We start from the raw sequence: 224291 nt of genomic DNA, 5'->3' as shown, positions 1-224291 counted from the left end.
GGGCATTCGGGATGCTGGCATGGCTGACGGATCCGGCCATCGCGGGCTGGGTCGCGGGAAGCTTCGCTCTGGGCGCGCTCGTTGTCACCGCGCTGGCCGCCCGCCCTGCCATCCGGGCATCGCGGGCGCTTGAAGACACCGTGCAGGACTATCGCCGCCACCTGGTCGAGATGCTGCGCACAAGACGCGAGCGGGCCTTGCTGGGCAAGCTGGCCGAAAGCCGCGAGACGCTGGGCCGGCTGGAGCATCAGCGCCGCCGGCGCGCGGCGCGGCTCGATCGGGTCGAACGTGGCACCGGCGCCGCGCTGGCCCTGTTTGGGACGGTGGCCCCGGCGGGCGCGCTGTGGCTCGGCGGCAGCGCTGTCCTCGACGGCAGGCTTGGCCCGGCGGTGGCCGCCATCGGCGTCTTCGTGGCGTTGGCGCTGGCCGAGGCCACGGCCCCCCTGCGTCGCGCGCTTGGCGATTACGGGCGGATCGCGCAGGCGGCACGGCGGGTGGCGCCGATCCTGCGCCCCGCGCCGCAGCCCCCGACCGGGCAACACGCCACCACCGGGGCACTCAGCATCGAGGCGGTCACGCTGCGGCGGGCGCCCGGCCGCGCGCCGGTGCTCGACGCGGTCTCGCTGCGCCTGTCCCCCGGCGAAAGACTGGCGATCGCGGGCGCGAGCGGCAGCGGAAAAAGCACGCTTCTGGCCCTGGCCGCCGGCGTGCTCGCCCCGGATGCAGGCACGATCCGCCTGGGCGAGACGCCGCTCGACGCGCTGGCACCCGAAGCACTGCGCCGCGCCGTCACGCTGGTGCCGCAGCGCGCGGCCCTGATCCAGGGCAGCGTGGCCGAGAACCTGCGGCTTGCCGCGCCCGATGCCGGCGATGCCGAGCTGAAAGAGGCGCTCGAGGCCATGCAGCTTGCCGGGGTGATCCGCGCGCGGGGCGGGTTGCACAGTCCGCTCGGACCGCGCGGGGCGGGCCTGTCGGGCGGCGAGGCCCGGCGTCTGGTGCTGGCCCGCGCCCTGCTGCGGCGGCCCGCTTTTCTCTTGCTGGACGAACCGACCGAGGGGCTGGACACGCCGACCGCGCAGGCGGTGCTGGAAAACCTGGCCCGCGCCTTGCCGCAGGCGGGGATCCTGATCGCGGCGCATCGCGACACCGAGCTGGCCTTCGCCGACCGGGTGCTGCGCGTGATGCCGAACGGTCACCTTGCTGCGACACAATCGCCCGAGAGGTCGGAAATCCCTTGACCTTCGGCAAATACGCATAAAGAAAACGGAATATGAAGTCGCGCCACCCGCCCGCATGGACGCTTCCGACGCGGCCCCAACCGGAGCCCTGACCATGGAGTTCGACCTCGTCGAGCTGTCGCGCTTTCAATTCGCGATGACAGCCATGTACCATTTCCTGTTCGTGCCTCTCACACTTGGCCTCAGCATCCTCGTCGCCATCATGGAGACGGTCTACGTGATGACGAACCGCCCGATCTGGCGGCAGATGACCAAGTTCTGGGGCACGCTGTTCGGCATCAATTTCGTCCTGGGCGTCGCGACCGGCATCACGATGGAATTCCAGTTCGGCATGAACTGGGCCTATTACAGCCATTATGTCGGCGATGTTTTCGGCGCGCCGCTCGCCATCGAGGGGCTGATGGCCTTCTTCATGGAGGCGACCTTCGTGGGCCTGTTCTTCTTCGGCTGGGACAAGCTGTCGAAGGTGGCGCATCTGATCGTCGCATGGCTGGTCGCCATCGGGTCGAATTTCTCGGCGCTGTGGATCCTCATCGCCTCGGGCTGGATGGTTCACCCGGTGGGCGCCGCGTTCAACCCCGACACGATGCGCATGGAGATGACATCCTTCATGGAGGTCGTGTTCAACGAGGTCGCGCAGGCGAAATTCGTGCATACCGTTTCGGCGGGCTACGTCACCGCCTCGCTCTTCGTGCTGGGCGTCTCGGCCTGGTATCTGCTGAAAGGCCGCCATATCGACCTTGCGCGGCGCTCGGTCGCCGTGGCCTCGGCTTTTGGCCTGGCCTCGGCGCTGTCTGTCGTCGTGCTGGGCGACGAAAGCGGTTACTCGGCGGGCCACACGCAGAAGATGAAGCTCGCCGCGATCGAGGCGATGTGGGAGACCCACGAAGCGCCCGCCTCGTTCACGCTTCTGGGCCTGCCCAACCAAGCCGAACGCACCACCGAATACGCCATCGAAATCCCGTGGGTCATGGGCATCATCGGCACCCGCTCGCTGACGCAGGAAATCCCGGGGATCGCCGAACTGGTCGAAGAGGCGGAGGTCATGGTGCGTTCGGGCATCCTTGCCTATGACGCGCTGCAGACCATGCAGGAGATGCGTGACGAAACCCCCGAGGCGGTCCGGCTGAGCTTCGATCAGCATTCCGAGGATCTGGGTTATGCGCTGCTTCTTCTGAGCTATGTCGACGACCCGCGCGAGGCGACCGACGAGCAGATACAGGCCGCCGCCTGGGATACGGTGCCCAATGTCTGGGTCATCTTCTGGGCGTTCCGCATCATGGTGGGGCTGGGCTTTGCCTTCATCGGTCTGACCGCCTATTTCTTCTGGCGCGCATCGTTCCGGCAGATGCAGTTCCCGCGCTGGGCGTTGCGGCTGGCGGTGGTCATGATCCCCGCGCCGTGGATCGCGGCCGAGCTGGGCTGGATCGTTGCGGAATATGGCCGCCAGCCCTGGACGGTGGACGGAGTCCTGCCGACCGCGCTGTCTGTCAGCCAATTGACGGTCACGGATGTCTGGATCACGATCATCGGATTTGTGCTATTCTACACCGTGCTTTTCGTCATCGAGGTCGCTCTGATGTTGAAATACATCAAGAAGGGCCCGCACGAGGATGTCGAGGAAACGGAACGCTGGATGCAGCGCCATTACCATCGGCTGCGGACCACCGATGGCAAGACCCCTCTCGCCAGCCCTGCGGAGTAAGCGCCATGATCCTGCATGAACTGATCTCTCTCGACCTTCTGCGCCTTGTCTGGTGGCTGCTTCTGGGTGTCCTGCTGACCGGCTTTGCGCTGACCGACGGCTTCGATATGGGGGTGGGCGCGCTGCTGCCCTTCGTGGCCAGAACCGATACCGAGCGGCGGATCGCCATCAACACGATCGGCCCCGTCTGGGAAGGCAACCAGGTGTGGTTCATCCTGGGCGGCGGCGCGATCTTTGCCGCCTGGCCTCCGCTTTACGCGGTCAGCTTCTCGGGCTTCTACCTGGCGATGTTCCTCGTGCTGGCGGCACTGATCCTGCGCCCCGTGGGCTTCAAGTACCGCTCGAAGCGCGAAAGCGCGGCGTGGCGTTCGGGCTGGGACTGGGCGCTGTTCGTGGGCGGCGCGGTGCCGGCGCTTCTGTTCGGCGTCGCGGTCGGCAATGTGCTGCAGGGCGTGCCCTTCCACCTGACCAACGCCTTGATGCCGATCTACGAGGGCGGCGCCCTGGGCAAGCTCTTCGGGCTCCTGAACCCGTTCGGCCTGCTGGCCGGGGTCGTATCGCTGTCGATGCTGCTGATGCATGGCGCGGCCTGGCTGGGGCTGAAGGCCGAGGGCCCGGTCGCCGCCCGCGCGCGACGCTTCGGAACCGTGGCGGGGATCGTCGCGGCGGCGGGCTATGCGCTGGCCGGGTTGTGGCTGGCCTTCGGGATCGAGGGCTACCGCATCACCAGCGACGTGCCCGCCAACGGCCCGTCGAACCCGCTGTATTCGACGGTCGAGCGGGGCGGAAGCTGGCTCATGGCCTATGCCGACCGCCCGTGGATCGCGCTTGCCCCGCTTTGCGCCTTTCTTGGCATTGCCATGGCCGTGCGCGGATTGCGCGCCGGACGCGAAGTGACGACCTTCCTGTGGTCGAAACTGGCAATCGTGGGCATCGTGTCGAGCGTGGGGCTGACGATGTTCCCATTCATCCTGCCCTCGTCCAGCGCGCCCGACAGCTCGCTCACCGTCTGGGATGCGTCGTCCTCGCAGACCACGCTCTTCGTGATGCTGGTGGCGACGGCGATCTTCATGCCGCTGATCCTGGCCTATACGGCCTGGGTCTACAAAGTCCTGTGGGGCAAGGTGACGGAAGAGGACGTCACCGGCTCCGGTCATTCGTATTGAGGAAACCGCCATGTGGTATTTCGCCTGGATCCTTGGCCTTCCGCTGGCCGCCTTGTTCGCCGTGCTGAACGCGATGTGGCTCGAGCTGCGCGAGGATGCGCGCATCGTGCGAGAGGCCGAGGAACTGGATCGCACCCGCCTGTGATCCCATTCTGGCCCCGGCGGTTGACGGCGCGCCGGGGCCACGACGATCTTGCCAATCTGCAACGACGCCCCCACCATGCGCGCCCGGAACGAGGAACGCCATGAGCTCGGCTGAACACAAATACGACGACGCGGCGCGGGCTGCCTGGCTGGCCTATATCGGCGGCTGCAAACAGGACGAGATCGCCCAGATCATGGGAATATCGCGCCAATCGGCGCAGCGTCTGGTGTCGCAGGCCATGGCGGCGGGGCTTGTGAAGGTCCGCATCGACCACCCGATCGCGCGCTGCCTGGAACTGGCGCAGCGGCTGAAGGACCGGCACGGGCTGACCCTGTGCGAGGTCGTCCCCTCGCTCGACAGCGTGCAGAATTCCGGGCTGGCCGTCGCCCATGCCACGGGCGATCTGCTGGAATCCTGCCTGATGCGGCCCGAGCCGATGGTGATCGGACTGGGCACCGGGCGGACGCTGCGCGCGGCGGTCGAGCATCTGCCCCATATCGACTGCGCCCAGCACAAGATCGTGTCGTTGACCGGGAATATCGCGCCCGACGGCTCGACCGCCTATTACAACGTGCTGTTCACCATCGCGGACAAGATCACCGCCGCCACCTTCCCGGTGCCTTTGCCGGTAATCAGCGCCTCGGTCGATGAACGCGCGGCGCTTTTGGGCCAGAAGACGCTGAGCGTGACGCGCGCGCTGGCCGCGCAGACCGACATGCGCTTCGTCGGGGTCGGCACGATGACCGAGAGCGCGCCCCTGGTGATCGACGGCTTCATCACCCGCGGCGACCAGCGGCGGCTGCGCGACAAAGGCGCCGTGGGCGAGATCATCGGTTTCGTCTTCGATGCGCGGGGCCAGCTGATCGACGACGAGATCAACAGCCGCGTCAGTTCGGCCGAGATCACCCCCGGCAGCCATCCCGGCCCCGTCATCGGCGCCGCCCACGGACCCGACAAGGTGCCCGCGATTCGAGCCGCACTTGGTGGGAGCCTGCTCACAGGGCTGGTCACGGACGAGGCGACCGCGATTGCGCTAACGCTCGATTAGCGCGAATTAACCAACATTTAATCCCGCGATTTCAAAAACCTGCCCGCGTTTCTGCGGCGCGGCGGGAAGAAACCTGTTGCCTTTTGACCTCTCGTTTGAGAATTTGCCCAAGGGATTAGCATTTGCTCAATATGGGAGGAAGACCATGACCCGCACCCTGCGCGCCCTCATGGGCGCGACGGCGCTGACCGCTGCCGGCTTCGCGCTGGCGGCTCAGGCCGAAACGATCACCATCGCCACCGTGAACAACGGCGACATGATCCGCATGCAAGGGCTCACCAGCCATTTCACCGACATGCACCCCGATATCGAGGTCGAGTGGGTGACGCTGGAGGAAAACGTCCTGCGTCAGAACGTGACCACCGACATCGCCACCGGCGGTGGCCAGTACGACGTCATCACCATCGGCACCTATGAGGTTCCGATCTGGGGCGCCAATGACTGGCTGCTGTCGCTCGACGATCTGGGCGACGAGTACAATGTCGACGACCTGCTGCCCGCCGTGCGCGGTGGCCTGACGGTCGATGGCACGCTCTATGCCTCGCCCTTCTACGGCGAAAGCTCGATGGTGATGTACCGCACCGACCTGATGGAAGCGGCCGGGCTGGAAATGCCCGACGAACCCAGCTGGGAGTTCATCCGCGAAGCCGCCGCCGCGATGACCGACCGCGAGAACGAAATCTACGGCATCTGCCTGCGCGGCAAGGCCGGCTGGGGCGAGAACATGGCGTTCCTGACCGCCATGGGCAACTCGTTCGGGGCGCGCTGGTTCGACATGGACTGGCGTCCGCAATTCGACAGCGAAGCCTGGCACAACACGCTGACCTTCTACATCGACATGATGAACGAATACGGCCCTCCGGGCGCGTCGAATAACGGCTTCAACGAGAATCTCGCGCTGTTCCAGACCGGCAAATGCGGCATGTGGATCGACGCGACCGTCGCCGCCTCCTTCGTGACCAACCCCGATGACAGCGACGTCGCCGACAGCGTCGGTTTCGCGCTGGCCCCCGATAACGGGCTGGGCCGTCGCGGCAACTGGCTCTGGGCGTGGAACCTGGCGATCCCGGCTTCGTCGGATGCCCCGGAAGCCGCGCGCGAATTCATCGCCTGGGCGACCGGCCCCGGCTATACCGAGCTTGTCGCCTCGGAAGAGGGCTGGGCCAACGTGCCCCCGGGCACCCGCACCTCGCTCTACGAGAACCAGGAATACCTGGACGCGGCGCCCTTCGCCGAGATGACCCTGCGCTCGATGCAGGCGGCCGATCCGACCAACCCGGCCGTGGATCCGGTGCCCTATACCGGCGTGCAATTCGTGGCGATCCCGGAATTCGCGGGTCTCGGCACGGAAGTCGGTCAGCTCTTCTCGGCCGCGCTGGCCGGTCAGATGAGCGCCGACGAAGCGCTGGAGCAGGCGCAGGAGCTTGCCACCGAAGAAATGGAGGCGGCGGGCTACTAAGCCCCCCTCCCCTTCCGATCCGGGGCGCAGGTCTGTGGCGGGACCTGCCCCACCTCCTCCCGGAAACGCCAGAACGCGCAGCCTGCGGGCTGCGCGCCTTCCCCGCAGCTTCAGCCCGAGGGTTCCCCGATGGCCACCCAGCATTCCCGTTCCGCTGCCCGGTTGATGATGTCCCCGGCCGTGTTCCTGCTTCTCGTGTGGATGCTGGTGCCGCTGATCATGACGCTGTGGTTTTCGACCCTCGATTACCGGCCCATGCGCGGCACGTTCGATTGCTGCGAGGGCCTGGGCAACTACTCCCGGTTCGTCACCTCGTCGGCCTTTCTCGACAGCATCGTCGCCACGTTGCAACTGGTCGGCGGCGTGCTGGTCATCACCGTGGTGGGCGGCGTCCTGCTGGCCATTCTTCTGGATCAGCCGATCTGGGGTCAGGGCGTGGTGCGAATCCTGGTGATCGCGCCGTTCTTCGTCATGCCCACGGTCTCGGCGCTGGTGTGGAAGAACATGTTCATGAACCCCGTGAACGGTCTCTTCGCGCATCTTTTCAAAGGGCTGGGCCTGCAGCCCGTGGACTGGCTCAGCCAGTATCCGATGTTTTCGATCATCCTGATCGTGTCGTGGCAATGGCTGCCCTTCGCGACGCTGATCCTGCTGACCGCGATCCAGTCGCTCGACAGCGAGCAGCTTGAAGCCGCCGAGATGGACGGTGCCGGCCCCCTGTCGCGGTTTGGCCACATCATCCTGCCCCACCTCGCGCGGTCCATCACCGTGGTCGTCCTGATCCAGACCATCTTCCTTTTGTCGATCTTCGCCGAGATCTACGTCACCACCTCGGGCGCCTTCGGCACGCGGACCCTGACCTATCTGGTCTATCAGCGCGTGATCGAAAGCCAGAACGTGGGTCTGGGCTCCGCCGGCGGCATCATCGCCGTCATCCTCGCCAATATCGTCGCCCTCGTGCTGATGCGCGTGGTGGGCAAGAACCTCGACGCCTGAGGAGGATCGACCATGGCCCGCGCCGTCACCACCCAACGCAAGATCGCCTTCACCGCCCTCGCCTGGATCATCGGGCTGGCGATCTTCTTCCCGATCCTGTGGACGATCCTGACCAGCTTCAAGACCGAGGCCACGGCCATCGCCGACCCGCCTGTCTTCTTCAACTTCGACTGGACGCTGGAAAATTACACCGTCGTTCAGGAACGCTCGGATTACATGCGCTATCTGTGGAACTCGGTCGTGCTGGCCGTCGGTTCGACGATCTTCGGCATCATCATCGCCGTTCCCGCCGCCTGGTCCATGGCCTTCGTGCCGGGCAAGCGCACCAAGGACGTGCTGATGTGGATGCTCAGCACCAAGATGCTGCCCGCCGTGGGCGTGCTGTACCCGATCCGGCTGATCCTGATCGAGCTGGGGATCCTCGACAGCAAGGGCGCGCTGATCTTCATCCTGATGATGATCAACCTGCCGATCATCATCTGGATGCTCTACACCTATTTCCGCGAGATCCCCGGCGAGATCCTTGAAGCGGCGCGGATGGACGGTGCCACGCTGAAGGACGAGATCCTTTACGTCCTGACGCCGATGGCCATTCCCGGCATCGCCTCGACCGTGCTTCTGAACATCATCCTCGCCTGGAACGAGGCCTTCTGGACCCTCACCCTGACCACGGTCGACGCGGCGCCGCTGACGGCCTTCATCGCCAGCTATTCCAGCCCCGAGGGCCTGTTCTACGCCAAGCTCAGCGCGGCTTCGACCATGGCCATCGCGCCGATCCTCATCCTCGGCTGGTTCAGCCAGAAACAACTCGTGCGCGGCCTCACCTTCGGCGCCGTCAAGTAAGGGACTGATATCATGGGACGCATCACGCTTGATAAAGTGCGCAAGGCCTTCGGCGATGTCGAGGTCATCCCGCCTCTGGACCTGCGAATCGAGGACGGCGAGTTCGTGGTCTTCGTGGGCCCCTCGGGTTGCGGGAAATCCACGCTGCTTCGGCTGATCGCCGGGCTCGAAGACGTCTCGGGCGGCGAGATCCGCATCGACGGCACGGACGCGACCAACCTGTCGCCGGCCAAGCGGCGGCTGGCGATGGTGTTCCAGAGCTACGCGCTTTACCCGCACATGTCGGTGCGCAAGAACATCGCCTTCCCGCTGAAAATGGCCGGGCTCGACAAGGCCGAGATCGACAAGCGGGTCGAAGGCGCGGCGAAGGTGCTGAACCTCGACAGCTACCTCGACCGTCGTCCCGGCCAGTTGTCGGGCGGCCAGCGCCAGCGCGTCGCCATCGGTCGGGCCATCGTGCGCGAGCCCTCGGCCTTTCTGTTCGACGAACCGCTGTCCAACCTCGACGCCGCGCTGCGCGTCGGCATGCGGCTGGAAATCAGCGAGCTGCACAAACGGCTGGCGACGACGATGATCTACGTCACGCACGATCAGGTCGAGGCCATGACCATGGCCGACAAGATCGTCGTGCTGCAGGCGGGCCATATCGAGCAGGTCGGCAGCCCTCTCGAGCTGTACCGCACCCCGCGCAACAAGTTCGTCGCGGGCTTCATCGGCTCGCCCAGGATGAACCTGATCGAAGGCCCCGAAGCCGCCAAGCACGACGCGCACACGATCGGTATCCGCCCCGAACACCTGATGGTCACGCCCGAAGGCGGCACATGGACCGGCAAGATCGGCGTGTCCGAGCATCTGGGGTCGGACACGTTCTTCCACGTCACCGTGCCGGGCTTTGCCGAGCCACTGACCGTGCGCGCGGGCGGCGAGGTCGATCTGCATTACGACGACGAAATCCACCTGACGCCCGATCCCGCGCAGATTCACCGGTTCGACGCCGAGGGGCTTCGGCTGGCATGACGCGACTGGCGGGCAAACGCGCCCTGATCACCGGGGCGGCGCGCGGCATCGGGCTGGCCTTTGCGCGCGCCTACCGGGCCGAGGGCGCGGCGGTCACGATTGCCGATATCGACCTGCCCCGCGCGCAGGACGCCGCCGCCGGAATCGGCGCGCAGGCCGTGCATCTGGATGTCTGCGACCCGGCCAGCATCGAGGCGGGAATGGACGACGCAATCGCCGCGATGGGCGGGATCGACATCGTGATCAACAACGCCGCGCTGTTCACCGCCGCCCCCATCACCGAGATCACCCGCGCCGATTACGACCGCGTCTTCGCGGTCAACGTGGCGGGCACGCTGTTTACCCTGCAGGCCGCCGCGAAACGGATGATCGCGCAGGACACGGGCGGCAAGATCATCAACATGGCGTCGCAAGCCGGTCGCCGGGGCGAGGCGCTGGTGGCGGTCTATTGCGCCTCGAAAGCGGCCGTCATCAGCCTCACGCAATCCGCCGGGCTGGACCTGATCCGGCACGGCATCAACGTCAACGCCATCGCGCCCGGCGTGGTCGATGGCGAGCACTGGGACGGCGTCGACGCCTTCTTCGCGCGCTACGAGGGCAAGGCCCCCGGCCAGAAGAAGCGCGAAGTCGGCGAGGCCGTCCCCTATGGCCGCATGGGCCGGGCCGAGGATCTGACCGGCATGGCCGTCTTCCTCGCCTCGTCCGAGGCCGACTACATCGTCGCCCAGACATACAATGTCGACGGCGGAAACTGGATGAGCTGACATGTCCACCCCCCTGAGCCAATCCAACCTGCCCCATCTGCCCGCCGCCGTCGCCGCCCCCGGCTATGACCGCGCCGGGCTGAGCGCGGGCATCCTGCATTTCGGCGTCGGCAATTTTCACCGCGCGCATCAGGCGATGTATCTCGACCGGCTGTTCGCGATGGGTCAGAGCCTCGACTGGGCGCTGGTCGGCGCGGGCGTGTTCGAGGGTGAGCGCAAGGGCCGCGCGGTACTGGAAGCGCAGGACTGGCTGACCACGCTGGTCGAGCAGGAGGCCGATCATTCCGAGGCCCGCGTGCTGGGCTCGATGATCGATTACATCGAACCCGCCGACGCCCCCGCGATCATCGCGCGCATGAGCCAGCGCGACATCCGCATCGTCTCGCTCACCATCACCGAGGGCGGCTATTTCCTCGATAGCAAGGATCGGTTCGACCCGACCCATCCCGCCATTGTCGCCGATGCCGCCACGCCCGAGGCGCCGAAAACCGCGTTCGGCATGATGATTGCCGCGCTCAGGGCCCGGCGCGCGGCGGGGCTGGAACCCTTTACCGTCATGTGCTGCGACAACATCCCCCATAACGGCGTAGTGACGAAGAACGCGCTTTGTGGTCTGGCGCGCCTGTCGGATCCGGATTTCGCCGACTGGATCGCGGCCAACGTGGCCTTCCCCAATGCCATGGTCGACCGCATCACCCCCGCCACCACCGACCGCGAACGCCGGATTCTGGCCGAGGATTTCGGGGTGCAGGACGGCTGGCCCGTCTTCTGCGAAGGCTTCACGCAATGGGTTCTGGAAGACCGGTTCCCGCTGGGCCGCCCCGCCTTCGAGGCCGCCGGCGCGCAATTCGTCCCTGATGTCGCGCCGTTCGAGCTGATGAAGCTGCGCATCCTCAATGGCGGCCACGCGGTCATCGCCTATCCCGCCGGGCTGATGGACATCCATTTCGTGCATGAAGCGATGGAGCATCCGCTGATCCGCGCCTTCCTGCGCAAGATCGAAGAGCGCGAGATCATCCCCACCGTCCCGCCGGTGCCCGATACCGATCTGAATGCCTATTTCGACCTGATCGAACGGCGCTTTTCCAACCCCAAGATCGGCGACACGGTGCGCCGGCTGTGCCTTGACGGCTCGAACCGGCAGCCGAAATTCATCATCCCGACGCTGCGCGACGCGCTGGACCAAGGGGGGCGGATCGACGGGCTGGCGCTGGAATGCGCGCTCTGGGCCCGCTATTGCGCGGGCGTCTCCGATAGCGGGGCCGAGATCGCGCCGAACGATCCCAACTGGGACCGGCTGCAGGCCGTGGCCCAGCAGGCGCGGCGCCGTCCGCAGGCGTGGCTCGAGCAAGAGACGATTTACGGCGATCTGGCAGAACAGGCAGGCTTCGCACAGCGTTTCGCGCATTGGCTGCACCTGCTATGGGACAGCGGAACGGCGAGCACCCTCTCGCGCTATCTCGAAGGCGATTGACCCATGGACACGATGTCGACCCGCCCGGCGCTCGTCATCTTCGATTGCGACGGTGTTCTGGTCGACAGCGAGCCGATTTCGCTGGCGGTGATGCTGGATGTGCTGGCCGAGGCGGGCTGCGTGCTGGACGCGGACGAGGCCTATGCGAATTTCCTCGGCAAATCGCTGGGCAGCGTGGCCGAATGGCTGAAACGCGAGCGCGGGCTGGACCTGACGCCGCCGCTGCTGGGTGCGCTGCGCGAACGGCTTCTGGCCCGGTTCGAGCAGGACTTGCAGCCGACGCCCGGCGTGGCGCAGGCGCTGGCGGCGCTGGGCGTGCCGGTCTGCGTGGCCTCGTCCAGCCAGCCCGACCGCATCCGCCTGTCGCTGCGCGTGACCAACCTGCTGCCTTTTTTCGAGCCGCATATCTTCAGCGCCACTATGGTCCCGAACGGCAAGCCCGCGCCCGACCTGTTCCTGCACGCGGCGCGGAACATGCAGGTTGACCCCGCCGAGTGCCTGGTGATCGAGGACAGTCCGGCGGGCCTGACAGCGGCCCGCGCGGCAGGAATGAAGGCGGTGGCCTATGTCGGCGGCTCGCATGCCGGACCCGCCAATCTTCGGCAAGCGGTTGAAAAATGTGCGCCGATGGCCATCATCGGCGACATGGCCGCCCTCCCCGCTCTGGTGCGAGGCCGCGCCTGAGGGTGGAGACGATGCCGTCTTATCTTGTGGCTGTCGATGTGGGCACGCGCAGTGCCCGAGCGGGCGTGTTCGACACATCCGGCCGCATGCTGGCGCGCAGGGTCGCGCCGCTGGCGCTGACCGAGGGCCCCGGGCCGCATGCGGAATACAGCTCGGACCAGATCTGGGACGCGGTCTGTGCGGCCAGCCGCGCGGTGGTGACCCAGGCCGGGATCGCCCCTGATCGCGTGATCGGGCTGGCCTTCGACGCGACCTGCTCGCTGGTCTTGCGCGACCGCGACGGGGCGGCGCTGTCGCTGGGCGCGCCGGATCGGGACACGATCGCCTGGTTCGACCACCGCGCGCTGGCCGAGGCCGCGGAATGCACCGCAACCGGGCACCGGCTGATCGACCATCTGGGCGGCGCGATGTCGCCCGAGATGCAGACGCCCAAGCTGATGTGGCTGAAACGCCACCGCCCCGACGCCTGGGCCCGGCTCGGCGCCGCGCGCGATCTGTGCGACGAGCTCACCTTGCGCGCGACCGGCGAGCCCGGCGCCTCGGCCTGCGCGCGGGCGGCGAAATGGCCCTATCTGCCGGCCTCTGGCGGCTGGGCAGAGGATTTCCTGGCGCAGGTGGGGCTGGACGATCTGCGCGAGCGGGCGGACCTGCCCGCCAAGGTCGTCCCCGTCGGTGCCCCGGCGGGCTGGCTGACCCCGCAGGCCGCCCGGGCGATGGGGCTGGCCGAGGGCATCCCCGTCGCCTCGGGCATGATCGACGCCTATGCGGGTGCGCTGGGCACGGTGGGCCTGTCGCCGGGCGCGTCTCCGGGCCTGATGCTGATCACGGGGACGTCGAATTGCATCATGGCGGTGACGCCCGACCCGCTTTTCGCCCCGGGCATCTGGGGCCCGTCACGCGACACGGTGCTGCCGGGCCTGTGGACCAGCGAGGGCGGGCAATCGGCTGCCGGTGCGGCGCTGGAATGGGTGCTGGACGCGTGGCCCGGCCCGGCCCCCGGCCAGTCCTATGACCACGACGCCGTGCTGGCGCGGATCGAGACGCTTCTGGCCCGCGAGGGCGCCGCGTTGGGACAAGAGATCGACGTACTGCCCGATTTCAACGGCAACCGCTCGCCCTTTTCCGATGCCGGCCTCAGGGGCGTGATCGCGGGCTTGTCGCTGGACCGGGGGTTCGATGCCCTGTGCAAGCTTTACTGGCGCACCGCGGTGTCGGTCGCTCTGGGCGTGCGGCAGATCGCCGAGCACCTAGCGGACGCCTCTTCGGGCACAGGGACCGCGCCGCGCAGTCTGGCCATCGCCGGCGGACTGGCCCGGGCGCCCGTCCTCAGACAGCTTTTCGCCGATGTGACGGGGATGAAGGTTCTGACCTCGCAGGCCGAGGACGTGGTCCTGTCGGGAACCGCCATCGCGGCGGCGGTGGTCTCGGGGCATTACCCGGACCTTGCGACGGCAACACCGGCGATGACCACGCTGGCCAGGGTCCTCACACCCGACCCGGTGCGACACGAATACTATGATCGCGACTACCGTATCATGTTGAAAATGCAGGACCACCGCGCCGAAATCGCGGCGATGAAAGCCCGGATCTGACAGCGCCCCGCCGTCAGGCCAGCGCGCGCAGCGCCGCTGCCACCCGCTCGGCAGCGCTGCCCCGGCGCAGGGGGCGCAGCCGGTAAAGCCGCAACGCCCGCGCCAGCGGAACCGGCGCCGCGAAGGGCGCGACCAGCCGCCCCTCGGCCAGATGCCGGCTCAGAAGCGCCCGGTGTCCCATCAACACGCCCGACCCTGCCAGCGCCTCGTCCACCGCCAGCGCGTAAAGCGAATGCGCCACGCCCCTTGGAACCGCAATCTCGGGCGCCGCCGCCGCGCACCAGCGCCGCCAGTCACCCGGCCATGCCGAATCCTCTAGGCAAGGCACCGCCGACAGGTCGCCCGGCTCTCGGAGCCGTGCGGCCAGCGCCGGCGCGCAGACCGGCAGCAAGGCATCCTCGGCCAGCAACTGACCGCCTGTCTCGCCCATGAACAGCGCCAGATCATAGGGCGCGCGCTTCCCTTCGGGCAGGCGTTCCAGCGCCGTGACCGAGACCTGCATCCCCGGGCAGGCCGCGCGCAAACCCGGCAGGCGTGGCGCCAGCCAGAGCTGCGCCACGGCAGGCAGCGCCGCGATGCGCACAAGGCGTGTTCCCCGCGCCATCAGCGCCGCGAAAGACCCCAATGCAGTCGCAAGCGCGGGCTGGACCGTCTTTGCGTCGGGCAGCGGCCGGACGCCCTGCGCGTGGCGTTCGAACAACGGCCGGCCCGCCCAGCGCTCGACCCGCCGCACCTGCGCGGCAACCGCGCCCGGCGACAGGCCCAAAGCCGCCCCGGCCGCGGCGAAGCCTGCCGTCCGCAGGGCCGCTTCGAAACCGTGCAGCGCGCCCAGCGGCAGCGGCGCAGCGCCCAGCGGCGCAAGCGCCTGTTCGAGCCGGTGAAAGGCTTGCCTCAACGGCGCGGCCAATGCCAGAGCCTCGGGCGTGGGCTGCACCGAATGCGCCCGCGCCGCCAGAAAGCTCATGCCCGACGCGGTTTCCAGCGCCCGCAACTTGGCGCGCAGGGCCCCGGGCGACACGCCCAAAGCCGCGCCGGCCGCCGCGTAGCCGCCATGGCGCAGCACCGCGTCCAGCGCAGCCAGATGCGCCAGCGACGGCGGGCGTGGCGGGGGCGGAGTGACGGGCATCGGGGCTTTCAGGCTCAGGTTTCTTGCGCCTCAGATGATCGCAAATCGCGATTGCGCGCAAGCCGCCCGGCCCGCAGTCTAAACGCAACACAGGAGGTTCCATGATCCGCACCGTCCCCCATCTCACGCCCCGGAAATGGGTTCCCGCCGCCGCCGAAACCCGCGTCCAGGCACTGGCCGCCGAGGCCGCGCAGGCCGACAGCGCCACACTCGACGCGCGGATCGAGACGCTCATCCAGCGCAATCAGCAGATCCACGAGCGCGATTGCTTCAACCTCAACCCCGCGACCAACGTGATGAATCCGCGCGCCGAGGCAGCGTTGGCGCGGGGGCTGGGCTCGCGTCCCTCGCTGGGCTATCCGGGCGACAAATACGAGATGGGGCTGCAGGCGATCGAGGAAATCGAGGTCATCGCCGCCGAACTCGCCGCCGAGATCTTCGACGCCACCCATGCCGAGATCCGCGTGCCCTCGGGCGCGCTGGCCAATCTTTACGGGTTCATGGCGCTGGCAAAGCCCGGCGACACGATCATCGCGCCGCCCGCCGCCATCGGCGGCCATGTGACCCATCATGCCGATGGCTGCGCGGGACTTTACGGGCTGAAAACCCACCCTGCCCCGGTCGATGCCGATGGCTACAGCCTGGATCTGGACGGGCTGCGAGACCTGGCGCTGCGCGTCCGGCCCAGGGTGATTACCGTGGGCGGCTCGCTCAACCTGTTCGAACATCCCGTGGCGGGCGTGCGCGCCATTGCCGACGAGGTCGGCGCGCATGTGCTCTTCGATGCCGCGCATCAATGCGGGATCATCGCCGGCAAGGCGTGGTCGAATCCGCTCGATCACGGCGCGCATCTGATGACGATGAGCACCTACAAATCGCTGGGCGGCCCGGCGGGCGGGCTGATCGTCACGCGCGACGGCGCGATTGCCGAGCGGCTGGACCATATCGCCTTCCCCGGCATGACGGCGAATTTCGACGCGGCGAAGTCGGCGGCGCTGGCCATCGGGCTGCTCGATTGGCGCGACCATGGCCGGGCCTATGCGCTTGCCATGATCGACACGGCACAGGCCTTCGCGCGGGCGCTGTCCGATGCCGGCCTGCCGGTCTTCGCGCAGGCGCGGGGCTTCACCCGCTCGCATCAATTCGCCGTCGAGGCGGCGGAATTCGGCGGCGGTCAGGCCGCGTCGCGCAAGCTTGAACAGGCCGGGTTCCTTGCCTGCGGTATCGGCCTGCCGATCGCCGAGGTGCCGGGGGACATGAACGGGCTCAGGATAGGCACACCGGAGCTGGTGCGCTGGGGCGTGACGCCCGCCGATATCCCCGAGATCGCCGCGCTGGTGGCCGAGGCCCTGCGCGCCAACGACCCCGCCACGATCGCCCCGCGCACGGCTGCCCTGCGCGCGCGCTTCGACCGGCTGCACTTCATCCGCAACTGACCGCCCCGCGCGCCCGGCGCCGTGGCGCGCCGGGGCGCACGCGACCGGCCCGGGCCGCCGGGACGAACGGCGGCCGAGGCGCCCTTAATTCCCGCGCCCGCCGATCAGCGAGCGCAGCCCCTGCCTGAGCAGGTCCTCGGTGCTGCCCTCTCCACTGCCTGCCGCGCCACCCAGCGCCTCGGTCACTGCCTCTTGCGCGCGTTGCGTGGCGCGCTCCTGCAGGCGCTGGATTTCTTCCTGCGCCCGCGCCTCGAGCCGCGCGCGTTCCTCGGCCAGACGCTGCTCGGCCAGCCCTTCCAGGTCCAGCCGGAAGCGAGGCGCCGACCACGGGCCGGTGACGATCAGCGGCACGCGCAGGCTCGCCTCGCCGGTATCGGCGTTGCGGAAGGTTTCGGGGGTGATCCGGTAGGCCAGTGTCTGCCCGCCCAGATCCACGTCGCCCTCGCCGCGCACGGTGAAGAGCGGCGCTTCCAGCCGCAGGTCGCTGTTGTTCAGGACACCGCCCGCCATGGTGAAGCTGGCGCCGATGCTGTCGTAGACGGTCGACGACCCGCTGCCCAGCGCCGAAGGGTCGAGATTGCGCAGCATCGCCGCCAGGTCGATGCCCAGGATCTCGCCACGCCCGAATTGCAGCGTGCCCGATCCTTCGAGCGAGCGCATGATCGCGTCGACCGACTGCCCGACGCCCAGGAACCGAAGATCCGCCGCGGCCGAGCCGGTCAGGCGCTCGAACTCGACGGTCTGGCGCAGCATCGACAGCAGGCTCACGCCGCGCAGCGCAAGATTGCCGCCGACCGACAGCCCGTTGCGGTTATTGGCCACCAGATCGCCCGACAGGGTGCCGTCGAAGGCGAGCAGCTCGTTCAGCCCGATCACCGCGCGGGCATTGTCGATGGTCAGCGAGCCGCGCAGCGCGTCGATCATGCCGAAGCCCGTATTCACCGGCCCCAGCGTCAGGCCGATCTGCGCATCCGCGATCCCCAGCGCCGAGGCGTTGATCCGGTCCGTGGGCCAGCCACCGCCCGTGGATCCCGCGCTTTCACCGCCCGTGAAGCCCGTCAGGTCAAGCGATTGCGCGCTGATCTGGCCGGCGATATTGGGACGCGGGCCATCGAAGGTCGTGTCCAGCGCCACGGCGAGACGGTTCGCGCCGACCCCGACGCTGCCCTCGCGCAGATGCAGGCTGCCCGCGGGCGCCAGCGTCAGCTGCCCCGACAGCGCCAGCGGACGGGCCGCGCCCGGCAGCGGCTCGCCGCCCTCGGCGCCCGCCAGTTGCAGCGCCGGTCCAAGGCGGTCGATCTGCACCGACAGCCGGCCTTCGGCGGCGACCGGCTCGATCCCCATCCGACCCTCGAACGAGCCTTCGGCGCCCTCCGCCCGGATCGCGGCGCTGACCGCCACGACCTCGCCCGCCAGAAGCCGGTCGACCGAGGCCAGAGTCGCCGTCACCTCGCCCTGCTGACCGTTGCGGTCGAGCGCGATGCGCAGCTCGGCCGGGCCGCCCGCCTCGGGCATGGCCAGGTCGATCGACACGCCTTCGACGGTGACATCGGTGCCCGCCGCGCGGTCGATATAGCGCAGGCTCGCGCCCTGGATCTGCGCGCGGTCCAGGATGATCGGCGGCAGGGTCGAGCGCGTGCCGGTCTCGCCCGTGGCGGCGCTCTCGTCGCCCACGCCCGCGAAATTCCAGTTGCCGACGCCCATCTGGTCGCGTTCCAGCACGATCTGCGGCGCGCGCGCTTCGAACTGGCGCACCACCAGATTGCCCTGCAGAAGCTGCGCCAGATCGACGCCCAGATCGACGCTGTCAGCCACCAGCATCGGCCCGGCATCCGAGCCCGCCATATTGGCCAGCGTCACGCCCTCGACCCGCGCGCCCAGAACCGGCCAGAAGGTCGGCGTGACATCGCCGTCGATGGTCAGCGCGCGGCCGGTCGCGGCTTCGAACTGGCGCGCCGCGAGATTGGCGATCCGGTCGGCGGGCAGCAGGAACAAGGCCCCGACGGCAAGGATCACCACGACGATGAGCGCACCGATGATCCTGAAAATCCAACGCATTGCCAACTCCTGCCCGTCTCGTTACGCCTGTTGTTTATGACCCGATGATAGCAAAGCGTCCTTTCGGCACAAGCGACCATCGGCGGGCGATGCAGGGTTCCGCCGTCAACGGGCCTTTCGCCGTGCGCGCCCCTTCCCCTTCATCCGATCCCGCTTCATGATGCCCCGATGACGACCGACACCGCCCCTGGAAAACCCCTGCTCCCCGCCCCGCGCCCGACGGGGCCGAGCCGGTTCGCGGCGCGGATCTGCGGTCATGCGCTGGTGCTGTTCGCGCGCGCGATCACCGCGGTCCATGCCGAGTGGCGCGGCGTGGCCCCGACCCCGCGCCAGCGGGTCTATTTCGCCAACCATGTCTCGAATGCCGACATGCCGATGATCTGGACCGTGCTGCCGCCGCATCTGCGCAAGCAGACCCGCCCGGTGGCCGCCGCGGATTACTGGCTGACCTCGCGGCTGCGGGCCTTTGCCGGCGCCGGCATCTTCCGCGCGGTGCTGATCGACCGCCGCCCCGAGGCCCGCAGCGAGGACCCGATGGCGGCGATCAATCAGGCGCTGGATGCGGGCGATTCGCTGATCATCTTCCCCGAGGGCCTGCGCAACCAGGGGCCCGAGCCGCTGCAGAAATTCAAATCGGGGCTCTACAGCATCGCGCAGTCGCATCCCGGGGTCGAGCTGGTCCCGACCTGGATCGCCAATCTCAATTCCGTCATGCCCAAGGGCGAGATCATCCCCCTGCCGCTGATGTGCTCGATCATCTTCGGCGAACCGGTCGCGCTGCGCGAGGGAGAAGAACGCCGCGCGTTTCTCGACCGCGCGGCGGCGGCGTTGCTGGCCCTGAAACCCGAGGACCCGGAATGAGCCCGATTCTGCACGATATCGCGCTGCTGGCGCTGGGAACCGGGCTTGTGCTGTTGACGGTGACGATCATCGGCGAGCAGATGCGCCGCCGCCGCCCGGCCTCGGATCCCGGGGTCGAGATCTTCATGGCCCGCGTCGACAGCTGGTGGGCGATGGCGATCACCTTCACGCTGGCGATGCTGGCGGGCCGCTGGGCGGTGATCCTGATCTTCGCCATCGCCTCGTTCGCGGCCCTGCGCGAATTCTTCACCTATTCCGCGCGCACCAAGGCCGACCACCTGTCGCTGGCCATCGCGTTCTACCTGCTGCTGCCCGCGCAGTTCCTGTTCGTCTATTTCGACATGCAGCGGCTCTTCGCGGTGTTCATCCCGGTCTATGCCTTCCTGCTTCTGCCCTTCGTCGCGGTGCTGCGCGGCTCGACCGAGCGCTTCCTGCGCCGGGTGTCGGAAACCCAGTGGGGGCTGATGATCGCGGTGTTCTGTCTCAGCCATATCCCCGCGCTGATGTGGCTGGAACGGCCCGGCGCCGATGGTGCGGCGACCGGGCGGGGGATGCTGCTGATCGCTTTTCTGGTGCTGGTCGTGCAGGCGGGCGATCTGGCCGATTTCCATATCGGCCGCCGGTTCGGACGCCGCCAGATCGCGCGCGGCCTGTCGCCCAAGACCTGGGCCGGCGCGTTGGGCGGCATGGCCGTGGCGGGCGCAATGGGCATGATCCTGTCCTGGGTCACGCCCTTCGGTCCGCTCGAGGCGGCGGCGATGGCGGTGGTTGCCTCGGCCTCGGGGCAGATCGGCAACCTTGTGCTGCGCGCGATCAAGCGTGACCGGGGGCTGCGTGATTGGTCGCACCTGATCCCCGGACAGGGCGGCTTTCTCGATCAGCTCGACAGCGTGATCTTCGCGGCGCCCGCCTTCTTTCACCTGACCCGGCTGTGGTGGATGAGCGCCTGAGCGCCGTCGCCGCGTTTGTGCCCATCCCTGCCTTTACGTTTTCCTTGCCGTGGCCGCCCGTGGCTGGCAGCTTCGGGCGACAGCCGAAGGGGGGCACCATGACCGAAGACCGCGTCATCATCCGCATCGAGGACGGCATCGCCGAGGTCACGCTGAACCGACCGGAGAAACTCAACGCCTTCGACGCCCCGATGTTCGAAGCGGTTGCGGCCGCGGGCGCGCGGCTGATGGAGGAGCCCGGCCTGCGCGCGGTGGTGCTGACCGGCGCGGGGCGGGCGTTCTGCGCGGGGATCGACACGGCGATGTTGATGGAATTCGCGGCCGATCTCGACACGCTGCGTCAGGAAATCGTCACGCCCCCGCGCGGACAGGCGGCCAACCGGTTCCAGCAGCCCTGCACGGTCTGGGCCGATCTGCCCGTGCCGGTGATCGCGGCGCTGCACGGTGTGACCTTCGGCGCGGGGATGCAGCTGGCCCTCGGCGCCGATCTGCGCATCGCCGCCAAGGACACGCAGCTGTCGATCATGGAAACCCGCTGGGGCCTGATCCCCGATATGGGTCTGACCAAGCTGCTGCCCGGCGTGATGCGGGCCGATCAGGCGCTCGACATGATCCTGTCCGCGCGCGTCATCGAGGGCCCCGAGGCGCAGGAGCTTGGTCTTGTCACCCGCGTGGCCGAGGATCCGCTGGCCGCTGCTCGCGATACCGCCCGCGCCATCGCCGCGCGCAGCCCCGAAGCGGTGCGCGGCGCCAAGGAACTCGTGCGCGCGGCGTGGCCCGGCGACGACCAGCATCTGGCGCTGGAGGCCCGGCTGCAGGCCGCGATCATCGGTTCGGCCAACCAGATGGAGGCGGTGATGGCCGGGATGCAGAAGCGCGCGCCCAAATTCTCGTGAGCGGCACAGCCGCCTGTTGTGATCGGTAACACCGAGGGGTGTTCAGTAACACTTCCTCTGCTAGGCTCCGCGGGCGGAACCAAAGCGGAGGAACGCCATGCTGTCGCGGCTGCTGAGATACTCGACCTTTACCCTGTGTATCGTGATGACACTGGTATCGGTCGCGCTGATTCCGGTCTCGGCCTGGTTCGTGCTGCTGGTGCTTCTCTTCGGCGGGCTGACCGCGCTCGGCGTCTACGACATGATGCAGGTCAACCACGCGATCCTGCGCAATTATCCCGTCCTGGGCCACATGCGCTACCTGTTCGAGATGATCCGCCCCGAGATCCGGCAATACCTGCTGGAAGAGGACGACGCCGAAGTCCCCTTCTCGCGCGAGGATCGCAACATCGTCTACCAGCGCGCCAAGAATGTCGAAGACAAGCGACCCTTCGGCACCAAGGAAGCGGTCTACGGCAGCGGCTATATGTGGCTGACCCATTCGATCCGTCCCAAGAAGATCGAGAATACCGATTTCCGCATCAAGGTTGGCGGCCCCGATTGCAAGCAGCCCTACGACCTGTCGATCTACAACATCTCGGCCATGAGCTTTGGCGCCCTGTCGGCCAACGCGATCCTGGCGCTCAACAAGGGCGCGAAGATGCAGGGCTTCGCGCATGACACCGGCGAGGGCGGGATCTCGCGCTATCACCGCGAAGGCGGGGGCGACCTGATCTGGGAAATCGGCACCGGCTATTTCGGCTGTCGCACCGATGACGGGCGGTTCGATCCCGACAAGTTCGCCCAGAACGCGGCCGATCCGCAGGTCAAGATGATCGAGCTGAAACTCAGCCAGGGCGCCAAGCCCGGCCAGGGCGGCATCCTACCCGCCGCCAAGATCACGCCCGAGATCGCCGAGGCGCGCGGCGTGCCGATGGGCGTCGACTGCCATTCCCCCGATGCGCATAACGCCTTCGAAACCCCGGTCGAGATGATGGAATTCATCGCCCGGTTGCGCGACCTGTCGGGCGGCAAGCCCACCGGCTTCAAGCTGTGCCTTGGCCACCGGCGGGAATTCATGTGCATCGTCAAGGCGATGCTGAAAACCGGCATCACGCCCGATTTCATCGTCGTCGACGGCAAGGAAGGCGGCACCGGCGCGGCGCCTCTGGAATTCGCCAACCATATGGGCATGCCGCTGACCGAGGGGCTGACCTTCGTGCACAATGCCCTTCGCGGCGCGGGGCTTCGCGACCGGGTGAAGATCGGCGCCTCGGGCAAGCTGATCCATGCCTTCGACATCGCCAAGGCGCTCGCCATGGGCGCCGACTGGGCCAATTCCGCGCGCGGCTTCATGTTCTCGATCGGCTGCATCCAGGCGCAGGCCTGCCACACCAATCACTGCCCGTCGGGCGTGGCGACGCAGGACCCGCAACGCTCGCGCGCGCTGGTCGTGGGCGACAAGGCGCAGCGCGTGGCGAATTTCCACCGCAACACGATGAAGGCTTTGGGCGACATGGCCGGCGCGGCGGGGCTCACGCATCCGTCGGATTTCCTGCCCTGGCACCTGATGATGCGCGAGAACGATCGCGAGATGGTCACCGGGCAGGAGGTCTTTCCCTACATGCCCGAAGGCTTCCTTCTGCGCGAGGAAGAGGACCGTTTCGGCTATATCAAGCGCTGGCGCCGGGCCTCGGCCGACAGTTTCGACCCGTTCGACGAAGGCGTCTGAGGAAGCGAGGGGGCCCTGCCCCCTCGCGCTCCCCCGCCAAGGGCTGTCTGCCCCCCCGATCAGAAAGCCAAGGGGGCTGTCTGCCCCCTTGGGAGCCCCCGAGAGTTTTTGAAACAAAGTGAAGGGGGCTTTGCGGCGCGGGGCTTGAAGCGTATATGCGCGCCATGAGTCAGAACCCGCCCAATCTCCGCCCAGACCTGGCGCCCCGCGCGCTGATCCAGGACGCGCCGCGCGACGGCCAGCCGACCATCGGCATGGTCAGTCTCGGCTGCCCCAAGGCGCTGGTCGACAGCGAACGCATCCTGACGCGGCTCAGGGCCGAAGGCTACGCGATCAGCCCCGATTACGCAGGCGCGGATGCGGTGATCGTCAATACCTGCGGGTTTCTTGACAGCGCCAAGGCCGAAAGCCTCGAGGCGATCGGCGAGGCCCTGCGCGAGAACGGCAAGGTCATCGTCACCGGCTGCCTGGGCGCCGAGCCCGATTACATCACCGGCGCGCATCCCAAGGTGATGGCGGTGACCGGCCCGCATCAATACGAGCAGGTGCTCGATGCCGTGCACGGCGCCGTGCCGCCCGCGCCCGACCCTTTCGTCGACCTCCTCCCGGCCTCGGGGATCAAGCTGACGCCCCGGCATTTCAGCTATCTGAAGATCTCCGAGGGCTGCAATCACAAGTGCAAGTTCTGCATCATTCCCGACATGCGCGGCCGACTGGTCAGCCGCCCCGCCCATGCGGTGATCCGCGAGGCCGAGAAGCTGGTCGAGGCGGGCGTGAAGGAATTGCTGGTGATCAGTCAGGACACCTCGGCCTACGGCATCGACATCAAGCATGCCGAAGCGCGCGGCCACCGGGCGCATATCACCGATCTGGCGCGCGATCTCGGCAGCCTCGGCGCCTGGGTGCGGCTCCATTACGTCTATCCCTATCCGCATGTGCGCGACCTGATCCCGCTGATGGCCGAGGGGCTGGTGCTGCCCTATCTCGACATCCCTTTCCAACATGCCCATCCCGACACGCTCAAACGCATGGCGCGGCCCGCGGCGGCGGCGAAAACGCTCGACGAGATCGCCCGCTGGCGCGCCGACTGTCCAGAGATCGTGCTGCGTTCGACCTTCATCGTGGGCTATCCGGGCGAGACCGAGGCCGAGTTCCAGACGCTGCTCGACTGGCTCGACGAGGCGCAGCTCGACCGCGTCGGCTGCTTCCAGTACGAGAATGTCGCGGGCGCACGCTCGAACGCGCTGCCCGACCATGTCGCGCCCGAGGTGAAACAGGAACGCTGGGAACGTTTCATGGAGAAGGCGCAGGCCATCTCCGAGGCGAAGCTGGCGGCCAGGGTCGGAACCGTGCAGGAGGTCATCGTCGACGAGGTGGACGAGGAAGGCGCGACCTGCCGCACCAAGGCCGATGCGCCCGAGATCGACGGCAATCTGTTCATCGACGAAGGCTTCGAGCTGCTTCAACCGGGTGACATCGTAAAAGTGGAAGTCGATGAGGCTTCTGACTATGATCTTTGGGGAACTTTGTTGGAAAAGTGAAACCCACGGGCAACCGGCAGAATGTCAGGCAAACCGCGCGGCAGGCCCCGGATCCCGCAGGCCGCCGCCCGGAAATTGATCCGGGCCCGACCGCGACCGGCCCGGGCGGGAGCGCGACGCTGGCCGGGTCGGGCCTGTCACCAGCTCCCTCCCGTCCGCCCTTTCCCCCTTGCATCCCCCCGCCTGCGACGACACTCTCGCGCCCGGAAACAGGAGGAACCCCGATGCCCAAAGCCTATTGGGTGGCGCATGTCGATGTCGACGACCCCGAGATCTACGCGAAATACCGCGAGGCCAATGCCATAGCCTTCGAGAAATACGGCGCGCGCTTCATTGTCCGGGGCGGACCGCAGACCCAGCGCGAGGGCCAGAGCCGGGCGCGGACCGTGGTGATCGAATTCCCCGATCTCGCCGCCGCGACCGCCTGTTTCGACAGCCCGGAATACCAGGCGGCCAAGGCGATCCGCGACCCGATCTCGCAGGCGGATCTGGTGATCGTCGAAGGGTATGAGGGCTAGCAAACCGCCCGCCCCCGCCCTATACCCTCCCCGTTCCAGCGACGGATGAGAGCCCATGCGCAGCGCCACGATTACCCGCAAGACCGCCGAGACCGATATCTCGGTGGCCGTCGATCTCGACGGCAGCGGCAGCTATGACAACCAGACCGGCGTGGGTTTCTTCGACCACATGCTCGATCAGTTGGCCCGGCACGCCCTGATCGACCTGACGATCCGCGCCGATGGCGATCTGCATATCGACGACCATCACACGGTCGAGGATACCGGAATCGCGCTGGGTCAGGCCCTGGCCAAGGCCCTGGGCGACAAGAAGGGCATCCGCCGCTACGGCGAATGCACGCTGCCGATGGACGACGCGCAGGTGAAATGCGCGCTCGACCTGTCGGGGCGGCCGTTCCTGATCTGGCATTGCGAGATGCCGACGCAAAAGATCGGCACCTTCGATACCGAACTGGTGCGCGAATTCTTCCAGGCCTTCAGCACGCATGGCGGCATCACGCTGCATGTCGACAAGGTGCATGGCGTCAACAGCCACCACATTGCCGAGGCCGCGTTCAAGGCCGTGGCGCGGGCGCTGCGGGCGGCGGTCGAGATCGACCCGCGCAAGGCCGATGCCGTCCCCTCGACCAAGGGAACGCTGTGATCCGATGCTGACGGTCCTGGTCGATTACGAATCCGGCAACCTGCACTCGGCGCAGAAGGCCTTCGAGCGGATGGCGCGCGAGGTGGATGGCGGCGAGGTGCTGGTCACCAACCGCCCCGAGGACGTGCTGCGCGCCGACCGCGTGGTGTTGCCCGGCGACGGCGCCTTCCCGGCCTGCAAGCGCGAACTCATGGCCGTCACCGGCATGGTCGAGGCGCTGGCCGAAGCGGTGCTGAAGGACGGCAAGCCCTTCCTCGGAATCTGCGTCGGGATGCAGCTTCTGGCCACGACGGGCCATGAATACGAGGACACGCCCGGTCTTGGCTGGATCCCCGGCGACGTGGTGCGCATCACCCCGTCCGAGCCGTCGATGAAGGTGCCGCATATGGGCTGGAACGACATGGTCATCGACCGGCCGCATCCGGTGCTCGACGGGCTGCAGACCGGCGATCACGCCTATTTCGTTCATTCCTATCGCTTCGAGGTCGCCGAGCAGGCCGATCTGCTGGCGCATGTCGAGTATGGCGGGCCGGTGACGGCGATCATCGGGCGCGACAACGTGCTGGGCACCCAGTTCCACCCCGAGAAGAGCCAGTCGGCGGGGCTTCGCCTGATCGGCAACTTCCTGCGCTGGAAGCCCTGAGCTTCACCGGAAAGTCGGTTCCCGTTACCGCTAAGATTTGCTACGCGTGATAAAAAACGAGGGGCACCGAGCAATGGGCGTTTCACAACCGCACGAACGGATCCAATACATCGTCGAGGGCGGTTTCTCGCTTTCGGGCGAGATCGAGCCTTCGGGCAACAAGAACGCCGCCCTGCCCATCGTGGCGGCGGCGCTGTTGACCGATGAACGGGTCGAGCTGACCAATGTCCCGCGTATCCGCGATATCGAGGTGCTGGTCGAGCTGATCCAGTCGGTCGGCGCCGAAGCCCGCTGGCTGGGCCGCAACCATCTGGAAATCCACGCGAAAACACTGCGGCCCGCGGATCTGGACCCGGACCTGTGCGCCCGCGTGCGGGCCTCGATCCTTTTGGCCGGGCCGATGCTGGCGCGTTGCGGCGAGGTCGAATTGCCACCGCCTGGGGGCGACGTGATCGGCCGGCGCCGGGTGGACACCCATTTCCTGGCGCTGGAGCAGCTGGGTGCGAAGATCAAGACCAACGGGCATTACATCTTCAAGGCCGACGGGCTGAAGGGCGCGGATGTGTTCCTGGACGAACCCTCGGTGACCGCGACCGAGAACGCGCTCTGCGCCGCCGTCTGCGCCGAGGGCGTGACGATCCTGCGCAACTGTGCCTCGGAGCCGCATGTGCAGGATCTGGCGCTGTTCCTCAACGCGATGGGCGCGAAGATCGAGGGCATCGGCACCAACACGATGACCATCCGTGGCGGCCAGAAACTGCATGGCTGCCAGCACAAGATCGGCCCCGACCATATCGAGGTCGGCTCGCTCATCGGGCTGGCCGCGGTGACGAAATCCGAGATCACCATCAAGAACGCCGGTGTCGAGCATCTGCGCTCGACCCTGATGAATTTCGAACGTCTGGGTATCCGCTGCCAGATCCGGGGCGACGACCTGTATATCCCGGCCGAGCAGGAAATGAAGGTGCAGGCCGATTTCGGCGGGCATATCCCGACCATTTCCGACCAGCCCTGGCCCGCCTTCCCGGCCGACACGATGTCGATCGCCATCGTTACCGCGACGCAATGCGAAGGCGTGGTGATGATGTTCGAGAAGATGTTCGAAAGCCGCATGTTCTTCGTCGACAAGCTGATCGCAATGGGCGCGCGCATCGTGCTGTGCGACCCGCACCGCGCCATCGTCGCTGGCAAGTCGGACATGCGCGGCTCGCGGCTGGAAAGCCCCGATATCCGCGCCGGGATGGCGATGCTGATCGCCGCGATGTGCGCCGAGGGGACCTCGACCATCAACAACGCCCAGCAGATCGAACGCGGCTACGAGCGTATCGACGAACGTCTGAACGCGATGGGCGCGAAGATCACGCGCGTTCCCGCGCGAAGCTGAGCGCACCTGCCCGGCCTGGTCGCCCCCGGTGCCGATTCCCCTTGCGGGACGGGATCGGGGCCGCATCAGGAGACGGCGCAAGTCGTTGATGCGGGATAATTTTCGCGAACTGTCGTCAGCGCGACACTCGGCCGCGTGCTCTGCGCTAGATTAATGATATTAACCAACCGCCGGGACGGTTCCGGTGCGGGCGTGGGCCCCTGCCAAGAGGCAAGGGAACAGGGAGTAAGAGTAGCCAGTCTTTCATTTCGCTTTACCAATTGGTAAAATGTTTCAGGATGTTCTTCCTGATACAGGCGGAGTGACACGGAATGGCGCGTTTATGTGGTGAGACCCGGCAGTCCACGACGCACCGGATAATTGCCCGACGTCAGCGCGGTTGCGTGGCGGGCGGCGCATGATCCATCAGGGGCATTTTTCGCTTCTGTCGGAAGCTGACCTTCTGCGCGGCGTCGAGCCGGAGCCGCGCAAGGCCCTGCTGGCCGAATGCCCGGTCAGTTCCTACCACGAATCGACACCGCTGCTGGTGCAGGGCGAACCGGCCCGGGGCTGCTATATCGTCGTGCGCGGCCGGGTCGAGATCAGTTACGTCGATCCACAGGGCAATGCCGTGATCCTGCATGTCGCCACCACCGGCGAGGTGGTGGGCGAGGTCGAGGCCCTGTCAGACCGGCCCTGCGCGGCAAGCTGCACGGCGCTGGCGAATACCACGGTGATCTATTGCAGCGCCGAGGCCCTTCTGCGCCATGTCCCGCCACGGATCCTGATCCGCAACCTTGCGGCGATCCTGCATGAGCGGCTGGCGCGCGACAACCAGCTGCGCACGATCGGGCAGTTCTATCCGGCCGAACAGCGGGTCTGCCTGTATCTCAACCAGTTCACCACGCCCGACCATCCCGAAACCCATCTCAGCCAGGCCTATCTGGCGACGCTGGTGGGATGCTCGCGTCAGCGCGTGAACCGGATCCTGGGCGCGCTGCGCCGCGACGGCATCATCGCGATGGAACGCAACACGATCCGGGTTCTGGACCGCGCGCGGCTTGTGGAACAGGCACAGGCGTGACCCTCCGAACGAGGTAAAGAAAACGGGCCGGCGGCGATGCCCCGGCCCGTTTTCAGTATCGGAACGCCTGCGCGGCGGCTCAGCGCATGTCGGGCGGCGTCGCTTCGGCGATCAGATCGGCCACCAGGGCCTCCAGCGACGCGGTCTGCGTCTTGTTCTCGCCCAGACGGCGCACGGAAACCGTGCGCTCGGCCACTTCGCGCGCGCCCACGGCCAGGATCACCGGCACCTTGGCCAGCGAATGCTCGCGCACCTTGTAGTTGATCTTCTCGTTGCGGATGTCGGCCTCGGCGCGCAGACCGGCGTTCTGCAGCTCGGCCACGACCTCGTGCACATAGTCGTCCGCTTCCGAGACGATCGAGGCCACGACCACCTGCTGCGGCGCCAGCCACAGCGGCAGCTTGCCCGAATAGTTCTCGATCAGGATGCCGATGAACCGCTCGAACGAGCCGACACAGGCGCGGTGCAGCATGATCGGACGATGCTTGGCCCCGTCGGCGCCGATATAGCTGGCATCCAGCCGCTCGGGCAGGTTCGGATCGACCTGGAACGTGCCGCATTGCCAGTCGCGACCGATCGCGTCGGTCAACACGAATTCCAGCTTCGGCCCGTAGAACGCGCCCTCGCCTTCGAAGATCTCATAGGCATAGCCCGCCGCCGTGACGGCGTCGGCCAGCGCGGCCTCGGCGAAATCCCAGCTTTCCTCGGTGCCGATGCGCTTTTCGGGGCGTGTCGACAGCTTGATGCGCCACTTGTCGAACCCGAGCTCGGCATAGACATCGGCAAGGAATTCGATGAAGCGCTTCGCCTCGGCCTCGATCTGGCTTTCCATCGCGAAGATATGGCCATCGTCCTGCGTGAAGCCGCGCACGCGCATGATGCCGTGCAGCGCGCCCGAAGGCTCATAGCGCGCGCACGAGCCGAACTCGGCCATGCGCAGCGGCAGGTCGCGATAGGATTTCAGGCCATGGTTGAAGATCTGCACGTGACACGGGCAGTTCATCGGCTTCAGCGCGTTGATGGTCTTTTCCTTCGCGCCCTCTTCGTCCACCTCGACGATGAACATGTTCTCGCGGTAGTTTTCCCAATGCCCCGAGGCTTCCCACAGGTTGCGGTTCACCACCTGCGGCGTGTTCACCTCGACATAGCCGCCCACGCGCTGCTTGCGGCGCATGTAATCCTGCAGCGTGGCATAGATCGTCCAGCCATTCGGATGCCAGAAGATCTGGCCGGGCGCCTCTTCCTGCATGTGGAACAGGTCCATCTCGCGGCCCAGCTTGCGGTGGTCGCGCTTGGCGGCCTCTTCCAGCATATGCATATGCGCCTTCAGATCGTCGCGCGATTTGAACGCCACGCCGTAGATCCGCTGCAGCATAGGGCGCGAGGAATCGCCCAGCCAATAGGCCCCGGCGACATGCGTCAGCTTGAACGCATCGGCGGGCACCTGCCCCGTATGCTGCAGATGCGGCCCGCGGCACAGATCCTGCCAGTCGCCGTGCCAGTACATCCGCAGGTCCTGATCCTCGGGGATGCGGTTGACCAGCTCGACCTTGTAGGGCTCGCCCGTTTTCTCGTAATGCGCGATGGCATCGGCGCGCGACCAGACTTCCGTCCTGACCGGCTCGCGGGCGTTGATGATTTTCTTCATCTCGGCCTCGATCGCGCCGAGATCGTCGGGCGTGAAGGGCTCGGCGCGGTCGAAATCGTAGAACCAGCCGTAATCGCGCACCGGGCCGATCGTGACCTTGGTGTCGGGCCACAAGGCCTGCACCGCGCGCGCCATGATATGCGCCAGATCGTGGCGGATCAGTTCCAGCGCCGGGCCGTCATCCTTCATCGTGTTGATCGAGATGTTCGCATCGGCCTTGATCGGCCATTGCAGATCCCAATGCTGGCCGTTCACCTGCGCCGAGATCGCGGCCTTGGCCAGCGACGGCGCGATGGACTTCGCGACCTCGGCGGGCGTGATGCCGGCCTCGTAGTCGCGCACATTGCCATCGGGGAATGAGAGCTTGATTTGTTGGGGGGAAATCTGGCTCATCGGCCATGCTCCTCGTCGTTCTGGCGCCCACGGAACGCCCGGTTGCGGGTTATGTCGGAGCGCTTCTTGCTCCGTGCACGGCCGCTTGTCAATCGCCGCCGCGCCGCGCAGGATCCTCCTGCGGGAGGAGACACCATGCGCAGCTATGACGAGATCCTGGCCATCGCGGCCGACCGGAAGGGCGGCGTCGATGCCGTTCTGGCCGATATCCCCCGGCCCAGAAGCGCCGACGACCTGGCAGCCATCCCCGAGGACCGCTGGCTTGCGGCCTTCGCGCGCGGCATCCTGCAGGCAGGGATCAGCTGGAAAGTGGTCGATGCGAAATGGCCTGGCATCGAAGAGGCGTTCCTGGGCTTCGACGTCACCGCCATCGCCTTCCAGCCGCCGGGATGGGAGGACGATCTGTGCACCGATACGCGCATCATCCGCTCGCCGCCCAAGGTGCGCGCGATCCTGCACAATGCCGAGTTCATTCGCCGGGTGCGCGACGAAAGCGGCAGTTTCGGGCGGCGCGTCGGGGACTGGCCCGAGGATGACTTCGCGGGTCTCGTGCAATGGCTGCAGGCCGAAGGCGCGCGGCTGGGCGGCAATACCGGCGCCTATGCGCTGCGCTCTCTGGGCAAGGACGGGTTCCTGATGTCGCGCGACGTGGTGGCGCGGCTGGTGGCCGAGGGGGTGATCGACAAGGCGCCGGCGTCGAAAAAGGCCTGGGCCGCGGTGCAGGAGGCGTTCAACACCTGGCGGGCACAATCGGGACAGTCGCTGACGACGATAAGCCGGGTGCTGGCGCAGTCGCTCTAACCCGCCGGAACGGTGCGTGCAGAGCACGCACCCTACAGCCGCGCGCCGGGTTGAACCCGTCCGCCCGACATGCATCATGGCCGCAACCAAGGAGACGCCGATGCCCGAAATCGACGGAATCCGCCTCAGGGCGCAAGCGCGGCCCGCGCGCCGCAGAAAAAATCCCGAAACCCGGGTCCCCGGCGTCGCCCCGCGCGGCGCGGATACGCAAGGATCATCCCTCCCATGACCGACATGTTCACCACCCCTCAGGGCCGCCGCCTCGCCTATGTCCAGACCCCGGGTACCGGCACCGGCGTAGTCTTTCTCGGCGGCTTCAGATCCGACATGACCGGGACCAAGGCGCAATTCCTCGAAGCCTGGGCGAAGCAGAATGGCCGCCCCTTCCTGCGCTTCGATTATTCCGGCCATGGCCAGTCCTCGGGGGACTTCCTCGACGGCGCGATCGGCGACTGGTTCGAGGATGCGCAGGCCGCGATCAGCGGCCTCACCACCGGCCGGCAGGTGCTGGTGGGCTCGTCCATGGGTGGCTGGATCTCGCTTCTGTGCGCCCGAGCGATGCCCGAGCGCATCGCCGCCCTGGTGGGCATCGCCGCGGCGCCGGATTTCACCGAGGATTCGATGTGGGCCGGGTTCGACGCCGCGCAACGCGATGCGCTTGTGACCACCGGACAGGTCGCGCTGCCCTCGGACTATGACGACGGCCCCTATATCATCACCCGCCGCCTGATCGAGGACGGCCGCACCCGCCTCGTTTTGCGCGACCCGCTGGACCTGCCCTTCCCGGTACGGCTGCTTCAGGGGACGGCGGATGAAGACGTGCCGGTATCGGTGGCCCTGCGGCTTCTCGATCATGCCGAGGGGCCGGACATCCGGCTGACGCTGGTCAAGGGCGCCGATCACCGGTTTTCCGAGCCGGACAACCTCGCCCTTCTGGCCCGCACCCTCGACGCGCTCCCGCTCTGAGCCGCGCTGCCAACCCCTGCCGGGCGCGCCCCGTGCGCCCGGCCCTGTCACCTAGCCGAAAATACTCTTCCCCCCGGCGCCGGGGCCGGGCCCCGCCCTTGACGCCACCGCCCCTCTTGCCGCATGAGGAAGCCGTGCGGTCCCGTAGCTCAGCTGGATAGAGCGGCTGCCTTCTAAGCAGTTGGTCAGGGGTTCGAGTCCTCTCGGGATCGCCACCGCATCCTCGGAACCCGCGGGCCGCGGATGGGCGTAGCAAGCTCCCGCAGCGCCGATTGCAGGCTAAGGGACAAGGGCAATCCCCTGGGTTCCGTCAAGGCTGATGGTCCTCCCCGTCCGAAAACAGGCGATCTGGCGCGGCTTTGAAAGCCGTTGTATGGACGCAAGGACGTTCGACCCGACGTTTCGCCCGAAAAACACGCGTCACAAAAGACACATCGCGATGAAATCGACCAGCCTCGACGCCGCCGACATCCGCATCCTGTGCGCCTTGCAGAAGCACGGGCAGCTCAGCAAGACGCGGCTGGCGGAGCTGGTCGGTTTGTCCTCGACGCCGTGCCTCGCGCGGCTGACACGGCTGAAGGCGGCGGGCTATGTCCGCGGCTATCACGCGGATCTGGCGCTCAACAAGATCGTCGAATTCTCCAAGATCGTGGTCACGGTGTCGCTCAAATCGCACCGCAAGGCCGATTTCGAACGCTTCGAAGCCTTCGTACGTCAGCGTCCCGAGATCATCGAATGCGTGGCGACCGGTGGCGGGATGGACTATGTTCTGACCGTGGTGACGCGAACCCTTGCGGCGTTCCAGGAAGTGGTAGACGCCATGCTCTCGATCGAGGTCGAGGTCGATCGTTACATGACCTATATCGTCACCCGCGAGGTGAAGTCCGGTCAACCGGACCTGGCGCAGCTGACTGCGCGGCGTCGCGATTGAAACGCGGCAGGTCGCTTCGGGCCCAGCCGGTCCGAACGGTTCGGCATGTCCCTGACAATAGGTCCGAACGGTCCGCGCAAGGGCCGATTATCGGTCCGAATCCCGCGCCCATCCGGCCTTAGAAAATCGCCCAGTTCGCAACGATGCGCGGCCTCGGAACGGCGCGCGAGCAAGGGCTCTGACCATGGTAAACGCAGACGATTTCGGCTTCGGCACCCAGATCCGCAAGTCCCCCTTTTTCGACGCCACCGTGCGGTGGGGCGCGCGGGGTTTCTCGGTCTATAACCACATGTATATCCCGCGCGATTTCGGCGATCCCGAGCAGAATTTCTGGAACCTGGTGAACGATGCGATCCTGTGCGACGTGGCGGTCGAGCGGCAGGTCGAGATCACCGGCCCGGACGCTGCGGCCTTCGTGCAGAAGCTCACCCCGCGCGACTTGTCGAAGATGGCGGTCGGCCAGTGCAAATACATCCTGATCACCAATGCCGAAGGCGGGATCCTGAACGATCCGATCCTGCTGCGCCTGGCCGAGAACCATTTCTGGATTTCGCTGGCCGACAGCGACATCCTGCTCTGGGCGCAAGGCGTCGCGGTGCATTCCGGAATGGACGTGCAGATCCGCGAGCCTGACGTCTCGCCGCTGCAGCTGCAGGGGCCGAAATCGGGCGAGATCATGCGCGCGCTGTTCGGCGACTCGATCCTGGACCTGAAATATTACTGGCTGCGCGAAGTCAGCCTGGACGGCATCCCGCTGATCGTCTCGCGTACCGGCTGGTCGAGCGAGCTGGGATACGAGCTCTATCTGCGGGACGGCTTGATGGGCGACGCGCTGTGGGAGCGCATCATGGTCGCGGGGATGCCCTTTGGCCTGAAGCCCGGGCATACCTCGTCGATCCGCCGGATCGAAGGCGGGATGCTGTCCTATCACGCCGACGCCGACATCCTTACGAACCCCTACGAGCTGGGCCTCGGCCGGCTGGTGAATCTGGATATGGAGGCCGAATTCATCGGCAAGGCTGCGCTCCGCCGGATCAAGGAGCAGGGCCCCTCGCGCAGGCAGATCGGGCTGGTGCTGGATTGCGCCCCGCTCAAGGGGCCGAACACCACGTTCTGGGCGATCAACACCGGCGAAGAGACCGTGGGCAAGGTCACCTCGGCGGTCTACTCGCCGCGCCTGGGGAAAAACATCGCGCTCGCCATGGTCTCGGCCGAATATGCCCAGATCGGTGCCGAGGTCGAGGTCATCACGCATTCGGGTCCGGTGCGGGCGGTGATGGTCGAATGCCCGTTCTACGACCCGAAGAAATCGCTGGCCGCCGCCTGATCGCCGAAAGGACCGCCTCGATGTCCGACCTGTCGATCCAGTTGCACTGGCACCGGGCCACCCCGGTGCTGCAACCGGGGAAATACTCGAACGAACATGTCGTCCGATATGGCCCGCGCTACGATCTGCCCGTGGATTCCGCCCCCGACTGGGGCGGAGACCCGGCCAACACCAACCCCGAACAGGCGCTGGCCTCGGCGCTGTCGAGCTGTCACATGATGACCTTCCTGGCCCTGGCGGCCAAGGCGGGCTGGCCGGTCGCCAGCTATCACGACCACGCGGAGGCCCATCTGGGCAAGAACCCGCGCGGGCAGATGTCGGTGACCCGCATCGACCTGCATCCGGTGGTGCGCTTCGACGCGGGGTTCAGCGTCGACGACAAGACCCTGGCCGAGATGCAGGACCGCGCGCATCGCTATTGCTTCATCGCCAACACGCTGGCGGACAGCGTCGAGATCAACATCCTCTGACGGAGTGACGAGATGCAGACCGATATCCTGCTGCGCGATCTGGACGCCGACGGCATCCTGCGCCTGACCCTGAACGACCCCAAGCGGCGCAATGCCCTGTCCGAGGCGATGCTGGGCGCTCTGGCCGATACCATGGCCTGGGCCAGTGCGGACCCGGCGGTCCGCGTGATCGTTCTGGCCGCCAACGGCCCGGCGTTCTGCGCCGGACATGATCTGAAGGAACTGACCGCCGGGCGTGCCGCCGAGGATCGGGGCCGCGCCTATTTCGCCAGGGTGATGGCGATGTGTTCCGGGGTGATGCAGGCGATCGTCCATTGCCCCAGGCCCGTGATCGCCGAAGTCACCGGCATCGCCACGGCCGCCGGTGCGCAGTTGGTCGCCAGTTGCGATCTGGCCTATGCCGCCGACAGCGCGCGGTTCAGCACCCCCGGCGTGCATATCGGGCTGTTCTGCTCCACCCCGATGGTTGCCCTGTCGCGCAATCTCTCCAGCAAGCACGCCATGCAAATGCTGCTCGGCGGCGATATGGTCCCCGCTTCGCGCGCGGCTGAAATCGGGCTGGTGAACGAGGCCGTCGCGCCCGATGTCCTGACCGACACCACCATGGCCATGGCGCGCAAGATCGCCGCCAAGTCCAGCCTGACGCTGGCCACCGGCAAGCGCGCCTTTTACGCGCAACGCGAAATGACCCTAGCCGAGGCCTATGAGTATGCGTCCGACGTGATGGTCGAGAACATGCTGGCCCGCGACGCCGAGGAAGGCATCGGTGCCTTCATCGAGAAACGCAGCCCCCTTTGGCAGGACGCCTGAGCGATGCAAAATCCCTACAATACCGATCTGGACCGCAACCCGGCCAACCACCAGCCACTGACCCCGCTGACCTTTCTGGAACGCGCCGCCAGCGTGTTCCCCGACCATGTCGCCATCGTCCATGGGGCGCTGCGCCGGTCTTACCGAGATTTCTATACCCGGTCGCGGCAGTTGGCCTCCGCCCTGGCACGCCACGGGATCGGGCGCGGCGACACGGTTTCGGTGATGCTGCCCAACACGCCGGCGATGCTGGAATGCCATTACGGCGTGCCGATGTGCGGTGCGGTGCTGCATTCGATCAACACCCGGCTGGATGCGGCAATCGTCGCCTTCCAGCTGGATCACGCGATGGCGCGCGTGGTGATCGTCGACCGCGAATTCATGCCGCTGATGCAGGCGGCGCTGGCCCTCGCCAAGGCCGGGCCGCTGCTGATCGAGTACGACGATGCCGAATTCGACGGCCTCAGGGTCGACAGCCCGAGCGCGGCGACCGACTACGAGGCGTTCGTGGCGGCGGGCGATCCCGGCTTCGCCTGGCTGATGCCCGAAGACGAATGGGACGCGATCTCGATCAACTACACCTCGGGGACGACCGGCGACCCCAAGGGCGTCGTCTCGCATCACCGGGGCGCCTATCTGCTGGCGCAGGGCAATGCGATCACCACGTCTATGCAGAAACAAGCGGTCTACCTTTGGACCCTGCCGATGTTCCATTGCAACGGCTGGTGCTTTCCCTGGACCCTGTCCGCCATTGCCGGCACCCATGTCTGCCTGCGTCAGGTCCGCGCCGCGCCGATCTGGTCCGCGCTGGCTGACGAGGGGGTGACCCATCTTTGCGGCGCGCCCATCGTCATGTCGCTGATGATCACGGCACCCGAGGATCAGAAGCGCGCGCTGGACAGGACCGTGCAGTTCTTCACCGCCGCCGCCCCGCCGCCCGAAAAGCTGCTCGCAGACATGCGCGATGCGGGCTTCGACGTCACCCACCTTTACGGGCTGACGGAAACCTACGGTCCCGCCGTGGTCAACGACTGGCACGACAGCTGGTCCGACCTGCCCCGCGCCGAACAGGCCGCTCTGAAATCGCGTCAGGGCGTGCGCTATCTGCCGCTGGAACAGCTCGATGTGCTGGATCCCGAAACCATGCAGCCCGTCCCGCGCGACGGGCGGACCATCGGAGAGGTGATGTTCCGCGGCAACGTGGTGATGAAAGGCTATTTCCGCAATCCCAAGGCAACGCAGGAGGCCTTCGCCGGGGGCTGGTTCCACTCGGGCGACCTGGGCGTCATGCATCCCGACGGGTATATCCAGCTCAAGGACCGCTCCAAGGACGTCATCATCTCGGGCGGCGAGAATATCTCGTCGATTGAGGTCGAAGAGGCGCTCTATCGCCATCCCGCCGTTGCCGTGACCGCCGTCGTCGCCATGCCGCATGACAAATGGGGGGAAACCCCCTGCGCCTTTGTCGAGTTGGCCGAGGGGCAGCAGGCCGATGCCGAAACGCTGCGCGCGTGGTGCCGCGAGACGCTGGCGCCCTACAAGGTGCCGGGCCATTTCGTGTTCGCCCCGATCCCGCGCACTTCGACCGGGAAGATCCAGAAGTTCCTGCTGCGCGATCAGGCCGCGGACCTCGCGCGCACCAGCGCTGCGTGATGCCGCCCAGCCGGGCGGCGCCCGCGCCCTAAGCATCATGCAAAGGACGTGAAACCCCCGGCGGCGCAGCCGGTTTGACAAACGAGGTTGTCAAACCGGCGGGCGACGTTCTATCGCCGCGCCGGTCATTCCGCCGCCAGGGCCACCCGGTCCTGGCGGGGCGACCGCCCGAATTTCCGGGAGTAATCGCGCGAGAACTGGGCCGGGCTTTCATAACCCACGCGAAAGGCGACGTCCGAGACCTTGGCATCCGAAGACCGCAGCGCGTCGCGGGCGTTCAGCAGGCGAAGCTCTTTCTGGTATTGCAGGGGCGACGTGCAGGTGATCGCCCTGAAATGCTCGAAAAAGGCAGACGGGCTCATCCCGACACGCTGCGCAAGCTCGCCCACGACCAGCGTACGCGATAGGTCGGACTGGATCTCGCGCGTGGCGCGAAAGATGCGGCTGGCAGCGGTCTCGTGCCACAGAAGCCGTTGCAGCGCGTCGGCATGGGCCCCAAGAAGCAGCCGGCCATGAAGTTCCTGCCGGGTGATCGGTGCCAGCATCTGCCGCGTCTCGTCGCACCGGCTCTGGTCGATCAGGCGGGCCAGCGCGTCCTCCATTCCCCTGTCCGTCGGGCATCGCGTGATCGAGAACGGATCGGCGTGTCGCGGCACCCGGGCGGGCGGCACCGCGGGGGCCAGCCCCCGCAAGAGGTCCAGATCCAGCGGCAGAACCAGCGCCAGATAGGGCGTCTCGACCGTGGCCTCGGTGATGCGCGACACCACCGGCAACGCGTGGCTGACGATCAGCGACTGTCCCTGTGTCACCGTCAGGCTGCGGGTGCCGGTGCTGACCTGCTTGGCGCCCTGCAGCACCAGACACAGGAGCGGGCGATAGAGCGTGGCGGTCTGAGCCGTTGGAGCCGCGTAGCGCAACAGGTGCAGGCCACTTGGCGCATGGGCCAAGGCCCCTTGCGGCAGTTGCGCCTCGTCCAGAAGTGTCGTCGCGCGATCCAGCAGGTCCGTCATGCGGTTCTCCTTTCCTCCACCTGATATCACGAGAGCAAGGCAGATTATCACCGAAAATTCCGACATCCGGAGGATCGGTCAAGTTCCTCGGAGGATCCGGAAAGAAACCGCCGACCCTGCGGAGTATCGTTGTGTCATCGCAAAGCAGGGACAAGACAGATGGCCAGAATATTCATCACCGGAATCTCGGGCGGCCTAGGGCTGCCGACGGCGCGGGCGCTGTTGGCGCAGGGACATACCGTGGCAGGCAGCGCCCGCAGCCCCGATGGCCGCAATGCCGCGACCATTGCCGCGCTGCAGGAAGCGGGCGCGCGTATCGTCACCATGGACGTGACCGATACCGCCAGCACCGAAGCGGGCATGGCGGATGCCATCGCGGCGCTCGACGGGCTGGACGTGCTGTTCAACAATGCCGGGATCGGCGCCTACGGGATTCAGGAACTCATGACGCCCGAGGACATGACCCGCGTCTTCGACGTGAACGTCATGGGCGTGCAGCGGGTGATGCGCGCCGCGCTGCCGCATTTCCGGGCGCAGGGGCGCGGCACCGTGCTGTACACGTCCAGCCTGATCGGACGTATCGCGACGCCCTTCTACGGCACCTACTCGGCATCGAAATGGGCGCTTGAAGCCATCGTCGAATGCTACCGGACCGAGCTGTCGGACTTCGGGATCGAATCCTGCCTGATCGAGCCGGGCGCCATGCCCACGGCTTTCTTCGACGCCATGGTCACCCCGACCGACACGCAGCGCGAGGCCGCCTACGGCGATTTCGCCGCGATCCCCGCACTGTCGGCGCAGGGACTGGCGCAGATGCTCGACGCCCTCCCCGACCAGCGCCCCGAGCGCATCGCCGAGGCCGTCGTTGCCCTGCTGGCGCTGCCTTTCGGGCAAAAGCCGTTCCGCACCGTCGTCGATCACAGCGGCATCGGCCCCGAGATCGAACGCTACAACGCGGCGCTGCACGACGTCACACGCACCGTCCTGACCCGTTTCGGCAATGCCGACATGCTGCGTCTCAACGCCTGAAGGAGCCTTCTCATGCCCACCATCTTCATCACCGGCGCGTCCTCGGGCATCGGCAAGGCCACCGCTCAGCGCTTTCAGTCCGAGGGCTGGAACGTCGTCGCCACCATGCGCGATCCCTCCGCCTCGGATCTCGGCAAGGGCGACGCGCTTCTGGTGACACGGCTGGACGTCACCGATAGTGCGTCGATCACCGCAGCCGTGGCCGAAGGGATCGACCGGTTCGGCGCCATCGACGTCCTGCTGAACAACGCGGGCTACGGCGCCTACGGCCCGCTGGAAGCGTTTGCCACCGACCGCATCCGCCGCCAGTTCGAGACCAATGTCATCGGCCTTCTGGAGGTGACAAAGGCCGTCCTGCCCCGGATGCGGGAGCGGCGCGCGGGCACCATCGTCAATATCTCGTCCATCGGCGGGCAGATCACCTTTCCGCTGGGCACGCTCTATCACGGCACCAAGTTCGCGGTCGAAGGTCTGTCCGAGGCCCTGCATTACGAGCTGGAGCCGCTGGGCATCCGTGTCCGGATCGTCGAACCCGGCATGGTCCGGACGGATTTCGGCGGACGGTCCTTTGACTTCGCCATGGGCGACGATCTGGCCGATTACGCCCCCACCGCCGCCGCGATGGGCCGGCTTTTCGCCCAGCTTGCCGCCAATCCCTCCCCGCCCGAGCGGGTCGCGGACGTGATCTGGCAGGCCGCGACCGCAACCGGCGATCAGCTTCGCTTCCGCGCCGGGCCGGACGCCACCGACCTGCTGGACCGCCGCAAATTGCAGGACGACGCGACGTTCATCGGCGGGATCAAGGCATTGATGGCGCCTTAGGATACCGGCGTGAAGAACGGCAGCATCTGCCCGTCCCGGCTGGGCCGGAACACGACCTTCAGCGCCTGCCCGATGCGGGGCTCCGACGGCGCGTAGTCGACCAGCGCGGACAGGATGATCGAGCCCTCGGTGAGCTGCACATAGGCGATGCAATGCGGCTCGCCGCCCACCATCGACACGCTGTAGGAATAAAGTGTGCCGGTGCCCTCGGCCTCGATCCACTCGGTATCCGGACGGCCGGTGAAGGGGCTGAAATCGCGCGGCGGATGGAACGCCTTGTCCGTCCCGGGGCAGCGCTTCAACAGCAGTCTGCCTTCGTTCGCGGCGTCCCAGTAGGCGTCGGTCTCTGCGGTCCGTTGCGGCGAGAGGGGAAGGTTCGCGTCGCTCATGTCAGGCCCTTTCCAGGATCAGGGTGGCGCTGCCGTGGCGGGCGCCCAGCTGCCCGCCGGTGCCATGGACCAGCGCAAGGCTGCAATCGGGAACCTGCACGGCGGGATGGGCCTCGCCGCGCAGCTGGCGCACGGCCTCGACCAGCTTGGTCATGCCGCCGCGATTGCCCGGATGGTTGCTGCACAGGCCGCCGCCATCGGTATTGACCGGCAGCCGCCCCACGCCCGAGATCAGGCCCCCCTCCGCGACGAAGCGCCCGCCCTCTCCCGGCGCGCAGAAACCGAGATTTTCAAGCTGAACCAGCACGGTGATGGTGAAGCTGTCATAGATCGAGGCATAGCGGATATCGGCGGGCGTGACCCCGGCCTCGGCAAAGGCTTCGGCGCCGGATTTGACTCCGCCCGAGGCGAGAATGTCGAAATGGCCGCCATTCATGTGCTTGACCGTGAAGCCCGCGCCGCGCGGGGTGATGGCGGGCTTGCCCAGTTCGCGCGCGATATCGGGATGCACCACGACCAGCGCCCCGCCGCCATCGCTGATGACGCAGCAATCCAGCCGGTGCAGGGGCGAGGCGACGACGGGAGACGTCACCACGTCCTCGACCGTGACCACCTTGGGCAGCATGGCGTTGGGGTTGTGCTGGGCGTGATGCGAGGCCGCGACCTTGATCCAGGCAAGCTGTTCGGGCGTAGTGCCATGCTCGTACATGTGGCGCTGCGCGACCATGCCGTACATGTTGGTGACGACCGGGCCATAGGGCAGCTCGAACGGCGCTTCATGCGCGGACTGGCCCTGATTGCGGTGCATCTGCGCGGGCGACGAGCGCTCGGCCCGCGGCCGCCCGGCCTGGGTGATGAGCGCGACGCGGCACTTGCCCTCGGCGATGGCCTGCGCGGCATGGGCGACATGGTTGATATAGGCCGAGCCCCAGCTTTCCGTGGTGTCGAGATGGCGCAGGTTCAGCCCCATGTATTCCACGATCGAAAACGGCCCGACGCCCGGCGCGTCCCAACCCGCCACGTCGCCCGCGCAGAAATAGCCGTCGACATCGGCGATGGTCAGGCCGGCATCCGCCAGCGCGCCGGCGGCGACCTCGGCATGAAGCCGGGCCAGCGGAATGTCCCGCGCATCGCGCGTCGGATGCTCGTAAGCGCCGACGATACAGGCTTTCTGTGTCATCGCTGACTGTTCTCCCCTTGGGTCATGTCCGTCACGCGGCCGGGCAGAGACGGCGCCTACGGCTCCCGGCAATCGCACCGTTGCGCGACCGCGGCCCTGTGCATTCGGGTGCGTGACTGTGATAGTATATCATTTCTGAAAGCCCGCCCGGTTGCAACACCATGCCGAGCGAAAATCCGGGCCGTCGCCCGCGTGGCGCGGTCTTACTTCCCTTCCGCCTGCCCGCTCAGCACCTGCCGCGCGCGGTCCTCAAGCCAGCGCAGCGCCGGGTCGCCGCGCCGGCGGCTGGCATGGATCGCGGCGAAGGGGATCGGCGGAAGGTCCAGCGGAGGCTCCGCCACCTGAAGGCCCGGCGGCACGCGATCCAGGCTACGGCGGGCGATGGTCAGGATCAGGTCGGTTCCGGCAATCACCTGCGGCGCCACATTCCAGTGCGGCAGAACCAGCCCGATCCGGCGCGTCTTGCGCCGGGCGCGCAGATGCAGGTCGATCTCGGTCGCCGCCTCGCCATGCACGGCAACCAGAACATGGGGCGCCGCCCAATAGGCCCGTTCCGTCAGGCCCTGCCAGGGTTGCGGCTGCGCGGCGGGATCCAGCAGGCAGACATAGCGGTCCTCGAGCAGACCCTGCGACTCGCAGCGGGCGGGCAGATCGGGAAAGACACCGAAAGCCAGATCGACCTCGCCGTCGATCACCGCGCCCACCATCCCCTCGCGGCTGCGCTGGGTGACGATCAGGTCGATGCCCGGCGCCTCGTGCCGCAGAAGGCGCATGAGCCCCGGCAGAAGCAGCGCCGCGCCGTAATCCGACATGGCCAGCCGGAACACATGGCGCGCGGCGGGGTCGAAGGCCCCGGGGGTCAGGACGGTGCGGATCTGCGACAGCGCCTCGGCCAGCGGCACAGCAAGTTCCAGCGCGCGCAGGGTCGGCACCATCTCGCGCCGACGGCGGTGGAACAGCGGATCGTCCAGAAGGTGCCGCAGCCGCGCCAGCGCGTGGCTGACAGCCGGCTGGCTCATGTTCAGCCGCTCGGCTGCCCGCGACAGATGACGCTCGGCCAGAAGGGCGTCGAGCACGACGAGAAGGTTCAGATCGACGCTGCGCAAATTATTCATGAAGTGAATATCATCTCATTCAGGACGAATTTCAAATGCGCTCGGCGATCCGGCAAAGACAGTGAAAACAGAAAGGATCTTGTCATGCCGACGCTCTTCTTCGCCCTTGTCGCGGCGCTGGCCGGGGGCGCCGTCCCGTTCCAGGGCGGCGCGAATGCGGCGCTGGGCCGGGCGCTGGGTCATCCGCTTTGGGCAACGCTTGCCTCGCTTGCGATCAGCGCGCTGTGCGTCTTGCCGCTGCTTCTGATGCTGCGCGTGCCGCTGCCATCGCTGGCGGGACTGTCCGGGCAGCCGAAATGGATCTGGATCGGCGGGGTCGCGGGGGTGGTCTATGTGACTGCGGCGCTTGTGCTGATGCCGAAGCTGGGTGCGGCGAGCTTCATGATCGCGGTGATTGCGGGTCAGCTTGTCGCGGCGCTGCTGATCGACGGGTTCGGCGGGGTCGGGCTGGCGCCCCGCCCGGTCGAGCCGTCGCGGCTTCTGGGCACCGCGCTGGTGCTGGCAGGCGCCGTCATCGTCCAGTGGCCGGCCTGGGCGCGCTGAGACAACAGCGCGCGGCGCGGCCCTTGCTGCACCCCGGGCGGGCCGCTAGGATTGCCCCTCTGATCCCGACCTACGGAGGGCAAGCCCATGAAATCGGCGGACCGAACCCGCTAAAGACGCCCCGGACCTGAAACCGGGGCGACGGCGCGCCGCCCGACGCGAGCGCGCCCATGGTGCATGCCTCTTTCATGGTCAGGAGACGTCAGATGACCAACCCTTTCGCAAGCCCGTTTCGCGGGATCACGCTGGACCGTCAGGTCACGAACCCCAATATCATCGTCGGGCGCTACAGCTATTACTCGGGCTATTACCACGGCCACGGCTTCGACGATTGCGCGCGCTACCTGTTGCCCGATCCGGGCGTCGACCGGCTGGTGATCGGCAGTTTCTGTTCGATCGGTTCCGGCGCGGCCTTCATCATGGCAGGCAATCAGGGGCACCGGAGCGACTGGATCAGCACCTTTCCCTTCTACTGGATGTCAGACGTGCCGGCCTTCGCGGGCGCCGCGAACGGCTACCGGCCGGCGGGCGACACCGTCATCGGCAACGATGTCTGGATCGGCGCCGAGGCCATCATCCTGCCCGGCATCACGGTAGGCGACGGCGCGGTGATCGGCACCCGCGCGATGGTGACACGCGATGTCGAGCCCTTTGCGATCGTCGCTGGGAATCCCGCCCGCACGATCCGCAAGCGGTTCGACGATCGGCTCATCGCGCTGTTGCGCGAAATGCGCTGGTGGGACTGGCCCGAGGACCAGCTGAAAGACGCGATGCCGCTTCTGACCAGCGGCGCCGTCGAGCCGCTTCACGCGCATTGGCGCGCGCATATCCGGTCGGCGTGACGGTCCCGGGCTGTGCCTAGGCTTCCCCGCGAAGCGAAACGGCCCGGACAATAGCCTGCGCGGGCTGTCGGGGGTTTGCTGACCTCGAAGAGGGCTAACTCTCCGGTCAGTCCGCGGCCTGAAGGTCGTCGATGATCGCCTTCAGATTGTCGGCCCGTACCGGATCGACCGTTTCGAGCGCGCGCGCTTCGGACCGCGCGCGCTCGAAATCCCCGGCTTCGGCAAGCCGCGAGCCATGGTTGTGAAGATAAGAGGCCGAGCGCCGTTTCGCCGGGTCGAAGATCGCGTGCAGCTCTGCCTCGGATGCCGGCGCATCGAACACCCGTCCCATGACATTGCCAAGGATGCCGGCTTCCTTGAACGTCCTGAGCAGCTTGTGCCCACCGAACGGAAAGCGGAGTTCGGTGACCTCGACACGCGCTTTCAGCGCGTCGATATGGGGTTTGTCGGTGTCCTTGTGCGGATCGTACATCAGCTCGGGGACGAGCTTCAGGCTTTCGGCGACATTGTCACGCAAGATCGGCCTTTGCGCGATCGCCTCGCGCCAGACCGGAAGGATCGGAAGCGCCGGATCCGATATCGCGGTCTGCGGCGCCACGGCGATCACGCGCGTGGCGTCGATATCCGAGGACAGCAACAGCGCCCCGAAAGCGCCCTTGCTGGACCCGTAAGCGATCCGCTGCGAATATCCCCGTGTCGCGGCCCTGATACAGGCGCACATCTGGGCGAGATCGGGCACCTGCCACCAATGGTTGCTTTTCGCGGTCACGAAGACGCCCGAATGCCCGCGGAACCGGATCGTGTCCTCGCGTCCGGCGACGGCTTGCCAATCCGCTTCCTTGAAGCTTGAGAAGAAGACGATCACGCTCGATGCGCCCTCCAGCACATCCTGCGTGATCCGGATGTCCTCGCTGTCATAGATGGTTCTGCGCGTCATTCTGTCCCTGCCCCGGCAAGCGCTGGCACTCTACCCCGCTCGCCCGGATTGACAATGACCAGACGCGCCTTGCCGTGCCGGCCGCCGGTGTCAGTAGCTCTGCAGATCGCGGCCGATCGAGACGCGGCCGGCAAACCGTGCGGCGATGCGGGCGGCGTAGGCATCGGCGGTGTCGGGCGTCGCGCAGCCCGGCGCGAAATGGGTGGCGACGACATGCGCGGCGCCGGCCCGGCTGGCCAGATCGCCCACCTGTTCGGGGCTGAGGTGATGGGCGGAGAGATGCGTGCGGATCCGGGCGATGGCCTCGTCGGGCATATGCGGGTTGCTGGCGCGGACGCGCTCCATGGTCATGTCCAGATCCATCATTTCGCTGACCAGAAGATCGACGCCCTGCGCCAGATCCTCGACCGCGCGGCAGGGGCCGGTATCGCCGGTGAAGAACAGGCTGCGCCCCGGCAGGTCGAAACGCAGCGACAGCGAGACGGGGCCGGGCTGGCCTGCCTCGCTTTCGGCGCGGTAATGGGTGTTCTCGCAGGCGGTGACGACCATCTCGCCAAGGTCGATCCGCGCCCCGCCGGTGATCTCTTCGACCCGCAGGAAGTCGCGCGGATGCGGCAGCGTCTGGCCCTTGACGCCGAACCCGATCGCCTGCGGCACGTCGCAGGCCGCGATCAGGCTGTCGAGGATCGCCTTCGTCCCGGGCGGCCCCCAGATCGTCAGCGGCGCCCGGCGCATGGTCATCATGTTCAGCCCCAGACAGGCGAACAGGCTGCCGATATGGTCGAAATGGTGATGCGTGAGGAAAACCTCGCCGACATCGCGGAAATCCACGCCCGCCTTCCTGAGCTGACCCATCGCTCCCTCGCCGCAATCGACCAGCACCGGGCGCGGGCCGTTCATCACCAGATGCGCGGGTTGCGAGGCGAGCGGGTTCTGCATCGGCCCGCCCCCGGTGCCGAGGGTGGTGAAGCTGGAAGGCGGCGGCATCGAGGCATGGGTCATGGGAAAGTCCTTTGGTCTGGAAGAAATTGGCCGGGGACCGGGCGCCGTCCGGTCAGGCCCCGGGGCCGATGCCCGGCAGGTAGGCACCATCGACCAGCACGAAAAGCATCCGGCACATCGCGCCCGAGCGGTTGGCCCAGGCATGGTTGGTGCCGCGCTGGACGACGACATGGCCGGGTTTCAGCAGCACTTCGCCACGATCCAGCACCAGCGTGCATTCCCCCGCCAGCACCACGCCGTAATCGACGCTTTCGGTGCGATGCATCAGCGGATGCGGGCTGTCCTCGGCCACGGTCGAAGCAGCGGCGTCGCCGATCTGGGTGAAAGCGTCCTGCATCCGGCTTGCGCCCTGCCGCAGGAAATCCTCGGTATCGGGCGGGATATCGACGATGCGGATGCGGGTCCCGTGTCGCGGCGGCGGCAGCATCAGCGGACCCAGGGTCGGGTCCGCCGTGTTGCCCACCGGCGCGGGCGCGCCCTCGGTCGCCCAGATCTCGTGGAACACGGTGCCGGGGATGGCGTCGATCCGCGTCACATGCGGCAGCGGGCCGACTTCGGCCAGCACCGCCCGGCCGTCGGCATCGTGGCCGGTGACGACGCGGGTGATCGGGGGGAAATCCATCATCCCCTCAGATCGGCGCGGCCAGCGCGCCCAGCGTCTGCCCCATCAGGCGGGTGTGTTCCTCGTGCGTGCCGTGGCCCTGTTCGATCTCGGCCAGCCGGCCCGAATTCTCGACCACCATGCGGCAGCGTTCCCAGCGGCGCTCCTGGAACGCGCTCAGGGCGGTTTCGATATCGTGCGCGGCAAGTTCGTCGGCCAGCACCACCGCATCCTCCATGCCGATCATCGCCCCCGCCGCCATATGCGGGGTCGTGGCATGGACCGCGTCGCCGATCAGCACCACGCGACCCTTGTGCCACGGGCGCGGCATCAGCATCTGTTCGAGCGGGCGATAGATCACCTGACTGTCGTCATCGAGGCCCGCGGCGATGTCCTGAATGGTCTTGGCCGGGAACCGTTCGAGCAATTCCCGTAACATCCCCAGCTGGGCGTCTTGGGGGATGCGCGCGTTCGTCGGGCGATCCTCGGTCACGAAGAGATAGGCCTTGCCGTCCGACACCCCGTTCACCCCGTATTTCAGCTTCGAGCCGATCCACATCGTGACGGTGTTCACCCCTTCGGGCAGCGGCAGCACGGCGCGCCAGACCGCCTGGCCGATATAGCGGGGCTTCGGCGCATCGGGGAAGATCGCGGCGCGGGTGGTCGAATACAGCCCGTCGGCGCCGATCACGAGGTCATACTCGCCCGTCGTCCCGTCGCTGAAGGTGACGCTCACACCATCCGCGCGGTTGTCATAGCCCGTGGCGCTGACGCCCAGGCGAATATTCGTCGCGGTCTCGCGCACCCGGTCGGACAGAAGTTTCGCCAGAACCGGGCGCATCACGCCGCCATTGCCCGTCGCCCCCTCTTGCAGCGAGGGCGTGGGCAGGCGGGCGACGACCGCATCGGCGGGATTGCGCATCTCGACCCCGTCAGTCATCGCCCCCACCGCCTTGAACGCCTCAAGGATGCCCAGCCGGTGGAACACGCGGAAGATCCCGCCATTCAGGCTGATCCCCGCCCCATAGCTGCGCCAGTCAGCATCGATCTCGACCAGGTCGACCGCGTTCCCTGCCTCGGCCAGCAGGATCGCCGCGCTCATGCCCGAAAAGCCGCCCCCCACGACCAGAATGCGCCGTTTCTCCGTCATGTCTCTCTCCCCCTTGGCGGTCGCTCCGGATGGATGCCGCCCTTGTCGTCAATTTTCAGCGGCACGCGGGTCAGCCGCTTGCCCAGACAGGGACCCTGCACGCAGACCCCGGTATCGATATCGAACCACGCGCCATGCGCGTGACAGGCCAGATGCGTGCGCGCGCCGTTCAGATAGGCGTCGCGCTTCCACGCCATCGGCGTGCCGCCCGCGTAATGCGGACACAGGTCGCGCCAGCCGCGCACGGTGTCGCCCCGCCGCACGACGATGACCTTGGCGCGAAGCCCCGGCACGTCGAAGCCGCGCGCCTCGCCCTGCGCAAGGTCGTCGAGCCGGCAGAGCGGCGGATCATCCGTCCCGGGCGACATGCAATTCCTTCAGGCTGAGCGACATGCGCTCGGCATCGGCGAGGTAATCCTTGGCGATCAGCGTCTGCAGCAGGGGCGTATGATCGAAGACCAGATCGCGCAGCAGGGCCACGGGCGAGGGCGCACGGTGGAACTGGTTGCCCATCTTGCGCGCGAATTCCACATGATGGTTGCAATAGGCGACCCGCTCGGCCTCGTAGGCTCGGCAACCTTCGGCGATGTTTTCGGGCGTCAGCGCCTGCCCTTTCATCGCGCGGGCCAGAAAATAGCCGTCCTCGATCGCCATGCCCATGCCATAGGCCGCATAGGGCGAGACAGGATGCACCGCGTCGCCCACACAGGCCACGCGCCCGGTGCACCAGGACGACAGAGAGGGCCGGTTGTAGATCTCCCACGGGAAGACCTGCGTGGCGAAATCCGTATTCTCTGCCAGTCGGCGCAGGACGGGCGGAAAGGCCGAAAGCCGGTTCATCAGGTGCGCGCGGATATCGGCGGGTGCGGGCTGCGCCGGATCCGATTGCTCGACCAGCCACCACTCGAAGCCGGGTCGGCCATCGTGCTTCATCGGGAAATAGCTGGCCTGCAGGCTGCGCGAATGGTGGATGTATCCGTGGTCGCGGTCGATCCCCGGCAGGTCCTCGCACCATGCCAGCCAGACGCGCAGGCCGATATGGAACAGCCCCGGATCCCCGAAAGCCTGCCGCGACACGGCCGAACGGATCCCGTCCGCGCCGACCAGCAGATCGGCCTCGACCTCGGCGCCATTGGTGAAATGCAGCCGGATGCCCCCGGGCGCGTCCTCGTAACGATCCAGCGCGTGCCCGGCGACCAGCGCGGCGGGCGCCCTGTCGGCCAGAACGCGCATCATCTTGTCATAGGTATTCATCCGCAGGATGCCGTAATGCCAGCCCTCGATGCCGAAGGCCTGCTCGACCGAGCGGTTGAACGGCAGCGTGGCGCGGAGCTTGCCCCGGCTATTGGCGAAATGGGTAATCGTTTTCGAGCCGAAATTGTTCTCGATGTCGATGCCATAGGACCGGAGGATCGCCATCACCGGCACCGACAGCAGCACTGCGCCGCCCAAGGGCTTGGGTTGCGCGGCGCGCTCGAAAATCCGCACGTCGTAGCCCGCCTGCAAGAAGGCGATCGCCGCCGACAGGCCGCCCGGCCCGGCCCCGACGATGGCAACGCGCCGGCCTGTCCGCCATTCCCCGCTCATGACTGCCTCCTCCCCCAAGGTTTCGTCCGTTCAGCCCTTAGGCCCGCCCGGCCCCCCGCCGGGCGCCCATTTCGCACGCCACTGCATCAGGAAGGCCTGACTGGCCTCGGGACCCATCGGCGCCTCGCGCGGGGCCCAGTCGTCGTCATGGGTGTCCATGTCGGCGTCGAACTCGACATTGCAGGCCAGCGGGCTCTTGAAATACCAGAACCAGTTCGAGCCGAACTTGTGACGGCCCGGGCCCCAGAAGCTCTCGTAGCCCTGTTCCATCATCCGGCTGCCCGCCAGCATCAGCTCGGTCGGCCCGCCCAGATGAAAGGCCAGGTGCTCGATCCCCTGCATGTAGGGGGGCGTGCGGATGAAGAAATGCGTGTGGTGGTCGGGATTGGCCTGCGGGCGCAGGAACGGCCCCGCGCCGGTCAGCGTATCGGTGATGCGAAAGCCCAGCCGGTCGCGGTAGAAGCCCACGGCGCCGTCGATATCGGGCACGAACAGCACGACATGCGACAGGGTCCGGGGCTTTGCGGGCATGTCCTGCGTGACGCCCAGCGCATTGGCCGGACGCGCGGGCGCATAGGGCGCGTTCACCTTCTCGCCCGGCATATCGAGCGGCTTGCGCGTGGTGACGCGGAAGGCCAGCTCGAATCCCTGATCGTCTTGCGTGCGCAGGCTGCCATCGGCCAGACGCAGAACCTGACGGTCGCGCGACAGCTCGGCCTCGACGGCATCGAGCGCGGCCGCATCCACCACGCCCAGCACCTGCAGGCGCAGCGTGGTGCCGGTTTTCAGCGCGAGCGGCAGAGACGGGTCGTTGCGCGGGCGGATGACCAGCCCGGTTCCGTCGAGCGCCAGATAGGTGCCGCCCTTCTCGGGCGTGTAATCCGCGCAATCCAGCCCGTAGGCGCTGAGGAATTCGTGGCAGGCGGGCACGTCGTCCACGCCGAAGACCAGAAGATCGGGTCCGATGATCTGCATGTCCTGTTCCTCCTCAGGCGATCCGGCCGCCGAGCGACTCGGCCACGAAATCGCAGATGCAGTCGAGCGCGGGGCCCGAATTGTCGATGCTGGAATGCTGCACGCCGCCGGTGCGTTCGTCGAAGATGACCAGTTCGCGGCGCGGGCTGTTCACCAGTTGCTCATAGGTCCGATACGCCCATTTCAGCGGGATCTGGCTGTCATGCTTGCCGTGCGTGACCAGATACGGCACGCGGATGCGGTCCAGAACGCCGTCCAGATGCATGCCTTCGGCCTTCTGCATGAAGTCGTCGGTATCCTTGGCGCCGAACACCCAGGCGGCATGGGACCAGTAATGCGGCACCGGGAACTCGCCCTCGCGCTCGAGCCGCCGCTTCTGGACGTCGCGCCAGTCGTGGTTGGCGCCCCAGCTCACGCCGCAGGCATAGCGCGGCTCGAAGGCCACGGCGCGCGGCGCGTAATAGCCGCCAAGGCTGACGCCCTCCATGCCGATGCGCGCGGCATCGACATCGGGACGCGCGGCCAGCCATTCATAGACTGGCGTCGCCCAGTGTTCGCTGTCATGGCGCGCGGTCAGTTCCTGCAGGCGCAGAGCCTCGCCCGTGCCCGGCTGGTCCAGCACCAGCGAGGCGATCCCGCGCTTGGCCAGCATCCCCGGTAGCTGCGCCATGAAGCGCATTTCCTTTGTGCTGTCGAAGCCGTTGACCTGCACCAGCACCGGCTGCGGGCCGGTGACATTCTCGGCGGGCAGGAAGATGCCCGACAGATGCTTGCCTTCATAGGGGATGGTCACGCGGTAGCCACCGCTCCCGCCAAGACCCAGCGCCTGGTAGAAGGTCGCCAGATGCTTGCGGTACAGCGCCATCCGCCCTTCCGAGCCATGCGCCTGCAGGCGTTCGGCGGTGATCAGGTAATTCGCCGCGCGCATCAGCTTGTTCGAGGCCGACAGGCTGCGTCCGCGGGCCAGATCGTCCTGGGCGAGGTCGATCAGGTTATCGGCGCCTTCGGACCAGACCTTGCGGAATGCCAGCGTGCCCCCGTCCTCGGGCGTGAGCGCGGCCTCTTTCAGCGGCGCGCACATCGCCTCGATCTCGCCCAGCCGGCCGCCCATCTCGATCGACAGGTTGATCGACAGGTCCCAGACATAATTCGTGGGGAAATAGCGGAACACGCGCATCCTCCTTCGCCGTTCGTTCCGGGGGACCATAGCGAGGGAATGAGCATTGATGAAATTGTAAGTATCAATGTATGGTATTCATCCGATTACTGGGATTCCGGTCATGCGTTTTCAAAATCTCGACCTCAACCTGCTGGCGGCACTGGACAAGCTGATCCGCCTGCAAAGCGTCAGCCGCGCCGCCGACGAGCTGTCGATCACCCAGTCGGCGATGTCGAACGCGCTGAACCGGCTGCGGCTATATTTCGAGGACCCGCTGCTGGTGCAGGTGGGCCGGCGCATGGAACTGACCCCCCGCGCCGAGGCGCTGGCGGGCCCCGTGCGCGACATTCTGGTGCGGATCGAGGCCGCCGTTGCCACCCCCCCGGTTTTCGACCCCGCCACCAGCACCCGCAACGTTGCGCTGATGGTGTCGGATTACAGCCTGGCGACCGTCGTGCCGCCCTTCGTGCAACAGGTCGCCCGCGAGGCCCCGTCGATGCGGCTGACGATCAAGCCGCAGCGCACCTATCCGGGCTTGCAGCTTGAACGTGGCGATACCGATCTTCTGATCGCACCGCGCGTCTATTCGTCCCCCGACCACCCGTCGCAGACGCTGCTGAGGGACCCGATGGTCTGCATCCTGGACGCGACCAATCCGGCGGCCGGGCATCTTGACCTTGCGACCTTTGCCGCGCTCGAACATGTCGCGATGGAGCCGCCGGTCGGCGGGCAGAGCTATGCCGCGCATCTGTTGCGCGATGCGGGCGTGGCGGTCAACGTGGCGGTGACGACCTTCTCGTTTTCCTCGCTCGGCGATCTGGTGCGCGGGTCGGATCGCATCGCGCTGGTGCAGCGGCGGCTGGCGCGGCGGATGGTGGAACAGGATCCGGGGCTCGCCATGGCGGAACCGCCGCTGTCCATGGCGCCGCTGGAACAGGTCATCCAGTGGCACAGCATGCGCGACACCGATCCGGCGCTGGTCTGGCTGCGCGAGCGGCTGATCGCCTCGGTCGCGCCAGATCCATGAATCCCATGAATACCTTCCATTGAACCAATCAAATTTTCAAAAACATGAGGCGCCGCTACGGTCTTTCCCGGCCCCTGTCTTTCGGGGGATGCAAAGATATAGGGGAGGAACCCATGATCCGCCGCACTCTCGCCGCGCTTTTGTCCAGCGCGGCGCTTCTCGCAACCGGACCCGCCGTCGCGCAGGAGACGCTGGGCTTCGGCACCGCGAATCCCGAACAGCACCCGCTTGTCACCCGCATCCTGACTCCCTGGGTCGAGGCGATCAACGCCGAGGATCCCTCGGTGCTGGAAATCCAGCTTCGCAACGGGCCGATGATCGTGAACCACACGAATTTCTTCGACCGGATCCAGGACGATGTCGTGCAGATGGTGTTCGGCATCACCGCCTTCGATGCCGGTCGCTTCCCCCGCTCGCTGGTCACCACCCTGCCCTTCATGGTGCAAAACGCCGAACAGGGCGCATTGGCGGCCTGCCTGTTCTACGAAGCGGGCGGTTTCGGCGACGAGACGGCGGATATCGTGCCGCTGCTCTTCGTGCAGTTCCCGCAGGCCAGCCTGCATTTCCAGAATCATCCCGCCACCTCGATGGAGGATATGGCGGGCATGAAGGTGATGACCGGCAGCCCGGTGGTCTCGGGACTGATCCAGGCCTATGGCGGCACGCCCCTGTCGATCAACGTGCCCGAGATGTATCAGGCGCTGCAGCGCGGCACGGCAGAAGGCCTGGTGATGAACTTTACCGCTTTTCCGGGCTTCCGGCTGAACGAGGTGACGACCGACCACCTGATCGCCCCTCTGGGCGGCGGGCTGGGGCTGGTCTTCATGATGCGTGACCGGTTCGAGGCCCTGCCCGACGCGGCGCAGGAGATCCTGGAACGGCATTCGACCTGCGAAACCTCGCGCCAGACGGGCGCCGCCATCGACGCCTGGGAAGCGGATGCGCTGGCCTTCGTGCAAAGCGACGGCGAGCGGCGCTTCCACACGATGACCGACGCGCAAGTGGCCGAGCTGGTCGAGCGCGTGGGCGGCCCGATCGAAGCCGCCTATATCGAGCGCACGCCCGGCGGCGCCGAGGCGCTCGAGATCTACCGCCAGTCGCTGGACGACGCCTCGGCCGCGATCGCCGAGTGAGAAACCGCAACCGCGCATGGAAAGGGCCCCTCGACGGGGCCCTTTTTTCGTGAAGCGGGACAGGAGCGCGCGCCGCGCTAGTTCATGGTCGACGGCAACCACAGCGACAACGCCGGGACCGCGACCAAGAGCACGATCTTCACCAGATCGGCCAGGATGAACGGCACGACACCGCGCATCACCGTGCCCAGATTCACGTCCTTCTGCAGCGCCTTCAGCACGAACAGGTTCATGCCGAAGGGTGGCGTGATCATGCCGGTTTCCACCACGACCAGCATCAGCACGCCCCAGAACAGGATGTCATAGCCCAGATCCAGCACCAGCGGCGTCACCACGGGGACCGTGATCACCATCACCGCGAAACTGTCCATCACCGAGCCCAGGAGCAGGTAGAACAGGATCAGCACGAACAGGATGACGATGGGCCGCGCCTCGATCCCGCCGATCCAGTCGGTGACCATCTGCGGCGTCCCGCCCAGATTGATGAAGAAGGAGAAGATCAGCGCGCCGAAGATCAGCGCGTAGATCATCGCGGTCGAGGCCGTGGTCTCGGAAAACACCCGCAGCAGCGCGCTGCGGTTCAGCCGCCCGCGCGCCAGCGCCAGCAGGAATGCCCCCACCGCCCCCACGGCGGCGCTTTCGGTGGCGGTGAACAGCCCGCCATAGAGCCCGCCGATCACCACCGCGAACAGCACGATCACCGGGAAGGCGCCGGTCAGCGCCGGGATCAGGTCGCTGCGCGCACCGGTCTCGGCCCGCGGGACCAGATCCGGGTTCAGCCGGATCGTCAGCCAGATCGTCGCGAAGTACAAAAGCAGCGCCAGCAGGGCGGGCACCATCGCCGCGACGAACAGGGCCGCGATGGATTCCTCGGTCAGAAGTGCGAACAGGATGATCACCCCGGACGGCGGCACCAGCGCGCCCAGCGTCCCGCCGGCCGCGACGGTGGCCGAGGACAGCGCCGGCGCATAGCCGCGCCGCGTCATCTCGGGCAGCGCGAGCCGCCCGAACGTGGCCGAGGTCGCGACCGAATTCCCGCTCACCGCGCCGAAGCCCGCGCAGCCCGCGACAGTGGCATAGGCCAGCCCGCCGCGCACCCGCCCCAGCAGCGCCTGCGCCACGCGGAACAGGTCGTCCGAGACACCGGCGGCCACCGCGAAGGCGCCCATGATCAGGAACAGGGGCAGCGTCGCGACCTGCGGATCGCGCAGGAAATCCGCGCTGTCCCCGGCAAAGACGTTCCCCGCCGTCGAACCGCCGAGATACAGCAGCGTCCCCGCCAGCCCGATCGCCGCCGTCACCGTGGCGAGCGGCAGTTGCAGAAGGACGCCGATCCACAACACCGCGAAAGCAAGTCCCACCGCCGCCGCCGGATGCGCCCCGGCCCAGCCCGCCAGACCGGCAAAATCCGCCCAGCCCCAGATCAGGCCGCCCCCGGCCAGAAGCGCCAGCGCGACGGCCAGAAGGATCACGACGGGGCTTGAGCCCGCGCCCCGGCGGGTGGACAACGCCCGGCGCAGGTCCTCGGCGGCATTGACCAGTTGCACCAAAGCCGCCAGCGCCATGAAGCCCGCGATGGCGAAATAGGTGGGCGCCAGCGGCCAGTTCCAGATCGAGGTGGCGCGCCCCTGAACGTGATAGCGCAGCCCCAGCACCGACAACCGCCAGGCCAGCAGCGCGAAGAACCCGGCCAGCATCAGCGAGCCGATCAGCGTGAGCCACGCGGTCATCCGCGGCCCGGTCTGCGCGCCCAGCAGGTCGATGCGCAGATTGACCCGCCGCGCGGCGCCCGCCGGCAGGGTTGCCGCGACCGCGACGGCAAAGACGCCCGACATGATCTCGTTGAGCGCGACGATGGCGGTGCCGAACAGCCATCGTGCCAGCACGTCCCCCACCACGATCACCGCCCCCGCAAGGATCCCGCCCACCGCGATCACCGCGACCAGCCCGGTGACCTGCTCCATCGCCCGGGCCACGGGGCCGGCGTTACTCTCTTTGCTCTGCATTCGGGGCTCCTCCCTCCGAGCCGATAGTCCTGCCGCCCGCCTGTTCGCCCGTCACGATCCGGTCCCGGACGCCACGCAGACCCCGCCAGGGCGGGTCCTGCCCAAGCTGCAGGCTAAGGGGCGCCAAGGCATCAGTCGAATTGATAGTCTGAATTTCATGCATTTACAGATGGAATGCTTTGGCCCGTGATACCCGGCCTGCATTCCGCCTCGGCAAGCCTGTGGTCCCTGCCGCGGGCCCTGTTCACCCGGGACGTGCCGGAACGTCACGCCTTGCAGCCGCCCGGCGAGGGGCAGACAAATGTGCCTGCGCCCGCCGACAGATTCCTCCGAGGCCCCATGACTCCGCGATCCCCGGTCATCGCCATTTATGGCTCTTCTTTCCCGGTCTGGCTGTTTGCCGCCCTTGCCGGGATGATCCTGGCCCTGGTCCTGCGCGAGGTGCTGATCGTGACGGGCCTGGCCCGCCACCTGCCCGCACCGGCGGTGTTCCACCTGTCGGTCGCGGTACTGTCGGGCGTCGGGCTCTATGTCCTGTGGATCGGGGGATACCAATGACAACGCGCGGGCTTTTGCGAATTGTCGTGGCCATGCTGGCGCTGGCGGCCATCACGCTGGCCGGCTGGGCCTGGATGCAATCCGACCGCCACCCGACGACCGACGCCGCCACCATCGACGCGCCCGTCGTCGAAATCTCGGCCATCGTGCCGGGATTGGTGATCGAGGTCGCGGTCGAGAACAACCAGCATGTCGAGGCGGGCGATCTTCTGTTCCGCATCGACCCCGAAGCCTATGACCTTGCTCTTGCACAGGCGCAGGCGGCGCTGGCCTCGGCCGAATCGGAGCTGCGTCAGGGCGAAGGCAACCGCGCGCTCGAACGCTCGAATGCCGATGTCGCCTCGGGCCAGATCGACCGGGCCGAGGCCAATCTGGCGCTGGCCCGGCAGACGCTTGCCCGGCTGGAGCCGCTGCTGGAGCAGGGCTACGTCACCGCGCAGGAGGTTGACAGCGCCCGCACCGCCGTGCGCGATGCCGAGGTCACGCTGGAACAGGCGCAAAGCCATGCCAGCGGCACCGATGCCTTCGTCGGCACGCTCGATACCCGCCGCGCGCAGGTCGACAGCGCTCGCGCCGCCGTCGCGCTGGCCGAGCGCAACCGCCGCAATACTGAAATCTTCGCGCCCCGCGCGGGCTATATCGCCGGGCTGACCCTGACCGAGGGGGAATTCGTCGTCACCGCCGCGCCGCTGTTTTCGCTGATCGACGACAGCGCATGGCGCGTCTCTGCCCTGTTTCGCGAAACCGAACTGCCCCGCATCGCCGAGGGCGATCGCGTCCGCGTCTTCCTGCTGGCCGCGCCCGACCGGCCTCTGGGCGGGCATGTGACCGGCATCGGCTGGGGCGTGCGCGCGAATGACGAGGCCGAGCTTCTGGGCCTGCCGCTGGTCGCAAACAAGCTCGACTGGGTGCGCGCCGCGCGGCGCTTCCCGGTGGAGATCGAGCTCGACGACGCGCCGGCGGGCCTGTTGCGGCTGGGCGCGTCGGCCTCGGTGCGTATCCTTGGTGCGGACGGCACGTCGCATCCATGACCCCGCGCGCCGCGCCCTCGCTGCTGGCCGAACTGGCCCCGCAACCGGGCCGGATGCGCGATGCGCTGACCATCACCGGGCTTGTGCTGGTCACGACGACGCTCGCCATGGCCCTGCGGGTGCCCGAGGCGGCTTTGTCGTGCTACCTGATCTTCTTCGCGTTTCGCGACAATGCAGGCGACACGATCTTCACCGCCCTCAAGCTGATCGCGGCGGCTTCGCTGGCGGTGGGCTTGGGGGTGCTGTTGCTGCGCGGCGTGCTGGAGGACCCGATGCTGCGCCTTGCGGCGCTGGCAGGCTTCACCTTCGTCGGCATGTTCCTGTCGCAGGCGTCCAAGCTGGGGCCGCTGGCGGGCACGGCGGGTTTCGTCTTCGCGTTCATGCTGACGCTGGTCGACGTGATCCCCGAGCCCGAGCTCATCAACCGTGCCTTCGAATGGATCTGGGTGGTGCTGGTGCTGCCGCTGGGGCTGATGGCCTTCTGGTCGGCACTGGCCGGGCCGCGCCCGCTTGCCCGGGCCGAAGAGCATATCGCGGCGCTCGACCGCGCGCTGCTCGCCCCGCATGGCGAACAGGCCAAGGCGCTGCTGGACGAGGGCCTGCAGCCGCTCGACGAATACCGCAAATTCGCCCGGATGCTGGGCGAGGCGCGGGGCGAAGAGGCCACCCGCCTCTTGCGGCGCGCGGACGATGCCTATCACCGGCTCGCGCTGGCCGAGGCCGGGCTGATCCCCGCCCCTGCCCGCGCCGCCCCGCCGCCCGAGCGCGAGCCCTTCCTGCTCCCCGGCGCCTTCAGCGATCCGCGCCCGGTCAGGTTCGCGATCAAGGTTCTGGCGGCGGTGATGATCACTTACGGGTTCTACACCGCCTTCGGCCTGTTCCAAATCCACACCGCGATGATCACCTGCTTCTACGTCGCGCTGGGGACACGGGGCGAGACGCATCACCGCATCGTCCTGCGCTTTACCGGCGCGCTGATCGGGGCCGCGATCGGCATGGCGGTGATGTTCTGGCTGATGCCGCGCGCGGACGATATCGGCGGGCTTTTGCTGTTGCTCGCGCCGCCCACCTTCATCGCCGCATGGATCGGACTGGGCAGCGAGAGGATCGCCTATGCGGGCTGGCAACTGGCGCTGTGTTACTTCCTTGTGCTGCTGTCGGGCTTCGGGCCGCCCTCGGGGATTTCGGCGGCGACCAGCCGGATCGTCGGCATCCTGTTCGGCAGCGCGGTGATCTGGGCCGTGTTCGCGACGCTGTGGCCGGAATCGGCCCGCGACGACGCGCGTGACGCCATTGCCGAGATGGATACCGCCCTGTCCACAGCCCCGCCCCCTGACAGCGGTCGCGCCATCGCGCGGTTACGCGCCCCCCTTGCGCGTGCCCGGCGTCTGGCCGAGATGGCGCGCTATGAACGCGAGGCCGACCTTTCGGCCGATATCGCCCTTGCGGAAACCCGCTATCACGCCTTCCTGCATCGGAGCCGCCATGCCCCGGCCTAACGCCCTCCCCCTGCTGGTGCTGCTTGCCGCCTGCGCCAATCTCGACAGCGCCGCGCTGGCACCGGCCGATCCGTCGGCGCCGCTGGCGGGGATGAGCGGTTTCACCCTGCCCGCCGATGTCCGCGTCCCCGGCGGCACCGCCAGCCGCGCGCCGGTGCCCGGACAGCGCTATGACCTGATCACGCTGATCGACATCGCCCAGACCAACAACCCCCTGACCCGCGCCGCGTGGCTGCGGGCGCGGCAGGCGGCGCTGGCGGTGGGCATGGTCGAGGCGGCCTATCTGCCAAGGCTCAGCGCCGAGATCCTCGCGGGGCGCCATGCCTCGGACAGCGCGGGTGTCAGCGATCCGCTGGGCGTATTGCCCGGCGGCGATGTGCGCGCCGGCACCGGCGTCAACGCGGCGGTTCTTTCGGTGCAATGGCTGCTCTTCGATTTCGGGCGGCGCGCGGCGCTCAGGGAGGGCGCGCAAGAGCTGTCCTTTGCCGGCAACGTCAACTTCGTCGCCGCGCATCAGACCCTGATCCATGACGTGACGCAGGCTTTCTACGACCTTCAGGCCGCCGCCCAGCGCGAGGATATCCAGCGCCGCCGCCTTGCCGCCGCCGACGAGATCGCCTCGATGGCGCGGGCCCGGCGCGGCCAGCAGTTGGCCACCGTGACCGAACTGGCGCAGGCCGAGCAGGTGCTGGCGCAGGCTCGGTTCGACCTGACTCGCGCGCGGTCGGAAACCAGCGCCGCCTCGGTCCGGCTGGCCACGTTGTGCGGCCTGTCGCCGCGCCAGCCGATCCGCGTGGATCTGTCCAGCACCCTGCGCCTGCCGCCGCGCCCGCCCGAAGCGGTCGATGCGTTCCTCGATGATGCGCTGCAACGCCGCCCCGATCTGCAGGCCGCCTTCGCCCGCGCCCGCGCGAGCGAGGCGAATGTGCGCGCCGTCGAGGCCTCGTTCCGACCGCGCATCGTGGCCTCGGCCACGCTGGGCCGCCGGATGCTGACGGGATCGCTCGATACCGGCGCAGGCAGCCTCGGCGGCGAGCGCTCGCAACAGGTCGCGGGGCTGTATCTGGGCGTGTCGATCCCGATCTGGGACGGCAATGCCCGGCAATTGCAGCTGGCCGAGGCGCAGGCGGGACACGAAGCCGCGCTGGCCGAGGCCGAGAACCTGCGCGCCATGGCCGAGGGCGAGATCATCGCCGCTTACGAGGCCCTGCGCGCCTCGCTCGCCGCCAATGCCGCGGCGGGCGAGATGGTGTCGACCGCGCAGACGACCTATGACGCCGCGCGCTCGATGTCCGAACGCGGGTTGGCCACCGTGGGCGAGGTCGATACCGCGTTGCGGATGCTCTATGACGCGCAGCTCGCGCGGGTCGAGGCGCAGCGCACCGCGCGCTCGTCTGCGGCGTTGCTGGCCTATGCCTCGGGTCAGATCGCGGGCGGCGCGGATTAAGCGCTCTCAGCTGTCGGGGAAACGGGCGCGCGCGGTGCGGATCACCAGGTCGCGAAACCACCGGACCGAGCTGTCGAATTCCCGGATTTCATGCCATTGCAGGTTTTCCGAGATCCTCGGCACCGGCAAGGGATGGGGCACCGCGCGCAGGCCGGTCCCGGCGGGCAGGCTGTTCCACAGGCTGCGATGCATGCTGGCGACGAAGGGCGTGCCGACCAGACAATCGGCCAGCATCGCGAAGCTGGGAACGCTGCAGGCCACCTTCAGCGAGATCGCATTGTCGAGCGCCCATTGTTCGAAATGGCTGCCGCGCCAGGTCCCGCCGAACTCGGTGACGACATGGCGCAGCGACAGGTAGGTCTCGGCGCTCATGCTGTCAGCGATGTCGGGATGATCCTCGCTGAGGACGCAGACGAAATCGTCGGTAAAAAGCCGCTGATGGGGATGGCCGTCATACAGGAAGCGGTCCGGAATGACCGCGAAATCCACCTCGCCGCGCTGGAACCGCGCATCCGAGGGCGCGTCGATGGGCACCATCTGCAGGGTCACGCCCGGTGCCTCGCGCGCGAGCACCGGCAGAAGCGGCGCGAACAGCACCTTGAGGACGAAATCCGACGCGATGATCGAGAATTTCCGCTCGGTCGAGGCCGGATCGAAACCGGGCCGCATCTGCGAGAAATGCCGTGTCTCGTTCAGAAGCTGGGTCGCGGCGACGAACAATTGCTCGCCGAACTCGGTCGGGCGCATCCTTCGTCCGGCAAGGCTGACGATCGGGTCGTCGAAATGCTCGCGCAGGCGACGCAGCGCCTGGCTGACGGCAGGCTGTGTGAGGTTCAGCTCGGCCGCGGCCGCCGTGACCGAGCGCAGCCGCAGGATCGCCTCCAGCGCGATGATCAGGTTCATGTCCAGACGGTTCAGCCGCACTATGCACCAACCTTATGAAAGTCATTTATTGTATTCATTAGACATATGCCTAGCCGGAAAATACGGTCCCCGCAAAGGGTGATATCGGGGGGAAGTCCATGGCACGTCGGATTGTCGATCTGTCTGTTACGCTGAAAGCGGGTATCAAGTCGGACCCGCCGCCCCTGTTGCCGAAGATCCGCTATCTGGATCATGCGCATGGCGCCAAGGACTTCGCGGCGATGCTGGGGATCGAGCCGTCGGAAATGCTGGGCGGGGCGGGCCCGGCCTCGGAAGAGCTGGACATCACCACGCATGTCGGCACGCATCTGGACGCGCCGTGGCATTACCACCCGACGATGAATAACGGCGAGCGGGCGATCACCATCGACGAGGTGCCGCTCGAGTGGTGCATGGGACCGGGCGTGAAGCTGGATTTCCGCGCCCTGCCCGACGGCCATGTCGTCACCGCCGCCGAGATCGAAGCCGAGTTCAAGCGCATCGGCCACGATCTGAAACCGGGCGATATCGTGCTGGTGAACACCTCGGCCGGGTTGCGCTATGGCCATGACGATTACCTGTCCAAAGGCTGCGGCATCGGACGCGAGGCGACCCTGTGGCTGACCGACCGCGGGATGCGGGTCTGCGGCACCGATGCCTGGAGCTGGGACACGCCGCTGATCCATCAAAGGCGTCAGATCGCCGAAACCGGCAACAAGGCGCTCGCCTGGGAAGGCCACAAGGCCGGGGCCGAAGCCGCCTATTGCCACATGGAAAAGCTTTCCAATCTCGAAACGCTGCCGGCCACGGGCTATACCGTCTGCGCCTTCCCGGTGAAGGTCGAGAAAGGCTCGGCCGGCTGGGTGCGCGCCGTGGCGATCTTCGACGAATGAGCGTGCTCAACCCCCTGCCCGACACCGCCCTGCCCCGGATCGACGTGCCGCGTGTGATCGACATGCACGGCCATTGCGGCGCCCCCGAGGCCGAGGCGCTGCTGGCCGGGCGCCCGGATCGTCAGGCCGAGATGGAGGCGCAGGCGAAAGGCACGGGCGCCGCCTCGATGGCGCATAACCTTGCGGTGATGCTGCCAGCCGCCGGGGCGCGGATGGCGTCGCTGGACAAGCGGCTGGCCGATCTGGACCTGATGGGCATCGACCTGCAGGTCGTCTCGCCCTCTCCGCATCTCTATGCTTACTGGGCCGATCCCACGCTCGCCGCCGATCTCGTCGAAGCCGCCAATACCGCCGCCGCCGGGCTGGTCGCGCGGGCGCCGGACCGGCTGGCCGGCATGGGCATCGTGGCGATGCAGCATCCCGACCTGGCCGCCGACCAGATCCGGCAGGCCAGGGCGGTGGGGCTGAAGGGCGTCGAGATTTCCGCCTCGGTCGGGTCGCGCGAATTGTCCGACCCGGCTTTCGATCCGGTCTGGCACGCCGCCGAGGAAGCGGGGATGCCGGTCTTCATCCACCCGCTCGGCACGTCGCTGGGCCCCCGGCTGTCGTCGTTCTACCTGTCGAACACGATCGGTCAGCCGCTGGAAACCACCATCGCGCTGTCGTCGCTGATCATCTCGGGCGTGCTGGATCGCTTCCCCGGCCTGAAGCTGGTGGGCGCGCATGGCGGCGGCTATCTGCCCGCCTATATCGGGCGGCTCGATCACACATGGCGCGTGCGCCCCGAGGCGCGTCAGTGCCGCGAGCGGCCTTCGGATTATCTCTCGCGGATCTGGGTCGATACTGTCGTCTTTGACCCCGAGCAGCTGCGCGCCCTGATCGCGCGGATGGGGGCGGCGCGGGTGATGTTCGGCACGGATTACCCGTTCGACATGGCCGATTGCCGCCCCGACACACTGGCCGAGGCCCTGCCCGCCCAGGACCGCGCGGCGATCATGGGGGGCAATGCCGAGGCGTTGTTCAGCCTTTGACGACCTTTTGGTCGATGGCACCGAACAGGGGCGTGCCATCGGCCATGCGGCATTCCATCCGCACGCGGTCGCCGAAACGCATGAACCCGGTGCGCGCGGCGCCTTCGTCCAGCATCTCGATGCCGCGCCGCTCGGCGATGCAGGACGAGCCGATCTCGCGGTAATTCTCGTTCGACACGGTGCCCGAGCCGATCACCGTCCCCGCCACCAGCTTGCGGGTCCGCGCGGCGTGGGCGACAAGCTGATCGAAACCGAAGCCCATGTCATAGCCGCCCGCCGCGCCGAAACGCTCGCCGTTCCAGTCGACCACCAGCGGCAGGTCGATACGCGCGTCGCGCCATGCATCGCCCAATTCATCGGGCGTGACGGCCACGGGGGCCATCGAGCAGGCCGGTTTCGCCTGCACCCAGCCGAAGCCCGTGCGCATCTCGATGGGAGCGACCGCGCGCAGCGACCAGTCGTTGATCTGTACCAGCAGCCGGATATGCCCGCGCGCCGTGGCCGCATCGGTGCCCATCGGCACCGCGTCGCAGATCACGCCGAATTCGCCTTCGAAATCGATGCCATCGTCCTCGGTCGGCAGCGGGACATCGGCGCAAGGCGCGAGGAAATGATCCGACAGGCCCTGATACATCAGCGGCCGTTCCTTGTCGGCGTGGTTGTCGATGCCGAAAACCTTGGCCATCAGCGTGCCGTGGCTTTCATAAGCCGACCCGTCCAGCCATTGCCACGCGCGCGGCAGCGGCGCCAGCGCCGAGGCGGGATCGAAAGGCTCGCCGCCACCCGCGTTCAGCGCCTCGTACTGGGTCTGCAGGGCGGGGGCCAGCGCGTCCCAGTTCTCGATCAGGGCCTGCAGCGTCGGCGCGGCCTCTGCCGGAGCGCAGCGCGACAGGTCGCGGCTGACAAGATGCAGCCGGCCATCCGGCGTGTTGTTGGCAAGCGTGGCAAATTTCATGGAGCTCTCCCGTCAATGGAAGCGGCGGGGATCCGTGCCCCGCCGCCCGGTTTCACGCGGTCCCGTCCGTTCACTCGGTCGGGAAAGGGATCACGAAGGTGTCCAGATCGACCAGTTCGTAGATCAGCCCCTGTTCCAGCGCCAGCCGGTTCCAGAAGCCGAGGCTCGTTTCCGGCTCCAGCGCGCCGCCCAGATTGGGGAAAGGCACATTCGCCACGACCGGCGCGGGAAGCGTCGTGTAGCGCGTGATGCTCTCGCGCGCTTCGGCATCGTTCTCGCGGATGAAGTCGGCGGCCTCGGCCAGCGCAAGCTGCATGCCGGTGATCGCCTCGGGATGCTCTTCGGCCCATTCGGCGGTGGTGACGAAGATCCCGGCGGCCGAGCCATCGGGAATGACGTCCAGATAATTGCCGATCAGGCGCCCCACGCCCATATCGACCGCGCGGCTCGAGAACGGGTCGACGCTGGCCACGGCATCGACCTGCCCGGCGCGGATCGCGTCGCCCGTTTGCGGCAGCGCGATTTCGACGATGTTCACATCGCCCACATCCACGCCCTGCGAGATCAGCCATTGGCGCATGGTCACGTCCAGAAGCCCGCCGATCCCCGGCACGCCGACCGTCTTGCCGACCAGATCGGCTGCGGCTTCGATCCCGCTCTCGGCGCCGACCACGACCCCGGCATTCGACGTCTCGGGGAAGATGTTGGTCGAGGCGAAGGTGCGCAGGTCGAGACCGTTCTCGATGGCCTGCAGCGCGACCGTCGGCGTGGGCAGCCCGACCTGTGCCGAGCCCGAGACCACGCCCGCGACGATGATCGAGCCGTTCTGCGCCAGCTGCAGATCCACATCGACGCCGTGATCGGCGAAGAAGCCCTGATCCGCCGCGACCCAGGCGGTCATGAAGCCGGTGGTGGCGGTGTAAAGCAGCGTCACGGACGTGCGCTCCTGCGCCTGCAGCGGCAGGACGGTCATCAGCAGGGCAGCGCTGCCCATCATCAAGGTTCTGCGGTTCATTCCAGGTCCTCCCGACATGGTTAGCATTTCTGCGGGCAGCGCGCTCAGCGTCGCTGCCAGCGCAATGCCCGTGTTTCGACCAGCCCCAGCAGGGCATTGGTCACCAGACCGATGACGCCCAGAAGGGCGACCCCGGCAAAGATCTCGGCGGCGTTGAAGGCCCGCGCGGCCAGCAGGATCCGGGCCCCGAGCCCGCCCTGCACGGTGATCATCTCGCCCACCACGACCAGGATCAGCGCCACCGTCAGGCCCAGCCGCAGACCGCCCATGATGTCGGGCAGCGCGCCCGGCAGGGCGATCTTGGCGATGAAAGCGCCGCGCCCCATGCCCAGCGAACGCGCGACCTCTTTGCGGCGCGGATGGATGTTGGAAAAGCCGTGCACCGTGGTCAGCAGCATCGGCCAGAGCGCGCCGAAGGCGATCAGCGTCAGGATCATGCTGTCGGTCAGGCCCAGAAACAGCAGCAGAACCGGCGCGATGGCCGAGGCAGGCAGCGGGCGCAGCACCTCGAAGATCGGCGCGACCCAGTCCTGCGCCCATTTCGACGTGCCTACCAGCGCACCCAGCCCCACCCCCAGCAGCGAGGCCAGCACCCAGCCCAGCCCCAGACGGCGCAAGGTGGTCAGCGTATCCGCCACCAGCGTGCCCGAGGCGAAGCCACGGCTCAGCGCGCGCCACGTCCGGTCGGGGCCGGGAAAGAAGGCGCGCGGCAGGATGCGGGCATCGGCCAGCACCTGCCAGCCCCAGATCAGCGCGACCAGCAGCGCCAGCGAAGCCATGAACCACAGGCCGCGATGCAGATGTCTCATTGCGCGGCCCCCCGCGTGGCCGGGAACAGCCAGAGCTGAAGCCGCAGCATCCCCCAGTTCAGCGCCCAGCCGATGGCGCCGATCCAGAACAGCGTGGCGTACATATCAGCCGGCCGCAGCGAGTTCGATGCCTGCATCAGCCGCGCGCCCAGCCCGATCGGGTTGGCGGCGATTTCGACCGTGATGGCGATGATCAGCCCAATCCCGGCAGCCAGCCGCAGCGCCACGAAAAGGCGCGGCAGCACGGCGGGCAACACGATCTTGCGCACCCGCGCGCCGGGGCTCAGCGCCAGCGCCCGCGCGACCTCGGACAGCCGGGGCTCGATCTGGCGCACGGCAGCCTCGGTCAGGACAAGGACGGGAAAGCATGTGCCGAAGGCCACGATGGCGACTTCCAGCCGATAGCCGAAGCCGAAGATCAGCAGCGCGATGGGCAGGATGGCGATGGCGGGCAGCGGGCGCAGCAATTCCACAGTCACGCGCATGACGCGGCCCACGGGCGGGATCAGTCCGAACAGGACGCCCGACAGCGTGCCCAGACCGAAGCCCAGCGCCAGCCCCATGCCGCCCGCCGCCAGCGTGTCGCCGGTATCGGCCCAGAAGGCGGGCTCGGTCAGCGCGCGGCCCAGCGCCGCGAAAATCGCGTCCGGTGCGGCGATGGTGTCGCTTTGCATCCCGCTCAGGACGACGGCCAGTTGCCACAAGACCAGCAGCGCGACGGGAAGAGCCAGCCCCTTGAGTGCCGTCATGGCTCGAAACGCTCGATGAAATCGAAGAGCTCACGGCGCAGGCGCAGGAATTCCGGCATCTCGCGGGTGGAAAGCTGGTTGCGCGGCTTGGGCAGCGTCACGTCGAAAACCCGGCACACCTGGCCCGGATCGGGCTCGAGTGCGACGATCCTGTCGGACAGGTAAATCGCCTCTTCCAGATCATGCGTGACGAAAAAGGCGGTCACGTTGCTGTCGCGCACGATGCCCAGCAATTCGTCCTGCAGCTTCTGCCGGGTCATCGCGTCCAGCGCGCCGAAGGGTTCGTCCATCAGAAGCACGTCGGGCTCCTGCGCCAGGCAGCGCGCGATCTGCAGCCGCTGCTGCATCCCTCCTGACATTTCCGAGGGGAATTTCTTCTCGCTTCCCGCCAGTCCCACCTTGCTCAGCAGCGCCCGGATGCGCCCGGCGCGTTCGGCGCGCGGCACGCCCGCCGCTTCCAGCGCCAGCGACACGTTGCCCTCGGCGTCGCGCCACGGCAGCAGCGCATTGGCGTAATCCTGAAACACGATGGCGATTTCACGCGACGGCGCGCGATGCTCGGCGCCACGAAACAGCACGCGCCCCTCAGCCGGCGCCACCAGCCCCGCCAGAAGCCGCAGGAAGGTCGTCTTGCCGCTGCCCGAGGGACCGATCACGCAGACGAATTCGCCCCTGTTCAGCGTCAGGTCGACGCCATCGAGGATCGTGGCCGCGCCGTACCGGACCGAGGCCCCGTCGACGCGCAGAACCTCCTGCGTTCCGCTCTTCGTTGCGTCGATACCCGTGGTTTCCAACATCGCGTGCCTCCCAGACGTCGGGACCGTAGGGGCGCGGTGCATTATATGTCAAATGAATGAATAGTATTGGTCTTATAAGCCTGACTTATCCATCCGGGCGTGGCGCGTCTCGACGCCCTGCGCCTGCGCGGCCTCGGGGTGGTCAGGACAAGCGGGCGGATTTCTCTTTCACGCGTCGGATCGGGATCGAGGATTCAAGCGAGGCAACACCGACCACCTTGGTCAGTTTCCCGGTCAGGAAACTTTCGAACTCGATGAGATCCGCCACCGCCACGCGGACCAGGTAATCCCTGTCCCCCGTCATCAGCCAGCAATCCGTCACTTCGGGGAATTTCCGGATCGCCTCTTCGAAGTTGCGCAGCCGGTCGTCGATCTGGTGATCCAGCTTCACCGAGACGAAGACGCTGATCGGGATGCCCACCTTGGCCTCGTCCAGAACGACCGTGTAACTCCGGACGATACCGTTTTCCTCAAGGATCCGCACGCGGCGCGCGCAGGGGGGCGGGGACAGCCCGACACGCTGGCTGAGGTCCTGAATCGACATCCGGGCATCGCGTTGCGGCTCGGTCAGGATGGCCAGATCGATTGCGTCAAGGCCGGCGACTCTATTCGCTGATCGTGTCATTGATTGTACTATTTTCAGACGCTTCCTCCAATTGACCCTTCCATCGAGGCGTCTTTGGCAACATCCACGTCGCGCTGTCGGCTATCCTGCGCGCAGAGGCGACGCCCACCACCCAGAGCCAACCCGACCGAACCCCCCGCCCCAGCGATGCCGATCCCGCCGAAACCGCCAAATGAATCGACGCGCTCGACAGCCTCATGCGGCATGCCGATCCCCAGCGCGCGAGTTTCGTGCTCAACCGGGTTCTCGATCACCCGCTGGAACGCGCTGGAGATGGGGGTGTGCGCGAACCGGGCCTATTGCGAGCTGGGCGGGCCTATCGCCTCTTGCGCCTCGGCGGCCGAAATCTTCGAGGTCGGCTTCAACCATGTCTTCCGCGGCAAGACCGACGATTTCGCCGCCGATCTGGTCTATTTCCAGCCGCATTCCGCCCCGGCATCTATGCCCGCGCCTTTCTCGAAGGCCGACTGAACGAAGACGACATCGCCAATTGCCGACAGGAAGTGCCCGGCAAGCGCCTGTGTTGGCACCCGCATCCGTGGCTAATGAAAGAACTCTGGCAGGTGCCCACCGGCTCGATGGGGATTGGCCCGCTCAGCGCGATCCATCAGGCGCGGTTCTTGCGCTATCTTCAGGCGCGCGGGCTGTCCGATACCGGGGGGCGGCATGTCTGGGGCGTGTCCGGCGACGGCGAGATGGACGATTACGACCGCGCGAAGTTCTTCGATCTGGACCCGGAATCGGCGGCGCTTGTGCGGCCTGTGAGCGATGACAACATCCACAAGCTCAAGAGCGGCGGCCATGACCTGAAGAAATGCCATGCGGCCTTCGCAGCGCCCGAGGCGCACAAGGGGCGCCCGACCGTCATTCTGGCGAAGACCAGGAAGAGTTACGGCATGGGCGGCGCGGGCGAATCCCGCATCAGCGCGCATCAGGCCAAGACACTTTGTCGGGGCGCTGATGGTCTTCCGCGACGGGTTTGATCTGCCGCTTTCGGACAAGGCAGTCGAAACGCTGAAATTCTACAAGCCCGCTGAGGACAGCGCAGCAGGCGACAGGCTTTAGGCCCAGTTCGAGACCGCCGCCGACACCTTTCACGAGCGTTATGACCGGATCCTCGTCGCGGTGGGCCGGCGGCCCGATGCCGACCGGAACGGCGCCGAACAAGCGGGAATCGCGCTGACGGCGCAGGGTTTCCTGTCGGTCGATGCCCGGATGCGTACATCGCAGTCGCCTATCTTCGCCATCGGCGATGTCGTGGGTCAGCCGATACTGGCGCACAAGGCCACGCACGAAGCCAAGGTCGCGGCCGAGGTCGCCTGCGGCGAAAACGCGGCCTTCGAGCCCGCCTGCATCCCCTCGGTCGCCGACACCGACCCCGAAATCGCCTGTGTCGGCCTGACCGAGGCGAAGGCGAAGGCAGACGGGATCCGGATCGGCAAGGCGGGCTTTCCCTGGATGGCGTCGGGCCGGGCGTTGTCGATGGGGCGCAGCGACGGGCTGACCAAGCTGATCTTCGATGCCGAGACCCGGCGGGTTCTGGGCGGGGCCATCGTCGGCGCGAATGCGGGCGACCTGATCGCGGAAATCGCGCTGGCCATCGAGACGGGCGCGGATGCCGAGGATATCGCCCTGACGATCCACCCGCACCCGACACTGTCGGAAACCGTGGGCTTCGCCGCCGAGGCGCTTCTGGGCACCCTGACCGATCTGTGACGGGTTGGCCGAACGGGCCTAGCCGGGCAGGCGGCGCGCCAGGAAATCCCCGATGGCGTCGGCCATCCGGCCGGCAATCGCGGGATCGAGATGGAAGTGATGGTCGCCCGGAAGCCGGAGCGTCTGATAATCGGCGATCAGCGCGGCGCCGAAGTCGGGCAGCCGGGCGGCCTCGGGGCGGGTGGCGGCGATGCCGGTCTCGGCCCAGATGTTCAGCACCGGGCAGCGGATCGCGCGCAGCACCGCCTCGATATCCGCCTGCGTGAGCTTGACCGCCGAGCTTGCGAAAAGCCGCCGGTCGCCGCGCAGGTGAAAGCCCTCCGGCACCGGCTCGAGCGCGCGACCGGCCAGCGCTTCGGAGACATGCGGCGCATTCCCCTGCGCGCGGCGGCGCTCCAGATAGGCCTCGCGCGTGGGAAAGGTCCGGGGCGGGCGGCTTTGCTGGGCGCGCGTTTCCTCGACGAAGGCGCGCAGCGTGGCCACCACGCCCGCCTCGGACGGCGCAGGCACCAGCGAATCCAACGCGATCAGCGCGCGCACCCGTTGGGGCTGGGCGGCTGTGAACAGCGTGGCGATATTGGCGCCGCGCGAATGGCCCATCAGCACGCAGTCGCGCCATCCCAGAAGGTCCAGCAGGCCGGCGATCTGTGGCAGGTCGTCCCAGATATTATAGGTGGCATGCGGCGCCCGATGCGCGCTCAGCCCCTGCCCGCTCAGGTCCAGCGCCACCACCCGGCAGCCGGTCAGTCGCGGGGCAAGTTCCTGAAAGCTGGCGGCGTGATCCATCCAGCCATGCAGCGCCAGAACCCGCGTCCCGTCCTCGGGGCCCCAGGCCAGCCCGGCCAGGACCAGCCCGTCAATCTCCCACCGGCATTCCGTCGCCGTCGTCTCGCTTTGCCCGCTCATCCGTGCCCCCGCTCTCTTGCCTGCGCGGTGATAGCGCATGTTGCGACGAAAGGTGAACCACCCCAACGCCCCCGGGCCAGAGCCTTCCATGTGCCCGGCCCTTGGGGTAAGCCCATGCGCATGATTTACCGTGAGCCTTCGAAGCCGCACCGCCTGCGCGGCGCTACCCGCGCCGTGCTGCGCGTGGCCTCGTCCGAACCCGGTCTCGGCGTCCGGCAGACCCGGTTCCGGACCCTTCCCTTCCCCGGCGGCGCCCGTGCCGCGTGACCCAGCAGGACAGATCATGACCAACCTTACCCCCCCGTTCCGCGCCGACCATGTCGGCAGCCTTCTGCGCCCGCGCAAGATCGCCGAGGCGCGCAAGGCCGGGCTGACCGGCGACGCGCTGCGCGAGATCGAGGATCGGGAAATCCCCGCCCTGATCCGGATGCAGGAAGAGGTGGGGCTGAAGGTCGTCACCGATGGCGAGGCGCGCCGCGCCTTCTGGCATTTCGACTTCATGGGGATGCTCGACGGGCTCGACATCATCGAGCTGGACGGCGACGCGCTGGGCTTCAAGGGCGCGACCGTCAAGCAGATCGCCGAGGTCAACGGCCCGCTCGACTTTCCCGCCGATCACCCGATGCTCGAACATTTCCAGTTCGTCGAAAAGAACACCACGGTCTGCCCGAAAATCTCGATCCCCGGACCGTCGGCGGTGCATTTCCGCGTGACGCCCGCGACCAACAAGCACGCGCCCTATGCCGACCAGGACCTGTTCATGGCGGACATCGCCAAGACCTACCGCAAAGCGGTGCAGGCCTTCTATGACGCGGGCTGCCGCTACCTGCAGCTTGACGACATCTTTTTCGCCTATCTGGGGGACGAGAACCAGCGCGAGATTCGCCGCCAGATGGGCCAAGACCCCGACCGCCTGATCAAGAAATATGCGTGGATGCTGGAAGAGGCGATCAAGGACCGCCCCGCCGACATGCAGATCGGGATGCATATGTGCCGCGGCAATTTCCGCTCGACCTTCGTGGCGACGGGGGGCTACGACGCGGCAGCGGATGCGATCTTCAACCAGACCAGCGTCGATATCTACTTCATGGAATACGACAGCGAGCGCGCGGGCGGGCTGGAGCCGCTGGGCCTGCTGCCGAAGGGCAAGAAGCGGGTGCTGCCGGGCTTCATCACCACCAAGACGCCGCAGCTGGAAAGCCTTGATGACCTGAAGCGCCAGTTCGAGGCAGCGTCGAAATTCGTCGATATCGACCAGCTCGGCATCGCGCCGCAATGCGGCTTTGCCTCGACCGAGGAAGGCAACGACCTGACCGAGGACGACCAGCGCCGCAAGCTGGAGCTGGTGGTCAAGACCGCCGAGGCGATCTGGGGCGAGGCCTGATCGCGACGCGGCGGGGCCGCTTCAGGCCCCGCCCCCTGCGCGCAGCGTCTAGCCGCTGCCCCACGAAATCGCCAGAATGCTCTGGATTTGGTCCGAATTGGCGCAGGAATTTCCGCCGACCGAGCATATTTCCGCCCGAATTCGTCGCAAGACTCGGGCGTATGACACGGATACACTCGATCGATTACCTGAAGTTCCTGGTCGCCACCGGCGTGGTCTGGGCGCATGCGGTCCTGTTGAGCGGGCATTTCCACGTTCCCACTTACCTGTTCGGCCAGGGGCTGGTGCGCAACGCCGTGCCGGTCTTCGCGATGATCTCGGGTTTCCTGCTGCACGCGACCCACCGCAAGGGACGGACAGCGCGATGGCTGACCGTGCTGGGCTGCGCCTATCTGTTCTGGTGCCTTGTCTATCTGCCGATCTGGCTGGATGGTAGCCATATGTCGATGCCCGACCTGATCTATCAGCTGATCTTCGGGCCGATTCACCTGTGGTACATGGCCGCCCTTGTCGTTGCCGTGGCGATGGTGATGACGGTGCTGCGCTTCGCGCCTTCGGAAATCGCGGCGCAACGCTGGCTTGCCGGTTCGGCCTTGGTGCTGCTGCTTACCGGCAACGCGATCCAGTCGGTGGATTTCTACACCAGCATCGACATGCCGCTGAACAGCTACCGCAACGGCGCGTTTGTCGAATATCCTTTCGTCGCCATGGGCTACCTGCTGGCGGGCGTGATCCGCAAGAAGGGGCTGGACTGGCTGCCGCGCGCCCCGGTGCTGTGGCTGATCCTCGCCGGGCTGGCGGTGCTGCGGCTGATCGAGGCGGCGTTTTCGCTGCATTACGCGGGGCTCAGCCCGGCCGCGCCGCCGGAATTGCCGCCGCTCGCCGTCGCCTTCTGCGTCACGCTGCTGCTGGCGATGATGCGCACTCCGCTGCCCGCGCCCCGCGCCCCGCTGGGCATGATCTCGATGTTCGTCTATTTCCTGCATTACATCGTCATCCTCAGCGCGCTCTCGGTGGGGATCGGCAATGTCTGGGCGCTGACCGTGATCGGCGTGCTGGTCCCGACGATGGCCACCTATGCGCTGATCTGGACGCTGGGCTTCATACGGCCCTTATTGCAATCGGACCGCTGAGCGCTCAGCGCCGACCGAACTGATCGGCGGCCATGGCCAGCCGGATCGCCGCCGTCAGCAGGCACAGAACCGCAAAGACCAGCGCGAGCGCCGGAAAGGCCGCGGGCCACAGGCAGAACGCCACGAAGAAGGCGATGGTCTCGCTTCCCTCCAGCAATCCGCCGGCGTGATACCACGATTTCCGCCCGCGTGCCTCGGTCTCGAGCCGGTGCTTGGCGGCAAGGATCGCGTAACCCAGAAACGAGGCGCCGTTGACATAGAACGCCGCCAGCAACGCCGCCCCCGCCCAGCCGTTCGCCGCCGGGTCGGCCCAGACGAAGGCCAGCGGGATCGCCGCGTAAAAGACGAAATCGGCAACGATATCCAGGTAGCCGCCCAGATCGCTGAGCCTGGTCGCCCGTGCGACCGCCCCGTCGAGCCCGTCGGCCAGCCGTGAGCCCGCGATCAGCGCCAGCGCCCAGCCATGGGCCCCCAGCGCCACAGCCAGTCCCGCGCCCAGTCCCAGCGCGAGCCCCAGGGCGGTGACGGTATTGGCCCGTATGCCCAGCCGCGCCAGCGCGCGCCCCGCCCGGTTCAGCGGCGGGTCGATCAGGGGACGGAGATATCGGTCGAACATGGCGGTCGGGCGCAGGTCAGGCGCAGGTCAGGGCAGAGGCACGGCGCGCAGAAGCGGCCTGTCGTCTTTCAGCAGTTCCAGCCGCCCCTCGGGGTCGATGCGCCAGTCGTTGACACCCTCGACCATCGTGGTGAAGGCGCGCTCGAGTTCGGCCATGCGCCCGACGCAGCCCCGCCGCGTCATGCCCAGGCCCTCGAAGGCGAAACCGGGCATCAGGCTGTAGCCGCCGAACACCCGGTTGCACCCGGTCGAGCCGCTGACCCGCCCGGCATCGAAAGCAAGCGTGACCTCGTCCTCGGCGCTGACCGTCACACCGGCGAGAAGTCGTACGCTCCATTGCCCGTCCGGCCGGGGTGGCGGTGTCATCCTGTCCCCCTGCTGCGCAAAGGCCGCCCCCGAAAGGACGGCCCCCAGCCCGATCGCATAGCGCAACGCCTTCAGGCCCGGACCCGTCGCATCGGCGAAGGCTCGGAGAAGAGCGCGCATGGTTCAGGCGCGCTCGGAATATTCGAAGGTCTCGGTGTGGACGATGATATCCTCGTCCTGCGCGATGAACGGCGGCACCATGATGCGCACGCCGTTGTCGAGAACCGCGGGCTTGTAGCTGTTGGCGGCGGTCTGACCCTTCACCACCGGTTCGGTCTCGACGACCTTGCAGGTGACTTTCTGCGGCAGCGACACGTTCAGCGCCTCGTCGCCGTAATATTCGATGGTGACGGTCATGCCGTCCTGCAGGAACGGACGGCGGTCGCCCAGAAGGTCGGCGGGCAGTTCGATCTGCTCGAACGTCTCGCTGTCCATGAAGGTCAGCATGTCGTCGGCTTCGAACAGGAATTGCTGGTCCTTCTGCTCGAGACGCACGCGCTCGACCTTGTCTTCCGAGCGGAACCGCTCGTTCAGCTTGCGACCGTCGCGCAGGTTCTTCATCTCGACCTGGGCAAAGGCGCCGCCCTTGCCGGGCTTCACATGACCCACTTTCACGGCAACCCACAGGCCGTTGTCGTGTTCCAGCACGTTGCCGGGCTTGATTTCGTTGCCGTTGATCTTGGGCATGGAGAAAACTCTTCAGAAAGCGTTGAGATCGTCTTGCGCCTGCCTATATCTTGCAGGGTCACGCCGTGCAAGCAAACCGAACAGAGGCACAAAGATAAGACTGTTATGCAATAAATGCATGACGGTCATGCAAAAGATCGGTAGCGAATCGCACCCTGTTCTCGGTACAGAGGCGGACGCCAGAAAATGCAAGACCAAGAATAAGGACGGTAACATGTTCGACTCCGTGGATGGCACGGCTTACAACCACGAGCAGGGCCAGCGTGCGCGCAAGCTGTTCGCGGCCGTGGTGCTGGCCGCGCTGGACGATGCGATCGCCGACGACAAGAAATACGGCAACGGGCCCGAGCAGATCGCCCGCTGGGCGCGTTCGCGCGATGGTCGCGAAGTCCTGAGCTGTGCCGGAATCGACCCCAACGAGCGTGTCGTTTCGGGCCTGATGCAATTCGTCGCCGCCGGTGTGCGCACCTCGGTCGCGCTGTCGCGTGAAGAAAGCGAGCGCCGCATGGCCGCTCTGCAGGACGCCGAAGCGGCCTGATCCCCTGCCCGCCCGGCGGCTGTGCCGGGCTATCCTGAAAGCCCCTCGTGTCCCATGGCACGAGGGGCTTTCAGTCATTTCGGCATCTTGCCCGGCACTAAAGCCCTGGCGCCCCCGCACCCTGCGCCACCCGGTCCAGCCCCTGCCGTTTGATCCAGTCCCCGATCACCGCCGCGACCGCCTGCGGATGCGACAGCGGCGCCATATGGCCCGCCCCGTCGATCACGGCGCAGTCAACCCGTGCCAGACGTCCCGCAAGGCCGCGCTGGATGGCGGGGAAGATCGGCGCGGTCTCGCTGCCCACGACGATCAGGACGGGCCTGTCGAAGCGCGCCATCAGCCCCGGCGCCAGAAGCTGGCCACTATCGCCGAACAACCCGGCATCGGTGGCCTGAACCAGCGCGATCTGCACCGCCATCAGCGCCTGCGCAGGCGCGGGCAGCGCGTCGAAATCGGGCGAGCCGGGATTGCCTGCCAGAAACAGCCGCGCGGCCTCGTCCGGACGACCCGCTCCGAGCGCGGCTTCCATCGCCTCGGTCTCGCGCCGGTAATCACCATAGGCCTGGGTCCCGGCGGCGGCGGCAAAGAAAACCGGCTCGATCAGGACCAGTCCCGTCGCGTCCTGTTGGTGGTGCAACGCATGGCGCAACAGCGAGGCCGCGCCGAAGGAATGCCCGATCAAGAGCGAGGGCCGCCGGATCTCGGCCCCCAGCGCCCGTGCGACCGAATCGTGGAAATCGCCGGGCTCCGCCGGCATCGGGCTGCGCCCATGCCCCGGCAGATCGGGCACCAGCGCATCCAGAGGCACCGGCAGCGCGTCGAGCAGCGCCTTCCAGCTTCCGCCATGACCCAGAAAGCAATGCGCCAGCAGCGCGGGCAGACCGTCCTCGCGCCCCATGCGGCGGGACGCCATCGTCATTGCCGTCACAGCGCGCCCGCCAGATACAGGTCCAGATCGTCCAGCCGGTCCTGTCCCCAGAAATGCTCGGTCCCGTCCACAACGAAGAACGGAAAGCCGAAGACCCCGGCCGCGACCGCCTCTTCCAGAAAGCGGCCATACAGTTCGGCCCCGGTCAGCATCCCGCTCATCGACAGCATCGGGTCGAAACCCGCAGCCTTCAGCGCGCCGGTGATGACCTCGTCCTCGGCGACGTTGCGGTCCTCGACCCAGCAGGCCCTCAGCAGCGCCTGCACCAGCCCGTCCAGATCGCCCTCCGCCCCTTTGTCGCGCGCCTCCTGCGCGGCGATGATCGCATAGGCGGCGGGCGCCGGATTGGTCGGCGCGAAAGCGGGTTGCAGGGTCAGCGGCACGCCCGCCTTCTTCGACTGGCGGCGCAGCTCCTGCAGACGATAGGCGCGGCGGCTCTCGTGCCGGTCGGGCAGCGCCAGCCCGCCCGTCCGCTGGAACAAGGCGCCCGGATCGACCGGCTTGTAGCGCAGTTTCGCCCCGTGTTTCGCGGCGATCTCGGCCGGACGCGACCCCGCCAGGTAGGTCCAGGGGGAGAGGATTGTCAGGTAGTAATCAATCTGTTGCATATGGGCACACCCCTCCGGCCTGCGACTTTGCAAGACCCTAGCGGGGTGCTAAGCGGTGTCAACCGCGCGATTCCCGCCCAACCGAGGTCCCGATGCCCGCCATGACCGAACCGAAACTGATTGCCGGCAATGCGAACCAGCCGCTTGCAAAAGCCATCGCAAGGCGCATGTCGCTGCATCGCGGCATGAGCGTCAATCTGGTCGAAGCGCGCGTCGAACGCTTCAACGATCAGGAGATCTTCGTCGAGGTCTACGAGAACGTGCGCGGCGAGGACATGTTCATCATCCAGCCGACCTCGAACCCGGCTAATGACAACCTGATGGAGCTGCTGATCATCGCCGATGCACTGAAGCGCTCCTCGGCCGCGCGCATCACCGCCGTCATCCCCTATTTCGGCTATGCCCGCCAGGATCGCCGCACCAAGGCCCGCACGCCGATCTCGGCCAAGCTGGTGGCCAACCTGATCTCGGAAGCGGGCATCGACCGGGTGCTGACGCTCGATCTGCACGCAACCCAGATCCAGGGCTTCTTCGACATCCCCGTCGACAACCTCTATGCCGCCCCGGTCTTCGCGCTCGACGTGCTGCATACGTTCCGCGACCGGCTCTCGGACCTGATGGTGGTCTCGCCCGATGTCGGCGGCGTGGCGCGCGCGCGCGAACTGGCCAAGCGCATCAACGCCCCCCTCTCCATCGTCGACAAGCGGCGCGAGAAACCGGGCGAGATCGCCGAAATGACGGTGATCGGCGACGTGACGGGCAAGACCTGCATCATCGTCGACGATATCTGCGACACGGCCGGGACATTGTGCAAGGCGGCCGAGGTGCTGATGGATGCCGGCGCAACCGAGGTGCACAGCTACATCACCCATGGTGTCCTGTCGGGCCCCGCGGTCGAGCGGATCCGCAACTCGGTGATGAAATCCCTGGTCATCACGGATTCGATCGAGGCGACCGAGGCCGTGCGCGCCACGTCGAATATCCGCATCGTCCCCACCGCGCCGATGTTCGCCCAGGCGATCCTGAACACCTGGAACGGCACCTCGGTCTCGTCGCTTTTCGACATGGAAACGCTGACACCGATCTACGAAGGGCTCTATTCGCGCTGAGACATCGGCCCGGCCGTGACAGCCCCGAAAGGCGCCCGGAAACGGGCGCTTTTTTCATGTCCGCAACACGTTTACCGCCTGTGGCGCGGGGTGGCGGATCGCGGATGAGTATTTTTTGGCAGAATGAAGCACACAAACGGGCACGGAGGGGACGCGAAGAATTTTAGACAAATCTGCGCGTCTTTGTTCCGCAAATATCCTGGGGGGTGAGGCGCGCAGCGCCGAGGGGGGCAAAGCCCCCCTGCCCCTCTGTAAGTGCCTCTTCCATCGCTGTCCGCCCCGCCGGACGCAAAAGGCCCCGCCGGATGGCGGGGCCTTCGCGATCAGATCGGATCGGCGATCAGAGGCTCGGCATGTTCGGGTCAAGCCCGATATGCGTCCCCATCGCCACCATGTCCGACAGCAGCTTTGCCGCGTCGTCGACCACCGTGTGATGGGCTTCCTGATGCGCCTTGTGCGCTTCGGCAACCCATTCGTCCATGATGGACTGGGTGACCTCGCCCTTGGGCAGCGATCGCTCGGCCAGGACCGAAACGCCCTCGGGCGTGATCTCGGCGAAGCCGCCGGTCACGGCGAACTCGGTCGTCTGACCGTCCGCCGTCACCGTCAGCACACCGGGCCGCAGCGTCGTGATCGTCGCCGAATGCCCCGGCATCGCCGTCATGTCCCCGTCCGCGCCGGGGATCCGGACCTCGGAGGCCTGGGCGGACATCAGCTTCCGCTCAGGCGAGACGAGGTCGAACTGCATCGTATCGGCCATGAGGCCCTCCTATGGTCGGATCAGGCCGCGGCGGCCAGGCGCTGCGCCTTCGCGACCACTTCGTCGATATCGCCGACCATGTAGAAGGCGGCTTCCGGCAGGTGGTCGTATTCACCCGCGACAACGGCCTTGAAGGACGCGATGGTTTTCTCGAGCGGGACCTGCACACCGTCCGAGCCGGTGAACACTTTCGCCACGTCGAAGGGCTGCGACAGGAAGCGCTGGATCTTCCGGGCGCGGGCCACGGTCAGCTTGTCCTCTTCCGACAACTCGTCCATCCCGAGAATGGCGATGATGTCCTGAAGCGACTTGTAGCGCTGCAGGATGCCCTGCACGTCGCGCGCGACCTGGTAATGCTCTTCGCCGATGATCTGCGGGTCCATGAGACGCGAGGTCGAATCGAGCGGGTCCACGGCGGGGTAGATGCCGAGTTCCGAGATCGCGCGGTTGAGCACGGTCGTCGCGTCGAGGTGGGCGAAGGTCGTGGCGGGCGCCGGGTCGGTGAGGTCGTCGGCCGGGACGTAGACGGCCTGGATCGAGGTGATCGAGCCGTTCTTCGTCGAGGTGATGCGTTCCTGCATCGCGCCCATGTCGGTGGCCAGCGTCGGCTGGTAGCCCACGGCCGAGGGGATACGACCCAGAAGCGCCGACATTTCCGAACCCGCCTGCGTGAAGCGGAAGATGTTGTCGACGAAGAACAGAACGTCGGTCCCGGTGGCATCGCGGAACTGCTCGGCCAGGGTCAGGCCGGTCAGCGCGACGCGGGCACGGGCCCCCGGCGGCTCGTTCATCTGGCCGAAGACCAGAGCGATTTTCGAATCCGTCAGGTTGTCCGGCGTCAGAACGCCCGATTCGATCATCTCGTGGTAGAGGTCGTTCCCTTCACGGGTCCGCTCGCCCACACCGGCGAACACGGAGAGACCCGAGTGCACCTTGGCGATGTTGTTGATCAGTTCCTGAATGAGAACCGTCTTGCCCACACCGGCGCCGCCGAACAGGCCGATCTTGCCGCCCTTCGAATAGGGCGCCAGCAGGTCGATGACCTTGATGCCGGTGACGAGGATCTCGGCCTCGGTCGCCTGGTCGTCCATCGAGGGCGCGGGCGCGTGGATCGGGCGGTATTCGTCGGCCTCGACCGGGCCCTTCTCGTCGACGGGCTCGCCCACGACGTTCAGGATGCGGCCCAGCGTGGCGGTGCCCACGGGCACCTGGATCGGCGCGCCGGTATCGGTCACGGCCTGACCGCGCACGAGACCCTCGGTCGCGTCCATGGCGATGGCGCGGACGGTGTTCTCGCCGAGGTGCTGGGCGACTTCCAGAACCAGGGTCTTGTTGTCGTTGGTGGTCGTCAGGGCGTTCAGAATCGCGGGCAGGGTCCCGTCGAATTGCACGTCGACGACGGCGCCGATCACCTGGGTGACCTTGCCGGTGGCTTTTTCATTGGCCATTATGTGTTTCTCCGGTTCCTCAGAGCGCCTCGGCGCCCGAAATGATCTCGATCAGTTCGTTGGTGATGACGGCCTGACGCGAACGGTTGTACTCGATGGTCAGCTTGTCGATCATGTCGCCCGCGTTGCGCGTCGCGTTGTCCATGGCGGACATCTGCGCACCGTTGAACGAGGCGTTGTTCTCCAGGAGCGCGGCGAAGATCTGCGTGGCGACCGAACGCGGCAGAAGATCGGCGAGGATCGCCTCTTCCGACGGTTCGTAATCGTAGATCGCGCTCTCCGCGCCCGCTTCGGTTTCCGCGCCCTCGACCATCGTCGGGATGATCTGCTGCGCCGTCGGGATCTGGCTGATCACCGACTGGAAGCGGTTGAAGAAGATCGTCGCGACATCGAACTCACCCGCGTCGAAGCGGCTCAGGAGCTCCTGGGCGATCGCGCGCGCATTGTCGTAGCCGATCTTGCGCACGTCGCTCAGGTCGACGTGACCGACCATCAGGTCGGCATAGTCGCGCCGCAGCTGTTCGCGGCCCTTCTTGCCGACCGTCAGGATCTTGACGGTCTTGCCCTGGCCGCGCAGCTCGAGGATCTTGTTGCGCGCCAGCTTGACGATCGACGAGTTGAAGCCGCCGGCAAGGCCCCGCTCGCCGGTCATCACGACCAGAAGCTGCACCTTGTCGTCGCCCGTGCCGGCCAGGAGGCGCGGCGCGCTGTCCGACCCGGCGACCGAGCCCGCAAGCCCGCTCACCACCGCGTCCATGCGCTCGGCATAGGGACGCGCGGCTTCCACGGCTTCCTGGGCGCGGCGGAGCTTAGCCGCCGCGACCATCTGCATCGCCTTCGTGATCTTCCGAGTGTTCTTGACACTCGTGATCCGGTTTTTCAGGTCCTTGAGGCTTGGCATCTACCTTGTCCTCTCCCCCGCCCTCAGGCGAAGTCTTTCGCGTATTCGTCCAGCGCGGCCTTGATCTTGTCTTCCAGCTCGCCCTTCACCTTGCGGTCGTTATTGGTGATGTCGGCCAGAAGATCGGCATGTTTGCCACGCAGATGGGCCAGGAGACCCTTCTCGAAACGGCTCACGTCCGACACCTTGATCGGGTCGAGATAGCCGTTGGTGCCAGCATAGATCACGCAGACGATTTCCGCGTTGGTCAGCGGCGAGTATTGCGGCTGCTTCATCAGCTCGGTCAGGCGGGCACCCCGGTTCAGCAGGCGCTGCGTCGCGGCGTCCAGGTCCGAACCGAACTGCGCGAAGGCGGCCATTTCGCGGTACTGGGCAAGCTCCAGCTTGACCGGACCGGCGACCGATTTCATCGCGTTGGTCTGAGCCGACGAACCCACGCGCGACACCGACAGACCGGTGTTCACGGCCGGGCGGATACCCTGGTAGAACAGGTCGGTTTCCAGGAAGATCTGGCCGTCGGTGATCGAGATCACGTTGGTCGGGATGAAGGCCGACACGTCGCCGCCCTGGGTTTCGATGATCGGCAGCGCCGTCAGCGAGCCCGCGCCGTTTTCCTCGTTCAGCTTGGCCGAACGCTCCAGCAGGCGCGAGTGCAGGTAGAACACGTCGCCCGGATAGGCTTCACGCCCCGGCGGACGGCGCAGCAGCAGCGACATCTGGCGGTAGGCCACGGCCTGTTTCGACAGGTCATCGTAGATGATCAGCGCGTGACGGCCGTTGTCGCGGAAGAATTCCGCCATCGCGGTCGCGGTATAGGGCGCGAGGTACTGCATCGGCGCAGGGTCCGAGGCGGTCGCGGCGACGATGATCGAGTATTCCAGCGCGCCGTTCTCTTCCAGCTTCTTCACCAGCTGGGCGACGGTCGAGCGCTTCTGACCCACGGCGACGTAGACGCAGTAGAGCTTCTTGCTCTCGTCGTCGCCGGCGGCGTCGTTATAGGTCTTCTGGTTCAGGATCGAGTCGAGCGCGATCGCGGTCTTGCCGGTCTGACGGTCACCGATGATCAGCTCGCGCTGGCCACGGCCGACCGGGATCATGGCGTCGACCGATTTCAGGCCGGTGGCCATCGGCTCGTGCACCGATTTCCGGGGGATGATGCCCGGTGCCTTGACGTCGGCGATGCGGCGCTCGGAGGCGTCGATCGGGCCCTTGCCGTCGATCGGGTTGCCCAGAGCGTCGACGACGCGGCCGAGCAGCGCCTCACCGGCGGGCACGTCCACGATGGACTGCGTGCGCTTGACGGTGTCGCCTTCCTTGATGTCGCGGTCCGAGCCAAAGATAACGACACCGACGTTGTCGCGCTCAAGGTTCAGCGCCATGCCGCGGATCCCGCCGGGGAATTCCACCATCTCGCCGGCCTGGACGTTGTCCAGCCCGTGGACACGGGCGATACCGTCGCCGACCGAGAGAACGCGGCCGACTTCGGCCACTTCGACTTCCTGGCCGAAGTTCTTGATCTGCTCCTTGAGGATCGCAGAGATCTCAGCTGCTTGGATACCCATTATCCGACCTCTTTCATGCTGTTCTGGAGGGCCGCGAGCTTTGACTTGATCGAGGTGTCGATCATCTTCGAGCCCACTTTGACAATCAGGCCACCGATGAGGCTTTCATCGACGGCGACATTCAGTTTCACAGTCTTTCCGATGCGCGCTTTCAGCGTCTCGGCCAGCTGGTCCGCCTGCGCCTTGGTCAGCACGCTGGCCGAGGTCACATCGGCGGTCACTTCGCCTTTTTCCTCGGCGACCATGCGGCGCAGTTCGGCGATCAGGGCCGGCAGGGCGAACAGGCGGCGGTTCTGGGCCATCATGCCCAGCGTGCCCGTCATGATCTGCGACAGGTTCATTTTCGATGCCAGCGCGGTGACCGCGCTGCGCGTGTCGTCACGGCTGTAGACCGGCGACGACAGGACCGCGCGCAGGTCGGCACTGTCGTTCAGAGCGGCTTCCAGCGTGTCGAGATCGGATTCGAGCCCGGCAAGCGCCGAGCTTTCTTTCGCCAGTTCGAAGACGGCGGTGGCATAGCGTGCAGCGATGCCGGTGGAAATCGAAGCAGGTTCGGACACGTCCACCCTTTCGAGTTAGTACGCCCTTTGGCCTCGCGCCAGGCCGGGGCGTGGTCTGGGTGCTCGAAGACAGGGCGCGGCACCTCAAATTCGGTGCGGATGTAGCAGAGCATTCCCGGTCTAGCAACCATCAACGAGTCGTGAATGGGGGCCTTGTTAGCGCTTAGTCCGGGGGGCGCAGGACAGATTGTCGCAACCCGGCGGCTTTCCCGCGCAAGAATGGCGCCGCGGCGCAGAAAGCCCCGCATGTCAACGCCTAATCCGCGTCCCGAGGGGCTAAATTCGCCGCAGACCCGCCCAGACTTCGCGCGTTAAAGATTCGGCGTGGATTCGCGCTTGTCACCGCAGCGGCGCCGGCCTTCGTCCCAGCGCCCGGCACTCAGCGGTTATGCTCGCTCTCAGGCGGGCGGCGCCAGGCGGGCTGGGCGCCGCTTACCGGGATCCCTTCGAGCACACGGAGAGGCTTGCGCTCGGCCACCCGCAACCCGCGCGGCGGGGCGGTATCGCGGCGCATGATCTCGACCATCAGCACCCCGCCCAGCCGGTCCGGGCCCCAGCGCCCCCCTGCCCGTTCGAGCGCGCGCGCCGAGCGCAGCCAGAAGCGCCGCGACGAGGGCGGGAAGAACAGTGCCGAGGTATGCGCCGAGCAGACGAAATCCGCCTCGCGCATCAGCCGCTCGATCTGGCCGCGCGAATAGGGCCGCCCGAAGCCGAACGGCGTGAGATCCGAGCGCGCCCACATCCCCCCGCGGCTGGGCACCACGACCAGCGCGCGCCCCTGCGGCGACAGCACGCGGTGCATCTCGTCCAACAGGGCCAGCGGCATCTCGCAGGTTTCCAGCCCGTGCATCACCACCAGCCGGTCGATGCTGTCATTGGCGAGCGGCCAGCGCGCCTCGTCGCACAGGACGGAATGGTTGGCGCCCTCGGCGGGCCAGTGCATGACCCCCTGCGGCGCGGGCATCAGCCCGATCACGCGTTCGGCCACGCCCAGGAACGGGCGCAGGATCGGCACCGCGAATCCGTAACCCGCCACGTTCAGCCCGCTGACATCGCCCCAGCGCTCGACCACCCGGTCGCGCACACCCTTCTGCGCCGCCCGCCCGAGCTGGCTGCGATAATAGAAGTCCCGCAACTGGTGTACGTCGAGATGCATGATCCTCGGTAACGGCGCTGTGTTTCACCCTTGACGGGGGCGTTCGAGACTGCACCCTGCCCCATCGCATCCCCTTTGCAAAGCCGCGAATGACGCAGGAGTTCCCATGACCATCGAGATCGTCCGCTGCCTTCAGGACAATTACGCCTATCTGGTCCATGACCCGGCCACGGGCGAGACCACCCTGATCGACGCCCCCGAAGCCGCGCCGATCCTGGCGGCACTCAACCGGCTCGGCTGGTCGCTGAGCCGGATCTACATCACCCACCACCACAACGATCACATCGGCGCGGTGCCCGAGCTGGTCGAGAAAACCGGCGCCAAGGTCTACGGCGCCGAGGCCGATGCCCCCCGGCTTCCGCCCCTCGATCACGCCTTCGCCCCCGGCGACACGCTGCCCGGCGGGGCCGAGGTGCTTCACGCGCCCGGCCACACGATCGGGCATGTCGCGTTTCATTATCCCGACCGTGCGGCGCTGTTCTCGGCCGACAGCCTGATGACCCATGGCTGCGGCCGGCTGTTCGAAGGCACGCCCGACCAGATGTTCGACACGATCGAGCGGTTCAACCAGCTGCCCGACCAGACCCGCATCCTATCAGGCCATGATTATGCCACCGCGAATCTGGCCTTCGCCGCGAAATACGCGCCCGACCCCGATGCGCTGGCCGCGCGGCAGGCCGAATTGCCGGTCCTGGCCGAGAAAAATCTGCCCACGACCGGCACAACCCTTGAAAGCGAACGGCTTCTGAACCCATATCTGCGCTGTCACCTTCCCGAGGTGGCCAAGGCGGCCGGCGTTCCCGGCGGCTCTGCGCGCGACGTTCTGGCGGCGATCCGGCGTCAGAAGGACAACGCGTAACCGCCGCATTGTCAGGCGATGTCACGGGCGAATATGACGCCTCAAAAGGCATCAAACTGAAACGTGACGCATTTCTGTAGCAGAAAACACTTGAAGCGCCGCCGGGAAAACCAAAGTTTAATTACATGGACCCACCCTGTGGTGGCCCGGACCCGGCGGGCATCCTTCCGCCGATCCGCCCCTGCGGCTCACACGCCGCGCAAGCTGAAGGAGCAAGACCGTGCCCTCGTTTTCCGCGACCCTCGAACAGGCGATCCACGGCGCGCTGGCCCTGGCCAATACCCGCCGGCACGAGCTTGCCACGCTCGAGCATCTGCTGCTCGCGCTGATCGACGAACCCGAAGCCGCCCGCGTCATGCAGGCCTGTAACGTCGATATCGACGAGCTGCGCAAGACGCTCGACGATTTCATCGATGACGACCTTTCCACGCTGATCACCAATGTCGAAGGCTCCGAAGCGGTGCCCACCGCCGCCTTCCAGCGCGTGATCCAGCGCGCGGCGATCCATGTTCAAAGCTCGGGCCGCAACGAAGTCACCGGCGCCAATGTGCTGGTGGCGATCTTTGCCGAGCGCGAATCGAACGCCGCCTATTTCCTGCAAGAGCAGGACATGACCCGCTACGACGCGGTCAACTTCATCGCCCATGGCGTGGCCAAGAATCCCGGCTTCTCCGAAGCGCGCCCCGTCTCGGGCGCCGAGGAAGGTCAGGGCGAGGCGCAGCAGGCAAAGACCGATCCCAAGGATTCGGCGCTGGCCAAGTTCTGCGTCGATCTGAACGCCAAGTCCCGCAAGGGCGATGTCGATCCGCTGATCGGCCGCTCGGCCGAGGTCGAACGCTGCATTCAGGTGCTCTGCCGCCGGCGCAAGAACAACCCGCTTCTGGTGGGTGATCCCGGCGTGGGCAAGACGGCGATCGCCGAGGGTCTGGCCAAGAAGATCGTCGACGGCGAAACCCCCGACATCCTGGCCGGCTCGACCATCTATTCGCTCGACATGGGCGCGCTGCTGGCGGGGACCCGCTATCGCGGCGATTTCGAAGAGCGGCTGAAAGCCGTGGTGAAAGAGCTTGAAGAGCATGAGGACGCCGTCCTTTTCATCGACGAGATCCACACCGTGATCGGCGCCGGCGCGACCTCGGGCGGGGCGATGGATGCCTCGAACCTGCTGAAACCCGCGCTGCAGGGCGGCAAGCTGCGCTGCATGGGCTCGACCACCTACAAGGAATTCCGTCAGCACTTCGAAAAGGACCGCGCGCTCAGCCGCCGGTTCCAGAAGATCGACGTGAACGAACCTTCGGTCGAGGACTCGGTGAAGATCCTGATGGGTCTGAAGCCCTATTTCGAAAAGCACCACGACCTGCGCTACACCAATGATGCGATCCGCACCGCGGTCGAACTGGCCTCGCGCTATATCAACGACCGCAAGCTGCCCGACAAGGCGATCGACGTGATCGACGAAGCGGGCGCGGCGCAGCATCTTCTGGCACCCACCAAGCGCCGGAAAACCGTGTCGCCCAAGGAAATCGAGGCCGTGGTCGCCAAGATCGCCCGCATCCCGCCGAAAAGCGTGTCCAAGAACGACACCGAGATGCTGCGCGATCTGGAAACGACGCTCAAGCGCGTGGTCTTCGGTCAGGATTCGGCCATCGAACAGCTCAGCTCGGCCATCAAGCTGGCCCGGGCCGGTCTGCGCGAGCCCGAAAAGCCGATCGGCAACTACCTGTTCGCCGGTCCGACCGGCGTCGGCAAGACCGAGGTGGCGAAACAGCTGGCGAACACGCTGGGTGTGGAGCTTTTGCGCTTCGACATGTCGGAATACATGGAGAAACACGCGGTCTCGCGACTGATCGGTGCGCCGCCGGGCTATGTCGGCTTCGATCAGGGCGGGCTTCTGACCGATGGCGTCGACCAGCATCCGCATTGCGTGCTGCTGCTTGACGAGATCGAAAAGGCCCACCCGGATGTCTACAACATCCTGCTGCAGGTCATGGACCACGGGAAACTGACCGACCATAACGGTCGCCAGGTCGATTTCCGCAACGTGATCCTGATCATGACCTCGAATGCGGGCGCCGCCGAACAGGCCAAGGCCGCGATCGGCTTCGGGCGCGACCGGCGCGAGGGCGAGGACACCGCCGCCATCGAGCGGACCTTCACGCCCGAGTTCCGCAACCGTCTGGACGCGGTGATCAGCTTCGGCCCGCTGGCCAAGCAGACCATCTTCAAGGTCGTCGAGAAGTTCGTGCTGCAGCTCGAAGCGCAGCTCATGGACCGCAACGTGACCTTCGAGCTGACGGACGAAGCAGCCTCGTGGCTGGGCGAAAAGGGTTACGACGACAAGATGGGCGCGCGCCCGCTTGCCCGCGTGATTCAGGAAAACGTCAAGAAGCCGCTGGCCGAGGAACTGCTGTTCGGTCGCCTCACCAAAGGCGGTCTGGTCCGCGTGATCGTGCGCGACGACAAGATCGCGCTGGAGATCGAGGAATCCGACAAGCCCCGGCTCTCGGGCTCGAAACCGCCCCTTCTGACGGCGGACTGATCTTCGACCGGTTCAACGTAAAAGGCGCCCCTCGGGGCGCCTTTTTTCATGGCCTATCAAGCGGTTGACGCTGCTCAGACGTCGAATTTGACGCCCTGTGCCAGCGGCAGCGCGGCCGAGTAATTCACCGTGTTCGTCGCGCGGCGCATATAGCCCTTCCACGCATCCGAGCCGCTTTCGCGCCCGCCGCCGGTCTCTTTCTCGCCCCCGAACGCGCCGCCGATCTCGGCGCCCGACGGGCCGATATTCACATTGGCGATCCCGCAATCCGACCGCTGCAGGAACTCCTCGGCCTCGCGCAGATCCAGCGTGAAGATGCACGAGGACAGCCCCTGCGGGACATCGTTCTGCATGGCGAACGCGTCTTCCAGGTCGTCGTAGCCCATCACGTAGAGGATTGGCGCGAAAGTTTCCTCGCGCACCACCTCGGTCTGGCCCGGCATCTCGACCACCGCCGGCGCGACATAGGCCCCGCCCTCGGGCGCGTCTTTGGCGGGCTCGCCGCCATGCACGGTGCCGCCATCGGCGCGCGCGCGCTCCAGCGCCGCCAGCATCCGGTCCCGCGCGTCGGCATCGATCAGCGGGCCGACCAGCGTACCCGCCTTGCGCGGATCGCCGATCGGCAGCGTCGCATAGGCCGCGACCAGCCGCTCGACCAGCGCCTCGCGGACGGAATTATGCACGATCAGCCGCCGCAGCGAGGTGCAGCGCTGCCCCGCCGTTCCCACCGCCGAGAACACGATGGCGCGCACCGCCATGTCCAGATCGGCCGAGGGCGCGACGATCATCGCGTTGTTGCCGCCCAGCTCCAGAATGGTCCGCCCGAAACGCTTGGCCACTTCGGGCCCGACGATCCGCCCCATCCGGGTCGAGCCGGTCGCCGAAACGATGGGCACATCGGGCGACGCGGTCAGCGCCGCGCCCAGATCCGCGCCGCCGATCACCACCTGCAGCAGCCCTTCGGGCGCATCGCCGAAGCGCGCGACGGCCCGCGCGAAGATCTTCGCGCAGGCCAGCGCGGTCAGCGGCGCCTTCTCGGACGGCTTCCAGATCACCGGATCGCCGCAAACCAGCGCCAGCGCGGTGTTCCACGACCACACCGCGACGGGGAAGTTGAACGCGGTGATCACCGCCGCCGGCCCCATCGGATGCCACGTCTCGCGCATCACATGGCCGGGACGCTCGGACGCGATGGTCAGCCCGTAAAGCTGCCGCGACAGGCCCACCGCGAAGTCGCAGATGTCGATCATCTCCTGCACTTCGCCCAGCCCCTCGGAGACGATCTTGCCCGCCTCCAGCGTCACCAGCGCGCCCAGGGCGTCCTTGGATGCGCGCAGCTCCTCGCCCAGCAGGCGGATCAGCTCGCCCCGGCGCGGCGCGGGCACCCGGCGCCAGGCGTCGAAGGCGGCGCCCGCCTGCGCGATGATGGCGGGCATGTCGTCCACCGGCGTCTCGGCCAGCCGGGCGATCTCGGCCCCGTCGATGGGGCTGGTCACCGCGAGCGTGCCGCCCGCGAGCTCGGCCTTGTCGAAACCGCAGGCAGCGAGGATCTCGGCAGCGGAGGAAAGTTGGGTCATGAGGGTCTCCGGTATCAGGTCGGGCAGAGGATAGGCAGCGAGCGCGCCGGACGAAAGGGGGGGCGCACCACAAGCGCGACCGCAATACGAAAAAGGCCCCCGACGGAGCGGGGGCCTTGGGGATCGCCGGTGATGATGGCGCTCAGGCGCGCGCGGTACCCTGGTTGTGCTTGCGCGCGACCAGCGCTTTCGCGGTTTCCACCGCGACGGCGGCATCGCGGCAATAGGCGTCCGCACCGATGGCCCGGCCGAATTCGTCGTTCAGCGGCGCGCCCCCCACCAGGATGATGAAGTCGTCGCGCATGCCCTTTTCCTTCATCGTGTCGATCACGACTTTCATATAGGGCATCGTCGTGGTCAGCAGCGCCGACATGCCGAGGATATCGGCGCCTTCGGCTTCCAGCGTCTCGATGTATTTCTCGACCGGGTTGTTGATGCCGATATCGACGACTTCGAACCCGGCGCCTTCCATCATCATGCCGACAAGGTTCTTGCCGATATCGTGGATGTCGCCTTTCACGGTGCCGATCACCATCTTGCCCATGCGCGGTGCGCCGGTTTCGGCCAGCAGCGGCTTCAGGATGGCCATGCCCGCCTTCATCGCGTTGGCGGCCAGCAACACTTCGGGCACGAACAGGATCCCGTCGCGGAAATCGTGGCCGACGATGGTCATACCGGCGACAAGGGCCTTGGTGAGCACGTCGTAGGGGGTCCAGCCGCGTTCGAGCAGGATGTTGACGCCCTCTTCGATCTCGTCCTTGAGGCCGTCATAGAGGTCGTCCATCATCTGCGCGACGAGATCGTCGTCACTGAGCTCGGACAGGATGATGTCTTCGTCCTCGGCCATGGCAAGCTTCCCTGATTAAAGGTCTTTCGACACTGATTGCGGCAGAACATGTTTCGTCACTGCGCCATTCACGACATGCGCCGTCTGAAAGGCGACAACAAGGGGCGGTTTGGCAACGGGACTTGAAAATTGTTCATGTTATGTTCAGATCATTTTCATGTCCCGGAAACCCGCAACCCCTCCCCTGCCCGATCTGCTGAAGGATCCGACCCGCCGCGCCCGCGCGCGGGGCACGCTGGCACAGCCCGCGCCGCGATTCGACGCCCAAAGCCGGCACTACGAGAATGACGGCTGGGATCTCCCCGACGACACCCCGGATGTCACGCGCGAGGTCCGGCTGGAAGAGCCGCGCAGCGCGATATCCTGGAACCAGTCGCCCGATCTGGGCTTCGACCGGGCCGTCAATGCCTATCGGGGCTGCGAGCATGGCTGCATCTATTGCTATGCCCGCCCGACGCATGCCTATCTTGGCCTGTCGCCCGGGCTGGATTTCGAAACCCGGCTGATCGCCCGCCCGAATGCCGCCCAGGTGCTGGAGCGCGAGATCGGGCGCAAGGGCTACAGGGTGCAGCCGATGGCGCTGGGAACGAATACCGACCTGTGGCAACCCATCGAGGCGCAGCACCGCATCGCGCGCTCGATCCTTCAGGTGCTCAGCGACTGGAACCACCCCGTCACGATCACCACGCGCGGCGCGCTGATCGAGCGCGATATCGACATCCTTTCGGACATGGCGCGGCGCAACCTGGTCGATGTGGGGATCACCGTGACGACACTGGACCCCGCGCTTGCCCGTGCGATGGAGCCCCGCGCGCCGACGCCCGCGCGCAGGCTCGCGATCATCCGCGCGATGGCTGGGGCGGGCATCCCCGTGCGGCTGATGATGGGGCCGATCATCCCGGGCCTGACCGATCACGAGGCCGAGGCGATCCTGAAAGCCGGGCGCGACGCGGGCGCACGCTCGGCCTGGTGGGCGTTATTGCGGCTGCCGGGCGAGGTGAATGCGCTGTTCCAGGACTGGCTGCACGAGAACCGTCCGAACCACGCGGCGAAGGTGATGAAACTGCTGCGCGAGATGCGGGGCGGTCGCGATTACGACCCGGCTTTCCATGCCCGGTTCCGGGGACAAGGCGCCTATGCCGAGCTTCTCGCCCAGCGGATAGAGAAAACCCGCACGCGGCTGGGCTATACCAAGATCCATCCGGATCTCGATTGCGGACAATTCCGCAAGCCGCCGCGCGCGGGGGATCAGCTCAGCCTGTTCTGACCTGTCGCACGGCCCCGTGGGCCGGTCGGGTCAGCCAAGGGCCGCCGGGCCGCGATCAGACGCAGGCGCCGGTGTAATAGGTGCCGTCGCCGTTCGAATAGGCGCACTGACCGGTGTTCTGGTTGCGCGCGACCAGCGCACCGGCAGCAGCGCCGCCCAGAGCCGCGACGATCGTCCAGTTCGGGTTGGCGTTCAGCGCGTCGGCAAGGATCAGACCGCCCGCAGCGCCGGCCAGACCGCCCAGAGCCGTGCGTTCGTTGTTCGACATGGTGCAGGCGCCGAGGCTGAGGCTGGCAATCGCTGCGGTGGCGAGGATCATGGATTTCATGGAAGTCTCCTGTTCGTGAACACGGCGTAAACGCGCGCTGATGCAACAAGTTCCACGAAACAATCGCACTATCGAGGGTAAAGCCGCGACACGCGCCCGCATGGGCGGATTGCCGCCGGGCGATCCGTCGCGCAGACGGCATGGCCCGCGCGTCGGGTTCAGTCCTCGAACAGCTCGGTCTGGCCGGGATCCTCGGGCTCGTCCTCGTCGTCGGACAGTTGCGCCCCGGGCATGCCCCGGCTGTCCAGAAGCCCCGCCTCGCGCAGCTCTTTCAGCCCCGGCAGGTCGCGCGGCGTCTCCAGCCCGAAATGATCCAGGAAATCGCCCGTCACCACGAAGGTCAGCGGTCGCCCGGGCGTCATGCGGCGGCGCCCGAAACGGATCCAGCCCATCTCCATCAGCTGGTCGATCGTGCCCCGCGACAGCGACACGCCACGGATTTCCTCGATCTCGGCGCGGGTGACGGGCTGGTGATAGGCGATGATCGCCAGCGTCTCGATGGCCGCGCGGCTGAGCTTGCGCTGCTCGACCTGCTCGGTCCGCATGAGCCAGCCAAGATCCGCCGCCGTGCGCATCGCCCACGCATCCCCCACCCGCACCAGATGCACGCCGCGCCCGGCATAGCGGTTGCGCAGATGCACCAGCGCCTCGGCCACGTCGCAGCCCTCGGGCAGGCGCTTCGCCAACTCGGCCACCGTCACCGGCTCTGCCGAGGCGAACAGCACCGCCTCGATCATCCGCTCCTGCTCGGCGATGGGCGGCACGGGGAACAGGCCGGGCGTCGCGTTGGGATCGGCGCCGGTCTGGGGAAGGTCGTCGTCGGTCTCGGTGTCGGTCATCACGGATCCTGTATCCGGTCGTCGCCGCGCCCGTCCTGCCGGGCGCGAACCCGGATCGGCGCGAAAGTCTCGGATTGCTGAATATCCAGCCGGCCCTGCTTGGCCAGTTCCAGCGACGCGGCAAAGGTCGAGGCCAGCGCCGAGCGTCGCCGCGACCCCGCCACGCGCCAGCCGGGCGGCAGGAAACCTGCCAGATCCGACCAGCTCATCGTCTCGCCGATCATCCCGCGCAACCGCTCCAGCGCGGTTTCCAGCGGGTAGATATCCGTGCGGTCGAAGGCATAGGGCCGGAAATCGTCGCGCGTCCGGAGCCGGGCATAGGCCTGCACCAGTTCCAGCAGGGTCGCCGTATGCTGCGTGCGCTTCTCGATGGCGTGGGTTTCGGGCGCGCCGCGGGCAAAGAACTCGCGGCCCAGCCGGTCACGCCCCATCAGCCGCCCCGAAGCTTCGCGCATCGCTTCCAGACGTTCCAGCTGGAAGGCCAGGTGGGCTGCCAGATCCTCGGCGCTTGGCCCCTCTTCGGTGGGATCGGGCGGCAGAAGCAGACGCGATTTCAGGAAGGCGAGCCACGCGGCCATCACCAGATAATCGGCGGCCAGTTCGATCCGGAGCGCGCGCGCGGCCTCGACGAAGCGCAGATACTGCTCGGCCAGTTGCAGCACCGAGATCTTGCGCAGATCCACCTTCTGGCGGCGCGAGAGCGTCAGCAGCAGGTCGAGCGGCCCCTCGTAGCCGTCGACATCGACGATGAGCGCCTCATCGTCGAGCCGGGCGGCAATGGCATCGCCCGTCTGCGGCGCGGCGTCGGTCATGCTGGCAAGCTGCCTTCCGGTGTTCGGGCCGAATGTCTCAGGCCGTGCGGGTCAGGCGTTCAAATTCGGCATTGGCGGCGGCGATGTCAATCGGCTCGGGCGCATGGCGCGCGGCCAAAGCCCGCCCGGCGCGCTTTGCCGCCTGCCCCTCAAGCAGCCCCACCGCCGCGACGACGCCCGTCATCTCGGCCAGATCGCCCGAACAATGCAGCGCGATATCGCAGCCCGCCGTGATGGCCCGCGCGGCCCTTTCCGGGATGGAGCCACCCAGCGCGTTCATGTTCAGATCGTCGGTCATCAGCAGACCGTCAAATCCCAGAACCTCGCGCAGATGGCGCAGAACGACCGGCGAATGCGTGCCGGGCTCCTGCGGATCGAGCGCCTCGTAGACCACATGCGCGGACATCCCCAGCGGAAGATCGGCCAGCGCCCTCACGGGCACGAAATCCCGCGCCTCCAACGCGCTCAGCGAGGCATGACACCGCGGCAGGTCGACATGGCTGTCGGCATTCGCCGCGCCATGGCCCGGCAGATGCTTTATGACCGGCAGCACGCCGCCCGCCAGCATCCCCTCGGCCGCCGCGCGCGCGATCCGGGCCACGGCCTCGGGCGCCTGCGCCCAGATCCGGCGCTGCAGGAAAGGATGCGTGTCGGGCCCCGCCACATCGATCACCGGCGCGCAATTGCCGTCGATCCCGTGGCGGCGCAATTCATGGGCCATCAGCCGGTGCCTGAGCCGCACCGCCGCCTCGCCCCCCGCCTGCGCCGAGGCGTCGGGCCAGTCCCGCGCCAGGGGCGGGCGCAGGCGCTGCACCGTGCCGCCCTCCTGATCGACGAAGACGGGCGCGTCCCAGCCGACGATGTCGCGCAGGCGGTCGGTCAGCGCGCGAAGCTGCGCGCTGTCCTCAATATTGCGGCGAAACAGGATGAACCCCCACGGATCGGCGTCGCGGAAAAGCGCCGCCTCGCCGGGCAGCACGCGCGGCCCCGAAAGTCCCAGGATGACCGCCCGACGCATCAGCGCATCACCGGATCAGCGTCGGGATGCAGTCCAGGTTCTCGGCGATCAGCATCGAGCAGAAACGCCGCGCCTCGGGCTCGTCGGCGAAACCGGCCGCGCGCAGGCGGTAGAACACCCGCCCGCCCGACGTCGCCGCCTCGACCACACGCCCGCGATCCTCGAGGAAGGCGGGGAAGCGCTGATTGATCGAGTCCCAGGCCCGGCGCGCCGAATCCTCGTCCTGATAGATGCCGAGCTGCACCAGCCGGGTGCCGGGCGTGAGCGAATCGGGGTCGATATCGGTCACATCGGGCGCGCTCAGCCGCGTCACCAGCTCCTGCAACAGCGCTTCGGCCTGCTGGTCGCCCGCCCCGCCGGTCTGGGACGCCACTTGCGTCGGTTCAGGGGCGGCCACCGGCTGCGCCGGGCGGCTTGCCGCCTGCGCCACGGCCTGCGCGTTGCGCGCGCGCGGCACCGGCGAGCGGGACACGCCCGGCACCGAGGCCGGAACCAGGTCCAGCGGTTCAGCCCGTGCGGCGGCTGTCTGCACCGTTGCGGGGGGCGCATCGCTCATCGCCTGCGCGATGGCGGCGCCGACCGCGTCGGGCGCGGTGATCGGGGCCGAGCCGCTTTGGACCTGCCGCCCGGTCAACTCTTCGCCCGCGCGGTCCTCGTCGGCAAGGCTCGCGGGCGGGGGCGCCAGCGCGATCTCGGCGCTGCCCTCGGAGTCGGATTGCGCGGCGACGGCATTGACCGCCAGCCCCTGATAATTCGCCTGCCGTCCGCCCGGATCGTCGGGCGAGGTCCGGATCGGCCCGGCCAGGGCGCGGATCACCGGCACCCCGGTCACGTCGCGCACCATCAGCCGATAGGACCACACACCGACGCCCACGACCAGCGCCACCGACAACAGCGCGCCGATGACGTTGACGGCCCGGACGGCCCGGTTCCGGCCCCCGCCTGGGGGCGGCATCGACGCCCCTCCTCCGGAACCCGAGCCGCCATGGACCGGCCCGGCGGGCGGCACCGCCTGTGGGGCATAGCCCGCCGGGGCCGGCTGGACCGGCTGCGCCGCGGGATAGGGCGGCGCATAGCCCGAAGGCGGCGGCGCGGGATGGGGATCGGGATGCGGCGCAGGCGCATAGCCCGCCGGTGCCCGAGGCGCCGGATAGGAGGCCGGATGCGGATAGGCCTGATAGACCGGCGGCGATGCCGGATAGGGCGCCGGATGGGGCGCCTGCTGTGGGAACGGCGCGGCGCGTGCCGGGGCATAACCCGTCACGGGATCGCGCGTGCGCACAACCCCTGCCCCGTTGCCCGAATACGGATTCGGTTGCGGACCGGGGGGTGCATACCCCTCGTAAAACCCATGTGCCATGCTCGCCTCACAAACCCGCCGGATTTTTCCGGTCTTGGCCTACATTCGAAAAACCCCGCCACGATGTGCCTGTCCGGGGTCTCCAGTCGAGCGCCAGCCTGTATTTTCAGCGCATTTCGTCGACCGGAGTGACACCAAGGATAGCAAGACCGGCAGAAATAACAACGCCAGTCGCGCGGGCCAACGCGATTTTGGCGCCCATTGTGGCCGGATCGTCCTGCACGAAGCGCAAAGAGGGCTCGTCATTGCCCTTGTTCCAGTGCCCGTGCAGATCGGCGGCCAGCTCGGTCAGGTAGCCCGCGACGCGATGCGGCTCATGCGCGCGCGCGGCGATTTCCACCTGGCGCGGCCAGTCGGCCAGCTTGCGGATCAGCGCGATCTCGGCGGGATGGTCCAGCCTGGACAGATCCGCGCCAGCCAGCGCCGCGTCCGAGGTATCCACCCCCGCCTCGCCCGCCTTGCGCAGGACCGAGGCCACGCGGGCATGGGCGTATTGCACATACCAGACCGGGTTGTCGCGCGATTGCTCCAGCACCTTGTCGAAATCGAAGTCCAGGGGCGCGTCGTTCTTGCGCGTGAGCATCACGAAGCGGGTCACGTCCGCCCCCACCTCGTCGACCACATCGCGCAGGGTGACAAAGGTGCCCGCCCGCTTCGACATCTTGAAGGGCTCGCCGTTCTTGTAAAGCTTCACCAGCTGGATGAGCTTGACATCCAGCGGCACGCGCCCGTCCGACAGCGCCGCCACCGCCGCCTTCATCCGCTTGACATAGCCGCCATGGTCGGCGCCCAGAATGTCGATCAGCACGTCGAAGCCGCGCTGCACCTTGTCGTCGTGATAGGCGATATCGGGGGCGAAATAGGTCCAGGCGCCGTCCGATTTCTTCACCGGGCGGTCGACGTCGTCGCCATGCGCGGTCGACCTGAAAAGCGTCTGCTCGCGCGGCTCCCAATCCTCGGGCGTCTTGCCCTTGGGCGGCTCCAGCACGCCCTCGTAGATCAGCCCCATGCCGCGCAGCCGGTCGATCGCGGCCTCGATCTTCCCGGTCCCGTACAGCGCCTTTTCGCTGGAATAGACGTCCATGCGAACGCCCAGCGCGTCCAGATCGGCGCGGATCATCGCCATCATCGCCTCGGTCGAGCGCTCGCGGAACACCGGCAGCCACTCGCCCTCGGGCGCGTTCAGGTAACGCTCGCCGAACTCGGCCTTCAGCGCCTCGCCCACCGGGATCAGGTAATCGCCGGGATAAAGGCCCTCGGCGATCTCGGGGCTCAGCCCATGCGCCTCGCGGTAGCGCTCGAAGGCCGAGCGCGCCAGCACGTCGACCTGAGCGCCGCCATCGTTGATGTAGTATTCCCGCGTGACGTCGTAGCCCGCGAAATCCAGAAGTGCGGCCAGCGCGTCGCCCACAACGGCGCCGCGCGTATGGCCCACATGCATCGGCCCTGTCGGGTTGGCCGAGACGAACTCCACATTCACCTTGATGCCCGCGCCCAGCCGCGCGCGGCCGAAATCCCGGCCATCCGACAGCACCGCGCCCACGACCTTCTGCCAGGCGCCGGGCACCAGCCGCAGGTTCAGGAACCCGGGCCCCGCCACCTCGGCCGAGGCCACGCGCGGATCGCCCGCCAGCCGGCTGGCCAGCGCCTCGGCGATCTCGCGCGGCTTCAGACCGGCGGGCTTGGCCAGCACCATCGCCGCATTGGTCGCCATGTCGCCATGCGCCGCGTCGCGCGGAGGCTCCACGGTCACGTTGGCGGTCTCGAGCCCCGCCGGAAGTTCGCCCGCCCCGGCCATCGCCGCCAGGCAATCCAGCACCAGTTCACGGATATCGGTAAAGAGGTTCATCGTCGCGTCCTTTGCTGGCTCTGCACTACCATGGAAACTGCCAAGGTCAACACGGGCCCGACCCTGCCTGCGGCGCGCTCCTCATTTCATTCTGCTGCAAATACTCATCCGGCGGATCCCGCAGGCGCGACCGGCGGATTGAAGTCCCCGGCCCTCATCCGGCCCCACCCGTCACCCCGAAACGATATACCGCGTGAAGCGCGCCGAATCCGATCCCAGCAGCCGCGCATGTTCCTGCAGCGCGAAACGGTCGGTCATGCCCGCCACGTAATCGCACACGATCCGCGCCAGCGCCGCCTCGTCGCCCGCCCGGGCCACATCCCCGCGCCATTCCTCGGGCAGCGTCGCGGGATCGCCCATATACAGCGTGAAGAGATCGCGCACGACCTCCGTCACCTCGGCGCGCATCGCCACCACCCGCTCGGCGCGGTACATCCGGGTGAACAGGAAGTGCCGGATCACCTTCAACTCCCGGAACAGCCGGTCGGAAAAGCGGATGATCTTCGTGCCCAGATGCCGCACCGCATCCGCATCGGCGGGCTCGGCCGCCTGCAGCCGCGTATTGGCCACCAGGATCACGTCCTCGACCATCACGCCGAAAACCCGCCGCAGCGCCTCGTGACGCCGCCGCATCCTGTCGAGCCCCGGATACTGCGCGTCCACCTCGGCGAAAGCCGGCCCGGTGATCGGCAACGCCATCAGGTCCTCTTCCGAGAACAGCCCCGAGCGCAGCCCGTCATGCAGATCGTGGTGGTTATAGGCCACGTCATCGGCGATGGCCGCGACCTGCGCCTCGGCGCTGGCATAGGTCTGCAGCCACAGATCGTGCTGCGCGTTATACTCGGCCAGCGCGACCGGCAGCGCGTCTTTCAGCGGGCTGCCATCGGCGGCAAGGATCGGCCCGTTATGCTTGGCGATCCCTTCCAGCGTCTCCCATGTCAGGTTCAGCCCGTCGAAATCCGCGTAATGCCGCTCCAGCGCGGTAACGATCCTCAGCGCCTGCGCGTTGTGATCGAACCCGCCATAGGGCGCCATCAGCTCGGACATCGCGTCCTCGCCGGTATGGCCGAACGGCGTGTGGCCCAGGTCGTGGGCCAGCGCGATCGCCTCGGCCAGGTCTGTGTTCAGACCCAGCGCCCCCGCCAGCGTGCGCGCGACCTGCGCGACCTCGATCGAATGCGTGAGCCGCGTGCGGTAATAATCGCCCTCATGCTCGATGAAGACCTGCGTCTTGTGCTTGAGCCGCCGGAAGGCCGAGGCATGGATGATCCGGTCGCGATCGCGCTGAAACGGCGAGCGGAAGGTCGAGATGCGCTCGGGGAACAATCGGCCCCGGCTTTGGGCCGGGTCGGCGGCGAATGGGGCGGTCACGATGTCCACGGGCGGGCGCCCGGCTCCTGTCACGATACATGGGTGACGGCGCGAAAGCCGCCTTTTGCCCGCCTATAACAGCGCGCGCGCCCCAAGACGAGGGGGGCAAGGGAAGCGACAATCGCCCCTTCCCCTTGAGAGCCGGGCCAAGTCTCACTACCTTGCCCGGTAACGACGTTCCCCATGCCGAAAAGGCCCCGCCCATGCTCAAGCTTCCGCCCCGCGTCACCGACCGTGCCTTCGACCGCCTCGCCGAGATCGCCGAGAATGCCGGCGGGCCCCAGGTGCTGCGCGTCGCCGTCTCGGGCGGTGGCTGTTCGGGCTTTCAATACGAGATCACGCTCGACGCGCCCGAGGACGAAGACCTCGTGCTCGAGGGCAAGGGTCAGCAGGTGGTGATCGACCCCGTCTCGCTGCCCTTCCTCGAAAACGCGGTCATCGACTTCACCGAGGAACTGATCGGCGCGCGCTTCGTGATCGAAAACCCCAATGCCAGCTCCAGCTGCGGCTGCGGCATCAGCTTCTCGATGTAAGCGCCACATCCGCCCGCGCTGCGCCGCGCGCCCTCATCTTTGTTCCCCAAATATCCTGGGGGTCCGGGGGCAAGGCCCCCGGGCGCTCGCAACCGGCGCAAGGCCGGGCTGCGGGCGCCTAACGGCACCCCTCGGCGATCTTCTCCGCCGCGCGTTCCGCCGCATCCTCGAAGGGCGACAGGACCAGCGTCGCGCCCAGCACGCGCAAGGCGTCGGCCTCGCTGCGCTGATGGACCGTGACGGCGATTTCGCCCTCGTAGCCCGCCGCGCGCAACGCGTGCAGCAAGGCGGGATGCGAGGACGCCTCGCTCAGCCCGCCGCGCCCGGGCGGCACCGCCGAGATCACGGCCCTCACCCCCCGCAGCGGCAGATGCGCCACGAATTCGGGATCGGTGGCATCGCCGAAATGCGCGTCCAGCCCCTTGGATTGCCAGTTGCGCAGCGCCTCGGGGTCGAAATCGACACCCAGCAGCCGGTAGCCGCGCGCTTTCAGCCCCTCGCCGATCCGGCAGCCATAACGCCCCAACCCCAGCACGAGGATGTCGTAGCCCGCGCCGGGCCGGTCGGGGCTGTCTTCGGCTCCCTCGCGTGTCTCGCGCCGCCGTTCCAGCGGTTTCAGCAGCGGCTCGACCCACGCGTGCAGCCGGTGGGCGTACCCGATCCCATAGACCGAGACCGCGATGGTGATGAGCGCGATCAGCGTCACCAGCGAGGCCGCCTCGGCGCCGACCAGTCCCATTCCCGCGCCCATCGCCATGAAGATCAGCCCGAATTCCGAGATCTGGCCCAGCGTCACGCCCGCCAGAAACCCGGTGCGGGTGCGGTAGCCCATCGCGTGGGTCAGGCCCAGCACGATCAGCGGCTTGCCCAGAAGCACGAAGGCCGACAGGATCAGCGCCGGCCCCACCTGCGCGCCCAAGCCATTCAGATCGAGCCCCGCGCCGAGGCTGAGGAAGAAAAACAGCAGCAGGAAATCGCGCAGCGGCGCCAGCCTTGCACCGATCGCGTCGCGAAACGGGGTCGAGGCCAGCGACACCCCGGCGGCCAGCCCGCCCAGCTCCTGCCCCAGCCCGACCATGTCGGCGATGGCGGCAAAGCCCGCGGCCCAGCCCACGGCGAAGATCACCACCAGCTCCGGCGCCCTGGCGATCCGGGCCAGCAGCGGGGCGGCCAGCCAGCGCATGAAGACCCAGACCACGCCGATCATGCCCAGCGCGCCCGCCGCCATGACCAGCGGGCTTGCGCCATGGCCGCCTTCCGCCCCCGCGCCGCCCGCGCCGCTGGCGGCCACCACCACCATCGCCGCTACGACAACGATATCCTGCACGATCAGGATGCCCAGCGCGATCCGCCCGTGCAGCGCGTCGATCTCGCGCTTGTCCGACAACAGCTTGACCACGATGATGGTCGAGGAAAAGGCCAGCGCCAGCGCCACATAGATCGCCGTCGTCCAGTCGAAGCCCATGAGCCGCGCCAGCACCGCGCCCAGCCCGGTGCTGAGCGCCACCTGCCCCAGCCCCGCGACGACGGCCACCGCCCCCAGCGAGCGGATCAGCCCGACATCCAGCTTCAGCCCGACCAGGAACAGCAGAACCGCGATCGAGATCTGGCTCAGAAGGGCGATGAACGCTTCGGATTGCACCAGCCCCAGCGCCTCGGGTCCCGCAAGGATCCCCGCCGCGATGAAGGCCACGACCAGCGGCTGTCGCAGCGCAAGGCCCACAAGACCAAGCCCCGCCGCCATCAGCACCAGAAGCGCGATCTCCAGGAAGACCGGAGCGAGAGAAGCGTCATGCATGGCGCGGCCTATGGCGTCCCGATCAGCGTCGTGCTGACGGGCGTCAGCGCGACGCCCGCGCGTCCGGACCCGGCGGCGAAATCGGCAAGCTCGGTCATCGTTGCGCGGTTCGCCGCGTCGCCCATCACGACGATCCCGTCCTGACGCAGCGCCTCGAACGCCGCGCGGTCGATCAGGCGGCGGATCGTGAACTCGCCCTGATCCTCGTCATCGAGCGCCCGGTAGACCGAGGTCGCGGGCAGGCCATTGCCGCGCGCCGCCTGCAGGAAGGCATCGAGCCCGTTGCGCAGGGCGACGACGCCGTAGCCGTAGGGCGCGATCATCCCGGCGAAATCGCGCGCCAGCGGCGCATTCGCCCCCAGCCCATTGATCGGCACATCCACGAACAAGGCCGTTTGCGGGAATTCGCGTTGCCAGAAATCGAGCGTCAGCGCGATATCCGAGGCACTGGCCAGAGCCGGCAGCCGCGCCGCGCGCAGGGCGATCTCGTGACCCGCGTCGCGGTAGGCGCGCGCGCGGCGCGGCGCGTCGGCGTCGAACGGGTCGAGCGCAATGGTCACCGGCACCGGCAGCGCCAGAACGCCGGTCTCGGCCTCGGGGCTGTCGATCAGCACCACGCCCAGCGGCCGCTGGTCGGGCTGTATCTCGGGCGTGGCGGCAAAGCGCCGGATCGCGGGCGCGTCGGGATCGGCCTCGGGCGCGGCGCTCCCGGCTGCGTCGGGCGACACGACGATGGTCTCGCCGACGCCGGGCAGGCGCCCGCCCCCGCTTCCCAGCCGCCGCACCGCCGGATCGTCCCCGTCGCCCGGCCGACGCACGGTCACGTCGGGCGTGCCCGAGGGCATGTCGCTGACCCGGGGCAGCGCGGTGGCTGCGGGCGTGTCCGCACCCAGCAGCGGTTCGTTCGCGGGCATGGTTTCGGCGGGCACCGGCGCAAGCGCGTCAAGGCTTTCGCGCGCCGGCTCGCCGGGTTCGGCATCCTCGGCAGCGGGGCTTCCGGGCGCCATGGTCTCGGGGGTCGAATCCGGGGCCGTGCTTTCCGAGCCCGTCTCCGGCGTTTCGGTCTCGGGGGTTTCGATCTCCGTTGTATCAGTTGCTGGCGCTTCGGATACCGGCGCTTCGGTTTCTGGCGTTTCTATCGTTGCCTCAGGTCCGGACTCGAGCGAGGCGGGCGCCGGGGCGGTGTCCGGTGCCGGGCGGGACGCGGTTTCAGGACGTGCCGCGACCGGCGCCGCGGCGTCGTCATCCGGCGCGGCGGCGACCGGCTCGCTGTCGCTGTCCATCTCCGCGCCGCCTGACCCGACCGCATCCGCCGTCCCGGCGGCCGTGCCCACATCGGTCGCTGGCATTTCGGGCGATGGCGTCTCGCTCGGCTGTGTTTCCGTGGGCGGCGCGTCGGTCTCCGCCGGTTCCGTCATCGGAGCTTCGGTCGTGGCCGCCACAGCATCCGGGACTTCGCCTTGAAGATCGTCGGGTTGCAGGTCGTCGGCCTGCCGAGCGTCTGACGACCTATCGACCACCCCCTCCCCCGACGCCCCCGGATCCGTCGCCGGCGCGCCCGCACCGGTCGCGCCCTCGCTCGCCGCGGCCTCTTCGGATGGAAGCGGTGCCTCGTCCGGCAGATCGTCGCCATCCCCGCGCGCCGCGTCAACCGGATCCGTCCCGGCGCCGCTCTCGCCACTCTCCGACGCACCCGGCGCGTCTTCCCCCAGAACCGGCGCGGCGGGTTGACTGTCCTCCATCAGCTCGACCGCCTCGGGCAGGGCCTCGCCGCGAACCGGGGATATGTCCTCGCCGCGTCCTGCCGGGGCCAAGGCCCCCGCGTCCGGCTCCGCCGGCGCGACGGGTTCCGACAGGCTCGGGCGCGCGCTGTCCTCGGCATCGGCTGCGGGCGGCACGGGGTCCGGCGCCGGTGCCACAGGCGCGGTCCCCGCGCGCTCGGGCGCCTCGACCGGAATGGCCAGCGACAACACGGCGAAACCCAGCCCGAAGCTGATCACGCCCACGACGATTCCCTTGATGAAACCGGACATCTGCCCTTGGTGCCCCCGTCTTTTGCCCCACTATACCGCGATGGTTAAGACGTTACACCCCCGCACGACTCGGTCGCGGGACGCCCGCGCTTCACCGATACCCGGTCGATAGGGGGCTGCTACGGGGCTGCCACGGGGCTGCGGGCTTGACCACCTCCCGTGCGGGGATGCATGTAGGGATCGCCGGCCCGGGTCCTTCGCCCGGGATCACGCGAAGGATGCGCCGCATGTTGCTCTTGATCGATAATTACGACAGCTTCACCTACAATCTGGTGCATTATTTCGGCGAACTCGGCGCCGATGTCGTGGTCCGCCGCAACGATGCGCTCGACGTGCAGGAAGCCATGGGCATGGGCGCCGAAGCCATCGTGCTCAGTCCCGGTCCCTGCGACCCCGACCAGGCGGGGATCTGCCTGCCGCTGGTCGCCGCTGCCGCAGAAACCCGCACGCCGCTGCTGGGCGTCTGCCTTGGCCACCAGACCATCGGGCAGGCCTTTGGCGGCAAGGTCGTGCGCGCGGGCGAGATCGTGCATGGCAAGATGGGCATCGTCCATCACGAAGGCGCGGGCGTCTTCTCGGACCTCCCCTCGCCGCTGGAAGCCACGCGCTATCATTCGCTGATCGTCGAGCGTGAAACGCTGCCCGACGACCTGCAGATCACCGCCTGGCTGGAAAACGGCATCATCATGGGGCTGCGGCACAAATCGCTGCCCATCGAGGGCGTGCAGTTCCACCCCGAAAGCATTGCCTCGCAGCACGGCCACGCGATGCTGCGCAACTTCCTTGTCGAAGCCGGGGTGTCCGGGATCACCGAAGGGGTCCCGGCATGAGCGCGCTGAAACCGCTGATCGCCACCGCCGTCGACCGTCCGCTGACCCGCGCCGAGGCCGAACACGCCTTCGGCATCCTGTTCGCGGGCGATGCCACGCCCGCGCAGATGGGCGGGCTGTTGATGACGCTGCGCACGCGCGGCGAGACGGTGGACGAATACGCCGCGGCGGCGGCCGTCATGCGGGCGCGCTGCGTGCCGGTCACGGCGCCCGCGGGGGCCATCGACATCGTCGGCACCGGTGGCGACGGCAAGGGGACGCTCAATATCTCGACCGCGACGGCCTTCGTCGTGGCGGGCGCGGGCGTGCCCGTGGCCAAGCACGGCAACCGCAACCTCAGCTCGAAATCCGGCGCGGCGGATGCGCTGGGGGCCCTGGGCATCGACGTCATGGTCGGCGCCGAGGCGGTGAACAAGGCGCTGGCCGAAGTCGGGCTGGGCTTCATGATGGCGCCAATGCATCATCCCGCGATGCGCCATGTCGGGCCCGTCCGGGCCGAGCTGGGCACGCGGACGATCTTCAACATTCTGGGTCCCCTGACCAATCCCGCCGGGGTGCGGCGGCAACTGACCGGCGCCTTTTCGCCCGACCTTCTGCGCCCCATGGCCGAGGTGCTGCGCGCGCTGGGATCCGAGAAAGCCTGGCTGGTGCATGGCGGCGACGGCACCGACGAGCTGTCGATCGCCGAGCCCTCGCTGGTGGTCGCGCTGGACAAGGGCGAGATCACCGAATTCACGATCAGCGCGTCGGATGCGGGCCTGCCCACCTATCCGTTCGAGGACCTTCTGGGCGGCGATCCGGTGCAGAACGCGGCCGAGTTGAAAGCCGTTCTTACCGGCGGCGGACGCCCGGCCTATCGCGACGCGGTGCTCCTGAACGCGGCGGCGGCGCTGATCGTGGCGGGACGGACTGCCAGCCTGACCGAGGGCGTGGCGCTTGCGCGGACCGCGCTGGAGACCGGCGCAGCGGCGCAGAAAGTGAGCGATCTGGCGCGGCTGCAGCCGATGAAACCCGCCTGAGAAATCGGACAAATTCAACATTTGTGATCGCGACGCGCGCGAAACTGCGCACGCAGTGTCACAGATCGAACATCCGCGATTTGTCAGGCATTACCCTAGCCCAGCATCTTCCCGGCATCCCCCAGCGCATCGTAATGCTGCCGCAGGCGCAAAAGTGCGATGCGCAGCACGATCTTGCCTGAGCGCGCCGACCACCCCAGGTGTCGCTCGGCGGTTTCCAGACCTTCCATGTAGCAACAGCAGCGCAACGCCATGTCGGCCAGCCCAGAGCCCAGATCGCGCAGCGCCGCCTCGACCCGTTCGCGCGGCCCCGAGGCGCCTAAGGGCAGCCCGGGACCGGGCGTCGTGCGCGAGGGGCCGGTCAGGAACCGGTCCCAGTTCTGCGTCGTCTGCGTGCCCGCCTGCGCGGCTTCGAAATCCTCGCGCAGGCGCTCGGCGGCCGAGACCAGATCGGGCGTGAGGAACGGCTCGCCTTCGCGCGTGCGCCGCCGGGCCAGTGCAGTGACCGGGCTGTCGACGGTCACGGGCCGGGTGCGCCGCGCCTCGTCGTCGGACAGGTCGGGCCGGGGCGCGGCCGGTGGCAGGGCGTCATCGCCCAGAAGCTGACGGATCGCGCTGCGCCCGGCCAGCGTCAGCTCGTAGCGCAGCACCCGCCCGGTCTGCACGCATTCGATCCAGTCGCGCAGCGCGAAAGCCTCGGCCACCGGGCGGTCCAGAACCGCCAGCCGCGCGGTCTGCCCGTCATGGGCGCGCAGCACCACCGCGCGCTCCATGTCGGGCGCCACGGCCAGAAGCGCCCCGGGCTCGGCCAGCCGGGGCAGCACCCGCCGCGCTTCGGCCTCGAGCGCGTCATTGGCGATGGGGCAGATCCCCGCGATCCCCTCGCCCGCCGCCGCTTCGGGCCGGACCGGCGCGCGGCCCGTGCCCCCGCCGCACAGCCAGCCCAGCGCCCCGTCCACCAGCGGATCGTCGCGCCGGTTCTCGAACCGGCGCACCTGCCGCATCACGGTCGAGGCATGCACCCCCTCCTCCCGCGCGATCTCGCGCAGCGAACGGCCCCCCTCGGTATGCGTCAGGTACAGCCGCACGGCCGAAGGCACCCAATCCGGAAGCCGGTCAAGCGGCGAGATATTGGCAGTCATTGGCGTTTCCCATCCCGGTGTGATCCATAGCACCCCCGGGGAACGGTTCGATTTGTCCGCAGCTCCCCGAACGGTTGTTGCGAAATCGTAAACAATGGCCAAATTATGCGGGCATTCGTTACGGGATTGTTAATCCTTCGCCCCTCCAGCCTGTGCGGCAATCGGTAAAGAGCGCTGAAGGCGCCGTACGCAACCTTTCGCGCTCCGCGCAACACCCGCCTCGGTTGTGCCATCTTGGCACCACGACGCGAGTGCCCATGCGAAAGGAGCGCACCATGACCTGCCTGACCTCCTCGACCCTGCTGAGTCTCCTGGCCGAGCTTGCCACGCTGAGGCGCCCGGCCCTGCTGCTGCGGACGGCGCGGTTCGGCATCGTCGATTACCACCGCGACAGCGACCTGCGCCGCATCCTGCGCCTGCCCGCGACGCCGCCGCCCGGGCCGGCGAGCCTGCGCCAGCTTCTTGAGCTTGAAGCCGGGCTTGAAGCCCTGCGCACCCGCCCACCGCATGAAGTGGGGGATCCGTGGCGCGCCGCGCGCCATATCGACGCGCTGATCGCGCTGATCTGCGAGGCGCGGCTGCTCGGCCACGGCCTGTCCCCGCGCCCGGTCGGCACCGGCCCCGCGCGACCGGACTGAGCCTTCGTCGCTTTCCCGCGACCGCTGGTCGCCTTCTCTCTTTTCGTCACCGGCGGGCGGGGTATGGTGGCGCGCGACGACAAAGGACGGGACGGCCATGACAAGCGACGCGCTGGTGATCTTCACACCCTCGGGCAAGCGGGGCCGCTTCGCCCACGGCACGCCGGTCCTGACCGCCGCCCGGCAACTGGGCGTCGACCTGGATTCGGTCTGCGGCGGGCGCGGCATCTGCTCGAAATGCCAGATCACGCCGGGCGTCGGGTCGTTTCCCAAACATGGCGTGACGGTGTCCCCCGACGCGCTGAGCGAGTGGAACGCGGTCGAGCAGCGCTACAAGGACAAGCGCGGCCTGATCGAGGGCCGCCGACTGGGCTGTCAGGCGAAGATCATGGGCGACGTGGTGATCGACGTTCCGCCCGAAAGCCAGCTTCACCGCCAGGTCGTGCGCAAGGCGGCGAGCATCCGCGCGGTCAAGATGGATCCGGCCACGCGGCTTTTCTATGTCGAGGTGGCCGAGCCCGACATGCACGAACCCTCGGGCGATCTGGAACGGCTGGCGCGCGCGCTGAAAGACCAGTGGCAGATCGACCGGATCGAGGCCGGCCCCGCCGTCCTGCGCAAGATCCAGCCCGTGCTGCGCAAGGGAAACTGGGGCGTGACGGTCGCCGCCTTCCGCGACCACCACGGCGGGCCCACGCGGATTCTGGACGTGTTCCCCGGCCTTTACGAAGGCGCGCTGGCGGGGCTGGCGATTGATCTGGGATCGACCACCATCGCCGCCCATCTTTGCGACCTGCGCAATGGCGAGGTTCTGGCCTCGGGCGGGATCATGAACCCGCAGATCCGCTTCGGCGAGGACCTGATGAGCCGCGTCTCCTATGCCATGATGAACCCCGGCGGCGATGTCGAGATGACGAAAGCCGTGCGCACGGCGATCGATGCGCTGGCGGTGTCGGTCGCGGACGAGGCAAAGGTACCGCCGCAGGCGATCATGGAGACGGTCGTGGTCTGCAATCCCGTGATGCATCACCTGTTCCTGGGGATCGACCCGGTCGAGCTGGGACAGGCGCCCTTCGCGCTGGCGACCTCGTCCTCGCTGTCCTTGCCTGCACGCGATGTGGACCTGACGGCGATCAACCCCGAGGCCCGGCTTTACACCCTGCCCTGCATCGCCGGCCATGTCGGCGCCGATGCCGCGGCCGTCGCGCTGTCCGAAGCGCCGCAGGATCAGGACGACCTGACGCTGATCGTCGATGTCGGCACCAATGCCGAGATCTTGCTGGGCAACAAGAGCCGCGTTCTGGCCTGTTCCTCGCCCACGGGCCCGGCCTTCGAGGGCGCGCAGATTTCCAGCGGCCAGCGCGCCGCGCCCGGCGCCATCGAGCGGATCGAGATCGACCCCGTCACCAAGGAGCCCCGCTTCCGCGTCATCGGCTGCGATCTGTGGTCGGATGATGAGGGTTTCGCCAAGGCGACCGAGGGCACGGGCATCACCGGGATCTGCGGCTCGGGCATCATCGAGGCGGTGGCCGAGATGCGCATGGCGGGTATCGTCGACGCGGCGGGGCTGATCGGCTCGCCCGAGCAGACCGGCACCGCCCGCTGTCAGCCCGAAGGGCGCACGCATAGCTACCTGATCCATGACGCCACCGCGCAGAACGGGCCGCGCATCACCGTCACGCAGGGCGATATCCGCGCGATCCAGCTGGCGAAATCGGCGCTTTATGCCGGCGCGCGCCTGCTGATGGACGAGATGGGCGCCGATCGTGTCGAGAAAATCGTTCTGGCCGGGGCCTTCGGCGCGCATATCAGCGCCAAGCACGCGATGGTGCTGGGCATGATCCCCGATTGCCCGCTGGACAAGGTGACAAGCGCCGGCAACGCCGCCGGCACCGGCGCGCGGATCGCCCTGTGCAACATCGCCGCGCGCGCGGGGATCGAGGCGCAGGTCACGCGGATCCACAAGGTCGAAACCGCCATCGAGCCGCGCTTTCAGGAGCATTTCGTCAACGCCTCGGCCATGCCGCATGCGGTGGACAGCTTCCCCAACCTGTCCAGCGTCGTGACGCTGCCCGATGTCAGCTTCAATACGGGCGGCAGCGGCGAAGGCGGGCGACGGCGACGGCGCTGAACGGAAAAGGGCCGGTCGCGTGGACCGGCCCCTGTCGCCTTGGGTCGTTTGGACGTTACTTGCCCATTTTGCTGAGCTTGGCTTCCAGCGCGGCCAGCTGACGGCGGATCGCGGTCAGGTCCTCGTCGTCCGAGGCCCCCTCGGACGCGGCGCCCTCTTCCGGGGTCTCGGCGCCGGTCATGCCGGGCATGTTCTTCCAGCCCGCCATCATGTTTTCCATGAACGCCTGCTGCTGGCGCTGCATCTCGGCGAAGCCGGGCATTTTCTGCATCTGCGCCATCATCGGGTTCATCGCGCTCATCTGCTCGGCCAGTTTCGGGCCGTCTTTCAGCATCTCGAACGACATCGCCAGGAATTGCGGCACCACGCTTTGCGCCTGCGCGGTGTAGCTGCGCACCAGATCGGTCAGCACATCGAGCGGCAGCACGTTCTCGCCCCGGCTCTCATGCTCGGCCACGATCTGCAGCAGGTATTGCCGCGTCAGGTCGTCGCCGGTCTTCAGATCGACGATCTTCACCTCGCGCCCGGCGCGGATGAAACCGGCGATGTCTTCCAGCGTGACGTAGTCGCTGCTTTCGGTATTGTAGAGACGACGCGACGCGTAGCGCTTGATCAGAAGCGGTTTTTCAGTCTCGGACACGTCGTTGCTCCCCCGGGTCGATGTTGCATTGCAGCAAGCCTAGACCCCGAAACGCGTTCGGAAAACAGGTTTCTGCGCTGCGGGACGGAATTTCGATGAAATTCCATGCAGTCAGGGGATGAACACAACCGGGGAACGAAAAAAGGGCGGCCCCGAGGCCGCCCTTTCCCACCCGGCGGGGCCGGGTCCGTGCCGTTCCGGCGGGGCGAGCCCCGCCAGCCGGATCATTTCGCGGTCGCGCTGGCTTTTTTCGCGGCAGCGGTCACGTCTTCCGACGCTTTCTTCGCGGCGGCGGTCATGTCCGAAGTCGCCTTCTGCATCGCGGCGGTCGCATCGGCCGACATGTCCTTGCCGGCGGCCAGCATCAGCTCGACGGTGTCCATCTGAACGCGCTTGGCGATATCCGCGAAGGCCGACATGTGCTCGGCCGCCATTTCGGCCGAGGCCGAGGCGAAGTCGGTGTAAGCCTTGGCGTAGTCCGCAGGCTCTTCCTTGACGGTCGACACTTCGCCGATCTTCGCCAGGGTGTCCTTGGTCCACTTGCTCGAAACCTCGGCCGATTTCTCGGCGGCTTCCAGCACGACCTTGCTCATCTTCTCGCCCAGCGCGGCTTGCGTCTTGAACGCGTCCTGCATCGCCGAGGTATCGACGGGGAACGCGGTCATCATGTCTTGCATGACTTTGCTGAAATCGTTGGTCTTGGCCATCTGTTCTCTCCTAGTCCATGGCCCGAACATCCGGACCCGTGCATCTGAAGAAGAATATGGATGCTGCAGCGCAGAAAATCAAGTGTTTTGTGCTGCACTGCAGCATAATGGCTAAGTGACTGACAACGCGTTCGGATTAGCCATGACATAGCTCCCCGGCGCCGGACCCAGCTGCGAATCGCCGATCTCGCGCGCGGGTATCTTCTTGCCCGAGCGGCTGCGCAGCCACTCTTCCCAGCGCGGCCACCACGATCCGTCATGCCGCTCGGCCTCGGCCCGCCAGGCATCGGGATCGCCGTCGATCGGATGCTCCGAGGTGTAATGGCCGTATTTCTTCTTGGACGGCGGATTGACGATCCCGGCGATATGGCCCGATTCCGACAGGATGAAGGTCTTGTTGGTCGAGCCCATCTTCGACACGCCCCGGAAGCTCGACCGCCACGCCGCGATATGGTCGGTCTCGCAGGCCACGGCGCAGAGCGGAACCTTCACATCCTCGATCTTCAGCACCTCGCCGAACATCTCGTAGCCGCCCGAGCACAGCTTGTCCTGCTGGCAGAGCCCGCGCAGATATTCCACCGCCATCCGGCCCGGCAGGTTGGTGCCGTCGCCATTCCAGAACAGCAGATCGAAAGCCGGCGGCGCCTCGCCCATCATGTAGCTGCGGATCGCCGGGCCATAGATCAGATCGTTCGAGCGCAGATAGCTGAACGTCTTGGTCATGTAATAGCTGTGCAGGTAGCCCTTCTCATCGGCCTCGGCCTCGATCCCGTCGACGAAATCGTCCTCCAGGAACACGCCCACCTCGCCCTGATCCGAAAAATCGGTCAGCGTGGTGAAGAAGGTGGCCGACTTGATCGACTTGTCCTTGCGCTTGTGCAGCAGCGACAGCGTCAGCGACAGCGTGGTCCCGGCGATGCAATAGCCCACCGCGTTGACCTGCCGGACCTTGCAGATGTCCTTGACCTTCGCGATGGCCTCCAGATAGCCCTCTTCGACATAGGTCTCCATGCCGACATCGGCATAGCGGGCATCGGGATTGACCCAGCTTACCACGAACAGCGTGTAACCCTGATCGACAATCCATTTGATCAGGCTGTTCTGCGGCTTCAGGTCCAGGATGTAGAACTTGTTGATCCAGGGCGGGAAGATCATCAGCGGCGTTTCGTGCACCTGCTCGGTGGTCGGCTTGTACTGGATCAGTTCGAACATCCGGTTGCGATAGACGACCTCGCCTTCGGTCGTGCCGATATTGCCGCCCACCTTGAACGCCTCGCGGTCGGCCAGCGTGACCAGCAGATCGCCGTTATTGGCCTCGATGTCCCGCACGAGATTCTCAAGCCCCTTCACAAGGCTCTCGCCCTCGGTCTCGACCGCGCGCATCAGCGCGTCCGGGTTGGTGCCCAGGAAATTGGTCGGCGCCATCATGTCGATGATCTGCCGGCCGAAATATTCGAGCCGCCGCTTTTCGCGCGGCTCCAGCGTATCCAGCTCCTCGATCGCCTTCTCGATCGCTTCCGAGGACATCAGGTACTGCTGCTTGATGTAGTTGAAATAGGGATGCGTTTTCCACAAGGGGTTGGTGAAACGCTTGTCGTCGGGGGTATGGTCTTCGGGCGCGACAAGCTGGCCGTGCTTGAGCGCCTCCTGCGCCTCGGCGAAATGCTTCAGCGTCTTGCCCCAGTATTCCACCTGCTGCTCGATCACCTTGGACGGATGATTGACCATCTCGTTCCAATAGGCCGAGGCCGCGCGCAGATAGATCGACGGATCGGGCGCCTGCAGGTCGCTGCGCTGCGGCTGCTTCTTTGCAAACGCAGCAATCAGGCGTTGAGTCAGGGTTTCGATCTTGGCCAGATTCTCGTTCAGGGCCTCGAGTTTCTCTGAATTTTCGCATTCAGAAGTTGCCATTGAAAAGCCTCCCCCCTACACTCCTGCACCGCAGCATAGACTGGCAGTGCCCTTGGTGGAACCGCCGATCTGTGCGCGTGAGCGGTCACATCACGGAGAGTCCCATGCGACAAATGGCCACGTACGACCTCATGGAAACGATGCGGAATACCAATGAATGGCTCGGTGCAACGGCCCGTGCCATGGCATCCTATCCGGTCTTCGGCCTTACGTCGAACCCGATGTTCGACATGGTCGAGGCCTGGGGTCGCGTGACCGAGCGCAGCTTCGCGCGCATGGTCACCAAACCCGCCTGGGGCATCCGCACCGTGGTCGGCGAAGACGGCAAGGACCACCTGGTCGAGCTGGAAACCGAGATGAAGCGCCCCTTCGGCGACCTTGTGCGGTTCCGCGTCAACGGCCGGCGCGAGAAAAGCCGCCGCATCCTGCTCTGCGCGCCGATGTCGGGCCATTACGCGACGCTTCTGCGCTCGACCGTGGCCTCGCTGCTGCCGGACGCGGAATTGTGGATCACCGACTGGCATAATGCGCGCGACATCCCGGTTTCCGAAGGCAAATTCGATATCGAGGATTATACCCAGTATCTCGTCGATTTCATGAAGTTTCTCGGCCCCGACACTCATGTGATCGCGGTCTGCCAGCCCGCGCCGCTGGCGCTGGCCGCCACTGCCATGCTGGCCGAGGAAGCGCCCGACGCTCAGCCCCTCACGCTGACGCTGATCGGCGGTCCCATCGACCCCGACGCCGCCGCGACCGAAGTCACCGATTTCGGCCGCCGGGTCACGATGGGGCAGCTCGAGCACCTGGCGATCCAGCGGGTGGGCTTCAAACATGCCGGCGTCGGTCGCCAGGTCTATCCCGGCCTGCTGCAGCTTGCCGGTTTCATCTCGATGAATCTCGACCGCCACGCGCAGGCCTTCTCGGACAAGATCGCCGCCGAAGCGCGCGGTGAAGGCAGCGAACGCGACCAGCATAACCGCTTCTATGACGAATACCTCGCCGTCATGGACATGACCGCCGAATTCTACCTCTCGACCGTCGAGCGGATCTTCAAGAACGGCGAGATCGCGAAGAACGAATTCGTGGTGAACGGCAAGAGCGTCGATATCGGCAAGGTCACGGATGTCGCGACGATGATCGTCGAGGGCGCCAAGGACGACATCTCGGCCCCCGGCCAGTGCCTTGCCGCGCTCGACCTGCTGACCGGACTGCCCGACGCCTACAAGGCCCAGCATCTGGAACCCGGCGCGGGCCATTACGGCATCTTCGCGGGGTCGAGCTGGCGCAACAATATTCGCCCGCTGGTGTTCAGCTTCATGGACACCCATGCCGAACGCAAAAGCAAGGCCACGTCGAAACCGGCGGTGACGCTGGCCGCGTCCAACGACTGAGCGGCACGCCTCTTTATCGACGAAGCCCCGCCCCGGCGGGGCTTCGTGTTATCTGCCCCGCCGGCATCCCGCGCGCGGCTGTAGGGTGCGTGATCTCACGCACCTTTCCCCGAACACCCCTACCCGTTCAGATCCTTCAGCAATCGCCCGTGCTTGCGCATCTCGGCCACGACCTGCCCGAAGGTCGACAGCCCGCGCGCCTTCAGCATCGGCACCAGCCGCAGGAAGGCTTCTGCCGTCGCCACCGCGTCGCCCAAAGCGGTATGGCGCGCCTCGTCGGGGATGGTGATCCCCAGCCGCGCGGTCAGCGCATCGAGCGAATGCTGTTCCAGCTGGCCGAAGATCACCGCCGACAGCAGCACCGTGTCCAGGATCGGGTGATCGAAAGCCTTGCCGATCGCCGCTTCCTGCCGGCGCAGGAACTCCATGTCGAAGGGCGCGTTATGCGCGATCAGCACCGCACCCTCGGCGAATTTGTGAAACTGCCGCCCCGCCTCGGCAATGTCGGGCGCGCCCACCACCATGCTGTCGGTGATGCCATGCACATCGGTCGAGCCGGGCGGGATCGGGCGCTTCGGATCGACCAGCGTATCGAAGACCTCGTTTTCCAGCCGCCGCCCGTTCACCAGCCGGACCGCCGCGATCTGCACGACGCTGTCGCTCGACGGCGACAGGCCCGTGGTCTCGGTATCGAAAACGACGAAGGTCAGATCCTCAAGCCGCGTCTCGGCCACCGCCGCGTTGCGCGCCTTGCCCAGCAGTTCGAAATCGTAGACCACCTTGCGCGCGATCGGGGCCACCCGCCGCCCCGCCCGCCGCACCGAGCGGATCGGCATCACAACCGACGGCCCCCCGCCATGGCTCTCGGGCCAGGCCTCGGTGCCATGGGTCTGCAACACCGCGCGTGCCGTCAGCTCGCCCGTGTCGCGCCCCAGCGAGCCCTGAAGCCAGCCGTCGAGCAGCCCCACCGACAGGGGCGCGCCCTGCCAGCACAGCCGCATCACCGCGCCCGGCCCGTCCTCTTCCTCGATCTCGATGCGGAACCGCCGCGCCAGCCCTTCGGCCGCGATGTGATCGGCGAGCCATGTCCAGAAGGCGATGATCTCGAACCCGTCGACCTGCAGGATCAGGTCGAGGCTCCGGGTTTCCAGCCCCAGCCCATGCGCCTGGAACCGCGCCGCCAGCCCGTCGAGCAGATCGCCCGAGCGGGTGTTGACCAAGGGGCGCCAGTCCGACTGGATCGCGTCGTACCGCGTACCCAGCTGCGTGATCGCCCGCGTCAGCGCCTCGACCTCGGAGCGCAGGGCCGCGGACAGGTCGGGAACACCCGCCCCGGTCTCCAGCTCGGCCATCACCCCGATCACGGTCTGCAGGTTGGCGGCCGGGCGGCGCACGCGCTCGAAAATCTCGCTCAGCAGGGCCTCGCGGCTGGTATGCGCGGCGATATCGGCGGTGACATCGCGCAGGGTAAGCACATAGCCGGGCGCGACGCCCTCTTCGCGCCGCCGCAACACCCGCATCCGCCCGGCCAGAAGCCGCCCGCCCGACGCCGTGGCGCATAGAAGATCCGACGCCGCATCCGGATCCCCCGCCCCTGCCAGCCGCTCGTAAGCGTGGCGGATCGGTCCCTCGCGCAGGTAATCCAGCAGGTTGCGGTCCAACCCCGGCGCGGTGCCGCCGCCCAGGATGTCCACCGCCTGCCCGTTGTAGAACGCCAGCTGGTGCTCGGCCGAGCACAGCAGCACCGCGACGGGCACATCGGCCAGCAACGTCTCCAGCCGCGACTTCTCGGCCGCGAGCCGCGTGGTTTCGCGCGCGACGCTTTCGGCCAGCGCGCTGCGCGTCTCGACCAGCGAGCGCGTCACCGCCTCGGCGGCGGGGGCCAGATCGCCCAGATAGCGCGCGGCGCGGGACTCGGCGGCAAGGTCCCGCTCGATCCCGGCATGCGCCCGCGCGCGGATCGCCGCGGCCAGCCCGTCGATCGCCCGCGCGACATGGCTGTCGAACAGGAACCAGACCCAGACGACCAGCCCGACCATGCCGAAGCCTGCCACCAGCGCGCCCTGCACCACTTCCGGCGCCAGCGCGGCAAGGCCGGTGTCCCGCGCGGCAATCCACAGGCCCGCCGCGACCAGCGCCACCGCGCCGAGCGCGAGCAGCGCGAAGAACAACAGGATCCGCAGCCGCAGGCTCAGCCGCTCAAGCATGGCGCGCCTCGCCGCGCGCGCCGTCATCCAGATCGCCGGGTGCCTCGCCGGCCAGGATGCGCCGCACCTCGGCGCGCAGGGCCTTCAGCTCGAAGGGTTTCGAGATGAAGCCATCGGCCCCCATCGCCAGCCCCTTGCGCCGCTCCATCGCCGAGCCGCGCGCGGTCATCATCAGGATCTTCACCTCGTTGAGCGAAGGGTCCATGCGCACGTCCTGGCAGATCTCGTAGCCCGAGACCTCGGGCAACATCACGTCCAGAAGCACCAGGTCGGGCCGGGTCTCGCGGATCAGCGCGACGGCGCCGGCGCCGGTGGCGATGCGTTGCTGGCTGTAGCCTTCGCGCGTCATCAGGTAATCCAGCGCGACGGCGATATTGTCCTCGTCCTCGACGACGAGGATCCGCTTAGGCTCCGCTGCCTTGCTCATCGACTTCCTCCTCCACGGCGGAACAGGCGGCGCGCAACGCCGCGTCCCCTTGCTCCAGCGCCGTCCAGTCCGCCCCCTCCAGCGTTCCGTCGGCGTTCAACGCCACCCCCTCGCGCAGATCGGCGCGGCGATGGGCGGGGCAGTCGTAGACCACCGTCACCGCCCGCATCGGCTGCCAGCGCCCGATCAGCACGATCCGCGTCATCACCAGCCCCGGCTGCTGGGGATGGGTGCGGGTCTGCGACAGGTCCAGCGCCACCATGCGGGTCGTCTGCGGCCAGACATAGGTCCAGGGCCGGTAGATCACCGCGTCGCCGTCCTCGGACACCAGCGCAAGCTGCGGCAGCGCGTCGATGGTGCGGTCGGCCCAGGTGTATTCGGCCCAGACCGTGTACAGGATCATCCCCGCCGCCACGCTGGCGGGATAGATCCACCGCCCCAGCGCGCCGCGCAGAACCAGCCGGTTCAGCATCAGAACCAGCCCCATCAGGCCGAACCCGGTCGCCAGCGCGCCCATCAGGTCGATCAGCATAGCGCGTCTCCCTCACTCACCCCAGCACACCGCTTCGCTGGCTCAGGGCCGATTGCATGGTACGCACGACGACGAAGGCGTCGCGCAGATGGCTGCGCTCGAAATCGGACAGGTCCGAGGGCGCAAGGTAATTGTCGGGCTTCCGGCCGGCCTTGACCAGCGCCGCCTGATTTTCCAGCCGCAGCGAGGCGATCAGGTCATAGGCCTCGATCAGGTCGCGCGCGCCCGAGACGGACACCACGCCCGCATCCTCGGCCGCTTCGATCCGTGCGCGGGTATTGACCTCGGTCAGCTCGCCCCTCAGCGCGTAGACCCGCGCGATATCGGCCACCGGCACGACGCCGTTATGCTTCATGTCGATATGGTTCTTGTATTCGCCCGAGCGGATCGTGGCAAAACCCCGCAGCAATCCCAGAGGCGGGTGATGCTTGAGCGAATTGGCGATCATATGCGCGACGAAGATCGAGTTCTTCGACGCCAGCGCCAGCGTTTCCTCCTGCAATTCGCGAAACAGCGCCGTGGTGCCGCCGATGGGCCGCAGGTCGAACATCACCGAGGCGAGCATCTGCGCCTCGGGGCTGGGGGTGTCGATCCAGCCGCGGAAATAGCGCCGCCAGACCGCTTTCGGCTGGCACCAGCGCTCGGCCGTGGCCATCATGTCGCCCGGGCAATAGACATAGCCCGCCGTATTGAGACCGTCGCTGACGAAACGCGCCAGCGCCTTGAAATACGTCCGGTCATCGGGCGTGACCGCATCGTCAAGGATCAGGCAATTGTCCTGATCCGACACGCCCGTCTGCTCCTGCCGCCCCTGGCTGCCGCAGGCGAGCCACAGATAGGGCACCGGCGCCGGGCCCAGCTGCGCCTCGGCCAGTTTCAGAAGCCGGCGGGTCACCGTGTCGGCGATATCGGTGATCAGCCGCGTGACGACTTCATGCGCGTTATGCGCCGCGACCAGCTGTTGCAGCAGCCGCGGGATGCGCGCCGTCACCTCGGCCATTTCCTCGGGCGTTTCGCAGGCGGCGACATCGCGCACCAGCAGCGCCGAGCTGACCGCCTGAAACCGCGTCAGGTCGGTCTGGGTGATGATCCCCTTGAGCTTGCCGTCCTGCACCACCGGCACATGGCCGATGCCACGTTCCAGCATCGTGTGCAGGATGTCCGAGCCCAGCGCATCGGGCGTCAGCGTCAGCGGGTCGGGCGTCATGACCTGTTCCAGCAAGGTCGAGCCGGGCAGTTCGGCGGCGAGGACCCGCTCGGCCAGATCGCGGGTGGTGATGAGCCCTTTCAGCGCCTCGCCCCGCGTGACCGCGATCGAGCTGATATGCCGGTCGCGCATGATCTGCGCGGCCTCGGTCACGCTGGCATCGGGCGGCAGCGTCACCGGCGTGCGCGCCATCAGGTCCGAGACCTTGAGCGTCGACAGGTCCGTGCCCCGCGTCTCGGCCGGGCGCGAGCGGTTGAAGAACCGCTCGAAGGCGGGAACGCCCGCGATCAGGGTGCGCCACTCGGCCTCGGGCAGAAGCAGGACGACCGACGGCTCGACCGCCGCCGCTGTCGTCACCGCCAGACCGTCGCGCATGAGGCCACGCTCGCCGAAGGTGTTGCGCGGGCCCAGGATCGAGACCAGCACGCCGTTGCGGTCCGTCACCTCGACCGAGCCGCGCTTGATCAGGTAGAGCCCTTTCAGCGGCTCTCCGGCTTCGTAGATGCGATCGCCCGCGCGGTATTCCCTGCGGCCGAAGGACGTGGCGACTCGCACCAGGTCGTTGCGCGGCAGGCTGTCATAGGGATGCACCGTTTCGAGGAAAGCGATGATCGTTTCGATCTGCGGTTCCATCGGGACACCTGGTGCAAGGGGTGTTTCGGGGGAGAGAGGGGGCGCGGCGTCCGCGCCCCCCGGTTTTCTCGCTGTCCGTCAGCTCAGTGCGACGGTCAGTGCGACTGTCTCAGTGCGACTGTCTCAGTGCGACTGTCTCAGTGCGACTGGGCCACACCGGCGCCGCGCGGCACGCGGATCGATTCCACCAGATCCTGGATCTCGGCCGGGGCGGGCTTGGTCATGGCAAGCACGACATAGGCCACGATGAAGTTCAGGATCGCGGCGACCACACCGAACGAGGCCGGCTGGATACCGAACAGCCAGTTATCGGCGGTGTTCGGCAGCATGTTGGTGCCGGGAATGAAGAACCAGCCCACATAGGTGAAGATGTAGACCATCTCGACGATCAGCCCGACGAGCATGCCCGCGACCGCACCGGTCGAGTTCATGGTCTTCGAGAAGATCCCCATCATGATCGTCGGGAACAGCGAGGCCGCCGCCAGACCGAAGGCGATGGCAACCACCTGGGCCGCGAAGCCCGGAGGGTTCAGACCCAGAAGCGTGGCGATCAGGATGGCCACCGCCATCGAGATCCGCGCGGCCAGCATTTCGCCCTTCTCGCTGATGCCCGGATTGAGCACCGACTTGATGAGGTCATGCGACACCGCCGACGAGATCGCCAGCAGCAGACCCGCCGCCGTCGACAGAGCGGCCGCCAGACCACCCGCCGCGATCAGCGCGATCACCCAGCCCGGCAGACCGGCGATTTCCGGGTTGGCCAGCACGAGGATGTCGCGGTTGAAGTTGGTCAGCTCGTTGCCGTTCCAGCCCCGCTCGGCGGCGATGGCCTGCATGTCGGCGCTGGCATCGTTGTAGTACTGGATCCGGCCGTCGCCGTTCTTGTCTTCCCAGCCCAGCAGGCCGGTGGTCTGCCAGTTAAGCATCCAGTTGTACTGCTCGTCGGTCTGGATGGTCTCCAGCGACACCGCCTCGCCGGTCACGCCTTCGGGCCACATCTGGGTGGTGATGTTGTAGCGCGCCATCGCCCCCACGGCCGGAGCCACGGTGTAGAGCAGCGCGATGAACACCAGCGCCCACCCGGCCGAGGCGCGGGCATCCGACACTTTCGGCACGGTGAAGAAGCGGATGATGACGTGCGGCAGACCGGCGGTCCCGATCATCAACGCCAGCGTGAACAGAACCATGTCCAGCGTGTTCGAATGATGCTCGGTATAGGCGCGGAAGCCCAGATCGGTCAGCAGGCCGTCCAGATGCGCCAGAAGCGGCGTGCCCGAATTGTCGGCGCTGAACAGGCCGATCTGCGGCAGGAAGGTGCCGGTCAGCTGCAGCGAGATGAAGATCGCCGGGATCGTGTAGGCGATGATCAGCACGCAGTACTGGGCCACCTGGGTATAGGTGATGCCCTTCATGCCGCCCAGAACCGCGTAGCAGAACACCACCGCCGAGGCGATCCACAGACCCGTCGAGCTGCTGACTTCGAGGAAGCGCGAGAACGCGACGCCCGCGCCCGCCATCTGGCCGATCACGTAGGTGATCGAGATGACCAGCAGCGCGATGACGGCCACGATACGGGCGGTCTGGCTGTAGAAGCGGTCGCCGATGAAATCGGGCACAGTGAAGCGGCCGAACTTGCGCAGATAGGGCGCGAGCAGCAGCGCCAGCAGCACGTAGCCGCCGGTCCAGCCCATCAGGTAGGTCGAGTTGTCATAGCCCACGAAGGCGATGATCCCGGCCATCGAGATGAACGAGGCCGCCGACATCCAGTCGGCTGCGGTCGCCATGCCGTTGAGAACCGGGTGCACGCCCCGGTTGGCGGCGTAGAATTCCGACGTGGACCCGGCACGGGCCCAGATCGCGATCCCGATGTAGAGGGCGAAAGACAGCCCCACCACGATCAGGTTGAGAGTGAACTGATCCATATCTCCCCCGCTCCCTTACTGCTCGTCGACGCCGAATTCCCGGTCGATCTTGTTCATGCGCGCGGCATAGAAGAAGATCAGAACCAGGAATGTCAGGATCGAACCCTGCTGGGCGAACCAGAAGCCCAGATCCGTGCCCCCGACGGGGATGCCCGAAAGAAGCGGGCGCAAAAGAATTCCGAGCCCGAAAGAGGCGACGGCCCAGATCACCAGGCAAATGGTGATGAGCCTGATATTCGCCGCCCAGTAGGCACTGGCCGATTTGTCAGACATTGTTTGTCCTCCCGGTTTTTCCTCCTGCCGGCACCCCGCCACGGGATGCCCGCCTGTCAATGTCCCTCCGCTCCCCCGGCTTGCGGGCGGGGAAGCCGGCGGTCAGCCCGTGATGTCCGTCACGATGGCACCGAGATCGGCGGCGATCGTGTCGATGGCGCCCATGCCATCGACGCTCCGCAGAACTCCGCGCTGTTCGTAATAGGCGATCAGGGGTGCCGTGGACGCGTGATAGGCGGTCAGACGCGCCCCCACCGTCTCGGCATTGTCGTCGGCCCGGCGCTTGAAATCGCCGCTGCCGCATTTGTCGCAGGTCCCGGCCCGCGCCGGCTGCTTGAAGCTGTCGTGATAGCCCTCGCCGCAGGACGCGCAGGTGTAGCGGCCCGAAACCCGCGTCACCATCGCCGCGTCATCGACCTCCATCGAAATCGCGGCCGAGATGCTCAGCCCCTGCCCGGCCAGCAACGCATCCAGCGCCTCGGCCTGCCCCGGCGTGCGGGGAAAGCCGTCCAGGATCACGCCCCGCGCGGTGTCGGGTTCGGCAAGGCGGTCCTTCAGGATCGCCAGCACGATCTCGTCCGAGACAAGCCCGCCGGCCTCCATCACCGACCTTGCGGCCAGGCCCGCCTCGGTGCCCGCGGCCACCGCCGCGCGCAACAGGTCGCCGGTCGACAATTGCACCAGCCCGAAACGCTCCTCCAGCATCCGGGCCTGCGTCCCCTTGCCCGCGCCCGGCGGGCCCAGCAGGATCAGCACGGCGCCCTTGGTCATCGTCTCGCTCATGCGCCCGGCCCCCGTCAGCTCTTGTTCATGCGGTTGGCGATCAGGTCATCGACCACCGACGGGTCGGCCAGCGTCGAGGTATCGCCCAGCGCGCCGAAATCGTCCTCGGCGATCTTGCGCAGGATGCGGCGCATGATCTTGCCCGAGCGGGTTTTCGGCAGGCCCGGCGCCCACTGGATCAGGTCGGGCGAGGCAATCGGCCCGATCTCGGTGCGGACCCATTTCACCAGTTCCTTGCGCAGATCCTCCGACGGCTCGATGTCGTTCATGAGCGTGACATAGGCGTAGATGCCCTGCCCCTTGACCGGGTGCGGATAGCCCACCACCGCGGCCTCTGCGACCTTGGCATGCGCCACCAGCGCGCTTTCGACTTCTGCCGTGCCCATCCGGTGGCCCGAGACGTTGATCACGTCATCCACGCGCCCGGTGATCCAGTAATAGCCGTCCTCGTCGCGCTGGCAGCCGTCGCCGGTGAAGTAATAGCCCTTGTACTGGCTGAAATACGTCTCCTGGAAACGCTCGTGATCGCCCCAGACGGTGCGCATCTGGCCCGGCCAGCTATCGGCGATGCACAGCACGCCCTCGGCCTTGGTGTCCTTCTGCTCCTCGGCGCTGGTCGGGTCCAGAACCACGGGCTTCACCCCGAAGAAAGGCTTGGTGGCCGAGCCGGGCTTCGCCGGAATGGCGCCCGGCAGCGGGGTCAGCATGTGGCCGCCGGTTTCGGTCTGCCAGAACGTGTCGACGATCGGGCAATTCCCCTTGCCGACATGCGTGTTGTACCAGTTCCACGCTTCGGGGTTGATCGGCTCGCCGACCGAGCCCAGAAGTTTCAGCGACGACAGGTCGTATTTCTCGACCCATTCGCTCCCCTGCCCCATCAGTGCACGAATGGCGGTGGGGGCGGTGTAGAACTGGTTGACTTTGTGCTTTTCGCACACGGCCCAGAAGCGGCCTGCATCGGGATAGGTCGGCACGCCTTCGAACATCAGCGTCGTCGCGCCGTTCGCGAGGGGGCCATAGATGATATAGCTGTGCCCCGTGACCCAGCCCACATCGGCGGTGCACCAGAACACGTCGCCCTCGTGGTAGTCGAAGGTCAACTCATGCGTCATCGCCGCATAGACCAGATACCCGCCCGAGGAATGCACGACGCCCTTCGGCTTGCCGGTCGAGCCCGAGGTATACAGGATGAACAGCGGATCCTCGGCGTTCATCGGGCGCGGCGGACAATCGGGCGAGGCGTGTTTCATCAGGTACTTGACGTCCACGTCGCGCCCGTCGATCCAGCTGGTCTGATCGCCGGTATGCTTGACGACTAGGCAGCGGACCTTGTCCGAGCAGTGCAGCAGGGCCGCGTCGGTATTCGATTTCAGCGCCGTACGGCGCCCGCCGCGCGGGGCGGTGTCGGCGGTGATCACCAGCTTGGCGCCGCAATCGTTGATCCGGTTGGCCAGCGCATCGGGCGAAAAGCCCGCGAAGACGATGGAATGGATGGCGCCGATCCGCGCGCAGGCCAGCATCGCATAGGCCGCCTCGGGGATCATCGGCAGGTAGATCACCACGCGGTCGCCCCGCATCACGCCCTGCGACAGCAGCACGTTGGCCATCCGGTTCACGTTTTCCGACAGCTGTTTGTAGCTGATGTGCTGCGCCGGATCCTGAGGATCGTCGGGTTCGAAAATGATCGCGGTCTGGTCGCCGCGCGTCGCCAGATGGCGGTCGACGCAGTTATGGGCGACGTTCAGCACGCCGTCCTCGAACCACTTGATATCGACCTTGCCGAACTCGAATGTGGTGTTCTTGACCTTGGTATAGGGCTTGATCCAGTCGATCCGCTTGCCGTGCTCGGCCCAGAACGCCTCGGGGTTGTCGACCGACTCGGCGTACATCGCCTCGTACTTCTCGGCGTCGACATGCGCCTTCTGCGTGAACTCCGCCGACGCGGGATACACGCCCGCCTGTGCCAGATCCGACATCTGCGATCCTCCTGCCTTGGGGCCGCCCCGCGCCTTGCCCGACCCTGCGGGCGGCATCGGATACGGCCTTCCTCACTCCGGGATCGATCTTAGCGTATCGGTCAATTTTTTGATAACTCTTTTTTTATTATAGGATTTTTTGTAAATTTCTTCACCGACTTCTTGGCAAACTGTAAATCGCGCGACGCATGGCCGCAATTCCGCCATGTTTTTCAGCGGCGTGGCGAGGGCGAAAAAGTCAACGCGCACAGCGCCGTTGACAAAGTCGTGAGGTTCACGCTTCGACGCGGTGCCGCGGCCGCTTGACGCAGCGTCCATCCGGCTGCCCCGGCCTGCCCGCACAACCCCAGGTTACACACCCGGAAGCGCCGCTGATTCGCCGGCGCGGCGACTCAGCCGTTATCGCCAAAAAAACAAGGCCGGCACCCGAAGGATGCCGGCCCTGCCTGCCGCGTCGCGATCAGACTCAGAGCGGGTTGTCGCCCCGGATGGTGATCACCGCCCGCCCCCGCGTCGCGCTCGGCCATGTCAGCCGTACCTCGTTGCGGTTGGTGCCCTGCTGCACATTCGCATAGGGCATCCCGGTGCGTACCTCGTTCGCGGGACCATTGGCCTGCCCCTCCATCACCAGGGCGCTCACCGTCCGTGCGTAGCCGTTGAAGGGCAGCTTGCCGCCGGTATAGATCGTCCAGCTGGTCGCGGCGGTGTTCTGGTTGTGGCGGATCGTCATCGGGCTCTCGGTCTGGACCGCGATGCCGTTATAGGTGTTGTGCTGCCAGATCACGTTGCGAAACAGCCCGTAATTAAGATCCGCATAGGTCGAATTGACCCCGTCGGCGCGGGCCGGCGTCGCGTTCACCGTGCGGAACACATTGCCCGTCACCACCTGCCCGGACACGAAATGCCCGCTGCCATAGGGCTTGATCACGATGAACCGGAAGCTCGAGATCACGTTGGACACAAGGAAGATGTTGTTGGTGATCGACAACCCGCCGAAGCTGTATTCATTGCTGAAATTCGGCGTCGGGTCGTATTCGTTCGTGTGCTCGATGAAGCTGTTGTCGATGTAATTGCCGGTGATCGTGGTCACCGTGTTGGGATAGGCCAGCACGATCCCCGCCTGCCGGACCGCGTTCTGCTCGTTATCGCCGTGATAGAAATGGTTGTTCGCGATCAGGTGATAGGTCCCCGCCATCACCGCGAACCGTCCGAAACGCTGCACCAGATTGTCGCGCAACTTGACGTCGTTGGCGTTGACGTTGATCGCGACCGACACGCGGTCCTGCGCGCGCATATCGGATTCCGAGGACAGGAAGATGCAATTGTCGACCAGCATCCCCTGGCAGCCCCGCCCGATCGAGGTGATCGCCTTGTCCTTCGGCCGGTTGAAGGTGCAGTTGCGCAGGCTGAAGACCGGCCCCTGCGTGGACAGGTTCAGCGCCGAGCAGATATTCTTGCACTGGAACTCGATATCGGCCAGCTCGAAGCGTTCGAGCGTGCCGAACCCGGACATGTCCAGAATGTACTGGAACCGCTCGAACGTGTACCATTGGGTTCCGCTGGCGCCGTGCAGCGGCTGGCTCAGCGTCAGCGTGCCCGCGCTGATGTTGCGCGCGCGGACATAGACCTCGCGCCCCACGCCCGAGCCCGAAACCCGCGCCCCCACCGGAACATTCGCGACATTGCCCACATTGGTCAGGACATTGGGCTGGCCGGGCGAATAGGTGGCCTGCGAGCTGACCGTCACCGTGTTCCATGTGGGCAGGTCATTGGCCTCGATCAACCCGTTGCACACGACGCGCCGGATCGCATAATAATCGAGCCCCGTCGTCTCGGCCAGGTCGATGGGCGCATCCAGAAGGATCCGCCGGCCCTTCAGATCGAAGGTGTCGTGATCGGTGTACCAGAACAGCGCCTGCAAGCCCTTGCGCAGGCCCAGCCCCTCGCTGCCGAAGGCGGCGGCATAGCTGGGGAAGTCGAAATTCTTCGTCATCTGCAGCCGCGCGGCCGCGGGCATCGACAAGGTGCCCTGGAACCGCACCGGGCATTCCAGCGTCAGCGTGTCGCCGATATGAAACGTGCCCTCCGAAACCAGAAGCGTGCGCCCGCTGTTCACCGCGGCGTTGCGCGCGGCGATGAATGCGGCGTGGTCGTCGGTCGTGCCGTCCCCCACCGCGCCATAATCGCGCACATCGACCCAGTCCATCATGTCGCGCAGCCAGAAGCCGGTGACATCCTCGATGGTGATGTCGTCGACCCGCACGATCCCGCCATTCGGCCCGGTCAGGTCCAGCCCGACGAAGCCGTGATGCACGCCGGGCCACGCCATATCGACGCCGGTGCGCGCGGCGGTGGCAATGATCGCGCTCACCTCGACGATCTCGCCATAGGTGGTCAGCGCGGTGGCCGGCCCGTTCAGCACCACGCCGCCGAAGGCCGAGTTGTTGGCATTGGCCGCAAAGCCCGCGATGCGCACATTCGGCAGCGCGCCCGACATCGCCTTCACCCGCGCAGTGACGCGCAGGTACAACCCGTTCAGCACTGGCATCTGCCCCATCCAGCGCAGCTTTTGCGTGCCGTCGGTCTTCAGCAGCTCCAGACAGCCCTCGAAATCGGGGTCCGAGGGCACGAAGGCCGCGTTCGCTGCGCCGTCATAGGTGGGCGAGCCGGGCGTGCCGTCGCCGCTCGACCACACGCCCAGCCCGTCCGCGAAGGGAGGCGGCATCAGGATCAGCCCCTCGGTCACTGCCTTGTTCATGTCAGACCCCTGTCTAGAAACGCTCGGTGCGGGACCGCGAGGGCGCGATCCGTCGTCGACAGGGGGTAGCAAGGCGCGCTTAAACCGGATTGAGGCCACCGCGCGTTGCACGGCACGCCCAGGCGCCTAAATACGGGGAAGCGGCCGGACGGAAAGGAATGTCAGCATGGCCTACAGGTTCAAACGCGGCGACCGCGATGCGGCGCGTGGCGTCAGGCGGATCGCGCGCAAACGGCTCGACGCCTCGCTCGCCCTGATCGACGCGGGCGAGGTCGATGCGGCGGGCCTGCACGAGCTGCGCAAGAACGTGAAAAAGACCCGCGCGCTGCTGCGGCTGATCCGGCCCCGCTTTGGCGGCTACAAGCGCGAGAACCGCGCGCTGCGCCGGGCCGGACAGGGGATCTCGGCGCTGCGCGACCGCGACGTGATGCTGGCACTGTTCGACCGCCTTGCCGCCGAGGTGGCCCTGCCCCGCCCGCAGGCGGCGGCGCTGCGCGACGCGCTCGCGCGGGACCTTACGCCGGACGGCCCCGCGCCGGACGAGGCGCTTCTCCGCCACCGGGCCGAGATCGCCGCGATCCGCGCGCGTATCGCGGACTGGCGCTTCGATGCGCGGGGCTTCGGCCTGCTGGCGCCCGGACTGGCGCAAGGCGTGGACGAGGCCCGCGCGGCGCTGGACAGCTGGCGCGACACCGGCGGTGACGATGCCTTTCACACCGCCCGCAAGCGTCTGAAAACTCACTGGTATCACGCAACGCTGCTGGAACCGGCATGGCCCCGGATGATCGCCCCGCATCGCGCGGTGGCCGACGATCTGGGCGAGTTTCTGGGCGATGCGCGCGACCGGATGCTGTTGGCCGACAGGCTTGACGGCCAGCCCGGCGCGGCGCCTCTGGTCACGCTCGCCCGGCAAGAGGCCCGGGCGCTCGCAGACCGCGCCGACCCGCTCGCCCGGCGCCTTCTGGGCGAGCCGGGTGCAGCCCTGGCCGCGCGCTGGGGCGCATGGTGGAAGCTCTGGCGCGGCTGAGCGTCAGACCCCGGTGCCGGTTTCCGGCAGGATGCTGACGCCCGCGATCCGCATCTCCGCGCCCGTGCCGCGCATCAGGTATTCCAGCAGGTACGACCGCCCGTCGCGGTCAAGGATCAGCACCCGCTGCACCACGGCGCCGCCCCGCTCGCCCTGATCCAGGTAGCGGATCTCGGCGGGGTCCAGCACCATCGGATAACCTTGTCGCACCATGCGCCCGAACGCCTCGGGCGTGCCGAAGATCGCCCGCAACTCGGTCGAGGCGAAGCCGAACGCAGTGACGAAATCGCCGTCGCGGAACGCGTCGATCTGCGCGTCGATGAGCTGCGGCGGGGTTCGCTCTTGCGCGCTGGCCGGCAGGGCCAGCGCGCCGAAAGCGAGAAACGACAAAAGCAGGGAGAGTCGGCGGAAACGGATCATGGCTACCTCCTGTGTTACCGGGATTACGCAGCGGCATCCCCGGTGGATCACTGGGTGCCGAACCCGGCGACAGCCCGCCGGACCTGTGGCAGACTTCGCGCCATGACGCCCCGCCCGACATTCCCGCGCTCCAGCGCGTCGTGGCGCGCCCTGATCGGGGCCGCGCTCGCGGCGGCACATTTGTTCCTGCCCCAGCCCGCGCAGGCCTGCCGGCTGGCGCTGGCGCTGGGTTTCGACGTCTCGCGCTCGGTGGACGAGGCCGATTACCGGCTCCAGATCGACGGCATTGTCGCCGCCCTTTTTGACCCCGCGATCCGCCGGCTGATCCTTGACCCGCCCGAACCCGTCGCATTGGCGGTGTTCGAATGGGCGGGACTCCGCGAACAGGCATTGCTGGCGGACTGGACACTGCTCGACAGTGCCGCCGCCATCGACGCGCTGGCGCAGCGCATCCTGCTGAACGAACGGCGCTTTGACAGCCTGACCGCGATCGGCCCCGCGCTGGCCTATGCCCACGCGCTCTTTGACGCCGCCCCCGCCTGCACATGGCAAACGTTGGACCTGTCGGGCGACGGACAGACCAATGCCGGGCCGCATCCGCAGGTCGTCTATCGCGACACGGATTTCTCGGCGATCACCGTCAACGGGCTGGCCATCGGCGGGCATGAAAGCACGATCCGCGCATGGTTCGAGCGCCATGTGCGCCACGGGCCGGGCGCGTTCGTGGAATACGCGCCGACCCACCGGCACTTCGCCGAAACCTTCCGCCGCAAGCTGATCCGCGAGCTGTCCGAACAGATGATCGGCAGCCTCGACCCACCCCTCGACTTACCCGGCCCCGGCCCGTCATAGGATCCAGCGAAAGGCCCGCCTCAGTTCCGCTTCGCCGTTCTGCGCATACCAGCGGCCATGCGCCAGGATGACCCGCTCGGGCGCCCAGCCGACGATCCGCCGGGCCGAGGCGCGCGCGGCGTCCCGGCCCTTGCGAAAGGTCATCTGCATGTCGCGCGGCGTCTTGCCGTCGGGGTCCAGATTGCCCGCCATCATCAACAGCGGGACCAGCCAGACGGGCACCGCGCGGCGCTCGAGATTCTCGATCAGGTCGGTCAGGACCAGACTGCGCGAGGGACGATGGAAGAAAGCCACCTCGTGATGGATGCTGCTGCCCGCGACCAGTTCCTGATCGATCACCCCGGCCCAATCATCCGGCGCCGTGCTGTCCAGCAGATGGTCGATCCGCAACGCCACCCCCCGCGACTGCGCCCGCTCGCGTACGCCCGGCGCGGCCCATGTCACCGCATCGGGATAGCGCGCCTGCCAGTCCGGCACATAGGCGTAATGGATCCAGTTCGGCGCGATCAGATGGCGGACGGGGCCCAGCGCCTCGATTTCCGCCATCAGCCCCGAATCCGGGGCAATCGGCGAATGCACCCAAAGCCCGCCATCGGGCAGCCGGATCACCGTCATCCGCGTTGTGAACGGCAGTCCATAGAACCGGATGACCGGACCATCGACGATCCAGAGATCCTCGGCCACGGGCTTCAGCGTGTTGAGCGGGGCGTAAGCGGGCTGGTCTGTCATGCCTGCGCCCTAACACGCCCAGCGCCGGCCGCAAAACGCAAACACCCCCGCAGAAAGCTGCGGGGGCGTCCGTTCGTGCCGGTATCGCGGCTCAGGCGACCAGTTCGCCCGACAGCGCCTTGTCGATCAGCGCGACCGTCTCGTCGATGCCGTAAAGCGCGATGAAGCCGCCGAAACGCGGGCCCTGGCTCTGACCCAGCAGCACCTCGTAGAGCGCCTGGAACCATTCGCGCAGGTTCTCGAACCCATGCGCCTTGCCGACCGCGAAGACCTCGGATTGCAGCGCTTCGGCATCCAGCCCGCCGCCCCAGGTGCGCAGCCGCGCCGCCAGATCCTCGATTGCCGCGCGCTCGCTGTCGGTGGGCAGGCGGAAGGTCCGCTTGGGCGCCACGAAATCGTTGAAATACCGCACCGCGAAGCCCGCCGCCTGATCGAGCTGCGGATGCGTCTGGGGCGAGGCCTCGGGCGCATAGCGCTTGATGAAACCCCACAGCCCCGCCGCATCCTGCGCCCCGGCGACCGAGGCAAGGTTCAAGAGCATCGAGAACGGCACCACCATGTCCGACTCCGGCACCTTGCCGCCGTGGATATGCCAGACCGGATTGGCCAGCTGCTGCTCGACCGACTGACCGGGATAGGCGCGCAGCTGCTGGTGGTATTCGTCCATCGCCTTGGGGATCACGTCCCACCACAGCCGCTTGGCGGTCTTGGGCTTCTGGAACATGAAATAGGACAGGCTCTCCGACGAGGCATAGGTCAGCCATTCGTCGATCGTCAGGCCGTTGCCCTTGGATTTCGAGATCTTCTCGCCATTCTCGTCGAGGAACAGCTCGTAGGTGAAATGCTCGGGCTTCTTGCCGCCGAGAATTTCACAAATCCGATCGTAGATCGGCGTATTCGTGCTGTGATCCTTGCCATACATCTCGAAATCGACATCCAGCGCGGCCCAGCGCGCGCCGAAATCGGGCTTCCATTGCAGCTTCACCTGCCCGCCCGTGACCGGCAGCGTCCATTCGCGCCCGTCCTCGTCATCGAAGGTGATCGTGCCGTCCTTGGCGTTCACCTCTTTCATCGGGACATACAGGACGCGCCCGGTTTCGGGATGGATCGGCAGGAAGCACGAATAGGTCTGCTGACGCTCTTCGCGCAGCGATTTCAGCATCACGGCCATGATGTCGTCATAGCGTTCGCAGGCGCGCAGCAGCACCGCGTCGAACTGGCCCGACTTGTAGTAATCGGTGGCCGAGTAGAATTCGTATTCGAACCCGAACGTATCGAGGAACCGCCGCAGCATGGCGTTGTTGTGGTGCCCGAAGCTTTCGTATTCGCCGAACGGATCGGGGACCGAGGTCAGGGGTTTCTGGATATTGGCCTTCAGAAGATCCTGCTGCGGCACGTTTTCCGGCACCTTCCGCATCCCGTCCATATCGTCCGAGAAACAGATCAGCCGGGTGGGAATGTCCGAGATCACTTCGAAAGCACGCCGGATCATCGTCGTGCGCGCGACCTCGCCGAACGTGCCGATATGCGGCAGTCCCGAGGGGCCATAGCCCGTCTCGAACAGCACATAGCCCTTTTCCGGCGCCTTCTTCTCGTAGCGTTTCAGCAGGCGGCGGGCCTCTTCGAAGGGCCAGGCCTTGGAAGTCATCGCAGCATCGCGCAGAGAAGTCATGTCTCGCTCTTTCGTGTTGTCGGGCGCGCCCTTGCGGCCCATCTGAACCCGGGCTTCCTATTGCCCGGCCCGGTTCCAGTCAATATTCTGCACCCGAACCACTACAGGACATGCCATGAACGACACTTCCTCTTCCCTGTCTCCGCAGGACTGCCTTGTTGCGGTGATGCTCATGGCGTCGGTCGCCGACAGCGCGATCCGGACCGAGGAATTGCTGGCCATCGAACAGATCGTCGCGCATCTGCCGGTTTTCTCGGGCTATGACGCCGACCGCATCAAGATCGTCTCGCAGACCGTGTTCGACCTGATGGAAGAAGAGGACGGGCTTGACGCGCTGTTCGGCCTGATCCGCGAAAACCTGCCCCCGCGGCTGTTCGAGACCGCCTATGCCCTGTCCTGCGACGTCGCCGCCTCGGACGGGCAGTTGCGCCAGACCGAGCTGCGGATGCTCGAGGAAATGCGCTTCGAGCTGGATCTCGACCGCCTGCACGCCGCCGCCATCGAACGCGGCGCCCGCGCCCGCTTCGCCCAGCCTTGATCGGGGCGGGCCGGGGCGTCCCCGGATAGGCGCCGTCTGCGGCCTCAGCCGTGTAGCGCCGACCACCGCTCGATCAGCGTTTGTTGCAGGTTGCGCGCCCGCGCGGTCCAGGTCCGGGCGCCCGGCGGACGCTCGGAATCCTCGTCCCGGATCGTGCGCCGCCGCGCCATGTCGGCGCTGACGATGGCGAACACGATCTCGCGACCGCCGCGCGGCTGGGCGTATCCCGCCAGCGCCGAGACGAAATTCAGCGTGCCGGTCTTGGCGCGAACCTCGACCGGATGCGAGGCCATCGGCGCGCCGCTGGCATCGCGCATCGGATGCTCGCGCAGCAGGTCGGGGAGGATGTTCTCGCGCCGCGCCGCCACCAGATAATCGGCCATCGCCCGCGCCGAGACGCGGGATTCGTCGGACAGGCCCGAGTGATCGACCAGCGCGAGCCCCTGCGCGCCGTAGCGCTCGGCCAGCCAGTCATTCATCCGGTCGGCCGACCCCGCGAGCGACCGCACCTCGCCGCCCCGCCGCAACGAGGCGCTGAGCCCCGCGCATTCGGCGGTGATATTGGTCGAATACCGCAGCATCTCGCGCAGCACGCCGGGCAGCGTGGCCGAGCGATACTCGGCCAGAATCGCCCCCGCCGGCACGCTGGCGCGGCGCGGCTCGGGCAGCTCGCAGCCCCGCGCGCGCAGCATCGCCCGCAGCACGTCGCCTGCATATTCCGTCGGATGGCGCACCGGCAACCAGCGCGAGCCCGATCCGCCCAGCGCGCTGGCGGCGACGGTCCATGTCTCGCGCCCGCCCCGGCTGGCATAGGTGTAAACCGGGAAATCGCGCGCCACGGCCTCGATCCCGATGACCGAGACGGGGGGCACTTCGGACCCCGAGCGGGCATCCATCGACAAGGCCGCGCGCCCGTTCAGCGTCTCCCAGCCGAAATAGACCCGGTTGAAATTCAGGTTCAGCCCGCCCACCGCCGGGTTATACCCGGCCGCGACCGGCTGCGTCGGGTCGATCTGTTCCAGCACCGGCAGCGCGCCGTCATCCAACAGGAACCGCCCTTCGACCCGGCGCAATCCGCGCGCGATCAGCTGGTCGGCCAGTTCCGCCAGATGCGCGGTCTGCAAAGTCGGATCGCCGCCGCCCCGCAGGACCAGATCGCCGGTCAGGACCCCGGACGCGATCGCGCCACCCCGCGCTTCGACCCGGGTGATGAAGCGATGTTCGGCGCCCAGCATGTGCAGCGCATACATCGCCGTCAGCGCCTTCGCCGTGCTGGCAGGCGGCACCAGAAGATCCGCGCGGTGCTCTTCGATCAGCGCGCCGGTTTGCGCATCGACCGCGATCAGCGCCGTCTCGCCGCTGATATTCGCCGCCTGCAGAACCGAGGACAACGAACTGAGCGGCGCCTGCCGGACGGGCTCGTCCAGAGCAAGAGCCGCGAAACGGTTGGTTTCGGGACGCGCGGGCGGCAAGGGCGAGCGGCTGGGCGCGCGGGCCAGAACCGGCGAGGCGGCACTGGCCAGCAATCCCGCCAGCAGTCCGCGTCTGCTCAACCCGCGACCTTTACCAACCATCGTCAAACCTGATTCATTCAAATGCTGGGTCACAACCTTAATCCGGTCTTACCTTACATCAAATCTGCCCGCTCAAAGCGATTAATCTTGGGCGGATTCCTGTCGGTCAGAGGGCGATTTTGCGCTGCGCGCGCAGCTGGGTCGAGGAAATATGCCGCATCGGCATGTCCAGATAGGCCCAGGCCGGCGGCTCGGCCTGACCCAGCCGCCGGATCTCCGCGCCGCGGATCCGGGCGTGTTCGAATCGCTGGGCCGCGCGCGAATGCAGCGCCCGCATCCGCTGGCCGGGACGGGCGAACACCGCGACGGGCACGCGGGCCATGATCTCGGGCCAGCGGTCCCATTGATGGAACCCGGCCAGATTGTCCGCCCCCATAAGCCACACGAAGCGTACCAGCGGATAGGCGCGCTGCAAGGCGGCCAAAGTATCCACCGTCGCGCGCGTTCCGAACCGGGCTTCCAGATCGGTGATCGTCACCGCCGGATGCCGCATGATCCGGCGCGAGGCCGCGACCCGGTCGGCCAGCGGCGCGGGCGGATTGGCCTTGATCGGGTTGCCGGGGCTCACCAGCCACCACACCCGGTCCAACCCCAGCCGCTTGAGCGCCTCGCGCGTCAGATGGACATGGCCCTCATGCGGCGGATCGAAGGACCCGCCCAGCAAACCGATAACCTGCCCGGGCGTCGCCCAGGGTCTTGCCATGCCGGATCTCCCTCTTGGCTGGCGCGCAAGATGCCCCGGATCGCACCCGCCGCCAAGAGCCGATCAAGCGCGCCACCGCGCCGGGTCAAGGGCGGGAAGGTCGGCCTGTTCAGTACCACTGATCCGGCGTGCCGGTCTTGCGCCGCGCCATGAAGTCACCCAGCGCCTCGTCGATCCCCGGATCGAGCGCCGGCGCCTGATACGAGGCCAGCCGCGCCTTCCACAGCCGGTTCGCGCGGATCGCCGCATCCTCGGACCCGTTCGCCTCCCATTTCTCGAACGGTTCGTTGTCGCTCAGCTCGCTGTCCCAGAACGCGGTTTCGTAATGCTTCAGCGTGTGCGCGCAGCCGAAGAAATGGTTGCCGGGCCCGACCTCGGCAAAGGCATCGACCGCCAGATGGTCGTCATCGACGACCACGCCCTTCAGATAAGAATGCAGCGCCCCGCACAGGTCGCAGTCGAGCATGAATTTCTCGTAGGACATCGACAGCAGTCCATCGAGGAACCCGGCCGAATGCAGCACGTAATTCGCCCCGCATTGCACCGCCGCCAGCATCGACATCGTGCCTTCCATCATCGCCTGCGCGTCGGGCAGTTTCGAATTGGTGAAATTCCCCGAGCAGCGCAGCGGCAGACCCAGCCTGCGCGCCAATTGGCCGATCACCATCGAGCCGATGGCGGGTTCGGGCGTGCCGAAAGTGGGCGAGCCGGATCTGAGCGACATCGACGACAGGAAATTGCCGAACACGACCGGCGCGCCCGGACGGACAAGCTGCGTCAGCGCGCAGCCCGCCATCGTCTCGGCCAGCGCCTGCGCGATGGCCCCCGCGCTCGTCACCGGCCCCATCGCGCCGCCCAGGATGAACGGCACCAGAACCACGCCCTGATTGGCCCGGGCATAGGCCCGCATGCCGCGCGTCATCGTTCCGTCCCAGACCAGCGGCGAGTTGACGTTGAAATTCCCCATGATCACGCAATTCGCGTCGGTGAAGTCCGTCCCGAAGACCAGCCGGGCCATGTCGATCGAATCCTCGACCCGCTCCTCGGCCGTGACCGATCCCAGAAACGCCCGGTCCGAATAGCGGATATGGGCATAGACCATGTCCAGATGCCGCTTGTTGACGGCGATATCGGTCGGCTCGCAGATCGTGCCGCCGGAATGGTGCAGCCACGGGCTCGACTGCGCGAGTTTCACGAAATTCTCGAAATCCTCCAGCGTTCCGAACCGCCGCCCGCGATCCAGATCCATCACGAAGGGGCTGCCATAGGCGGGCGCGAAGACGACGTTCCTGCCGCCGATCTGCACGTTGTTGGCAGGGTTGCGCGCGTGCTGGGTGAACTCGGACGGCGCGGTTTTCAGGATCTCGCGCAGCATCCCCCTGGGAAAGCGCACCCGCACACCGTCCATCTCGGCCCCTGCCCGGCGCCACAAGTCCAGCGCCTCGGGATCGTCGCGGAACTCGATCCCGGTCTCGGCCAGAATGCGGTCGGCAGCGTCTTCGATCCGGATGAGCGATTCCTCGCCCAGGATGTCATAGGTCGGGATGCCCCGCACGATGAAGGGCGCGCGCGGGCCCGAGGGCGCGGCCCGCTCGGCCCGGCGCGCGGCGCGGCCTCCGCGCGGGCGGCCCGCACCGGAAGCGGCACCAGAAGCGGCATCGGCGGGAAAGGATTCATCAAGGCTCATGGCGCACCTGTCTGTGGATCCTGCCCACGCTACGCCCGCCCCCCGGCCCTGTGACGCGCAGAAATTGGCCGCGTTAGAATGATCTGCGCTTATGTCTGCGCGCGCTCGAACGCGGTTACCAGCCAGTCGATGAAGACCTGCGCCGCCTTGCCCGGGCGCCGCGTGACGGGCACCAGCAGCATGTTGACCTCGTCGGGCACGACCTCGGCCTCACCCAGACGCACCAGCCGTCCATCCTCCAGATGCATCCCCACCAGAGCCTGCCAGCCCAGCGCCACGCCCTCGCCGCCGATCGCGGCATAGATCGCGTCGGAATACTGGCTGAACCGCAGCGCGCTGCGCCGCGTCATCGGCACCATGCCCGCCCGCTGTGCCCAGCGACGCCAGCCCATCCATGTGGGCTCTGTCCATTCGCAGGAAATCAGCGGCAAGGTCTCCAGCGACTGCCCGGCAAGATCCGGCGCGCAGACCGGAAAGACCCGCTCGGGCAGCGTGGCAAGGCAGCGCGCGCCATCGACCGGCGGGCGACCGTAATGGACCAGAACGTCCAGCGTATCGCGGCGCAGATCGAAGCCGCTGTCCTGCGACACCAGCCGCAATTGCACCTCGGGATGCGCGGCGCGGAACGCGGGCAGGCGCGGCAACAGCCAGAAATGCGTGAAGGCCAGCGTCGCGGCCACCGTGACCGTCTTCGTCTCGGCGGGGCGGCGGATCGTGTCGAGCGCCTCGGACACCTGATCGAAGGCGCCCGTCAGCGCGCGCGACAGGGTCAGCCCGGCGGGCGTCAGCTCGACCTTGCGGTGGCCGCGCAGGAACAAAGCGGTGTTCAGCTCGTCCTCGAGCAGCTTGATCTGCCGCGACACCGCCGCCTGCGTCACGCCCAGTTCCTCGGCCGCGCGGGTGAAGCCCTGCAGCCGCGCCGCCGCTTCGAACGTGGCCAGGGCCCCCAGCGATGAAACCTCGCGCCGAAAGCCAGCCATGCGCACAGCCTTTCCCATAAGCCTGGATCATGCCACTCTGACGCGGATTTCCGGTTGAGGAAAGCCCCCAACGCGGTCCAGTCTGTCCCGGCCACAGCCCGAAATGCCCCTCAGGAAATCTCATGTCGACCGATCCCCTTCTGCAGCCCTTCCAGCTCAAGCACCTGACGCTGAGGAACCGCCTTTTCATCTCGGCGCATGAACCCGCCTATCCCGAGGACGGGATGCCCAAGGGCCGCTACCGCGCCTATCACGTCGCGCGCGCCAAAGGGGGCGTAGCGCTGACGATGACGGCGGGATCGGCCAGCGTGTCGCGCGACAGCCCGCCCGTCTTCAACAACATCCTTGCCTGGAAGGACGAAGTCGTGCCGCATCTGCGCGCGATGACCGACGCCGTGCATGACGAAGGCGCGGCGATCATGATCCAGCTTACGCATCTGGGGCGGCGCACGCGCTGGGACAAGGGCGACTGGCTGCCCGTCCTTTCGCCCGGCCACGAACGCGAACCCGCCCACCGCGCCTTCACCAAGCAGATGGAGGAGTGGGATATCGAGCGCGTGATCCGCGACTATGCCGAGGCCTGCGAGCGGATGAAGGCGGGCGGCATGGATGGCGTCGAGTTCGAATGCTACGGCCACCTGATGGACCAGTTCATCTCGCCGCTGACCAACACGCTCGACGCGCCCTGGGGCGGCGATCTGGACGGGCGGATGGCCTTCCCGCTGGCGGTTCTGCGCGCCTGTCGTGAAAGGGTGGGCGAGGATTTCATCCTCGGCATCCGCTACGTCGCCGATGAACGCCTGCCCGGCGGCGTCGATGCCGCCGAGGGGATCGAGGTCGGGCGCCGCTTCAAGCAATCGGGGCTCGTCGATTTTCTCAACGTCATCCGCGGCCATATCGACACCGATCCCGGCCTGACCGACGTGATCCCGATCCAGGGCATGCCCGCCTCGCCGCATCTCGACTTCGCGGGCGAGGTGCGCGCCGCGATCGATGTGCCGATCTTCCATGCCGCGCGCGTGCCGGACGTCGCCACCGCGCGCCATGCCATCGCGTCGGGCAAGGTGGACATGATCGGCATGACCCGCGCCCATCTGACCGAGCCGAACCTCGTTCGGCGCATCATCGAGAAACGCGAGGACCGCATCCGCCCCTGCGTCGGCGCGAATTACTGCCTGGACCGGATCTATCAGGGCGGCCTTGCCTTCTGCATCCACAACGCCGCCTCGGGGCGCGAGGAAACGCTGCCGCAGGATATCGCCCCCGCGCCCGAGCGGCGCAAGGTGGTGATCGTCGGCGCCGGTCCCGGCGGGCTGGAAGCGGCGCGCGTGGCGGGATTGCGCGGCCATGACGTCACCGTGTTCGAAGCCGCCGACAAGCCCGGCGGCCAGATCCGGCTGACCGCGCAGAGCCAGCGCAAGAAGGAAATGATGGGAATCATCGACTGGCGCATGGCGGAATGTTCCGCCGCCGGGGTTAATTTCCGGTTCAACACCTATGCCGAGATCGACACGATTCTCGACGAATCCCCCGATCTCGTCGTCATCGCCACCGGCGGCCTGCCCAATACGGACATCCTGACGCAGGGCAACGATCTGGTCGTCAGCGCCTGGGACATCCTGTCAGGCGATGCGAAACCCGGCCGGAACGTGTTGCTCTTCGACGATGCAGGCGATCACGCCGGGATGCAGGCGGCGGAAATGATTGCCGAATCCGGCGCCCGGCTGGAAATCATGACCCCCGACCGCGCCTTCGCCCCCGAGGTCATGGGCATGAACCTCGTGCCCTATATGCGCGCGATGCAGCCGCGCGACGTGACCTTTACCGTGACCTGGCGCCTGACCGGGGTCAGCCGCGCCGGCAACCAGCTGAAGGCGGTGATCGGCAGCGATTACGGCCCGACCACGCAGGAACGGATCGTCGATCAGGTCGTCGTCAACCACGGCACCCTGCCGCTCGACGCGCTCTATTTCGACCTCAAGCCGCTTTCGGTCAATCTGGGCGCGCTCGATCACGAGGCGCTGGTCGCACAGGCGCCGCAGACAGGCATCACCAACCCCGACGGGCGGTTCCGGCTGTGGCGCATCGGCGATGCCGTGGCCTCGCGCAATACCCATGCCGCGATCCTCGACGCGCTGCGGCTGATGGCGGTGCATTGAGCCCGGAGCCCTGAAGCCGGGCGCCCCCGCGCCCCCTTCATTCTGCCCCAAATACTCAGCCCCGCTCTCGGCCCGGCGCGCCGCCGGGAAGCCGGGTCTCCAGAATGTCCCAGTCGCGGGGCGGCTTGCCGCGCGCCAGCTGCCGCTCCAGCCGCCAGCGCCCGACCGGGGACAGGCTGTCGGGCCCCGGCACCGGATGCAGCCCCCAGCGGCTCTCGACCCCCGGCACCTGGCTTCGGGCGCGCTCGGCGTCCAGCATCAACCCCAGCGGCGCGGGGCGGACCCGCCCGCCCCGCCGGTTGCGCGCCAGCCCTTCGCCCGCGGCCAGATGCAGCCGCCGCACCTGCCGCAGATCCGGCATCCCGACGATCTCGGCCACGACGAGCGACACGCAGCCCGCGTGAAGCGCCTCTTCCATGCACCACAGGATATCGACGGGCTTGGGACAGGCGACGATGATCAGCGCGCCGGGATCGGGCATCAGGTCCAGCAGCCCGTAGGGATAGAGCGCCTCGATCCGCCAGGCGGGGCGCAGCCACATCACCTGCCCTTCGGGCTGGGCCGCGCCCGCCGCCAGCGCCGCCAGCCGCCGCCGCGAGCGGCCCGTCGCCTCGTGCACGCGGCCCCGCGTCAGGGCCATCTGCGGCAGCGGCCTGAGGGGATCGGGCGGGGCCTCGTCCACCCCGTCCAGAAGCCCCGGCACGCCCTGCATCATCCGCCGCAGATCGTCCAGATCCGGCGTCGCCTCCGTCTGGGCGTCAGCCTTTTCATCCCCGCCTTCACCGGGCGCGGGGTCGGACGGCAGGGGATGGGAATCGGCGATGCGGGCCATGCCGCAATGCTACAATGTTCGCCTTATGTTCTCAATCCCTCCCGCCGCTATCCTGCCGCTCTCCAACCTTGTCTTTCAGCCCTCAGGCGTTACCTTCGCCGCCAAAACGACGACCATGAAAACGGACTGCGCCTCGGATTGCGCAAAAAAGGACCGCGTATGAAAACCCTGACCCTCGGCCCCTCCGGTCCCCGCGTCCCCGATATCTGCCTTGGCACGATGACATGGGGCCGCCAGACGCCCGAGGACGACGCCCACCGCCAGATCGCCCTCGGGCTCGATCACGGGCTGGTCTTTCTCGACACCGCCGAGATGTATCCCACGAACCCGGTCACGGCCGACAAGCGCGGCGGGACGGAAACGGTGATCGGCAACTGGATCGCCCGGCATGGCGGGCGCGAGCGGATGATCCTTGCCACGAAGGTCACCGGCGAAGGCTCGCAAGCGATGGAGGGCGGCACGCCGATGATCGACGCCGCGCGCCTGCGCAGCGCGGTCGAGGAGTCGCTCACGCGGCTGCGGACCGACCATATCGACCTGTTCCAGCTGCACTGGCCCAATCGCGGCTCGTACCATTTCCGCCGTTACTGGACCTACGCGCCGAAGACCGAAGCGCCCTTCGACGCGCATGCCACCCGCGCGCATATGCAGGCGATCCTCGCCGAGGCAAAGGCGCTGCAGGACGAGGGCAAGATCGGCCATCTGGGCATGTCGAACGAAACCGCCTGGGGCCTTGCGCAATGGAGCCGGGTGGCCGACGAATCCGCCCTGCCGCGTCTTGTCTCGGTGCAGAACGAATATTCGCTGCTGTGCCGCCTGTTCGACACCGACATGGCCGAGACCAGCCTGCAGGAAAACATCCCGCTGCTGGCCTATTCGCCCCTTGCGGCGGGGCTGCTGACGGGGAAATACGCGGGCGACGTCACGCCCGAAGGCTCGCGCCGCTCGGTCGTGTCCGATCTGGGGGGCCGCATCACGCCGCGTGTGTTCGAGGCGGTTTCGGCCTATCTGGGCCTTGCACGCGACTGGTCGATCGACCCGGTGGTGATGGCGCTGGCCTGGCATCGCACGCGGCCCTTCACCTCGATCCCGATCCTGGGCGCGACCCGTTTCGAGCAGCTCGAGGCGCAGATCCCCGCGCTGGACGTCACCCTGCCCGAGGGGCTGGCGCAGGCCATCGACGGTGTGCACAAGGCGCACCCGATGCCGTACTGACCCCCGATGCGCGCGCTGGCCCTTCTGTTGTGCCTGAGCCTCGCCGCCTGCGGCGGCGGAGAGCGGAACGGGTCCGGCCCGGTTGCGGATACCAGCGACATGCCGGTCGCGCAGGAAAGCCCGACCGGGACGGCCATGGACGACACGCCAGCGGATGGCGCCGCGGTATCCGGGGCGCAGGCCCCTGCCGCGCCCGAAATCCTGCCCGAAAGCTCGCCCGAATCCCCGCCCGAAACGGCCCCGCCCTCCGAACCACCCTTCCTCGCCCAACAGCGTGCCTTGTGCCGCGAGCGCGGTGGCCAGCTCATGGCGCGGGGCACGAGCGGTCTTTACGCCTGCGTCGAGACCACGCGCGATGGCGGGCAGGCCTGCGACGAGGGCAGCGATTGCGAGGGGCTCTGCCTTGCCCGTTCGGGCACCTGTGCGCCGCTGACGCCGATCTTCGGCTGCCAGGAGGTCTATACCGCGCGCGGCCGCCGCGAGACGCTCTGCACCGAGTAGACGCCCGTTGACGACTGCCCATGCGCGGCGTAGGACACCCGTCGCGCGGATGGCCGGACGGCCGCGGGCCGAAAGGTCCGAGGAAAGTCCGGACTCCATGAGACAACGGTGCCGGGTAACGCCCGGCCGGGGCAACCCGAGGGAAAGCGCCACAGAGAACAGACCGCCGCACCGCCCGGCCCCGCAAGGGAGACGGGCCGCGGCAAGGGTGAAACGGTGGGGTAAGAGCCCACCGCGGGACGGGTAACCGGACCGGCATGGCAAGCCCCACCGGGAGCAATGCCGAATAGGGGCCTCGCGCGGGCATGATCGGTGTCGTCTTCGGGCGGACCGATATCGCCGCAGGGACGTCTCAGCCCAGAGGCCCGGGTTGGCAGCTTGACCCCGCCGGTAACGGACGGGGCAGATGAATGGTCGTCGCCGGGGCAACCCGGAACAGAATCCGGCTTACAGGCCATCCGCGCAAATATCCCCTGACCCGCCATCACGATGCGCCTTCAAGACACCTGAAACACGCCACGCCACGCGGTGTTTGACGCGGGCATCACCCCGCACACGCGCAGATTGCAAAATGCATGGGGGAAATCCCGAAAACGGGACAGTCTGGCCCCAAAGTGCCACAATTGTGCCCGACCCGGCTCCTAGAGTGATCCCGAACCGGCGAGTCAGCGGACAGCGCCGGTCGCGTCTTTTGGGAAGCCGGTCGGTACAGTCATGAATGAATCCTTCGCGCGAAAACGCCTGTTCACGGAAACCCATCGCCGCCGGCCCTATACCGGCACCGCGCGGCCCCGGCTTCTGGGCGGACAGGCACTGGCCGCGGCGCAAAGGCTGTCGCGCTCGACCATGCAGCCGCGCGTGCTGGGCTATATCCAGTTCGTCGCCGACCTGCTGAGCATCGGGCTGACCGGCCTGCTGGCGCATAGCCTCGTGGCGGATGCGATGCTGGGGCCGATGCAACGGGCCGGCGCGGTCTGGATGGCGGCGCTCTGCGTGACCTTCCTTGCGAAGCTTCTGGGCGGCTACGGGTTTCGCCGCATGCGCTCGCTGCGCAAGGGGCTCGCGGTGGGGCTGGTCAGCCTTGGGGGCGGGCTTCTGCTGACGCTGGCGGCGCTGGGATGGGCCGGGATGCCGATGAGCACGCTGCAAGTCTGGGGCCTGTACTGGGGCCTCGCTGCGGGCGGGCTGATGGGCGTGAGCCGCGTGGCGATGCGCGCGCGGGTGCATCATCTTGTCCGCGCGGGGATCCTGGAGCACCGGATCGTGCTGGTCGGCGGCGGCGCCGATATCGAACCCCTGATCCGCGAGATCGACCGCGAGCGCGGACGCGGGCGGCGCCTGTGCGGCTTTTTCGACGAGCGCATGGGCGCGCGTTCTCCCGCGACGCTGGCAGGCCATCACAAGACCGGGGATATCGACGACCTGGTCGAGTTCGCCCGGCTGGCCAAGATCGACACGGTGATCATCGCCATTCCCGGCGCCTCGCAGGCGCGGATCCGCGAATTGCTGGCGCGGCTCTTCGTCCTGCCGGTGGATATCCGCGTGACCGAAGGCACCGAGATCCCGGATTATTCGCGCAAGAAACGCTCGAAGATCGGGCCGATCGGGCTGATCGAGATCTACAAGCGCCCGATCGGCGGTTTCGCGGCGGTAGAGAAGCGGATCTTCGACCTGTTCTTCGCCTCGCTCGCGATCCTGATGCTGTCCCCGGTGATGCTGATCACCGCGATTGCCATCAAGCTCGATTCGCCCGGTCCGGTGCTGTTCCGCCAGAAACGGCACGGCTATAACAACAAGCCGATCAGCGTGCTGAAATTCCGGTCGATGTACACCGATCTGTGCGATCCGACGGCGGTCAAGGCGGTGCGCAAGGGCGATGCCCGGGTCACCCGCGTCGGCCGCTTCATCCGCCGGGCCTCGATCGACGAATTCCCGCAATTCTTCAACGTCATCAAGGGTGACCTGTCGATGGTGGGGCCCCGCCCCCACGCCACCGCCGCGCGCACCGGCGACATCGTCTATGACCAGATCGAGCAGGCCTATTCGGCCCGCCACAAGGTCAAGCCGGGCGTCACCGGATGGGCGCAGGTCAAGGGCTGGCGCGGCGAGATGAACTCGATGGAGAAGATCACCCAGCGCATCGAACACGACCTCTACTACATCGAACACTGGTCGCTGTGGCTGGATCTGAAGATCGTGCTGATGACGCCCGTGAGCCTTGTCACCACGAAAAACGCCTATTGAACGAATTGCCGCGTTTGGGGCGTTGACTCTGGCCCGGGGATGCGTAAAAGGCGGGCTTCAAAGGAATTCACCGGCCAGCCTGCGGCGGCCGTGCGCAGGAGACACCCATGGCGAAGCCGACGACGATCAAGATCCGTCTGAACTCGACGGCGGGCACCGGCCACTTCTACGTGACCAAGAAGAACGCCCGCACGATGACCGAAAAGATGACCATCCGGAAGTTCGACCCGGTTGTGCGTCAGCATGTCGAGTACAAGGAAGGCAAGATCAAGTAAGATCTGCCTGCCGTACCGGAATTGGGCCACCCCGCGCGGGTGGCCTTTTTCGTTTCCGAGGGGCCAGGTCTGCCGCCGAGGGCCCCTTGCCTGCCGCATGCTGCTCAGCGCGTCTCATCGCCCCCCAGGGCCGCGCGACCGCATGTCGCCTGCGCCGCCGCCCCCGCAGCAACGCCCCTGCCGTCACCGCGGCTTCTTGCCAGCCGGGTGAGGGGTTTCGCCCTCGCCCGCGACGCCTCCGGCGCCGAGGTCTCGCGCGACCGGGCGGGGGGCGCTGCCCCCCGCACCCCCCGGGATATTTCCGGAACAAAGATGCGGGCCACGAAAAAGGGCCGGTCTTTCGACCGGCCCTTTCGAAAACGGATGGGAACGCGTTATTCGCGGTTGCCCAGGAACATCAGCAGGAACTGGAACATGTTGAGGAAGTCCAGATACAGGCTGAGCGCGCCGGCGATGGCCGATTTCTGCAGCCATTCGGTATCGCCCTGCTGGGCGTGGGCCACGTAATTGGCCTTGATCGACTGCGTGTCGAAAGCGGTCAGGCCGGCGAAGAGCAGTACGCCGATCACCGAGATCGCGAAGGTCATCGCCGCCGATTGCAGGAAGATGTTGATCACCATCGCCACGATCAGCCCGATCACCCCCATAACGAGGAAGGTGCCGAAACCCGAAAGGTCGCGTTTCGTGGTGTAGCCGTAAAGGCTGAGCCCCGCGAAGGCGATGGCCGTGACCAGGAAGGTCTGCACGATCGAGGCGTCGGTATAGATCAGGAAGATCGAGCTGAGCGACACGCCGATCATCGCCGCGAAGACGTAGAAGGCGATCTGCATCGCCGCAGCCGAGGCATTGCGCAGCATCGCGCCCCATCCGAACAGGATGAAGGCGAGCGGCGCGAACATCACCACCCAGCGCAGCGGCGAGGCATAGAGCGCGTAGCCGAGCTGCGACAGGTATTGGCCGTTCTGAAGCTGGGCCGCGGCGGTTGCCGGGTCCGAGGTGGTGGCGAGACCGGAAATGGCCCAGGCCCCCGCTGCGGTGATCAGCATGCCCACGGACATCGTGCCGTAGACCTTGTTCATATGCGCGCGCAGGCCCTCGTCGATCCGTGCGCCAAGCGCGCCAGCGTCGGACGTGCGCACCGACTGGTAGTTGGCCATGTATCCCTCCGTTAAGATGTTGGACGCAGGTTCCCGGCCTCGGGAACCGGACTTGCGTTCAATATCGGGAAGGAAGACTCGCATTTCAAGATCAGGTTGACCGGAAGCGATTAGATTCCGCGCGCGCGCCTGCGGTAGAGGACCCGCGCGCGGGCGGTCCGGCGCGCTTTGCACGCCTTGTGCCGATGTCTCAGCGCCACCAGTCCGGGCCATCCCAGAAAGGGCGATCGGCCTCCGCCCGGGCGGTGCTGCGGTCGAGCCCGATATCCTTCAGCAGTCGGTCGTCGAGAGCGCCGAGCGCGACACGCTGACGCACCAGCGAACGTGCCTCCAGAACCGTGCGGAAGAGACGGGCCAGCCGCGAGGGCGCGGCTTTGGCCGGCAGGGTGGCTTGCAGGTGGCTGTCAACACAGGTCATCAGAGCATCCTCTTGCGTATCGTGATCTTTCGTCATCCGCTCATCACGGATGTTGATCAGATAGCCCTGCGTGCTGTATAAGGGAAACGAATGTTTCTGATGGGTATGTTCACGGATCTTGATATGCGCCGAAATCTCGACCTTGCCGCCCTGCGCGCCCTTGCCGCGATCGCCGATTTCGGCGGCGTCACCAAGGCCGCGCAGCTTCTGAACCTGACGCAATCCGCCGTCTCGATGCAGATCAAGCGGCTGGAGGAAAGCCTCGGGCTGACGCTGCTTGAACGATCGGGGCGCGGTGTGACGCTGAGCAATGCGGGCGAGCAGCTTCTGTCCTATGCGCGCCGGATCCTTGCCCTCAACGACGAGGCGGTCGAACGGCTGACCGACAGCGAATACGAGGGCGAGATCCGCTTCGCGCTGCCCCATGACATCATCTACCCGCATATCCCGCAGGTCCTGCGCCATTTCAACACGCTGTTCCCGCGCATGAACGTCCAGCTTCAGACGCTCAATACTGTGCGTGCCAAGGAAGCCTATGGGCGCGGCGAATGCGACCTGATCCTGACGACCGAAATGCAATGCGACGCGGGCGGCGAGACGCTGGCGCATCTGCCGCTGGTCTGGATCGGCGCGCCGGGCGGGCTGGCCTATCGCCAGCGGCCGCTGCGGCTGGCGCAGGGGCGGGTCTGCGCGTTCCGGGCGGGCATCATCGCCGCGCTCGACCGGGCGGGCGTGCCCTGGGAAACGGCGGTCGAAAGCGATTCCGACCGCACGCTGGAAGCGGCGGTCAGCTGCGACATGGCGGTGCATGCGCTGCTGGCCGGCACCGAGCCGCCGCATGTGGAACGCATCCCGCCGGGCTGCGGGCTGCCCGAATTGTCGAGCTTCCTCATCAACCTCTACGTTCGGCCCGGCAACACCATTCCCGGCGTCACCGCGTTGGCCGAGCTTCTGCGCAAGGCGTGGAGCGGCGAGATCCGGCCGCTCGCGCAGGCGGCGATCCCGTCCGCGGCCCGGCCCGCGGCGCAGGCCGGTGTCGCGGCGGAATAGACGCTCAGTCGGCCATGGTGATGACAACCTTGCCGGTCGAGGCGCGCGAGCGCATCAGCGCCATCGCCTCGGCCGTTTGCTCCAGCGGAAGCGCGTGGCTGACATGCGGATGCAACCCGCCCTCGGCATAGAGGCGCATCAGCTCGGCCAGCGAATCCGTCAACACCTCGGGCGCGAAGGCCGAATAGCCGCCCCAGTAAAGCCCGATCACGTCGATATTCTTGACGAGAAGGATATTGGCCGGGAATTGCGGCACCGTGCCGCCGGCAAAGCCGATCACGACGTAGCGGCCTTCGGGGTTCATCGCGCGCAGCGCGGCCGAGGCGGCAGGCTCGCCCACCGCGTCATAGACGACGTCGACACCGCCCAGCGCCTTGAAAGCGGCCTTCAGATCGTCGCCCTCGCTGTCGATCAGCACCGAGGCGCCGGCGGCCTGGGCCACCTTCAGCTTCTCGGCCCCGCGCGCCACCGCCACGACCCGCGCGCCCAGCTTGGCGCCGATCTCGACCGCGGTCAGCCCGACGCCGCCCGCGGCACCCAGAACCAGCAGCGTCTCGCCCGCCTTCAGCCGCGCACGGTGACGAAGCGCCACATGCGAGGTGCCGTAAGCCACCATGAAGCCCGCCGCATGGTCGAAAGGCATCGCGTCGGGAATGGGCAGGCAGCGCGCGGCGGGGAAGCAGCCGTATTCCGCAAGCCCCCCCTGCCCCGCGAAGACCGCGACGCGCTGGCCCGGCTTCAAGCGCGAGACGCCCTCGCCCAGCGCATCGACCTCGCCCGCCAGTTCCATCCCCATGACGAAGGGCATCGGCGGGATCTCCTGATAGGTGCCCTTGGCCATCAGCAGGTCGGCGAAGTTCAGACCGCAGGCGCGGATACGCACACGGATCTCGCCGGGACCCGGCTCGGGCACCGGGAGTTCGGTCAGGGCGGGCGGGGTCTCGGTCGACGCAAGGACGAAGGCGCGCATCGGGGCTCCTTTGCAACGGGGTTGCCGGTCTGGATTGCCGGTCTGGGGGTGGGTTTCCTCTTCCGGGGTCGAGAATGGACAGCCCGCGGGCCAAGAACAAGCCGCTGTGCCCGCCCTTCCGTCCGCGCCGTTACGTCGCAAATTGCAAATACACGTTTAAGTTGATGCAAAAAGATGTGCAAATTGCAAAACACAGCTTGATGACGGGGTCGGAGCAGCTAAAATATTCCGATGTTAGAATCCGGGTTTGCCGGAAGTTCAGGAAAATGTGGATGGTCTCTCATAGCGCGTGTGCCGGTCGAAAGATCACCTTTGACGAGACGATCAGGGATGGAATCCGCGGAAATGGTTCTTCCGGAAGATGAGAACTCCCAGAAACCCGGAAAAAAACTTCCCGAACGCGAAACTTGGCACGGTTATTGCTTGTACTGGTTTGACGGTTGTCGGTTGCGGGCTCGCTCACGGGCACAGCAGCCAGAATACGAAGGAGTAACGACGTGAAGCACCCCGTTGACGTGCATGTCGGCAAGCGAATCCGGCACAGACGCTGGATGGTCGGCATGACGCAGCAGCAGCTGGCCGATTCTGTCGGCATCAAATTCCAGCAGATCCAGAAATACGAAACCGGCATGAACCGGGTCAGCGCCTCTCGGCTGTGGGACATCGCGCGCACGCTCGGCGTGCAGATCGGTTTCTTCTTCCAGGGCCTCAGCGAGGACGAAAGCGCCGCCGATGCGGAAACCGACATCCTTGCCAACAAGGAAGCGATGGAGCTTGTCCGCGCCTATTACGCCATTCCCGAAGCGCAACGAAAACGTCTGTTCGACCTCGCCCGGGTTCTCTCCGACGCCGCCTGACGGGTCCGCGTCGACGCGTTCCGTACCAGTGACGTACCCGTAACCATCCGTGTTCCGAGTGGTTTTCCTGTTCCGTACCAGTCACCTGTTCAGTTAACCCGTAGCCAGACTTCCCGAAATCAGACCTTGCCTCACGCCGTGTGCTGTCGTATCCGACGCGCCCGGCGCGGAAGGCCTGCGTCGTTTGTCGTAACGAGTGTTCAGCGCCGCCGGATCCCGGGTCCCGCCCGCGGAGAAGGCGGCGCCGATACGTTCGCGCGCTGGCGTTTGCCGTGCCGCGCGTCTACACCCTCCCAAAGCCCGCCGCCCGCCCCAGCCCCGGACCGAGGACCTGCCCGATGACGCGATCCGCCGATCTCTCGCCCGAAACCCGCGCCGAGCTCTGGCGTACCGCCCATGCGCTGGCCGATGCCGCGCGCGACGTGACACTGAAGCATTTCCGCGCCCGGGGCCTGACCGCCGACAACAAGGACGCCGGCGGCTTCGATCCCGTCACCGTGGCCGACCGCGATTGCGAAGCGGCGATGCGCGAGATCCTGGCGCAGATGCGCCCGCAGGACGCCATCCTGGGCGAGGAACAGGACGCCAAACCCGGCACATCGGGGCTGACCTGGGTTCTGGACCCGATAGACGGCACCCGCGCCTTTCTGTCGGGTGCGCCCACATGGGGCGTGCTGATCGGGCTTGCCGACGATCACGGCGCGCGCCTCGGCATCGTCGATCAGCCCTTTATCGGCGAGCGTTTCTGCGGCGGCTTCGGCATCGCCCGCGTCACCGGTCCGACGGGCACGCATACGCTGGCCACACGCCCCGCGCGCGCTCTCGCCCAGTCGATCCTGTTCACCACCTTCCCGGAAATCGGCACGCCCGACGATCGCGACGCCTTCGAGCGCGTCTCGGCGCGCGCGCAACTCACCCGCTACGGCATGGATTGCTATGCCTATGCGCTGCTGGCAGCCGGACAGATCGATCTGGTGATCGAAGCCGGGCTGAAAAGCTACGACATCATGGCCCCGCTTGCGGTGATCGAGGCGGCGGGCGGGATCGTCACCGACTGGACGGGCGGACACGCGCATCAGGGGGGCCGTGTGATCGCCGCTGCCAACCCGGCGGTGCATGCCGAAGCGCTCGCCCTGCTGGCCGGCTGACCGCGCGCGCAAGCTTTCCGACCCGGCACGCGTCCTTTCCGCTTCAGGACACGTCTGGGGCCTTTATCGACATCCCGTTTGCGCTTAACAACCAGAGGCGCGGCCGCGCGGTTCCCCGACCCGCAACGCCGCGCGACGACGCCACAGGCCGACCCGACACGACAAAGCCCGCGACCCGCCAGCACGATACAGAACGAGGCGCCGATGACCCACCCCGCCGACGACGAAACCCGCCTCGTGCCCGCCGACCAGAGTGACGAACCGGGCAATTCGGATCTCGACAGCGACCGGATCGACACGATCCTCGACGCGGTCGAAGCGGGCGATGCCAGGGCGGTGGCCGAAGCGCTGGAACCGCTGCACCCGGCCGATATCTCGGACCTTCTGGAACAGATCAGCGGCCCGCAGCGTCACGCGCTTCTGACCCTCTACCCCGCCGGGATCGACGGCGAGGTCCTGTCGGAACTCGACGAGAACCTGCGCGAAGAGATCATCGAGGCCCTCCCGCGCGAGGCGCTGGCCGAGGCGATGCGCGAGCTCGATACCGACGACGTCGTCGACATCATCGAGGATCTCGAAGACGACGACCAGGCCTTCATCCTGGGCGCGCTGGAAAGCGACGACCGGGCAGCGGTCGAAAGCTCGCTGGCCTGGCCCGAATACTCGGCCGGGCGCCTGATGCAGTCGGAAACGGTCAGCGCGCCGCAGGACTGGACGGTGGGCGAAACCATCGACCACCTGCGCACTATCGACTGGCTGCCGGACCAGTTCTACCACGTCATCCTGGTCGACGAACGCCACCGCCCCACCGGCCACGCGACGCTGGGACGGGTCCTGGCCTCGAAACGCGACGTGGCGCTCAAGGACATCACCGAAGACAGTTTCCGGACATTCGAGGCCAGCGAATCCGAGACCGAAGTCGCGCTGGTGTTCAATAAGTACCATTTGATCTCGACCCCGGTCGTCGATGACGCGGGCCGGCTGGTCGGGGTCATCACCATCGACGACGCCATGATCGTGCTGGACGAAGAGCACGAGGAAGACATGCTCAGGATGGCCGGCGTGAACGAGGAAAGTTCGCTCAGCGACCGCATCGTCGACACCGCGCGCGGCCGGTTCCTGTGGCTGTTCATCAACCTGATCACGGCGATCTTCGCCTCGGCCGTGATCGCGCAGTTCGAAGACGCGATCAACGCCATGGTCGCGCTGGCGGTGCTGATGCCGATCGTCGCCTCGATGGGCGGGAATGCCGGGACCCAGTCGATGACGGTCGCCGTGCGCGCGCTGGCGACGCGCGAGCTGACCGGGCAGAATACCCGCCGCGTCATCTGGCGCGAACTGATCGTGGGGCTGATCAACGGCTCGGCCTTCGGGCTGATCATGGCGGGCGTCGCGGGCGTGTGGTTCGGCGTGCCGATGCTGGCTTTGGTGATCGCGCTGGCGATGGTCGCGACGCTGACGGCGGCAGCGCTCAGCGGCATCGTGCTGCCGGTGATCCTGGACAAGATCAAGGTCGACCCGGCGCTGGCATCGGGGCCCTTCGTGACCACCGTCACCGATGTGGTGGGCTTCTTCGCCTTTCTCGGGCTCGCCTCGGCGATCCTGCTCTGACCCGTCCCGCTGCATGAGGCATCCATGATCGACGACACCAAGGCCGAAACCCGCAAAGCGGCCTTCGCCGCGCGCAAGCTGGCGCATGGCAAGGGGCTGGATGCGGCGGCGCAGGCGCATCTGCGCGCGGCGCTGGCAGAGCATCCCGGCGCGCCGGTCTCGGGCTATCTGCCGATCCGCACCGAGATCGACCCCCGTCCCGCCATGGCCGCCCATGACGGCCCGGTCGGCGTGCCGGTGATCCCCGGAAAGGCGCAGCCGCTGCTGTTCCATCTGTGGACGCCGGACGCGGTGCTGATCGACGGCCCGTTCGGCGCCCGCGTGCCCGAGGAGGGCGTGGCGATGGTACCGCAAGTGCTGATCGTGCCGCTTCTGGCCTTCGACGCGCGCGGCTACCGGCTGGGCTATGGCGGCGGCTTCTACGACCGCACGCTGGAGATGCTGCGCAAGGCGGGCCCGGTCACCGCGCTTGGTTTCGCCTATGGCGCGCAGGAGATCGCGGAAGTGCCGATCGACGCTTACGACCAGCGGCTGGACGGGGTTGTCACCGAAGACGGGCTGCGCCGCTTCGGCTGACGGTTTCCCGGCGAGGCAGCGGAAAAGGGGGGCTGTCTGCCCCCCTCTTGGCCTGCGGCCAATTCACCCCCCGAGGATATTTGTGGCGTAAAGATGCGCCAGGCGGGCGCGAAAAGCCCCCGGCGGGGCTGTTTTGCGACAAGCACCCGGTTCAGGCCGCGAACAGGACCCGCGCTTCGGCGCCCGAGAGCACCGGGCGCGCGGCGCCATAGGCGGCGCGGCCCTCTTCCGTGGCGAGTTCGGGGAACAGCGCCAGCAATTCGGCGCGGACCTCGGCATCCATGGAATCGAGCACCGCTTCGGCGGGCTGGAAGCTTTCGGTCCAGGACCCTTCGGCGCGGATGATCTGGTGCGTGTCGCACATCACATGCACATAGCTGACCGGCCCCTTGCACATGCGGCTGACGCCCGGCAGGCCCAGCAGGTCCATGGCGCAGATCAGCACCTCGCTTTCGCCGAACATCAGCTCGGCGCGCGGGCCGCTGATCAGCATCCGGTGGCGCGGCGAGACGAAGAGGTCGCGCTCGGGAAGCCCCTTGCCCAGCGCCCCGGCCTCGATCCGGACGGGGATCACGCTGGGATGGGCCAGCGTTTCCGACATCGTGAAATCGTGGCGCCCGGTCCAGGCCAGCGGCTGGTAGCCGTGATCGCGGGTCAGGACCTTGTCGCCCGGCTGCAGGTCCTCGACCGCGACGCGGCCGCGCAGCGTGTCGATCCGGGTGCCGGGCATGAAGCAGATGATCTTTTCGAAGCTTTCGAAATCCAGCCGTGAGCCATCCTTGAAGATCACGTAGCCGTCTTGCGAGATCGTGCCGTCGGGATTGGTCACCGTGTTGGTGATGAAGACATCCGGCGCCTCGTCGCCCTCGGGCAGGACCAGCTGGTCGAAACCCGAACCGCCATGGATATAGCCGGTGGTGGTGGTGATCACCTCGGCCTCGTCATCGCCCGAGCCCAGGTTGATGCGCTCGATCTCGGTGAAGCCGGCGGTATTGGCGCCCGAGGCCATCGTGCCTTCTTCGTCGCCGGTATAGGTGACCTTGGTGCTTTCGGTCATCAGCGTGGCGTCGATCTTGTCGCCCAGCGTTTCGCCGGCCTCGCCGCCGGTGATCTGGTGGTTGCCGAAAGCGTCGAAGACGCGGAAGGAATCGTCGCCCGAGCCGCCATAGGCGGTGTCGTCGCCATTGCCCATGACCAGCGTATCGCTGCCATAGCCCGGTTCGGGCGAATCGCTGGGCGACCAGCCGCCGGTATCGCCGAAGGCGCTGTCGCCATACATCAGGTTGTTGCCTTCGCCGCCGATGATGAGGTCATTGCCCTCGCCGCCGATCAGCTTGTCGTCGCCTTCGTTGCCGAAAAGCGTATCGTCGCCGCGGTCGCCCCAGATCGAATCGGCGCCGTCATTGCCCGACAGCACGTCGTTGCCGTCGCCGCCGAACAGCCAGTCATTGCCCGTCCCGCCCGAGATCGTATCGGCGCCCAGCCCGCCATAGACCGTGTCGTCGCCGCCATTGGCCTCGATGACATTGCCCGAATCGTCCATCGCGTCACCGTCGCCATCGGTATAGCCCGCCGACATCGTCTCGCCGCCATCGCTGCCGTCGATCACCCCGGGCAGCGACAGCGACACCGTCTCGTCGCCCGAGACATTGTCGAAATCGATCTGCGTCAGGCCCGGATTGGTATCGAGCGCGGTGATTTCCAGCGCGCTGATATGGATGATGTCGCCATTCGCATCGAGCGGCAGCAGCAGGGTCGAGGTCGCGCCGCTGACATTGTCGGTGACTTCGACCGCCACCAGCGTCATCGCCGCCGTGACATCGCTGCCCAGCGCGTTGGAATAGGTGACATTCGCCTGCAGCGTGCTCAGCCCGGTGATGCTGCCGGTCGAGGAATTGAGATAAAGCGTATCGCCCTCGGCCAGTACGCCGGGATCGGTCTGCGCCGTCACCACGCCGGAATCCGCGATCCCGGTCAGTCCGGCGCCGGGGGTGAGCGTATCCCCGACCGTGAGGCTGGCGACATCGGTGAGGATCAGGTCGTTAAGCACGTTACTCATGAGAACAGCTCCGGGAAGGACATAGATCGCGTTTCGCCCGGTCTAGGCCCGGATTGTGGGCATCAATGGTTCGAATCGGGGCAATTGTTGGGCGCACAGAAACGCGGTCGGGGCCTTGCCTGCCCGGTCGGCGCCCGGCGGCGTGCTAGGAACGTTCGAGCGCGGCGCGGCAATGGCGCAGCATGAAATCGATGAAGCGCTGAACCTTGGGGTCCTGCAGCTTGCGATGCGGGTAGAGACAGCCCAGAAGAGCGCCCTGCGGCGGCGTGTCGGGCAGGATCTCGACCAGGGCGCCGCTTTGCAGATGGGCGGCCACTTCGAAGCGCGGCTTCATCACGATGCCCCAGCCGCCCAGCGCCCAGTCCAGCAGCACGTCGCCCTCGTCGGTATCGAACCGACCCGAGACTTCCAGCTTTATCGGGCCGTCGGGTCCGTCGAGTACCCAGAAATACTCGGGCGAGCGGGGAAAGCGCAGCAGCAGGCAATTATGCGTCAGCAGATCCTGCGGAACCCGCGGCACCCCAGCGCGGGCCAGATAGGCGGGCGCGGCGCACAGCACACGCGGACAATCGGCGATCTTGCGCAGTTTCAGCGTGGAATCCTGCGGCTGTCCCAGGAAGAAGGCCACGTCCTGCTCGTCCTCGAACAGATCGACCCGCCGGTCCGACAGCCGCAGCCGGATCTCGACGCCGGGATGCGCCTCGCAGAACAACGGCACCAGGGGCGCAACCAGGCGCCGGCCCACGCCCAGCGGCGCCGTCACCCGCACCGTGCCGCGCGGCTTCCCCTCAAGCCCCGCGATCGCCGCCTCGGCATCCTCGAGCGAGGCAACGACGCCGCGCGCATGGTCGTAGAACAACCGCCCCGCCTCGGTCGGGACCAGTTTGCGCGTGGTGCGGTTCAACAGGCGCGTGCCCAGCCGCTGCTCAAGCTCCTTGATGCGCTTCGAGGCCACGGCCGGCGTCAGCCGCAGATCGCGCCCGCCCGAGGTGATCGAGCCCAGCTCGACCACCCGCACGAAGACCTTGATGCTTTCCAGATAGGGCAATTTTCGCTCCACGCCCGGACAGGCGCCCGTTTCGTTGACAATCAAGCCTTGCCTGGTGGTCATTTTCAACAGGGCGCGCAAACTCTGCCACGCTTTTCTGCGATTGCCCCACGCCGTGGCGGGGCTAGGGTAAGGCGCAGCAAGGGAGAGCGCGGGAATGACGGAACAGGTTTTGCGCGGCCGAGTGCTCAGCTTTCGCCGGCGCCCCGAAGGCCCCTCGGATCTGGCGGCCTGCGACTGGTTCGAGGACGGCGCGGTCCATATCCGCGACGGGATGATCGTCGCCACCGGCGATTTTGCCGCCATCGCGCCCGCCGGCATCCCCGTGACCGACCACCGCCCGCATCTGATCACCGCGGGCTTCATCGACGCGCATATCCATTTCCCGCAAGGCGAGATCGTCGCCAGCTGGGGCGCGCAGCTGATGGACTGGCTCAACACCTATACCTTCCCGGCCGAGACCCGCTTCGCCGATCCCGTCCATGCCGCGCGGATCGCCACAACGTTCTTCGACCTGCTCCTGATGAACGGCACGACCACGGCTTCGGCCTTCTGCTCGGTGCATCCGGAATCGGTCGACGCCTATTTCTCGGAAGCCGGGGCGCGCGGGCTCAGGATGCTGGGCGGCAAGGTGCTGATGGACCGCAACGCGCCCGAGGCCCTTCGGGACACGCCGCAATCGGCCTATGACGACAGCGCGGCGCTGATCGGGCGCTGGCACGGGCGGGGACGGGCCTCGTACGTGATTTCGCCGCGCTTCGCGATCACCTCGACGCCCGAGCAGATGGAAGCGGCGCAGGCGCTGATCGCGGCCCATCCCGACCTTCACGTCCAGACCCATCTGAGCGAGAACGACGCCGAGATCGCCTTCGCCTGCGCGCTCTATCCACAGGCGCAGGGGTATCTGGATATCTATGACCGCTACGGCATGCTGGGCCCGAAGTCGCTGCTGGGCCATTCGATCCACCTGTCCGACGCCGAGCGCGACCGCATCGCGGAAACCGGCGCGCATGCCGTCCATTGCCCGACCTCGAACCTGTTCCTCGGCTCGGGCCTGTTCGACGAGACGGCGCTGCATGCGCGGGGCGCCACCTGCGGGATCGCCACCGATATCGGCGCGGGCATGAGCTGGTCGATGCTCCGAACCGCCGGCGCGGCCTATGCCGTCGCCCAGCTTCAGAACCATAAGCTCGACCCGCTGACCGGCTTCTGGTGGATCACCCGGGGCAATGCCGATGTGCTGGGGATGACCGACCGGATCGGCACGCTCGAGGCCGGGACCGAGGCCGATCTCGTCGTGCTCGACAGCCGGGCGACGCCCGAACTGGCGCTGCGGATGACGGCGGCGCAGGATCTCAAAGACGAGCTGTTCGCGCTGATGATCCTCGGCGACGACCGCGCCGTGGTCGAAACCTACGCGAATGGCCGCGCCGTGAAACCGGCCTCGCCCCCGGCGGGTCAAGCGGGCCGTCCCGTGACCGGGCCCCTCTGAGAGAGGGTTCGCCCTGTCTCGCCCCGCATCTTTACGCCACAAATATCCTCGGGGGGTGAATTGGCCGCAGGCCAAGAGGGGGGCAGACAGCCCCCCTGCCCCACGATTGCCGCTTGCCTCCCGCCGGCCAACGCGCCAGCCTGTGCCGGCAACAGGAGAATGCCATGACCATCCCCCAACGCATCCGGGACTTCGCCGACGACCTGACCGCGATCCGCCGCGACCTGCACCAGCATCCCGAGCTGGGATTTCAGGAAATCCGCACCTCGGGCGTCGTTGCGGCCGAGCTCGAGCGGCTGGGGATCGAGGTCACGACGGGCATCGCGGAAACCGGCGTGGTCGGGGTGCTCCGGGGCAACCGGCCGGGGCGGACCATCGGCTTGCGCGCCGATATGGATGCGCTGCCCATCGACGAGCGCACGAACTTGCCCTGGGCGTCGAAAACGCCGGGGGTGATGCATGCCTGCGGGCATGACGCGCATACCGCGATGCTTCTGGGCGCAGCGCGCTACCTGTCCGAGACGCGGGACTTCGCGGGGACGGCTGTGTTCATCTTCCAGCCCGCCGAAGAGGGGCTGGGCGGCGCGCGGCGGATGATCGCCGAAGGCCTGTTCGAACGCTTTCCCTGCGACGAAGTCTATGCCCTGCACAATTCACCCTTCCACGCGCCGGGCGAGATCGGGCTGAAACCCGGCCCGGCCATGGCGGGGGCGAATTTCTTCGACATCCGCGTCACCGGCCAGGGCGCGCATGCGGCGATGCCCGAAGCCTCGATCGACGCGCTGATGATCGCCGCCCATCTGGTCGGGCAGATCCAGACCATCGTCGCCCGCAATGTCCCCTCCTCCGAGCGGATCGTCGTCTCGGTCACGCAGATCCATGCCGGCGCGGCCTATAACGTGATCCCCGAAAGCGCGCATCTGGCGGGCACCGTGCGTTACTTCAACCGCGACCTCGCGCAGTCGGTGACCGACCGGCTGCAAGCGCTGTGCGATGGCGCGGCGGCCTCGTATGGCTGCACGGTCAGCCTGGAGATGCGCAATGTCTTCGACGTGCTGGAAAACCACGCCGAGCAATCGCGCGCGATGCTCGACGCGGCGTCTTCGCTGGTCGGCGACAGGGCGGTCGAGCGGACCGAGGCGGTGATGGGCTCCGAGGATTTCGCCGACATGCTGCAGGTCGTGCCGGGCGCCTATTGCACCGTGGGGCATGGCAGCGGCGTCGCGGTGCATAATCCGGGCTTTGTCTTCGACGATGCGACGCTGCCGCTCGGCGCGGCGCTGATGGCACGGATGATCGAGACGCGGGGCGCGACGGGTTAAGGCTGTTCCGCCTGCCTGCCCGCGGCAGCGGCGGCTTGCCGGGAAAGGGGGCTGTCCGCCCCCTCTTCGGCTTCGCGAGTTTCGCGGCGTTCCGGTCTGACTGTCCCTAACTTTTTTTGCCCGAAACCGGCCGCGATGCTCCGACGGGGCCCTCAGTCAGCGCCCGGATCTGCGGCCGGCTCTGCCGCGTCGTCGAGCAGTCCGTCGAGCAGCCCGTCGATCAGCCGGGCGCTCTCGGCGGTGGCGCTTTCCAGCCGCGTGAGCAGCGCGTCCAGATCCTCGCTGGCCGTTTCGCGCAGCACGAGCGCGCGCGCTCCCTCGCCCAGCGCGTCGGGGTCCAGAACCCGGTCGGCCAGCAGCCGCGTCGCGCCGTGCAGGTGCCACAAGAGCCGGTAGGCCGCGCCGAGCGCGTCTTCCTCGGCCCCGCCGATCAGGCCCCCGCGTTTGCCGGCGGCGAGCTGGGCTTCGATCCGGCGCGCGGGCGCGGCCGATTGCAGTGCCAGCGTCTGCGCCAGCAGCTCGATATCCTGCAGACGCCCCGGACCGTTCTTCGCGTCGAGCGCGCCTTCCGAAGGCTTCGCCGATCTCAGCCGCGCGCGCATCGCGGCGACATCGGCGCGCAGCGTCTCGCCTTTCGCCTTCTCGGCCAGCAGGTCGCGGCGGAAAGCTTCGACCTCGTCGCCCAGCGCCACCGATCCCGCGACACGGCGGGCGCGGGTCAGCGCCAGATGCTCCCATGTCCAGGCCTCGCCCGACTGGTAGCTCTTGAAGGCACTGAGCGCGGTCGCCACGGGACCCTGCCGACCGGAAGGGCGCAGCCGCATATCGACCTCGTATAGCCGCCCCTGCGCCATCGGCGCCGACAGCGCCGTCACCATCGCCTGCGTCAGCCGCGCGAAATACGCCCGCGCACCCAGGGGCCGGGGCCCTTCCGAGCTTTCCTCGCCGTCCGCGTCATAGATCACGATCAGGTCGAGATCCGAGGTCGCGTTGAGCCGTCCGCTGCCCAGCGATCCCATCCCCAGCACCACCGCGCCGCGCCCGGGCGCTGGGCCGTGTTTGCGGGCGAACTCGGCGCCGACCACCGGCCAGATCGCCGCCAGCACGGCATCGGCCAGATCGGCATATTGCTTGGCCGCTTCAAAACTGTCGATCAGGCCGCGCAGATGGTGAACGCCGATGCGGAAATGCCAGTCCTTCATCCAGGCGCGCGCGGCATCGAGCCGGGCTTCGTAATCGGGTTCACTGTCGAGCCGCGTGATCAGGCCCTGTGTCAGCTCGTCGCGTCCCGGCCAGTCCGAAAAGAAGCGCCCGGCAATGACCGCTTCGAAGACCTCGGCATTGCGCGACAGGTACTGGCCCAGCGCAGGCGCGGTCGACAGGATATCGCCCAGAAGGTCGATAAGCGTCGGATTGGCCTCGAGCAGCGAGAAAAGCTGCACGCCCGCGGGCAACCCGGCCAGGAATCGGTCGAAATTGACGATCGCATCGTCGGGCACCGGGGCCTTGAGCAGCCGGTTCAGGATCTCGGGTTCGAGCCGGGCGAAGATGTCCTGCGCGCGGTTCGAGCGCAGCGCCGGATAGGCGCGCCAGCCCTGCACGATGCCGCGCTGCTGGTCGCTCAGCACCGGGCGCGGGGTCGGTGCCTGTGCCTCGGCGCCGGTTTCGCCGGGCTGGAAGAAATCCTCGGTCAGCTCGATGACGGCTTCGAGCCGCGCGCGCAGGTCCTTGCGGAAAGCCTCGGTGTCGCCCTGCCCCGAGAACCGGGCGATGCGGTCCCATTCCTCGGGCGTGCGCGGCAGGATCTGGGTCTGCGCGTCATGCACCATCTGCAGCCGGTGTTCGAGTTCGCGATGCGCGCGGTAGGCATCGGTCAGCTGCGTGGTGACGGCTTCGGGCACCCAGCCCTTGTCCGACAGGGCCGCGAGCGCGCCGACCGTGTCGCGATGCCGCAACGCCGGGTCGCGCCCGCCCGCGATCAGCTGGCGGGTCTGGGTGAAGAACTCGATCTCACGGATCCCGCCGCGCCCCAGTTTCAGGTTATGCGATTCCAGCGCCAGCGGTCCCGACAGGCCCTTGTGCTCGCGGATCCGGCGAATCATGTCATAGGCGTCCTCGATTGCCCAGAAATCCAGATGCCGGCGCCAGACGAAGGGGCGCAGCACCTCCTGGAACTTCGCGCCCGCCTCCAGATCGCCCGCGCAGGGCCGCGCCTTGATCCAGGCCGCGCGCTCCCATGTCCGGCCAAGGCTTTCGTAATACCGCTCGGCCGCATCCATCGAGATACAGACCGGTGTGACCGATGCATCGGGCCTGAGCCGCAGGTCGGTGCGGAAGACATAGCCCTCGCCCGTCGGGTCGTTCAGCATCGCCGAGGCCTTGCGCGTCGCGCGGATGAAGGCCTGCCGCGCCTCGTGCCAGTCGTCGGGGTCGAAGCGGCTTTCGTCGAACAGGCAGATCAGGTCGATATCGGACGAATAATTCAGCTCGCCCGCGCCCATCTTGCCCATCGCGAAGGCCACCATGCCCGCGCCGCGTTCCTCGTCCCCCGGCTGCGCGCCGGGGATCTTCTTGCGGCGGATTTCCTCGGCCAGATGGGTGGCGAAGGCGCGGTGGACGGCGGCATCGGCAAAGCGGGTCAGCGCGCCCGTCACCTCTTCCAGCGACCACAGGCCGCCCAGATCGGCGAGCGCGGCCAGCAGTGCAATGCGCCGCTTGCCCAGCCGCAGCGCCGATCCGGTCTCGGAGGGGCCCTGCGGCACCAGAGCGGCCATGAGGTCAGCCATCGCCGCTTCGGGGCCTTGGGACAGCGCCTCTCGCAGCCAGTCGGCGTCGCGCTCGATCAGGCCTTTCAGGAACGGGCTGCAGCCCGCCGTGCCGCCCAGAAGATCGCGCAGCTCGGGGGCAAGATCGGCGAAGGTCTGCGCGATATCCGCCGCCGCTTCCGTGTCGAAGGGCAGAGGCGCGCGGGTGAGTCGGTTCGAAAAATCTCCCATCCGGTGATTTGCGCCGGGCCGGACGGGAAGGTCAATGATCAGACCAGCGCCGCGTCCTCGCCGTCGCCCTGCAGGTCGCGCAGCGCCATGGGGGCGCTGGCGGTGACGATGAAGCCCTCGATCGCCGCGCCCCGGTCGTGGCGCAGCACCGCGCGCTCAAGCCGGATCCCGGTGAAGCCCGCCGCCGTCAGCACGCCCTGCAGGTAATCCTGCGAATGGGCGAAGCGGCGGCTTTCGCGCAGGGTGAGCGGCGCCTCACCCGCCTCGGCGCTGAAGGCCAGCACGCCGCCCGGCGCCAGCGAGCCCGCGCACCACGCGACGATGCGTTCCAGCGCGCCCAGATAGACGAAGACATCGGCGGCAAGGATCAGATCGTAGGTCGCGCCGATTTCCAGCGCGGACAGGTCGGCCTTGTCCAGCCGGTCGTAAAGCCCCTTGGCCTGCGCCTGCGCCAGCATGGCGGCCGACAGGTCACACCCCTCCAGCCAGTCGACCGAGCCGCGCAGCACCTCGCCCGCAAGCCCCGTGCCGCAGCCCAGATCCATCGCCCGCGCAAAGCGCCGCCCCGGATGCGCGCGCGACAGCGCATCACGCAGAAGCCATGGCGCGCGGTAGCCCAGCTTGTCGACCAGCGCGGTATCGAAACGCTCGGCATATTGGTCGAACAGCGCCTCGACGAAGGCTTGCGGCATCGTCTCGACCATCGGCACCTTGCGCGCTAGATCGCGCTTCAGCCCCGCGCCCAGCCGGTCGGCGGGATCGGCGGCGGTGGCGCGGTCCCAGGCGGCGCAGGCTTCGTCGGTGCGCCCCAGGTCGTCCAGCCATTCGCCCAGCCGGAACCAGCCCGCCGCCCAGAGCGGCGCAAGCTCGAGCGCCTGCGCCAGCAAGTCGACTGCGCCGGCCCGGTCGCCGCCCGCAGCCAGCGCCTCGGCAAATTCGTACCGCCGATCCACGATCAGATCGCCCGAGGTTGACGCCCAAGCCGCCATCGTCTGCCATGTCCAAAAGGGGGAGCCGGGGGGCATCACCTGCCCGCGCGGGACCCGGAAACACCGCCTGTCAGGCGCGGTGCAGCGCGCAGATAGGGCCGCGCCGCGTTCCGGTCAAGACGGCATGCACGCGACCCTTGCGATTGCCGCCCAGCCTGCGACATTGGCCGGATCGGAGGAGTGTGACATGCGCAAAATTCTCAGGCGGCTGGGTTGGGTTCTGGTGGTGCTTGTCGTGGTATTGGCCGCGCTGGGTCTTTGGAAACGCGACGAGGTCATGCGCCTCTGGGCCGTCAATTCGCTGTTCGATGCCGACCGCATCGTCGAGAATTTCTCGCAGATGGACACGATGTTCCAGTCCGTCCTGCTTGACGGCGGCACGCCTTCGGTCCTGCCGCAGGGGCCCGGCGCCGCGATGCCTGACGGGCTCGAGACATGGATGACGCAGCGCTCGGTGACGGGCATGGTGGTGCTGCATGACGGCGCCGTGGTGTTCGAAGAGTACCGCCTCGGCACCGGGCGCGACGATCTGCGCATCTCGTGGTCGGTGGCGAAAAGCGCGCTGTCGCTGCTGCTGGGCACGCTGGTCGCCGATGGCACGATCCCCGATCTGGACGTCCCCGTCACCGATTACGCGCCGGAACTGCGCGGCTCGGCCTATGCGCGGGCGACAATCCGGCAGGTTCTGCAGATGCAGTCGGGCGTGTCTTTCGACGAGGATTACATGGACTTCTGGTCCGACATCAACCGCATGGGCCGGGTGCTGGCCATGGGCGGCTCGATGGACGGCTTCACCATCGGCCAGACCGCGCGGCGCGGACCGCCGGGCAGCGACTGGGCCTATGTCTCGCTCGACACGCATGTGATCGGCATGGTCATTCGCGGCGCCACGGGCCGTTCGATCCCCGAACTGATGGATGAGCGCCTGCTGCGCCCGCTGGGGCTGGAGCGCGACGGCTATTACGTCACCGATGGCGACGGCGTGGCGTTCGTTCTGGGCGGGCTGAACCTGACGACGCGGGATTACGCGCGGCTGGGGCTTCTGGTCGCGCAGAACGGCGCGTGGCAGGGGCGTCAGCTGGTACCCCCGGACTGGATCGCGGAAAGCACCGCACCGGGGGCTTTCGAGGCCGAGCTGGGCACCGGCTATGGCTATCAATGGTGGCTCCCGCCCGAGGCGGAACCGGGAGAGATCTGGGCGCGCGGTGTCTATGGACAGGAAATCTGGATCGACCGCCCGCGCGGCGTGGTGATCGCCGTCAACGCCGCCGACCGGGGCTTTTCGACGCGCGAGGTCACGCTTGAGAAAGTCGCGCTGTTCCGGGCCATCGCCCGCGCGCTGTCGCCCGATCCGACATGAGCCCGGAACGCCAGAGCCGCGCGGGACACAACGGGCCGTGAACATTCCACACAGGCCGGCCAATCCATGCTAGGGTCGGGGTCACCACAGCCCCGAGGTGCCCGATGTCCCCGACCATGCTGACCCGCCCATTGACCCGCCTTACGGTTCTGACCATGCTCGTGCTCACTGCACCGACCCTCGCCATGGCCCAGCATGCCTGCGAGTCGTCGCGGCCCGTTTCCTGCCCCGAGGGCCAGAGCCTCGATGCCGACACCCAGACCTGCACGCCTTTACCCACAAGCTGAGACCGGCACAGCCGGCAAGGAAAATTTCCGATGAAGGAAGCCTCGATCAACGTGCTGGGCGGCGCGCTTGAAGATTGTTCGCGCGACCCGCTCACCGGCTTCTTCCGCTCGGGCTGCTGCGAGACCGGGCCGCAGGATCACGGCCTGCACACGGTCTGCGCCGAGATGACCGCCGAATTTCTCGCGCTGTCGAAATATCTGGGCAACGACCTGTCCACGCCGCGCCCCGAATACGGTTTCGCCGGGCTCAAACCCGGCGACAGCTGGTGTCTTTGCGCGGGCCGGTTCCTGCAGGCGCATGAAGAAGGCGCCGCGCCCCGCATCCGGCTGCGCGCGACGCATCTGCGCACGCTCGATATCGTGCCGCTTTCGGTGCTGCGCCTCTACGCGACCGACACGGCGCAGGGCTGAGCGCACCGCGGAAAAAACCGCGCGCAACCCGGAAGCTGCGCGCGGTCTCGCTTGCGGACCGAAGAACCGGAACCGGGGTCAGTAGCGCTCCATCCCGAGCGCCACGGGCACCAGGCAATCGCTCGACCCGGTATCACCCCCATGCTGGATCGCGACATAGGTGTCACCCGACTGCACCACGCCGCTGACATCGTGGACGACATGATCCCACAGCTGCGCATAGGAACCGCCAGCATCGCCGTTCCAGTCGCCATCGGTCCGGCGCGTCGACATCGGTCCCGAGATATAGGTGCCGTTCACCTGCACGTTCTCGGACGCGACAGCCGTTGACAGCGACAGGCCCGGATTGCCGTACTGGCCGTCCGATTGCGCGAAATGCAGGATCGTCGAATAGCTGTCGCGCGCGGGCCAGGGCGAGGCGGCATTCACGCTGAGCCCGTCATAGCTGTAGAACATCTGCCCCGCCATCGGCTGATCGTAGATCGACACATAGCGGTCGCCCGTGGTGATCACGAAAAGCGAAGCGCCGTTGATCGACGGATGCGAGACATTGCCCCAGGGCAGCGAACCGTCCGTGTGCCCGAAGGCCCAGCGCGGCACGGTCAGACCGTAGGTGCCGTTGCCGGTGATGATGTTCGACCCGACCCAAGTGCGGTAGACGGTGTTGTAGCTGCCCCCCCAGCACGGGCTGGCCCCCTGCCCGACCTGCGTGCCGGTCAGGCGGTAAAAGCCCGAACGGTCCGGGTAGAGGCGCTGAATGTACAGGATGCGCTGTCCCGGCCCCGGCTCGCCCGAGGTGATGATGTTCCAGTAAAGATAGCCGTTGCGGACCTCGGCGCCCGCGGGGATGCCCGAAATCTCGATCGCGCCATGGCCGCGGTTGCGCAGGCCCACGCCGCCGCTATAGAGCGCCGAGTTCGTCCAGTACTGGATCCAGCGCATCCAGCCGACTTCGTAGACCGCGTTGGTCGAGGTTTCGGGGGCCGCAGAGGTTCCGTCCTGCGCGACGGCCGGCGCCGCCGTCACGAGGCCTGCGCCCAGCAGGCAGGCGCCGAGCCACCGGGCGCCCCGCCCGATGGCGGCGGACAGGGGAAGGCTTTGGGTGAGTATGCTCATAACGATCTCCTTCTTTTAAATAACATTGCCCCAGCGTCACCCAAGCGGCCGATTCGCAAAAGTCCCGGCAACCGATCCGGCAGGAAAATTTACCGGGCGTTCATGGTTTGATCCCAGAATGTGAAAGGATTCAGGCGGCTTATTGAACAAGCGCAGGGAATTTGCGGTGTTTCGCAGATCCGCCCATACGCGCCAAGGCGGAATACGACACGTCCGTTTCGCGCGTTGCGTGTTCCGGGACGACCGGGCCGGTGGCTGCGTGCATGACCTCGACCTTTACCTCGACAGGCGGGGACGGGCCTGGCCAGGGCGCGACACCTCGGCGCGGGGGGCCTTGCGGATCTTGCCAAACATGCGCACCGGGCGCATGTCAGGAGGATGATAGAGCCGCGCTTTCCGATAACACCCGAACAGATCGACCTAGTCGTGACCGAGTTCTACGCGCTGGTGCGTCAGCATCCGGGGCTGGGCCCGGTCTTTGCGCGCCACGTCAGCGACTGGCCCGCGCATGAGGCCAAGATCGCCGGCTTCTGGCGCAACGCGATCCTGTTCGAACGCAGCTATGACGGCAACCCGATGCAGGTCCATGCGCGGGCGGGCGACGTGCGGCCCGGCATGTTCGAGCCGTGGCTCGGGCTCTTCGACATGGTGCTGCACAAGCATCTGCCGGCGGAAACCGCAACGGCATGGTCGGCGCTGGCGCACCGGATCGGGCGCAGCCTGCGCGCGGGGCTGGTCCCCGGGACGACCAAGGGCGTGCCCAATCTGCGCGACGATACTGGCTTCGGTCCGCCGATCCTGCGTTAAGCAATCTTCTGTCGGCCTGCCGGCCTGGAAAAACCCGCGGGCTCCAGAGGGGGCGGCCGAAGCGCGCGGGGTGGGCGGGCGGGAGCGTCGCTTCGGCCGCCCTGCCCTTTTCACTGACAAAAGGTCACGGGGCCTGCCCGCGAAGCCCGCGCGGTCATGCCGCCGGGGTCAGCGTCAGGCCGGGGATCATCACCGGGCGGCCGTCGGAATTCTCGATCTCCAGATCGCGCACCATGCCCGAGGCGCGGTCATAGGTCACGTCCAGCTCCATCCCGCCGCGCCGGGCTTCGACCTCGACCGTGGCGTCGTCGGACTCGACCTGCACGGAATCCCAGCCGCCCGACTGGAACTGCTCGCGCAGATGCTCGGGATCGAGCGGCGCGGCGCTCTGCGCCAGCAGCGGCGCGGCCGTCAGGACAGCAAGCGCCAGCGCGGAAGCAGGCAGCAGGGCGGCGATACGGTTGGTCATCATTGTCTCCTTCATGCGGCTCTGGCGTCTCTGCCAGCCAGTCCCGGACCAACGCGAACCTGCCCCGCCCGTTCCCGCCACGCCATGCAAAAGGCGGCCCCGGAGGCCGCCTTGCGCGTTGTTTCGCTGATCGGAACGCCGCTCAGACCTTCATGTGGACATCGAGATGCTTGGCCACCGTGAAGATATCCTTGTCGCCGCGGCCCGACAGGTTGATGACGATGATATGTTCCCTGGGCAGATCGGGCGCGATCTTCATCACATGGGCCAGCGCGTGGCTGCTTTCCAGCGCGGGAATGATCCCCTCGGTCCGGCAGCAGAACTGAAACGCGTCCAGCGCCTCGTCATCGGTGATCGAGACGTATTTCGCCCGGCCGATATCGTGCAGCCAGCTATGCTCGGGCCCGATCCCCGGGTAATCCAGCCCGGCCGAGATCGAATGCCCCTCCAGGATCTGCCCGTCCTCGTCCTGCAGCAGATAGGTGCGGTTGCCATGCAGCACGCCCGGGCGCCCGCCGGTCAGCGAGGCGCAATGCTCCATCCGGTCGTCGACGCCGTGGCCGCCGGCCTCGACACCGATGATGTCGACCGACTTGTCGTCAAGGAACGGGTGGAACAGGCCCATCGCGTTCGACCCGCCGCCCACCGCGGCGATGATCGTATCGGGCAGTCGGCCCTTGCCTTCGTGCTCTTCCAGCTGCCAGCGGGTTTCCTTGCCGATGATCGACTGGAAATCGCGCACCATGGCCGGATAGGGATGCGGGCCCGCCACCGTGCCGATGCAATAGAACGTATCGCGCACATTGGTCACCCAGTCGCGCAGCGCGTCGTTCATCGCGTCTTTCAGCGTGCCGCGCCCCGAGGTCACCGGCACCACTTCGGCGCCCAGAAGCTTCATGCGGAACACGTTGGGCGCCTGACGCTCGACATCGGTCGCGCCCATATAGACGATGCATTGCAGCCCGAACTTGGCGCAGACCGTCGCCGTCGCCACGCCGTGCTGACCGGCGCCCGTTTCGGCGATGATGCGTTTCTTGCCCATGCGGCGGGCAAGCAGGATCTGCCCCAGCACGTTGTTGATCTTGTGCGCGCCGGTATGGTTCAGCTCTTCGCGCTTCAGATAGATCTTGGCGCCGCCCAGCTCTTCGGTCATCCGCTCGGCGTAATAAAGCGGCGAGGGACGGCCGACATAGTGCTTCCACAGATCGTCCATCTCGGCCCAGAAATCCGGGTCGGTCTTGGCGCGCTCGTATTCCGCTTCCAATTCCAGGATCAGCGGCATCAGCGTCTCGCTGACGAAGCGGCCTCCGAAGATGCCGAAACGGCCCGTCTCGTCGGGGCCGGTCATGAAGGAATTGATCAGATCGTCTGGCATGGGGTCCCTCGTGTCTCGCTTCTGACTACTCTGTTCCGGTGGCCTGCTGCAACAAGGCAATCACGTCGATATACAAGGCACGCGGGTCGAAACCGCCGTCGAGGATCTCCTGCCCCTGCGGATCGGCGGAGAGCCGGGCCGCATGTTGCTCGATCACGCGCTCGACCCGCGCGAGCGGCGTCATGTTCTCGCTGTCGGGCAGCGACAGATCTGCGCCTTCCTCCTGCAGGATGCGCAACAATTCGATCTGCCCGCGCCGCGCGACACGGTGGCACAGCGTCTCCCACCCTTCAAGCGTGCGCCAGCGGGCCTCGGGCGACAGCCCGTTCTGCAAGAGCCATCGAAACACTTCGGGGCGCGGCGGCATCATCGCCTGATCCGCCAGGCGCCGCATATGCGGTTGCAGATCGACACCCGCCGCCTGAAGCGTGGCCAGCGTCTCGGGCGTCTCGCAGCGCGCATAGGCGTCTATCGGGCGGCTGCCCGCAGGCACGGCCGGAAAAACGCCGGCGTCATCGACCAAGCCCGAACCGCCGGCACCGGGCACGGTCTCGCGGTTCACATCCGCGCCGTCGGCGATCAGCGCAGCGATGCGGGTCGGCTGACACAGGCCGATGGCCTGCCTGAGCTCGGCATCCAGCCGGGCCGGATCCGCCGGCGCCGAGAGGTTGCGCCAGCTTCCGATCCCCAGCAGGAACACCAGCGCAACACTGCCGATCAACATGGATCCGCGGGTGAACGGCGACACGCGCCGGCTGCGTTTGGGCTCCTTGGGGGACGGTTCCATGTCGGCAAACCTAGCACCCGGGACACGGGCTTCAAGCCAGCGAAGGCGCGGCCCCGCGACATCCGGCACCCCGAGAGTTGCGACAGAATGTCCGGGTTTTCAGCGGGTTCGGGCCGGGGATGAAGTATTCCTCACATCGCCGTGAAACCTTTTGCGCTCTCACGCGTTTGTCAGGAAAGCCCCGCCGCGGCGATTTATCCTTCCGCAAGCTGGATCGCCGCGGCGCGGGCTCCTATCACGGAGTGTTCCATGCCCCGCCATCCGGCTTCCCTCGCGGCCTGCGCGCTGGCCCTCATGACCCTCGCGGCGCCCGCGCTCGGCAATCCTTCTGCCCCTGCCCCCACCCCCGACCCGCTTTCGGCCACGGGCCAGGTCGGCATCGTGTCGGCCGGCTTGCAGGCCAGCGGCCTGATCGTCACTTTCGCGCTGCCCGAGGACAAGTCCGACCCTGTCGCCCGCCCCACCGCGCGCATCGTCTCGCCCGCCGAGCTGGTGGAGGACACCGAGTCCAGCGCGCCCTTCGGCAAGATCGTCGAACGCGAAAGCTGAGCGGCGATCAGCCGTGCGCGGCCCCGACGAAGCGGGCGATCAGCGCGGCATCCTTGACCCCCGGCGCGCTTTCCACGCCCGAGGACACGTCGACCTGCCGCGCGCCGGTCAGCGCGACGGCCTCGGCCACGTTGTCGGGCGTCAGGCCGCCCGCCAGCATCCACGGCACCGGCCAGCGCCGCCCGGCGATCAGCCGCCAGTCGAAGGCCAGCCCGTTGCCGCCCGGCAGTTTGGCGTTCCGGGGCGGTTTGGCATCGACCAGAAGCATGTCGGCCACCCGGCCATAGGTCGTAAGCGCGTCAAGGTCGCCGTCATCGGCCACCCCCACCGCCTTCATCACCGGCAGACCGTGACGCGCGCGCAGGGCCTGCACGCGCTCGGGGCTTTCCTTGCCGTGAAGCTGCAGGATGTCGAGCGGCACCTCGGCCAGCACGGCATCCAGAAACGCATCGTCGGGATCGACGAACAGCCCGACCCGGGCCAGCCCCACGGGCACAGACAGGGCCAGCGCGCGCGCCTGCGCGGCGTTCACGTTGCGGGGGGATTTGGCGAAAAAGACGAAACCGCCAAAAGCAGCCTTGGCGGCGACCACGGCGTCGATATCCTGCGCGCGTGTCAGCCCGCAGATCTTGACCCTCACGTCAGCCGGCATCGCCTGCTCACGCGTCCTTTTCGTCAAGAATTGCCAGCACCTGATCGCGCGAGCCGTTGCCGGGCTTCGTCGTCGCCACCGCACTGCCGGTCGTCGTGGCAGGCGTACCCTGATCGGCGCGGATGCGGTCCAGCTCGCGGCGGTTCTGCTTGGCCTCGACGCGCACCGACCGTTCGCGCAGCCATTCCCAGACGAGCCCCAGAACCAGCCCCAGCCCGCCGGCCAGACCGACGATGATGAAGAGCGGCAGCGTGACCGAATAGCCGAAGCCCAGGAACGAGGTCACGGTATCGGGCCACAAGGCCAGCGTCACGGGCGCGCGATTGGCCAGCGCAATGGTGACGCAGAACAGGAGGACGATGGCAAGAAGGGCGTAGCGAAGGTATTTCATAATCTGGGTTGTCTACTCGTCGTTAGAGGTTTCCAGCCCGTTAAGCCTGTCACGCAGAAGCTTGCCGGTCTTGAAGAAGGGAACGCATTTCTCTTCCACTTCAACCGTCTCACCCGTCCTTGGGTTCCGCCCCGTGCGCGCATCGCGCTGTTTGACCGAAAACGCGCCGAAGCCTCGCAGCTCGACCCGTTCGCCGCGGGAAAGCGCTTCGATGATTTCGTCGAAGAAGGTGTTGACGATACGCTCGACGTCCCGCTGGTAGAGATGCGGGTTAGCCTCGGCAAGCTGTTGAATCAGTTCCGAACGGATCATTGCCCCCCCCGAGTGGCTTAAATTCTGGCAGCGGTCGCGCATCTTCTGCGGATGCGGTTTCGACGGTCCGACTATAGACCCTGTTTCAGGCCCGGCAACGAAAACCACGCAAAGTCGCAGGTTTGCGCCGTCAATATCGGGGATTGCCCGCGAAACGCAAGCCGCGAGCGACCCGGAGCGGGCGAATCGGTCTCTGGCAACGGCGTCGGTCCTGACCGGCGAGTCGCGCGGGGTCCGGTCGCCGGTGCAGAGGAAGCCGAAACGCATCGCGCGACGGAGGGCCAAAGAAAAAGCCCCGCTCGCGCGGGGCTTTTCCAGATCGTTTCCGGCCGGGGCCGATCAGTTGTTGCCGCGCAGGGCCGCACCGAGGATGTCGCCCAGCGACGCGCCGGCATCCGACGAGCCGTATTGTTCCACGGCTTCCTTCTCTTCGGCGATCTCGCGGGCCTTGATCGACAGGCCCAGCTTGCGGGCTTTCGAATCGACCGAGGTGACCCGGACATCGACCTTGTCGCCGGTGCCGAAGCGCTCGGGGCGCTGGTCGGCGCGGTCGCGGGCCAGGTCCGAACGACGGATGAAGGACTTCATGCCGTTGTACTCGACCTCGATGCCGCCGTCTTCGATCGCGGTGACTTCGACCGTGATGATCGAGCCGCGCTTCACGCCGTCAATGGCTTCCGAGAAGGTGTCGGCGCCCAGAGCCTTGATCGACAGCGAGATACGCTCGCGCTCGACGTCGACTTCCAGCACCGCCGCCTGGACCATGTCGCCCTTGCGGTATTGCTGGATGGCTTCTTCGCCGCGCTGATCCCACGACAGGTCCGACAGGTGGACCATGCCGTCGATATCGCCGTCGAGGCCGATGAACAGACCGAATTCGGTGATGTTCTTGACTTCGCCTTCGATGGTCGAGCCGGCGGGATGCGATTCCGCGAAGACTTCCCACGGGTTGCGCTGGGTCTGCTTGAGGCCGAGCGAGACACGGCGCTTGGCCGAGTCGATCTCGAGCACCATGACTTCGACTTCCTGCGAGGTCGACACGATCTTGCCGGGGTGCACGTTCTTCTTGGTCCAGCTCATTTCCGAGACGTGGACCAGACCTTCGACACCGGGCTCCAGCTCGACGAACGCGCCGTAATCGGTGATGTTGGTCACGCGGCCCTTGTGGACCGAACCCAGCGGGTAGTTGGCTTCCACCGAATCCCACGGATCGGCCTGCAGCTGCTTGATGCCGAGGCTGATGCGGTGGGTTTCCTTGTTGATCTTGATGACCTGAACCTTGAGGTTCTGGCCGATCGACAGGACTTCCGACGGGTGGTTGATGCGGCGCCATGCCATGTCGGTGACGTGCAGCAGGCCGTCAACGCCGCCCAGATCGACGAACGCACCATATTCGGTGATGTTCTTGACCACGCCATCCAGAACCTGACCTTCGGCCAGCTTGCCGATGACCTCGGCGCGCTGTTCGGCGCGCGATTCTTCCAGAATGGCACGGCGCGAGACGACGATGTTGCCGCGACGGCGATCCATTTTCAGGATCTGGAACGGCTGCTTCAGACCCATCAGCGGGCCGGCATCGCGCACCGGGCGCACGTCAACCTGCGAGCCGGGCAGGAACGCGACCGCGCCACCCAGATCGACGGTGAAGCCACCCTTGACGCGGCCGAAGATCGCGCCTTCGACACGCTCTTCTTTTTCGTAGGCTTTTTCCAGACGGTCCCACGCGGCTTCGCGGCGGGCCTTCTCGCGGCTGACCACGGCTTCGCCGCGGGCATTCTCGACGCGCTCCAGATAAACCTCGACCTCGTCGCCGACGGCGACTTCGGGGGCTTCGCCGGGATTCGCGAATTCTTTCAGCTCGACGCGGCCTTCCATCTTGTAGCCGACATCGATGATGGCCTGGCCCGCCTCGATGGCGATGACCCGGCCTTTGACGACAGTCCCTTCATTCGGGGTGTCGATCTCGAGGCTCTCGTTAAGGAGGGCCTCAAATTCGTCCATAGCAGTGCTCATGCAGATCAGTTCCTTTGGGTTCTGTTTCACTGGCCAGACGGTTGGCTCCGCCGGTCTTTGACTGCCCGGGTTCAATGCCGAAACGGGCGCCACCGGGACGCCCGTTGCAACGCTGCCTCGGGATGGGGGCGGCTATAGCCGCGCAAAGCCTGTCTGGCAAGGGGAAACCCGGGTTTTCGGCCCCTCGACAAAGCGGCAGCGCCCCGCCCGCGGGCACAACCCGGTCACGCCACGCGGGTGACCAGATCGTCCATCGGGCGGCGGACCTTCTTCATGTCGACCAGCCAGTCGCCCGACGTGTCGCGATAGCCCAGCGGCAACAGCGTCACCGAGCGCAGGCCGCGCGCGCGCAGGCCCAGGATCTCGTCGACCTTGTCGGCATCGAAGCCTTCCATCGGCGTCGCGTCGACCGCCTCGAACGCGGCCGCCGTGATCGCCTGCGAGAAGGCGATATACGCCTGCCGCGCGGCGTGGTTGAAGTTCTCTTCCGCCGGGCGCGGCAGATACATCGCTTTCAGACGCTCGTAATAGCCCGTCAGCGCGTCGCTGACCCCGCCCCGCTCGGCGCCGGTCTGCTCGACCACCGCGTCGATGCGCTCTTCGGTGTAGTTATCCCATGCCGCAAAAACCAGAAGATGCGAGCCATCGGTGATCTGCGCCTGATCGAACGCCGCCGCGCGAAGCTGCGCGCGGATCTCGGGATTGGTGACGACGACGATCTCGAAAGGCTGCAGCCCACTCGACGTCGGCGCCAGCCGCGCGGCTTCAAGGATCCGCTCAAGCGCTGCGTCGGGCACGGCGCGGTTGGGGTCCATTTTCTTCGTGGCATAGCGCCAGTGCAGTTTTTCGATCAGCATTCCGGTCTCCTTTCCACCGCCATCGGGGGTGGTATCGTTTTGTGACCGGGTGGATATGTGATACTTGTATCCGGGAACAAGAAGGCACAGATACGTCACCCGGTCACACAAGGGGAACCGGCCGCGAAAGGGTCAGCCATGAAAGACGTCGTTCACACGATCAGCACCTGCCAGCGCATCAATGACGTGCTCTCGCGGGTCGGGGACCGCTGGAGCATGCTGGTCGTCTACGCGCTGCGCGACGGTCCGGTGCGGTTCAACGCGCTCAAGCGCGAGCTGGGCATCTCGCAGCGCATGCTCAGCCTCACGCTGCGCAATCTGGAACGCGACGGGCTGGTCACGCGCCACTATTTCCCCGAGATCCCGCCCCGCGTGGAATACGAACTCACGCCGCTGGGCCACAGCCTGCGCGGGCCGGTGCGCGCGCTGACCGACTGGGCGCTGGCGCATCTCGACCATATCGACGCGGCGCGCGAAAGCTTCGACGCCCAGGGCGAACCCGCCGCCGGCGCGTGATCCCCGCGCAGGAGAGACGGAAAGGCTAGGCAGGGACCGCGCCGCTGTTAAGCTGGCGGCAGGGAGGACCAGCCATGATCATCATCCACAGCCCGCATCCCGATGTGCCGCTGCGCGATCTCAGCGTGACCGAATGCGTCTTCGAAGGGATCGCGCGCGACCATACCGTGCTGATCGACGGCCCCAGTGGGCGGCAGATGAGCGGGCGCGAGGTCATGGACGCGGTGAAACGACTGGCGGGCGGGCTGATCGCGAAAGGGTATGCGCCCGGCGGCTGCGTGGCGATCATGGCGCCCAACATGCCCGAATTCTGCACCCTGTTCCACGCCGTGGCCTGGGCGGGCGGCACCGTCACGCCGGTCAACCCGACCTATACCGCGCACGAACTCAACCATCAGCTCGTCGATGCGGGCGCCACGCTGCTGATCACCGCAGCCCCCTTCCTTGCCACCGCGCGCGACGGCATCAAGGGCACCGGCGTGCGGGAAATCATCGTCATCGGCCCCGGCCCCGACGGCGCGAACGGGCTCGATACGCTCATGGGCGAACCGCTCGGGGCGCAGTCGCCGGTGGATCCCGACACCCATGTCGTCGCGCTGCCCTATTCCTCGGGCACGACGGGGTTGCCCAAGGGGGTGATGCTGACCCATCGCAACCTCGTCGCCAATTTCGACCAGACGATGGCCATCGCCCCGCTTGACGCGGGCGAAACCACGATCGCCTTCCTGCCCTTCTTCCATATCTACGGGCTGCAGGTACTGATGAATTTCTACCTCGGCCGCGGCGGGACATTGATCACGATGCCACGCTTCGATCTGGAACAGTTCCTGACGCTCGCGCAGAAACACCGCACCCCGCGCATGTGGATCGTGCCTCCGGTGGCTCTGGCGCTGGCCAAACACCCGATGGTCGACAATTTCGACCTGTCGCATGTCGTGCAGATCAACTCGGCCGCGGCGCCGCTTGGCGCGGATATCGCCGAGGCGATGGGCGCCCGGATCGGCACGATGGCGACCCAGGGCTACGGCATGACCGAACTCAGCCCGGTCAGCCATGTCTCGCCCAAAGGGAAGGGTCGCGCTGGCGCCTCGGGCGTGACGATCCCCAACACGCAATGCCGCATCGTCGATCCCGAAACGCTGCAGGACTGTCCCAAGGGGACGGACGGCGAATTGTGGGTGAAGGGACCACAGGTGATGAAGGGCTATCTCAACCGCCCCGAGGCCACCGCCGAAACCATCGTCGAGGGCGGTTGGCTCAGGACCGGCGACATCGCGCATGTCGATGCGGACGGATACCTGTATATCACCGACCGGCTGAAAGAGCTGATCAAGGTCAAGGGCTTTCAGGTCGCGCCCGCCGAACTCGAAGCGCTGCTGGTGACGCATCCGGCGATCACCGACGCGGCAGTGATCGGCGTGCCGGACGCCGAAGCGGGCGAAGTGCCGATGGCCTTCATCACCGCTCAGACGCCCCCGACCCTGGCCGAGATCCAGGCCCATCTCGACGGCGAGATCGCGCATTACAAGCAGATCCGCCACCTCGCGGTGATCGAGGCCATCCCCAAATCCGCCTCGGGCAAGATCCTGCGCCGCGTGCTGCGCGACCGCGTCGCCCAGAAGGGCTGACCCGGTGACACGGGCGGATGGGAGGGGGCTGTCTGCCCCCTCTTGGCCTTGCGGCCAATTCACCCCCGAGGATATTTGAGGATCGAAGATGAGGGCCGGCCGGTTTTCATTCTGCCGAAAATACTCATGCCTTGCCGGGGCCGCCCCCTTCGCCGGGGGCGCGCGCGAGCGGGGCGGGTGGGTGGGAGCGACGCGCGCGCCCCTGCCCTGTCACAGCGCGCTGCCCTCGGGCGGATCGCAAGGCTGCGGCGCCGTGAACGGGGCCCGGCCCAGCCCCTCGGCCCGGATCGCGGCCGCAACGCTGGCGCGGTTTTCCAGCGCCCCGGCCATCGCCATCAGGCGCGGATAGCGCGCGGCGTCGAACCAGCGCGGCCCGGCACCATAGATCTGCGCCCAGCGCATCAGCGGCGCGAGATAGAGATCGAGCCCCGAGACCCCTTCGCCGCCCAGCCAGTCGTGGCGCCCGCATTCCGCTTCCAGGAGCGCGAAATGGCTTGCGAGCCGCGCCTTGATCCCCGCCAGCAGCGCGGCCTCGCCCCCCGGCGCGTAACGGTCGGGATAGAAGGCGATGCGCAGATCGGCGTGCAGCGTGTTCGAGGTGAAGAACAGCCATTTCAGGAACGCCCCGCGCGCGGAATCGCCCGGCGCCGGGGCCAGCGCGCCGTGGCGCTCGGAAAGCCATAGCAGGATCGCCGCCGTCTCGCTGACCGGCCCGTCGGGAGTCTCAAGCACCGGAATCAGCCCCGCCGGGTTGAGCGCGCGGTAAGCGGCGCTGTCCTGCGCGCGAGCCCGGCGGTCGACCAGGGCGGTGCGATAGGGCTGTCCCAGTTCTTCCAGCGCCAGCCGGATGATGAGCGAGGCGTTGTCGGGCGCGTAATGCAGGGTATAGATCATTCGTGGTCGCGCCGGATGAGGCCGGTGACCGCGGCGGCGGCCAAATCTGCACATCGCAAATCCTGCTCCCTTTTGCGGCACACCCCCTTCATGGACGCAGCATTCCGCGCAACCGCCGAGGATCAGGTAGCGAAATAGTTTTAGTGCGGATCGCACATGAAGGGGCTTGGGCATCGGGCCGCGGGCCATTCCGTCGCATAGAGTCCTGCCCCACCTTGATCAGCTTTGGTGCCGCGCTAGACGGGTTCAGCGCCTCGATCTCGCTCCAGATCCGTGCCACGCGCCTTCTCCCTGAACCGCTGGACAACCTGTACCTGCACCGAAGCGACCTTCCGCATCCGGCGAATTACCGTCAACGGAAAAATCCGTTCCGCCCCGCGGCCCGCACGGTGCTATGCGGCCCCTGTCCGCGCGCGGCGCGGCTTGCTATAACCCTTGCGACCGGATCAGGAGCCTTGCCATGTCCCTCCAGCTCACCCCTATCGACCGCGCCAAATACGCCGCCGCCCGACGGGCCGTCGACCTTGTCGAGGACGGCATGAAGCTGGGGCTGGGGACCGGCTCGACCGCCGCTTGGATGGTAAGGGCGCTGGCCGAGCGGGTGCGCGAGGACGGGTTGCGGCTGACCTGCGTGGCGACCTCGGCGCGGACCGGGCAGCTGGCGACCGAGCTGGGGCTGAAAGTGGTCACGCTGGACGAGGCGGGATGGCTGGACCTGACGATCGACGGCGCGGACGAGTTCGACACTGATCTCACGCTGATCAAGGGCGGCGGCGGGGCGCTTTTGATGGAAAAGATCGTCGCCACCGCCTCGGACCGGATGGTGGTGATCACGGATGCCTCGAAAGAGGTGAAGACGCTGGGTCATTTCCCGCTGCCGGTCGAGGTGATCCGCTTCGGCTGGCAGTCGAGCCGGATGCTGACCGAAGAGCTTCTGAGCGCGATGGATGTGATGGGCACGCAGGCGGCACTGCGGATGAACGGCGAGACGCCCTTCGTGACGGATGAGGGGAATTACATCCTTGATCTGGCGCTGGGCCGGATCGGCAATCCGCGCCAGCTGTCGCTGGCGCTCAACCAGGTGCCGGGCGTGGTGGAAAACGGGCTGTTCATCGATATCTGCGACGCGGTGGTGATCGGCTTCGGCGATGGGCGGGTCGAGATGCGCGACATCGCCTCGGGCAGCGTCGAGCACGAGAAGATCGTGTTCGAGGACGAGGACAACATCTTCCGCGATATCTGAGGCGGCGCGGGGCGCCCCGCGTGGGGCCGATGAGTATTTTCGGCAGAATGAAGGGGCGCGCTTCAGCGTCGGGCCAGAGCGCGGGACCTGAGCGCCGGGCGTGAGCTCTGAGGGGCGCTTGTCCTCTGTGCCCCGCCCGCTTAGGTAAGGGCGAGTTTTTTCGCATGCCTTCCCCATGCCTTCCCACGGAGATCCCGCCCCATGTCCGAGTCATCGTCCGCCTTCGACTACGACCTGTTTGTGATCGGCGGGGGCTCGGGCGGGGTGCGCGCGGCGCGCATCGCCTCAAGCGAATATGGCGCGAAGGTCGCGATGGCCGAGGAATACCGCATGGGCGGCACCTGCGTGATCCGCGGCTGCGTGCCCAAGAAGCTGATGGTCTTCGCCGCCGGCCACGGCGCGACGATCGACGAGGGCGCGGAATACGGCTGGACCGTCACCAAGGGTGCGTTCGACTGGTCGGTCTTCCGCCACCGGCTCGATGCCGAGCTGAACCGGCTGGAATCGATCTATACCCGCAATGCCGAGACCGCGGGCGTGACGATCTATCACCAGCGTGCGACGGTGGCGGGCCCGCACGAGGTCCGGCTGGCCGATGGACGGCAGGTGCGCGCGCGCCATATCCTGATCGCGGTGGGCGGCACGCCCTTCGTACCCGAACCCTATCGCGGGCTGGGCGCCTGGACGTCGAACGACGTGTTCCTGTCCGACAGCCTGCCCGAGACGATCCTGATCCTGGGCGGCGGCTTCATCGCCTGCGAGATGGCGGGGATCTTCCAGGGGCTGGGATCGAGCGTCACGCAGATGTATCGCGGGCGCCAGATCCTGCGCGGCTTCGATGACGACCTGCAAGAGCATGTGGCGGCGGCGCTGGTGCAGCAGGGCGTCGCGCTTGAAGTGAATACCGACCTGACATCGCTCGAGAAACTGGCCGACGGCCGGTTCCGCGCCTGCGACACGCAGGGGCGCGAGCGGGTCTTCGACAAGGTGCTGTTCGCCACCGGGCGCGTGCCCAACACCGCCGGGCTGGGGCTTGAGGAAGCGGGCGTCGCGCTGGGCCGGGGCGGCGCCGTCATGGTCGACGATTTCTCGCAAAGCAACGTGCCGTCGATCTTCGCCGTGGGCGATGTGACGGACCGCATCCAGCTGACCCCGGTGGCGATCCGCGAGGGCCATGCCTTTGCCGACAACGTGTTCGGCGGCAAGCCCGTCACGGTCGATCACACCAATGTCCCCAGCGCCGTCTTCACCCGTCCCGAGGCGGGCACCGTCGGCCTGACCGAGGAACAGGCGCGGGAGAGCCACGATATCGAGATCTACCAGGCGAGCTTCCGGCCCATGCAGACCGCCTTCATCGGCGCCGAGACCAAGGCGCTGTTCAAGCTGGTGGTGGACAAGCCGAGCCGCCGTGTGCTGGGCTGTCATATCGTCGCACCCGGCGCGGGTGAGCTGATCCAGATCGCCGCCGTGGCGGTCAAGATGGGCGCCACCAAGGACGATTTCGACGCCACGATCGCCGTTCATCCGACGATGAGCGAGGAACTGGTGCTGATGCGCAAGCCCTCGCGATAAGCGCCGGGGCTTGATAGGATGCCGGTCGAGACGGCAGGGATGCTTGGGATTTGCCTTGAATCCCTGCCGAACGTGCCCAATTGAGGGCATAAGACGGACCGATGACAGACCTGAACCAAGGAGAGGCCATGTCAGGCAACAGTGGAGGCCCCTGGGGCGGCAGCGGTGGAAACCGCGGCTCTTCGGGCGGGGGGAACCGCCCCAATGGCGGCGGTAACGGCCCCGAACGCCCGCAGATCCCCGAAATCGAGGATCTCGTGAAGAAGGGCCAGCAGCAGCTCAAGGTGCTGATGGGCGGTCGCGGCGGCGGCAGCAGCGGATCGGGCGGCGGGCGTGGCCCGGGCGGCCCGGGCTTCAGCGCGCGCGGCGTGCTGATCGTGCTGGCGGTGCTCGTGCTGGGATGGGCCTATGCCTCGTTCTACACGGTCCGGCCGGAAGAGCGCTCGGTCGAGCTGCTGTTCGGGCAGGAATTCTCGACCGGCGAACCGGGTCTGAACTTCGCCCCCTGGCCCGTCGTCAGCTACGAGATCGTGCAGACCACGACCGAACGCGTGACCGAGGTCGGCGCCGGCCGTTCGGCACTGGATTCCGGGCTGATGCTGACCCGCGACGAGGCGATCGTGGATATCGAGTTCCAGGTCGTCTGGAACGTCGCCAACCCGTCGGACTTCCTGTTCAACCTGGCCGACCCGGCGAACACGGTGCGCGCCGCGGCGGAATCGGCGATGCGCGACATTATCGCCCGTTCCGAACTGTCGCCCATTCTCAACCGCGACCGGGGCACGATTGCCGCCGAACTGCGCCAGCAGGTGCAGTCGATCCTCGACGATTACGAATCCGGCGTGAGCGTCATCCGGATCAACTTTGACCGCGCCGACCCGCCGGCCGAGGTGATCGACAGCTTCCGCGAAGTGCAGGCCGCGCGTCAGGAACGCGACCGCCTGGAACGTCAGGCCGATGCCTATGCCAACCGCGTCCTTGCCGGCGCGCGCGGTGAAGCGGCGCAGGTGCTCGAACAGGCGGAAGCCTATCGCGCGCAGGTCGTGAACGAGGCCGAGGGTGAGGCAAGCCGCTTCCTCGCGGTCTGGGAAGAATACCAGAACGCGCCCGAGGTCACCCGCCAGCGGATGTACCTGGAATCGATGGAGCGCGTGCTGGGTGGCATGGATCTGACGATCCTCGACAACGTCACCGGCGAGAACGGTGGCAGCGGTGTTGTGCCCTACCTGCCGCTCGACACCCTGCGTTCGGGCGCATCGCGCAGCGATGACAGCACGAGCCGTTCGATCCAATCCAATCAGGGGAGCAACTGATGAAACGCATCACGCTACTGATCCCCGCCCTGATCATCGCCGCCGCCGTGGCGCTGTCCTCGATGTTCATCGTCGACGAGCGGGAAAACGTGCTGGTCCTGCAATTCGGTCAGGTCAAGCAGGTCCGTACCGAGCCGGGGCTGTATTTCCGCATCCCCTTCATTCAGGAAGTCGTTCGCTACGATGCGCGGATCCTGGGCCTGCAATCGCAGCCCCTGGAAATCACGCCGCTGGATGACCGCCGCCTTGTCGTCGACGCCTTCGTGCGCTGGCGCATCAGCGACGTGCAGCAGTTCCGTCAGGCCGTCGGCGCCGAAGGCATCCGCGCCGCGCAAGGCCGGATCGAACGCATCCTGAACGCCGCGATCCGGGAAATCCTGGGTTCGGTGCCCTCGGGCGCGGTGCTGTCGGAAGACCGGACCGGGCTCATGGAACGCATCCAGGACCTCGCCAGCCGCGAGGCGCGCTCGCTCGGTGTCGACGTCATCGACGTGCGCCTGACACGTACCGACCTGCCCGAGCAGAACCTGTCCGCCACCTTCGCGCGGATGCGCGCAGAGCGCGAGCGGGAAGCGGCGGACGAGATCGCGCGCGGTAACGAAGCCGCGCAGCGGGTCCGGGCCCAAGCCGACCGGACGGTGGTCGAACTGGTCTCGACAGCGCGTCGTGACAGCGAGATCATTCGCGGTGAGGCCGATGCCCAGCGGAACCGGATCTATGCCCAGGCCTTCGGCCAGGATCCCGAGTTCTTCGCCTTCTCGCGCTCGCTTACCTCGTATGAGCGGGCCCTGACCGGCGATAACGCGGCCATGGTGCTGAGCCCCGACAGCGATTTCTTCCGCTTCCTGCGGCAGATCGATCCGACGGGCGACGCGGCTGCAAGCCAGGTCACCGCGACCGCTGCGACCGATGCAGCGGCACAAGAGGCGGCGGCGGAACAGGCGGCAGGCGACGCGACCCCGGCCGAAACGGCCGAGCCGACGCCGGTCGAAACGCCCGACATCACCGCCGAAACCCCGAGCGAAGAACCGGCGGTCACCGCCCCCGAGGATACCCCCGAGGACGAACCCGTTCCCGCGAACTGATCCCCGACCGATCCAACGCGCCCCCGCCCTGCCGGGGGCGCGCTTTTTTCAGGCAGACAAGCCCATGACCCAAACCCCCGGCGATGCCCCGATCCTTGAAGACGGGGAAAAGATCCTGGCCGAGTTCCGCCCCGACCGCGGGAAATACTGGCGCGACCATGGCGTCATGGCGGTGATCCTGATGGCGCTGGCCGGGATCGTCCTGTGGGCCATCGACAGCCCCTACCCCGCCATCGGCTCGCTGGGCGCGATCCTCGCGGTGGGCGTGCGGGCCGCCTATCTTGCCGGCGAAACGCTGTCGTTGCGCTGGGTGCTGACCGACCGCCGGCTCATCCTGCCGGGCGGCCAACGCGCCGTCATGTTGGGCGACATCGCCACGGTGCGCCCGCTTCTGGGCGATGTCCAGATCATCACGACGGGCGGCGACAAGCACCTGCTCAAGCATCTGGCCAATGGCGCGGACGTTGTGCGGCGCATCGCGCAGGCGCGCGACAAACGGGCGAAACGCCGCGCAGCCTGACCCTCAACACGATTGGTTTACTGGCCGCTCATCATTTTCGGATCAGCTTGTACGACACGCTGGTCCGGAAAATTGGCATGGCACCGATTGTCTACGTTCAAGGCTTCGTTCTGCTTGGTCTGCTCTTTGCGCTCGTCTTCCTGACGCCGGGGCTGGCCCCGCTGCGCCGCGCCTTCCTTGCGCCGCCGCCCGTGCCGGCCCTTGCCCCGGGTGAAACCCTAATCGCCGAGTTGCGGCCCGATCCGCGCGTGCTCATGCTGCTCAGCGGTCTTCTGATCGCCGCCACCATGGCCGGTGCCTTGGCCGAGCAGATGCTGCTGGGCGCGCCGCGCGAAATCGCCCTTCTCACCCTCCTGCCCTTCTCGGGAGCGCTGGCGATCCGCCTTGCCGGTCTGTCCCGCTGCCGCTGGCGGCTGACCGACCGGCGCGTGATCACCGCGCTGGGCGCCAGCCTGCCGCTCTCCGAAATCGGCCGCATTGCCGTCGGTCCAATGCTGATCCGGCTCGACGGGCGCGGCGTGCAATCGCTGCGGCTGGCGGGTCTCGCCGATGCGCATGGCGCGGCACGGCTGATCCGCGACAGCCTCTCCGCCCGCGCGCTTCGGCAGTAGCGTCAGCCGCCGCGCGACGTTATACACCGCCCGAACGCCCGGCAGCGCGCTGGCGGGCGCGGGAACAGGCGTAGAGAAGGCGGCGGCATGATCTTGCAATTCACCAATGCCCGGCTGATCGACCCCGAGGCCGGCACCGACCGGTCCGGCTCGCTCACGGTCGAGAACGGGCGCATTTCAGCCGTCGACGCAGATGCGCCCGCAGGCGCCCGCGTGATCGATGCGCGCGGCAAATGCCTCGCCCCCGGGATCGTCGACTGGGGCGTCCATGTCGGCGAGCCGGGCGGGCGCCACAAGGAAAGCTTCCGCTCGGCCGGGCGCGCGGCGGCGGCGGGCGGCGTCACCACCTTCATCACCCGCCCCGACACGACGCCCCCCACCGACACGCCCGAAGCGCTGGATTTCCTGCGCCGCCGCGCCGATGCCGAAACGCAGGTCAAGGTCCACCATATGGCGACCCTGACGCGCGGACGCGACGGGCGCGAAATGGCCGAGATCGGCTTCCTGCAGGATGCCGGCGCCGTGGCCTTCAGCGACGGCGAGAAGGTCACGCGCGACACCAAGGTCTTTTCGCGCTGCCTGACCTATGCGCGCAGCCTCGGCGCGCTCGTGGTCGCGCATACGCAGGATCCGGGCCTGAGCAGCGGCGCCGCCGTCACCTCGGGCAAGTTCGCCTCGCTGCGCGGGCTGCCCGGCGTCTCGCCGATGGCCGAGCGCATGGCCTTCGACCGCGACATGGCGCTGATCGAGATGACGGGCGCGCGTTACCACGCCGAACAGATCACCTGCGCGCGCACCCTGCCCGCGCTGGAGCGCGCCAAGGCCAACGGGCTCGACGTCACCGCCGGGATCTCGATCCACCACCTGACGCTGAACGAATTCGACGTGGGCGATTACCGCAGCTTCTTCAAGCTCTCGCCGCCGCTCAGATCCGAAGACGACCGCCTCGCCGCGATCGAGGCGGTGGCAAAGGGCACGATCGACGTGATCTGCTCGATGCACACGCCGCAGGACGAGGAATCGAAACGCCTGCCCTTCGAGGAAGCCGCGCCCGGCGCCGTGGGGCTGGAGACATTGCTCCCCGCCGCGCTCAGGCTCTATCACAACGGCCAGCTCACCCTGCCGCAGCTCTGGCGCGCGATGGCGCTCAACCCGGCCAGACGGCTGGGGCTCGAGGCCGGGCGGCTGAGCGCGGGCGCGCCTGCCGATCTGGTCCTGTTCGACGCGGATGCGCCCTTCGTGCTGGACCGCTTCACGCTGCGCTCGAAATCCAAGAACTCGCCCTTCGACGGGGCCCGGCTGCAGGGCAAGGTGCTGGGCACCTGGGTCGACGGGCAGCCGGTCTATGAACGCGAGGTCGCCTGATGTTTCTGCCCGAACTCACCACCCCGCCGCTTCTCCTCGCCCTGATCGGCATCGGCGGCTACCTGCTGGGATCGATCCCCTTCGGCATCGTCATCACCCGCGCCCTGGGCCTGGGCGATCTGCGCAAGATCGGCTCGGGCAATATCGGCGCAACGAATGTGCTGCGGACCGGCCACAAGGGCGCGGCCCTGGCGACGCTGCTTCTGGACGCGGGCAAGGGCGGCATCGCCGTTCTGATCGCCCGCGCGCTGGCGGGCGAGGATGCGGCCCAGCTGGCCGGGTTCACCGCGTTCCTGGGCCACCTTTACCCGGTCTGGCTGGGCTTCCGGGGCGGCAAGGGCGTCGCCACCTTCCTTGGCACGCTGCTGGCTTTGTCCTGGCCCATTGGCCTGATGTGCTGCGCGACCTGGCTCGTGGTCGTGGCGCTCACGCGGATCTCGTCGGCTTCAGCCCTGATCGCCTCGCTCGCCGCCGCGCCCTATCTGTGGTTCATCGGCCCGCGCAGCATGATCGTGCTGGCCCTGGCCCTGGCGGCGCTCGTTTGGATCCGCCACGCCTCGAATATCCGGCGCCTTGTGAACGGCACCGAACCCCGCGTCGGACGCTGAGGGCAAACGCCGCCAGAGGGGGCTGTCTGCCCCCTCTTGGCCTGCGGCCAATTCACCCCCGAGGATATTTGCGGCGCAAAGATGAGGGCGCAGCCCGGAAGACGGGCCTTCATTCTGCTGCAAATACTCATTCCCCGCCAGCATCCCGCGCCCTGTTGTGGCAAGAGCCGCGCGCAAGCGGGGCGGTGGGCGGGAGCGAGGCGCGCGCGCCTGCTGCTCCGGCCCGCCGGCGCATACGGTCCGACGCAGCGCTGCGAAATGTCTGGTTTTTTGGCCCGACGCCAAAGAGGTCGGTTAAGTGACACAAAAAAGGCGGCCCGCGCAGCGATGCACGGGCCGGGGTTGAAAAAGCGTTATTCGCCGCCGCGCCGCACGGGCTTCTTCCGGAACCGGCGCGGTTTCTGCCCGCGCTCCTCCGCCATGGCCTCGGCCAGGGCCGGATGCGGGCGCGGCTTGCGCGGACGGGCGGGTTTCGCGGCCTCGCCCGGGGCTTTCGCGGCGTCGGGTTTGCCCTTGGCACCGCCCCCCTGTTTCGGCTTCTGCCCCTGCGGGCGGCCACCGCGGCCCTGGCCGGTCGCGGCGCGCGCCTTGGTACGGGCCTCTTCGGCCATGCGCTCGGGCCAGGGTTCGCCGCCGATCACCTCGATCGGTTGCTTGGTCAGTTTCTCGATCGCGCGCAGGTCGGCCATCTCGGCCGGCGCGCAGAACGCCACCGCCCGCCCCTCGCGCCCGGCGCGCGCGGTGCGGCCGATGCGGTGGACGTAATTCTCGGGCACGTTGGGCAGGTCGAAATTGTAGACATGCATGACCTGCGGGATATCGAGCCCCCGCGCCGCGACATCGGTGGCCACCAGGACCTCGGTCTCGCCCGCGCGGAAGGCCGCCAGCGTGCGTTCGCGCTGCCCCTGGCTCTTGTTGCCGTGGATCGCGCCGACCGAGAAGCCCCATTTGTCCAGCAGCCGCGACAGCTTTTCCGAGCCGTGCTTCGTGCGCCCGAACACAAGCGCCAGCTCGCCGGGATGCTTGGCAAGGTATTCCTGCAAAAGCGCCGCCTTGTCGCCCTGCGCCACGTAATGCACCGCCTGCGCGATCTTGTCGGCGGTCTTGCCCGGCGGCGAGACCTGCACGCGGACTGGACGGTCGAGATAGGTATCGGCGATTTCCGACATGTCCTTGGGCATCGTCGCCGAGAACAGCATCGTCTGGCGCTGTTTCGGCAGGTGGCGGGCGATCTGGCGCAAGGCGTGGATGAAGCCCAGATCGAGCATCTGGTCGGCCTCGTCGAGCACCAGCATCTGCACCTGGCCCAGGGACACGGCCTTGCGCTCGAGCAGGTCGATCAGCCGCCCGGGCGTCGCCACCAGCACGTCGCAGCCGCGGACCAGCCGGTCGGTCTGCCGGTTGATCGAGGCGCCGCCGACAACGGTGACGATCGAGGTGGGCAGCCCCTGCGCCAGCTCGGTCAGCGAGGCGGCGATCTGCTGCACCAGTTCGCGCGTCGGGGCCAAAATCAGCGCGCGCGCGGATTTCGGCGCGGGCTTGCCCTGCCCCTGCAGCCGGTGCAGGATCGGCAGCCCGAAGGCCAGCGTCTTGCCGGTCCCGGTCTGCGCGAGCCCCATCAGGTCGCGGCCTTCCAGAAGCGGCGGAATCGCCCGCGCCTGGATCGGCGTGGGCTCGGTCTTGCCGGTCCGCTCCAGCGCCGACAGCAGCGTCGGCGCGAGGTCCAGCATCGAGAAATCGGTCATTCAAGTCCTTTCGGAGCCGGCATTCAGGCCGGCGAAAACGCGGAAAAGGTCCGGGGAGGTGCGCCCTGCGACCGCAACGGAGCCGCGCGCAGCCTGCACGCCTGCCAGATGGTCCCGCAGTGGCGCGAAGTCAAGCATTCCGTGGCCCCGCACCCCGCAGATGGGCGTGAAACGGCAACAGAACCCTTGATTTGCTGGTAATTCGTGTCATCCTCGGAGGTGTGACAACAGACTTCCTGCGTCCGCCCGCCTACTCAGGCAGCCCGCACGACCCGAAGGCCTGGCTGCACGGCCCGATGACAATCCTGTCGCGGGAAACTGAGAGGATGGATACGGATATGGCCACTGGCACCGTCAAATGGTTCAACACGACGAAGGGATATGGCTTCATCGCCCCCGACGGAGGCGGCAAGGACGTCTTCGTCCATATCTCGGCCGTCGAACGCGCCGGACTGACCGGCCTTCAGGACAACCAGAAGATCAGCTTCGAATTGCAGTCGGGCCGCGACGGCCGCTCGTCGGCGTCCGATCTGAAACTGCTCTGACCTGACGTCCGGGCAAACGCGGCAAGGTCGAACGGCCCCGCTGGAAAGCTGGCCCTTGCCCGGGGCATTCCAGGACACGATCTGACGAACCCGCCGCCCTTCGCGGCGGGTTTTTGCAATATCCCCCTCAGACTGCGCCGCTCAAACCGTGCCCAGCGCCGCGCGTACGGCGGGTGTCCAGCCCAGATACCACGTCCCCTCGGCACGGATCACCGGCCGCTTCATCAGCGTGGGGTTCTCGGCCAGAAGCTGCGCCGCGGGCTGCGCGCGCGCCGCCTCGTCCAGCCCGCGCCAGGTGGCCGAGGCCCGGTTCACCAGCGTGTCGCCGAACTCGCCCAGCAGAAGCGCGATCTCGGCATCCGTCAGCGGCACCTCACGAATATCGCGGAACTCGGCCTCGGGCAGTGCCTTGCGCGCCTTGCGGCAGGTATCGCAGGTCTTGAGGCCCCAGATGGCGGTGGTCATGGCGGCGTCCTTTGTCCAGTCGTCCTGCGCGAGGGGTAGCCGAAATGAAGGGGGCTGTCTGCCCCCTCTTGGCCTGCGGCCAATTCACCCCCGAGGATATTTGACGAACAAAGACGCAGGCTCAACCCGACCCTGAGCGCATCTTTGTTCCATAAATATCCTCGGGGGGATCCAAGGGGGGCAGACAGCCCCCCTTGGCCACGCGTCGCCACGGGCGCGACGCGGGTATCAGCGGCGGCTGCGCGTGGCGTGGCGGCTCAGCGGCCCGGTCGCAAGATCGTCGAGGATCGGGCAATCCGGCCGGCCGTCGCCCGCGCAGCTATCGACGAGCCCTGCCACGGTGGCCCGCATTTCCTGCAACTCGGCGATGCGCGCGTCGATACGGTCGAGATGTTCCGCCGCCAGCCGTCTCACGTCCTCGGAGGCGCGGGAGGCGTCGTCGTAGAGGCCCAGCAAGGCGCGGCAATCCTCGATCGAAAAGCCGAGCCCCCGCGCGCGGTTGAGAAAGGCGAGCCGGTGGATCTCGCCCTCGCGGAAGCTGCGATAGCCGTTCGAGTCGCGCTTCGGCGCGATCAGACCGATATCCTCGTAATAGCGGATGGTCTTCGCGGGCAGGCCCGAGGCTTTCGCCGCCTGTCCGATATTCATGCCCGTTTCCATTGCGTTCGTCACAGGTTGGCCTCCATCCGGGGGCGCAGCGCCTTGAGGCGCAGCGCATTGGTGAGAACGAAAAGCGAGGACAGCGCCATCGCGCCCGCGCCCAGCATCGGCGACAGGGTCAGGCCGAAAGCCGGGTACAAAGCCCCCGCCGCGACCGGGATCAGCGCCGTGTTATAGGCAAAGGCCCAGAACAGGTTCTGGCGGATGTTCCGCATCACCGCGCGCGACAGGTGCAGCGCGTTGACCACGCCGCGCAGGTCTCCCGACATCAGCACCACTTCCGCCGCTTCCACCGCGACATCGGTGCCGGTGCCGATGGCGAGCCCGACATCCGCCGCCGCCAGCGCGGGCGCATCGTTGATCCCGTCGCCCACGAAGGCCACTTTCGCGCCGCCCTGCCGCAGGGCCTCGAGCGCCGCGACCTTGCCGTCGGGCAGGATCTCGGCCTCGACCCGGTCGATGCCCAGAGCGCCGGCGATGGCCTTCGCGGTCGGCGCGGCATCGCCGGTGATCATCGCCGTGCCGATCCCCATCGCGTGCAGCGCGTCGATCGCCGGCCTGGTCGTCGGTTTGACCCGGTCGGCCACCAGCAACAGCGCCAGCAGCCTGCCATCGGCGGCGAGGAACAGCGGCGTCTGCCCCTGCCCCGCCTGCGTTTCGGCGAGCGTGGCCAGATCGCCGGTCTCGATCCCTTCGCGTGCCATCAGCCAGGCCGCGCCCAGCAACAGCGCGCGGTCCCCGACCTGAGCCTGCAGCCCGAAGCCCGGGATCGCCGCGACGCCGCTGGCGGGCGAGACGCTCAGCCCGCGCGCGTCGGCGGCGCGCAGGATGGCGCCCGCGATCGGGTGTTCCGAGCCGCTTTCGGCGGCAGCGGCCAGCGCCAGCGCTTCGGCCTCGTCCACGCCCGGCGCGGTATGGATGGCGACCAGATCGGGGCGTCCCTCGGTCAGCGTGCCGGTCTTGTCGAAGGCGACCAGATCGACCTCGTGCAGGGCCTGCAACGCGTCGCCCCGCCGGAACAGCACGCCCAGCTCGGCGCCGCGCCCGGTGCCCACCATGATCGAGGTCGGCGTCGCCAGCCCCATCGCGCAGGGGCAGGCGATGATCAGCACGGCGACGGCGGCGACCACGGCCTCGCCCAGCCCCGGGCCCCAGATCATCCACGCGGCGAAGGTCAGCGCCGCGATGCCCATCACAACCGGCACGAAAACACGCGTCACGCGGTCGACGGCGGCCTGAATCGGCAGCTTCGCGCCCTGCGCCTCTTCGACCATGCGGATGATCCGGGCGAGCATCGTGTCGGCGCCCACCCGCTCGGCGCGGTAGCTCAGCGCTGCCTGTCCGTTGACCGTGCCCGCGGTCAGCGCCGCGCCTTCGGTCTTCTCGACCGGCACCGGCTCGCCCGTGAGCATGCTTTCATCGAGCCACGAATGCCCCGCGACGACCGTGCCGTCGACCGCCACCCGTTCACCGGGGCGCAGGTGCAAGAGGTCGCCGGGCCGGATCTCGGCAATCGGCCGGTCCTCGGTCACGCCGTCGCGTTCGACCCGCGCGGTGCGGGGCTGCAGCCCGACCAGCTTGGCGATGGCGGCCCCGGTCCGCCCCTTGGCGCGCGCTTCCAGATAGCGCCCCAGCAGGATCAGCGTGACGATCACGGCGGCGGCTTCGAAATAGACCGCGCGCGACGCTTCGGGCAGCAGCGACGGTGCGAAAGTGGCGATGGTCGAATAGCCCCAAGCCGCGCTTGCCCCCATCACCACCAGTGAATTCATGTCGGGCGCGCCGTGCAGCAGCGCCGGAACGCCCGCGCGGAAAAAGCGCCAGCCGGGACCGAACAGCACTAGTGTCGTCAGCACGAACTGGCCCAGCCACAGCGCCTGCTGGCCCACCAGCCCGTGCAGCCAGTGGTGGAACGGCGGATAGAGATGCCCGCCCATCTCGGCCACGAAGACCGGCAGCGTCAGCAATGCGGCCAGCAGCACCGCGCGGGCCAATTGGTGGATCGCCTCTTCCTTGTGCGCCGCCAGATCCTCGCGGCTGGTTTCGGTGGCGATGCGGGCCTCGTAGCCCGCGGCGCGCACCGCCTCGATCATGCGTTCGGGCAGGCCCGCCAGGGCGTAATGGCGCACCAGTGCGGTTTCGTCGGCCAGGTTGACGCTGGCCTGCGTGACGCCGGGCAGCGCCTGCAGCACGCGCTCGACGCGGCCCACGCAGCTGGCGCAGGTCATGCCGGTGATGGCCAGCCGGGTGACATCCTCGGCGGCGGTGAAACCCAAAGCGGTGAGTCGTTCGGCCAGCTTGGCGGGTTCGGCGGGGCCATCCACCGCGACCATGCCGGTCATCAGGTTGGCGCGCACGCCGCTCACGCCCTCTTCGCGCGCGAGCATCCGCTCGACGCGGCCGGTGCAGGCGGCGCAGCTCATGCCCTCGACGCGCAGCGTCTGGGTGGTCTGGGGCGGGGTTAACTGGGTCGGGCTCATCGGGACCTCCATCTGGTCCTGACCCATATGACGCTTCCAGTTAGTGGAAGGTCAAGGGTTGCGCCGACAGAAGATGGCCGAACGGTCAGAGCGCCGCATGCGCCTGCGCGCGCGCCCAGTCGAGGAGGGCGCCGGGTTCGGGCGGAAGCGCTTCGGCCATGCCCTGCGCGAAGTCTTCAAAACCCGGCATGTTCAGCGGCTTGACGCCCAGGAGAACGGGAATGCCCCGCGCCAGCGCCTCGCCGATCAGGGCGCGAAAGCCACGTCCCTCGATCTCGGCCTTGCCGAACTTGTTGAGGATCAGCAGGCGCGGCGTTCCGGCCAGTTCCCGCTCGACCAGCGCCACGGCGGTTTCCAGCCCGTCGGGGTCCAGCCGGCAGCCCGACGATTCGGCGCCCAGATTCTGGCTGATGCGGATCACCTCGGGGCGGCCCAGCACCCGCAGGTCCATGTCGCAATCCCGGCGCCCCGGACGGTCGGTGTTGAGCTGCACCACGCCCGCCAGCGCCCAGCCCTCGGCGCCCAGCGTGGCGGCGATTTCGGCCAGCAGGCGGTCGGTCTGGCCGCGCGCGGTTCCGGAAACATAAGCGAGGGATGACATCGGCGCCTCTTGTGACAGGACGATACCCTGATAGCCTGCACGCGCCACAGGGGAAAGGGAGAGGATGGTCGCAGCGGTGATCCTTGCCGGCGGACAGGCCAGCCGGATGGGCGGCGGGGACAAGCCGCTGCTGATGCTGAACGGGCAGAGCCTGCTGGCGCGCGTCATCGCCCGCATCGCGCCGCAGGTCGATGCGCTGGCGCTCAACGCCAATGGCGACCCCGCGCGGTTTGCGGTCTTCGGCCTGCCGGTCCTGCCCGACAGCCTGCCCGATCAGCCCGGGCCGCTGGCGGGGATCCTGGCCGGGCTCGACTGGGCGGCGGAACAGGGCCATGCACGGCTTCTGAGCGTGCCGGGCGACACGCCCTTCCTGCCCGATGACCTCGTCGCACGGCTCGGCCCCGCACCCGCCGCCATCGCGGCCAGCGGCGGGCGGGCGCATCCGGTGATCGGCCTCTGGCCTGTCGAGGCCCGCCACGCCCTGCGCGCGCAACTGGCACAGGACGAACGCCGGGCGATGCGCTTCGCCGCGTCGCAGAACGCCGCCGAGATCGCCTTCGACGCGACGCCTGACCCGTTCTTCAACGTCAACACCCCGGCGGATCTGCGTCAGGCCGAGATCTGGACGTGACACCGGACCGCGTCGCCATTCTCGACTGGTCCGCCGCCAACACGCCGCGGCGGGGCAAGGATTCGATCTGGATGGGCCGCGAGGATGGTACGACGCAAAACCTGCCCACCCGGCAGGCCGCGTTCGACGCCTGCGCCGCCCTGATCGACGACACGCTGACAGAGGGCAGGACGCTGCTGATCGGCGCCGATTTCCCTTTCGCCTATCCGGTGGGTTTCGCCCGCGCACTGACCGGGCGCGACGATCCTCTGGCGATCTGGGACTGGCTGGCGCGCCACCTGCAGGACGGCCCCGACAACCGCTCGAACCGATTCGCGCTGGGGGATGCGATCAATGCGCGCCTGCCCGGCACCGGTCCCTTCTGGTTCAACGCCGCGCGCGAGGATCTTGCCCATCTGCCGCGCAAGGGACGCACCCGCGACGGCCACGGCTTTGCCGAGCACCGGCTCTGCGACGGGCAGGCCAAGGGGGCCCAATCGCCGTGGAAACTGGGCGGCGCGGGCTCGGTCGGCTCGCAGGCCCTGACGGGCATTCCCATGCTGCAACGGCTGCGCGCGGCCTTTCCGGGCCAAATCGCCGTCTGGCCCTTCGAGCCGCTCACCCGCCCGGTGATCCTGGCCGAGGTCTTTCCCTCGCTTCTGGCCGCCGAGGTTGCGGCGCGCATGGCGCCCGGGCTGGTCAAGGATCAGGTGCAGGTCCGCGCGCTGGCGCAGGCGCTGGCCGCGCTGCCCTCGCTCGCGCCGCTGCTCGAGACGGGGCCCGATACAGGGCCCGATACAGGGCCCGATTCGCGCATCCGCGAGGAAGGCTGGATCCTCGGCCTCGGGCACGAGGACCTGTTGCGCACGGCGCTTACGACGGTCTGGCCTCTCCGCGCCGGATGATATGCGCCAGCGTCTCGCCCATCTCGTCGCAGCCCAGATAGGTATGCCCCTCCTGCGCGCAGAAATGCGGCATGTCCACGACCGAGGCCCGGTCCGTCGCCACCACGCGCAATACCGCCCCGGGCGCCATCGCCATCAGCCGCTTGCGCGCCCTGAGCACCGGCAGCGGGCACAGCAGCCCCTGCGCATCGAGTTCGTCATCCCAATCCATGTCGCGCCTTTAGCGCGCGCGCTCAGCGCTGTCGAGCGCGACGTTTCGACGGCACTCGCGACAGGAAACCGGGCGGGCGTTTCGACACCCAAGCGATGAATTTCGCCAGCCGGGGATGCGCCCGCAAGGCTTCGGGCGTCGCGTAATCCCGCGCCAGTTCCGCCTCGCTCAGCGTGGCGTGGATCTCCTTGTGGCAGATATGGTGCAACAGAACCGTCGGCCCGTTCTTCCCGCCCTTCAGCTTCGGCACCAGATGATGCAGCGATTGCGGGACGTCCGCGGGGATCGGCCGCCCGCAGAGCGCACAGTTCGGCGGGTCTTCCATCGGGATCAGCGCATCCGGTAGACGCGCAGGAACGACATCAGCACGCGTCCGTCCGCGCCCAGCTTGACGCCGCCCGCCATGCGCGCCTCTTCGTCGCGGACCGGATCGACGGGCAGACCGCCCGGCGCCAGCCTGCCGGGAAGGTCCCAGCCCACGCCGTCGCAGGACAGCGTTACCGACCGCCCGGCCAGGCCGCGCAGATCGCCCACCAGAGCGATCAGCGTCCGGGCCGAGGGAGCGATCCTGGAAAAGCCGATATGCACGCCCTCGGCCCAGCGCGCCTTGAAGGGCTGGCGGAACAGCCCCGCCGCGGGGCCAAGCTCGGACAGGTCCGCGCGTTCTTCGTCATGCAACAGAAGCGGCCCCTCCCAGTCGAGCGACAAAGCGCTCTCGCCGTCGGTCATCACCAGATGGGTGATTTCCCAGACGGCTCCGTCGAACTGGGCCTGAACCGGCACCCGGGCGCCCTGCCCCAGCCGGCGCGCCCGTTCGGCGCGCGCGCGTTCCTCGTCGGGATCGGACTGGCCCTTGCGTCGCTCCATCCTTCCCCCCGGCAGGCTCAGGTCAGGGCGTACATCTGCGGCAGATGCACCAGCACCCGGCCATCCGCGCCCAGCCGCATCGCCCCCACATCGCGCGCGGCGATGCGCGGCATCATCGGCGGGTTGCCGGGGCGCAGCGCGCCGGACAGATCCCAGCTGACATCCTCGACCCCCAGCGTCACGCCGCGCCCGCTCAGCCCCGACAGGTCCGGCAGCCGCGCCATCAGAAGCCCGATCTGCCCGATCATGCTGACGGGCGCGAGCGGCCGCGCCTCGACCCAGCGGCGCCGGAACGGCGTGCGGAACACGCCGCCCACGCCCGGCACGCCGGACAGATCGACCCGGTCCTCCGGAAACAGAAGCCCGCCCGAGGGCCAGTCGAGCACCAAAGCCCGTGTCCCGTCCGTGACCAGCATCTGGTGCAAGAGCACGGCCCCGCCCCCGTCGCGCACGCGCACGGGATAGCGCTCGCCGATCCGCTCCTGACGGTTGCTCTGGGCCTGCAGCGCGCCCGCGCCCAGCCCCAAGGCACCCCCCAGTCCCAGACCTGCGCCGGTCAGAGCGGTGAAGAAAGTGCGACGGTCCATGTCTGCCTCGCTGCCTGTCGAATGCTTCGTCTTACTCTAGCACGCCCGGCCCGCCTGTGCAGGTCAAGCCCGCGTCAACCGCAGATCCCGCGCCGCTCGACCCCGCGCCATGGCAGCGAGACCGGCCCCGACGGCAGATCGCCCACCGCCATTTCCTGGCTCAGAAGCGCGCGCAGCCGCGCCGTGCGCGCGCCTTCCGGATCGAGCGCTTCGCAGCAGACATATTCCTCGACAAGGCTCGCCTGCTGCTCGTAGCCGTAATCCAGAAACCGCGCGCCCTCGGCAGCGTCTGAATCGACATCGGTGTCGAAGAGATAGGGATCCTCCAGCGCCACGTGTTCGCGCCCGACGCGCCACAGCGAATAGCCGGTGCGCGCGCGGTTCTGGTGCTGCCAGACATGCGTCAGCTCATGCGCCAGGAACATCGCCGCGCCCAGCGACACGGCGCCCGCCTCGCCCTCGCGGCGCAGATAATCCTCGCGAAACAGGTCAGGCCGGATCTGCATCCGGTTGCCCAGCACCACGCCCGCGCCGCGCGCCTCGGATACAGGCCCCTCGGCGGGCGGCAGGATGCGCTCGCGGCAGGTGGTGCGCGGTCGGACCGGGAAGACATGGCTGCGCAGACCCACGAGCCCGTTCTCGACGATCCGCACCGGCGCCGGGTCCAGCCCCGGCCCGAACAGCCGCGCCGCCAGATCGGCCTCGGGCGCGGTCAGCGGACGACCGCAACCGGCAATCAGGACACAGAGAAAGATCAGCGCGCGCATCCCGGTATCCGAGGCCGCGCGCCCTGTATCGTCAAGCCTTTTCGCGCGCCCTGAAGCAGTCGTGAAGCCGCAGGGAGAAAAAGGGGCACGTCCCTTGCGGACGCCGCGCCCCTCTTTGTTCCACAAATATCCTCGGGGGGTGAGGCGCGTCAGCGCCGAGGGGGGCAGACAGCCCCCCTGCCCCGCTCAGCCCTTCAACGCGGCGATATCGGCGGGCGTCCCCACGGCGGCCAGATTGGCGCCGCGCTCGATGCGCTTGATCATCCCCGACAGGGCCTTGCCCGCGCCCACTTCCCAAAACGTGTCGACACCCTGCGCCAGCATCCAGATCACCGATTCCCGCCAGCGCACGGAACCCGTCACCTGCTCGACCAGCAGCGCGCGGATCGTGTCGGGATCGCTGACCGCCTCGGCACGCACATTGGCGACGACCGGCACCGCCGGCGCCGCGATGGTCACGCCCGCCAGCGCCTCGGCCATCGCCTCGGCGGCGGGCTGCATCAGCGCGCAATGGAAAGGCGCCGAGACCGGCAGCATCACCGCCCGCTTGGCGCCACGCGCCTTGGCCAGCTCGACCGCGCGTTCGACCGCCGCCTTGTGGCCCGACACGACCACCTGCGCGGGATCGTTGTCGTTCGCCGCCTGGCAGATCTCGCCCTGCGCCGCTTCCGAGGCGACCTCGGTCGCGGTGGCGAAATCAAGTCCCAGAAGCGCCGCCATGGCGCCCATGCCGACCGGCACCGCCGTCTGCATCGCCTCGCCCCGGATGCGCAGAAGCCGCGCGGTATCGGCCACGCTCAGCGCGCCCGCGGCCGCAAGGGCCGAGTATTCGCCCAGGCTGTGGCCGGCGACAAAGGCCGCGTCGGTCACCGCGAAACCCTCGGCCTCAAGCGCGCGCATCGCGGCGAGCGAGGTCGCCATCAGCGCGGGCTGGGCATTGGCGGTCAGCGTCAGCTCGGCCGCGTCGCCCTCCCAGATCAACGAGGACAGCGACTGGCCCAGCGCCTCGTCGACCTCGTCGAACACCGCTTTCGCGGCGGGATAGGCCTGCGCCAGATCGCGGCCCATGCCGATCGATTGCGCCCCTTGGCCCGGAAAGACGAGGGCTTTGCTCATTGGAAACCTCCCTTTAACGCTTCAGACCGCATAACGATGCAACGGGGACAGCGCAACGCCGTGTTGGGTTCCCGTCCCGCTTCCCGGCACCGGCGGCCTTCCGCCGCGCCACGCGACCCGAAACCGATGGCGGATCGACCATGCGTGACACGACCCAGCCTTCCGCCCGCGCAGACTCCGCCGCGCCCTCCATGGCTCCGCCCACCGGTCCGCCTTCGGACCCGACTGCCATCGCTGCCCTGGCGCAGGTCGCCGGTCGACTGACCGAGCTTCTCGCCGATGCGCAGGGGCATTCCGATGCCGTGGCCGGGGAACTGGCGGCACAGGTGGCCACGTTCGACACCCTGCGCGGCGAAGCCCAGCGCATGGGCGAAGGCGCGCGCGCGGTGGAAACCGCCACCGGCGCCGCGACCGAGGCCACGCGCGACGCCCGCACCCGCAGCCGCGCCGCGCAGGACCAGTTCGGGCAGGTGATGGCGGATGTCGGCGCGCTGGCCCGCGAAGTCGACAGCCTGGAAACCTGCGTCGACGGGTTGTCGCATGCGCTGGACCGGGTGCGCCGCGTGGCCGAGGACATCGCCTCGGTCGCGCAGATGATCAATCTCCTGGCTCTGAACGCGCAGGTCGAGGCGGCGCGCGCGGGGCCTGCCGGGCGCGGCTTCATGGTCGTCGCGCAAGAGGTCAAGGCGATGTCCGAGCGCACCGCCGCCGCCACGGACGAAATCGGCAGCACGCTCGAACATCTGCGCGGCTCGGCGCAGCAGATCGCCGCCACCAATGCCGCCGTTCTGCGGCGAACGGGGCAGATGCAGGGACAGGCGACCTCGTTCGCGGGGGTGATGACGGGCATCGACAGCGCCATCGCCGAGGTGGATCAGCAGCAATCGCGCATCGACGACGCGCGCCAGGACACCGCCGCCGCCATCGCCCAGGTCGAGCGCAGCATTGCCTGGCTCGACGGTTCGGCGCGCAAGGCGCAGGCGGGGGTGGACGGGGTCCATCGCGGCTTCGACGGTATCCTGGCCACCGCCCAGCGCCTGACCGCCGATTTCGCGCGCCTCGGGGTCGAGACCGAAGACACCCCCTTCATCCGCGCCGTACAAGCCGCCGCACGTCGCATCGAAGACGCCTTCGAGTCCGCGCTGGCGCAGGGACAGATCGGGATCGGGGACCTGTTCGACACCCGCTATGTCCCGGTCCCGGGCAGCGACCCGCCACAGGTCACCACCCGTTTCACTGCGCTGACCGACCGGCTGCTTCCGCCCGTTCAGGAACCGATGCTGGACCTGTCGCCGCGCGTGGTGTTCTGCGCGGCGGTCGACCGCAACGGATACCTGCCCACGCACAACGCCCGATTCTCGCATCCCCAGCGTCCGGGCCACCGGGACTGGAACATGGCCCATAGCCGCAACCGGCGGATCTTCGACGACCGCGTCGGGCTTGCCGCCGGGCGCAGCACCGAGCCCTTCTGCCTGCAGGCCTATCGCCGCGACATGGGGAATGGCGCGTTTGTCCTGATGAAGGACGTCTCGGCCCCCATCACCCTGCGCGGCCGCCATTGGGGCGGGCTGCGGCTGGCCTATCGCTCGGCCGACTGACCCCGGGGTCCGGGAAATTCCACACGGCACGCTCGGGTCAACACCGACCGGGGCAGCGCGTTCTTCGCAACGGCGCCTTTGGCCGTGAGGAGGCCTGTGGCTTATACGGAGGCGCGATCGGGGCTTTGGGCATACGCTTGGGATGGGGCTCGCATTGGGTCAGGTCGGATCGCGAAAGACCTGAGCCCGCAGCACAGGCGAGCCTGATGCACCGCGCAAGGAGAGCCCCGCCAGACGACCCGTGCCCCGAAGCATCGCACGACCAGACCGCTTCGCGGGGTAAACGGGCGGGAAGCGCAAAGGCCTGGCCCCGTGGGCCAAGGCGACCCCGTCGGATCTGCAGTCTGCAGCCCTGTCTGGCCCGCTTGCGAACCCGGCTGGCGAGAGGCACCAAAGAACGCGACGACATGCCAACCTATGTGCTCCCGCATGTGTGCCGACGGGCCTGTTTCGACCACCGCCGGTCGCATCGGCCCCCGCTCTCTGGCTTTCGGGCTGTCTCGTCTGAATATGCGACGCCGGAATCCGGGCAGGGGCCACGCGCCAGAAGGCTTCGTGGAAGCAACGCGAAAGCCGAACCCGACGCTCGGAGCGGACGTCACCGCCTCGCCCTGTCCGCGTCGCCCCCTTCCCGCCTGTCGTCACGCCGCACAAGGCGAGCCGGACGCGAGGCCCGGCCCCCGCTTCGCCTTCCCCCGCGCCCGGCACATCCGCCCTGCTTTCCCTGCCAAAAAAACCGGACCATACCGGCGCCAATCCCGCGAGAGCCGCCTATTCGGCAGCCTCGGCGACATTCGCGGCGCTGGCCGCCTTCCCCGCGAGATAGTCGCGCGTCAGCGGCACCGCGTTCTGGTCGCGCGCGATCTGCAATTGGAACACGCCCTGACCGTACCAGCGGAAACTCTGCTCGCTGGCTACCAGATAGAACCGCCACATCCGCACGAACCGCTCGTCATAGAGCGCCGCCGCCTCGTCGCGCCTTGCCATGAAACGGTCATGCCAGTGGCGCAGCGTATAGGCGTAGTGCATCCGCCAGATCTCGACATCCGTGGGCACGAGGTCGAGCTTCTCGACAGGCTCCATGATCTCGGACAGCGCGGGGATATGGCCGCCCGGGAAGATGTACTTGGTGATCCACGGATTGCTGGCGCCAGGCGGGGTGAAACGCCCGATCGTGTGGATCAGCGCCACGCCATCGGGCTTTAGCAAGTCGCGCACTTTAGCAAAATACGTGGTGTAATGGGCCGCGCCCACATGCTCGAACATGCCGACCGAGACGACGCGGTCGAATTGCCCGGTCACCGCGCGGTAATCCATCAGCTCGAACCGCACCCGGTCCGCAAGCCCGGCCTCCTGCGCGCGGGCGCGGGCGATCTTCAGCTGTTCCTCGGACAGCGTGACGCCCAGCACCTCGGCACCGTGATCGCGCGCCAGCGTCAACGCCATGCCGCCCCAGCCGCATCCGATATCCAACACCTTCATCCCCGGCTTCAGCAGCAGTTTGGCCGCGATATGCGCCTTTTTCTGACGCTGCGCTGCTTCCAGACCGTCCTCGGGCGTCAGGAAATAGCCGCAGGAATATTGCCGGTCTTCATCGAGGAACAGATCGTACAGCACGCCCGACAGATCGTAGTGATGCGCGACATTCTCTTTCGACTTGGCAATCGGATTGCGCCGGATCGCCGCCGTCAGCGCCGTGCGCACCGCGCCCTGCAGCCGGTTCAGCGCCGAATCCGCCCCCGCTGAGATGTTGCGCATCGCCAGTTCCAGAAGCCCGTGCAGGTCATCGCCATCGATGACCAGCGTCTGGTCCATATAGGCCTCGCCCAGCGTCAGGTGCGGGTTGAGCGCGAGCGAGCGCAGCGTCGCTTCATCCTTGATGGTGACGGTGACATCCGGCGCGCCCTCGCCGCCGGGGCCGTAGCGATAGCTCAGCCCGTCGGGCAAGCGCAGCGTCAGCGCGCCGATGCGCACCAGTGACTTCAGATAGGTATCGAGCATCCGTGTCCACATGATGGACCCCCACAATCCGTTCATGGTCTTTGCCGAGTGCTATGGTTAATGTTTAACCCGTAAAGCTTATCGGTCAAGGGTTTCGCGGGATCGCCCCCGTAGCCCGGCGCATGCGGGGTTGCGCCGCGCCGCAATCCGGCTATAAGGCCCCATCCTGCTGCATCCACGATTCCGGCGCAGACTCTCGTGGGCGGGCCGCGGCAGGGTATCACAGGTCCGCCTTATGAAATGCGCCCCGATAGAAATGGAGCACGCATGCCTCTCTACGAGCATGTCATGATCGCGCGTCAGGATTTGTCCAACGCGCAGGCGGAAGGCCTGATCGAGCATTTCTCGACCGTGGTCTCCGACAACGGCGGCAGCATCGTCGGCACCGAATACTGGGGTGTCAAGACGATGGCCTACAAGATCAACAAGAACCGCAAGGGCCACTACATGTACCTGCGCACCGACGCCCCGTCGGCCGCGATTCAGGAAATGGAACGTCTGGCCCGCCTGCACGACGACGTCATGCGCGTCCTGTCGATCAAGGTCGACAAGCACGAAGACGGCCCCTCGGTGCAGATGCAGAAGCGTGACGACCGCGGTGACCGCGGCGACCGTCGCCGTTGATTCAGGTCAGACAGGAGTAACACCCCATGGCCACCAAGCCGTTCTTCCGCCGCCGCAAGGTCTGCCCGTTCTCGGGCGATAACGCGCCCGCGATCGATTACAAGGACACCCGTCTTCTGCAGCGCTACGTTTCCGAGCGCGGCAAGATCGTCCCCGCCCGCATCACCGCCGTTTCGGCGAAGAAGCAGCGCGAACTGGCCCGTGCCATCAAGCGCGCGCGCTTCCTCGCCCTGCTGCCCTACGCCGTGAAGTGAGGATAGAACCATGCAAGTGATTCTGCTCGAACGCGTGGCCAAGCTGGGCCAGATGGGCGACGTCGTGAAGGTTCGCGACGGTTTCGCCCGCAACTTCCTGCTGCCGCAGGGCAAGGCTCTGCGCGCCACCGACGCCAACAAGGTCGCCTTCGAGGACCAGAAAGCGCAGCTCGAAGCGCGCAACCTGGAAACCAAGAAGGAAGCCGAAGCGCTGGCCGAGAAGCTGGATGGCACGACCTACGTCATCATCCGCTCGGCTTCGGACAGCGGCGCGCTTTACGGTTCGGTCACCCCGCGTGACGCCGCCGATGCCGCCACCGCCGATGGTTTCTCGATCGACCGCCGTCAGGTTGTCCTGACCGCGCCGATCAAGACGCTGGGCCTGCACACGCTGACCGTGACGCTGCACCCGGAAGTCACCGCCGAGATCACCGTGAACGTCGCCCGCTCGCCCGAAGAGGCCGAACTGCAGGCGTCGGGCAAGTCGATCCAGGAACTCGCCGCCGAGGAAGAAGCCGAGGCCGAATTCGAGATCCAGGAGCTGTTCGACGAAATCGGTGCCGCTTCGGACGAAGACGAAGACGCCTGATCCCGGTCGGGTCGCATCCGGGCGCCCGTCCGGTCGCGACCGCCCAAAATCTCAGCGAAGGGCGCACAGTGTCACAACTGTGCGCCCTTTTGCATGTTAAGGACTTGCCGGATCACGCTCGTGCCCCTATCTCTTTCGTACAGATCGCAATCCTTGCATTCAAAACTCACCGGAGTTGCGTGAATGAGCATCGCTTCAAACGCAAACACGCTCGAAAGCCCGAATATGTCGGATGTGCCGACGCAAACCGACTGCGCCCTGCGCCCCGTGGACGACATGGTCGAGCAGGCGCAGGCCGCGGCCGCCTTTCTCAAGGCGCTGGCGCATGAGGGGCGGCTGCTGATCCTGTGCTATCTGTCCTCGGGCGAGAAATCGGTGACCGAGCTCGAGCAGCTGCTGGGCTCGCGGCAGGCCGCGGTCAGCCAGCAACTGGCGCGGCTTCGGCTGGAAGGGCTGGTGACCTGCCGGCGCGAGGGCAAGACGATCTATTACACGCTGGGCGATCCCCGCGCGGCGCGCACGATCGGGCTGATGTACGACATGTTCTGCGGCACCGACCCGATGCCCGCACCCGAGATCGCCCCCACTGCGCCGGACGCCGACTGAAACCGCCGACTGAATCCTGAGCCCGCTCGGCGACGATGCCCCGCGCCGTGGCGGACCCGTTTTCCCCGCCCTGCCCCTTCCCCCTTTCCGTCACGCTTTCCCTTGCCTAACGCGCGCGGGGGCGCAAAGCTTGCGCCATCGATCACCGCATCCCGGCTCAACCGGGGGCCAACAGGGAGTCCGTGACCCAGATGTCCGACCGCAGATCCGTCCTTCGCATCGCCGCCGCCGCTACGCTGGCCGCTATGAGCCTCACCCTTCCCGCCATGGCGCAAGAAACGACCGGCACCCCCGACGATCCGCGCCTGGTCCAGCCCGGCATGCTGACGGTCGGAACCTCGGACCCGGTCTATCCGCCCTGGATGATGAACGATTCGCCCGAAAGCGGCGAGGGGTTCGAAAACGCGCTGGTCTACGCGCTGGCCGAGCAGATGGGGTTCGAACGCGATCAGGTGCAATGGGTCCGCATGACCTTCGAGCAGATCATCGCGCCCGGGGACAAGCCGTTCGACTTTGCCATCAACCAGGTCTCGGTCACCCCCGCGCGGGCCGAGGTGGTGGGTTTCAGCCAAGTCTATTACCAGTCCGACAAGGCGGTGATCGCGCTGCCCGGCTCGCCGGTGACCGGCGCCGAAAGCTTCGCCGATCTGCGCGAGGCGCGCTGGGGCGCGGCGATCGGCACGACGGATCTGGCCTATCTGGAAAACGTCGTCGGCGTCGACGGTGTGATGGTCTATGACGATCAGGTCGGCGTGTTCCAGGCGATGCAGGCGGGCCAGATCGACGCCACCGTCGCCGCCATCCCCACGGCGCTGTTCGCCACCGCCGTGCAGATCCCCGAAGCCTCGATCACCGCGATCCTGCCGCCCGACGGGGGCGACGAGGGCCACGGCCTCTTGTTCGAACAGGGCAGCCCGCTGATCCCCTGGGTCGATGCGGCGCTGTCGGAAGTGATCGCCTCGGGCACCGTCGAAGAGCTGGTGCAGACCTGGCTGGTCGCCGATCCCGACCTGCCGGTTATCTCGGAATAAGCGCGAAGCAGATCCCGGATGATCCCCGACCAACCGACCACGCCCCCGCCGCCACCCCGGCGGCGGGGCTTCGACTGGCGCCGCGCCTTCCTGCCGGGGCTGATCAGCGCGGCAAGCATCCTGGCCGTGTTCGGCACGCTGACCTGGCTGATCACGCAGAACGAAAACTGGCCGCGCATCCAGCGGCAGTTCTTTTCCGTCGATCACATGCTGGCCGCCCTGCCCCGCGTCGCGCAGGGCTTCCTGACCAATCTGCAGGTCTGGCTGATCGCCATGGCCTGCATCGCGCTCTGGGCGCTGGTTCTGGCGGTGGTGCGCTCGCTCCGGGGGCCGTGGTTCGCGCCCTTCCGGCTGATGGTGATGCTCTATGTCGACATCTTCCGGGGCCTGCCCGCGCTGTTGCTGGTGATCCTGTTCGGCTTCGGCATCCCCGCTTTGCGCATCGCCGGCCTGCCCAGTTCCGGCCTGTTCTGGGGCGGCGTGGCCATGGTGCTGAGCTATTCGGCCTATGTGTGCGAGATCTACCGCTCAGGCATCGACGCGGTCCATGAAGGCCAGCGCTCGGCCGCGCGAGCGCTGGGGCTGAACGAGGGTCAGGTGATGCTCTACGCGATCCTGCCGCAGGCCCTGCGCAACGCCGTGCCGTCCCTGATGAACATCGTCGTGGCCCTGCAAAAGGACGTGGCGCTGCTCAGCGTGATCGGCGTGCGCGACGCGGTGCGCGAGGCGCAGATCTACACCGCCAGCACGTTCAACTATTCCTCGCTGGTGGTGGCGGCACTGCTGTTTCTGCTGGCCACCATCCCGATGGCGCGTCTGGCCGACTGGATCACGCATCGCGACCGCAAGCGCCGCCTGCAGATGGCCGAGGAAACATGATCGAGATCCGCGCGCTGACCAAGTATTTCGGCTCCAGCCTGGTGCTCGACCGGGTCGATCTGGACGTGGCGCGACACGAGGTCGTCTGCCTGATCGGCGCCTCGGGCTCGGGCAAGTCCACGCTTCTGCGCTGCATCAACCGGCTGATCGAGCCCGACTGGGGCGAGATCCGCATCGACGGCCGCACCGTCACCGATCCGGGCTGGGGCCGCACCGGGCTGCAGCAGCGCGTGGGCATCGTGTTCCAGAGCTACAACCTGTTCCCGCATATGCGGGTGATCGACAACATCACGCTGGCACCGCGCAAGGTGCTGCGCCAGTCCCGCGCGCAGGCCGAGGAGCAGGCGCTGGAAACGCTGGCGCTGTTCGGCATGGAACGCTTCGCGCGCGCCTATCCCGAGCAGCTTTCGGGTGGCCAGCAACAGCGCGTGGCACTGGCCCGCGCGCTGGCCGGGCAACCCGAGGTGCTGCTGCTCGACGAGGTGACGGCGGCGCTGGATCCCGAGCTGGTGGGCGAGGTGATGGAGGCCATCCGCAGCCTGAAGGCGCGCGGGCTGACGATGGTGATCGTCACCCACGAAATGGGTTTCGCGCGTGATCTGGCCGACCGGGTATGTTTCCTGGATGGTGGCCGGATCGTTGAAGAGGCCGCGCCCGCGCAGCTGTTCAACGCGCCCGAGCACCCGCGCACGCGCCAGTTCCTGGAGCGGCTGCTGGAAGGCGGGCGGCTTTGACCCACCGCGCCGGTTAAGTTTTCACTGGGAGACCGGGGGGCTGCCGCCCCGCCGCTATCAGAAAGACCGGGGGGCTGCCGCCCCGCCGCTATCAGAAAGACCGGGGGGCTGCCGCCCCGCCGCTATCAGAAAGACCGGGGGGCTGCCGCCCCGCCGCTATCAGAAAGACCGGGGGGCTGCCGCCCCGCCGCTATCAGAAAGACCGGGGGGCTGCCGCCCCGCCGCTATCAGAAAGACCGGGGGGCTGCCGCCCCCCGGGCCCCCCGCTTCAAGGAGGGTTTTCCACCCTCCTTGAAAATCCTCCCGAGGATATTTGCGGAACAAAGATGAAAAGGGCGGCGGGCGTGCCCGTTCAGTCGTTGAGCTTGTCGAGACGGGCGCGCACACTGAGGCCGTGGGCCTGGAGGCTCTCGCTGATGGCCAGCCGTTCCGCCGCCGGGCCGATGGCGCGCAGCGCATCGGGCGTCATCCGCGCCAGCGTCGTCCGTTTCATGAAATCGAGCACGCTCAGCCCCGACGAGAACCGCGCCGAACGGGCGGTCGGCAGGACGTGGTTGGGGCCGCCGACATAGTCTCCGATCGCCTCGGGCGTCCAGTGGCCCAGGAAGATCGCCCCGGCATGGCGGATCTGCGGCAGAAGGGCCTCGGGGTCATCGACGCAGAGTTCCAGATGCTCGGGCGCCATGCGGTTGGAGAGGGTCGCGGCCTCTTCGAGCGTGCCGACCACGATGACCGCGCCGTAATCGCGCCAGCTGGCCCCGGCAATGTCGCGCCGCTCGAGCGTTTCAAGGTGGCGCTCCACCGCCTGTGTGACCGCGTCGGCCTCGGCCTGCGAGGTGGTGATGAGAACGGATTGCGCGACCTGATCGTGTTCCGCCTGGCTGAGCAGGTCGAGCGCGATCCAGTCGGGATCGCCGGTGCCGTCACCGATCACGAGGATTTCCGAGGGCCCGGCGATCATGTCGATCCCGACGCGCCCGAAGACCCGGCGCTTGGCGGCGGCAACGAAGGCATTGCCGGGGCCGGTGATCTTGTCGACGGGGGCAATGGTCTGCGTGCCATAGGCCAGCGCTGCCACGGCCTGCGCGCCGCCCACGCGGTAGATCGTGTCGACGCCCGACAGTTTCGCGGCCAGCACCACGAGCGGGTTCACAGCGCCGCCCGGCGTCGGGCAGACGACCACAAGCCGCCCGACGCCTGCGACCTTGGCGGGAATGGCGTTCATCAGCACCGAGGACGGATAGCTCGCCTGCCCACCGGGCACATAGAGCCCCGCCGCGGCCACGGCCGACCAGCGCCAGCCGAGTTCGGCGCCCGAGGCTTCGGTCCAGCGCGCGTCTTCGGGCGTCTGGCGTTCGTGATAGGCGCGGATGCGCGCGGCGGCGAGTTCGAGCGCGGCGCGGTCCTCGGGCGTGACCTGCGCGCAGAAAGCGTCGATCTCGGCCTCGGAGAAAGCCAGCGTTTCGGGCGTGAGATCGAGCCGGTCGAATTTCGACGTCAGCTCGATCAGCGCGTCGTCGCCGCGGGCGCGCACATCCTCGATGATCCCCGCGACGATGGCATCCACATCGGCGCTGTCTTCGCGCTTCATGCCCAGAAGATGGGTGAAATCAGCCTCGAAACCGGGATTCTGGCTGTTCAGAAACTGGGGCATGGCGATCTCCTGTGCGCGTATGGCGCAGCGATAGGGGATCGGCGGGCGATGGGCAAGCGGGCGGGCGGGCTCAGTCGGGATGGTGCGGGACATGGCCCGAGGGCGCGGCATAGGGCCGCGTGACGTCGCTGAGCTCGACCTCGAGACATTCGACGGTCAGTTGCAACGCCCCGTCGCCCGCGAAGGTCAGGACCACGCGGCCCGGACCGGCGGGCTCGCCCGCTTCGACCGGCGCGTCGGGCGTGTAATCGACCGACAGGAGCGACAGCACGGTGTCGCTGTCGCGCGTCAGGCCCTGATGGGCCACGGCGGTGACATCGCTGAGATCGAGCAGGCTGCGCACCCGTTCGACCCGGCGGCCCGACGCCTTGGCGCGTGATTCGTCTTCCCAGCGGAAACGGTTGAGCAGCAGGGTGAAACGGCGGCGCGCCTTGCTGTAGCGCAGATCGGCGCCGGTCAGCACCGAATCCTGCACCAGCGTCGAGATCACGTTGAGATCCTCGGCATCGCGGGCAATCAGCCGCAGCGGTGCGTCGTCCCCGTCTTCGAAACGGGCATCGGTCATGGCTTGTCCTTTTCCTCGGCGGGATCTGTATCGCCGCGCAGCTTCGCCTGCGCCTTGCGTTTGGCGATATTCGCCTTGAGCGCGGCTTTCACGCGCGCCTCTTTCGCGGCATCGCCCTTGGTGCCTTTGACCGAGGCCACGCGGCGGGCGCCGTCGAAGCCGTCGGCAGCGGGGTTCTGTTCGGGATCGCGCTTGGTCATGGGTCTGTCTTAGCGCCGGGTGAAATAATGTCCAGATGGGGCTTGCGCGGGGCGCGGGATGCGTCTATTCAGCCGCCCGTGGCAACGCTGCAGTAGCTCAGTGGTAGAGCACTCCCTTGGTAAGGGAGAGGTCGCGAGTTCAATCCTCGCTTGCAGCACCACCCTTCCCCTTCATCGTGGACAGGGCGCGGAAGGCGCACCGGATAGGCCGTTTTTCGGCGCCGGCGGAGCTGTTTGTCGAATAATTCACTCTTGTTGAGCAATTATTGACCCCTGCCCGTGCGCGCGGCATCCTGCCTTGACCGACACACAGGATGGTCAGCCCGATGGATGATGCGCCGCCGCCCCCTGCCCCGGGCACCAACCAGACCGGGATGCGCGCGCGCAACGAGCGGCTGGTGCTGACGCTGATCCGGCGTCAGGGGCCGCTTGCGAAATCCGAAATCACCCGCCTGACCGGCCTGTCAGCGCAAAGCGTGTCGGTCATCATGCGGGCGCTTGAAGCCGAGGGGCTGCTCACGCGCGAGGCGCCGCAGCGCGGGCGGGTGGGACAGCCCTCGGTGCCGATGGCGCTGGCGCCGCGCGGAGCGCTGTTCTTCGGGCTGCGAATCGGGCGGCGCGCGGTCGAGATGGTGCTGATCGACTTTCTGGGCACCTGCCTTGCCCGGCGCAGCGCGCGCCATGCTGCGCCGGATGTCGACGCGGTGTTGCGATTCGCGCACGAATCGCTGGCCGCGATCAGCGCGGATCTGCCCGAGGCCGAGCATGCGCGAATCGCCGGGCTGGGGATCGCCCTGCCCGACCGGGTGTGGGACTGGCCCGAGGCCGCAGATGGCGCCGCAACCCGGCTGCGGGACTGGGCCGAGCGGGACATCGCCGCCGAGCTGGGCGCCGCGCTGCCCTTTCCGGTCACGCTGCACAACGACGCGAACGCGGCCTGCGGGGCCGAGCTGACCTTCGGCAGGCATCGGGACGCGCGCGATTTCCTGCACATTCACATGGGATTCTATATCGGCGGCGGGATCGTGCTGGACGGACGGCTTTACACCGGCGCCCGGGGGCTTGCCGGCGCGCTGGGATCCATGCCGGTGCGCGACGGGGCGGGGCAGATGCGACAACTGATCGCGCTGGCCTCGCTGAGCGGGCTGGAGCGCGCGCTGTGGGAGGCGGGCCTCGATGGCAGCGCGCTGTGGGAGACGCCCGAAGGCTGGGCCCTGCCTGCGCCCCTGGCCGAGGCGTGGCTGGCCCGTGCCGCCCCCGCCATCGCGCAGGCGATACGGGCGGCGGTGGCGGTGCTGGACCTGCCCCTGGTGATTCTGGACGGCTGGATGCCCGCTGACCTGCGCGGGGCGCTGGTGGCGCGCGTGCGCGCGGCGCTGGCCGCGCCGGGTGACGACGGGCTGCTGCGCGGGCTGGAGATGCCCGAGCTGCGCGAGGGATCGATCGGGCCGCAGGGCCGTGCGCTGGGAGCGGCCAGCGGCCCGTTGCGCGCGCGGTTCATGACCGGCTGAGCGCGCTCAGTCGTCGAACGGCGTCATCTGCGCGACGATCACCGCGTTTTCCTCGAGCGCGCGCTGCATCAGGGCGCGTTCCTCGGGGTCGATCTCGTCGCCCTGTGCCAGCCGGTCATCCAGCGTGCCGTAGCCGGTGACATCCAGGGGCGCCAGATCGGCCTGTTTCAGGATCGCCACGGTTTCGCGCACCGCCTCGGCTTCGTCCACGCCCGAGGCATAGCACAAAAGCCCCGCGCCGGTGCTGCCCTCGGGCAGGCCATCGCCCTCTTTGCGGCCGACCTGCACCAGCAGGGTGAAAACCTGCTGCGCGCGCTTTTTCTTCTCGGGTCTGGATTCGGCTTTGTCGGCCATGATCTCGCCTTTTGCTTTGCGCCGGTGATAGCGCGAAGCAGCTGCGGCGGAAAGGGCGTGTCAGACCCGAAGCCGGATCTCGCGCGCCTGACGCCGCGCCCACTCGGCATAGGCCGCCGTCGAGGGCACGAGACGGTCGGAGGTGCGCAGATCAGGCCGCAGCAGCGCCTGGTCGTAGGGCAAGCGGTAGATCGGCGGATGGGTGTCCTGCTCCAGCACCTTGTCCAGCGCGCGGGCATGGATCGCCAGCATCATCCGCCAGGGTTGCGGCAGGTGGGGCAGGCGTTCGACGGGCGGCAGGCCGGTGCGCCAGATCTGCCTTGCGCCATGATCAAGCAGAAGCTGCGCAATCGCGCGCTGCTGGTTGCGGAAACGGCGCGGCGAGACCTGTCTGCGCATGTCGGCGATGCCCAGCGCGGTGACGGCGACATCGATGCGCCCCAGATCAAGCGCGCGCAGGTGGCGCAGGGCCTGTGCCGAGGTCGCCATGAGCCGCGCCTCGACCCGCCAGTGCACGGTGAAGTCGCGTGCCAGATCGGCGACCAGATAGCCGGCAAAGGATTGCTCGAGCGAGGGCGCGCCCAGTCCCGCCGCGGCGCCATCGCCGAGGATGAATAGACGTAGCGCGGGGCCGGAACCGACGACCCCCTGTCGTGCACCGGGGACGGGTGGCAGCCGGGTGAGACGGCGCCAACTGGCCAAGGCCTGAGTCAGGGTGATCGGCGCCAGCGCCAGTCGGATGGGAAGCAACGCAAGCATGGAGGCGACTCATGGGAGAACTGGAACAGGGAACAGCCAGACCGTACCGAAGCCCGGGCGCAGGGCCTCGCGCTGTGGAATATCTGGACACAGAAGCGTAAACGAAGCCTTTCCAATCCCCCTTGCGCATCGTTTTTTCCCGTGTTTGCCTGACGTTGAAACAGGGAGACCCGCATGAAACGCGTCAAAGAGATGGTGGCCGAAGCCAACGAGGTCGTCGCCCACGCCCCCGCTGCCGAGCTTCTGGACCTGCACGGGCAAGAGGGTGTCACCTTCGTCGATCTACGCGACCCGCGCGAGCTTGAGCGCGAGGGCATGATCCCCGGCGCCTTTCACTGCCCGCGGGGTATGCTGGAATTCTGGATCGATCCCGAAAGCCCCTATGCCAAGCCGCAATTCCAGACCGGCGACAAGTTCGTGTTCTATTGCGCCTCGGGCTGGCGCTCGGCCCTGTCGGCGCGGGTCGCGCAGGAAATGGGGCTGGAAAACGTGATGCACATCACCGACGGGTTCGGCGGCTGGAAAGGCTCGGGCGGGCCGGTGGGCGAAAAGCCGCAAAAGAAGGGCTGAGGCGGGTCAGGCGAACAACTCGACCGCCACCGCCAGCGCATAGACCGCGATCAGCAGCACGCTCTCGATCCCGATCCGCGCGGGACCATTGCGCTGGCGCAGGATCAATCCGCCCAGCAGGATCGCGGTCATCAGCATGCCCGTCGACAGCCAGTACAGATCCGTGGGCCCGATCGCCTGATAGATCGACCCGTCGCGATAGGCGACATCCGAAAACACCATGAACAACGTGTCGAAGGTGTTGCCGCCGATGATCCCGCCCACGGCCAGTTGCAGCGATCCCTTGCGGACCGCGACCAGCGTGGTGACAAGCTCGGGCAGCGAGGTGATCACGGCGGTCATCAGCGCGCCCACCATGCTGGACGACAGGCCGAAACGGGTGATGAAGGTTCCGCCCACCTGGCTGATGACCCAGCCGCACAGGCCCATGATCACCACCAGCCCGGCAAAGACGAGGGCCGGGCGGGTGACGGGCGCGTCGGGGTCGTTGTCATCCTCGGGCTCGTCGCGCCGCGTCTCCGAGGTCTGGACGGGCCGCCACATCGGCCGCTCGCCCACCTGCGCGGACAGCCGAACGCCCGCGATATAGGTGAAGAACATCACCACCGAGACCGGATGCACCGACCAGACCGAGATATCGGGCCCCGCCATCGCCGCGACGGGCAAGGACAGCATCGCCATCAGCAGCACCGCCTGGAACAGGTTGGCGGGCTCGGCGGCGGCGTGTTCCAGGTTGGCGCGCTTGTAGAGCAGATCCGCGATGGCCAGGAACAGCGTCTGCGCGGCGATGCCTCCCACGGCGTTCGAGACCGCGAAGGACGCGTCTCCCCCCGCAGCGCCCGTGACCGATACCACGATCCCCGACAGCGAGGTGGCGCCCCCCAGGATGACCGCGCCCGCCATAGCCTCGCCGATGCGGGTCCGGTCGGCGATCAGGTCGGCCAGATGCGTGGCGCGGATCGACACCGCGACGACCACCGCGCCCGCGGCAAAGAAGACGACAAGCAACAGGGACAGCGGCAGGTCCGCGAACATCGGCGCTCCGGCTTGGGACAATGGGGGAAAAGCGAAAGCCGGGCGCGGCGGGGCGCCCGGCTTCGTCACGTCACGACAGGATGTCGTGCAGGGCCGTCAAAAGGCGATCCGGTCAGGCCGTGCGGCGGAACATCCGCGCGATGGCGATCAGGATGCAGGCGCCGATGAAGCCCACGACCAGCTGGCCGATCCAGCCACCCAGCGTCGCGCCGACAAGGGCCACGAGAATGAAGTTCAGGATCACCGCTCCGGCGATACCGAGGATGATGTTCATCAGGATGCCCATGTTCGATTTCATGAACTGTTCGGCAAGCCAGCCGGCGATGCCGCCGATGATGATCGCCGCGATCCAACCAAGTCCGGTCATGGAAGTACCCCCAAAGGATTGTGTGACACCGGGCCGCACCCGGTTATTGCGGGGTTAACAAGCCGGGCGCGGAAAAAGTTCCGCCGCCCGGCCTTGTTTTCAAAGGCGGGCGGCGGCCCCATCCAGCGGGGGATGCGGTCAGTCGCGCAGCAGCTCGTTGATCGAGGTCTTCGAGCGGGTCTTGGCGTCCACGCGCTTCACGATCACCGCGCAATACAGGCTGACGCCGCCGGTCGAGGGCATCGAGCCCGCCACCACGACCGAGCCGGCCGGGACTTCGCCATACATGACTTCGCCCGTGGCGCGGTCGACGATCTTGGTCGACTGGCCGATGAACACGCCCATGCCCAGAACCGAGCCCTCGCGCACGATCACGCCTTCGACCACTTCCGAGCGCGCGCCGATGAAGCAGTGATCCTCGATGATGGTCGGACCGGCCTGCATCGGTTCCAGCACGCCGCCGATGCCGACACCGCCCGACAGGTGCACGTTCTTGCCGATCTGCGCGCAGGAGCCGACGGTGGCCCAGGTATCGACCATGGTGCCGGTATCGACATAGGCGCCCAGGTTCACGAAGGACGGCATCAGCACCACGCCCGGGGCGATATAGGCCGATTTGCGCACGACGCAGTTGGGGACGGCGCGGAAGCCCGCTTCTTTCCACTGCGCGGCGTCCCAGCCCTTGAATTTGCTGTCGACCTTGTCCCACCAGCCGCCGCCCTGCGGGCCGCCCGACTGCTCTTCCATGTCCTTCAGGCGGAAGCCCAGCAGAACCGCCTTCTTGGCCCATTGGTTGACATGCCAGGTGCCGTCCTCGCCGCGTTCGGCTACCCGCAGCGACCCCGAATCGAGCGCGGCCAGCGTCGCTTCGATGGCGTCGCGGGTTTCGCCCTTGGTCGCGGGGGTGATCCCGTCGCGGGCCTCCCAGGCGGCTTCGATGGCGGTTTCGAGTGCGGCGTTCGACATGGGGCGCTTCTCCGGTGTTTTCGGTTGCCAAGCCCTATAGCGGGCGGCGGGCCTGCGGACAATGCAGCGCTTTCGCTTCCGGTTTGCATCGCCGCCGCGACAGGCTAGATCGCAGCGGCGACATGACAGGAGTTTCCCATGGCCAAGATGATCCACTCGATGATCCGCGTGCTGGACGAGGCGCGCTCACTTGCCTTCTACGACACGGCCTTCGGGCTGAAGGTCGCCGACCGGCTGGATTTCGACGCTTTCACGCTGATCTACCTGTCGAACCCGGAAACCGGATTCGAGCTGGAATTGACGGTGAACAAGGACCGAACCGAGCCCTACGATCTGGGCGACGGCTACGGGCATCTGGCGGTGTCGGTCGATGACGTCACCGCCGAGCATGCCCGGTTCGAGGCCGAGGGCCTGTCGCCGCGCAATCTGGTGGATTTCGCGCCGGAGGGCGAGGTAATCGCACGCTTTTTCTTCGTCGCCGATCCCGACGGCTACCAGATCGAGGTCCTGCAGCGCGGCGGGCGCTACCTGTAATTCAGACCGGCTCCGGGGCGGGGTTGGCGCCGCACAGAAGCACCGCCACCCGCTCGCCCTCGGCCGGGCGATAGGCGCCCGAGATCAGCGCTGCCAGCGCCGTGGCTCCGGCGGGTTCGACCAGAAGCCGGGCCTCGCGCCACAACAGGCGCTGCGCTTCGGTGATCGCCGCGTCGCTGACCAGCACGGTGTCGATCCCTTGCCCCGCCGCCAGCCCGTAGCACAGCGCGCCGACCCGGCGCGCGCCCAGCGCATTGGCGGCGACGCCCGAGACCTCGACATCGACCGGCTCGCCCGCTTTCAGCGCCGCGTGCAGCGCGCAGGAAGTTTCCGGCTCGACCGCGACGACCTTGCGCGCGCCCTGCCACCAGCCCAGCGATCCGCCGATCAGCCCGCCGCCGCCCACCGCGATCAGCACGGTGTCGGCGCTCAGCCCCTGTTCGTCCCATTCGCGCGCCAGCGTCCCCTGCCCGGCCAGCGTGCCGGTCGCGTCATAGGCATGCACCTGCATCGCGCCGGTTTTCTTCTCGTAGGCAAGGGCTGCCTCGAGCGCGTCGGCATATTGCCCGGGCACCACGGTCAAGCCTGCGCCCGTCCGCTCGATCAACGCGATTTTCGACGGGCCCGCCATTTCCGGCACGAAGATCTGCGCGGGGATGCCAAGGCTTGCGGCCGCATGACCCACCGCCGCGCCGTGATTGCCGCCCGAGGCCGCGACAACCCCGCCCTCGGGCACCGGCCCCTTGATCAGCGAATTGAACGCGCCGCGGGCCTTGAAGCTGCCGGTATGCTGCAGCTGTTCGAGCTTGATCTCGACCGCGTGGCCGCCCAACGTGATATCCATCGCAGGGGTTCGGCGGACATGGCCGGCGATGCGACCCGCTGCGGCTTCGATCTCTGCGCGCCAATCCATAAGTCTCTCCGCCTTGTGTTTCGCTGGTCATGGAGCCGCGGCAACACTACCTAGGGGGTCCGGAATGTGAAAGGGGAGCCGCCATGTCGAAACCGTCCAGCGACGAGACCATTACCGAGGCCAAGGCACGCGCCGAGACCCGGCAGGCGCGGCGTCACGCCTTTCGCGACAGCCATCAGGATATCGAGACCGCGCGCCAGATTCCGGTAACGCCGCAGACGCAATCGCCGACCTACCGTCTGGCCTTTGCCGATGACGATTTCCTCTGTCAGGACGACCTGCGCCCGGTGCGGCTGCAGCTGGAACTGCTCAAGCCCGAAATGGCGATGAACGAGGCCGGGGTGAAATCCACCGTGGTCTTGTTCGGCGGCGCGCGCATCCCCGAACCCGCCAAGAAGGACAGCGCCAAGACGCCGATGCTGGCCGAATTGTCGCATTACTACGACGAGGCCCGGATCTTCGCGCGGCGCATCACCGAGATGTCGCTGGCCGAAGGCGGCAACGACTGGATCGTGACCACCGGCGGCGGCCCCGGCGTGATGGAGGCGGGCAATCGCGGCGCCGAGGAAGCGGGCGGAAAGTCCATCGGGCTGAACATCGTGCTGCCGCACGAACAGGCGCCCAACCGCTACGTGACGCCCGAATTGTGCTTCAATTTCCATTACTTCGCGATCCGCAAGATGCATTTCCTGATGCGCGCCCGCGCCGTTGCCGTGTTCCCCGGCGGCTTCGGCACGCTGGACGAGATGTTCGAATCGCTGACGCTGATTCAGACGGGCCGGATGAAGCCGATTCCGTTCCTGCTGTTCGGGCGCGATTTCTGGGAAAAGATCGTCAACTGGGAGATGCTGGCCGCGGCCGGGACGATCTCGGCCGAGGATCTGAAGCTGTTCCGGATGGTCGAAACCGCGGACGAGGCGGTCGAGGCGATCCTGAACTGGCACAGCGAGGCCGCGCAGGAAGAGGCCGCCGAGGCCAAGGCGCGCGATGACGCCGCCGCGCGCAGCGACGGCGCCTGAAGCCCGCGCGACGGGCCGGGTTCCCGCTGCCGGGACCCGGTTTAGTTGTCGAAGTATCGGTCCAGGATGTGCCGGTACACGTCCTTCAGCTGGCGCACATGGGCCGTTTCGACATGCTCGTCCACCTGATGCATCGACTGCCCCACCAGCCCGAATTCGACCACCGGACAATGATCCTTGATGAACCGCGCATCCGAGGTGCCGCCCGTCGTCGACAAGGCGGGGCGGCGCCCGCAGCCCTTTTCGACCGCGTCGGACACCAGATCGGTGAACCATCCCGGCTGGGTGACGAAACTCTCGCCCGAAACCTTGACCGTCATCGAAAAGTCGATGCCGCTTTCCTCGCGGGCCCGGGCGATTTCCTTTTCCAGCCATGTCGTCAGGCTGGCGCCCGAATGGATGTCGTTGAAGCGGATATTCAGGACCGCCTTCGCGCTGGCCGGGATCACGTTGGTGGCCGGGTTGCCCACATCCACCGTGGTCAGCGCCAGCGTCGACGGATCGAACTGGCTGTTGCCCTGATCCAGCTCGTGACTGGCCAGCCGGTCGAGCAGCCGCACCAGCGCGGGCAGCGGGTTCTTCGCCCGGTGCGGATAGGCAGAATGGCCCTGCACGCCGCGCGCCTCGATCCGCGCGGTCATCGAGCCCCGGCGCCCGTTCTTGATCATCTCGCCCATCTCGGTGGGACAGGTCGGCTCGCCCACGAGGCAATGCGTCATCCGCTCGCCCTGCTCCGCCATCCAGTCCAGAAGCGCCACGGTTCCGTCCGTGGCGTCGCCCTCTTCATCCCCGGTGATCGCCAGCACCACGGCGCCGTCGGGCGGCGTTTCGCGCACGAAGTCCACCGCCGCCGCAACAAAAGCCGCCACGCCCGATTTCATGTCGCAGGCACCCCGGCCCCAGAGCTTGCCCTCGGCCTCGGTCGCGGAAAACGGATCGAAGCGCCATTCCGACGCATCGCCCGGCGGCACGACATCGGTATGCCCGTTGAAGCCGAAGGACTTGTTGGCCCCCTTCTGTCCCCAGCGGGCGAACAGGTTCGCGGTGCCGTTGCGGTCGACCCGCGTGCAGGTGAAACCCGCCGCTTCCAGCGTCTCCTGCAGCAGCACCACCGCGCCGCCCTCTGCGGGGGTGACCGAAGGGCAGCGGATCAGGCGCGCGGTCAAATCGACGGGATCGAGCTTTTCGGACATAGTGTTTCCTCATTCGGCGTTTATGCCGGGCTAGCCCAAGGCCCGGTGCGTCGCAAGTCGCGCCCCCTTGCCACGACACGGCTGGAAGGGCAGAATTAACGGTATTCGTGCGAAGGTTGCACGCGTCGGGGGATCCTCTCGGGTCTCTGTTTCCTCGGACCGGATGCGTCGCCCGCGCAGGGTGCCGACGGGTTCGTACCATCGGACGAATGGCCAGGACGGACAGCATGAACGACGAAACGACGGTCGACGAAGACATCATCAGCAATGAAACGCGGCTGACGCGCATTCAGGCGCTGGTCGTCGAGATCCTCAACAACCTTCTGCGCGCACCGATCGAACAGACCGACGCCGCGGTCGAAGAGGCCATCGCGCGGCTGGGCGATTACTGTCGGCGCGACCGGACCTATGTCTTCGTCCATCACGGCGAGATCACGCAGAACACGCATGAATGGTGCGCCGAAGGGATCGATCCGATGATCGACCACCTTCAGGAACTGCCGATCGAGCTGTACGGCCCGATTGCCGAGGATCTGGGCCGCGGCGATGTCGTCCACGTCCCCGATGTCAACGAATTGCCGCCAGACTCCCCCTCGCGCCTGACGCTCGAGGAGCAATCCGTCCGCTCGATCCTTCTGGTGCCGATGCGCTCGGAAGGCTCGACCTATGGCTTCGTGGGCTTCGACGGGGTGCACAAGACCCACTCGTTCCTCCCCGGCGAGGTCTATCTGCTGCAATCGGTGGCGGATGTGATCTGCTCGGTCCTGATCCGGCGCGAGCAGGACACCGACATGCGCATCGCCCAGCAGGAACTGGCCGACGAGCGTGCCTTCCTGTCCTCGATCACCTCGACCTCGGCGATGGGAATCGTGGTGATCGATACCGACGGGATCATCAATTTCGTCAACAACGCCGCAGAATCGATGCTGGGCGTCCCCAGCGTGCAGATGCTGGGCAGCCATCACGAGGACCCGGCCTTTTTCGGCTACCGGCGCGAGGACGGCTCGACCATTCCCGCCGGCGAGACGCCCTTCGACCTTGCCATGCGCATGGGCGTTCTGGCCCCGGTCGAGCGGTTGCAGCTGGCCACCCGGGATGGCGGCGAGCATTTCGTCTCGATCCACGCCGCGCCGGTGGTGCAGGAGGGGGGCACGCGCGCCCGCGTCGTCTACGCGCTGATTGACGTCACCGACCAGACCATGGCCGAGCGCAAGCGCGAGGAAGCGCTGGAAGAAGCCAACCGCGCCAACACCGCCAAGTCGAATTTCCTGGCCAAGATGAGCCACGAGATGCGCACACCGCTCAACGGCGTGCTGGGCGTGGCCGAGGTGCTGGAAAAACTGATCAACGATCCCGATCAGCGCCGCATGGTCAAGGTGATGCACGAATCCGGGGCGCTGCTTCTGAGCATCATCAACGACCTGCTCGACATGTCCAAGATCGAGGCCGACCTGATGGAGATCGAGGTCGTGCCCTTCATCCCCACCGAGCTGGCGCAGCGCATCGAATCGGTGCACACGCTGAAAGCGTCGGAAAAGCGCATCTCCTTCGGGGTCAGCGTGACGGGCGACGGGGACAGTGCGCGGCTGGGCGATCCCCACCGCATCCTGCAGATCATGCACAATGTCGTCTCGAACGCGATCAAGTTCACCGAGAACGGCTCGGTCGGGGTCGAGATCGATTGCGGCGCCTCGGGCGAGCTGACGATGACCGTACGCGATACCGGCATCGGCATGACCGAGGCGCAGTTGTCGCATCTGTTCGAGGATTTCGGCCAGGCCGACAGCTCGATCGCGCGACGGTTCGGCGGCACCGGTCTGGGCATGCCGATCGTCAACCGGCTGGTCGACATGATGCAGGGCAAGATCAGCGTCGAGACGATCCCCAATGCCGGGACCACGATCGTCATCACCCTGCCCGTCCCGCGCACCGACCTGCCCGACATGGCCGTTCCCGCGCCCGACCCCGCGCTGGTCGCGCCCGACCTGCAGGCGCTGCGGGTGCTGGCCGCCGATGACAACCGCACCAACCGGATGATCCTTGCGGCGATGATGGGGCAGCTCGGCATCGCCGCGGTGCTGGTCAATGGCGGCAGCGAGGCGCTCGAAGCCTATGAGCGCGAGGCGTTCGACCTGGTGATCCTCGACATCTCGATGCCGGATATGGACGGCGTCACGGTGCAGAAGGAAATCCGCACGCGCGAGGCCCGCCGCGTGGCCGAGGGCGACGCGCAGGCCGCCGGCGTGAAAGCGCTGCCGATCGTGGCCTTTACCGCCAACGCGATGGCGCATCAGGTGGAATCCTATCTGCGCGAGGGTTTCGACGATTGCCTGACGAAACCCCTGCATCTGGACCGCCTGCGCGAATCGCTGAGCGCGCTGATCGCCGATCGCGGCCGCCGCTGCCCGGCGCCCTCGACCCAGGGCGTCGTTCCGCTGCGGCGCTCCTCGGGCTGAGCGGAGCGCAAGAGGGACGGAGACGCCCGGGTCTCGGGCGGTCTTTCTGTTTGCTGAAAGTTTGAGGGCGGCGCGGGTCCGGAACAGGTTTGCGTGAACCGATGCCGCGCGCGGATCCGCAATCTTCGGTGTCCGCCGTCGAGGAAATGCCGGAGAAGGCGCCGGATTTGGCGATAGGCCATTCTCTGGACGGACCGCGCAGACCGTTTCCCGGTCTGCCGCACCGGACCGAAGCCGGATGCCCGTGACAAAGGACACCCCTGATCGGTCCGACGGCCCCTGCTCCCTGTCCCGGCGGTGTTGCCGAAAGACGAGAAGCGTCCAAGATCGGGATCCGGTTGGAGGCTTGCTGTCAGAGCGGTCATCACGTCTGCCGGTACCTCTGCCGCAGCCACGTCTTGCAGAAGCCACTGCGGTCCCCGCGATCTCCCGGCGTTGACCCGGAACCGTCTTTGCTACGAAGGTCCGCGACAAGGGCGGACGATGCCCTTCCGCGCCGCGCCCGCCCTCCCGCGTCAAAGGCGAGGCAAAGGCAGGACGATGAGGAGGCCCGACCGCGTCAGCCGCCAAACGAATGACAGTTTGTAAGCCAATTGCCGAAGAGACAGGCTTTCGCTCAAGACCCCTGCTTGGCGCAGGCCACCACTCAAGGGCGTGCCGCAAACGCACAGGGTTGAAGGCAAACGCCCGTCTCAGCGGTCCAAAGGGATAACGCCATTAGAGGCAATCCGGATCCGGCTACCAGAAGCTTGCGCCGGGATCGGTTCCCTGCCAGCGTCTTCCCGAAGCAGGCGCCCAAAGCCCCGAAACCGACGACCAAACCCTATATCCCACGCACGAATACCCATGCCCACGCGCGGCGACCGGCGCGCGCCATGACTGCGGGTCTACCGGCCCTTCGGCTCAGTAGCTGCGGATAAGGCCCACCAGGCGCCCCTGCACCGCGACCTGATCGTCGCGCAGAACACGGGTTTCATAGGCCGGGTTAGCCGCTTCCAGAGCGATCATGCCGCGCTGGCGGCGGAAGCGTTTCAGCGTCGCTTCCTGTCCTTCGACAAGCGCCACGACGATATCGCCGTTATCCGCCGTCGTTTGTTCGCGGATCACGACGATGTCGCCATCGTGGATCCCCGCTTCGATCATCGAATCGCCGCGCACTTCCAGCGCGTAGTGATCGCCCTTGCCCCCCAGCATCGAACCGGGCACGGCGACATGGCGCGACACTTCCGAGATCGCCTCGATCGGTGTACCGGCGGCGATGCGGCCCATGACCGGCAATTCCAGCGCGTGAACTTCGTGCACCGGCATCGCCCGCGCAGGCTGCGCCGGGGCGGCAACGGGTGCGCCGCCGTCGATCACTTCGGGCACGCGCTTTTCCAGCGCTTCGGGCATGCGCACCACTTCGATGGCGCGGGCGCGGTGGGCAAGACGCCGGATGAAGCCGCGTTCCTCCAGCGCCGTGATCAGCCGGTGGATCCCCGATTTCGACCGCAGGTTCAGCGCATCCTTCATCTCGTCGAAAGAGGGGGGCACCCCGTCACGCTTCATGCGTTCGTCGATCAGTTCCAGCAGTTCGAGCTGTTTGCGGGTCAGCATCGCGGCCTCCAACAGGGAAAGGTCAGGCGTTTTACCACTGTTCTACGCATGTTCCCCTTTTGTGTCAACCGCGATGACTACAAAAGCAGAACAGGCACCGCCTCGCCCGCCTCGCGTGGCCCGTCGCCCAGCGGGCGTTCCAGCAGCACGTTGGCGCCGGCGAGAACGCTCAGCAATGCGCTGTCCTGTCGCTCGAACGGGGTGACGATCCCGTCCTCGAGCCGCGCGCGCATGTAATGCGTCCGGGGGCCGGTCGGGCCGACAGCCGCCCCCAGCCGCGCCGTCATCCGTGCCGGTCCGACCGCCGCCTGCCCCAGCCAGCGACGCACCATCGGCAAAAGGAACAGATGCGCGGTCACCACCGCCGAAACCGGGTTCCCCGGCAGGCCCAAATAGGGCTTGCCCGAAAGCGTGCCGGCGATCAGCGGTTTGCCCGGACGCATGGCGATCTTGTAGAAGGCGCGCTGCATTCCCAGAGCCTCGCCCACCTGTCCGACAAGGTCATAATCCCCGACCGAGGCGCCACCGATCGTCACCGCGATATCGGCCTGCGCGGCCTCGGCCATCGCCGCTTCGAGCGCGTCGCGACGGTCGGGCGCGATGGGCAGGATCACCCCCTCGCCCCCCGCCTGATCGACCATCGCCTTCAGCGCGAAGGTGTTCGATGCGATGATCTGGTCGGGACCGGGATTTTCGCCAGGCATCACCAGCTCGTCCCCGGTGGCCAGAAGCGCGACGCGCGGACGCGGCGCGACCTCAACCTGCGCGACATTCATCGCCGCCAGCAGCGCCAGATCGGCGGGCGACAGCGCGCGCCCGGCATCGAGCGCGAACCCCGCCTCGAAATCGCCGCCGGCGGCGCGGATATTGGGACCGTTGCCGAGATTGGGCTGGATCGTGATCCGATCGCCCTCGCGCGTGACGTCTTCCTGAATGACGACATGATCCGCGCCTTCGGGCACTGGCGCGCCGGTGAAGATGCGCACGGCCTGCCCGGGGCCCACCTCCCCGCGCCAGCCATGCCCGGCGGCGGATTCGCCAATCACGGAAAAGACGGCGCCGACGGCAAGCTCGGCATCCCGCAACGCGTAGCCATCCATTGCCGCCGAGCGAAACGGCGGCTGCGCGCGCTGCGCGACGGCAGCCCGCGCCAGCGTCCGCCCCGCCGCCTGCGCCAGCGACACGGCCTCAGCCGCGCCCGAGGGCTTGACCAGCGCAAGGCATAGCGCTTCGGCTTCGGCGACGCGGATCATGCCCCGTTCCTGACATACGTCCCCGACTTTCCGCCCTCTTTGCGCAGGACGGCGATGCCGCCGATTTCCATGCCCTTCTCGACCGCCTTGAGCATGTCGTAGACGGTGAGCGCGGCGGTCGATGCGGCGGTGAGGGCTTCCATCTCGACCCCGGTCTGGCCGGTGGTCTTCACCTCGGCCAGAATGCGCACGCCCGGCAGGACTTCGTCGGGCGTCAGATCGACAGTCACCTTGGTGATCGGCAGGGGATGGCAGAGCGGGATCAGCTCGGACGTCTTCTTGGCCGCCATGATGCCCGCAAGCCGCGCGACGCCCAGAACGTCGCCCTTCTTCGCGGTACCCTGCAGGATATGCGCCAGCGTTTCGGGCTGCATGACGACATGCGCCGAGGCGGTCGCCACGCGCGCGGTCACGGGCTTGTCCGAGACATCGACCATCACCGCCCGCCCCTCGGCGTCGAAATGGGTGAGGCCGCTCATGACGCCACCGGATCGGCCAGCAGCGCGCGGGTCGCGGCGGCGACATCGTCCTGCCGCATGAGGCTTTCGCCGATGAGGAAGCAGCGCGCCCCGTGAGCGGCCATGTCCGCCAGGTCGGCGGGCGTGAAGAGACCGCTTTCCGACACCAGCATCCGCCCGTCGGGCACCCGCGCGGCCAGCCTGCGGGTCGTGTCGAGCGTCGTCTCGAAGGTGTTGAGATTGCGGTTGTTGATCCCGATCATCGGCGATTTCAGCGCCAGCGCGCGGTCGAGTTCGGCATCGTCATGGACCTCGATCAGCACGTCCATGCCCCAGCCCGTGGCGGCTTCTTCCAGTTCGGCCGCCTGCGCGTCGGAAACCGAGGCCATGATGATCAGGATGCAATCGGCGCCCCAGGCGCGGGCCTCGGCCACCTGGTAGGTGTCATAAAGGAAATCCTTGCGCAGGCAGGGCAGATCCACGGCGGCGCGGGCGGCTTTCAGGAAATCGGGCGCGCCCTGGAAGCTGGGCGTGTCGGTCAGCACCGACAGGCAGGTCGCGCCTCCCGCCTTGTAGGCGCGCGCGAGCGCCGGCGGGTCGAAATCGGCGCGGATGAGGCCCTTCGAGGGGCTCGCTTTCTTGATCTCGGCGATGAGCCCGTAGCCCGTGGCCGACGCCGTTTTCAGCGCGCGGTGAAAGCCGCGCGGGGCGTCGGCAGCGCGGGCCTCGGCCTCGACGCTTGCGAGCGGGCGCGCGGCTTTGGCGGCCGCGATTTCCTCAAGCTTGTAGGCCTTGATCTTGTCGAGAATGGTCGCCATGGGGGCCCTCCTTGCGGGGATCTAGGTAAAGCCTGCGGGCGGCGTTGAAAAGCGTTTCGCGCGAGGTCGCGGAAGGGCCCCGAACGGAGCGACACGCGAAACAGGGGGCTGCCGCCCCCTCTGGCCCGTTCCGGGCCATTCACCCCCGCGAGTATTTGGGGCAAAGTGAAAGGGCGAGTGTCCGGCGCGGGCGTCAGGCTTCGCGCGTATAGCGGTCTTCGAGCACGTCGAAGGGCACGCCGGGTTCATCCTTGGCGCCGCGGATGACGAGCGAGGTCTTGACCGAGGCCACGTTGTCGGCGGCCAGCAGGTCTTCGGTCAGGAAGGACTGGAAGGTCGAGAGGTCGGGCGCCACGCATTTGAGGATGAAGTCGATCTCGCCGTTGAGCATGTGGCATTCGCGCACCAGCGACCAGGCGCGGCAGCGATCCTCGAAGGCGCGCAGATCGGCCTCGTTCTGGCGATGCAGGCGGACCATGGCGAAAACCTGCACCTCGAAGCCCAGCGCGCGCACGTCGACACGCGCATGATAGCCCCGGATATAGCCCGCCTCTTCCAGCGTGCGCACGCGGCGCAGGCAGGGCGGGGCCGAGATCCCCACCCGCTTGGCCAGTTCGACATTGGTCATGCGTCCGTCGGCCTGCAATTCGGCAAGAATCATCCGGTCGATCGGGTCGAGTTTGCTGCCGGGCATCACGGCGGATCTCCTGTGTGTTTGCGCTTATGTAGGCATAGCGGGTCGAAGGCGCAATAATATTTCGTCTTAGCGAAATAAATGTGCGGAATATCGAGCGTTTCCGATCTTGGCCGCGCGGTTGCCAGGCCGGATGCGCCCCCGCTTGTCCGCATCGTCCCGAGAGGTTAGGTGCATCCCGACCCCTTGCCCGCCGCGTTCGCGCCATTATATGCGGGAAAATGAATACATACGGAGCGACGCCATGTCGGAAGCCATGTCCGGGACCAAACACACGCGCGTGCTGATCATCGGCTCGGGGCCTGCGGGCTATACGGCGGCGGTTTACGCGTCGCGGGCGATGCT

The 224291-nt window shown here is 67.3% G+C and carries 217 protein-coding genes, 2 tRNA genes and 1 other RNA gene (1 of these 220 running past the window's edge); 108 read left to right on the top strand and 112 right to left on the bottom strand.

Going from position 1 to position 224291, the window contains the following annotated elements; all coding sequences use genetic code 11:
* The 13 genes from cydC to C4N9_RS11535 form a co-directional block, all read left to right on the top strand.
* Window positions 1-1238: the 3' portion of a thiol reductant ABC exporter subunit CydC gene (cydC, locus tag C4N9_RS11595; protein ID WP_245902521.1), read on the top strand. 445 nt of this gene lie to the left of the window's left edge; the window shows 1238 of its 1683 coding nt (coding positions 446-1683); the start codon falls outside the window, past its left edge; its stop codon occupies window positions 1236-1238.
* 94 nt (window positions 1239-1332) lie between these two features.
* Entirely contained in the window at window positions 1333-2943 is a 1611-nt protein-coding gene (locus C4N9_RS11590) for a cytochrome ubiquinol oxidase subunit I (protein WP_109533484.1), read from the top strand.
* A gap of 5 nt (window positions 2944-2948) precedes the next feature.
* Complete coding sequence (gene cydB, locus C4N9_RS11585) at window positions 2949-4109, top strand: cytochrome d ubiquinol oxidase subunit II (RefSeq protein ID WP_109533483.1); 1161 nt, start codon at window positions 2949-2951, stop codon at window positions 4107-4109.
* Window positions 4110-4119: 10 nt separating this feature from the next.
* Window positions 4120-4254: a cytochrome bd-I oxidase subunit CydX gene (gene cydX / locus C4N9_RS11580; protein ID WP_109533482.1), complete on the top strand. Its 135-nt coding sequence runs from the start codon at window positions 4120-4122 to the stop codon at window positions 4252-4254.
* Window positions 4255-4354: 100 nt separating this feature from the next.
* On the top strand, window positions 4355-5302 hold the full coding sequence (locus C4N9_RS11575) for a sugar-binding transcriptional regulator (RefSeq protein ID WP_109533481.1): 948 nt from the start codon (window positions 4355-4357) through the stop codon (window positions 5300-5302).
* Window positions 5303-5447: 145 nt separating this feature from the next.
* A complete protein-coding gene (locus C4N9_RS11570; RefSeq protein ID WP_109533480.1) occupies window positions 5448-6761 on the top strand; it encodes an ABC transporter substrate-binding protein in 1314 nt (437 codons plus the stop codon).
* Window positions 6762-6890: 129 nt separating this feature from the next.
* Window positions 6891-7757 carry a carbohydrate ABC transporter permease gene (locus C4N9_RS11565; protein ID WP_109533479.1) on the top strand — a complete coding sequence of 289 codons (867 nt, stop codon included), beginning with the start codon at window positions 6891-6893 and terminating at the stop codon, window positions 7755-7757.
* Window positions 7758-7769: 12 nt separating this feature from the next.
* Window positions 7770-8600, top strand: a complete 831-nt coding sequence (locus C4N9_RS11560; protein WP_109533478.1) for a carbohydrate ABC transporter permease — start codon at window positions 7770-7772, stop codon at window positions 8598-8600.
* Window positions 8601-8612: 12 nt separating this feature from the next.
* Window positions 8613-9617: an ABC transporter ATP-binding protein gene (locus tag C4N9_RS11555; RefSeq protein WP_109533477.1), complete on the top strand. Its 1005-nt coding sequence runs from the start codon at window positions 8613-8615 to the stop codon at window positions 9615-9617.
* Entirely contained in the window at window positions 9614-10381 is a 768-nt protein-coding gene (locus C4N9_RS11550; RefSeq protein ID WP_109533476.1) for an L-iditol 2-dehydrogenase, read from the top strand. The genes C4N9_RS11555 and C4N9_RS11550 overlap by 4 nt, the downstream gene beginning before the upstream one ends.
* Window position 10382: 1 nt before the next feature.
* On the top strand, window positions 10383-11855 hold the full coding sequence (locus C4N9_RS11545) for a mannitol dehydrogenase family protein (RefSeq protein WP_109533475.1): 1473 nt from the start codon (window positions 10383-10385) through the stop codon (window positions 11853-11855).
* A gap of 3 nt (window positions 11856-11858) precedes the next feature.
* The gene (locus C4N9_RS11540) at window positions 11859-12539 is read left to right on the top strand and encodes an HAD family hydrolase (RefSeq protein ID WP_245902520.1); all 681 of its coding nucleotides are present in this window, start codon (window positions 11859-11861) and stop codon (window positions 12537-12539) included.
* A gap of 11 nt (window positions 12540-12550) precedes the next feature.
* Window positions 12551-14131, top strand: a complete 1581-nt coding sequence (locus C4N9_RS11535) for an FGGY-family carbohydrate kinase (protein WP_109533474.1) — start codon at window positions 12551-12553, stop codon at window positions 14129-14131.
* 13 nt (window positions 14132-14144) lie between these two features.
* Here C4N9_RS11535 and C4N9_RS11530 read toward each other — a convergent pair whose 3' ends face one another.
* The gene (locus tag C4N9_RS11530) at window positions 14145-15257 is read right to left on the bottom strand and encodes a LysR family transcriptional regulator (RefSeq protein WP_109533473.1); all 1113 of its coding nucleotides are present in this window, start codon (window positions 15255-15257) and stop codon (window positions 14145-14147) included.
* A gap of 101 nt (window positions 15258-15358) precedes the next feature.
* Here C4N9_RS11530 and C4N9_RS11525 point away from each other — a divergent pair, with 101 nt between their 5' ends.
* Window positions 15359-16693, top strand: a complete 1335-nt coding sequence (locus C4N9_RS11525; protein ID WP_109533472.1) for a serine hydroxymethyltransferase — start codon at window positions 15359-15361, stop codon at window positions 16691-16693.
* Between the two features lie 84 nt (window positions 16694-16777).
* Here C4N9_RS11525 and C4N9_RS11520 read toward each other — a convergent pair whose 3' ends face one another.
* A complete protein-coding gene (locus C4N9_RS11520) occupies window positions 16778-18751 on the bottom strand; it encodes an AsmA family protein (RefSeq protein WP_109533471.1) in 1974 nt (657 codons plus the stop codon).
* Window positions 18752-18919: 168 nt separating this feature from the next.
* On the opposite strand from C4N9_RS11520, the gene C4N9_RS11515 reads away from it, so the two are divergent.
* The 10 genes from C4N9_RS11515 (at window position 18920) to C4N9_RS11470 (ending at window position 28961) form a co-directional block, all read left to right on the top strand.
* Entirely contained in the window at window positions 18920-19612 is a 693-nt protein-coding gene (locus C4N9_RS11515) for a lysophospholipid acyltransferase family protein (protein ID WP_109533470.1), read from the top strand.
* Window positions 19609-20562: a phosphatidate cytidylyltransferase gene (locus tag C4N9_RS11510; protein WP_109533469.1), complete on the top strand. Its 954-nt coding sequence runs from the start codon at window positions 19609-19611 to the stop codon at window positions 20560-20562. Before C4N9_RS11515 ends, C4N9_RS11510 begins: the two co-directional genes overlap by 4 nt.
* 98 nt (window positions 20563-20660) lie before the next feature.
* Window positions 20661-21458 (top strand): crotonase/enoyl-CoA hydratase family protein, encoded by a 798-nt coding sequence (locus tag C4N9_RS11505; protein WP_109533468.1) that lies wholly within the window; start codon window positions 20661-20663, stop codon window positions 21456-21458.
* 97 nt (window positions 21459-21555) lie between these two features.
* The gene (locus C4N9_RS11500) at window positions 21556-23169 is read left to right on the top strand and encodes an FMN-binding glutamate synthase family protein (RefSeq protein WP_109533467.1); all 1614 of its coding nucleotides are present in this window, start codon (window positions 21556-21558) and stop codon (window positions 23167-23169) included.
* Between the two features lie 164 nt (window positions 23170-23333).
* The gene (rimO, locus tag C4N9_RS11495; RefSeq protein ID WP_210404021.1) at window positions 23334-24710 is read left to right on the top strand and encodes a 30S ribosomal protein S12 methylthiotransferase RimO; all 1377 of its coding nucleotides are present in this window, start codon (window positions 23334-23336) and stop codon (window positions 24708-24710) included.
* Window positions 24711-24934: 224 nt separating this feature from the next.
* Window positions 24935-25228, top strand: coding sequence for a DUF1330 domain-containing protein (locus tag C4N9_RS11490; protein ID WP_109533465.1), 294 nt, complete (start codon window positions 24935-24937; stop codon window positions 25226-25228).
* A 55-nt stretch (window positions 25229-25283) separates the two neighbouring features.
* A complete protein-coding gene (gene hisB, locus C4N9_RS11485) occupies window positions 25284-25871 on the top strand; it encodes an imidazoleglycerol-phosphate dehydratase HisB (RefSeq protein WP_109533464.1) in 588 nt (195 codons plus the stop codon).
* Between the two features lie 4 nt (window positions 25872-25875).
* Window positions 25876-26514, top strand: coding sequence for an imidazole glycerol phosphate synthase subunit HisH (gene hisH, locus C4N9_RS11480; RefSeq protein ID WP_109533463.1), 639 nt, complete (start codon window positions 25876-25878; stop codon window positions 26512-26514).
* A gap of 73 nt (window positions 26515-26587) precedes the next feature.
* Window positions 26588-27898, top strand: coding sequence for a UDP-N-acetylglucosamine 1-carboxyvinyltransferase (murA, locus tag C4N9_RS11475; protein ID WP_109533462.1), 1311 nt, complete (start codon window positions 26588-26590; stop codon window positions 27896-27898).
* 397 nt (window positions 27899-28295) lie between these two features.
* Window positions 28296-28961 carry a Crp/Fnr family transcriptional regulator gene (locus C4N9_RS11470; protein WP_109533461.1) on the top strand — a complete coding sequence of 222 codons (666 nt, stop codon included), beginning with the start codon at window positions 28296-28298 and terminating at the stop codon, window positions 28959-28961.
* A 79-nt stretch (window positions 28962-29040) separates the two neighbouring features.
* On the opposite strand, the gene thrS is transcribed toward C4N9_RS11470, so the two are convergent.
* Window positions 29041-31002, bottom strand: coding sequence for a threonine--tRNA ligase (gene thrS, locus C4N9_RS11465; RefSeq protein ID WP_109533460.1), 1962 nt, complete (start codon window positions 31000-31002; stop codon window positions 29041-29043).
* A 135-nt stretch (window positions 31003-31137) separates the two neighbouring features.
* Here thrS and C4N9_RS11460 point away from each other — a divergent pair, with 135 nt between their 5' ends.
* From C4N9_RS11460 to C4N9_RS11425, 8 genes are all read left to right on the top strand, one after another.
* A complete protein-coding gene (locus tag C4N9_RS11460; protein ID WP_109533459.1) occupies window positions 31138-31803 on the top strand; it encodes a DNA-3-methyladenine glycosylase I in 666 nt (221 codons plus the stop codon).
* Window positions 31804-32028: 225 nt separating this feature from the next.
* Complete coding sequence (locus C4N9_RS11455; RefSeq protein WP_109533458.1) at window positions 32029-32769, top strand: alpha/beta hydrolase; 741 nt, start codon at window positions 32029-32031, stop codon at window positions 32767-32769.
* Between the two features lie 138 nt (window positions 32770-32907).
* Window positions 32908-32984, top strand: a tRNA-Arg gene (locus C4N9_RS11450).
* A 224-nt stretch (window positions 32985-33208) separates the two neighbouring features.
* Complete coding sequence (locus tag C4N9_RS11445; protein WP_109533457.1) at window positions 33209-33700, top strand: Lrp/AsnC family transcriptional regulator; 492 nt, start codon at window positions 33209-33211, stop codon at window positions 33698-33700.
* Window positions 33701-33884: 184 nt separating this feature from the next.
* Window positions 33885-35027, top strand: coding sequence for a glycine cleavage T C-terminal barrel domain-containing protein (locus tag C4N9_RS11440; protein WP_109533456.1), 1143 nt, complete (start codon window positions 33885-33887; stop codon window positions 35025-35027).
* 20 nt (window positions 35028-35047) lie between these two features.
* Entirely contained in the window at window positions 35048-35497 is a 450-nt protein-coding gene (locus tag C4N9_RS11435) for an OsmC family protein (protein WP_109533455.1), read from the top strand.
* Between the two features lie 12 nt (window positions 35498-35509).
* Window positions 35510-36307 carry an enoyl-CoA hydratase gene (locus C4N9_RS11430; RefSeq protein WP_109533454.1) on the top strand — a complete coding sequence of 266 codons (798 nt, stop codon included), beginning with the start codon at window positions 35510-35512 and terminating at the stop codon, window positions 36305-36307.
* Window positions 36308-36310: 3 nt separating this feature from the next.
* Window positions 36311-37960 (top strand): acyl-CoA synthetase, encoded by a 1650-nt coding sequence (locus C4N9_RS11425; RefSeq protein WP_109533453.1) that lies wholly within the window; start codon window positions 36311-36313, stop codon window positions 37958-37960.
* Between the two features lie 125 nt (window positions 37961-38085).
* Here C4N9_RS11425 and C4N9_RS11420 read toward each other — a convergent pair whose 3' ends face one another.
* A complete protein-coding gene (locus C4N9_RS11420; protein WP_109533452.1) occupies window positions 38086-38970 on the bottom strand; it encodes an AraC family transcriptional regulator in 885 nt (294 codons plus the stop codon).
* A gap of 159 nt (window positions 38971-39129) precedes the next feature.
* Here C4N9_RS11420 and C4N9_RS11415 point away from each other — a divergent pair, with 159 nt between their 5' ends.
* Window positions 39130-39999 (top strand): SDR family NAD(P)-dependent oxidoreductase, encoded by an 870-nt coding sequence (locus tag C4N9_RS11415; protein ID WP_109533451.1) that lies wholly within the window; start codon window positions 39130-39132, stop codon window positions 39997-39999.
* A gap of 12 nt (window positions 40000-40011) precedes the next feature.
* Window positions 40012-40821, top strand: coding sequence for an SDR family oxidoreductase (locus tag C4N9_RS11410; protein WP_109533450.1), 810 nt, complete (start codon window positions 40012-40014; stop codon window positions 40819-40821).
* Here the strand turns inward: C4N9_RS11410 and C4N9_RS11405 are convergent.
* From C4N9_RS11405 to C4N9_RS11395, 3 genes are all read right to left on the bottom strand, one after another.
* Complete coding sequence (locus C4N9_RS11405; RefSeq protein WP_109533449.1) at window positions 40818-41210, bottom strand: Zn-ribbon domain-containing OB-fold protein; 393 nt, start codon at window positions 41208-41210, stop codon at window positions 40818-40820. The two genes, C4N9_RS11410 and C4N9_RS11405, sit on opposite strands and share 4 nt — an antisense overlap.
* Before the next feature lies 1 nt (window position 41211).
* Window positions 41212-42390, bottom strand: coding sequence for a thiolase domain-containing protein (locus C4N9_RS11400; protein ID WP_109533448.1), 1179 nt, complete (start codon window positions 42388-42390; stop codon window positions 41212-41214).
* Window positions 42391-42593: 203 nt separating this feature from the next.
* The gene (locus C4N9_RS11395; protein WP_109533447.1) at window positions 42594-43505 is read right to left on the bottom strand and encodes a LysR substrate-binding domain-containing protein; all 912 of its coding nucleotides are present in this window, start codon (window positions 43503-43505) and stop codon (window positions 42594-42596) included.
* A gap of 84 nt (window positions 43506-43589) precedes the next feature.
* On the opposite strand from C4N9_RS11395, the gene C4N9_RS11390 reads away from it, so the two are divergent.
* Together C4N9_RS11390 and catB are read left to right on the top strand one after the other, a co-directional pair.
* A complete protein-coding gene (locus C4N9_RS11390) occupies window positions 43590-44048 on the top strand; it encodes a DMT family transporter (protein ID WP_109533446.1) in 459 nt (152 codons plus the stop codon).
* Window positions 44049-44254: 206 nt separating this feature from the next.
* Complete coding sequence (gene catB / locus C4N9_RS11385; RefSeq protein WP_109533445.1) at window positions 44255-44890, top strand: type B chloramphenicol O-acetyltransferase; 636 nt, start codon at window positions 44255-44257, stop codon at window positions 44888-44890.
* Window positions 44891-44996: 106 nt separating this feature from the next.
* Here catB and C4N9_RS11380 read toward each other — a convergent pair whose 3' ends face one another.
* From C4N9_RS11380 to C4N9_RS11345, 8 genes are all read right to left on the bottom strand, one after another.
* Window positions 44997-45827, bottom strand: coding sequence for a hypothetical protein (locus tag C4N9_RS11380; RefSeq protein ID WP_109533444.1), 831 nt, complete (start codon window positions 45825-45827; stop codon window positions 44997-44999).
* 90 nt (window positions 45828-45917) lie between these two features.
* Window positions 45918-46829, bottom strand: coding sequence for an MBL fold metallo-hydrolase (locus tag C4N9_RS11375; protein ID WP_245902519.1), 912 nt, complete (start codon window positions 46827-46829; stop codon window positions 45918-45920).
* Between the two features lie 52 nt (window positions 46830-46881).
* Entirely contained in the window at window positions 46882-47451 is a 570-nt protein-coding gene (locus C4N9_RS11370; RefSeq protein ID WP_109533604.1) for a cupin domain-containing protein, read from the bottom strand.
* A gap of 7 nt (window positions 47452-47458) precedes the next feature.
* Window positions 47459-48580, bottom strand: coding sequence for an FAD-dependent oxidoreductase (locus tag C4N9_RS11365; RefSeq protein WP_109533443.1), 1122 nt, complete (start codon window positions 48578-48580; stop codon window positions 47459-47461).
* A complete protein-coding gene (locus C4N9_RS11360) occupies window positions 48577-48948 on the bottom strand; it encodes a Rieske (2Fe-2S) protein (protein ID WP_109533442.1) in 372 nt (123 codons plus the stop codon). The genes C4N9_RS11365 and C4N9_RS11360 overlap by 4 nt, the downstream gene beginning before the upstream one ends.
* Complete coding sequence (locus tag C4N9_RS11355) at window positions 48929-50167, bottom strand: FAD-dependent oxidoreductase (protein WP_109533441.1); 1239 nt, start codon at window positions 50165-50167, stop codon at window positions 48929-48931. Before C4N9_RS11355 ends, C4N9_RS11360 begins: the two co-directional genes overlap by 20 nt.
* 30 nt (window positions 50168-50197) lie before the next feature.
* A complete protein-coding gene (locus tag C4N9_RS11350; protein WP_109533440.1) occupies window positions 50198-51142 on the bottom strand; it encodes a VOC family protein in 945 nt (314 codons plus the stop codon).
* A gap of 13 nt (window positions 51143-51155) precedes the next feature.
* Entirely contained in the window at window positions 51156-52319 is a 1164-nt protein-coding gene (locus C4N9_RS11345; RefSeq protein WP_210404020.1) for an alpha/beta hydrolase family protein, read from the bottom strand.
* A gap of 103 nt (window positions 52320-52422) precedes the next feature.
* Here C4N9_RS11345 and C4N9_RS11340 point away from each other — a divergent pair, with 103 nt between their 5' ends.
* Window positions 52423-53328, top strand: a complete 906-nt coding sequence (locus tag C4N9_RS11340; protein WP_168192211.1) for a LysR family transcriptional regulator — start codon at window positions 52423-52425, stop codon at window positions 53326-53328.
* Between the two features lie 113 nt (window positions 53329-53441).
* On the top strand, window positions 53442-54461 hold the full coding sequence (gene dctP / locus C4N9_RS11335; RefSeq protein WP_168192210.1) for a TRAP transporter substrate-binding protein DctP: 1020 nt from the start codon (window positions 53442-53444) through the stop codon (window positions 54459-54461).
* Window positions 54462-54538: 77 nt separating this feature from the next.
* Here dctP and C4N9_RS11330 read toward each other — a convergent pair whose 3' ends face one another.
* Complete coding sequence (locus tag C4N9_RS11330) at window positions 54539-56467, bottom strand: TRAP transporter large permease (RefSeq protein ID WP_109533437.1); 1929 nt, start codon at window positions 56465-56467, stop codon at window positions 54539-54541.
* A 339-nt stretch (window positions 56468-56806) separates the two neighbouring features.
* Here C4N9_RS11330 and C4N9_RS11325 point away from each other — a divergent pair, with 339 nt between their 5' ends.
* From C4N9_RS11325 to C4N9_RS11310, 4 genes are read left to right on the top strand one after another with little or no spacing between them, the layout of a single operon-like run.
* Window positions 56807-57025: a YtcA family lipoprotein gene (locus C4N9_RS11325; protein ID WP_109533436.1), complete on the top strand. Its 219-nt coding sequence runs from the start codon at window positions 56807-56809 to the stop codon at window positions 57023-57025.
* Window positions 57022-58056 carry an HlyD family efflux transporter periplasmic adaptor subunit gene (locus tag C4N9_RS11320; RefSeq protein ID WP_109533435.1) on the top strand — a complete coding sequence of 345 codons (1035 nt, stop codon included), beginning with the start codon at window positions 57022-57024 and terminating at the stop codon, window positions 58054-58056. The genes C4N9_RS11325 and C4N9_RS11320 overlap by 4 nt, the downstream gene beginning before the upstream one ends.
* Window positions 58053-59555, top strand: coding sequence for an FUSC family protein (locus tag C4N9_RS11315; protein ID WP_109533434.1), 1503 nt, complete (start codon window positions 58053-58055; stop codon window positions 59553-59555). The genes C4N9_RS11320 and C4N9_RS11315 overlap by 4 nt, the downstream gene beginning before the upstream one ends.
* Window positions 59542-61002, top strand: coding sequence for a TolC family protein (locus tag C4N9_RS11310; protein ID WP_168192209.1), 1461 nt, complete (start codon window positions 59542-59544; stop codon window positions 61000-61002). The genes C4N9_RS11315 and C4N9_RS11310 overlap by 14 nt, the downstream gene beginning before the upstream one ends.
* A 6-nt stretch (window positions 61003-61008) precedes the next feature.
* On the opposite strand, the gene C4N9_RS11305 is transcribed toward C4N9_RS11310, so the two are convergent.
* The gene (locus C4N9_RS11305; RefSeq protein WP_109533432.1) at window positions 61009-61926 is read right to left on the bottom strand and encodes a LysR family transcriptional regulator; all 918 of its coding nucleotides are present in this window, start codon (window positions 61924-61926) and stop codon (window positions 61009-61011) included.
* A gap of 98 nt (window positions 61927-62024) precedes the next feature.
* Here C4N9_RS11305 and C4N9_RS11300 point away from each other — a divergent pair, with 98 nt between their 5' ends.
* Together C4N9_RS11300 and C4N9_RS11295 are read left to right on the top strand one after the other, a co-directional pair.
* Window positions 62025-62798: a cyclase family protein gene (locus C4N9_RS11300; RefSeq protein ID WP_109533431.1), complete on the top strand. Its 774-nt coding sequence runs from the start codon at window positions 62025-62027 to the stop codon at window positions 62796-62798.
* Window positions 62795-63829, top strand: coding sequence for an amidohydrolase family protein (locus tag C4N9_RS11295; protein WP_109533430.1), 1035 nt, complete (start codon window positions 62795-62797; stop codon window positions 63827-63829). The genes C4N9_RS11300 and C4N9_RS11295 overlap by 4 nt, the downstream gene beginning before the upstream one ends.
* Here the strand turns inward: C4N9_RS11295 and C4N9_RS11290 are convergent.
* The 6 genes from C4N9_RS11290 to C4N9_RS11265 form a co-directional block, all read right to left on the bottom strand.
* Window positions 63819-64784: a fumarylacetoacetate hydrolase family protein gene (locus tag C4N9_RS11290; RefSeq protein ID WP_109533429.1), complete on the bottom strand. Its 966-nt coding sequence runs from the start codon at window positions 64782-64784 to the stop codon at window positions 63819-63821. The genes C4N9_RS11295 and C4N9_RS11290 overlap by 11 nt on opposite strands.
* A gap of 70 nt (window positions 64785-64854) precedes the next feature.
* Window positions 64855-65799: an ABC transporter substrate-binding protein gene (locus C4N9_RS11285; protein ID WP_168192208.1), complete on the bottom strand. Its 945-nt coding sequence runs from the start codon at window positions 65797-65799 to the stop codon at window positions 64855-64857.
* A 44-nt stretch (window positions 65800-65843) separates the two neighbouring features.
* Window positions 65844-66608 (bottom strand): ABC transporter permease, encoded by a 765-nt coding sequence (locus C4N9_RS11280; RefSeq protein ID WP_109533427.1) that lies wholly within the window; start codon window positions 66606-66608, stop codon window positions 65844-65846.
* Window positions 66605-67357: an ABC transporter permease gene (locus C4N9_RS11275; RefSeq protein WP_109533426.1), complete on the bottom strand. Its 753-nt coding sequence runs from the start codon at window positions 67355-67357 to the stop codon at window positions 66605-66607. Before C4N9_RS11275 ends, C4N9_RS11280 begins: the two co-directional genes overlap by 4 nt.
* Window positions 67354-68154 (bottom strand): ABC transporter ATP-binding protein, encoded by an 801-nt coding sequence (locus tag C4N9_RS11270; RefSeq protein ID WP_109533425.1) that lies wholly within the window; start codon window positions 68152-68154, stop codon window positions 67354-67356. The genes C4N9_RS11275 and C4N9_RS11270 overlap by 4 nt, the downstream gene beginning before the upstream one ends.
* Before the next feature lie 142 nt (window positions 68155-68296).
* The gene (locus C4N9_RS11265; protein WP_109533424.1) at window positions 68297-68779 is read right to left on the bottom strand and encodes an Lrp/AsnC family transcriptional regulator; all 483 of its coding nucleotides are present in this window, start codon (window positions 68777-68779) and stop codon (window positions 68297-68299) included.
* A 204-nt stretch (window positions 68780-68983) separates the two neighbouring features.
* On the opposite strand from C4N9_RS11265, the gene C4N9_RS22115 reads away from it, so the two are divergent.
* The 3 genes from C4N9_RS22115 (at window position 68984) to C4N9_RS11255 (ending at window position 70495) form a co-directional block, all read left to right on the top strand.
* Window positions 68984-69250, top strand: coding sequence for a hypothetical protein (locus C4N9_RS22115; RefSeq protein WP_210404019.1), 267 nt, complete (start codon window positions 68984-68986; stop codon window positions 69248-69250).
* 74 nt (window positions 69251-69324) lie between these two features.
* Window positions 69325-69762: a hypothetical protein gene (locus tag C4N9_RS22110; RefSeq protein ID WP_210404018.1), complete on the top strand. Its 438-nt coding sequence runs from the start codon at window positions 69325-69327 to the stop codon at window positions 69760-69762.
* A 130-nt stretch (window positions 69763-69892) separates the two neighbouring features.
* A complete protein-coding gene (locus C4N9_RS11255) occupies window positions 69893-70495 on the top strand; it encodes an FAD-dependent oxidoreductase (RefSeq protein ID WP_109533423.1) in 603 nt (200 codons plus the stop codon).
* Between the two features lie 18 nt (window positions 70496-70513).
* On the opposite strand, the gene C4N9_RS11250 is transcribed toward C4N9_RS11255, so the two are convergent.
* The gene (locus tag C4N9_RS11250) at window positions 70514-71401 is read right to left on the bottom strand and encodes an alpha/beta fold hydrolase (protein WP_109533422.1); all 888 of its coding nucleotides are present in this window, start codon (window positions 71399-71401) and stop codon (window positions 70514-70516) included.
* Between the two features lie 114 nt (window positions 71402-71515).
* Here C4N9_RS11250 and C4N9_RS21910 point away from each other — a divergent pair, with 114 nt between their 5' ends.
* From C4N9_RS21910 to C4N9_RS11240, 3 genes are all read left to right on the top strand, one after another.
* Window positions 71516-71668: a hypothetical protein gene (locus tag C4N9_RS21910; protein WP_168192207.1), complete on the top strand. Its 153-nt coding sequence runs from the start codon at window positions 71516-71518 to the stop codon at window positions 71666-71668.
* A 16-nt stretch (window positions 71669-71684) separates the two neighbouring features.
* Complete coding sequence (locus C4N9_RS11245; RefSeq protein WP_109533421.1) at window positions 71685-72785, top strand: 5-methyltetrahydropteroyltriglutamate--homocysteine S-methyltransferase; 1101 nt, start codon at window positions 71685-71687, stop codon at window positions 72783-72785.
* 161 nt (window positions 72786-72946) lie between these two features.
* Window positions 72947-73918 (top strand): acyltransferase family protein, encoded by a 972-nt coding sequence (locus C4N9_RS11240; protein WP_168192206.1) that lies wholly within the window; start codon window positions 72947-72949, stop codon window positions 73916-73918.
* A 4-nt stretch (window positions 73919-73922) separates the two neighbouring features.
* On the opposite strand, the gene C4N9_RS11235 is transcribed toward C4N9_RS11240, so the two are convergent.
* The 3 genes from C4N9_RS11235 to efp form a co-directional block, all read right to left on the bottom strand.
* Window positions 73923-74534, bottom strand: a complete 612-nt coding sequence (locus C4N9_RS11235) for a CDP-alcohol phosphatidyltransferase family protein (RefSeq protein ID WP_109533419.1) — start codon at window positions 74532-74534, stop codon at window positions 73923-73925.
* Between the two features lie 27 nt (window positions 74535-74561).
* Entirely contained in the window at window positions 74562-74900 is a 339-nt protein-coding gene (locus C4N9_RS11230) for an META domain-containing protein (RefSeq protein WP_168192205.1), read from the bottom strand.
* 123 nt (window positions 74901-75023) lie between these two features.
* Window positions 75024-75587 (bottom strand): elongation factor P, encoded by a 564-nt coding sequence (gene efp, locus C4N9_RS11225; protein ID WP_109533417.1) that lies wholly within the window; start codon window positions 75585-75587, stop codon window positions 75024-75026.
* 214 nt (window positions 75588-75801) lie between these two features.
* Here efp and C4N9_RS11220 point away from each other — a divergent pair, with 214 nt between their 5' ends.
* A complete protein-coding gene (locus C4N9_RS11220; RefSeq protein WP_109533416.1) occupies window positions 75802-76125 on the top strand; it encodes a DUF6280 family protein in 324 nt (107 codons plus the stop codon).
* 97 nt (window positions 76126-76222) lie between these two features.
* Here C4N9_RS11220 and C4N9_RS11215 read toward each other — a convergent pair whose 3' ends face one another.
* Window positions 76223-77044, bottom strand: coding sequence for an alpha/beta fold hydrolase (locus C4N9_RS11215; protein ID WP_109533415.1), 822 nt, complete (start codon window positions 77042-77044; stop codon window positions 76223-76225).
* Window positions 77045-77049: 5 nt separating this feature from the next.
* Window positions 77050-77661 (bottom strand): 2-hydroxychromene-2-carboxylate isomerase, encoded by a 612-nt coding sequence (locus C4N9_RS11210; protein ID WP_109533414.1) that lies wholly within the window; start codon window positions 77659-77661, stop codon window positions 77050-77052.
* A gap of 92 nt (window positions 77662-77753) precedes the next feature.
* Here C4N9_RS11210 and C4N9_RS11205 point away from each other — a divergent pair, with 92 nt between their 5' ends.
* A complete protein-coding gene (locus C4N9_RS11205; protein WP_109533413.1) occupies window positions 77754-78770 on the top strand; it encodes a ribose-phosphate pyrophosphokinase in 1017 nt (338 codons plus the stop codon).
* A 340-nt stretch (window positions 78771-79110) separates the two neighbouring features.
* Here C4N9_RS11205 and C4N9_RS11200 read toward each other — a convergent pair whose 3' ends face one another.
* From C4N9_RS11200 to C4N9_RS11175, 6 genes are all read right to left on the bottom strand, one after another.
* Entirely contained in the window at window positions 79111-79530 is a 420-nt protein-coding gene (locus tag C4N9_RS11200; protein ID WP_109533412.1) for a F0F1 ATP synthase subunit epsilon, read from the bottom strand.
* 20 nt (window positions 79531-79550) lie between these two features.
* A complete protein-coding gene (gene atpD / locus C4N9_RS11195; protein ID WP_109533411.1) occupies window positions 79551-80978 on the bottom strand; it encodes a F0F1 ATP synthase subunit beta in 1428 nt (475 codons plus the stop codon).
* Between the two features lie 19 nt (window positions 80979-80997).
* Entirely contained in the window at window positions 80998-81879 is an 882-nt protein-coding gene (locus tag C4N9_RS11190) for a F0F1 ATP synthase subunit gamma (protein ID WP_109533410.1), read from the bottom strand.
* A gap of 23 nt (window positions 81880-81902) precedes the next feature.
* Window positions 81903-83441: a F0F1 ATP synthase subunit alpha gene (atpA, locus tag C4N9_RS11185; protein WP_109533409.1), complete on the bottom strand. Its 1539-nt coding sequence runs from the start codon at window positions 83439-83441 to the stop codon at window positions 81903-81905.
* Complete coding sequence (locus C4N9_RS11180; protein ID WP_109533408.1) at window positions 83441-84001, bottom strand: F0F1 ATP synthase subunit delta; 561 nt, start codon at window positions 83999-84001, stop codon at window positions 83441-83443. The genes atpA and C4N9_RS11180 overlap by 1 nt, the downstream gene beginning before the upstream one ends.
* Window positions 84002-84380: 379 nt before the next feature.
* A complete protein-coding gene (locus C4N9_RS11175; protein WP_109533407.1) occupies window positions 84381-85157 on the bottom strand; it encodes a class I SAM-dependent methyltransferase in 777 nt (258 codons plus the stop codon).
* Window positions 85158-85263: 106 nt separating this feature from the next.
* Between C4N9_RS11175 and gloB the strand changes: the two genes are divergently transcribed.
* Together gloB and clpA are read left to right on the top strand one after the other, a co-directional pair.
* On the top strand, window positions 85264-86016 hold the full coding sequence (gloB, locus tag C4N9_RS11170; RefSeq protein ID WP_109533406.1) for a hydroxyacylglutathione hydrolase: 753 nt from the start codon (window positions 85264-85266) through the stop codon (window positions 86014-86016).
* Between the two features lie 220 nt (window positions 86017-86236).
* The gene (gene clpA / locus C4N9_RS11165; protein ID WP_109533405.1) at window positions 86237-88555 is read left to right on the top strand and encodes an ATP-dependent Clp protease ATP-binding subunit ClpA; all 2319 of its coding nucleotides are present in this window, start codon (window positions 86237-86239) and stop codon (window positions 88553-88555) included.
* Between the two features lie 74 nt (window positions 88556-88629).
* Here clpA and amaB read toward each other — a convergent pair whose 3' ends face one another.
* Window positions 88630-90132: an L-piperidine-6-carboxylate dehydrogenase gene (gene amaB / locus C4N9_RS11160; RefSeq protein ID WP_109533404.1), complete on the bottom strand. Its 1503-nt coding sequence runs from the start codon at window positions 90130-90132 to the stop codon at window positions 88630-88632.
* 142 nt (window positions 90133-90274) lie between these two features.
* Window positions 90275-90979 carry a corrinoid protein gene (locus C4N9_RS11155; RefSeq protein WP_109533403.1) on the bottom strand — a complete coding sequence of 235 codons (705 nt, stop codon included), beginning with the start codon at window positions 90977-90979 and terminating at the stop codon, window positions 90275-90277.
* A gap of 157 nt (window positions 90980-91136) precedes the next feature.
* Here C4N9_RS11155 and C4N9_RS11150 point away from each other — a divergent pair, with 157 nt between their 5' ends.
* On the top strand, window positions 91137-92246 hold the full coding sequence (locus C4N9_RS11150; RefSeq protein ID WP_210404017.1) for a PA0069 family radical SAM protein: 1110 nt from the start codon (window positions 91137-91139) through the stop codon (window positions 92244-92246).
* Window positions 92247-92301: 55 nt separating this feature from the next.
* On the opposite strand, the gene C4N9_RS11145 is transcribed toward C4N9_RS11150, so the two are convergent.
* From C4N9_RS11145 to C4N9_RS11115, 7 genes are all read right to left on the bottom strand, one after another.
* Complete coding sequence (locus C4N9_RS11145) at window positions 92302-92574, bottom strand: glycine zipper 2TM domain-containing protein (RefSeq protein ID WP_109533402.1); 273 nt, start codon at window positions 92572-92574, stop codon at window positions 92302-92304.
* A gap of 158 nt (window positions 92575-92732) precedes the next feature.
* Window positions 92733-93311, bottom strand: coding sequence for an SMC-Scp complex subunit ScpB (gene scpB, locus C4N9_RS11140; protein ID WP_245902528.1), 579 nt, complete (start codon window positions 93309-93311; stop codon window positions 92733-92735).
* A 101-nt stretch (window positions 93312-93412) separates the two neighbouring features.
* Entirely contained in the window at window positions 93413-94225 is an 813-nt protein-coding gene (locus C4N9_RS11135) for a segregation and condensation protein A (RefSeq protein WP_109533400.1), read from the bottom strand.
* Between the two features lie 37 nt (window positions 94226-94262).
* Window positions 94263-95243, bottom strand: a complete 981-nt coding sequence (locus tag C4N9_RS11130; RefSeq protein ID WP_109533399.1) for a glycoside hydrolase family 3 N-terminal domain-containing protein — start codon at window positions 95241-95243, stop codon at window positions 94263-94265.
* Between the two features lie 7 nt (window positions 95244-95250).
* Complete coding sequence (locus C4N9_RS11125; RefSeq protein ID WP_109533398.1) at window positions 95251-96603, bottom strand: SPOR domain-containing protein; 1353 nt, start codon at window positions 96601-96603, stop codon at window positions 95251-95253.
* A 106-nt stretch (window positions 96604-96709) separates the two neighbouring features.
* Window positions 96710-98452 carry an arginine--tRNA ligase gene (argS, locus tag C4N9_RS11120; RefSeq protein ID WP_109533397.1) on the bottom strand — a complete coding sequence of 581 codons (1743 nt, stop codon included), beginning with the start codon at window positions 98450-98452 and terminating at the stop codon, window positions 96710-96712.
* Between the two features lie 171 nt (window positions 98453-98623).
* Window positions 98624-99823 (bottom strand): deoxyguanosinetriphosphate triphosphohydrolase, encoded by a 1200-nt coding sequence (locus C4N9_RS11115; protein ID WP_109533601.1) that lies wholly within the window; start codon window positions 99821-99823, stop codon window positions 98624-98626.
* A 203-nt stretch (window positions 99824-100026) separates the two neighbouring features.
* Here C4N9_RS11115 and C4N9_RS11110 point away from each other — a divergent pair, with 203 nt between their 5' ends.
* Window positions 100027-100356 (top strand): HesB/IscA family protein, encoded by a 330-nt coding sequence (locus C4N9_RS11110; protein WP_109533396.1) that lies wholly within the window; start codon window positions 100027-100029, stop codon window positions 100354-100356.
* A gap of 118 nt (window positions 100357-100474) precedes the next feature.
* On the opposite strand, the gene C4N9_RS11105 is transcribed toward C4N9_RS11110, so the two are convergent.
* On the bottom strand, window positions 100475-102154 hold the full coding sequence (locus tag C4N9_RS11105) for a cation:proton antiporter (protein ID WP_109533395.1): 1680 nt from the start codon (window positions 102152-102154) through the stop codon (window positions 100475-100477).
* A gap of 8 nt (window positions 102155-102162) precedes the next feature.
* The gene (locus C4N9_RS11100) at window positions 102163-104187 is read right to left on the bottom strand and encodes a divergent polysaccharide deacetylase family protein (protein ID WP_109533394.1); all 2025 of its coding nucleotides are present in this window, start codon (window positions 104185-104187) and stop codon (window positions 102163-102165) included.
* Between the two features lie 227 nt (window positions 104188-104414).
* On the opposite strand from C4N9_RS11100, the gene C4N9_RS11095 reads away from it, so the two are divergent.
* Window positions 104415-105017, top strand: coding sequence for an anthranilate synthase component II (locus C4N9_RS11095; protein WP_109533393.1), 603 nt, complete (start codon window positions 104415-104417; stop codon window positions 105015-105017).
* The gene (gene trpD, locus C4N9_RS11090) at window positions 105014-106036 is read left to right on the top strand and encodes an anthranilate phosphoribosyltransferase (protein WP_109533392.1); all 1023 of its coding nucleotides are present in this window, start codon (window positions 105014-105016) and stop codon (window positions 106034-106036) included. Before C4N9_RS11095 ends, trpD begins: the two co-directional genes overlap by 4 nt.
* 95 nt (window positions 106037-106131) lie before the next feature.
* Here the strand turns inward: trpD and C4N9_RS11085 are convergent, their stop codons facing one another.
* A complete protein-coding gene (locus tag C4N9_RS11085) occupies window positions 106132-107178 on the bottom strand; it encodes a DUF6456 domain-containing protein (protein WP_109533391.1) in 1047 nt (348 codons plus the stop codon).
* 275 nt (window positions 107179-107453) lie between these two features.
* On the opposite strand from C4N9_RS11085, the gene C4N9_RS11080 reads away from it, so the two are divergent.
* Together C4N9_RS11080 and C4N9_RS11075 are read left to right on the top strand one after the other, a co-directional pair.
* Complete coding sequence (locus C4N9_RS11080) at window positions 107454-107816, top strand: DUF6477 family protein (protein WP_109533390.1); 363 nt, start codon at window positions 107454-107456, stop codon at window positions 107814-107816.
* 97 nt (window positions 107817-107913) lie between these two features.
* Window positions 107914-109947: an ASKHA domain-containing protein gene (locus C4N9_RS11075; RefSeq protein ID WP_109533389.1), complete on the top strand. Its 2034-nt coding sequence runs from the start codon at window positions 107914-107916 to the stop codon at window positions 109945-109947.
* A gap of 55 nt (window positions 109948-110002) precedes the next feature.
* On the opposite strand, the gene phaR is transcribed toward C4N9_RS11075, so the two are convergent.
* From phaR to C4N9_RS11060, 3 genes are all read right to left on the bottom strand, one after another.
* Window positions 110003-110587: a polyhydroxyalkanoate synthesis repressor PhaR gene (gene phaR / locus C4N9_RS11070; RefSeq protein ID WP_109533388.1), complete on the bottom strand. Its 585-nt coding sequence runs from the start codon at window positions 110585-110587 to the stop codon at window positions 110003-110005.
* Between the two features lie 224 nt (window positions 110588-110811).
* Window positions 110812-111294 carry a phasin family protein gene (locus tag C4N9_RS11065; RefSeq protein WP_109533387.1) on the bottom strand — a complete coding sequence of 161 codons (483 nt, stop codon included), beginning with the start codon at window positions 111292-111294 and terminating at the stop codon, window positions 110812-110814.
* 111 nt (window positions 111295-111405) lie between these two features.
* The gene (locus C4N9_RS11060; RefSeq protein WP_109533386.1) at window positions 111406-113205 is read right to left on the bottom strand and encodes a PHA/PHB synthase family protein; all 1800 of its coding nucleotides are present in this window, start codon (window positions 113203-113205) and stop codon (window positions 111406-111408) included.
* A gap of 104 nt (window positions 113206-113309) precedes the next feature.
* On the opposite strand from C4N9_RS11060, the gene phaZ reads away from it, so the two are divergent.
* Complete coding sequence (gene phaZ, locus C4N9_RS11055) at window positions 113310-114596, top strand: polyhydroxyalkanoate depolymerase (protein WP_109533385.1); 1287 nt, start codon at window positions 113310-113312, stop codon at window positions 114594-114596.
* Window positions 114597-114715: 119 nt separating this feature from the next.
* On the opposite strand, the gene C4N9_RS11050 is transcribed toward phaZ, so the two are convergent.
* The 10 genes from C4N9_RS11050 to C4N9_RS11010 form a co-directional block, all read right to left on the bottom strand.
* Complete coding sequence (locus tag C4N9_RS11050; protein WP_109533600.1) at window positions 114716-116803, bottom strand: 3'-5' exonuclease; 2088 nt, start codon at window positions 116801-116803, stop codon at window positions 114716-114718.
* A complete protein-coding gene (locus C4N9_RS11045) occupies window positions 116796-117230 on the bottom strand; it encodes a response regulator transcription factor (RefSeq protein ID WP_109533384.1) in 435 nt (144 codons plus the stop codon). Before C4N9_RS11045 ends, C4N9_RS11050 begins: the two co-directional genes overlap by 8 nt.
* The gene (locus C4N9_RS11040) at window positions 117208-117762 is read right to left on the bottom strand and encodes a hypothetical protein (RefSeq protein WP_109533383.1); all 555 of its coding nucleotides are present in this window, start codon (window positions 117760-117762) and stop codon (window positions 117208-117210) included. Before C4N9_RS11040 ends, C4N9_RS11045 begins: the two co-directional genes overlap by 23 nt.
* A 16-nt stretch (window positions 117763-117778) precedes the next feature.
* The gene (locus tag C4N9_RS11035; protein ID WP_109533382.1) at window positions 117779-119602 is read right to left on the bottom strand and encodes a putative nucleotidyltransferase substrate binding domain-containing protein; all 1824 of its coding nucleotides are present in this window, start codon (window positions 119600-119602) and stop codon (window positions 117779-117781) included.
* A 137-nt stretch (window positions 119603-119739) separates the two neighbouring features.
* On the bottom strand, window positions 119740-121524 hold the full coding sequence (locus C4N9_RS11030; protein ID WP_109533381.1) for a sodium:solute symporter family protein: 1785 nt from the start codon (window positions 121522-121524) through the stop codon (window positions 119740-119742).
* 15 nt (window positions 121525-121539) lie between these two features.
* On the bottom strand, window positions 121540-121797 hold the full coding sequence (locus tag C4N9_RS11025; RefSeq protein WP_109533380.1) for a DUF4212 domain-containing protein: 258 nt from the start codon (window positions 121795-121797) through the stop codon (window positions 121540-121542).
* Window positions 121798-121899: 102 nt separating this feature from the next.
* Window positions 121900-122580: an adenylate kinase gene (locus tag C4N9_RS11020; RefSeq protein WP_109533379.1), complete on the bottom strand. Its 681-nt coding sequence runs from the start codon at window positions 122578-122580 to the stop codon at window positions 121900-121902.
* Window positions 122581-122594: 14 nt separating this feature from the next.
* The gene (acs, locus tag C4N9_RS11015; protein ID WP_109533378.1) at window positions 122595-124556 is read right to left on the bottom strand and encodes an acetate--CoA ligase; all 1962 of its coding nucleotides are present in this window, start codon (window positions 124554-124556) and stop codon (window positions 122595-122597) included.
* Between the two features lie 72 nt (window positions 124557-124628).
* Window positions 124629-124874, bottom strand: a complete 246-nt coding sequence (locus tag C4N9_RS21670) for a hypothetical protein (protein ID WP_146195153.1) — start codon at window positions 124872-124874, stop codon at window positions 124629-124631.
* A gap of 148 nt (window positions 124875-125022) precedes the next feature.
* The gene (locus C4N9_RS11010) at window positions 125023-127314 is read right to left on the bottom strand and encodes a glycosyl hydrolase family 28-related protein (protein ID WP_109533377.1); all 2292 of its coding nucleotides are present in this window, start codon (window positions 127312-127314) and stop codon (window positions 125023-125025) included.
* 166 nt (window positions 127315-127480) lie between these two features.
* Between C4N9_RS11010 and C4N9_RS11005 the strand changes: the two genes are divergently transcribed.
* A complete protein-coding gene (locus tag C4N9_RS11005) occupies window positions 127481-128341 on the top strand; it encodes a CHAD domain-containing protein (protein ID WP_109533376.1) in 861 nt (286 codons plus the stop codon).
* A 3-nt stretch (window positions 128342-128344) separates the two neighbouring features.
* Here C4N9_RS11005 and C4N9_RS11000 read toward each other — a convergent pair whose 3' ends face one another.
* Window positions 128345-128761 (bottom strand): DUF4864 domain-containing protein, encoded by a 417-nt coding sequence (locus C4N9_RS11000; protein ID WP_168192204.1) that lies wholly within the window; start codon window positions 128759-128761, stop codon window positions 128345-128347.
* A gap of 102 nt (window positions 128762-128863) precedes the next feature.
* Here C4N9_RS11000 and C4N9_RS10995 point away from each other — a divergent pair, with 102 nt between their 5' ends.
* Window positions 128864-129613: a DUF1194 domain-containing protein gene (locus C4N9_RS10995; RefSeq protein ID WP_109533375.1), complete on the top strand. Its 750-nt coding sequence runs from the start codon at window positions 128864-128866 to the stop codon at window positions 129611-129613.
* Here the strand turns inward: C4N9_RS10995 and C4N9_RS10990 are convergent.
* Complete coding sequence (locus C4N9_RS10990) at window positions 129608-130342, bottom strand: DUF4336 domain-containing protein (RefSeq protein ID WP_109533374.1); 735 nt, start codon at window positions 130340-130342, stop codon at window positions 129608-129610. The genes C4N9_RS10995 and C4N9_RS10990 overlap by 6 nt on opposite strands.
* A 91-nt stretch (window positions 130343-130433) precedes the next feature.
* Window positions 130434-132014 (bottom strand): lysine--tRNA ligase, encoded by a 1581-nt coding sequence (locus C4N9_RS10985; RefSeq protein ID WP_109533373.1) that lies wholly within the window; start codon window positions 132012-132014, stop codon window positions 130434-130436.
* A 115-nt stretch (window positions 132015-132129) separates the two neighbouring features.
* Here C4N9_RS10985 and C4N9_RS10980 point away from each other — a divergent pair, with 115 nt between their 5' ends.
* A complete protein-coding gene (locus tag C4N9_RS10980; RefSeq protein ID WP_109533372.1) occupies window positions 132130-132552 on the top strand; it encodes a tellurite resistance TerB family protein in 423 nt (140 codons plus the stop codon).
* A gap of 44 nt (window positions 132553-132596) precedes the next feature.
* Here the strand turns inward: C4N9_RS10980 and dacB are convergent, their stop codons facing one another.
* The 4 genes from dacB to C4N9_RS10960 all read right to left on the bottom strand — a co-directional run bounded on the left by dacB (window position 132597) and on the right by C4N9_RS10960 (window position 137496).
* On the bottom strand, window positions 132597-134105 hold the full coding sequence (gene dacB / locus C4N9_RS10975) for a D-alanyl-D-alanine carboxypeptidase/D-alanyl-D-alanine endopeptidase (RefSeq protein ID WP_245902518.1): 1509 nt from the start codon (window positions 134103-134105) through the stop codon (window positions 132597-132599).
* A gap of 127 nt (window positions 134106-134232) precedes the next feature.
* A complete protein-coding gene (locus C4N9_RS10970) occupies window positions 134233-134829 on the bottom strand; it encodes a nicotinate-nucleotide adenylyltransferase (RefSeq protein WP_109533371.1) in 597 nt (198 codons plus the stop codon).
* Window positions 134830-134938: 109 nt separating this feature from the next.
* Window positions 134939-136516 carry a trimethylamine methyltransferase family protein gene (locus tag C4N9_RS10965; RefSeq protein WP_109533370.1) on the bottom strand — a complete coding sequence of 526 codons (1578 nt, stop codon included), beginning with the start codon at window positions 136514-136516 and terminating at the stop codon, window positions 134939-134941.
* Window positions 136517-136605: 89 nt separating this feature from the next.
* The gene (locus C4N9_RS10960) at window positions 136606-137496 is read right to left on the bottom strand and encodes a LysR substrate-binding domain-containing protein (protein WP_109533597.1); all 891 of its coding nucleotides are present in this window, start codon (window positions 137494-137496) and stop codon (window positions 136606-136608) included.
* A 122-nt stretch (window positions 137497-137618) separates the two neighbouring features.
* Here C4N9_RS10960 and C4N9_RS10955 point away from each other — a divergent pair, with 122 nt between their 5' ends.
* The gene (locus tag C4N9_RS10955; protein ID WP_109533369.1) at window positions 137619-139655 is read left to right on the top strand and encodes an NADH:flavin oxidoreductase; all 2037 of its coding nucleotides are present in this window, start codon (window positions 137619-137621) and stop codon (window positions 139653-139655) included.
* A gap of 55 nt (window positions 139656-139710) precedes the next feature.
* Here C4N9_RS10955 and C4N9_RS10950 read toward each other — a convergent pair whose 3' ends face one another.
* A complete protein-coding gene (locus C4N9_RS10950; RefSeq protein ID WP_109533368.1) occupies window positions 139711-140487 on the bottom strand; it encodes an ImuA family protein in 777 nt (258 codons plus the stop codon).
* A 159-nt stretch (window positions 140488-140646) separates the two neighbouring features.
* Between C4N9_RS10950 and C4N9_RS10945 the strand changes: the two genes are divergently transcribed.
* From C4N9_RS10945 to rpmG, 5 genes are all read left to right on the top strand, one after another.
* Complete coding sequence (locus tag C4N9_RS10945; protein ID WP_109533367.1) at window positions 140647-141702, top strand: aldo/keto reductase; 1056 nt, start codon at window positions 140647-140649, stop codon at window positions 141700-141702.
* Between the two features lie 6 nt (window positions 141703-141708).
* The gene (locus C4N9_RS10940; protein ID WP_109533366.1) at window positions 141709-142203 is read left to right on the top strand and encodes a hypothetical protein; all 495 of its coding nucleotides are present in this window, start codon (window positions 141709-141711) and stop codon (window positions 142201-142203) included.
* Window positions 142204-142248: 45 nt separating this feature from the next.
* An RNA gene (rnpB, locus tag C4N9_RS10935) (RNase P RNA component class A) lies at window positions 142249-142669 on the top strand.
* Between the two features lie 248 nt (window positions 142670-142917).
* Window positions 142918-144447, top strand: a complete 1530-nt coding sequence (locus C4N9_RS10930; RefSeq protein ID WP_109533365.1) for an undecaprenyl-phosphate glucose phosphotransferase — start codon at window positions 142918-142920, stop codon at window positions 144445-144447.
* A gap of 107 nt (window positions 144448-144554) precedes the next feature.
* Window positions 144555-144722 carry a 50S ribosomal protein L33 gene (rpmG, locus tag C4N9_RS10925; protein WP_068303983.1) on the top strand — a complete coding sequence of 56 codons (168 nt, stop codon included), beginning with the start codon at window positions 144555-144557 and terminating at the stop codon, window positions 144720-144722.
* A gap of 374 nt (window positions 144723-145096) precedes the next feature.
* Here rpmG and C4N9_RS10920 read toward each other — a convergent pair whose 3' ends face one another.
* A complete protein-coding gene (locus tag C4N9_RS10920; RefSeq protein ID WP_109533364.1) occupies window positions 145097-145879 on the bottom strand; it encodes a Bax inhibitor-1/YccA family protein in 783 nt (260 codons plus the stop codon).
* 190 nt (window positions 145880-146069) lie between these two features.
* Window positions 146070-146297, bottom strand: coding sequence for a DUF1127 domain-containing protein (locus C4N9_RS10915; RefSeq protein WP_109533596.1), 228 nt, complete (start codon window positions 146295-146297; stop codon window positions 146070-146072).
* Window positions 146298-146420: 123 nt separating this feature from the next.
* Here C4N9_RS10915 and C4N9_RS10910 point away from each other — a divergent pair, with 123 nt between their 5' ends.
* Window positions 146421-147347 (top strand): LysR family transcriptional regulator, encoded by a 927-nt coding sequence (locus C4N9_RS10910; RefSeq protein ID WP_109533363.1) that lies wholly within the window; start codon window positions 146421-146423, stop codon window positions 147345-147347.
* A 4-nt stretch (window positions 147348-147351) separates the two neighbouring features.
* Here C4N9_RS10910 and C4N9_RS10905 read toward each other — a convergent pair whose 3' ends face one another.
* Window positions 147352-148317, bottom strand: coding sequence for an NADPH:quinone oxidoreductase family protein (locus C4N9_RS10905; RefSeq protein ID WP_109533362.1), 966 nt, complete (start codon window positions 148315-148317; stop codon window positions 147352-147354).
* A 497-nt stretch (window positions 148318-148814) separates the two neighbouring features.
* Between C4N9_RS10905 and C4N9_RS10900 the strand changes: the two genes are divergently transcribed.
* The 4 genes from C4N9_RS10900 (at window position 148815) to C4N9_RS10885 (ending at window position 152509) form a co-directional block, all read left to right on the top strand.
* Window positions 148815-149174: a helix-turn-helix domain-containing protein gene (locus C4N9_RS10900; RefSeq protein ID WP_109533361.1), complete on the top strand. Its 360-nt coding sequence runs from the start codon at window positions 148815-148817 to the stop codon at window positions 149172-149174.
* A gap of 338 nt (window positions 149175-149512) precedes the next feature.
* A complete protein-coding gene (locus tag C4N9_RS10895) occupies window positions 149513-150322 on the top strand; it encodes an inositol monophosphatase family protein (RefSeq protein WP_109533360.1) in 810 nt (269 codons plus the stop codon).
* A 204-nt stretch (window positions 150323-150526) separates the two neighbouring features.
* Entirely contained in the window at window positions 150527-151933 is a 1407-nt protein-coding gene (gene mgtE, locus C4N9_RS10890; protein WP_109533359.1) for a magnesium transporter, read from the top strand.
* Window positions 151934-151957: 24 nt separating this feature from the next.
* The gene (locus C4N9_RS10885) at window positions 151958-152509 is read left to right on the top strand and encodes a 5-formyltetrahydrofolate cyclo-ligase (protein ID WP_109533358.1); all 552 of its coding nucleotides are present in this window, start codon (window positions 151958-151960) and stop codon (window positions 152507-152509) included.
* 151 nt (window positions 152510-152660) lie between these two features.
* Here C4N9_RS10885 and C4N9_RS10880 read toward each other — a convergent pair whose 3' ends face one another.
* The gene (locus C4N9_RS10880) at window positions 152661-154568 is read right to left on the bottom strand and encodes a Hint domain-containing protein (RefSeq protein WP_109533357.1); all 1908 of its coding nucleotides are present in this window, start codon (window positions 154566-154568) and stop codon (window positions 152661-152663) included.
* 145 nt (window positions 154569-154713) lie between these two features.
* A complete protein-coding gene (locus C4N9_RS10875; protein WP_109533595.1) occupies window positions 154714-155616 on the bottom strand; it encodes a LysR family transcriptional regulator in 903 nt (300 codons plus the stop codon).
* Between the two features lie 157 nt (window positions 155617-155773).
* On the opposite strand from C4N9_RS10875, the gene guaD reads away from it, so the two are divergent.
* Window positions 155774-157108, top strand: a complete 1335-nt coding sequence (guaD, locus tag C4N9_RS10870; protein WP_109533356.1) for a guanine deaminase — start codon at window positions 155774-155776, stop codon at window positions 157106-157108.
* A 164-nt stretch (window positions 157109-157272) separates the two neighbouring features.
* Window positions 157273-158430, top strand: a complete 1158-nt coding sequence (locus C4N9_RS10865; protein WP_109533355.1) for a M20 aminoacylase family protein — start codon at window positions 157273-157275, stop codon at window positions 158428-158430.
* Window positions 158431-158582: 152 nt separating this feature from the next.
* Here C4N9_RS10865 and C4N9_RS10860 read toward each other — a convergent pair whose 3' ends face one another.
* Window positions 158583-161426, bottom strand: a complete 2844-nt coding sequence (locus C4N9_RS10860; protein WP_109533354.1) for a bifunctional [glutamine synthetase] adenylyltransferase/[glutamine synthetase]-adenylyl-L-tyrosine phosphorylase — start codon at window positions 161424-161426, stop codon at window positions 158583-158585.
* A 38-nt stretch (window positions 161427-161464) separates the two neighbouring features.
* Window positions 161465-162415, bottom strand: a complete 951-nt coding sequence (locus tag C4N9_RS10855) for a class I SAM-dependent DNA methyltransferase (protein WP_109533353.1) — start codon at window positions 162413-162415, stop codon at window positions 161465-161467.
* A 187-nt stretch (window positions 162416-162602) separates the two neighbouring features.
* On the opposite strand from C4N9_RS10855, the gene C4N9_RS10850 reads away from it, so the two are divergent.
* Together C4N9_RS10850 and C4N9_RS10845 are read left to right on the top strand one after the other, a co-directional pair.
* The gene (locus tag C4N9_RS10850; RefSeq protein WP_109533352.1) at window positions 162603-163775 is read left to right on the top strand and encodes a serine hydrolase domain-containing protein; all 1173 of its coding nucleotides are present in this window, start codon (window positions 162603-162605) and stop codon (window positions 163773-163775) included.
* A gap of 317 nt (window positions 163776-164092) precedes the next feature.
* Window positions 164093-164473: a DUF2237 family protein gene (locus tag C4N9_RS10845; protein WP_109533351.1), complete on the top strand. Its 381-nt coding sequence runs from the start codon at window positions 164093-164095 to the stop codon at window positions 164471-164473.
* Between the two features lie 78 nt (window positions 164474-164551).
* Here C4N9_RS10845 and C4N9_RS10840 read toward each other — a convergent pair whose 3' ends face one another.
* A complete protein-coding gene (locus C4N9_RS10840; protein ID WP_109533350.1) occupies window positions 164552-165589 on the bottom strand; it encodes a hypothetical protein in 1038 nt (345 codons plus the stop codon).
* Between the two features lie 378 nt (window positions 165590-165967).
* On the opposite strand from C4N9_RS10840, the gene C4N9_RS10835 reads away from it, so the two are divergent.
* On the top strand, window positions 165968-166396 hold the full coding sequence (locus C4N9_RS10835) for a group III truncated hemoglobin (protein ID WP_109533349.1): 429 nt from the start codon (window positions 165968-165970) through the stop codon (window positions 166394-166396).
* A 154-nt stretch (window positions 166397-166550) separates the two neighbouring features.
* Here the strand turns inward: C4N9_RS10835 and C4N9_RS10830 are convergent, their stop codons facing one another.
* The 3 genes from C4N9_RS10830 to C4N9_RS10820 all read right to left on the bottom strand — a co-directional run bounded on the left by C4N9_RS10830 (window position 166551) and on the right by C4N9_RS10820 (window position 169027).
* Window positions 166551-166865, bottom strand: coding sequence for a PepSY domain-containing protein (locus tag C4N9_RS10830; protein WP_146195152.1), 315 nt, complete (start codon window positions 166863-166865; stop codon window positions 166551-166553).
* A gap of 142 nt (window positions 166866-167007) precedes the next feature.
* Window positions 167008-168240 carry a tryptophan synthase subunit beta gene (trpB, locus tag C4N9_RS10825; RefSeq protein WP_109533347.1) on the bottom strand — a complete coding sequence of 411 codons (1233 nt, stop codon included), beginning with the start codon at window positions 168238-168240 and terminating at the stop codon, window positions 167008-167010.
* 25 nt (window positions 168241-168265) lie between these two features.
* A complete protein-coding gene (locus tag C4N9_RS10820) occupies window positions 168266-169027 on the bottom strand; it encodes an ankyrin repeat domain-containing protein (RefSeq protein ID WP_146195151.1) in 762 nt (253 codons plus the stop codon).
* Between the two features lie 249 nt (window positions 169028-169276).
* On the opposite strand from C4N9_RS10820, the gene C4N9_RS10815 reads away from it, so the two are divergent.
* Window positions 169277-169576 carry a hypothetical protein gene (locus tag C4N9_RS10815; RefSeq protein ID WP_109533345.1) on the top strand — a complete coding sequence of 100 codons (300 nt, stop codon included), beginning with the start codon at window positions 169277-169279 and terminating at the stop codon, window positions 169574-169576.
* A gap of 7 nt (window positions 169577-169583) precedes the next feature.
* Here the strand turns inward: C4N9_RS10815 and C4N9_RS10810 are convergent, their stop codons facing one another.
* The 5 genes from C4N9_RS10810 to C4N9_RS10790 form a co-directional block, all read right to left on the bottom strand.
* Window positions 169584-170228: a phosphoribosylanthranilate isomerase gene (locus tag C4N9_RS10810; RefSeq protein WP_109533344.1), complete on the bottom strand. Its 645-nt coding sequence runs from the start codon at window positions 170226-170228 to the stop codon at window positions 169584-169586.
* Between the two features lie 7 nt (window positions 170229-170235).
* Window positions 170236-170619, bottom strand: coding sequence for a lipopolysaccharide assembly protein LapA domain-containing protein (locus tag C4N9_RS10805; protein ID WP_109533343.1), 384 nt, complete (start codon window positions 170617-170619; stop codon window positions 170236-170238).
* A 12-nt stretch (window positions 170620-170631) separates the two neighbouring features.
* Window positions 170632-170931: an integration host factor subunit beta gene (ihfB, locus tag C4N9_RS10800; RefSeq protein WP_109533342.1), complete on the bottom strand. Its 300-nt coding sequence runs from the start codon at window positions 170929-170931 to the stop codon at window positions 170632-170634.
* Between the two features lie 339 nt (window positions 170932-171270).
* Window positions 171271-172944 (bottom strand): 30S ribosomal protein S1, encoded by a 1674-nt coding sequence (gene rpsA / locus C4N9_RS10795; RefSeq protein ID WP_109533341.1) that lies wholly within the window; start codon window positions 172942-172944, stop codon window positions 171271-171273.
* A gap of 224 nt (window positions 172945-173168) precedes the next feature.
* Window positions 173169-173801: an NAD(P)H-dependent oxidoreductase gene (locus C4N9_RS10790; protein ID WP_109533340.1), complete on the bottom strand. Its 633-nt coding sequence runs from the start codon at window positions 173799-173801 to the stop codon at window positions 173169-173171.
* Window positions 173802-173939: 138 nt separating this feature from the next.
* On the opposite strand from C4N9_RS10790, the gene C4N9_RS10785 reads away from it, so the two are divergent.
* Together C4N9_RS10785 and C4N9_RS10780 are read left to right on the top strand one after the other, a co-directional pair.
* The gene (locus C4N9_RS10785) at window positions 173940-174317 is read left to right on the top strand and encodes a winged helix-turn-helix transcriptional regulator (RefSeq protein ID WP_109533339.1); all 378 of its coding nucleotides are present in this window, start codon (window positions 173940-173942) and stop codon (window positions 174315-174317) included.
* Between the two features lie 74 nt (window positions 174318-174391).
* On the top strand, window positions 174392-175945 hold the full coding sequence (locus C4N9_RS10780) for an AMP-binding protein (protein ID WP_109533338.1): 1554 nt from the start codon (window positions 174392-174394) through the stop codon (window positions 175943-175945).
* Window positions 175946-176155: 210 nt separating this feature from the next.
* Here the strand turns inward: C4N9_RS10780 and C4N9_RS10775 are convergent, their stop codons facing one another.
* Window positions 176156-176839 carry a glutathione S-transferase family protein gene (locus C4N9_RS10775; RefSeq protein ID WP_109533337.1) on the bottom strand — a complete coding sequence of 228 codons (684 nt, stop codon included), beginning with the start codon at window positions 176837-176839 and terminating at the stop codon, window positions 176156-176158.
* Between the two features lie 460 nt (window positions 176840-177299).
* Here C4N9_RS10775 and rpiA point away from each other — a divergent pair, with 460 nt between their 5' ends.
* The 8 genes from rpiA (at window position 177300) to plsY (ending at window position 185156) form a co-directional block, all read left to right on the top strand.
* On the top strand, window positions 177300-178082 hold the full coding sequence (gene rpiA / locus C4N9_RS10770; RefSeq protein WP_109533336.1) for a ribose-5-phosphate isomerase RpiA: 783 nt from the start codon (window positions 177300-177302) through the stop codon (window positions 178080-178082).
* A 201-nt stretch (window positions 178083-178283) separates the two neighbouring features.
* Window positions 178284-179654 carry a glutathione-disulfide reductase gene (gene gorA, locus C4N9_RS10765; protein ID WP_109533335.1) on the top strand — a complete coding sequence of 457 codons (1371 nt, stop codon included), beginning with the start codon at window positions 178284-178286 and terminating at the stop codon, window positions 179652-179654.
* Between the two features lie 128 nt (window positions 179655-179782).
* Entirely contained in the window at window positions 179783-180967 is a 1185-nt protein-coding gene (hflK, locus tag C4N9_RS10760; RefSeq protein WP_109533334.1) for an FtsH protease activity modulator HflK, read from the top strand.
* The gene (gene hflC, locus C4N9_RS10755; protein ID WP_109533333.1) at window positions 180967-182052 is read left to right on the top strand and encodes a protease modulator HflC; all 1086 of its coding nucleotides are present in this window, start codon (window positions 180967-180969) and stop codon (window positions 182050-182052) included. The genes hflK and hflC overlap by 1 nt, the downstream gene beginning before the upstream one ends.
* Window positions 182053-182116: 64 nt before the next feature.
* Window positions 182117-182572, top strand: coding sequence for a hypothetical protein (locus C4N9_RS10750; protein ID WP_109533332.1), 456 nt, complete (start codon window positions 182117-182119; stop codon window positions 182570-182572).
* 77 nt (window positions 182573-182649) lie between these two features.
* Window positions 182650-183183 carry a hypothetical protein gene (locus C4N9_RS10745; RefSeq protein ID WP_109533331.1) on the top strand — a complete coding sequence of 178 codons (534 nt, stop codon included), beginning with the start codon at window positions 182650-182652 and terminating at the stop codon, window positions 183181-183183.
* A gap of 87 nt (window positions 183184-183270) precedes the next feature.
* On the top strand, window positions 183271-184548 hold the full coding sequence (pyrC, locus tag C4N9_RS10740) for a dihydroorotase (RefSeq protein ID WP_109533330.1): 1278 nt from the start codon (window positions 183271-183273) through the stop codon (window positions 184546-184548).
* Window positions 184548-185156: a glycerol-3-phosphate 1-O-acyltransferase PlsY gene (gene plsY, locus C4N9_RS10735; protein WP_109533329.1), complete on the top strand. Its 609-nt coding sequence runs from the start codon at window positions 184548-184550 to the stop codon at window positions 185154-185156. Before pyrC ends, plsY begins: the two co-directional genes overlap by 1 nt.
* A 353-nt stretch (window positions 185157-185509) precedes the next feature.
* Here plsY and C4N9_RS10730 read toward each other — a convergent pair whose 3' ends face one another.
* Window positions 185510-186901, bottom strand: coding sequence for a DEAD/DEAH box helicase (locus C4N9_RS10730; RefSeq protein WP_109533328.1), 1392 nt, complete (start codon window positions 186899-186901; stop codon window positions 185510-185512).
* Window positions 186902-187239: 338 nt separating this feature from the next.
* On the opposite strand from C4N9_RS10730, the gene C4N9_RS10725 reads away from it, so the two are divergent.
* Window positions 187240-187446: a cold-shock protein gene (locus C4N9_RS10725; RefSeq protein WP_109533594.1), complete on the top strand. Its 207-nt coding sequence runs from the start codon at window positions 187240-187242 to the stop codon at window positions 187444-187446.
* Window positions 187447-187587: 141 nt separating this feature from the next.
* Here the strand turns inward: C4N9_RS10725 and C4N9_RS10720 are convergent, their stop codons facing one another.
* The 4 genes from C4N9_RS10720 to C4N9_RS10705 form a co-directional block, all read right to left on the bottom strand.
* On the bottom strand, window positions 187588-187911 hold the full coding sequence (locus tag C4N9_RS10720) for an arsenate reductase family protein (protein WP_109533327.1): 324 nt from the start codon (window positions 187909-187911) through the stop codon (window positions 187588-187590).
* A 228-nt stretch (window positions 187912-188139) separates the two neighbouring features.
* The gene (gene cueR, locus C4N9_RS10715; RefSeq protein WP_109533593.1) at window positions 188140-188559 is read right to left on the bottom strand and encodes a Cu(I)-responsive transcriptional regulator; all 420 of its coding nucleotides are present in this window, start codon (window positions 188557-188559) and stop codon (window positions 188140-188142) included.
* A 20-nt stretch (window positions 188560-188579) separates the two neighbouring features.
* Complete coding sequence (locus C4N9_RS10710; RefSeq protein WP_109533592.1) at window positions 188580-191051, bottom strand: heavy metal translocating P-type ATPase; 2472 nt, start codon at window positions 191049-191051, stop codon at window positions 188580-188582.
* 85 nt (window positions 191052-191136) lie between these two features.
* Entirely contained in the window at window positions 191137-191652 is a 516-nt protein-coding gene (locus C4N9_RS10705) for a DUF2478 domain-containing protein (RefSeq protein ID WP_109533326.1), read from the bottom strand.
* Between the two features lie 64 nt (window positions 191653-191716).
* On the opposite strand from C4N9_RS10705, the gene mobA reads away from it, so the two are divergent.
* Together mobA and C4N9_RS21905 are read left to right on the top strand one after the other, a co-directional pair.
* Window positions 191717-192283 carry a molybdenum cofactor guanylyltransferase MobA gene (gene mobA / locus C4N9_RS10700; RefSeq protein ID WP_109533325.1) on the top strand — a complete coding sequence of 189 codons (567 nt, stop codon included), beginning with the start codon at window positions 191717-191719 and terminating at the stop codon, window positions 192281-192283.
* Window positions 192280-193167 (top strand): molybdopterin guanine dinucleotide synthesis, encoded by an 888-nt coding sequence (locus C4N9_RS21905; protein WP_109533324.1) that lies wholly within the window; start codon window positions 192280-192282, stop codon window positions 193165-193167. The genes mobA and C4N9_RS21905 overlap by 4 nt, the downstream gene beginning before the upstream one ends.
* On the opposite strand, the gene C4N9_RS10690 is transcribed toward C4N9_RS21905, so the two are convergent.
* From C4N9_RS10690 to fabD, 6 genes are all read right to left on the bottom strand, one after another.
* The gene (locus C4N9_RS10690; RefSeq protein WP_109533323.1) at window positions 193136-193378 is read right to left on the bottom strand and encodes a sulfurtransferase TusA family protein; all 243 of its coding nucleotides are present in this window, start codon (window positions 193376-193378) and stop codon (window positions 193136-193138) included. The two genes, C4N9_RS21905 and C4N9_RS10690, sit on opposite strands and share 32 nt — an antisense overlap.
* Window positions 193379-193400: 22 nt before the next feature.
* Entirely contained in the window at window positions 193401-193703 is a 303-nt protein-coding gene (locus tag C4N9_RS10685; RefSeq protein ID WP_109533322.1) for an HNH endonuclease, read from the bottom strand.
* Between the two features lie 5 nt (window positions 193704-193708).
* Window positions 193709-194245 (bottom strand): hypothetical protein, encoded by a 537-nt coding sequence (locus C4N9_RS10680; RefSeq protein ID WP_109533321.1) that lies wholly within the window; start codon window positions 194243-194245, stop codon window positions 193709-193711.
* Between the two features lie 17 nt (window positions 194246-194262).
* The gene (locus C4N9_RS10675; protein ID WP_109533320.1) at window positions 194263-194832 is read right to left on the bottom strand and encodes a hypothetical protein; all 570 of its coding nucleotides are present in this window, start codon (window positions 194830-194832) and stop codon (window positions 194263-194265) included.
* Between the two features lie 74 nt (window positions 194833-194906).
* Window positions 194907-195599 carry a hypothetical protein gene (locus tag C4N9_RS10670; RefSeq protein WP_109533319.1) on the bottom strand — a complete coding sequence of 231 codons (693 nt, stop codon included), beginning with the start codon at window positions 195597-195599 and terminating at the stop codon, window positions 194907-194909.
* Window positions 195600-195785: 186 nt separating this feature from the next.
* Window positions 195786-196715, bottom strand: coding sequence for an ACP S-malonyltransferase (fabD, locus tag C4N9_RS10665; RefSeq protein ID WP_109533318.1), 930 nt, complete (start codon window positions 196713-196715; stop codon window positions 195786-195788).
* 191 nt (window positions 196716-196906) lie between these two features.
* On the opposite strand from fabD, the gene C4N9_RS10660 reads away from it, so the two are divergent.
* Window positions 196907-198313: a methyl-accepting chemotaxis protein gene (locus C4N9_RS10660; protein WP_168192203.1), complete on the top strand. Its 1407-nt coding sequence runs from the start codon at window positions 196907-196909 to the stop codon at window positions 198311-198313.
* Between the two features lie 771 nt (window positions 198314-199084).
* Here C4N9_RS10660 and C4N9_RS10655 read toward each other — a convergent pair.
* Window positions 199085-200350, bottom strand: coding sequence for a class I SAM-dependent methyltransferase (locus tag C4N9_RS10655; RefSeq protein WP_342748797.1), 1266 nt, complete (start codon window positions 200348-200350; stop codon window positions 199085-199087).
* Window positions 200351-200581: 231 nt separating this feature from the next.
* Here C4N9_RS10655 and rpsF point away from each other — a divergent pair, with 231 nt between their 5' ends.
* From rpsF to C4N9_RS10620, 7 genes are all read left to right on the top strand, one after another.
* On the top strand, window positions 200582-200938 hold the full coding sequence (gene rpsF, locus C4N9_RS10650; protein WP_109533315.1) for a 30S ribosomal protein S6: 357 nt from the start codon (window positions 200582-200584) through the stop codon (window positions 200936-200938).
* 26 nt (window positions 200939-200964) lie between these two features.
* Window positions 200965-201192: a 30S ribosomal protein S18 gene (gene rpsR / locus C4N9_RS10645; protein ID WP_109533314.1), complete on the top strand. Its 228-nt coding sequence runs from the start codon at window positions 200965-200967 to the stop codon at window positions 201190-201192.
* Window positions 201193-201202: 10 nt separating this feature from the next.
* Window positions 201203-201781 carry a 50S ribosomal protein L9 gene (gene rplI, locus C4N9_RS10640; protein WP_109533313.1) on the top strand — a complete coding sequence of 193 codons (579 nt, stop codon included), beginning with the start codon at window positions 201203-201205 and terminating at the stop codon, window positions 201779-201781.
* Window positions 201782-202006: 225 nt separating this feature from the next.
* Window positions 202007-202387: an ArsR/SmtB family transcription factor gene (locus C4N9_RS10635; RefSeq protein ID WP_109533591.1), complete on the top strand. Its 381-nt coding sequence runs from the start codon at window positions 202007-202009 to the stop codon at window positions 202385-202387.
* Window positions 202388-202578: 191 nt separating this feature from the next.
* Entirely contained in the window at window positions 202579-203418 is an 840-nt protein-coding gene (locus tag C4N9_RS10630) for a substrate-binding periplasmic protein (RefSeq protein ID WP_109533312.1), read from the top strand.
* Between the two features lie 18 nt (window positions 203419-203436).
* Window positions 203437-204297, top strand: coding sequence for an amino acid ABC transporter permease (locus C4N9_RS10625; protein WP_109533311.1), 861 nt, complete (start codon window positions 203437-203439; stop codon window positions 204295-204297).
* Complete coding sequence (locus C4N9_RS10620; protein WP_109533310.1) at window positions 204294-205031, top strand: amino acid ABC transporter ATP-binding protein; 738 nt, start codon at window positions 204294-204296, stop codon at window positions 205029-205031. The genes C4N9_RS10625 and C4N9_RS10620 overlap by 4 nt, the downstream gene beginning before the upstream one ends.
* 352 nt (window positions 205032-205383) lie before the next feature.
* On the opposite strand, the gene hisD is transcribed toward C4N9_RS10620, so the two are convergent.
* From hisD to C4N9_RS10605, 3 genes are all read right to left on the bottom strand, one after another.
* Window positions 205384-206685, bottom strand: a complete 1302-nt coding sequence (gene hisD, locus C4N9_RS10615) for a histidinol dehydrogenase (RefSeq protein WP_109533309.1) — start codon at window positions 206683-206685, stop codon at window positions 205384-205386.
* A 70-nt stretch (window positions 206686-206755) separates the two neighbouring features.
* Window positions 206756-207250: a DUF2948 family protein gene (locus C4N9_RS10610; protein ID WP_109533308.1), complete on the bottom strand. Its 495-nt coding sequence runs from the start codon at window positions 207248-207250 to the stop codon at window positions 206756-206758.
* The gene (locus C4N9_RS10605; RefSeq protein ID WP_109533307.1) at window positions 207247-207450 is read right to left on the bottom strand and encodes a hypothetical protein; all 204 of its coding nucleotides are present in this window, start codon (window positions 207448-207450) and stop codon (window positions 207247-207249) included. The genes C4N9_RS10610 and C4N9_RS10605 overlap by 4 nt, the downstream gene beginning before the upstream one ends.
* 86 nt (window positions 207451-207536) lie before the next feature.
* Here C4N9_RS10605 and C4N9_RS10600 point away from each other — a divergent pair.
* Both C4N9_RS10600 and C4N9_RS10595 read left to right on the top strand, forming a co-directional pair.
* A tRNA-Thr gene (locus tag C4N9_RS10600) sits at window positions 207537-207611 on the top strand.
* A 165-nt stretch (window positions 207612-207776) separates the two neighbouring features.
* Entirely contained in the window at window positions 207777-208961 is a 1185-nt protein-coding gene (locus tag C4N9_RS10595; RefSeq protein ID WP_245902517.1) for an ROK family transcriptional regulator, read from the top strand.
* A gap of 6 nt (window positions 208962-208967) precedes the next feature.
* On the opposite strand, the gene C4N9_RS10590 is transcribed toward C4N9_RS10595, so the two are convergent.
* Together C4N9_RS10590 and C4N9_RS10585 are read right to left on the bottom strand one after the other, a co-directional pair.
* A complete protein-coding gene (locus C4N9_RS10590; protein WP_109533305.1) occupies window positions 208968-209315 on the bottom strand; it encodes a hypothetical protein in 348 nt (115 codons plus the stop codon).
* A 60-nt stretch (window positions 209316-209375) separates the two neighbouring features.
* On the bottom strand, window positions 209376-210074 hold the full coding sequence (locus C4N9_RS10585; RefSeq protein WP_109533304.1) for a GDSL-type esterase/lipase family protein: 699 nt from the start codon (window positions 210072-210074) through the stop codon (window positions 209376-209378).
* 174 nt (window positions 210075-210248) lie between these two features.
* On the opposite strand from C4N9_RS10585, the gene C4N9_RS10580 reads away from it, so the two are divergent.
* Window positions 210249-210644: a rhodanese-like domain-containing protein gene (locus C4N9_RS10580; protein WP_109533303.1), complete on the top strand. Its 396-nt coding sequence runs from the start codon at window positions 210249-210251 to the stop codon at window positions 210642-210644.
* A 6-nt stretch (window positions 210645-210650) separates the two neighbouring features.
* On the opposite strand, the gene C4N9_RS10575 is transcribed toward C4N9_RS10580, so the two are convergent.
* From C4N9_RS10575 to dapD, 3 genes are all read right to left on the bottom strand, one after another.
* Window positions 210651-211679: a sodium:calcium antiporter gene (locus C4N9_RS10575; RefSeq protein ID WP_109533302.1), complete on the bottom strand. Its 1029-nt coding sequence runs from the start codon at window positions 211677-211679 to the stop codon at window positions 210651-210653.
* Between the two features lie 112 nt (window positions 211680-211791).
* Window positions 211792-212046, bottom strand: coding sequence for a GlsB/YeaQ/YmgE family stress response membrane protein (locus C4N9_RS10570; protein WP_109533301.1), 255 nt, complete (start codon window positions 212044-212046; stop codon window positions 211792-211794).
* 138 nt (window positions 212047-212184) lie between these two features.
* A complete protein-coding gene (gene dapD / locus C4N9_RS10565) occupies window positions 212185-213012 on the bottom strand; it encodes a 2,3,4,5-tetrahydropyridine-2,6-dicarboxylate N-succinyltransferase (protein ID WP_109533300.1) in 828 nt (275 codons plus the stop codon).
* Window positions 213013-213150: 138 nt separating this feature from the next.
* Between dapD and C4N9_RS10560 the strand changes: the two genes are divergently transcribed.
* Window positions 213151-213546 carry a VOC family protein gene (locus C4N9_RS10560; RefSeq protein WP_109533299.1) on the top strand — a complete coding sequence of 132 codons (396 nt, stop codon included), beginning with the start codon at window positions 213151-213153 and terminating at the stop codon, window positions 213544-213546.
* 1 nt (window position 213547) lies between these two features.
* Here C4N9_RS10560 and C4N9_RS10555 read toward each other — a convergent pair whose 3' ends face one another.
* Entirely contained in the window at window positions 213548-214459 is a 912-nt protein-coding gene (locus C4N9_RS10555) for a threonine/serine dehydratase (protein ID WP_109533298.1), read from the bottom strand.
* Between the two features lie 83 nt (window positions 214460-214542).
* Between C4N9_RS10555 and C4N9_RS10550 the strand changes: the two genes are divergently transcribed.
* Window positions 214543-215478 carry an LOG family protein gene (locus tag C4N9_RS10550; protein WP_109533297.1) on the top strand — a complete coding sequence of 312 codons (936 nt, stop codon included), beginning with the start codon at window positions 214543-214545 and terminating at the stop codon, window positions 215476-215478.
* Between the two features lie 41 nt (window positions 215479-215519).
* Here the strand turns inward: C4N9_RS10550 and dapE are convergent, their stop codons facing one another.
* Window positions 215520-216671, bottom strand: coding sequence for a succinyl-diaminopimelate desuccinylase (gene dapE / locus C4N9_RS10545; protein ID WP_109533296.1), 1152 nt, complete (start codon window positions 216669-216671; stop codon window positions 215520-215522).
* A 227-nt stretch (window positions 216672-216898) separates the two neighbouring features.
* Between dapE and C4N9_RS10540 the strand changes: the two genes are divergently transcribed.
* Window positions 216899-219127, top strand: coding sequence for an ATP-binding protein (locus tag C4N9_RS10540; protein ID WP_168192202.1), 2229 nt, complete (start codon window positions 216899-216901; stop codon window positions 219125-219127).
* A gap of 903 nt (window positions 219128-220030) precedes the next feature.
* Here C4N9_RS10540 and lexA read toward each other — a convergent pair.
* The 5 genes from lexA to C4N9_RS10515 all read right to left on the bottom strand — a co-directional run bounded on the left by lexA (window position 220031) and on the right by C4N9_RS10515 (window position 223946).
* Window positions 220031-220723, bottom strand: a complete 693-nt coding sequence (lexA, locus tag C4N9_RS10535; RefSeq protein WP_109533590.1) for a transcriptional repressor LexA — start codon at window positions 220721-220723, stop codon at window positions 220031-220033.
* Window positions 220724-220800: 77 nt separating this feature from the next.
* Window positions 220801-221976, bottom strand: coding sequence for a molybdopterin molybdotransferase MoeA (locus C4N9_RS10530; RefSeq protein ID WP_109533294.1), 1176 nt, complete (start codon window positions 221974-221976; stop codon window positions 220801-220803).
* Entirely contained in the window at window positions 221973-222455 is a 483-nt protein-coding gene (moaC, locus tag C4N9_RS10525) for a cyclic pyranopterin monophosphate synthase MoaC (protein ID WP_109533293.1), read from the bottom strand. The genes C4N9_RS10530 and moaC overlap by 4 nt, the downstream gene beginning before the upstream one ends.
* Window positions 222452-223252, bottom strand: coding sequence for an indole-3-glycerol phosphate synthase TrpC (trpC, locus tag C4N9_RS10520; RefSeq protein ID WP_109533292.1), 801 nt, complete (start codon window positions 223250-223252; stop codon window positions 222452-222454). The genes moaC and trpC overlap by 4 nt, the downstream gene beginning before the upstream one ends.
* A gap of 193 nt (window positions 223253-223445) precedes the next feature.
* Window positions 223446-223946 carry an Lrp/AsnC family transcriptional regulator gene (locus C4N9_RS10515; protein WP_109533291.1) on the bottom strand — a complete coding sequence of 167 codons (501 nt, stop codon included), beginning with the start codon at window positions 223944-223946 and terminating at the stop codon, window positions 223446-223448.
* Window positions 223947-224291 lie beyond the last annotated feature (345 nt).

Origin of the sequence: Pararhodobacter marinus, from assembly GCF_003122215.1 — a bacterium.
GTDB lineage: Bacteria > Pseudomonadota > Alphaproteobacteria > Rhodobacterales > Rhodobacteraceae > Pararhodobacter > Pararhodobacter marinus.
The sequence above is the reverse complement of the archived record's forward strand: the minus strand, read 5'-3'. Positions and strand labels throughout refer to the sequence as shown.

Bases quoted from the DNA above. Each gene is read 5' to 3' on its own strand.
- C4N9_RS11190 (WP_109533410.1), bottom strand. From the start codon at position 81,879: ATGCCAAGCCTCAAGGACCTGAAAAACCGGATCACGAGTGTCAAGAAC.
- C4N9_RS11375 (WP_245902519.1), bottom strand. From the start codon at position 46,829: ATGACCCATGCCTCGATGCCGCCGCCTTCCAGCTTCACCACCCTCGGC.
- C4N9_RS11545 (WP_109533475.1), top strand. From the start codon at position 10,383: ATGTCCACCCCCCTGAGCCAATCCAACCTGCCCCATCTGCCCGCCGCC.
- C4N9_RS10605 (WP_109533307.1), bottom strand. From the start codon at position 207,450: ATGACCAAGCGCGATCCCGAACAGAACCCCGCTGCCGACGGCTTCGAC.
- ihfB (WP_109533342.1), bottom strand. From the start codon at position 170,931: ATGATCCGTTCGGAACTGATTCAACAGCTTGCCGAGGCTAACCCGCAT.
- C4N9_RS10530 (WP_109533294.1), bottom strand. From the start codon at position 221,976: ATGATCCGCGTCGCCGAAGCCGAAGCGCTATGCCTTGCGCTGGTCAAG.
- C4N9_RS10790 (WP_109533340.1), bottom strand. From the start codon at position 173,801: ATGCTGATCGAAAAACTGCACTGGCGCTATGCCACGAAGAAAATGGAC.
- C4N9_RS11340 (WP_168192211.1), top strand. From the start codon at position 52,423: ATGCGTTTTCAAAATCTCGACCTCAACCTGCTGGCGGCACTGGACAAG.
- C4N9_RS10675 (WP_109533320.1), bottom strand. From the start codon at position 194,832: ATGGACCGTCGCACTTTCTTCACCGCTCTGACCGGCGCAGGTCTGGGA.
- C4N9_RS11030 (WP_109533381.1), bottom strand. From the start codon at position 121,524: ATGGATCAGTTCACTCTCAACCTGATCGTGGTGGGGCTGTCTTTCGCC.
- C4N9_RS10590 (WP_109533305.1), bottom strand. From the start codon at position 209,315: ATGGCCGACAAAGCCGAATCCAGACCCGAGAAGAAAAAGCGCGCGCAG.
- C4N9_RS11130 (WP_109533399.1), bottom strand. From the start codon at position 95,243: ATGCGTCGGGCGGTCATCCTGGGACTTTCGGGGCCGCGCGTGCTGCCC.
- hisB (WP_109533464.1), top strand. From the start codon at position 25,284: ATGCGCAGCGCCACGATTACCCGCAAGACCGCCGAGACCGATATCTCG.
- C4N9_RS10560 (WP_109533299.1), top strand. From the start codon at position 213,151: ATGGCCAAGATGATCCACTCGATGATCCGCGTGCTGGACGAGGCGCGC.
- trpB (WP_109533347.1), bottom strand. From the start codon at position 168,240: ATGCCAGACGATCTGATCAATTCCTTCATGACCGGCCCCGACGAGACG.
- C4N9_RS11220 (WP_109533416.1), top strand. From the start codon at position 75,802: ATGTTCGACTCCGTGGATGGCACGGCTTACAACCACGAGCAGGGCCAG.
- C4N9_RS11460 (WP_109533459.1), top strand. From the start codon at position 31,138: ATGCGCAGCTATGACGAGATCCTGGCCATCGCGGCCGACCGGAAGGGC.
- rpiA (WP_109533336.1), top strand. From the start codon at position 177,300: ATGTCCCTCCAGCTCACCCCTATCGACCGCGCCAAATACGCCGCCGCC.
- C4N9_RS11590 (WP_109533484.1), top strand. From the start codon at position 1,333: ATGGAGTTCGACCTCGTCGAGCTGTCGCGCTTTCAATTCGCGATGACA.
- C4N9_RS11040 (WP_109533383.1), bottom strand. From the start codon at position 117,762: ATGCTGATCGACCTGATGGGCGCGCTGGCGACCGGGTTCGGCCTGATG.
- trpC (WP_109533292.1), bottom strand. From the start codon at position 223,252: ATGGCGACCATTCTCGACAAGATCAAGGCCTACAAGCTTGAGGAAATC.
- C4N9_RS10970 (WP_109533371.1), bottom strand. From the start codon at position 134,829: ATGGCAAGACCCTGGGCGACGCCCGGGCAGGTTATCGGTTTGCTGGGC.
- C4N9_RS11235 (WP_109533419.1), bottom strand. From the start codon at position 74,534: ATGTTCGACCGATATCTCCGTCCCCTGATCGACCCGCCGCTGAACCGG.
- C4N9_RS11085 (WP_109533391.1), bottom strand. From the start codon at position 107,178: ATGACTGCCAATATCTCGCCGCTTGACCGGCTTCCGGATTGGGTGCCT.
- mgtE (WP_109533359.1), top strand. From the start codon at position 150,527: ATGACCCACCCCGCCGACGACGAAACCCGCCTCGTGCCCGCCGACCAG.
- C4N9_RS11230 (WP_168192205.1), bottom strand. From the start codon at position 74,900: ATGACACCGCCACCCCGGCCGGACGGGCAATGGAGCGTACGACTTCTC.
- rplI (WP_109533313.1), top strand. From the start codon at position 201,203: ATGCAAGTGATTCTGCTCGAACGCGTGGCCAAGCTGGGCCAGATGGGC.
- C4N9_RS11020 (WP_109533379.1), bottom strand. From the start codon at position 122,580: ATGAGCGAGACGATGACCAAGGGCGCCGTGCTGATCCTGCTGGGCCCG.
- C4N9_RS11325 (WP_109533436.1), top strand. From the start codon at position 56,807: ATGACTCCGCGATCCCCGGTCATCGCCATTTATGGCTCTTCTTTCCCG.
- C4N9_RS11290 (WP_109533429.1), bottom strand. From the start codon at position 64,784: ATGAAATTTGCCACGCTTGCCAACAACACGCCGGATGGCCGGCTGCAT.
- C4N9_RS10710 (WP_109533592.1), bottom strand. From the start codon at position 191,051: ATGAGCCCGACCCAGTTAACCCCGCCCCAGACCACCCAGACGCTGCGC.
- C4N9_RS11360 (WP_109533442.1), bottom strand. From the start codon at position 48,948: ATGTCGCCCGGGACGGATGATCCGCCGCTCTGCCGGCTCGACGACCTT.
- C4N9_RS10720 (WP_109533327.1), bottom strand. From the start codon at position 187,911: ATGACCACCGCCATCTGGGGCCTCAAGACCTGCGATACCTGCCGCAAG.
- C4N9_RS10815 (WP_109533345.1), top strand. From the start codon at position 169,277: ATGCCCCGCCATCCGGCTTCCCTCGCGGCCTGCGCGCTGGCCCTCATG.
- C4N9_RS21910 (WP_168192207.1), top strand. From the start codon at position 71,516: ATGCGCATGATTTACCGTGAGCCTTCGAAGCCGCACCGCCTGCGCGGC.
- C4N9_RS11470 (WP_109533461.1), top strand. From the start codon at position 28,296: ATGATCCATCAGGGGCATTTTTCGCTTCTGTCGGAAGCTGACCTTCTG.
- C4N9_RS10685 (WP_109533322.1), bottom strand. From the start codon at position 193,703: ATGGAAGACCCGCCGAACTGTGCGCTCTGCGGGCGGCCGATCCCCGCG.
- C4N9_RS11515 (WP_109533470.1), top strand. From the start codon at position 18,920: ATGACGACCGACACCGCCCCTGGAAAACCCCTGCTCCCCGCCCCGCGC.
- C4N9_RS11205 (WP_109533413.1), top strand. From the start codon at position 77,754: ATGCCCGCCATGACCGAACCGAAACTGATTGCCGGCAATGCGAACCAG.
- C4N9_RS10840 (WP_109533350.1), bottom strand. From the start codon at position 165,589: ATGAGCATACTCACCCAAAGCCTTCCCCTGTCCGCCGCCATCGGGCGG.
- C4N9_RS10785 (WP_109533339.1), top strand. From the start codon at position 173,940: ATGAAAGACGTCGTTCACACGATCAGCACCTGCCAGCGCATCAATGAC.
- C4N9_RS10855 (WP_109533353.1), bottom strand. From the start codon at position 162,415: ATGGCGGCTTGGGCGTCAACCTCGGGCGATCTGATCGTGGATCGGCGG.
- C4N9_RS11565 (WP_109533479.1), top strand. From the start codon at position 6,891: ATGGCCACCCAGCATTCCCGTTCCGCTGCCCGGTTGATGATGTCCCCG.
- C4N9_RS11050 (WP_109533600.1), bottom strand. From the start codon at position 116,803: ATGCTTGAGCGGCTGAGCCTGCGGCTGCGGATCCTGTTGTTCTTCGCG.
- catB (WP_109533445.1), top strand. From the start codon at position 44,255: ATGACCAACCCTTTCGCAAGCCCGTTTCGCGGGATCACGCTGGACCGT.
- C4N9_RS10595 (WP_245902517.1), top strand. From the start codon at position 207,777: ATGGATGATGCGCCGCCGCCCCCTGCCCCGGGCACCAACCAGACCGGG.
- C4N9_RS11425 (WP_109533453.1), top strand. From the start codon at position 36,311: ATGCAAAATCCCTACAATACCGATCTGGACCGCAACCCGGCCAACCAC.
- C4N9_RS10620 (WP_109533310.1), top strand. From the start codon at position 204,294: ATGATCGAGATCCGCGCGCTGACCAAGTATTTCGGCTCCAGCCTGGTG.
- C4N9_RS11125 (WP_109533398.1), bottom strand. From the start codon at position 96,603: ATGGCACATGGGTTTTACGAGGGGTATGCACCCCCCGGTCCGCAACCG.
- C4N9_RS11405 (WP_109533449.1), bottom strand. From the start codon at position 41,210: ATGAGCGACGCGAACCTTCCCCTCTCGCCGCAACGGACCGCAGAGACC.
- gorA (WP_109533335.1), top strand. From the start codon at position 178,284: ATGTCCGAGTCATCGTCCGCCTTCGACTACGACCTGTTTGTGATCGGC.
- C4N9_RS11025 (WP_109533380.1), bottom strand. From the start codon at position 121,797: ATGTCTGACAAATCGGCCAGTGCCTACTGGGCGGCGAATATCAGGCTC.
- dapD (WP_109533300.1), bottom strand. From the start codon at position 213,012: ATGTCGAACGCCGCACTCGAAACCGCCATCGAAGCCGCCTGGGAGGCC.
- C4N9_RS11400 (WP_109533448.1), bottom strand. From the start codon at position 42,390: ATGACACAGAAAGCCTGTATCGTCGGCGCTTACGAGCATCCGACGCGC.
- rpmG (WP_068303983.1), top strand. From the start codon at position 144,555: ATGGCGAAGCCGACGACGATCAAGATCCGTCTGAACTCGACGGCGGGC.
- C4N9_RS10580 (WP_109533303.1), top strand. From the start codon at position 210,249: ATGAAACGCGTCAAAGAGATGGTGGCCGAAGCCAACGAGGTCGTCGCC.
- C4N9_RS11430 (WP_109533454.1), top strand. From the start codon at position 35,510: ATGCAGACCGATATCCTGCTGCGCGATCTGGACGCCGACGGCATCCTG.
- moaC (WP_109533293.1), bottom strand. From the start codon at position 222,455: ATGAGCGGCCTCACCCATTTCGACGCCGAGGGGCGGGCGGTGATGGTC.
- hflK (WP_109533334.1), top strand. From the start codon at position 179,783: ATGTCAGGCAACAGTGGAGGCCCCTGGGGCGGCAGCGGTGGAAACCGC.
- C4N9_RS10660 (WP_168192203.1), top strand. From the start codon at position 196,907: ATGGCTCCGCCCACCGGTCCGCCTTCGGACCCGACTGCCATCGCTGCC.
- C4N9_RS11080 (WP_109533390.1), top strand. From the start codon at position 107,454: ATGACCTGCCTGACCTCCTCGACCCTGCTGAGTCTCCTGGCCGAGCTT.
- C4N9_RS10705 (WP_109533326.1), bottom strand. From the start codon at position 191,652: ATGTCATCCCTCGCTTATGTTTCCGGAACCGCGCGCGGCCAGACCGAC.
- C4N9_RS11535 (WP_109533474.1), top strand. From the start codon at position 12,551: ATGCCGTCTTATCTTGTGGCTGTCGATGTGGGCACGCGCAGTGCCCGA.
- cydX (WP_109533482.1), top strand. From the start codon at position 4,120: ATGTGGTATTTCGCCTGGATCCTTGGCCTTCCGCTGGCCGCCTTGTTC.
- hisD (WP_109533309.1), bottom strand. From the start codon at position 206,685: ATGCCCCAGTTTCTGAACAGCCAGAATCCCGGTTTCGAGGCTGATTTC.
- C4N9_RS11150 (WP_210404017.1), top strand. From the start codon at position 91,137: ATGTCCCGGAAACCCGCAACCCCTCCCCTGCCCGATCTGCTGAAGGAT.
- C4N9_RS10820 (WP_146195151.1), bottom strand. From the start codon at position 169,027: ATGGAACCGTCCCCCAAGGAGCCCAAACGCAGCCGGCGCGTGTCGCCG.
- C4N9_RS11435 (WP_109533455.1), top strand. From the start codon at position 35,048: ATGTCCGACCTGTCGATCCAGTTGCACTGGCACCGGGCCACCCCGGTG.
- C4N9_RS10515 (WP_109533291.1), bottom strand. From the start codon at position 223,946: ATGCCCGGCAGCAAACTCGACCCGATCGACCGGATGATTCTTGCCGAA.
- C4N9_RS10960 (WP_109533597.1), bottom strand. From the start codon at position 137,496: ATGGCTGGCTTTCGGCGCGAGGTTTCATCGCTGGGGGCCCTGGCCACG.
- acs (WP_109533378.1), bottom strand. From the start codon at position 124,556: ATGTCGGATCTGGCACAGGCGGGCGTGTATCCCGCGTCGGCGGAGTTC.
- C4N9_RS10885 (WP_109533358.1), top strand. From the start codon at position 151,958: ATGATCGACGACACCAAGGCCGAAACCCGCAAAGCGGCCTTCGCCGCG.
- C4N9_RS11415 (WP_109533451.1), top strand. From the start codon at position 39,130: ATGGCCAGAATATTCATCACCGGAATCTCGGGCGGCCTAGGGCTGCCG.
- C4N9_RS10945 (WP_109533367.1), top strand. From the start codon at position 140,647: ATGAAAACCCTGACCCTCGGCCCCTCCGGTCCCCGCGTCCCCGATATC.
- phaZ (WP_109533385.1), top strand. From the start codon at position 113,310: ATGCGACAAATGGCCACGTACGACCTCATGGAAACGATGCGGAATACC.
- pyrC (WP_109533330.1), top strand. From the start codon at position 183,271: ATGATCTTGCAATTCACCAATGCCCGGCTGATCGACCCCGAGGCCGGC.
- C4N9_RS10955 (WP_109533369.1), top strand. From the start codon at position 137,619: ATGTCGACCGATCCCCTTCTGCAGCCCTTCCAGCTCAAGCACCTGACG.
- C4N9_RS10690 (WP_109533323.1), bottom strand. From the start codon at position 193,378: ATGGATTGGGATGACGAACTCGATGCGCAGGGGCTGCTGTGCCCGCTG.
- C4N9_RS11270 (WP_109533425.1), bottom strand. From the start codon at position 68,154: ATGTTGGAAACCACGGGTATCGACGCAACGAAGAGCGGAACGCAGGAG.
- C4N9_RS10670 (WP_109533319.1), bottom strand. From the start codon at position 195,599: ATGCGCGCGCTGATCTTTCTCTGTGTCCTGATTGCCGGTTGCGGTCGT.
- C4N9_RS11440 (WP_109533456.1), top strand. From the start codon at position 33,885: ATGGTAAACGCAGACGATTTCGGCTTCGGCACCCAGATCCGCAAGTCC.
- C4N9_RS11395 (WP_109533447.1), bottom strand. From the start codon at position 43,505: ATGAATAATTTGCGCAGCGTCGATCTGAACCTTCTCGTCGTGCTCGAC.
- C4N9_RS10940 (WP_109533366.1), top strand. From the start codon at position 141,709: ATGCGCGCGCTGGCCCTTCTGTTGTGCCTGAGCCTCGCCGCCTGCGGC.
- C4N9_RS10845 (WP_109533351.1), top strand. From the start codon at position 164,093: ATGAAGGAAGCCTCGATCAACGTGCTGGGCGGCGCGCTTGAAGATTGT.
- C4N9_RS11155 (WP_109533403.1), bottom strand. From the start codon at position 90,979: ATGGCCGAGGACGAAGACATCATCCTGTCCGAGCTCAGTGACGACGAT.
- plsY (WP_109533329.1), top strand. From the start codon at position 184,548: ATGTTTCTGCCCGAACTCACCACCCCGCCGCTTCTCCTCGCCCTGATC.
- C4N9_RS10850 (WP_109533352.1), top strand. From the start codon at position 162,603: ATGCGCAAAATTCTCAGGCGGCTGGGTTGGGTTCTGGTGGTGCTTGTC.
- C4N9_RS11555 (WP_109533477.1), top strand. From the start codon at position 8,613: ATGGGACGCATCACGCTTGATAAAGTGCGCAAGGCCTTCGGCGATGTC.
- C4N9_RS10920 (WP_109533364.1), bottom strand. From the start codon at position 145,879: ATGGCCAACTACCAGTCGGTGCGCACGTCCGACGCTGGCGCGCTTGGC.
- lexA (WP_109533590.1), bottom strand. From the start codon at position 220,723: ATGCTGACCCGCAAACAGCTCGAACTGCTGGAACTGATCGACGAACGC.
- C4N9_RS11245 (WP_109533421.1), top strand. From the start codon at position 71,685: ATGACCAACCTTACCCCCCCGTTCCGCGCCGACCATGTCGGCAGCCTT.
- C4N9_RS22115 (WP_210404019.1), top strand. From the start codon at position 68,984: ATGCCGATCCCCAGCGCGCGAGTTTCGTGCTCAACCGGGTTCTCGATC.
- C4N9_RS11380 (WP_109533444.1), bottom strand. From the start codon at position 45,827: ATGACGCGCAGAACCATCTATGACAGCGAGGACATCCGGATCACGCAG.
- C4N9_RS11265 (WP_109533424.1), bottom strand. From the start codon at position 68,779: ATGACACGATCAGCGAATAGAGTCGCCGGCCTTGACGCAATCGATCTG.
- atpD (WP_109533411.1), bottom strand. From the start codon at position 80,978: ATGGCCAATGAAAAAGCCACCGGCAAGGTCACCCAGGTGATCGGCGCC.
- C4N9_RS11365 (WP_109533443.1), bottom strand. From the start codon at position 48,580: ATGACGGAGAAACGGCGCATTCTGGTCGTGGGGGGCGGCTTTTCGGGC.
- C4N9_RS11510 (WP_109533469.1), top strand. From the start codon at position 19,609: ATGAGCCCGATTCTGCACGATATCGCGCTGCTGGCGCTGGGAACCGGG.
- cueR (WP_109533593.1), bottom strand. From the start codon at position 188,559: ATGAATATCGGACAGGCGGCGAAAGCCTCGGGCCTGCCCGCGAAGACC.
- C4N9_RS10950 (WP_109533368.1), bottom strand. From the start codon at position 140,487: ATGGCCCGCATCGCCGATTCCCATCCCCTGCCGTCCGACCCCGCGCCC.
- argS (WP_109533397.1), bottom strand. From the start codon at position 98,452: ATGAACCTCTTTACCGATATCCGTGAACTGGTGCTGGATTGCCTGGCG.
- amaB (WP_109533404.1), bottom strand. From the start codon at position 90,132: ATGACCCAACTTTCCTCCGCTGCCGAGATCCTCGCTGCCTGCGGTTTC.
- C4N9_RS10835 (WP_109533349.1), top strand. From the start codon at position 165,968: ATGATAGAGCCGCGCTTTCCGATAACACCCGAACAGATCGACCTAGTC.
- C4N9_RS10725 (WP_109533594.1), top strand. From the start codon at position 187,240: ATGGCCACTGGCACCGTCAAATGGTTCAACACGACGAAGGGATATGGC.
- C4N9_RS10550 (WP_109533297.1), top strand. From the start codon at position 214,543: ATGTCGAAACCGTCCAGCGACGAGACCATTACCGAGGCCAAGGCACGC.
- rpsA (WP_109533341.1), bottom strand. From the start codon at position 172,944: ATGAGCACTGCTATGGACGAATTTGAGGCCCTCCTTAACGAGAGCCTC.
- C4N9_RS10730 (WP_109533328.1), bottom strand. From the start codon at position 186,901: ATGACCGATTTCTCGATGCTGGACCTCGCGCCGACGCTGCTGTCGGCG.
- C4N9_RS11065 (WP_109533387.1), bottom strand. From the start codon at position 111,294: ATGGCCAAGACCAACGATTTCAGCAAAGTCATGCAAGACATGATGACC.
- C4N9_RS11315 (WP_109533434.1), top strand. From the start codon at position 58,053: ATGACCCCGCGCGCCGCGCCCTCGCTGCTGGCCGAACTGGCCCCGCAA.
- C4N9_RS11560 (WP_109533478.1), top strand. From the start codon at position 7,770: ATGGCCCGCGCCGTCACCACCCAACGCAAGATCGCCTTCACCGCCCTC.
- C4N9_RS10745 (WP_109533331.1), top strand. From the start codon at position 182,650: ATGGCACCGATTGTCTACGTTCAAGGCTTCGTTCTGCTTGGTCTGCTC.
- C4N9_RS10915 (WP_109533596.1), bottom strand. From the start codon at position 146,297: ATGACCTGTGTTGACAGCCACCTGCAAGCCACCCTGCCGGCCAAAGCC.
- C4N9_RS11000 (WP_168192204.1), bottom strand. From the start codon at position 128,761: ATGATCCGTTTCCGCCGACTCTCCCTGCTTTTGTCGTTTCTCGCTTTC.
- C4N9_RS11530 (WP_109533473.1), bottom strand. From the start codon at position 15,257: ATGCCCGTCACTCCGCCCCCGCCACGCCCGCCGTCGCTGGCGCATCTG.
- C4N9_RS10570 (WP_109533301.1), bottom strand. From the start codon at position 212,046: ATGACCGGACTTGGTTGGATCGCGGCGATCATCATCGGCGGCATCGCC.
- C4N9_RS11345 (WP_210404020.1), bottom strand. From the start codon at position 52,319: ATGCGCGTGTTCCGCTATTTCCCCACGAATTATGTCTGGGACCTGTCG.
- C4N9_RS10540 (WP_168192202.1), top strand. From the start codon at position 216,899: ATGAACGACGAAACGACGGTCGACGAAGACATCATCAGCAATGAAACG.
- C4N9_RS21670 (WP_146195153.1), bottom strand. From the start codon at position 124,874: ATGGACGCTGCGTCAAGCGGCCGCGGCACCGCGTCGAAGCGTGAACCT.
- C4N9_RS11275 (WP_109533426.1), bottom strand. From the start codon at position 67,357: ATGACGGCACTCAAGGGGCTGGCTCTTCCCGTCGCGCTGCTGGTCTTG.
- C4N9_RS11445 (WP_109533457.1), top strand. From the start codon at position 33,209: ATGAAATCGACCAGCCTCGACGCCGCCGACATCCGCATCCTGTGCGCC.
- C4N9_RS10630 (WP_109533312.1), top strand. From the start codon at position 202,579: ATGTCCGACCGCAGATCCGTCCTTCGCATCGCCGCCGCCGCTACGCTG.
- thrS (WP_109533460.1), bottom strand. From the start codon at position 31,002: ATGAGCCAGATTTCCCCCCAACAAATCAAGCTCTCATTCCCCGATGGC.
- efp (WP_109533417.1), bottom strand. From the start codon at position 75,587: ATGCCCAAGATCAACGGCAACGAAATCAAGCCCGGCAACGTGCTGGAA.
- C4N9_RS11370 (WP_109533604.1), bottom strand. From the start codon at position 47,451: ATGGATTTCCCCCCGATCACCCGCGTCGTCACCGGCCACGATGCCGAC.
- rpsR (WP_109533314.1), top strand. From the start codon at position 200,965: ATGGCCACCAAGCCGTTCTTCCGCCGCCGCAAGGTCTGCCCGTTCTCG.
- C4N9_RS11300 (WP_109533431.1), top strand. From the start codon at position 62,025: ATGGCACGTCGGATTGTCGATCTGTCTGTTACGCTGAAAGCGGGTATC.
- atpA (WP_109533409.1), bottom strand. From the start codon at position 83,441: ATGGGTATCCAAGCAGCTGAGATCTCTGCGATCCTCAAGGAGCAGATC.
- mobA (WP_109533325.1), top strand. From the start codon at position 191,717: ATGGTCGCAGCGGTGATCCTTGCCGGCGGACAGGCCAGCCGGATGGGC.
- C4N9_RS11045 (WP_109533384.1), bottom strand. From the start codon at position 117,230: ATGAGCAAGGCAGCGGAGCCTAAGCGGATCCTCGTCGTCGAGGACGAG.
- C4N9_RS11575 (WP_109533481.1), top strand. From the start codon at position 4,355: ATGAGCTCGGCTGAACACAAATACGACGACGCGGCGCGGGCTGCCTGG.
- C4N9_RS11410 (WP_109533450.1), top strand. From the start codon at position 40,012: ATGCCCACCATCTTCATCACCGGCGCGTCCTCGGGCATCGGCAAGGCC.
- dctP (WP_168192210.1), top strand. From the start codon at position 53,442: ATGATCCGCCGCACTCTCGCCGCGCTTTTGTCCAGCGCGGCGCTTCTC.
- C4N9_RS10750 (WP_109533332.1), top strand. From the start codon at position 182,117: ATGACCCAAACCCCCGGCGATGCCCCGATCCTTGAAGACGGGGAAAAG.
- C4N9_RS10985 (WP_109533373.1), bottom strand. From the start codon at position 132,014: ATGACTTCTCTGCGCGATGCTGCGATGACTTCCAAGGCCTGGCCCTTC.
- C4N9_RS10585 (WP_109533304.1), bottom strand. From the start codon at position 210,074: ATGCTTGCGTTGCTTCCCATCCGACTGGCGCTGGCGCCGATCACCCTG.
- C4N9_RS11010 (WP_109533377.1), bottom strand. From the start codon at position 127,314: ATGAACAAGGCAGTGACCGAGGGGCTGATCCTGATGCCGCCTCCCTTC.
- C4N9_RS11570 (WP_109533480.1), top strand. From the start codon at position 5,448: ATGACCCGCACCCTGCGCGCCCTCATGGGCGCGACGGCGCTGACCGCT.
- C4N9_RS22110 (WP_210404018.1), top strand. From the start codon at position 69,325: ATGAAAGAACTCTGGCAGGTGCCCACCGGCTCGATGGGGATTGGCCCG.
- C4N9_RS11075 (WP_109533389.1), top strand. From the start codon at position 107,914: ATGACAAGCGACGCGCTGGTGATCTTCACACCCTCGGGCAAGCGGGGC.
- C4N9_RS11490 (WP_109533465.1), top strand. From the start codon at position 24,935: ATGCCCAAAGCCTATTGGGTGGCGCATGTCGATGTCGACGACCCCGAG.
- C4N9_RS11175 (WP_109533407.1), bottom strand. From the start codon at position 85,157: ATGCATCTCGACGTACACCAGTTGCGGGACTTCTATTATCGCAGCCAG.
- cydB (WP_109533483.1), top strand. From the start codon at position 2,949: ATGATCCTGCATGAACTGATCTCTCTCGACCTTCTGCGCCTTGTCTGG.
- fabD (WP_109533318.1), bottom strand. From the start codon at position 196,715: ATGAGCAAAGCCCTCGTCTTTCCGGGCCAAGGGGCGCAATCGATCGGC.
- rpsF (WP_109533315.1), top strand. From the start codon at position 200,582: ATGCCTCTCTACGAGCATGTCATGATCGCGCGTCAGGATTTGTCCAAC.
- C4N9_RS11210 (WP_109533414.1), bottom strand. From the start codon at position 77,661: ATGCAACAGATTGATTACTACCTGACAATCCTCTCCCCCTGGACCTAC.
- guaD (WP_109533356.1), top strand. From the start codon at position 155,774: ATGACGGAACAGGTTTTGCGCGGCCGAGTGCTCAGCTTTCGCCGGCGC.
- C4N9_RS10995 (WP_109533375.1), top strand. From the start codon at position 128,864: ATGACGCCCCGCCCGACATTCCCGCGCTCCAGCGCGTCGTGGCGCGCC.
- rimO (WP_210404021.1), top strand. From the start codon at position 23,334: ATGAGTCAGAACCCGCCCAATCTCCGCCCAGACCTGGCGCCCCGCGCG.
- C4N9_RS11250 (WP_109533422.1), bottom strand. From the start codon at position 71,401: ATGAGCGGGCAAAGCGAGACGACGGCGACGGAATGCCGGTGGGAGATT.
- C4N9_RS10905 (WP_109533362.1), bottom strand. From the start codon at position 148,317: ATGCGCGCCTTCGTCCTTGCGTCGACCGAGACCCCGCCCGCCCTGACC.
- C4N9_RS10865 (WP_109533355.1), top strand. From the start codon at position 157,273: ATGACCATCCCCCAACGCATCCGGGACTTCGCCGACGACCTGACCGCG.
- C4N9_RS11420 (WP_109533452.1), bottom strand. From the start codon at position 38,970: ATGACGGACCTGCTGGATCGCGCGACGACACTTCTGGACGAGGCGCAA.
- C4N9_RS11145 (WP_109533402.1), bottom strand. From the start codon at position 92,574: ATGAAATCCATGATCCTCGCCACCGCAGCGATTGCCAGCCTCAGCCTC.
- C4N9_RS10655 (WP_342748797.1), bottom strand. From the start codon at position 200,350: ATGAACGGATTGTGGGGGTCCATCATGTGGACACGGATGCTCGATACC.
- C4N9_RS11540 (WP_245902520.1), top strand. From the start codon at position 11,859: ATGGACACGATGTCGACCCGCCCGGCGCTCGTCATCTTCGATTGCGAC.
- C4N9_RS10895 (WP_109533360.1), top strand. From the start codon at position 149,513: ATGACGCGATCCGCCGATCTCTCGCCCGAAACCCGCGCCGAGCTCTGG.
- C4N9_RS10780 (WP_109533338.1), top strand. From the start codon at position 174,392: ATGATCATCATCCACAGCCCGCATCCCGATGTGCCGCTGCGCGATCTC.
- C4N9_RS10625 (WP_109533311.1), top strand. From the start codon at position 203,437: ATGATCCCCGACCAACCGACCACGCCCCCGCCGCCACCCCGGCGGCGG.
- gloB (WP_109533406.1), top strand. From the start codon at position 85,264: ATGACCATCGAGATCGTCCGCTGCCTTCAGGACAATTACGCCTATCTG.
- C4N9_RS11215 (WP_109533415.1), bottom strand. From the start codon at position 77,044: ATGACGATGGCGTCCCGCCGCATGGGGCGCGAGGACGGTCTGCCCGCG.
- C4N9_RS11455 (WP_109533458.1), top strand. From the start codon at position 32,029: ATGACCGACATGTTCACCACCCCTCAGGGCCGCCGCCTCGCCTATGTC.
- C4N9_RS11505 (WP_109533468.1), top strand. From the start codon at position 20,661: ATGACCGAAGACCGCGTCATCATCCGCATCGAGGACGGCATCGCCGAG.
- C4N9_RS11285 (WP_168192208.1), bottom strand. From the start codon at position 65,799: ATGAACCGCAGAACCTTGATGATGGGCAGCGCTGCCCTGCTGATGACC.
- C4N9_RS11105 (WP_109533395.1), bottom strand. From the start codon at position 102,154: ATGCATGACGCTTCTCTCGCTCCGGTCTTCCTGGAGATCGCGCTTCTG.
- C4N9_RS11035 (WP_109533382.1), bottom strand. From the start codon at position 119,602: ATGGAACCGCAGATCGAAACGATCATCGCTTTCCTCGAAACGGTGCAT.
- C4N9_RS11355 (WP_109533441.1), bottom strand. From the start codon at position 50,167: ATGAGCGGGGAATGGCGGACAGGCCGGCGCGTTGCCATCGTCGGGGCC.
- C4N9_RS11240 (WP_168192206.1), top strand. From the start codon at position 72,947: ATGACACGGATACACTCGATCGATTACCTGAAGTTCCTGGTCGCCACC.
- C4N9_RS10910 (WP_109533363.1), top strand. From the start codon at position 146,421: ATGCGCCGAAATCTCGACCTTGCCGCCCTGCGCGCCCTTGCCGCGATC.
- C4N9_RS10805 (WP_109533343.1), bottom strand. From the start codon at position 170,619: ATGAAATACCTTCGCTACGCCCTTCTTGCCATCGTCCTCCTGTTCTGC.
- C4N9_RS10990 (WP_109533374.1), bottom strand. From the start codon at position 130,342: ATGACAGACCAGCCCGCTTACGCCCCGCTCAACACGCTGAAGCCCGTG.
- C4N9_RS11330 (WP_109533437.1), bottom strand. From the start codon at position 56,467: ATGCAGAGCAAAGAGAGTAACGCCGGCCCCGTGGCCCGGGCGATGGAG.
- C4N9_RS11550 (WP_109533476.1), top strand. From the start codon at position 9,614: ATGACGCGACTGGCGGGCAAACGCGCCCTGATCACCGGGGCGGCGCGC.
- C4N9_RS11095 (WP_109533393.1), top strand. From the start codon at position 104,415: ATGTTGCTCTTGATCGATAATTACGACAGCTTCACCTACAATCTGGTG.
- C4N9_RS10860 (WP_109533354.1), bottom strand. From the start codon at position 161,426: ATGGGAGATTTTTCGAACCGACTCACCCGCGCGCCTCTGCCCTTCGAC.
- C4N9_RS10880 (WP_109533357.1), bottom strand. From the start codon at position 154,568: ATGAGTAACGTGCTTAACGACCTGATCCTCACCGATGTCGCCAGCCTC.
- C4N9_RS10555 (WP_109533298.1), bottom strand. From the start codon at position 214,459: ATGGATTGGCGCGCAGAGATCGAAGCCGCAGCGGGTCGCATCGCCGGC.
- C4N9_RS10980 (WP_109533372.1), top strand. From the start codon at position 132,130: ATGAACGACACTTCCTCTTCCCTGTCTCCGCAGGACTGCCTTGTTGCG.
- C4N9_RS10775 (WP_109533337.1), bottom strand. From the start codon at position 176,839: ATGATCTATACCCTGCATTACGCGCCCGACAACGCCTCGCTCATCATC.
- C4N9_RS11005 (WP_109533376.1), top strand. From the start codon at position 127,481: ATGGCCTACAGGTTCAAACGCGGCGACCGCGATGCGGCGCGTGGCGTC.
- C4N9_RS11295 (WP_109533430.1), top strand. From the start codon at position 62,795: ATGAGCGTGCTCAACCCCCTGCCCGACACCGCCCTGCCCCGGATCGAC.
- C4N9_RS11320 (WP_109533435.1), top strand. From the start codon at position 57,022: ATGACAACGCGCGGGCTTTTGCGAATTGTCGTGGCCATGCTGGCGCTG.
- C4N9_RS10575 (WP_109533302.1), bottom strand. From the start codon at position 211,679: ATGTTCGCGGACCTGCCGCTGTCCCTGTTGCTTGTCGTCTTCTTTGCC.
- C4N9_RS11350 (WP_109533440.1), bottom strand. From the start codon at position 51,142: ATGCAGATCATCGGACCCGATCTTCTGGTCTTCGGCGTGGACGACGTG.
- C4N9_RS10810 (WP_109533344.1), bottom strand. From the start codon at position 170,228: ATGCCGGCTGACGTGAGGGTCAAGATCTGCGGGCTGACACGCGCGCAG.
- C4N9_RS11110 (WP_109533396.1), top strand. From the start codon at position 100,027: ATGCTCAAGCTTCCGCCCCGCGTCACCGACCGTGCCTTCGACCGCCTC.
- C4N9_RS11200 (WP_109533412.1), bottom strand. From the start codon at position 79,530: ATGGCCGATACGATGCAGTTCGACCTCGTCTCGCCTGAGCGGAAGCTG.
- hflC (WP_109533333.1), top strand. From the start codon at position 180,967: ATGAAACGCATCACGCTACTGATCCCCGCCCTGATCATCGCCGCCGCC.
- C4N9_RS11100 (WP_109533394.1), bottom strand. From the start codon at position 104,187: ATGTCCGGTTTCATCAAGGGAATCGTCGTGGGCGTGATCAGCTTCGGG.
- dapE (WP_109533296.1), bottom strand. From the start codon at position 216,671: ATGTCCGAAAAGCTCGATCCCGTCGATTTGACCGCGCGCCTGATCCGC.
- C4N9_RS11280 (WP_109533427.1), bottom strand. From the start codon at position 66,608: ATGAGACATCTGCATCGCGGCCTGTGGTTCATGGCTTCGCTGGCGCTG.
- C4N9_RS10610 (WP_109533308.1), bottom strand. From the start codon at position 207,250: ATGACCGATGCCCGTTTCGAAGACGGGGACGACGCACCGCTGCGGCTG.
- C4N9_RS11310 (WP_168192209.1), top strand. From the start codon at position 59,542: ATGCCCCGGCCTAACGCCCTCCCCCTGCTGGTGCTGCTTGCCGCCTGC.
- C4N9_RS10680 (WP_109533321.1), bottom strand. From the start codon at position 194,245: ATGGAGCGACGCAAGGGCCAGTCCGATCCCGACGAGGAACGCGCGCGC.
- murA (WP_109533462.1), top strand. From the start codon at position 26,588: ATGGGCGTTTCACAACCGCACGAACGGATCCAATACATCGTCGAGGGC.
- C4N9_RS10930 (WP_109533365.1), top strand. From the start codon at position 142,918: ATGAATGAATCCTTCGCGCGAAAACGCCTGTTCACGGAAACCCATCGC.
- C4N9_RS11390 (WP_109533446.1), top strand. From the start codon at position 43,590: ATGCCGACGCTCTTCTTCGCCCTTGTCGCGGCGCTGGCCGGGGGCGCC.
- C4N9_RS11500 (WP_109533467.1), top strand. From the start codon at position 21,556: ATGCTGTCGCGGCTGCTGAGATACTCGACCTTTACCCTGTGTATCGTG.
- C4N9_RS11525 (WP_109533472.1), top strand. From the start codon at position 15,359: ATGATCCGCACCGTCCCCCATCTCACGCCCCGGAAATGGGTTCCCGCC.
- trpD (WP_109533392.1), top strand. From the start codon at position 105,014: ATGAGCGCGCTGAAACCGCTGATCGCCACCGCCGTCGACCGTCCGCTG.
- C4N9_RS11060 (WP_109533386.1), bottom strand. From the start codon at position 113,205: ATGGCAACTTCTGAATGCGAAAATTCAGAGAAACTCGAGGCCCTGAAC.
- C4N9_RS11520 (WP_109533471.1), bottom strand. From the start codon at position 18,751: ATGCGTTGGATTTTCAGGATCATCGGTGCGCTCATCGTCGTGGTGATC.
- C4N9_RS10965 (WP_109533370.1), bottom strand. From the start codon at position 136,516: ATGAGCCTTGATGAATCCTTTCCCGCCGATGCCGCTTCTGGTGCCGCT.
- C4N9_RS11135 (WP_109533400.1), bottom strand. From the start codon at position 94,225: ATGACCGACGCCGCGCCGCAGACGGGCGATGCCATTGCCGCCCGGCTC.
- hisH (WP_109533463.1), top strand. From the start codon at position 25,876: ATGCTGACGGTCCTGGTCGATTACGAATCCGGCAACCTGCACTCGGCG.
- scpB (WP_245902528.1), bottom strand. From the start codon at position 93,311: ATGATCGAGGCGGTGCTGTTCGCCTCGGCAGAGCCGGTGACGGTGGCC.
- C4N9_RS10635 (WP_109533591.1), top strand. From the start codon at position 202,007: ATGTCGGATGTGCCGACGCAAACCGACTGCGCCCTGCGCCCCGTGGAC.
- C4N9_RS10830 (WP_146195152.1), bottom strand. From the start codon at position 166,865: ATGACCAACCGTATCGCCGCCCTGCTGCCTGCTTCCGCGCTGGCGCTT.